This window comes from Brevibacillus sp. TJ4 (assembly GCF_044627595.2).
Taxonomy (GTDB): Bacteria; Bacillota; Bacilli; order Brevibacillales; family Brevibacillaceae; genus Brevibacillus.
In genome coordinates, this window is sequence record NZ_CP185865.1 from 2,190,994 (window position 1) to 2,421,679 (window position 230,686).

Genomic DNA, 230,686 nt, shown 5'->3' on the forward strand with positions numbered 1-230,686 from the left:
GTCCATCACCGGCATCTTGATGTCCATAATGACGACGTCGATCTGCTCTTGCGTCGCCAGGTGTACGGCATCTGCTCCATTTTGCGCTTCGAAGATATGGCTGAGTTCAAAATCGTATTGCTTGATCATCGAGGCCAACACTTCTCGTTCCAACGGTTCATCATCAACAATCATCAGCTTCAAGAGAGGTTCCCCCTCACTTTGGAATGGTGAGCCGAACCATTGTGCCTTTTCCGATTACGCTCTCAATCGCGGTAATGCCCATGTCTTCGCCAAAGTAATACTGGATGCGCTTGTGCACATTTTGCAAGCCGATTCCCGTTGTACGGCTGCTTTTGTTTGTATGGACGCCGTCGAGAATCTCCTGTCTGACTTGCTCGGACATCCCCACGCCATTGTCGCTGATTTCGATTGCAACCCGATCATCTTCGTAGTACGCCGATACCCGTATCCTGATCGCGCCTTGTTGTGTCTCCAAACCGTGTACAATGGCATTTTCGATAATCGGCTGCAAGCATAAAATCGGCAGTTTCACGGCTTCGGGATCGATGTGCAGATGTTCGCTGTAGTGAATTCTGCCGCGAAAGCGAGATTCCTGAATAGTAAGATAATGTTTCGCATGTTCCCACTCGTCGCGAAACGAGACCAGTTGATCGATCGTTCGCAGACTGTAGCGCAACATTTTCGCCAAGGAGTAGGTCATCATTTGCGTCTCGCTTGCGCCCTCACGATAGGCGAGGCATGAAATCGTATTTAGCGTATTGAACAGAAAATGGGGATTGATTTGCGCTTGCAGGATACGGAGCTGCGCCTCTTTCAGCGATCTTTCCAGTCTCGTCCGTACCTCCAGCTCTTCCATCAATTTTTGTTTCTTCTCGAACAATTCTTCCTGTGCGAGTTGTGTCGCTGCCATTTTGATGATGTAATTCGCGACGAGATACAGCATTTCCGCCGCTGCTTCGATCCGTTTTTTCGTCGTAAAATCAATTTGCTGGAAATACTCATCCAGCACCGCCTGGTCGACGGGGAGCCGTTTTGTCCGGGCACGGATGCTGTGGAGCTGCTCCCTGTCGAAGTCCTCCATCAGCACTTGTCCACAGAGAACAGCGCCCAGGTACTGGTCGTTGAGGATGACGGGTGCGGCCAAATCGACCAGACCCGAATGGCAGCGGTGAATTACCGGCTTTCCCTGTCTGGCAGCCATAATCCCGACGCGTTCGTCCGAAAGCATGCAGCGTTTCAGCCCTGCTTCGGACGAACGAATAAACGTGCAAAACTGCGTGAAGTTGCTCGCCTGCGTAACTGGCGTGCCTTCTTCGTCGGTAATGACGACGGCCAGTCCGGTAGCATCGGCAAAGCGGTTCTGAATTTCCTGAAGCGTTTCTACGCGAACAATGTCTCGCAAGGTAAGAGCTGTCACAGGTATCCCTCCCCTACACAACACTTTTAGAGTTTTTCGTGATGGCGGGGAAAACTCCTCTATTTCACAGCGCGTTAGTCATCCAAGGTCGACAGGTCGCCCGTTGGCAAGCCAAGCTCTCTCGCCTTCAACACGCGGCGCATGATCTTGCCGGATCTCGTTTTGGGAAGTTTGTCGCAATACTCGATCTGGCGCGGAGCTGCATGGGCAGCCAAGCGTTCTCTCACAAAGCGGCGAATTTCCTCTTTTCGCTCCTCTGTGGGAAGAAAACCGTTCCGAAGCGTAATAAAGGCCTTGATGATCTCGCCGCGCACCGGGTCGGGGACGCCGATCACGCCTGCTTCGGCTACTGCCGGATGCTCGAGCAGGGTGCTCTCCACTTCAAAAGGACCTACCCTCTCACCCGCGGTATTGATCAGGTCGTCATCCCGCCCTTGAAACCAGATGTATCCCGCTTCATCCATATATGCGGAATCCCCGGAAACATACCAGCCGTTGCGGAAGTAGTCCTTGTATTTTGCTTCGTTGTTCCAGATGGCTCTCATCATCGCCGGCCACGGTGGTCGAATGGCCAAATTTCCGATTGTGTTGACCGGCAGTTCGTTGCCGTTGTCATCGATGATCGAGACGTGGATTCCGGGCAGCGGTTTGCCCATCGAGCCGGGCCGGATCGGCAGCGCGCGGTAGTTGGCGCAGATCGTCGAGCCTGTCTCCGTCATCCACCAGTTGTCGTGAATGCGCTGTTTGAGTACCTCAAGCCCCCAGCGGATGACCTCGGGATTCAACGGTTCGCCTGCGGACAACACGTGCCTTACGCGGGACAGATCGTACCGTTTGGGCAATTCGTCGCCTTCTCCCATCAGCATTCGGAACGCTGTCGGGGCACTAAACCAGACATTGACCTTGTACCGCTCGAGTGTCGCGTACCAATCGGCAGGAGAAAAACGTCCACCACGCAGCACAATGGTGATGCCATGCAGCCACGGTGCCCACATGCCCGCAGACGTTCCGGTGACCCAGCCCGGATCGGCCGTGCACCAGTAAACATCTCCTGGGCGAAAATCGTACACCCATTTGCCGGAAACGAACTGGTGCAGCATGGCGTCATGGACCTGCAGCACTCCTTTTGGCTTGCCGGTCGAGCCGGACGTGTAGTGCAAGAGCATCCCCGCTTCGCGCTCGACCCACTGGATAACGTACTCGTCTGAAACGTGCATCAGATCGTCAAAGCGGGTGTGTCCTTGTCCGTCAGTTTGTTCGCTTCCTGCCACTATCACGTGGCGCAGCGCTGGCAACTCCTCTGCGGGAATACGCTCCAGCAAATCGGCTGTCGTTACGATCGCAACAGCCCCGCTGTCCGACAGCCGATCTTTTACAGCTTCCTGCATAAACGCTTCAAAGAGCGGTCCGGCAATCGCCCCGATGCGAACGATGCCGAGAATCGCCACATAGTATTGCGGACTGCGCGGCATAAACAAAAAGACGCGATCTCCCTGTGTGATGCCCAGCTTTCGCAGACCGTTGGCAAACTGGCAGGAAAGCGTACGAAGCTGGTGAAACGTATACCGCTCTTCCCGTACGCCATCCGTATAGACGAGGGCGAGGGCATCTCCCCTGCCCTCGTCGACATGACGGTCGATTGCCTCGTACACGATATTGACGTTGCCGGTATGCTTCCAGCTAAACGTCGCTTCGATCTCGTTCCAGTCGAAGCTGCTTCTTGCACTCTCGTAATCGGATAGATTCGCTGACGGGTCCACCATCCATATCTCTTCTTTTTTTGCATTCGCTCCCATCGCACACTGCTCCTGTCCTGTTTTTATACGCTGGTATTTTGTTGTTCGAAACTATCTACTGCCGCCTGTGCCACCTGAATATCCTGTTGAACCGAACCGCCGCTGACCCCGACAGCGCCTATGATTTTGCCCTGCTTCGTCAACGGTATGCCGCCGCCAAACAAGACCACGCGTCCGTTGTGGCTCGTATGGATCCCGTACAGCTCTGCGCCCGGACCGGCCAGCGGCGTCAAGGCGTGTGTGGGCATTTTCAGCGCGACTGACGTCCAGGCTTTGTTTTGCGACAGCTCGACACTGACTAACAGGGCATCGTCCATTCTGTGGCAGGCGACCAGGTTCCCCCCATCGTCGACGATGCTGATGACCATTGGAATGCCGATTTTGTTCGCTTCCCTCTCGGCTTGTTCGATCATCACTTTTGCCAATCCTAGGCTCATGTCTTTCATTGCTCTCATCCTCCCTTATTCGATATGCAATGGTAAGCCCTTGACCAGGCGCGCAGCGTTCTTCCCGATCCTGCGCGCATGTTGCTGACTGTCCTGCAAGTAAGGTTGTCTCCCCAGCTTTTCGTGGTACAAGGACAGACAGCCATTGCGCTCGACGCCGATTCCGACCTGCAAGGCAGACATCTGCGCGATTACTGCCTCGGGGAGCTGCTGACCGGCTGTATTGCTCAAGCGATGCAGGCGAAACGGGACCGCCTCTTCTTCCAACCCTGCACAAATTTGCCTGATGGACGAAGCTGCGACGCCATCCTCGTAGACGACAGGGATCGCGATGTCTTGCCGTCTCATCGTAGACCTCCGTCTGTCCCTGCCGCCGCGGATAGGACCAGACCCGTAGCGACCGCATTGCGCGGTCCCTCTGTTCCGCGAATATTGGCAAAGCCTGCGACGATCCCGTACCTGCCCAATTCCTCGGTTATCATTTGCGGAATTTCGAAGTCGAGTGCAGATCCGCCAACCATGACGACAAACGACAGGTGCTTCAGATTCCCGGTTGGAACAATTCGCTGCAGGGCGCGCAAGGCATTGGTGACAAACACCCTGCGTTTTGCGCTGCGGCGAATGTCCCGGACTTTTTCCATCGTGGCGCGGGTAGGCAGTGGAGTCAGGTCCCGTTCTTCGCGAATCACCACCCTGCCGAATGTATGCGCGGGAAAGGGCGACTCGGAAAACAGCATGGTGCCGTCTTCCAGCTGCATATGAAACAAGCTGAGCACTTTGCCCAGGGGATGCTTCTTGATCTTTTCCGCCAATTCTTTGTCACCCAGGGACAGCTCGGAGTCGATGAGCATCGTCACCATGTCACCGGCTCCGGCGAGATGAATCGAGATCACGTTGCCCGCTGCATCCATCATCGCCGCATCGGTCGAACCGCCGCCCATATCGAGAATGACGAGCGGCGCCCTTGTGCCCGGCGTCGTCAACGCACCGCGTATCGCCATCTCTGCCTCCACTCCCCCGACCTCGACCGGCACGCCCGTCGCTTCAGCCAGCACGGAGGCGACCCTTTGAATCGGGACTTTATCGGTCTTGACCATCGACGCCAGTGCGACGCCGCTTTCCATCGCCAGCTCGCCTGCCATCGCGCCGCGAACGGATGCAGGCACTACCGCATCGACAGCGAGAAAGTCCGAGATCGAGATTTCGTGGAGCGCCTGTCCGGTCAAGTCTGCCAAGTCCTGCCGCAAACCGTTGAACATTCCGCCGACATTCGTACCCGGCTCGCCGTACACATCCACGAGCGTGCCGAGCCGTCCATACGCGCGCATAATCGCATCCGCACCGTCGTGAATCGACACTTCCATCCGGGACTGGGCTCCGATTAGAATCATCCGTCCGGCCTCGATTTTTCGCTCCACTACTTCTCCCTGGGCGGTGCGGATGACGACAGCCGAGCGGTTCCCGACCAAAGCCTTGGCAATCGGGGAAATCTGGATGGTTTGATCCGGATCGAGCTGAAATACAGTAGCCAGTCCGTAGGGGTTGCTCAACGTGCGAATGACATGGCCAGGCAGGGCGACTTCGACGGCCGCCCACTTCCCGAGCGGAACCTTTTCGATCAAGGACACCTCATCGACAATCGGCATTTTTTTGCCGATGCGGTTGTGAATCAGTACCCCGTCATCCTTCTGCACGATCGCCCCCGTCACCGATATGCCCTGCTTTTCTGCACGGGTAAGCTGGAGCGCCGCCCATTCAAAATCGAACTCTTTCGGGATGACGGCGATGTAGTCCAGCGTTTTGTCTGCGACTGCGCACAGCTGATCGATCATCACCGTGATGCCGACACCCAGTCCGGCACCGCCGGGAGAGTCGGGATTGTGCCCGATCATCGACGACTCGGTAATAATCGTCTCGCTGATGACGTCCATCGCCAAGTCACCGATGACCGGTACCGCATCGTTTAGCCGGATCAGGTCTATCTGGCGTATGTCGATCCCCGCTTTTTTCACCGCTTCCTGCAAAGCGAGCCTGATCCCGGTCACATTGGCGACAGTTCCTTTGATGCCTGTCGTTTTCACCAGATGCTGCGATAAAAAAGTGGTTTGCTGCCCTTCTATTCGTGCGAGCGCCACTTCTGTCGACGAGTTGCCAATATCTACACCGGCGACTACGCGTCCCATGATGCTTCAAACCTCAAGTTTTTTTACTTTGCCGCGCCTTTCGTATACCTCCGCAGCTTCGCGGACCAAGGCGGCATTTTCGACCGCACCGTATTGCTGCTCCAATTCTGTCGCGATTGCCAGCAGTTCTTCCTTTGTGGAGCGATTCGGACGCAGCGCATTGTAAATCTCCAAAATCCGCGCATCGGGAATCCCGATCAACTCTGCCGCTCGCCGAAAATTGCGCGCCAACTGCTGCCTGCCCAAACTGTCGCAAATGTCAGCGTGCATCAGCAGCGTTTGCGGATGGATACGCAAATCTGCACTCGTGATCTTCCCCTCCAAGGCCGCTTGCAAGGTGAGCTCCTCGTACGCTTTTCCCGTAAACGATTGCAGCAGATCTGGCCGTTTCAAACCAAGAGGATAATGTTCCTTCGTCAATGTATCCATCTTCATCCCCCTATTCTCGTATCGAAAATTGCGCGGTTACTTCCACCGACTTTGCCCCGGGTACAAGATGCTGGCACTCTTTCAGATAAAGGATTGCCGCCACTGCCTGGTATTTCGGACGGGCCATCTGGTCGTTGACGACCGGGACGGGATTGGGACTTTCCCCCAAGGCGTATAAAGCTGCATTCCGGCCAATCGAACGGTAGGTGTCCAACGTGATCAGCGGCGATTGCGGGAACAGTTCGAGATTGCTCAGCGGGTCCAGGTCACGTTGATGAATGACTGTCGTTCCCCGCGATTGCAAGCCAATGCCGATTCCCGAACCGCTCAGCTTCGCCGCTTCATGGGCCATAAACGCCAAATCCGCGGTATGCAGACTGCGTATGATGCGCGGTATCGCGCCTTGTTCTTCGATGCCGGAAATAACTTCACGCAAGACAGACGCGTGGTCGACCATGACGATCGTCTTGTTCATTGCCTTGCCGAAAGCGGGACCGATCGCCACCACGACTTCCCGGGGATTGGTCCCAGGACGGGCGGCTTCCCCTTCGGACAGCTTCATCTCAATAGAAAGCGCAGGTACACTCATCTCGGTCACCTCCCTTAGTCAAAGTCCTGGGGACTGATCGCTTGCCGGATCGTCTTGATCTCATTCCACCTCGCCGTACTCATCCGGTATCCGGTTCCCGGTCCCGTGTAATCGTTGTCATCATTGACCGCGCTGATGACTACATTGTCTTTGTTGATAATCGCCGATGTATGCAAATAATCTCCGGCAACCCTTTGCTTCAGCATGTTAAAAATCCGCTCCGCCGTCTGGGTGTAGCCACGCTTGGCCAAGGCCAGCACGACATCATAGCCCGTGATTCCATCCTGCAAAATCCGCTGTGCCGCCTTCAGGTCCTCCACGACATTTCGCGGCGGCATGTCGTCGCTGCTGTTCGCATACGTCGCCGCCTCCACTTCTTCATCCGTGATCGCGGGAAAACCGAACTCCTCGAATACCGCTTGCAACGTCTTGGCTGCCTGGTACCGGATCGCGATGACGCTGCTCTCATCGACAGGCTTTAACCCGCCGTCGACCATCAGATCGCGTTGGAGGATCAAATAGTCGTCGAGGTCGGATGAGTCCATGTTCGATCCGGCGAACATGTTGTCGCTGTTTGGTACAGCGCTGTAACCGGAGAAAATAAAATCGGTTCCCGGCAGCATTTGACACAGCATTTTGGCGCTGCGGCGAATCGCCGAGTGGGAAAAAGTCTGGTCATTTCCAGATGCCACTTCCATATCAAACATCGTGGTCGCCAAATTCTCTGCCAATATCGCACGAAGTCCGCTGGGAACGGCTGCCGTCACGCCGATGCAACTGATCGAGCCGTTTTGCAATCCCTGGACTCCTGCGCCTTTTGCCATCATCACACAGCGAATCTCCAGGTACAGCATCGATTTGCCTTCTGCTCCGGCCATTTGCACTTCTGATCCGGTCCCGGAAGTAAAGCGCATTTTCGCTCCTCGCGAGGCGTAGGCAGATGCCAGAAACGCCTTTGACCACGGCGTGTCATCGCCGTCGGTGAACACCGACTCCGTCCCGTAGATCGAGATCGTTTCAGCGTAGGCGGTCAGGCCGAGCATGGCCAGCCGAAGCTCTGTCGCTTCTTCGAGCGCATCCTGCGTCAAAATCCCGCCTCTGGCGGTCTGCGAGCCGATCAAAAGGGCCAACGCATTAAAAGGGGCGTACCGCACAACCCCTACTGTCGTCTCCTGTTCGTCGAATCCGCGAATCCCTGCCTCCGCTGCATCGGCAGCCATGAGTACCGGGTTGTCGCGCACATTCGTCACATGGCACTGGTTCGAGGGTGTCTTTCTCGCCCGCATTTTTTGCAACGCCATCATCAGTTCGACTACGTTCATGCAATTGAGCACTTCCAATACCTTCGCCGGAGTCATCCCTCTGGACAGTGCGATGATTTCGGCTCTGGGCACGTGAATGTCGACCAATTTACGGGCAATGTCGACGCTGTTGACTCGCATCACCTCTTCTGCGACGCTTGCATCAATGGTATAGTCCGCGATAAACTGGTCGAGCATATCGAAGTCTTCCCGTTGCTTGCCGTCCAACTCGACGATTCTCCCGTTCTCCACCTTGATGGAAGGTGTGGGATCGTTCGGGCTTGCCATGGCTACGAAACCCATCTCTGGCCATTCGCTGACAAACCCATCCTGGTTGACGGACCGTTTTTCCAGCAGTTCAAATCGTTTGGAACGCTGCATTGCAAGAAACACCTCTCTTCTCCGAATCTTTCCGCGCTCTATCGTACGGGCAAGCCTGTTTCTCTCCACCGCTGGCTGTATCTCGCGTGCGTGTGACGAGACAATTCCGATTCCAGCCGTTGCCGTAATTATAATTTTCAGACAATTATTCGTCACTAGACGCAAATTACTTGATCTAGCACTATCTTTACATTCACGCATGGCGAAAGTCCTGATCCGGACAAAGAAAAAACCAGTCGGCACGAAAGCCAACTGGTTTTTTGTAGGATTCTGTTATCCCTGCAATTCTGTCGTCGAAGCCTTTTTCTCTCTGGCAAAGATTTGCTTGAGCATCGGTGGAGTCACCAATGTAGTCAGGATTACCACGATGACGATGGACGTGAAATATTCTGGCGCCAACAGGCTGGATTCAAGTCCGATTGCCGCGATAATCAACGCTACTTCTCCACGCGAGACCATACCTGCGCCAATCGCCATGGAGGAATGCATGTTGAATCCGGTCAGTCTTGCTCCCAAGCCAGAACCGATGAGCTTGGTGAGAATCGCGATTATCGTAAGCGCGATAATAAAGACGACCTGGCTGCCGATTCCGTCCAAGGTCACATTGAGACCGATGCTGACGAAAAAGACGGGAACAAAGATCGAGTATGCGATCGGCTCGAGCTTGTGCTCCACCTCTTTTTTATAGTTGGTTTGCGAAATCGCGATACCGGCAGCGAAAGCTCCGATGATTCCGGCAATACCGAGCATTTCGCCGTAGTAGGCGAAGCCAAAACAGATGATCAGCGCTGCGCTGATGACTGCCTCGGTGACCCGCAATGGCGCGAGGAAACGCATCAACATCGGAACGACTTTCCAGCCGATCAGGAAAATGGTGACGAAGAAAATGAGTTTTTTCAGTACAACCATTCCAAGGCTTACGTCTCCGCCAACGAGCATGCTCATCACAAAAGCGAGCAATACAACGACCAGCACATCATCGACTACGGCTGCACCGAGGATGGTCGTACTCTCTCTTGTATTCAGGCGGCCCAAATCTTTCAGCGACTGAACGGTGATGCTAACAGAAGTAGCACACAGGAGGAGCCCCAGGAAAACGGCGTGAGACTGCTCCATTCCGACCATGAGCCCCGCAACGTAACCGCCTGCAAATGGCAACACTACGCCACCCAACGCTACCATGAGCGAAGCATTGCGGTTTTTATTCAGCTCTTTAACATCGGTTTCAAGCCCCGCCATAAACATCAGCAGCAGAACCCCGATTTGGCTAAAAATCTCGATGAACTCGGAAGGTTCGATCCAGCCCAAGAATGCAGGTCCAATCAGAATCCCAACGATCAATTTCCCCAGTACTGGAGGTTGACCAAGTCTGACACTGACATCTCCGGCCAGCTTGGTGCAAAGTACAATGAGAGCGAGTTGAAGAATGTAAATCAGTGGGGATCATCCTTTCTGTGTCTGTTTTTGTAATAGGATGCCGAACTGTTGCGATGAAGACCTAAAAAAATGCAAAAAGGAGCCTTGTGTGACAGGCTCCTCCAAAATTCACCACAACGATTCGATTACTTTGATTATACTATATATTTATTCATAAGCAAATAATCTATTACTGATCTTTTCATTTCGCACCGGAACATAACCGACTGAACTTTATAGCGGACTCTACGGAGCAGCACTACCTGCCACTTTTCCCTGTCTGGATTTTCCTATCAGAAAAAAAACGCCGATGTCCTGGTTTGCTCATCTGCATCGGCGGTTTTGTGTATCGACTCGCTTCAGGTGATATTTCGGCCATAGAAAATCTCGTCCATCTCCCATTGCAGGCTCTCGATGATGTTTGCCTGTTCTTCTTCACTCAGTGCATCACTCGTATAGCCAAACAAATAGTTGCTCAGATCAAACTCTTTTAGCCTGCACTTCGTATGAAAAATGTTTTCCTGGTACACATTGACGTCGATCATGTCGTACTGCTTCTTGATTTCATCGGGGATGTAGTTCTGGATGGAGTGAATCTCATGGTCGATAAACAGCTTGTGGCCGTTAATGTCGCGCGTGAAGCCGCGGACGCGGTAATCCATTGTCATAATATCGGTATCAAACGAAGTGATCAGGTAATGGAGTGCTTTCAGCGGCGAAATCTCCCCGCATGTCGAGACGTCAATATCTGCCCGAAACGTGCTGATTCCTTCATCGGGATGATACTCCGGGTACGTGTGGACGGTAATATGGCTTTTGTCCATTTGCAAGACGACATTGTTCGGCAGAGGACCGGGTGATTGCTCGTACGATTCCGTCGGTACCTCGACGATCGGTCCTTCCGATACGAGCATCGTGACACTCGCGCCCTGTGGAACGTAGTCCTGCTTGGCGATATTCAGTACATGCGCGCCGATGATGTCTGCCACATTGCGTAAAATGTGAGTCAACCGATCGGCATTGTACTGTTCATCGATGTACTCCAGGTACGCTTCCCGTTCCGCTTTTGTCTTGGTGTAGCAAATATCGTACATGTTGAAGCTCAGGGTCTTCGTCAGGTTGTTAAAACCGTGCAGCGTGACGCGCTGATCCGAAGCCGGTTTCATCGGGCTGCCCTCCAATCATCGTGGCGTATCGTTTCGGCGCACATGCGTTGGCTTTTTTGGCATCCTGCGCGAACGATGAGTATTTTCTCCCAATCTTCCTTTCATTACTCACTGGCTCCTGCTTTGCTCATTTGATGGCAAAAAGGGTTCCCGACAAGCACAGGAACCCTCTTTCGTACATCGGGACACATGCGTTTTATTGTGGAATCCCTTCTGTCATCCGTTTGTTGCGGCGCAGGGAAAAGCTGTTGTACATCCGGCTGATGCTGTACACGGCGTTGGCAGCGGTACTGGCAACGACATGCGGACTTTTTTTCAGCGGACGACTGAATGTCTTCGCCCTCCTGTAGTGCGCGAGCTTGTCCGGGGCAATTCCTCGCTTGGCAAGCGCTTCGTCGAACTCCTTTTTGGCTGCCTGCTTGGCTTTGAACAGCATCATCTGGATCCTGCTGTACACGTTGATCGCGCCGTCTCCCGTCGTTTCGATCGGGAGAAAGATCGCATCCGGGTACTTTTCGGTAATGAGCGACTGCACACCGTCAGATACCCCGGAAGACGGCATGCACCCAAACGGCTTGACGGAAATCGTCATGTTTACCTTGCGTTTGACGACGTTGAGGATCAGCTTGCCGACTTCCATATGCCCTTCTCCGCCGCGTACATGGTTGTCGTAATGCGCATGGGCTACGCGGGCCACTTCGTCCATGTCAGGCAGATGATAACCGTTTAGCCCGATCACTTTGGCGTAGCTTTGGAACATGAAGCGAAGGACGCGATCGGCGACCCACAGCATCCGCAGTCGGGCAACCGGATTTTTGCCTTCCAGCCCATGCCGACCGGAATCTTCTCCGCGCAGCTCCATCCGTTTGCGGGTGTCGTGGCGCCCTTCCCAAATGAGGAACAGGACCCAGGCCGTCAGCGGCTGTACGTCCACTTCCGCCCCTTCGCTCTCCAAAAAGCGCTGCAGCCGATAGTTGCCGTCTCCTTCTGTCGTCATCGCCCAAAACTCGCCGATGACGCTCACTTTTGGCTTCACCTGGGTACGGTCGACCTCAATTGCGGCGAGTTCTTTGCGGCATGCCAGCAAAGCCGGAAGCAGCCACTTTCGTTGCTTTAGCGCGTCGTACAAGATGTTTTTGCAGCGCTCCATGACGAGATCGGTCGTGCCAGCTACCACTTCGTACGGGCGGATGCGGTACGCCAGCGCATTCAAAATGTCTCCGAGCAGAAACGCCTTGACAAAGCTGATAAAAAACGCAGCGTCCAGCTTGAGTGCGGATTCGTCGCCTGTCGCCTGTTTGAGCCCGCTTTGCTGCTGGAACAACAGCACGCGGAATCCATCGAAGCCGGCATCGCGCAGCGCTTTGCGGTATTCGGTCACATAGGTGCCGAAGCGGCAAGGACCACAGGAGCCGCTGGTGATAAACAGGTAGTTGCGGACGATTTCCTCCCTGGACAAGCCTTCCACATCGCGCAGATGGGTCAAGTATTTGATCAGATTGCCGACCGTAAAATACGTCGGATTGCATTGCCCGCGGTTGCCGAATTCCTTGCCAAAGCGCAGCGAATCATTGTCGGGACAATCCATGTGCTTCACCTTGTAGCCCAGTCCGGAAAGCGCGCCTTCTACCAGGTAGTCCTGCGCCATCGTCAGCCCGCCAAACAAAATCGTGGTGCTTGCTTTATCCCTGGCCAAGAACTGGCGAGGAACGGGATCGAACCATTGCGTCCGCGATTCCTGGTGTAGTCCCAGCTCAGCGGCTTGCTGGAGTTCGTAGCGAAGCAGTTCGTTCTCAAACGTCTCCTGGACAGTCGGTTTTTCTTTTGTGCTCGACATGGGTGTTCGCCTCTTTTCGTTGTGAAAGTAGTAGTCAGTTGCCGGTTTGCGTCAGGTTGCTGTCCTCGTACGCATTGTCGATCGCGGGCAGGCCGAGCAATTCCAGCCGCTTTTGCTCCAGGCGCTGCTGCAGCTCCGCCTTTTTCTTCGCCAAATCCTCCAGGCGTTCTTCATGCAGTCCCAGGCTGTGGGCGTACGTTTTGACGCGTATCTTGATCGAGCCGCTCGGTTTGTTGGCGTCGATGTCGTGGAGTGCGGAGTACGGTGTACCGGCCGTCGAGATAATCGAGTCGATCATGCCGTAAGTGGGAGCGTCATGCCCGCACTTGAAGCTGGACAAGTCCAGTACGGCCACATTCGGATGGCGCGCCGCGAACTTGGCTGCCCACACCTTTTGTACACTGTTGGAGCTGAAGTTTTCCGGCCAGACGTCCGTCACTTCCAGCGCGTATTCGACCCGCCCGCTTTCCAGATCATGCCGGAAAAAGCGGTACAGCCACTCCTCGTCCTTGGGGATGGAGCGCATGGAGAGAATCGGATAGCCCAGCACCTGGAACTCATCCAGTACCGCGTGATTGAGCCCGGGATCAGAATGGTAGGGACGGCCGATCATCAAAATCGCCAGGCGGTTTTCCTGCTCGACTTGCTCGAGGATGACCTTGCCACGCTCCTGCATCTCCGCGTCAAACAGATTCATCGCGAGCCAGCCTTGCTCCACGGCGAAGTCGCTTTCGTCCTCGGTCATCATCAGATGCTCTGCGAACGCCTCAAACAACTGCTTTTTCATCAGATGGCGCTCAGTGAAGGTGACAGCCGGATCGAGATATGTGACACCCCTCGTCGCGAAGAAGTTCACCTCTTTGGTAAAGGCCGCCTTGATCACGTTTGGCGCTCCCGCGACGATCGGGCAACTGGCGGAATCCATGACGTTTTGCAAATGGGTCGGGATGTGGGTGATGCACGGGAAGACGATGTAGTCGATCGGCTTTTTTTCATGGTGCTTAAACAGCAAGTTGTGGATATGCGCCTGGGCGACCTTGGAGGGATAGCACGGGTCGATCGAGCCGTATTTGCCCCCTTCCTGCCACATCTCCTCACTCGTATAGTCGCTGAACACGATGTTGTTTTTGTGAATCCCCAATGTCTCGAAATACGTACGCCAAAACGGCGCCGTTGACCAGATGTTGAGCACGCGGGGAATCCCGATCCGCAGTTGGCTGCGCCGCTGGATCGCCTCTTGCGCAGAGCGCTGGAACGTGCGTTTGTACGTTGTTTTGCGTGTGCTGCCAAGCCAGCTTCGCTTCACCTGCACATCCTCCACTTCCGTGTCAGGCTCCGGCAGCGGCTGTGGGTCGTAAAAATGCTGATACATGCGCTGTGCTTCATATTCGACCAGGTTTGGATAATGCTTTTTCAGCTCCTGCCGCTTTTTCGTCAACTGGATGACAGCGTCCATGTCCTCCACGGTTCCTTTTTCACAGCTAAACCCGGAGATGTAGCGAGCGGTCTGCCCGTCCGGCGTCTGGGAGTCGATAAAGGTACGGCTGCAGTGATTGGGGCAGAAATTGCAGCGGGTTGACTCGTCGTTGCGGGAAAGATAGCGCAGGTTGATGGCGGCATCGAGCCCCAAAAAGGTGGAATACCCGCGGCGCTTGACGACGCGCAGCGTTTCCATAGCCGCACCGATCGCACCGGCTTCTCCTGGATGGGGATTGACGTACACTTCGGCATCGGGTACGCGCTGCTTGATGTAATCGACCTGTGCCTTGACGGCTGCGAGATTGTACTGCGTGCCGCCCTGGAGGACGAACTTTCTGCCCAGCTCCGCCATCCGCGGAATCTGCACGACGTACTGCCAGACGTTTTTGGGCAAAACCAGCGCCAGGCCAGCCAACAGTTCTTCCTTGGAGTAGCCCTCCTTTTGAAAGTTCACCCGGTCGGCGTCGAGAAACACCGCGCAGCCGTAGGAATACTTCGGAGAGAGATCGGCCTTGAACGCCGTTTCCGCGTACTCCTGCACCGGGATGCCAAACTGGTCGGCCATCGCCTGCAGCAGCATGCCGTTGCCTGCCGAGCATTGATTGGACAACCGGAAGTTGCGGATGTCGCCATTTTTCAAAAAGAGTACCTTGATGTCTTGCCCGCCGATGTCGCAGATGACGTCGACATCGCCGAATTCGTGCACCGCGCTCATCATATGGGCGACCGTCTCGACGATGTTGACATCAGCCCGCAGCGTTTTTTCCAGTACATCCGCAGCATATCCGGTAGCGCCGAAGCCGATAATCTCCAGCTCGGCTCCCTGCTCGCGCACTCTGTCGTCGATCCGCTTCAGCATTTCCTTCGTATCTTCCAGCGGATTGCCCTTGGAGAGCTGGTATTCCTTCAGCAATATCGCTCCGCTTTCGTCTACGAGCACCGCTTTGGATGAGGTCGAGCCTCCATCCAGGCCGATGACAGCCCGCACTTTTTGCCCGTGCGAAAAGCGTGCTGGTTCGAATTTGGGAATGCTGTACTGGCGGCGGAATTCTTCCAGTTCGGTCGGGCTGTTGACCAGCGGAGGTCCGGCATTTTCGCCCAGTTTTGCCTTGCGCCCGTGCGCGATAAATGCCTTCAATCCTTCTACCCCGGTGTACGTCCCCACGCCAGCCGGTTCATGCATGCCGTACATGACGGCACCGTATGCAGCGTAGTATTGCGAGTTGTCGGGGACGAAGATCAACTCCTCGATCGGGATGTCTCGCGGGTAGTCATAGCCGCGCTCTTCCCACGTCGTCGGAATCCGCTTGCGCCAGCATTCCTGCAAAAACGGAAGGTACGTATTCGGACCGCCCAGCAACAACACGCGATGGCGCAGCGTGTTGCCGCGCGTCAGGACAGACAGGTTTTGCATTACGATGGCGTCCGCCAGCGAGCACATGATTTCTTGCGCGGGGATGCCGCTTTTCACCAGATTGACGATGTCTGTCTCGGCAAATACGCCGCATTTGGCGGCCACGTGATGCAGCTTGCTGTCGTCAAAATGCAGCTTTCCTACTTCCTCCATCGGCATGCCTACTTTGATCATGCACTTGTCGATCGTCGCTCCGGTCCCGGATGCACACTTGTCGTTCATCGAGGTCAGCGCCTGCTTGTCGCCCGTTTCCTCATTCGCCTTGAAAATGATAATTTTCGCATCCTGCCCACCGAGTTCAATGACGCTGCCGACGTCGGGATGCAACTGCTCGACTGCCATTGTGACGGCGTTTACCTCTTGCACGAACTTCGCTCCGATGTGTTCGACGATCGGTCCTCCCCCCGACCCGGTGACGAACACGCGAATATTTTCTTGCGGGATGTGGCAAAATTCATTTCCGATGGCTATCAGAAACTCGAGAACTTTTTCTGCCTGTTTCGTATGGTGGCGCTGATAGTCTGACCATAGGATCTCTTTATTTTTCGGGTTTACCACAGTAGCCTTGACGGTCGTAGAACCGACGTCAACGCCGATGATCAAAGAATCCAAGACGTCAGATTGCGTGTGCACGTGAACACCCCTCGTTTTGAGAAAATACTAGTAGCTATTCTTTCTTGCGTTTGGAAGTTCTATCCATGCCAAACAAAAAAGGCATCACGCGGGATGCCTTTCCTGGATTGTCGTGTATTTGTTTATCGATTCTGACCGATCGGGCGCTCATCATACGTGTAGTCATAGCAGGTCACATACAGCGCGATCAGTTCATCTTTTGTCGGCACTCGCGGATTATTGCCTGGACTTCCGCTCGCCAGTGCATCATGTGCCATCTTTTCCAGCGACGCTCGAAATGCCTGCTCGGGAATGCCCCAATCGCGCAAATTGGGAATGTGCAGATGCTGGCACAGCTCTTTGATTTGCTGAATTGTCGCTTGCGCCTTTTCGTTGACTGTCATAAGTTCCCTGCCTGTTTCCGGCTGGAACAGGGGGAGTAGAGCTGCCAGTTCCTTCGTACAGTCCCGCAAGCTGAATTCGAGTACAGCCGGGAGCAGCATCGCATTGGAAATACCGTGCGGAACGTGGAACAAGGCGCCGATCGGGCGGGACATACCGTGAACCAAGGCGACCGATGCGTTGGAAAATGCCATTCCTGCCTGCAATGAGCCAATGCACATGCGCTCTTTCGCATCGAGGTCGTACGGATCGTCGTACGAACGCTTCAAGGAGCTGGTGATGTGCTGAATCGCCGATGTAGCCAGGGTGTTCGTCAGCGGGTGCGCCTTTTTCGAAAGGAATGCTTCGATCGCATGCGAGAGCGCGTCAATACCTGTCGCAGCAATGACAGACGGCGGCGCAGAGCGGGTCAGGTACGGATCGACGATGGCGATCGTCGGCATGAGGACGGGATTTTTCAGCATCATTTTGACATCGTCTGCGGTGTTGGTGATGACAGTAACATCGGTCGCCTCCGAGCCTGTTCCCGCCGTCGTCGGAATCGCAATGTGCGGAATGCGCGGCGCAAGGCAATCCGGCCTTTCGCGGATGTCGCCGATGTATCCCCCGTTGGCATCGAGGACGACGATCGCTTTGGCTGTATCGATGCAGCTTCCGCCTCCCAGGGAAATGACCAAATCGCATGCCTCCTGCTGCAACAGGGCGAGCGCTTCGGCAACGTACTGATCCGTCGGTTCTGTCGCCACCCCCCGATAGACGATACTTGAAATCCCTTCGGCAAGCAGCAGTTGTTCGCACTGATCGACATAACCGAGCCTGGTCATTACCTCGTCCGTTACGATCAAGGCTTTTTTGGCCTGGGTCGCGGCTGCCTCCTTGCCTGTTTGCAGAAAAGAATCGCGGCCGTACAGTATTTTCTGTGGAGCATGAAAGACTGCATAGCTGTTCACGTCAATCACCTCGCTAGCGGATTGCCAACCTACAGACGGAATATTGCGACTATTTTGCCGACGCAGAGCTGGCCGTCTGTCCCAGCTTCTGCCTGTCTGAGCTTGTTCCTGCCGTTACTTTCCCTGGTAGACGGGGCTGCGTTTTTCCTGGAATGCCGCCAGTCCTTCCAGCCGATCCGCAGTCGGGATCGTCTGCTGGTAGTAGCGCCATTCTGCCTCGAGGCCGTTTTGCAGGAGGGCAGCATCGTAGCTTTGTACTGCCGCTTTTGCCAATCTTACGGCAACAGGGGCCTGGCGAGCGATCTCCTCTGCCAGTTGCAGGGCATGGGAAAATGCCTGACCGGCAGGACATACTTGTTCGACCAGTCCGATCTGTTCCGCTTCCGATGCAAGCAATTTTCTTGCGGTAAAGATCAGTTCCTTTGCCTTTCCTGCTCCTACGAGCTGGGAAAGCCGCTGGGTCCCGCCGGCACCGGGGATAATGCCCCACGATACCTCGGTCAAACCAATGACAGCGTCCTCTTCCATGACGCGAATATCGCAGGCGAGAGCCAGTTCGCAGCCGCCCCCCAAAGCCAATCCGTTTACTGCAGCGATCGTCGGGACCGGAAGCCGGGCGATCGCATCCAGCGTGTCGCGCAGCAGTCCGACAAACGCGACGATCTGTTCTTCATTCATCGCCTGCCTTTCCTTCAAATCGGCTCCCGCACAAAATGCTCTGCTCTCCCCGGATGCAAAGACAACGGCACGCAGGCTTTGATCCTGTGCCAGCGTATTTACCTGCTTTGCCAGGTCTTCTACAACGAATCGGCTAAGCGCATTGGCTCGGCCCGGATTGTTCAGCTTGACGATCGTGATCTGTTTTTCGTACTCGACGACAACTCCATTCATCGATCCATTCCCCCTTTGCCATTTTGCATTATACGAACGAGGTGGTCAGCGATATGACCGCTTTGCCCTTTGCATGGTAGACGACCTGCTTCTCTTCGCTTTTGTCAAGGCAGCCGCGTTTGACCAAAAACTCCAGATGCGCCAATGTTTCCGCCATCGCAAAACGCCATTGGTGAGCAGTAAGCTCTTTTTCTCGGAACAGGAGCTCTGCGACCTGGTACGCCGTGCGACCTTCTTTTGCAAGCGCATACATATGTTGCAGCCGTTCATCGTGATGCGCAATGATTGCCCGAATCCTGCCGCCGTAGTCGGCAATCAGATCGCCATGCCCGGGCAGTGCCACATCTACCTCCAGCTCGCTCATCGATTTCAAGGACTCGAGGTAATCGTCCAGCGGATTTGGCCTGCAGCCTGGCCACAAGCTGATGTTTGGCGTAATTTTCTCCATGATGTGATCAGCGCAAATCAGCAGACGCTTTTGCGGCTGGTAAAAACAGAGATGCCCGTCACTGTGACCGGGTGTCGCAATCACCCGCCACTGCTCATCTCCGAGAACCACCTCCTCGTCCGTCAGAGGCGTCATTAGCGGAAGCGGCAGTACGCTTTTGTTGAGCTGATTCATGTTACTCACGATTTCGCTCGTCAGCGCTTCCGGCACTCCGTTTGTCCGGCACATCTGGCCGATGAGAGCAGCTTCGTAGCTTTCTGGACCCCAGACGTTCGTCACCATCTGCATATCAACCGGACTGATCAGCACCGGCGCTCCGGTAAGCTGCTGCATCCAGCCAGCGAGTCCGACGTGATCCGGATGAAAGTGCGTAATATAGATGGCGCGTACGTCTTGCGGCTCTATCCGCAAGCTGGCAAATGCGGCAAGCCATGCCTCATGTGCCGCAGGATAGCGCAGTCCCACATCGATCATGTCCCAGCCTTCCTTGCCTTTGACCAGATAGCTGTACATGTACTTCATCGGAAACGGAACCGGTATCGGAATCCGATAGATGCTGTCGCTGATTGGCTGAATCTCCAAGACATACCCTCCTTACCGTTTGCGGTGCTACTCAATCGTCTCTCCCTGTACGTCCGGAGAGGATACTGTCGTCTCTAAAAAAACGCCGATTTGCCCAATTGTGGATTCGATCCGTTCCCGGAACAGCAGCATGTTGGTAAAATAACCGTGGATCAATCCCTGTTCGCACGTATAGACAACCGGGACGCCTGCTTCCTTGAGCTTTTCCGCGTACGCAAGCCCTTCATCGCGCAACACGTCGTATTCAGCCGTCACCACATAGGCGAAAGGAAGCTGTCTGAGATCGGCAGCGGTCAACGGAGCGGCGTATGGATTTCGCTTGTCAGCTTCGTCTCGGATATAATGATTGCCAAACCAGATCATTCGCTCGCGATCCAACCCGAAGCCTTTTTCAAATTCGGCATAGGAGCCCGTATCGTATCCAAGGCTTGTTACCGGATAAATCAGTACCTGTGCCAAGAGCGTTGGTCCCCCTCTGTCCCGGGCCAATAGCGATGCGGCTGCCGCCAGATTTCCCCCGGCACTGTCGCCACTGACGACGATGCGTGACGGATCGCCGCCTAATGATGCGGCATGGCGATGCACCCAGATCAGGGCTGCATACGCATCCTCAACAGGAATCGGAAACTTGTGCTCCGGTGCGAGCCTGTAATCGACGGAGACGACGATATGTCCCGTACGATTGGCGATCATCCGGCAAGTTGCATCCGTTGCCTCGATGCTGCCAAGCACCCATCCGCCACCGTGGTAGTATACAAACAGCGGTAGGACAGCATCGCCGGCAGGTGTATACACTCTGATGCGAATCTCGCTTTCCCTCCCCACGGCGATCATCCGATCCTCTACGGACGCAAGCGGCTCCAGTTCGACCTGGGGCGCCGGAAATTGCGCGATCAGCTCGCGTACTGCCTGCGGCTCCATTCCGGAGATGTCGGGCATTTGACTGACGATATCCAACTGCTTTCTTGCTTGTGGATCCAGGTCTGCCATCTGTACGGTCCCCTCTTTTCCAGAAAAATGGTGGGTCAAATGCGGGCCTTCCCTTTATTTTACAATTTTCACAACAGTCCGAAAACCTCTTTTTGTAAACAAGCTGTATTTTTCCCATGTATTCTATCGTGAAAGGAGTCTGGCTGATGTCTGATATGCTCACCTTTCTCGGGACCAGTGATGCACAGGGGGTCCCCCGCATGATGTGCGATTGTCCGGTATGCACGTCGTATGATCCGATTCACAAACGGCGACGCTCCAGCGTTCTCTTTGCGTCAGAGGGGAGCGTCATGCTGCTCGATGTCTCCCCCGATTTTCGCGAGCAGTTTTTGCAGTACGGGAACAAGCGCATACCGGACACCGTGCTGATCACGCACTGCCACAACGATCATATCGGCGGATTTGGCGATTTCGGCGATCTTTGCTTTTGGAACAAACGGCACTGCCAGGTCATCAGTCCCACGACGAACATTGAGCTTTTGCATGCGCGCTTTCCGTATTTGCTCAAACGCAGGGGGATCGAATACATCGCCGCAGATGTCTGGCAACGCGGCAAATGGCAGATCTCCTTTCACACGGTCAATCACGGTCAAAATGGCCACTCCTGCGGCATCCGCTTTCAGAGTACAGGTTGCACCTGGGCGTATGTACCGGACTCGTTTGGCATGGACGATGGGCAGCTACGGTCGTTTGTCGGCTGTGATCTGCTCGTGCTGGGTACCTCCTACTACAAGGAAAAAGCAGAGCGCTCGCGTCGCTCCGTCTACGATGTCAGCGAAGCGATCGAGCTCAAAAAGCAACTGGGTATCACCCAGCTTGTGCTGACCCATCTCTCCCACGACATCGACATCCCGCAGCACAGCAAGACCCTTCCTCCCGGCATCCGCTTTGCCCATGACGGACTGAGTCTGCCGCTGCCGTATTCATCGTGACAATCGCTGTACGATACTTTTTGCCGCTCTTGCGTATAAACTCGTGTCAGTTGAACCATTTTACTGGTAGCAGTACCAACTCTTGCAAGGAGGATTTTTGACATGAATCGCGACGAGGAACTGATCGAAGCGGCAGAAGACATCGCTGAGGAATCGTACGATCCGTCTGACTACGGCAGCGGCTCGACTGCGGAAAAAGGGCTTGCGGTGACGCACGAACAAGCCAGCGATGATTATATGGAAGGAAACAATGGCGGAAAAATCGAAAAAAACGGCGCCCGGGAAAATCTCGGAATGGAGACTTCGCACACCGGCTATGGCTACGTTTTTCCCGATCAAAACCGCACGCGCTGAAGTCGCGGAGGAATCACCCCCTCCGCGATTTTTTTCTCTCGCTACTCCTGCTTTTCATGCACAAAAAAAGAGAGGAATCAGCTTCCTCTCCGCCAAACAGCTTTATTTCCACTGTACCAGCCCGTCTAGCTCCTGCCGGGATACTTTCCCCTCGGATTCGAGGTAGAACAGACGAGCCAGCGTCGTTTGAAATTGCGCCAGTACATTCCCCGTTCCGTGCGGATTCTGATAGACGAGCCGACTCAATTCTCCCGCCGACATCCGCTCTTCTGCGAGAATCTCCATCATTTGCTCCATCCTGACATGATGGCTGTGGACGATGTCCGCGATGCGCTGCCTCAGGTCTGGGATCTCCTCTCCGTGCCCAGTCAGCACCAGCCTCGCGTCGCAATCGACGATTCTCTCCAACGATTGGAAATAGTCCAGAAGCGGGTTTTTGTCCTCGTCGCTGTGAACCAAAATGACCGGTGAAATATCGCCCAGCACGTGATCCCCGACGATCAGCACCTTGCTGTCCGGGCTGTAAAAACAGAATTCGTCCCGCGCATGACCCGGCGTCCACACGACTTGAAACAGCCCGTCGCCAATCGGAATCTGCTGTCCGTCCTCAAACAGCATATCCGGCTCGATGAACAACGCTCCCATATCCGTGACCATCTTCTTGTAGGAGACAGTCGGTCCCCCGTGCTTGATGAAAAAGGAATGAGGCAGCTCTTCGTCGGCGTGCTCCAGGCGCTGCGCCTCCCGGACCATGTTTTGCAGCGTTTCGTAGCCGATGCGCGACATGGCGATCGGGACGTGCAGGCGCTTTTGCAGCCAGCCTGCCATCCCGATATGGTCCGGATGCGTGTGTGTAATCACGATCCTCTCAATGGCGATCCCGCTCGCCAGCACATCCTCCCACAGTTGGACTGCCTGTGGGGAATACAGCCCCGTATCCACCAGCGTATAGCCCCGATCGCCGCGCAGGAAAAAACAGTTCACACTGCCGCCACGCGGAAACGGGACGACCAGCTTTTGAACGTCGTCAGTGATTTTACCCAGCATGGTTTGCACCTCTTTTTCTCCTATCTTCTACTTCTTCCATGCACCTACTATACCGATGTGATAGGGTAAAAACAATGACTAGATGCAGTTCTCGCATCGTGACGATCGGCTATGTCCCGCCCAGGCCCTGTATCCGTCCGTCGGTGCCACCTGTCCTGCCGACATCCAGATTGCCCGAACTCAATTCTTCCAGGAGCGGCAGACCGGACGGGAATACATGCCAACATGCTTGTTACCAGACGCGTTTTCATCGTGTTCAATTCCTCTCTCCTCCTTGTATAATCACAAAAAAAGACTCCTCGACACGCTTTCCGATGAAGCGGTCAGGAGCCTTCAGTTGTCTGATCGGCTTATTCGTATTCTCTTTTTTTGCCAGACGGCTTGGCGTCCTTGGCGAGCGCAAAGCGCTGCTTCTCCGTTCGTTCGATTTGCGTAATCGCAGAGTCATGGACGACGATCTGCACTGACCCGTACTCCAACCCTTCTAGCGCACGGATGATGCGGTCAATCGACTCCTTGTCAATCGCCTTAGACGATTCCCTCATAGAATGTTCCTCCCCCTTTTGAGACGATTTTTTGCTCCAGCAGGTCTGCCAAAGTCGTCTGGTCCAGCACATGAGCGACCGTATCCCGCACCAGTGTCCAGAGCGGCTTCAACAGACAGCCTGGCTCGAGCGCACAAGGCTGGTAGGCGGTGACGCTTGCACATCCCATCGGCGCCAAAGGCCCTTCCAACTGGCGAATGACCTCACCGATCGTAACCTGTTGCGGAGGCACCAGCAGCGTGTATCCACCCTGTATGCCTCGTTTGCTTTTGAGATAGCCCAGCTTTTTGAGCTGTAGCAGAATTTGCTCCAGGTAGTTGCTCGGTACAAGCGTCTTTTCCGCAATTTCACTGATTTGCAGCACCCTGCCGTCATTTTGACCCAACAGCAAAAGAGCGCGTAATGCGTATTCTCCTCTGCTCGATACTTTCATGCTGCTTCTCCACCTCTTGTCGAGTGATTTAGTCAAGATTTGCTCATCCCGGAAACGCCGATTCCAGATGAAACGATACACATATTCATATTCAGCGATTCCTGTTTTGCTCCAATCAAACGTACAATGAAGAAGGAATATGTGAAACTGCTATAATTTATTAATCAGATCTAATTACTCGGATATTAACACTACTAAATTTTACCACCCGTCCTTTTTTGCGTCAATCCGTCATTTTCCACAAGTAGCCACATCGCCAGCAGACTTGGGCGAACGGTGATTCGCAATTTCATTGAAAGGAAAATTTGGGTATGGTACAATGCAAGTACCTATATGGAATGGAGTTGAAAAGAGCATGTAATATTTCTTGCACATAAAGCAAAACAAAAAAGCGCTTTTTTTGGCATGCTTTTTGTTCTTTATATGCAAGAAAGTTACGGAATCTTTTCACTCAAACACATCTGTATGCACCTGACTTCGTTCAAGAGGTCAGTATACCTGTATGGTTTTGAGCTGCGAGAAAGTAACTTTCTTGCAGCTTTTTGATTTTTTTCGTACAGGGGGTTTGTATACATGGCGGTAATTACAGTTAAAGACCTTACATTCGCATATGACGGCAGTTACGATACTATTTTTGAAAATGTCAGCTTCCAGCTCGATACCGACTGGAAATTGGGCTTTACAGGTCGAAACGGGCGCGGCAAAACGACCTTTCTCAACCTGCTGATGGGCAAGTATGAATACAGCGGGAAGATTTCTGCACCCGTGAACTTTGAGTACTTCCCTTTCCACGTTGGACACAGGGAGATGGATACGCTTGCTGTCATCAACGGCATCATCCCGGACTTCCAGCACTGGGAGCTGATGCGGGAGTTTTCCTTGTTGCAGGTTTCCGAGGATGTGCTGTACCGTCCCTTTTCCACCTTGTCCAACGGCGAGCAAACGAAAGTGCTGTTGGCTGCGCTGTTTCTCAAGGAAAACCAATTTCTTTTGATCGACGAGCCGACCAACCATCTCGATTTGGACGCGCGAAAACTCGTCAGTGATTATCTCAACAGCAAGAGCGGATTTATCCTCGTCTCGCATGACCGCTCTTTCCTCGACAACTGTGTTGACCACATTCTGTCGATCAACAAGACGAACATCGAGATCCAAAAGGGCAATTTCTCGACCTGGTGGGAAAACAAGAAGCGGCAGGACGAATACGAGCTGGCGGAGAACGAAAAGCTCCACAAAGACATCAAACGCCTGTCGGAAGCGGCAAAGCGCACCAGCAAGTGGTCGGATGAAGTTGAAAAGACGAAAAACGGAACGAGAAATTCCGGTTCGAAGGTGGATAAAGGCTACGTCGGACACAAGGCTGCAAAAATGATGAAGCGCTCCAAATCGCTGGAGCAACGGCAGCAGTCCGCGATCGAGGAGCGGTCGAAGCTGCTGAAAAATATCGAAACCGCAGACAGCCTGAAAATTTCCCAGTTACCGTACCACAAGCATCGCTTGGTGGAGCTGGAGAAAGTCTCGATCTCCTACGCCGACAAGACCGTTTGCAGCGAGGTCAGCTTTACCATCGAACAAGGCGACCGAATCGCCCTCTCCGGGAAAAACGGCTCAGGAAAATCCAGCTTGATCAAGCTGATTTGCGGCGAGGATATCCCCTATAACGGAACCTTTCGCAAGGGCAGCCAGCTTGTGATCTCCTACGTCTCGCAGGACACTTCACATTTGCAGGGAAATTTGACCGACTATGCGCGAGACAACGGCATTGACGAGAGCCTGTTCAAATCGATTCTGCGAAAGCTCGATTTTTCCCGCGTTCAGTTTGAAAAAGACATGTCTGCGTTTAGCGGCGGCCAGAAGAAGAAAGTGCTGATCGCCAAAAGTCTGTGCGAGAAAGCCCATTTGTACATCTGGGATGAGCCGCTTAACTTTATCGACGTCATCTCCCGCATGCAAATTGAAGAATTGCTGCTGGAGCACGCACCGACCATTCTGTTTGTCGAGCATGACCGCGAATTCCGCAACAACATCGCGACGAAAATCGTTGAACTGTGATCGCGGGATAACGAAACATGAGGGGGCTGTTAAAATGAATATTGCAATCGATCAACGGGGAGATTCAAAAGTCGCCATTGTAGGAAGCGCAGAACCCGTTATCCGTAATGTTCAAGATGCACTCGATGTGATGGTCACTGTGTTTTACAACCATGAATGTGAGAAAATCGTGCTTTCCAAATCCGCCTTGACGGAGGAGTTCTTCGACTTGAAAACGAGACTGGCCGGGGACATCCTGCAAAAATATATGAACTACCGCGTAAGACTGGCGATCGTCGGGAACTTTTCCGGATACACCAGCAAAAGTCTGCGTGACTTTATGTATGAGTCGAATCAAGGCAAGCAGGTGTTCTTTTTGGAAGATCAAGAAGAGGCACTGCAAGCGCTGCACCGGCTGTAAGCCTTGACGACACAAAAAAGCAGCGGGTGGACAATGACATTTCATCACGTCATCAGTCCGCCGCTGCTTTTTGTATGTTCCAGGCGACCTGCTCCCGGCTATTTCTCATCTGTAACCAATGGCTCTCCTGCGCGAATCATCACCTTGTTGCCCAGCATGACGAAACTTTGCACGACGAGCAGCAGTCCGGTCCCGATCAGCAGCCATTCGATCGCAATGACGTCGGCGATCGGACCAAATACGAGCATGCCCAGGGGCATCATGCTGCTTGTAATCATCCCGAAAACGCCGAAGACCCTGCCCATGTAGTTTTCGTCGACTTTTTGCTGCAACATGACGGTAGACGGCGTGTTGAAGACTGGCATGGCAATCCCGATCACCGCCATGAAGAACAGATACAGCCAGAAACTCGGGATGACGCCGAGTACGACGATACACACGCCCATGATGATGGTGGCGAGCACCATCGTATGCAGCCTGTTGGCAAACCCGCCCCAGGAAGCCATGACGATCCCCCCTGCCATCATCCCGATGGAAAAGGTCACTTCAATCGCCGTCAGCCGCCAAATATCACTGCCAAAGCTGCGCGCTACCTGCAAAGGCGTCAAAAACGCAACCGGAGCAGCAAGGATCATGAAGCTCGCCGTAAACAGACAAAACGTCTTTACAAAGTCATGCTGTTTGATGTAATGAAAGCCTTCGCGCATGTCGGCAAAATAGCTGATCGGCTCCTTTTCCAGTGCTTTCGCGTGGACCGGCACACGCAGAAAGAAGAGCAGGATCGATACCGCGATGGCAGCTGTAATCACATCGATAAAGAAAATCATTTCGATCGATACCATGCCCAAAAGCGCGCCGCTCAGCATCGGTGACACGAGCATCACCAGCGACTGGATGCTGCTGTTCGTCGCCGTCACTTTGGTCAGTTTGTCGGGCGGCACCATTTGCGGAATAAAAGCCCCCACCGTCGGAGTCTGGATGCCCGTCCCCAGCGCCCGGATGGCGGAGACGACAAACAGCAGCCATAGCTCATCGTAGCCTTGCAAAAACAGAATTGCCAGGATGAGTGTCGACAGTGCGATCAGGGAGTCGGAGACGGCAATCAGCAATTTGCGGTTGAAACGGTCTGCCCACACGCCTGCGAATGGGGACAGGAAAAAGGTCGGCAAAAACCCGCAAAGAATGGAGATTGTCATCATGACACCGGACTGCGTTGTTAAGGTGATATGCCACATGATGGCATATTGGACCAGTGACGAGCCAAAGAGCGAAATCGTCTGGCTGGTCAAGAATAACGCAATGTTCTTCTTCCAATTGTGATAGGTATCCAAGCATTTTCCCCATTTCCGGCTCATCCGTTTAATTCTGTCTTTGTTCCACTTCTCATCATTGCCTGTTTTCCAGATTGGCAAACAGCAGAAAACTCCCTGTCAACCGAGGGAGTCAACCGCCTGTATCATCTTATTCTGCATCTTCCAGTGTATTCTCACGACATATACGGATACGATTATATCACCCTTTTCGAAAAAAGAGAAAATAAGATATTGTTAAAAATCGACATCATCACTGCCTAGTCTTTATAAGGGTCGTACTCGTCGGCTCCTGCCATGCAAACGCCGATCGGCTTTAAGGTATGCAGCACTTCGATCGTATCCTGATGGGCAGTGAGAACATCGTGCAATTTTTTGTAGACAAACGGGCTTTCATCCGTACCGGCTCCGCGCAGCTCCACTCCGAATGCAGCGATCGCTTCGCGCATTTGCGCGGGAGTGATTTTGCCCCCCTGGCGTTTGCGCGTCTTCCAGTTCATTTTTCCCGCCGCTTCCGTCCGGCTCATAATCCGGCCCGCACCGTGCACCGTACTGTAGAAAGCATCCTTGTTCTCCCGGGAGTCCTTTCCTCTTACGATGACAGAAATATCGCCCATGCTGCCGCCGATGAAGCCCAATTGCCCCGGCGCAGAAGGCGTCGCTCCCTTTCTGACGACTACGTACTCCTTGCCGTCATGCATCTCTTTCCAGGCGTAATTATGGTGATTGTGCACTTCAAACGTAGAGGTGGCACCGAGAATCGCGAGTACCTGATCCATCACGTAGTCGCGTCCGGCGTAGGCGTAAATTCCTGCCAGCGTCATGGCGCGGTAATACATTTCCCCCAGCTCGCTGTCCAGATCGAGAAGCGTCGGGGGCTGGTCCATGCTCTCTCCTGCTGCTTTGGCCGAAAATGGCTTGCCCTGAGCCAGATTCAAAAATCCGCTCGCTGTTTTATGACCGAACCCGCGGCTGCCAAAATGATTGGCGACCCAGATCGCACCGGTTGCTTCTTCAACGAACAGATCGACAAAATGATTGCCGCTGCCCACCGTACCCAATTGCTTGCGGGCCAATGCCTTGAGCGAGTCGTGCTCGTGCCGTCCGATCTGTTGGTAGACGTACCAATTCTCGTCGTCGAACAGCTCGTGCTCCACTCTCTCCTGGTTGTTGCGACCGATTCCGAACGAGATTTTTTTGGCGATCTCATCCATGATGCCGCTGATCTTGTCGCGGATGTCTGCGTAGGTCAGGTCGGTTCTGACCGCTTTATTGCCGCACGCGATGTCGTAGCCCACTCCGGACGGCGAAATTTGGCCGTCGTATACAACCACGCCGCCGACCGGCTGGGAGTAGCCTTTATGATGGTCAGCCATCAGCAGGGCTTGCACGACATTGCCGTGTTGGGCACACGTGACCGCTTGCGAGACGGCGTTTTCCATCGGTGTTCCCCAGACTCGTACGTTCTGGATTGTCTGATACATGATAGTCCTCTCCTTGTGTATACATCCTCATGTTTATGTCTTGATTTGGCTTTTCAATCGGCGCCATCCAGTTGGAGCGCTTCTACCTTCTCCACCATCGAGGCGTAGCCTTTGGCCGTCTGTGCGATATAGGACAATACGGAATCGCTCCAGCCATAAATGTAAAATGTATTCTCGTCCTCGGGCGGGACCATCGTCGACCGATACGGCGATATATCGATGATAAACGCCTTCACGTCGGGGTTTACCTCTGAGCGATAACGGAGCAGTTCCTCATAAAAGGGGCTGCCGTTGTTTTGCTGCTCGTCGGTAATGATGATCAACTGGTCAACCCGCGTCCCCTCCTGACGCAGCTTTTGCACAGGAGCGCCGGTGTCGGTTCCACCCCGCGCGCGAATACGGGCTGCCTGGCTGAGAATACTGTCCTGCCGGGAAGGCAGCGCATCCGTCACCTCTGTGTCAAACAGCCAGAAGATCGTATCCCCCTCCGTCTTTTTGTACAAAGCGAGGGCAAATACCGAGCCGATCTTCAAATAATCCCCGTCCATCGAACCGGAGATGTCGAGAAAAATCGCTGTTCGTCCGCCCAGCTCCGGCAAGTTGGCAAACGTAAGCTCAACCGCCTCCCGCAGCGCATCGCGCAGGACGGCGTGCTTCGCCTGGTAAAATGCCTTGACGAAGCGAAACGGCAAAATCTTAGCTTTTTGCAATGCTTCGCGGTCGGTCAGTCTGTCTTTCACATAGGCGAGATGCTGCTCATCCTCGAATACGCCAGCGCGGGTCAACGCCTGCAAATGGCGCAGCAGCGCAAAGGCAGGCATCTGGTGCAGCAATGCCTCCCAGACGGCCTTTGTCGGGCGGGTCGCCCCTGTCACTACTTCGTAAGGGAGCCTGCCCGTGTGAATCCAGTGGATGATCTCTTCCTCCGACTGAGCGCTCTTCAGCTTTTCCAGTGCATCCACCTGCGGCAGCAGTGCCAGGTCCGTCTCATGTCCGCGCAAGTAGCGAAACAACGCCTGCTGCTTTGCATCGAGCGGCTTCGGATGGGCAGTGGCGATCACATCTCCAAGGCTGTATCCACGCCCACGTCCATTGTACTTGATCGCCCAATATTCGGAAACGCCTGCCAAGAAGCGGTTGATTTGCCGTTTGACCGCTCTTCCGCCCTCTCCCCGTCCCATGCTGTGCAAAATTGTCAGGAAATCCGCCACGTCAGACGGTATTTTGACGACTTGCAAAAAAATCTGCGCGAACAGATCCGGTCGATAGCCTGACAAAACTGCCAGACCGAACAACGGCTGCAGCCGCATCAAACCCTCATTGCGGGCAAACACCAGCGCTTTCGCCATAAAAGTGGGACGGTACTGGGCCATCTCGTGATGAAGCTGTCCCGCCTCTTCCATGAGCCGGGATTGCTCCGCGTAAAACGTATTGCCCAATGTATTGGTCAACAGTGTCTGTACATACTGTTCTTCTTGTGAACGGGTATAAGCCGGATAGCCGTGCTGATTTCGTGTGGCCGCCAGTTGGCCGGCAAACCGTTTGCGTGCATGACCCATCGGAAATCCTCCTTTATGTACTCGGCGAGGAAAAAGGGAAGAAGGTCGCAAGGATTTGACCTTGCTCACTTTTGTTCAGGCTGTGCCTGGGGCACATCAAAACAGTACTTTTTCATCGATTCGAAGGAACCCTCTCCGGCGCCTCGCCGAGATTGCAAGGATATGGTTTTTTTTCGAAAGCGAGGAAGATGGCGAAAAGGTGTGTGTCGGCTTGACACTGAATAATGTTTTTCGAAGGAACCCTTTCTGGCGCCTCGCTTTCTGTGTTCATTTTCGCTCATCCAACCGTGTCAGAACATGGCAAAAGTATTACGACTTTACCATTTTTTCATTTTCCGCTGCCTCTTTCATCGCTACAATTGGGAAGAGACACGTGTGCCAGAGAGGAGGCTTTCTCACATGGCCAGAGAAAGTTTTGACAAGGAAGTCCAGCTGCTGCGTATGCTTGTGCTCACAAGCGGCGTTTACAGCCGCAAGCAGTTTGCAGAACGGCTGGGCATCTCCGTACATACATTTGACAAGACGATCAAGCGGTTGCGCAAGATCGTCACGACTGTGACCAAACAACTCCCCGAAGAACAGGGAAAAGAACTGTATGAGCTGCTGCGCTACACGTATTACCAATCGTCTGATCCGCGCCTGTTGTTTTTGTTCAGAGCCAAATCGTTGAAAGAGTCGGAAAGCCAGCGACTGTCGATCATTCTCGCTGCCCTGCGAGAAAAAGCGTTGACGGCAACAGAGCTGATCGACGAATGCGCCAGCAGGCTGCCGGCAGACTTTCCGCTGCCCGACGAGAAGACGATTCGCGGGGATGTCAAATACCTGGAGGAGGTCGGGGCGATCCGCAAAGAGCCGGGCGGGCGTCCGTACCGCTATCGCATCGATGACGATCTGTACGCCGGTTTGACAGATGAGGAGATCGTCGACCTGTTTGCCTTTGTCGATGTCATGGCCAATACGCAGGTGCCTTCCCTGCAAGGCTTCTTGCTGCGCGACAGCCTGAAAGCCCTGCTCGTCCAAAGGCACGGCTCCATCGCGCCGAGCGATTTCTTTCATTACAAATATCACTACTACACCCGCATTTTGGACGAAGCGAATCTGTATGCCGTCTTTCAGGCGATTCGTCAGCGCAAACATATCAAATGTTTGTACCTGTCTCCCAAGTCGGAGAAACGGTATGCGTCGAAAAACACCAATCCGCTGTTTGCCAAAAAACAGGAAGGGAGAAATGAATACGTCCTTCCCGTCAAGGTGATCTACGACCATCAATACGGCAGATGGTACCTGATCGGCAGCAAGCCGCGGCTGGGCATCGTGAAGTACCGGATGGAAGGTCTGACCCAAATCGAAGAGGCAGACGCGGTGAGCGAACAGGTGTTTTCCTCCAGACTCGCTGTGATCGAGGAAAAAATGCGGACGAGTTGGCTCGTCGACACGGAGAAACCGGTCAAAGTCAAGGCACGCTTTTACCATCCGGAGGGCAGCCAGATCAATTTTGTGAAGGAACGCGTACTTTTGCAGGGGCAATGGGGAACGATCACCGGAGAAGATGACGAGTCGTTTATCTATGAAATCGAAGTCAACGGCACGACAGAAATCAAACCTTGGCTGCGCAGTTTCGGATCAAGCTGCGAAGTGCTGGAGCCCTTGTACCTGCGCCGCGAGATGATACAGGAGTGGAAGGAGATTCAGTCCTACTATGAACCCGTTTGAAAAAATCAGCAATTACCATCTCTTCTCCCGCATGCACGATGCGAACGCGATCGTCATCACCTCGCATGAGCGCATCTGGCTGCGGACGATGCTCTCCCACCCGTCTGCGGCACAGGCGTTCTCCCCCGAGACGCTCGAAAAGCTGCAACGACTGCTGGAACCGGTAGATACCTTGGAGTTGACGAGCGTATTTCAGGAAAAAGCCAAGAGTGCCGAACGCCAGGTGTACCATCCCCTGTTGCGCCGCTTCCGGCGTATTCTCGAGCGAAATCAGGGGATGCGGATTACCTACAGCAATAAAATCGGCAGGATCGCTCGCAATCAATCGGGCTTCCCCTACAAGCTCGAATACTCCATGGTAAAAAGAGAATGGTACTTGCTCTGGTACCACCTGCGCCATCGGCAATTCATGCAGACGAAATTGCAGAGCATCCTCTCCGTCCAGGAGGAAACAATACCCGCCGCCCATGCCGCCGACTTCACGGCACAAATCGGACGTTTGCTGGACAGCCGCAAGGAACAGGCCACTGTCGAGGTCGTCAGCATGTACAACGAGGAGCTGTCGCGCATCTTGTACGCCTTCTCCTGCTTTGAAAAGGAAGTGGAATACGCGCCTGATACAGACACGTACCGGATTGTGCTGACCTACCTCGCTGACGAACGGGAGTACATTCTCTCCAAAATTCGCTTCCTCGGCAAACGCGTCAAGGTCGTCGAAGGAAATGTGCTCCAAGATCGCATGCGCGAATCGGCGACAAAAGCGCTCTCTCGTTACGGACTCTAGCGAATTCTCAAATGCGTTATTGAAATAGAGACGGGTTTGGAATGGTAATGCTTGCAAAGGAAAATACTTGAAGGGAGATGGTGGAAAAGGAGCGAAACGACGTGGATCATGTATTGACAGCTCGTTCCTTGTTCGGGACGACGATGGGCTTTCATATTATTTACGCCACGCTGGGAGTCGGACTTCCGCTGATGGTGCTGTTTGCCGAATTGTTGTACCAGAAAACAAAAGATCGGGATTACGCCGTCATGGCCAACCGCTGGACGAGGACGATGGCTGTTCTGTTGGGAGTCGCCATCCCTACCGGTACGATCGCAGGCGTCCAGCTCACCTTGCTCTGGCCTGGTTTCATGGAAGTCATTGGAAAAGTCATGGCGCTTCCTTTCCAGATCGAGATTTACGCGTTTTTTGTCGAAGCTCTGTTTATGTCGATCTACGTATACGCCGCCGACCGCATTTCCCCCGGGATGCGCATTTTGAGTGTGACCATGGTCGCCCTCGGTGCTGCCGCTTCCGCGATCCTCATTACCAACGTCCATGCCTTCCAGGGAACACCTGCAGGTTTTCGGATTGAAAACGGCGAGATCGTCGACGTCAATCCGTGGGCAGCCTTTTTCAACCCGAGCTTTTTCGTGACAGCGACGCATGTCGTCCTGTCTGCCTTTATGACCGGGGCTTTTGCCATCGCTTCAGTCGCCGCTTTCAAGATGATGCGCGAGCGAGCCAAGCAGCGGGTCTATCAGTTGCATAAAAAGGCGCTGATGCTCTCGCTGGCAGTAGGCGGGATCTTTTCGCTCCTGACGGCGTTCAACGGCCATGCCGCCGCACAGCATCTGCATCACTACCAGCCGGAAAAACTGGCTGCAGCAGAAGGGCTGTTCGAGACGCAGGCATACGCCCCGCTCGCAGTCGGCGGCTTCACGGATCGGGAAACGAAAGAAGTCAAATTCGCGCTGCACATCCCGTGGGCGCTCAGCTTTCTCGCCGGAAACAGCTTCGATACCGTCGTTGTCGGACTGGACGAATTTCCCGAAGAAGAGTGGCCGCCGTTGTTCGTCCACACCTTGTTTAACGGAATGGTCGGCATCGGTTCGCTGTTGATTCTGCTTTCGATGATCGGCTTTGCCTGGAATAAAATCTGGAAAAAACCGCATTTTCCACGCTGGTTGATGTGGCTGTTCGTCGCTACCGGTCCTTTGGCGATACTCGGTATCGAATTCGGCTGGATTTTCGCCTGTACAGGTCGCCAGCCATGGGTGATTTACCGGACGTTGAAAACAGGAGAGGTCGTGACCACGACTCCACTGGGAACACTGTTCATTTTGTTTGCGCTCGTCTACGTGCTGCTGACGATCGCTGTGGTCGCCGTCCTGCTCTACTACTTCAGGCGCCATCCCCTAGAAGACGCACTCAAAGACGGGGCCAAGGCCTGACATACCGGAGGAAACGATGACAGATGAACTTCTTGCCATAACCGTCCTGTGGGGCTTTGTCTTCATTTACTCCGTCATGGCGACGATGGACTTTGGCGCAGGGTTCTGGTCGATGATGTACATCAACCATGAGCAGACGAACGCCACGCAAATCGCAAACCGGTACCTCTCCCCCACCTGGGAAGTGACGAACGTCTTTATCGTGGCGATTGTGGTCGCCCTCGTCAGTTTTTTCCCTGGCGCGACCTTTACGTTGGGGACGGTCCTGCTCATCCCGGGCAGCATTATTTTGTTGCTGCTCGCCCTGCGAAGCGCATTTCTCGTCTTTTCCCACGTCGCCCATGAGTATCGGAAGCAGCTTACGTATATTTCCGGCATTACCGGCTTCATCATTCCCGGTGTATTGATTCTCGTGCTCCCCATCACCCACGGCGGCTATATCCAGACTGTCGACGGTCGGGAGCAGCTCATGCTCGGGCAGCTCTTTGCCAGCCCGCAGGCACTAGCCTTTATCGGCTTTGCGATCACCAGCACCCTGTTTTTGTCTTCGCTATTGCTCGCCGATTACTCCCATGCAGCAGATGAAAAGGAAGCGTATCGCATGTATCGCAAGGATGCGCTGATCGTCGGCCCGCTGACCTTGGTCATGGCATTGCTGATTACGATTGCGATGAGAGCCGAGGCGCCGTGGCTGCACGAGAAAATGATGGCCTACATCCCGTATCTGATCGGAGCGGTCTGCTTTTTCCTCATCGGCTACCTGCTGCTTTGCCTGCCTTCGCGCAAACCGATCGGACCGGGCTTCCCGCGGCTCGCCGTAATCGCCACGGTAGCGCAATACTTGTTAGCCGGATATGTGTACGGGCGGGCGCATTATCCGTACATCGTCTACCCGTCGGTCACGGTCGAGTCGGGCTTTACACACCCGGAGACATTTCACGCGCTGTTCGCCTCTTACGTCGTCGGTTTTCTCATCCTGTTCCCCGGCTTTCTCTACTTTTGGCGGCTGTTTATGAAGGACCAGCGCTATCTCAAGCAAACCAAGGGAGCAAAATAAGGCACGAGAGAAACGAATCCGTCTCTTTCGTGCCTTTTCTTTCGTACCGATTAGCTGTTTTTCGCCTGGAACTCGACCATGAACTGGCTGAGCGCCTTGCATGCTTCGTACGGAACTGCGTTGTACGTAGAAGCGCGGCATCCACCGACAGAACGGTGTCCATTCAGTCCGACAAAGCCCTCTTTCTTCGCTTCGGCGAGGAACTGCTTCTCCAGTTCTTCATCCTTCACGCGGAACGTGATATTCATCAGGGAGCGGCTTCCAGCTTCGGCATGACCGTAGTAAAAGCCATTGCTTGTGTCGATCGCGTCGTAGATGAGCTTCGCTTTTTCCTCATTGCGGCGGGCAATTTCGTCGATGCCGCCGATTTCCTTCACCCATCCGAGGACTTCGCCCAGCAGGTAAATGGCAAAGGTCGGAGGCGTATTGTACAGCGAGTTGTTTTTCGCGTAGGTGCTGTACTTGAGCATCGTCGGAATGTTTTTGTTTGCTTTCTCCAGCAGGTCTTTGCGGATGATCACGACAGTCACACCGGACGGACCGAGATTTTTTTGCGCTCCGGCGTAGATCAGACCGAACTGGTTGACGTCGATGCGCTTGCTGAGAATGTCACTCGACATATCCGCGATCAAAGGCACATTGCCTGTATTCGGGAACTCCTTCCACTGCGTTCCGTAGATCGTGTTGTTGGAGGTCAGATGCACGTACGCGTCGGATGGGTCAAAGCGAACCTCGTCCAGCTTCGGGATGTAGCGGTAGTTGCTTTCCTTGGAGCTGACAGCTTCGTACGGCTGCCCGAACTGCTTCGCTTCGGCAAGCGCCTTTTCCGACCAGGAGCCGGTCATAACATAAGCTGCTTTTTGCTCTGGCTGCAGGAAGTTCATCGGCACCATGGAAAATTGCAGACTTCCCCCGCCTTGCAGGAACAGCACTTCGTAGTCTTCCGAGATCGCCAACAGCTCTCGTAGGCGGGCAATCGCTTCATTGTGCACTTCCTCATAGGTCGCGCTGCGGTGGCTCAACTCCATTACCGACATGCCGCTGCCACGGAAATCCACCAGCTCTTGCTGCGCTTTTTGCAATACCTCCAGCGGCAGAGCCGAAGGACCGGCATTGAAGTTGTACGCACGGTTTACAGTTTGTTTCATTTCTCTCAATCTCCTAGTTTCATTTGCGATCAGTGAAAATGCCATAACCCCGATGCGTGCCACGTGGACACTTGTGCATTTTCTCTTGTACCCTATTGTACATACAATCGCACATATTTGCAGCAGGAGAAAAAGAAAAAATGCCGTGGCGTACTCGTACCATGGCTTTTCATGCGGTCACACTTTTGTCGCATAGCGGTTGACCGGTATCGGCAAGCCTGTTTCCTCGCAATGCGATCGTTGTCACCTTTTGTTCAGAACGGAGAGCTTCCTTTGGCCGGCGATGGTGTCTGGTAAAGGGCGGCTTCTCGCAGCAATTCGAAAATGGACTCTTTTAATCGCTGATGCACGGCCTCATCAATCTCAAAACTGCCATCCTCGTATCGCCGTACTTGTTCGTCCACGACGTAGACCCCCTGCAGTTGATTTGTAGCCCCAAGTGCGGACAAAACCGGTTTCAAGGCGTAATCGATGGACAACAAATGAGCGATCGTGCCGCCGATGGCAACGGGCATCACCACTTTTCCGACCAATCCCTTTTGCGGTAGCAGATCGAGGAACAGCTTCAGCACGCCCGTGTACGAGGCTTTATAGACCGGGGTTGCGACGATGACTGCATCCGCTTGCTCGACTGCTTTGGTCGCTTCTATGATTTCCTTGCTGTCAAACTTCGTATGGACCAAATCCTCCGCCGGCAAGTCGCGGACGTCGATCCGCTGCACGCTGTGGTCGGCCAGCCATGCTTCGGCCTGAAGCAGAATACCATGCAAACGTGACTTGCTGTTCGGGCTTCCCGAAATAATTACGACCTTTGCCATCGTAAAACACTCCTTTGTGGGGGGATTTGCAAACAAACGACAACACTGCACGTATGAGCACCGTTTTACAATGCGTTTTTGATTCGCTCGATCTGCTTCACATGTACGTGGACATGCTTGATAAACGCATGGTACGACTGTTCGACGCTCACCGTTTCGCCTTTGGCGTTTGTCCCCGTCTTTTTCCAGTCGTCTGGCGCAAAGCGCTGAAACAACAGGCGGTTGAACGCAACCAAGGTGCCAAACAGATGCAAGTAATCCTCCGCATCGCCATCGTTGGCGCGGGAAGCATGGACCCATGGATCTTGGGCAAATGCGGGCAACTGCACTTCAGTCTCGGCAATCAGCTTGCGCAGCCGAAACGAGAAGACGATGCTGTGATCTGCCAGATGGGAGAGCACCTCAGTCACGCTCCATTTGTCCGCGGCAGGCTTCCAGTTCAACTGTTCTTTTGTCAATCCTTGTGTCGCTTCTGTTAACAGGGTGTATGTCTCCGTATACGGATTCAGATCGATACCTTGCTGTGTCATTGTACGTTCACTTCTCTTTCTTTGGCATAACGGTTCACTGGAAAGGACAGCCCGAGATTGCCGCGCAGCGTATCCGCTTCGTATTCCGTCCGGTACAGTCCGCGCCGCTGCAAAATCGGTACGACGTGTTCGATGAAATCATCCAGTCCGTTTGGGATCATCGAGTTAATGATAAAGCCATCCGCCCCCTGTTGTTCAAACCACGCTTGCACGCGATCGGCTACCTGCTCCGGTGTGCCGAGAAAAGCCGTCCGCGGCGTCGCTTCTAGCAAAGCAACCTGGCGAAGAGTCAGATTGTTTTCCTGCGCCATTCGTTTGATACGGTCGGTCGTGCTTCGAAAGCTGTTTTTTCCCAAATCGCCGAGGTCAGGAAACGGTTCATCGAGCGAATATTGGGAAAAATCGTGATGGTCGTAATACCTGCCCAAGTAGGCAAGTGCCTGCTCCATTGTGACAAGACTGGCCAACTCCTGGTACTTGCGCTCCGCCTCTTCTTCCGTTCCTCCCAAGATCGGGCTGATCCCAGGCATAATGACAAGCTCGTCGGGGTTACGCCCGAGCGCTTTTGCCCGCCCTTTTACGTCCTGGTAAAAATGTTGTGCCTCGGAAAGCCTTCCGTGTCCGGTGAAAACCGCATCGGCTGTATGAGCTGCCAGGTTTTTCCCCGCTTCCGATGAGCCCGCCTGAAAGATCACAGGCTGTCCTTGCTTCGATCTGGCAATGTTCAATGGGCCTTGCACGGAGAAAAACTCACCCTTGTGATCAAGCCGGTGCATCTTGCTCGGGTCGAAAAAGACGCCTGTCGCCTTGTCCCGCACAAACGCGCCGTCCTCCCAGGAATCCCACAGCCCCTTTACGACATCGATGTATTCCGTCGCAATCCGGTAGCGTTTGGCATGGTCAGGGTGCTCGGCAATCGTTTTGCTGAAATTGAGGGCAGACCCTTCCAGCGGCGACGTCACCACGTTCCATCCTGCGCGGCCGTCGCTGATTTGGTCGAGCGAGGCAAACTGTCTGGCTACCGTAAACGGTTCGCTATACGAGGTGGAGACAGTGCCGACGAGCCCGATCCGGGAGGTCACTGCCGCCAAAGCGGATAAAATCGTCAGCGGCTCAAACCGGTTGAGGAAGTGAGGAATCGATTTTTCGTTGATGTAGAGGCCGTCAGCGACAAATACCAGATCGAATTTTCCAGCTTCCGCTTTTTGCGCCTGACTTTTATAAAAATCAACACTCACACTTGCGTCCGCCTGCGCCTGCGGGTGCCTCCATCCGGCGATATGCCCGCCCACACCGTGCAGCATGGCGCCAAATTTGAGTTGTCTTGGTTTCGACATCCTGCGCTTCCTCCTTCATCTGATCGAGTCGTCATCGGCACGCATATTTTAAATTAATCATATCAATTTACTTGGTATTTGCAGTTGTTACCAGCTTATCACCGCGCTCGCCCTTCGTCAACGGGCTGGATGATTGACTTCTTTTATCGAATGATGAAAAGAATCTATGAACCCGTACCCGTCATCATCATGTGCTGCACCTTGTGCGCCAAGGACTGAAAAGCGTTATGCCACACGGAGCCGCCTTTGGGCGAGACGAGGTTGGTGCGCAAAAACAGGTTGGCAATCGCCGGGACACGCAGAGGAAGCAGCCTGCCTTGAAGGGTTTCCTCCCTGACGCAAAAGGACGGCAAAAAAGCGATTGCCATCTTATTCAGCAGCAGCTTCTTCGCCGTTTCCAGATTGTCGACCTGGTAGGCGATGTTGGGCGGGTGGTCCAGGCTTTCAAACAGGAGGTGAATACGCATCCAGTCAAATGACCCGCATTCAAAAAACACGAACGGTTCATCCCTTACAGCCTCGATTTCGATTTCGCCCGATTGCGCCAACGGATGCCCTTCGTAGACGAAAAGCCGGATCGGGTCCTCGAGAAATTTCACACTATGGATCGCCGGATGGTACAGATTGCGGATAAAGCCGATGTCGATTTCCTTGTCCAGCACCTTTTCGATGATGGCCTCGCTCGAAGAAGTCACGATCTTCACATGCAAACCCGGAAATGTCTCGGCTACCATCGGCAGAATCTCCGGAACAAGGTAACTGGATGCGGATACAGTACAACCGATCCGCAGCTCGTCATCGCGCGTGATCATCTTTTTTAGCTGCTGCTGTCCCCTTTTATACGTCTGCAGCACCTGTTGTGCATAAGGCAGGAACTGCTTGCCATTTTCCGTCAATGCAAAGCCGCGGCCGTCACGCTCAAACAGTTTGGTGTCCAGCTCCCTCTCCAATGACTGAATTCGCGCCGTGATTGAGGGCTGGGACAAAAACAACGCTTCCGCTGCCTTGTGAAAGCTGTGAAAATGGACGACGTAGACGAAGGCTTCCAGATTGGCAATATTCATCCTCAACACTCCTCATGTGTTCCATGACCTGATTATTCCAAGATTATTCATATTATTCCTATTTGTAAAGTGTGTTTTTTGGTTAGAAATGAACAGGCCGCCTTCCCGCGTAGAAGACAGCCTGTTTGTATGCGTTGCTATGCAGTGGTCGAAAGTAGACATCCCTAGAGCTAGAGGATTCCCGCCAGACTGCCGCCTTTGGCGAAAAGGCGATCAATCTTTTTCTCGACCGTCGGATCGGGGATCAACGGTGGTGCGTGATGCGGCTTGATCCGCGCGTCGATGATGACGTTGTCGCACGACCAGTGCTTGTTTTCGTAAAAGCTGTTTACCCCGTACATATCATGGGACGGATTGCTGCGCGTAAAGGTCACCCAGAGAAAGTTTTTCAGGTTGGCGCTGACAAAAGTGCTGTCGTCGCACAAAACAATCAGCGGGCAGGAGTCCAGTGCTCCGCGCGCCTGGATCGCTTCGCACAAGCCCTGCACGACTTTTTGCTCATTGGCGTAATCGGTAAAAGCCGGAGCTTGCAGCGCCACTACGCCCGGCATGACCCATTGCGCATTTTCAAAATTGCCCAGCTCCTTGAGCACTTCCGGCACTTCTTTGCACAGATCCCGCTTTTTCTCACCGTAAGCGGCGAAGACGACCTTGCTGCCGCTGTTCAGTCCAGTACCCGAATAATCGAGCGTGTCGATCGTCGTGTTCGTATGGAAATGGAGGTCGCGGCGCAGGTCGATCCGCTCCAGGATGTAGCCGAGGAAGTCGACCTCGTCATGTGTATCCAGCGGACGCTCCTGCTCAGCGGTAATAAACAGGTACTTGGCCAGACTGAGCTGTCCGTATCCAAGGATGCGGTTGGCCGTCGTCAGCAGCTCTGTCGGCTGCTTCACTTGCAGGTACGGCGTATACCGCTCGCTTCCGATCGCGAACAGCAGCGGATGCACGCCGGCGGCATCCACGGCATGGACTTCCTTGACCCCCGGCAACTCCTGCGTGATCGCGTCACCGGTAAGCTGGTGGATCAGATCGCCAAAGGATGTGTCCTCCTGGGGTGGACGCCCTACGACGGTAAACGGAAAGATCGCGTTTTGCCGGGCGTACACCTTGTGCACGCGCATCAGCGGAAACGGGTGGACAAGACTGTAGTAGCCGAGATGATCGCCAAACGGTCCTTCCGGCTTCGTCTCATCGGGGTAAATTTCTCCGGTGATGACAAAGTCTGCGTCGTTGCTGATGCAGTAGCCATCCACATAGCTGTGGCGGAAGCGGCGTCCGGCGAGCAGACCGGCAAACGTCAATTCGCTCAGTCCTTCCGGCAGCGGCATGACAGCCGACAGCGTGTGGGCGGGCGGACCGCCGATAAAAATGCTGACCTTTAGCGGCTGCCCCAGCTTCTTCGCTTTCGTGTGGTGTACCCCGATCCCGCGATGGATTTGGTAGTGCAAGCCGATCTCTTTGTCTTGCACGTATTCATTACCGCTCAGTTGGATGCGGTACATGCCAAGGTTGGATTTCATAATGCCCGGGTTTTCCGGGTCTTCCGTGTAGACTTGCGGCAGCGTGACGAAGGCTCCGCCATCCATCGGCCAGCTTTGAATCTGCGGCAGGTCGGAGATGCGAATCTCCTGAGCCGCCACCGGCATGCTGCCGGACGTTCGCAGAGGAAGCGCTTTTAGTGCGGCAATCCCGTTGGCGATATTTTGAAAAGGCTGCTTCAGCGCCTTCATCGGATCGTTGCGAAGCGCCACGATATTCTCGGCGGCTTTCCAGGTGCTGCGAAAGATAAACTTGCTGCGCTCCACCGTTCCGAACAGGTTGGACACGGCGCGAAACGGCGAGCCTTTTACCCGTTCGAAGAGCAGGGCGGGCCCGCCAGCTTCGTATACTTTCAGATGGATCGCTGCCATTTCCAAGTAAGGGTCTACTTCTTCGTGAATACGGATAAGGTGTCCGTTTTTTTCCAGGTCAATTACGCATTCTTCCAAATTGCGATACATCGTACTGGCTCCATTCCTTAGAATCTAGTGCGCTCTCTTTATTTTACCAGCACTTGTGCCGCTTTCCCACATCTACAGCAAACTGACTGTGAATATTTCGCGTGTCTGTGTCTGACAGTGCTGATCGACGAGAATACAAAAAAGCAGAAACATATCGTAGCACAGTCAAAAAAGATTCTGTCACCACAAATTATTTTCTGAAGATTTTAAAAAGAAAGTCTGTATAATGATACTAGACTTTATGATTTTATTTGATAGGGAGGTAATCTTGCATGGTTGAAGGAAAGAAAAGCAGTGTTTGGCAATCGTATCGCTATCCCATTATGCTCCTCATCTGTATCGCGCTCGGTGCTGTCATCGGGACCATGATGGGCAAAGACGCCGTGGTCTTGAAGCCCTTTGGCGACATCTTCATCAACATGATGTTTACGATTGTCGTCCCGCTCGTCTTCGTCAACATCAGCAGCGCAGTTGCCAACATCGTAGATTTGAAGAGGCTGGGAAAAATCCTCGGGGTCATGCTCGCCGTCTTCGTAATTACCGGCATAATCTCATCCATCCTCATGCTGGTCGGAGTCTCGATTTTTCCGCCATCAGAAGGAATCAACGTGGAACTGAAGGCACCGGAAGAAATCAATCAGCTCAACACGGCTGACCAGTTTGTGAAAGCCTTCACCGTCTCCAATTTCAGCGATCTTTTATCCCGCCAGAACATGCTTGCCCTCATTGTCTTTTCGATCTTGTTTGGATTATCTGTCAGTCTGGCTGGCGAGAAGGGACGAAAAGTCGCTGAAGGATTGAATGCCCTGTCGGAAGTCATGATCAAGATGATCAAGATTTTGATGTATTATGCACCCATCGGTCTCGGCGCCTATTTCGCCAACCTGGTCGGCGTGTTTGGTCCCGACCTGCTGGGCTCATACGCGAGAGCGATGGCCATTTATTATCCGATCTCTTTCCTATATTTTCTGATCGCTTTTACAATCTACGCCTATCTGTCCATGGGCAAGAGAGGTCCTCGCCTCTTCTGGAAAAATGCGATCTCTCCCGCTGTTACTTCTTTCGCCACTGGCAGCAGTGTCGCCACGATTCCGGTAAACTTGGAAGCTGCCAAAAAAATCGGCGTTCCCAAGGACGTGCGGGAGATTGTCATCCCGTTCGGAGCTACCGCCCATATGGATGGCTCCTGTCTGAGCGCAATCCTGAAAATTTCATTCATTTTCGGACTGTTTAATATGCCCTTTCACGGTTTCGACACCTATCTGACCGCGATCATGATCGCCGTGTTGAGCGGGGTCGTCATGTCCGGGGTTCCAGGCGGCGGCTTTATCGGAGAGATGCTGATTGTCACCATGTACGGCTTCCCTCCTGAGGCACTGCCTATCGTCGCAATGCTCGGTACATTAGTCGATCCGCCTGCGACCATGGTCAACGCTACCGGTGATACTGTTGCCAGCATGATGGTCGCACGCATCGTCGACGGGAAAGAGTGGATGAAAAAGAAGATACTCGGCCAGGAAAACACGGCTTCCATGTAAAGGAGAACAATCGTGACCCCTCTCAAGATTCCTTTTATGAAAATGAACGGCTGCGGCAACGATTTCATCGTCGTCGACAATCGCCAGGGCATTATGGACGAATTTGATTTGTCCCGGTTTGTCCAACGTGTGTGCGCGCGAGGAATCTCGCTGGGTGCTGATGGCTTTATGATGCTGGAGCACTCCGATCGCGCGGACTTCAAGATGCGCTATTTCAACGCAGACGGCAGCGAAGGGGAGATGTGCGGCAACGGGGCGAGATGCCTGTCCCGCTTCGCCCACGCCGTCGGAGCAGCAAAGGACACGATGTGGTTCGAAACTCTGGCGGGGTTCTACCATGCCCGCATTCAACCGGAATCACAGCTCGTAAGCGTAAGTTATCCTGATGTCGTACTGAATGAGCTGAAGCTCAACCAGTCCTATCCAACAGATGGACCATCTGCGCTGTATCATTACGGTTGGGTCGGGGTCCCCCATACTGTCTGGTTCGTCGACCGGCTTGCAGCGATTTCCGATCGGCAAATCATTGACTGGGGCAGACACATTCGCTACGATAAAACACACTTTCCCCAAGGGACCAACGTCAATTTTGTCGAGGTCCTGGACGCACATACCTTGCAGATCCGAACCTACGAACGCGGAGTCGAAGCGGAGACCTATGCTTGTGGTTCTGGTTCGACAGCAGCGGCGGTGATCGCCGGAATGCTCGGACTGGTAGAGGCTGGTTCGCCTGTGAGCGTCCATACTCGCGGCGGCATCTTGCAGATTTCCTATCAGCTTGCAGATGGGCTGGCACAGGAAGTAATCATGGAAGGAAACGCTAAAATAGTAGCCTCCGGCGAGCTTCTCCCGGATGCTTGGCTGTAACGGAAGACCGATTCATGCGAAAAAGCCCTTCCCGTCAAGGAAGGGCTTTCATCACGTTTGCAACAACCACTGTCCATCTCCAACTATTCCCAGCCCAAGGCTTACCGGGAGGCAAGATCACGATAGGCCGGCAGCCCCTCTGCTCCCTCCGCCGCTTTAATAGCATTGACGACAGCTGCCGCCAGAACCTCAGCTGACAAAGTCCCGACCAGGTTGACGGATGCGTCCACTCCGCCTGTAGCTACCGCAAATACGGTATCGCCGTCACTCATCGTATGGACGGGAAAGATGGACTTCGCAAGGCCATTGTGGGCCATCTGCGCTACCTTGTTGGCTTGCGTCTTGTTCAGATTGGCATTGCTGGCGACGACGGCTATCGTCGTGTTGGTGCCGCTTGGAACAGGAGGCGCGCTCTGCTCGATCATCCAGGATAAGGCGTCGCGGATCTGCCCCTGGTCGTCGCGTGCCCCCGCCAGGATTTCCCCTGTAACGGGATCCTGAACCTGACCGACGGCATTGACTGCGACCACTGCCCCTACGACCAGACCATTTGGCAGCCGGACTGAAGCGGAGCCCAATCCTCCCTTCATCGCCCGATTGCCGCCCGCCAGCTTGCCTACTGTCGCCCCTGTCCCCGCTCCTGCATTTCCTTGCTTGACGGGATTCTTGCTGGCAATTTTGGCGGCTTCGTATCCCATCTTCTGATCGGGCCGAACCTTGGCGCTGCCAAAGGACAGATCAAAGATCACGGCTGCCGGTACAATCGGCACAACACCGACGCCTACCGGATGTCCGATGCCTTGCTCCTCCAGAAAGCGCATGACCCCGCTCGCGGAGTCGAGGCCAAATGCGCTTCCCCCTGTCAAAACGATGGCATTTACCTTTTCTACCATATTGATCGGATTCAGCAAATCCGTCTCTCTTGTCCCCGGTGCCGATCCGCGCACATCTACGCCGCATGGCGAGCCTTCCTCCAACACCACGACGGTACACCCTGTCATGGCTGTCAGATCCTGCATTTGCCCTACTTTGACTCCTGGCACATCTACAATCGTACCGCCCGGTTCAAACAGGCTGTCCGCCGCTGCTGCAGCTGTGCCTGCCGCTGCCTGTGATGCAGCAGACCCCTGGGCGCTGACAGGATCGGCACCCGCCGCCAACAGGCTGCCCGGGACCGCTGCAGCTAGACCAAGCATGGCTGCTTTGGTGAGAAATTCTCTGCGGGAATAAGAACGGTTGTCCATTTCCTGGTCGTACATGTTCCTCACACCTTTTGTTTTTCGTCCTATTTTATAATTTTTTGAATATTTAGTCTAATATTTTCCTTCCTCAAAAGTCAGCAAGATTTTTCGACAAAAAACACGCCGCTGCGTAAAAACTGCGGGGCTTGCGTAATCGCGCATGAATTTCCAGAAGCGACAAAAACGCTCAACCTCGTTCAACAAATCGTTGAAAAAGGCTGAGCGTTGATTTGGGCAAGTTTTAGGTTCCTGTGATCATCCGATTGACTTGGCTCGTCACTAGCAGCATCGCTTGCAAAACGGGCATTATCTCGGCGACGTTCTGGGACTTGTAGCGGATGGTTCGGCCATCGATCAGTTCCACATTAGGCATCCAGCTAACGGCTGTCGCAAATTGCGATCGGGTAAACTCGACAACCAGGGTGTTCTCTTCCTGCTGCTGGATCGGTTTTACGGCACTTCGGTTCAGCAGTGCTTCCTTGGCTCTCCGGCGGATCAGTTCTCGCGCCCGCTGAGGATGCAGGGCTAGAGAGGAGAGACCGGTAATGCCTGATTTTACGGCAACGGTTAAGACGCCCGGAATATCCTCTTCTACTTCCCGAGCCGTCTGCTCATCCCCGGTCACCAAAACAACCGGGACGTCAAAAGCTCCTGCGATGGCGGCATTCAGGCCTGCTTCTCCCACTTCTTTTCCATTCAATATCAGGCGATGGATGGCAAGCCCGGACAGCGTGTGGTTGAGCACGGCCTCGCCTGATCCTGCCTTCCCGTGGTAACCGATGAAAAAGGCAGCGTCACAGTTTTCATCAATTCCCTGCATCATGCACAGCGGCTTGAAAAAGCCACGGATCACGTCTGCCGCGGGGTGCAGTTCTTCCAGAATCAGATTGTTCATCGGGCCGTGGGATTCGTTGACAATAATCTGCGTCGCGCCAGCTTCCAATGCTCCTTCAATCGCTGCGTTCACGTCCAACGTCAACAGCTTCCGTCCCGCTTCATAATGCCTGCGGCCAGGCAAGACATCATCCCATTCGCTTATACCCGAAATCCCTTCCATATCCAAGGAAATAAATACTTTCACGAGGCGCCCCTCTCCCTTCTGATTACGCTTCCGCTTTTGGCAATTGACGCGAGCCCAGAGCGAAGCGTTTGATCTCTCCCGACTGGCTCCTGACGAAGCGGACGAGCGTATCTACCCCTCGTCGTGTAAACAGGAATTCATCTTTGCCGATCGGGCGCAGCGGCAATGTCTCGCCTCCCATGCCAAGAAGCAGTTGTTCAGCATCTTGATCTGTCCGAATCTGAACTTCCCCTCCTTCACCTGACTTGAATGTCCCTTCATACTCCTTGATCTGCGCAATCGGGATTTCATAGTCCGCAAAGCTCGCATACTGGGTCCCCGGCGGACGGGAGAACAGGTTGTTCAACAATTCCAGCGTCAATTCCGAAATCGGAGCATCTCCGATATTGGACAAGAGGATGCCTGTCAAGCCTGCTTCCGGCAGGATCAGCATTTGTGACGTGATTCCCTTTAATCCTCCCATGTGCTGGATGAGTGTCACCCCTTCCGCAAAAGGGATGATCCCTAGTCCGTACCCGTAGCCGCGGATAGCATCCACCTTCGCATGCGGCGATACCATTTGCTTTACGCTTTCCTCGGAAAGGATGCGGGCGCCACCCGAAATACCGCCGGTTCGGAACAATTCCGCGTACCGCAGCATGTCTCTCGCAGACGCCTTGAGAAATCCCGCTGCACGCATGGTTGGAGAATCCCACCAGAGGGGTGCGCGGTACACCTCTTTTACGCCGTCCTTTTCTTTGGCTGCGTACAGGGTGGAATGATTGTCATCTCCCAGTTCCTCGACAAAGAAGACGGAACGATTCATCCCCAGCGGCTGCAAAATGCGTTCCTGCACATAGCTTTCATAGGTTTGCCCAGTGACACGTTCGATGATGGTCCCCAACAGGGCGTAAGCATCATTCGAGTAACTGAACTCCGTGCCTGGCGGGCCCAACAATTCAATCGGCTGTTCGGCGATATAATCCATCAATTGCTCAAAGGTGTCGATCGGCTCTTTGCCGGCAAATTCGGGGTGTTTCAACAGTTCTTCTGCTGCCGGATCATCCTGCATGCTGCGCTGCGTCGCGGGGATCAGCGAGGAAAGCGGCGGAAGTCCTGGCGTGTGAGTCATAAAGTGGTGGATCGTGACTTGTCGGGTATGCTCCTCTTCGGGTGTCCGGAACTCTGGCAAATAGCGTATCACCGGATCATGCACGGACAGTTTTCCTTGCTCTTGAAGCTGCATGATGGCGACGCAAGTAAACGATTTGGTGATCGAGCCGATGCCGAAGACCGTATCCAGATCAGCCGGAATTTTCGCTTCCCGGTCGCGATAGCCAAAGCCTTTTTGATAGATCAACTGCCCATCCTTGGCAACGGCGACGAACGCTCCCGGAACTTTCATTTCATCGATCAAGTCCTGGGCATACGCATCAAAGGTCTGTTCCCATGTCAGAACCCCCATTTCTCATGCTCCCTCCATTTGCTTGATGAGCTGACGGAAGTGAAAGGAAACCCGACTGACTTCTCCTGTATCACTGCGGATAAAGCGAATGTACCTCTCCTGTCCTGTCCCCAGCTTAAAGACAAAACTGTCTTCCTTGACTGCACGCAGCGGGAGGGTCATGCCTTGGAACTGCAGTTCGAGTCCTTCGTCGTTCAAGGAAACCTGCACCTTCTCCCCTTCTCCGGACTGATACTCGCCAATGTATTCATTCAAAAGCTCCGCAGATACGGAATAGTCAGGATACAGCGCGATGGGTTCTTCGACCGGAAGTGATTGGGCAGTGTTTATCGCCGCCGCCAAAAGCTCCGCGGAAGGCGAGCCGTCCAGATTGGTCAAAATAACGCAGGATATTCCCTGCTCGGGTATGATGCAAAGCTGTGCTGCTACCCCTTTTATCGCACCGCCATGCTCGATCAATGTCCCCCCACGAAAATCAGGCGTCACCATAAATCCGTAGCCATAATGGCGAGACGGCTCCAAACCTGCATAGTTGCCGATCATCTGACGGACGCTTTCTTCAGACAAGATGCGGACGTCCCCTACCATCCCGCCTGTACGGAAAATTTCCGCATACGCGAGCATATCCCGTCCTGTAGACTTGAGGAAACCGGCAGCCCGCATAGATGGCGCATCCCACCAGAGGGGAGCCGCAATGACTTCTTTCTCCTGGGCAGCTTTGTTGCTCGTATACAAAGTAGTGACATCCTCATAATCTTCCAACTCTTCGATCAAAAAGACGGTGTGCTTCATGCCAGCCGGTTCGAGGAGATGCTCCTTCAGGTAGCTCTCATACGACTGTCCACTAACCCGTTCGATAATCGCTCCCAGCAAAGAATAGCCATCATTGCTGTAGCTGAATTCCGTACCCGGTTCCCCGAGCAGTTCTACGTCCAAACCTGCAATAAATGCCATCAACTGCTCATACGTATCGATGGGGGCATGACCCGTATGATCGACGCCGCCCTGATTTCCCTCCATCACCGGATCCATCTCCATACTGCGCCGCATCGCGTAGTACAGCGTGGGCAGCGACGGCAGCCCAGAGGTGTGCGACATCAGGTGAGCGATCGTGATCCGCTTCGTCCGCTCTTCGTCTTTCGTCCGAAATTCCGGCAAATACGTGACAACCGGATCATGAACCGAAAGTTTGCCAGCTTCTTGCAACTGCATGATCGCGACACAAGTAAAGGACTTGGTGATGGAGCCGATGCCAAACACAGTATCTGGAGTGACTTTTGCCTGCTTTTCCCGATCGCGGTAGCCAAGTCCTTCAGCGAAATGCAATTTTCCGTCCTTGGCAATCCCGATAAAGGCACCGGGCAGCTTGGCGTCTTCCATCAGTTTTCGTGCATACGCTTCCAATGGATGCATGTCACATTTCCCCCTCGACATTTTTTTCTAGCACATACGCGTGAACCGGTTCGTCACTTTTGAGCAAACCGATTACGGTGTACCCTTGCGAAAAAGCCGACTTGCACATGTTGCGCAATGCTAATCGCCAATCCATCGCCACATGGAGAGCGTCTTGTTTGAGGCTGTGAATCGACGCAGGGACACCCAGCAAAATACCCGGATACTCACCCATGCCCTCCCGAATCAATGGTCGAGGACGTTTTTGTTCGTCAAGCACCCAATCGAGCAGACGCGGGTACGAGCTCCATATCGGCTCTTCGTTTTTCCCGCCCCCTATCCCAACCATGCTACGCTTGCCATTCAACTCCCATTCCAGCAAAAAGCGGTCAGACGGCAATCCCTTGTTGATTCCGTCATGCATCTCACCGTAGTAGGATTCCATGTATTTCCTCACCTTGCCGCCCAGTTTGCACAAGTTGAGGTAGGCATTGCGCGACTCCAGCGGATCATAGGTCCAGACAATCGTGTCGTACCCGTATTCCAAGGCCCATTCACGCTGCATCAGCTTGAGCTTCTTGCCGATGCCCAAGTCCCGGTACTCTGGCAGGATTCCCAGCATATGCGAGCACAGAAATCCTTGGCCTTCACGAAATCCGGCGAAACCATAGCAAAAGCCGACGGGCAAGTCTCCATCATATGCTGCGATCACGACTCCGCCATTGTGAGACGCAGCCAACAGCTGGGCAGCTGGAGTCATAACTCCTTCTCCCCATATCTTGCATTGCAGCTCTTCCATTTCGGCCATCTGGGCAGCGGATGTGACAGTTCGGTATTCCAGTACCTGATTCATTTGCTCACTCACCTCCGAATCAGGATTTCACATCCGCCATTGTGTAGCTTTTTTCGTGCACTTGCAGGGCTTGAACCGCCGACCAATTGATCGCGTAGCCAATCCCCGGGCCTTCCGGAACAGCCAGAATTCCTGGTTTAAGGAAAGCCACCTCGGGAACAACAATGTCCTGTTCCCAGTAGCGGTTGGACGTAGATGTATCGCCTGGTATGGTGAAATTTGGCAAAGACGTAATGGCTATATTGTGCGCTCTGCCGATCCCGCTCTCCAACATGCCTCCGCACCAAACCGGAATGTTGTGCGCCTGGCAGAGATCGTGGATTTTTTTGGATTCCGTCAGTCCTCCTACGCGCCCGATCTTGATGTTGATGATCTTGCAGCTCCCCAGTTCGATGGCACGTCTGGCATCCTCCGCTGTATGAATACTTTCGTCGAGACATATTGGCGTCTTCAATTGATTTTGCAAAAAAGCGTGATCGACGATGTCATCGTGTGCGAGAGGCTGTTCGATCATAATCAGATTGTACTGGTCCAGTTCTTTCATGATGTCGATCTGCTCCAGGGTATACGCCGAGTTGGCATCTGCCATCAACGGCAGCGAGTCGCCAAAGCGTTTGCGAAGAGCTTCAATCAAGGCAATGTCAAAGCCCGGCTTGATTTTCACCTTGATCTTTTTGTAGCCCTCGGCAACAAAGCCTTCTACTTTCTGCACGACATCCTCTACGGACGGCTCGATCCCCACGCTTACGCCCACTTCGATTTCCTTGCGTTCGCCGCCAAGTGCTTGAGCCAACGTGAGTCCTTTCTGCTTCGCATACAGATCCCATACCGCCCCTTCGATGGCTGCCTTCGCCATATTATTGCGGCGTATCGGGGCAAAGAGACGGGTCACGTCTTCCGGCTTCTCGATCGGACTGCTCAGCACCAGCGGAATCAGAAAGGTTTCCAGCATGTAGATGATCGTATCTGTCGTTTCTTCATTATAAAAAGGAAACGGCATAGCTACGCTTTCCGCGTACCCTGTCTCTCCTTCCCCATGCGCACTGACCAGCAGGAAATCGCGTTTCGTCTGTACGCCAAAACTCGTCTCGAATGCGTGCTTCAGTGGCAGGTGCAAGCGTCTTACTTCAATTTTCTCGATCTTCATGCTATCGCTCCTTTTCTGATGACTCATAAAGATGGCAAGCAACAAAATGTTCTCGTTCGATTTCAAGTTCCTGGGGACGTACACGTCGGCAAATCTCCATCGCCTGGGTGCATCTCGGATGAAAGGCGCAGCCTTCCGGCGGATTGGCTGGACTTGGCACATCGCCTCCCAGTACAATTCGTTCCTTTTTCTGATTGGGATTGGGGATCGGGACAGCGGACATCAATGCTTGTGTGTACGGATGCATGGGCTGCTCGAACAGTCGCCGCTTGTCGGCAATCTCGACGATACGCCCCAGATACATGACGGCGATCCGGTCGCTGATATGCTTGATGACACCGAGATCATGCGAGATGAACAAATACGTCAGTCCCAGTTCCTCCTGCAAATCCTGCAGCAAATTCAGGATTTGCGCCTGAATGGAGACGTCCAGAGCCGACACAGGTTCATCGGCTACGATCAGCTTGGGTCTGGCAGCGATGGCGCGTGCGATGCCGATGCGCTGTCTTTGCCCGCCGCTGAATTCATGCGGATAGCGGTCGGCGTGATTCGGATTGAGACCGACGAGCTGGAGCAAAGCCAGTACCCGCTCGCGCATCTCTCTCGGATTCGCAACCTTCTCTCCTACCGAGAGTGCTTCCGCCAAAATGGTGGAGATTGTCAGACGCGGATTCAGGGAGGCGTACGGGTCCTGGAAAATGATTTGCATCTGGTTGCGCATCCCCCGCAGCTTCGCTGGCGGCATGGAGATCAATTCTTCTCCTCCGAATCGGACTGAGCCTGCGCTCGGTCGAACCAGCTGCAGAATGCTGCGCCCTGTCGTCGATTTGCCGCAGCCGCTCTCTCCGACGATTCCCAAAGTCTCGCCTTGCCGCAGTTGAAATGAAACGCCGTCCACCGCTCTGATCTCACCTGTCTTTTGTCCGAACAACCCTTTTTTCAAAGGGAAATAGGTTTTGAGGTCTTCCACGACCAGCAGCGCGTCGTTCATATCGCCACCTCCTGATCCGCATACACCCAGCAGCGAACGGAATGCTTGCCTGTGTGAATCATCGGCGGCTTTTCCCGGGCGCATCTTTCCATGGCATGGGTGCAGCGGGAGCGAAACGGACAGCCATCCTGCACCTCTCCCAAAATCGGCACATTTCCTTCTATCGGCTTCAAGCGCTTGTTCTCCCTGTCCAGACTCGGGATCGATTGCAGCAGACCGACCGTATAGGGATGTCTGGGAGAGGCAAACAAGGTCTGCACGTCTGCTTCTTCGACGATTTCTCCGTAGTACATCACCATGACCCGGTCCGCCATCTCTGCTACGACGCCCAGATCATGCGTGATCAAGAGGATCGCTGTATTTGCCTTGCGTTTCAAGTCATTCATCAGGTCGAGGATTTGCGCCTGAATGGTGACATCGAGAGCGGTAGTCGGCTCATCCGCAATCAGGAGATCCGGCTGGCAGGCCATCGCCATGGCGATCATGACGCGCTGCTTCATTCCCCCGGAAAGCTGATGGGGGAAGTCATGGACGATTTTCTCCGCGCGGGGAATCCCCACTTTTCGCAGCATCTCGATGGTCTGGGCCCGTCTTTCCTGCTTGCTTGCACTCGTATGCAGACGAAATACCTCGTCGATTTGCCGACCGATGGAATGGACGGGATTGAGCGAGGTCATCGGCTCCTGAAAAATCATCGAGATGTCAAAGCCGCGAATCGCCCGCATTTCGCGCTCCCGTAGCTGGTTCAACACCTTGTCTTTGAAACGGATGCTGCCTTCGACGACTCCCAGCTTTTTTGCAATCAATCCCATGATCGACAGGGAAGTAAGGCTTTTGCCGCAGCCTGACTCCCCGACCAATGCCACGGTTTCTCCCGATTGAATCTGAAAACTGACTTGATTGACTGCCGTAAACATGCCTCGCTCGGTCTTCAGCTTTACAGAGAGCCGGTCGATATCCAACACGGTCTTTTTTTCGTTCATCGTACAGCCCCCTATCCTTACGATTGCTTTACTCCTGGACGAAATGCTTATAGGCTGTCTGGGCCAGACGGGCAATTACACGCTCTCCCTCTTTGACGGAAGGATTCCCGGAGGAAAGCGCTGCGATGGCAAACGCCCCTTTGTCATCGGGAAGATAGACAATGCCGACATCATTCACCACATGACCGACCGTACCGGATTTGCAGGCGATAATGGTTTGATCCGGCAACAGATACGGGATGCGATTGCGCAATTGCTGCCGCTGCATGATATCGAGCACGCCATCGGACGCTTGCTCAGACGCCAATTTCCCTGTGCCGATCAGCTCCAGCAGCCTGCCCATGTCTGCCGGTGTCGCCACATTGTTTTCAGGTGACGCTTGGAAAATGGAGCTGTCGGGATCAAAACCTGATGTTTGAAAAGATTCCGTCAGCTTCCGGAAGCCTTCAGCCCCTTTTTTCTCCCCGGCCATCCCCGCTCCGATGCTTAGCAGCTCCCAGCAATCGTGCTTGATGGAGATTTGCGTCAAGCCCAAATCTCGCATGTATGCCTCCACTCGCTCCTTCCCGATGATCTCCAGCACTTTGTCCGTAGCCAGGTTGTCGCTGACGATGATCATCAGTGTCGCAAGATCCTTCACAGCCACCTCTGCCCCCGGAAGAAATTCCTTCAATACCCCCGAGCCTGGGACCAGATCCGCTTCGGTCAGACGATACCGCTGCTCCAGGCTGACTAAGCCGGCATCCACATCGCGAAAAAGTGTCGCCAGGATCGGCACCTTGAACGTGCTGGCCATCTGAAAATACTCTTCGGCTCGAATCTGTGCCTCTTCACCGGTACTCATATGCTTGACGACCACTCCAAAGGTTCCTGAACTTTCCGACAATACAGCCTCCAGCTTTTGCTGCAAGTTCATATCATGTTCCCCTCTCTGTCCCAACGATTATTTAGGGTCCAACGCATCGCGCAGTCCATCGCCCAAAAGGTTAAAGCCCAATACCACCAGCATGATCGCCAGTCCGGGGAATATGGACATCCACCACGCTTGACCCAGGAATGCTTTGCCGACGTAGACCATGGCTCCCCACTCCGGCGCAGGCGGCTGTGCCCCCAGACCCAGAAAGCTGAGCGCTGCGGCAGCGAGTATGCTGGTGCCGAATTGCAAGGTCATCAAGACGATGATGGGAGACAGGATGTTCGGCAGGATATGCTTCACCAAAATGACTCCGTCGCGGATTCCCAATGCCCGTACGGCTTCAATGTACTCTTTTTCCCGAATGGAGAGGACCTGGGCGCGGACGACCCTCACATAGGATGGGATCACGGCGATGACGATGGCAATCATGGCATTGGTCAAACCCGGTCCCAGCACCGCGATGATGGCAATTGCCAGCAGCAAGGCAGGCAATGCAAGCAAGATATCCATCACCTGCATGATGTAGAGCTCCACTTTGCGGTAGTAGCCGGCAATCACGCCGAGGGTAACTCCGATCAAGGACGCGACGGTTACGGTGACCAATCCTGTCAACAGCGAGATGCGGCCCCCGTACAAAAGTCTGGAAAAGATGTCGCGGCCAAAGTCATCCGTCCCCAGCAAATGTGCAGGTCCTGGACCCATCAGCCGATCCTGGAAATTCATCTCATCAATCGGGTAAGGAGCAATCAGCGGCGCACTAGCACAGCCAATTGAAAAAATCAGCAAGATCACGGCACCGAACATCGCCGTTTTGTTGCGCGCCAGGCGCTTCATCACTTGCACCCAGTAGGATACCGGAGGAGGAGCTACCTGATTATCGGCAACCCGACTCGTAGACGATGTCCTGCTCTCATCTGCGATTTCAAGTTGACTCGCGTTTTCATTCATGTTTTCCCGCTCCTTCCTACTCGTATTTAATCCGCGGATCGAACAGGGTGTACAACAAATCAACCAAGAGATTGGTCAAGGCGAACAGAACGGCTGCGAAGAAGACGATCCCCTGGATGGTCGGCAAATCCCTTTTGCCAATGGCTTCGATCGCCAGGCTGCCCAATCCCTGCAAAGAGAAAACCGTCTCGGTCACGATGGCTCCTGCCAACAAGGAGCCAAACTCCAGTCCGATCAGCGTCAGGACGGGAATGATGGCATTTTGCAAGCCGTGCATCAGAATGACTGACGTCCGCGGCGCGCCTTTGGCTTGTGCGGTCCGCATGTATTCCTGCTTGATCACATCCAGCATGCTTGATCGCGTCATCCTGGCAATCATCCCTGCCCCGCCCAATGCAAGCGTGATCGACGGGAGAACCAGGGAATAGAAGCCGTCGTAGCCGGATATCGGGAAAATCGAAAGCTGATACGCAAAAATCCAGATCAGAAACAAAGCGATCCAGAAGCCTGGCGCCGAAATTCCCAGCAAGGAAAAGAAGACGACGAGGCGGTCCACCCACGTATTCTGCTTCACCGCAGCAATCATGCCGACCGCTATGCCGATCACTGTCGCAAGGATGATGCTGTACAAAGCAAGCTGAAGTGTAATCGGGAAGCGATCCTCAATCTCCTGCCAGACCGTTATCCCTGTGATGTAGGACGTCCCCAGATCGCCTTGCAGCAGCTTGCCGACAAAACTGAAATAGCGCATGATCCAGGGCTGGTCCAGACCGAGCTGGGCGTTCATCGCAGCGATGGCCTCTTCCGTGGGGTAGTCCCCGAGCAGGTATTGCACGGGGTCCCCAGGAATCAGGTGTACCAACAGAAAGATGAGAATGGTGACGCCCAGCAGCGTTCCCAAGAGCGACAGCAGTCTTCGGAATAAATATCGATGCAAACGCTCCATCTCCCTTTTTATTTGGTGATCTTGATGTCTCCAAACAAGATATCGCCTGTGAATGGATTCAATTTGTACCCTTCGATATTACGCGTTGCGGTTACCGTTTCCGAGACATACAGCGGAACCCACGGTGGATTTTTCACCAGGATCTCCATGGCTTCCTCATAGACCTTCATTCGCTCCTCCTCATTCAGGGTGGTGCGTCCTTTGGTCAGAAGCTCATCTACCTTCGGATCGGAATAATGGACACGCTTGGAATTGTTCGTCTCCATCAGCAAATAGAGAATGTCGGGATCATTCAATCCAAAGTAGAGCAGGAAAAGCTCGTGATTCCCTTTGATCGCCCGATCCTTTACTGTCGCGGCATCCGTGACCGCGATCTTGATGTCGAGGCCGATTGCCTTGAGCTGGTTTTGCAGAATCTGCGCGACGCGTTGCAAGACCGGATCATCCATTAAAAGAAGTTCCAGGGAGAACGGCTTGCCGTCCTTTTCCACAATGCCGTCCCCGTCGCTGTCTGTATAGCCTGCCTCTGCCAGGAGCTGCTTTGCTTTCTCTACATTGTAGCCGTACATGTCTTTGGCCATGTTCTCGATTCTTTCACTATGTCCCGGAATGGTAGGCGGCAGCGGTCCGTAGATCGGCTGGGCAAAACCGGACAATGCGTACTGGACGATCGGCTCCCGGTCGACGGCCATGGCAATCGCTTGTTTGACGCGGACATCCTTGAAAACGTCCTTCTGGTTGTTAAAGCCCAGATATTTCATGCCCTGCTCCATGCTGGTTTCGATTTTGACGCCGGGTATGGCTTGCAATTCCTGGACATACGTGGTGGGGACTTCTTGCAAAATATGGATGGTGCCTTTCTTGAATTCGAGGATGCGAGTGTCATCGTCTTTCAGGAAGCGGAACATGATTTTGTCCACATAAGGCGCTCCCGGATTGTCCGCATACACCTGGCCCCATTTATAATCCGGGTTCTTCTCATAGGTAAGGGACGCGCCTCGCTTGGTTTCCGCGTTCATGAACGGGCCTGTGGCAGAGGGAGCTTCCCCGAATTGATCGCCCTTTTCCTTCAGGCGTTCGGGGTCCAATGGCGTGATGAAAGTCCCGAGTAGCATGTTTGCAAACGGGGCGAACGGTTCCTTGAAGGAAATCTTCACTGTATGCTGGTCGACTGCTTCGACTTTTTCGATGGGGCCTGCCAAATCTTTCACTGGTGAGATTTCGGCGAAGCGTTCGATGGATAGCTTGGCCGCTTCTGCTGTCAATGGAGCACCTGAGTGAAACTTCACATCCTGACGCAACTTCAAGGTCCATACTTTCCCGTCATCGGATACTTCCCAGGATTCTGCCAGATGAGGGACCAGGTTTCCCTGCATGTCGCGGCTAAGGAAGGAGTCATAGGATTGATTGTTGGTATTGTCCAGCCAGGTGGATTTTTGGGAGTCCAGTGTATCCGGCTCCACCGGCGCAGCTACGACGAGCGTCCCTCCCTCTGTCGCTGTGGCCGGCTGCTCCGGTGTCGAAGTATTGTTCTGGCTGACACTCGTGTTGGAGGAACAGGCTGCCAACAACAACGCCACGCCAATTCCGATCGATGCCAAACTTCTCCATTTCATCATGCCATATGCCCCCTTACCCTGAATGATCTTTACTCTTTTTGTTGAACAAACGGATAAAATTGCTCGCTCGTCTGATCGTACCGCTTGATTCGTTTCTGCACTTGTTCCCGATCCATCTGCGCCACACCGCTCACTACGGCATTCAGCAGCGTGAAAATCGCGGACATCCCTTTTAATGTAGCCGGGGAAGGAGTGGAGACCTTCAGCAAAACATCTGCGACAGGGCCGATTGGTGACAAATCATGGTCGGTAACGCCCAAGACGGTGGCTCCTTTTTCTTTGGCAGCCTTGGCAAAAAACAATGTGTCCTGTAAATAGCGCGGAAAATAGAGAACGATCACCAGCCACCCCTCATCCGCTTCCGAGATCAGGTAATTGGCATCATCCATCTGTCCCCTGTAGAGATGGGTATCGCCCTTGACGATATTTAGGGCATAGGACAGCCAATAGGCAGGAGCGTAGCTGGTGCGTCCTCCGAGAACGACGATTTTTCGCGCTGCAAGAATCGCCTGGATCGCCTGGTCAAAGACACGCCGATCCAGGTCGGCCAAGGTTTTGCGGATAAAGGCTAGATCTTGCTCCATCGTAAAGGAAATCACATCATCGCTATCCTGGAATTCATAAGCCGAGTCGTGAAAGGTCTGCACCACATTTTCGCGTATCACGGGGAACAACAAAGACTTGCGGATCTCGTTTTGCAGTTCACTGTACCCCGAATACCCCAGCGAGTAGCAGAGACGGATAACGGTTGTTTCACTGGTCCCGGTCAAGGACCCGATAACTTTTGCCGGATGAAGAGCAATCTGATTCGGTTCATCGAGTAGGTATTTTGCGACTGTTTTTTGCTGGTTGGTCAATTGTTCGTATGATTTGCGAATTCTGTCTTGCATGCTCTCCATTACATCACCTGTTTTCTAAAATGTTGGCTCGTCCGTCTAAGGCAGCGAGACGCTATCAAGCGGATAGACGGGCCTGTTCAAGCGTCTGTAGTCAAAGGACGCAAACTGCAAAGTAGTCAGCCCTGGCGAATCTACGGTGACGATCTTCGCAGCGATCGGCTCGAAGCTGGCGCGGAAGTGTTGGCTGGATTTCAGGGAGACGATCTTGTACTTTGTAACATCAATGCCATGCAGGAGGAAGACTTGTTCATCCAGCACCTGCGTTTTGACCGAGCAGACGAGGATATCCACGCCATTGGCTTGCAGACGAGCCGATTTGCCGAGATGGACAGGAGATCCTTTGCCCATCGGCGAGGAGGTGATAAACGAACCGTCTGTCAGTGTTTTGACATACGCGGTCAGCTCGATCGGGGCACCGTGAAGCTGATCGGTCTTGCCTCCCAGTCTGACCTGGATAGTGGAACCCACCCCTTTCTCGTGAGCCAATGCTGCTACTTCCGGATCGTAGATAAAGCCGAAGCAGGCGTCCTCAAGACCGGCCTCCAGCATGGCTCGGAGCAGATAGGTTCCGTCTCCCGGCGTTCCACCCCCTGGATTGTCAGAGGTTTCATTGATGACGACTGGATATGCCGTCGCAGCCTTTGCCAGTTCCAGCCCCTCCTGGGGTGAGAGAATGTTCAAGGAAAACTCCTCGCGCTTTTCCCAGATAACCCGCGCCACATCTTCAGCGGCCTGCTGCGCCAGCTTTTCATCGTTGTTCGTAACGGCCACCACCGTAACACCCAGTTCTGGAATATCGGTGTAAGGGAAGCCGTGGAAAAACGCGCAATCCACGACGCCTGGCTTCTGCTCCCATTGGTAGCAGACCTCGTTGATGTCTTTTGCCGGAGAAATATTTGTGGTAGAGGTCGGCACGATCAGCGGCAATTTCGCTCGATACATCCGAGGTACCAGCGTTCCCTTCACCATTTTTTCTGCAAGCTCCACTGCTTCCTTCCCCCGCTCGTAGCAGTCCGTATGCGGATAGAGATGAACCCCTAGCAGGATGTCGGCCTCGGCAATCATCTGATCCGTGATATTGCCGTGCAGATCCAGTGTCACGATGAGCGGAATTTCGTAGCCTACCTGTTGGCGGACAGCCTTCAGCAGGGCTCCTTCCAGATCGTCGATCCCATCTGCCACCCCAGCTCCGTGCAGCGACAGGCAGATGGCATCCGCACTCCCTGCTGCTGCGATTCCAGACAAGAGCTCATCACGCAAAGCCTCGTAGGTTTCCCTGGTGATGGTTCCCGCGGGATAGGCACTAGCGGCGAACGCCCCGACTACCTCGATGCCCCGCTCTTCCGCTGCATCGACCATTCCCCCCAGAAAATCCCTCACCCCTCTGTGAGCGCTGACAATCTCTTCTCCTCTGGCCCACTCCCACAGCTCAAACATATCCCGCGTTGTTGGGACGTTTGAGAACGTGTTCGTCTCGTGCATGACTTCCGCAATGACAATTTTCATGCTCGCTCACCCTCCGATTTCTCAAAATCGAATCATTCTGAAGTTTAGACTTTATCATTTGAAAATTTTTGAAGTTATAACTCTAGTTGGATTATATGCCCAATTTCGCCGTTTATCAATAGTAGTTTTCTGAAAAATTCAAAAAATAAAAAAACCTATCTTCCCCAAGACTTAGTCCTCGGGTCGATAGGCTGTTCTTTTACAAAGCTGCCAATGCTTGCAGAATCCGGTCTTCCTGCGCTTTCAAATAATCCGTTTCCCCCGGGTAGCGGTTCGCCATGATCGAAAAGATGATTCTTTCTCCGTCCGGCAAATCGGCATATCCCGATAGACTGCTGACGGACGTAAGCGTGCCTGTCTTGGCAAACACCCGGCGATAGAGCGGGCTGTCCTTCAATCTGTTTTCCAGCGTCCCATCCACTCCGGCGCAAGGAAACGAGTGAACCAGATCTTCGTATTCCGGTCTGGAGGCGATCGCTTGCAGCAAGGTGAAAAGCTGGCGTGGACTCACCAGGTTGTAGGGACTGAGCCCGGAGCCATCCCGCCATTGGTACATCCCGGCAATGCCCAGCTCTTGCAACACTTCACGGACGACCTCGACTCCGGCTTCGGCACTGCCTTCGCCTTTGCAGACGGCACCCAACGTCTTCAGCAGCATCTCTGCGTAGTGGTTGTCGCTCGTCTTGTTCAGATGCTTGGCGATTTCCCGCAGAGGAGCCGAGTACAGCTCGGCGATAAGGGTACGATTCACGGGTACGGCACCATTTTGCACCTTGGATTGCGGGGAAAGGACAACCCCAGCCCCCTCCAGGCTTTCCCGCAGCAAGGTTCCCAGGTAGAGGGCCGGTTCGTCGACTGTTACCAGCTTCTCCCCTTCCTCGCCTACAGGAAGGTTCCCTGTCACGCGGATCACGTTGCTGCCGCGCAGCCTGATAATCTCCAGCGTGTTTTCCTCGCCTGCCGCGACTGTTTTGGCTTCCGACAACACATGTACATATCGGGTATTCGGCAAAAGCGAGAGCTGCACCGGCTCGCCGCTTCTCCCACCCGGCTTGTACACCAGTTGAACTGTCCCGCGATTGATCGACAGCGCGCTGGTCTGTGCGCTGTAATACTCCGACTCATAGTCCCAGGCCCAGCCATTCCCAAGCCGCTGCTCATCAAAAAACGAAGCGTCCACGTACAGATTGCCATCGATCTGACGGATGTTTTTCTCCCTAATCGCGTCTACGAGATTGCGCAGCGACACGCCGGCCACTGCCTGAAACAATTCATCCGTGTACAGGGAAGGGTCGCCGTATCCTTTCACATACAAATCCCCTCGCAGGATGCCGTCACGCAGCTCACCTGTATACGCCACTTCCGTCTTGAAGCGGTAATCTCCGCCCAACCGCACGAGAGCGGTGGCCACGGTCACGATCTTCGTATTGGAAGCAGGTGTAAACAGCTTGTCGGCGTCATGGGAAAACCACGGCTGCTGGTCGGATGCTAGATTCATCGGCTGGACCAGGACACCGATGGATGCGCCCGTCTGCTCCACTTCACGCACAATTTCTCGCAATCGTTTCTGCAAGAGATTTTCTTCGGCACGAGCTTCGATCATATCCACACCCCGTTTTTGCTAGATTTGCGATGATTGTTCATACAGATGGCAGCTTACAAAATGCCCCTTTTCCACCTCAATCTGACGCGGCTTTTCCTGTTCACAGACACTCATGCGCATCGGGCAGCGCGGATGGAACGCACAGCCTTTGGGCGGCGAAATGGGATTGGGCACGTCGCCTTGCAAAATGATTCTTTCCTTTTTTACATCGGGATCAAGCGACGGGATGGCAGAGATCAGCGCCTGGGTATACGGGTGCAACGGATTCTCGAACAGCTGCCGCTTGTCAGCGAGCTCGACCATTTTCCCCAGGTACATGACGCCGATGCGATCGCTCACATATTTGACGACGCTCAAATCATGGGCGATAAAAATATACGTCAGCCCCAATGTTTTTTTCAATTGCTGAAACACATTTAAAATTTGCGCCTGTACGGATACGTCCAGTGCTGAGACTGGTTCATCGGCGATAATCAGCGCCGGATTGACAGCAATCGCTCTGGCGATCCCGATCCGCTGACGCTGCCCGCCGCTGAATTCATGCGGGTAGCGGCCGGCGTGCTTGGGACTCAGCCCTACGTTTACGAGCAGTTCGGCAACCAGCTCTTTTCTCTCTTTTGCGTTTTTCCCGATATGATGCGTCGACAACGCCTCAGCCAGAATCGATTCTACAGTCAATTGCGGGTTTAGGGAAGCATACGGGTCCTGAAACACAATCTGCATGTCACTGCGCAATTTTCGCAGTTCCTGCCTGGACAGATTCGTCACTTCCCTGCCTTTGAATCTGATAGAGCCGGCAGTCGGTTCGATCAGTCTGAGGATGCTTCTGCCCATCGTCGATTTGCCGCATCCGCTTTCGCCGACAATCCCCAATGTTTCGCCTTTTTGAACCGAAAAGGAGATGTTATCCACCGCTTTGACAAAGGTGCTGCTCTTCTTGAACAACCCGTTGTTGACGGGGAAGTACACTTGCAGATCATTTACGTCCAGCAACGCATCTGTCATGCGATCACCTCTTGTTTCTCATACATCCAGCATCTCACCCGTTGTTCGCCTCGTTCCATCAGCGGCGGATTTTCCAAACGGCATTTTTCAAATGCCTGCGGACATCTGGCATAGAACGGACAGCCTGTCTGAATTACGCCGAGATTGGGCACGCTGCCGACGATTGGCTCCAATGGCTTGTCGCTGTCGTCGTCCATATTCGGAACCGAGTTGAGCAGGCCGATTGTATAGGGATGTTTGGGGTTTTTCAACAGCTCGCGGACACTGCCCTGTTCTACGATCTGGCCGTAGTACATGACCATGACGCGATCCGCCATCTCCGCGACGACTCCCAGATCGTGTGTAATCAGCAGAATCGCCGTCTTGTAGTCCTTTTTCAAATTGTTCATCAAATCCAAAATTTGCGCCTGGATGGTCACATCGAGCGCAGTCGTCGGCTCATCGGCGATCAGCAGCTTGGGCGTACACGCCATCGCCATCGCAATCATCACCCGCTGCCTCATCCCGCCCGACAATTGATGGGGGTACTCATCCATAATTTTTTCCGCGCGTGGAATACCGACTTTTTTCAGCATTTCCACGGTTTTTTCCCTGATCTCCTGCTTGGAGAGGGTCGAGTGCAGCGTGAGCACTTCCCCGATCTGCTCGCCGATCTTGTGCACCGGGTTCAAGGAAGTCATCGGTTCCTGAAAAATCATGGACATTGTATTTCCGCGAACGGCGCGCATTTCCCGTTCTGTCAGCTGGTTTAGATCCTGGTCCTGGAAGAGGATTTTTCCTTCGATGATTCCCGTATTTTTCGGAATCAGCCTCATCAGCGACAAAGACGTCACACTTTTTCCACAGCCTGACTCGCCAACCAGTGCAAGTGTTTCCCCTTCCCGGATGCTCAGATTCACATCTTTTACGGCCGGGATTGTTCGACCGTTTTCTGCTTTGAAGAGTATGTTCAGATTCTCTACCGTCAACAGATCATTTCCGCTTGTCTCCGCCATCGTACCGCTCCCTTCTTCATTTTGCAGCTATCCCGTCTGTTCGTTCCTCTATTTGATTCTGGAATCGAGAGCGTCACGCAAGCCATCTCCGAGCAGGTTGAAACCAAGCACGACCAGCATGATCGCCAATCCCGGGAACAGTGTCATCCACCACGCCTGGGTAAGGAACGATTTTCCGACAAAGACCAGTGCTCCCCATTCCGGATTGGGCGGCTGGGCCCCCAGTCCGAGGAAGCTCAAAGCTGCTGCCGACAAGATGCTGGAACCGAACTGCACAGTAGCCAAAACAATAATCGGAGAAGCCACGTTGGGCAGGATGTGTTTGAAAATGATCTTGCCGTCACTGACACCTAACGCCCTGGCAGATTCTACGTACTCCTTCTCCCTGACAGCCAGCACCGATCCCCTGACGACACGGACGAATGACGGGATGACGGAAATCGCGACGGCGATCATCGCATTCGTCAGCCCTACCCCAAGTACCGCTACGATGGCAATCGCCATCAGCAACGAAGGAAATGCCAGGAGAATATCCATCACCTGCATAATGTAAATGTCCAGCTTCCGGTAGTAGCCGGCTATGACGCCAAGCAGCACGCCGACGCTTCCGGCGATTGCGACCGCCACCAGGCCCATCAGCAAAGAGACGCGGCCTCCGTACAGAATTCGCGTGAATATGTCCCTGCCAAACTCATCCGTTCCGAGCCAGTGACTGGCACTTGGCGGCAGCAGGGCTTCCTCATACCTCATCTCGTTTACCGGATATTGTGCCAGAACCGGCGCCAAAACAGAGATGGTGACAAAAAAAAGCAATATGCCCCCGCCAAAGATGGCACCTTTGTTTTTTCTTAATTTTTTCCAGGCTATGGCAATTGTCGATACCGCTGCCGTTTCCACCTCCTCCGGCACGACGGTTCGTACATTGCTTTCCACTTTTGCATCCATCCGGTTGAACTCCCCTCTTGAGATGTGTGCTCCAACATTCGCCTGCCCAGCGGCAATCCAGCTAGCGCCACGCCTTTTGATGCAGGCAAAAGCCTTGGTACCCCAAAGGGCTCAAGCCTCCCTATGTTTCCATTTGGTCGTACAAGAGAGCGACAAGCTATCCGGCAGATGCGAATAGCTTGCCATTTCCCTTGTCTTCCTTTACTCGTAACGTATCCGCGGGTCGAGTTTTGTGTAGAGCATGTCTACGATCAAATTGACCACGATAAACAGGAATGCCATAAAGAGAATCAATCCTTGCACAGTCGGCATGTCCCGCGTCGCGATCGCGGAGACGATCAGGCTTCCCAGACCCGGCAGGGCAAAAACGGTTTCCGTCACGACCGCTCCCGCCATGAGAGCGCCGAACTGCAAGCCAATCAACGTCGTGACCGGAATCATTGCGTTTTGCAGGCTGTGGCGGAAGATCAGACGCAGCAGGTTTGCCCCTTTTGCCTGGGCGGTACGAATGTAGTCCTGCTTGATTACTTCCAGCATGCTGGAACGCGTCATCCTTGCGATATTTCCTGCCGTCCCCAACCCCAATGTCAGGGAGGGCAGGATCAGCGAATAAAATCCGCTGTAACCCGAGATCGGAAACCAGCCGAGATGATAGGCAAACAGCAGCATGAGAAACAAGGCGATCCAGAAGCTGGGGGCCGAAATCCCGATCAGGGAAATCGCCATCACGAGCTGATCAAAAATCGTATTTTGTTTCATCGCTGCAATCACGCCGATCAGGATTCCAAAAATCGAGCCAAAGACAATACTGTACAAAGCGAGCTGAAAGGTAATCGGAAAGCGGTTCAGAATCTCTTCGATCACGGTATACCCCGTCACGTACGAGGTTCCCAGATCGCCCTGGAACACGCCTTTCATATACGTGAGATATTGGACCGGCAATGGCTTGTCCAGGCCAAGTTTGCTCTCCAGTTGTTGAATCGACTCTTCCGTCGCGAAGTCACCGAGAATATAGCGGACCGGATCACCGGGGATGAGATGGAGCATCAGAAATACCAGTACGGATACACCGATCAAGGTGATGCCCATCGTAAACAATCGCTTGAGCAGGTAAGACGGCAACCGAAGCCCCCCCATTTACTTTGCTTTCTTTTTTGTGATTATTCTGTCACCTTTACATTGTCCCAAATAATTCTGTTGCTGATCGGATGTTTCTGGAAGTTCTCCAGACCGCGTACAGCCGTGATGCTCTCCCGGACGAAAAGAGGGACCCATGGCGATTGTTCGAGCAGGTACTCCTGCGCCTGGTCATACAGTTGCTGACGTGCTGCAGGGTCCATCTCCACCCGTGCTTTTCTCAGAATTTCGTCCAGCTCATCGACCTCGTAATGCAGACGGGTCGATCTGCCTTTTCCGAAGAGCAGGAAATACATGACATCCGCGTCGAACCAGCCGTAGCTCCACAGAATCATCTGATGCGATCCTTGCGGTGTTTGCTCAATGATGGCTGCGGATTCCTTCACCGTCAATTTCACGTCAATGCCGATTTCATGCAATTGATGCTGCAAAATTTGTGCGACGCGCTGCATCACCGGTTCGTTTTGCACCCACATCTCCACCGAAAACGGTTTTCCATCCTTCATGACAATTCCATCGCTGTTTGTCTGATTCCAGCCTGCTTCTGCCAAAAGCTGTTTTGCCTTTTCCTTGTCTTGCGCGAATTTTTGGCGGGCCTTTTCCTCAATCGCCGGGTTGTGTCCGTTGACGACTGCCGGAAGTGGACCAAATACAGGCTGCCCTGCTCCCCGCAGTGCATTTTGAATCAGCGGATCGCGATCTACGGCCAGCGCGATTGCCTCGCGTACCCTTACGTCCTGGAAGATCGGCAGCTTGTTGTTCCAGCCGAGGTAGTACATGACGTAATCAGATACCCGTTCCAGTTCTACACCTGGTTCTTTTTCCAGTTCTTCTACGTATTGAAAGGGGACATCCAGCAGGACGTTGACGCTTCCCCGCTTGAATTCCAGGATTCGCGTCTCGTCATCCGGGATGAAGCGGTAGGTTACCTGGCTAAAGCCGGGTTCTCCGCCTCCCCACTCATACTTCTCAAAAGGCTTGTACACAACGGAATCCCCGCGTTTGACCTCGACCAGCTCCAAAGGACCTGCGGCAACCGGCATTCTGTCAGAGCCGCCCTCCATCGCAGCTACATCCAGAGGCGCCAGATAGGCGGATGTGGCATTGCTGAAAAACGGCGCGTACGGTTCTTCCCATGTCAATTTAAACGAATATTCGCCGAGAACTTCGATGTTTGTAATCGTTCCGGCATTCGATGCGAACGGAGAGTTTTCCAGGAAACGCTCAAACGATTTTTTCACTGCTTCTGCGTTGATCGGATTCCCGGAATGGAAGACTGCTCCCTCTTTCAGGTGAAAGGTGACTTCCTTCCCTCCATCTCCAACTTCATACTCTTTTACCAGGTTCGGAACGATTTTGCCATCCAGATCCCGTTTGAACAATGTTGCGTACAGATGCTCTGTTGTTTCCCCAATGGACGAGGTTTTGTGGACATCGAGAGAGTCTGGTTCCGAAACAACCGCTACGACAATTTCCCCTTTTGCTCCACCTGTCGTTTCTGATGGATTTGGCGTTGTGTTGCTCTGTTGCCCTGCCGGTGAACATGCAGCGAGTGCGAGAGCACACACGAGACTCGAAACTAGCAATTGTTTAAACGGCTTTTTCATCATACACTGACCCCCTTGTATATAAGCGATTCCCACCACTGCCTGTCTATCTCTATTTTTATGTCTGACAATTACGAAAATTCTATCATCATGTAAGTTGTTCATTCAATACGAATCTATAATAAAATGTATAAAAATTGATAATAAGGAACCATTGCAAACAAAGAACAGAGACTGTTTATATAACACTTTATTTTCCATATTATGAAACAGAAAAAAACCACCGGGCACCAATCTGTTCGGTACATGTGGTTTCTCGATGAAACTGGCTGGAAACAGGAGAGCAAAGAAGCATTCGTATTTCCCGCGTCAACTCCCCTTTCCCCAACTTTGCCAAAAGATAAGTTTTTCGATCCAATGGTTTTATACGCGCTTCTCCGGATGGCGAAGGTGTTAGAAACGGACAGCCGCGGAAACGATTTCACTGCTCTGAAATAATTCTTACTTGACAACTATGTTTAATCGGTATTAAATGATAGCAAACAAATCATTGATGAAGATGGGAGAGCGAAATGGCGAAGAAACGCATCGACCACGTTGGCTTGATCGTAAAAGATTTTGAAAAGGCGATCGAATTTTATCAAACGGTTGTCGGCTTTGAACTGAAGGGCAGAATCACGCACACCAACGGAATCTTTCAGCTTGCCTTCCTCGGCTTTGGCAATTCCGACGAGACGGAACTGGAGATCATTCACGGATACAACGACAATCTGCCGACAGAGGGCAAGGTTCATCACTTTGCTGTGCATGTGGAGAATCTGGAAGAGGAATACGAGCGCGTCAAAAATGTGGGAGCGAAGTTTATCGACGAAGAAATCGTCACCCTGCCGAATGGCTACCGCTATTTTTTTATAAATGGTCCAGAAGGCGAATGGATCGAGTTCTTCCAGCGCTAATTGTGCAATCACCGATTACGATACATGCTTTACCACGTTCAGGTTGCCGGCTCAAAACGGCAACCTGTTTTCGTTTTTCTGCTTGCGCCGCCCGTCATGCCGAACTCACGGTGATCCTGCCGCGTTATCCGCTGCACATGGCGCTCTTGCATCATCCGCATCATCTTTCCAAACATTCGTCGACACAGCGGATGGCCTGCTCCAGCCGCTCCTGGTAGTTCCCCGCAATGCATGTGTAGCGGACGCCAAACTCATCCAGCAATTGCTTGAGCAAGGCGTTGTTGTTCTCCCGAATCTGCTGGTCGCCGAACGAACGGGTACCATCGTCGACCCATTTTACATCCGGTTCGAGAAAAAGCCACAGGTCGTATTGCTGCAAGCGCGCTACCTCGTCGAGGACCGGCTGGCGCTGATTCAGGTACAGCATGGAGAAATACTGGGTCACGATTGCTTCGGTATCGATAAACAGCACCTTGTTTGCTTTTTCCAATTGCACGTTTTCCTGGTGCTTGTGCGCATACGCAATTTCCGGGTAATCCTGCGGCAGTGTAATCGTCTCGCAGTCCCCCAGCCTTTCGTAATACGTGCGGCCCCATTCCTCCACGTACGTCGTGTTGTAGAGAGTGGCCAGATTGCGGACGAGCGTCGACTTCCCGCAGCTTTCCGTACCGACGACGACCACTTTTTTGGCAAAATAGGGTTTTACGACATCCGGCAGCATATGCCAGTGCTTCATTACCCCTTCGTCTCGCAGCTTGGTGCCAGAGATCGGATAGGCGGACCGCTCGGCGTCGATTACGACATGGCGGGCGTCGGGATACAGCTTGCGGAAAATGTCCGTATAGGCATGCTCCGAGCTGAACACCGTATCAATCGGCTTTCCGATCGCAGCGCGAATTCCTTCTGCGCCTCTCTCCCAGTCGGAAAATTGCCCCGTCTGCTGCTCGTAAACGGCGTGGACATGGACATGCGGCATGTCTTTCGTCAACTGCGTCCACCAGCGCAGCCGGATGCGAAACGGCACGTGCGCTACTTTGCTGCCCGCACACAATGCTTGTTCTGCTGCTCCGTCATGCGAAACGATGACGTGCAGTTCCTCTACCATGGTCGATGCGCGGATCATCGCGTATACATGACCCATATGGGGGCACGGGAGGAATTTCCCCCCGTACATCCCTACCTTTCCGCTGATCATTGCTGCAATACCCCCTGTGCTTTCTCCATTTTGAGCCAATTTACATAGCCATAGATAGAGTTGACGAGGAAGGCGGTCCACATCACGACCATGTTCAAATCATTGCCGCCTTGCGAAACGAGCGTGACTACCCACAGCAAGATCGACAGGACATTGACTGCAATCCACAGCACCCATTGCTCGGCATACCGTTTGAGCATGAGGATTTGTGCGAGAATCGAGAGTACGACGGCTGCCGAATCGAGGCGCACCTGCTGGCCGCCGATGTAGTGCAAAAGCTCTGCGTACAAGATGCTGCCTGCAATGGCAATTCCGGCAAGGTAGAGCCAGCCTTTTTTGCTCAGCCGCTTAACTGCCACGTCCTCGCCGATGCTGCTGACGGATGCGCGGTTTTTCGACCACATGTACAAGCCGATGAACTGGACAGGCAGGTAAAACAGACCGTTTAGCATCGCTTCCCCGTACAACCCGTAGCCAAACGCAATATACGCATAGGTAGACGTCTGGATGATGCCAAAGTAGTAGTTGGAGATTTTCCCTTTGGCTACGAGCACTACGCACATCATGCCTGTTAATGAAGAAATCAGCCCAAGCAAGGAATCCTCGAAGGCAAAGAACAAGTAAATGTTGACGACGGTAAACAGGCAAAGCCACACTTTTTCAAATAATGTCCAATCGCGGAACATGGTGAATCCTCCCCTTATTCTATTTTTACCGAATCATCGCAGCAAAGGCGCCTGGCGCTCTGCTGACGCTGCAATCATGCCTGGTTCCCAAGGGCGGTCGGACTGTCCCTACTGATCCGGTTCCCAGTTGGGATTGTATTTGTACAATTTCGACGGCCTATGCCCTGCATTGCGGCGGATGTGGTTCGTCTCCTGTACCTTGTCGGCGATCTTCCGGCGAAATGCCGCGGCCAATAGTTCTTTCCCGAGGATGACCTCAAAGACTTGCTGCAAGTCAGACAAGGTGAACAGCTCAGGAAGCAGGTGGAAGGCGATGTCGGTGTAATCGACCTTGTTGCGCAGCCTCTCCAGCGCATACACAATCATTTTGGCGTGATCGAAAGCGAGGTTGTGCGATTCCACGATCTCCTGGGATACGCTGGAAATCCCTTGCTCCACCGTTTTGCTCACTTTCACCGTAGCCGAGGCGAAATCCGTCTCGTTGCCCAGTCGCAGCTCCACCCACTTCTCGACAATAAAGCCCTTTTCTGTTGCTGTCGTTTTTTTCTGCGTCCACTTGTCCTCCACCCGAAACCACTGTGCGTCTTCGGCATCCTCCCCAGGCTGCACCTGGTACAGCTCGCTGTTGATCAAAGCCATGTACGAGCAACTGATCACTCTCGTGCGCGGGTCGCGCCCCAGATCGCCCCATGTGTACAATTGCTCCAGATACACATTGCTGATGTTCGTTTCCTTTTTCAGCACCCGGATGGCAGCTTCGTCGATGCTCTCGTCAGCGGATACAAACCCTCCCGGCAATGCCCACTTTCCCTGAAAAGGATGCTCGCTGCGCTTCACTAGCAGAATGTTCAGCGCCTTGTCCGCGAGCTTGCGGTAATTTTCCGTCTTTTGCTCCATCACGGTGAAAAGCAGCATGTCGACCGACACGGAAGGACGCAGGTACTTGTTGACATCGTACTCCTTGAGAAACTGCTGTTCGGTCTGTGGTACAGATTTTGTCCGTTTTTCGTTGTTCTCCATGTTATTGCCCCTTTGTTATTATCAATATGTTAATAACAAATCGTTAAAAAGATAATACTGCAATCATTTTTCGCTGTCAATGGAGCAATAGAAAAAAACCAGTGCGCTCCAAAAGGACACGCACTGGTATCGTCTTCGCTACATGACCGCAGGTTGCTGCTGGAATGCGCCGATCATCGTCTGCATTGTATGATCAGCCAATTGAGGTGCCTGGTAATAGCCTTTCATGTTCATGTACTGCCACGTCTCGTAAGCCATTTCCTGACACATGTTCGCGCCATTGACGTGGTACTGCCGGATTTGCGGATCGACACACTCATTCGCCCACAGCATGCTCACTGCGGAACCCGACTTGTGCCAGTTCAGCATGATCGTGCTAATCGTCATGTCAGAGAGGCGTGTCGGGTGCGGATTAGGCTGCGGCATTTGCGGCTGGCGAAGACCTACTGTGGTCGGTTCGGTGCGCTGCATTTGCATTTGCATCGGATGAGCCATTGTTGCCGTGACTTGTACACCTTTTCCAGCCAACAGGTTGATTCCTTGCTGGTACGCGGTGAGCACCATGCGCTGATGCTTCAGAATCATGTTTTTCAAGTGCGGGTCCTGTGCCATCTCTGCTAATAATCCGTGCAGTTCGATCTCTGCATGTTTCGTACGAAGCGCTTCCTGTGTCTCGAGAAATTCATGGGCGGCATATCGTTGCATTCTGGTATCCCTCCTAACGGTTTGGGTCAGTATTGACCCCTACAGTATCGTTTCCGTTCCCAGACGCCGTTATGTAGCGGAGCCTGTACCAGTCCCTCCCGGGTGCGGAGGCGGGTCGATCTGCGAGTTTTCCGGTGCTTTTCTCGTTTGGAACAAATCGGTTGCCCCCGCCATATGCGTTCCTAATATGCTCAGTTCCTCGTTTACTTCTTGCTTCGGACGATTTTCGTCTGCTGCCATCACATTCACTCCTCAGTAAGAATACGTGCTTATTTTGCTCGTTTTGGCCGTCCTGTACTCGGAATGTGTATAAGTTCTCCCGTCTTGTCGCAATTTAATCGTGAACCATCATCTTGACACATGTTAAGGAGACGGAGCTCCTTCACAAATTGAGAAGGGAGTTGTTCATGTGGGTCGTTTTTTGGTAAAAGTCTTACTAAACGGGATCATCCTGGTTCCCTTTTTGTACTGGTTTGCCCAGACCACATTTTGGACCAGCGTATTCGCCGCTCTGGGGCTGACCATCATTGCCTACCTGATTGGAGACCAACTGATTTTGCGCGCTACAAACAATACGGTCGCAACGATTGCTGATGCGATTCTCGCTTTCGTCTATTTGTGGGCGCTGGCTGCATTCTTCGACTGGCCGCTGTCCTGGGGCGAGCTTCTGCTGACAGTGATCGTCCTCGGAGTGGTCGAGCTGTTCTACCACCGCTTTTTGGGAAAGGCCGATCCGAACACCGAGTTGCAAAAGTCGTAACACGCAAACCGGGCTGTCCCGCCGTTGGAAAAACGGTAGGCAGCCCGGTTTCTTGCTTCTTGCTAGAACGGATATTCCCTCGGCTTGGTCTGTACGGAAATCCATTTTACAGTCGTGAATTCATGCAGCGCCCATTCGCCACCGTAGCGGCCCAGCCCGGAGGCCTTCTCACCGCCGAATGCGACGATCGGCTCGTCGTTGACACCCTGGTCATTGACGTGAATCATACCGGTTTCGATTCTCTGCGCCACTTCCACGCCATGCTCGATCGAACCCGCATGCACAGCACCGCTCAGCCCGTACTCGCTGTCATTGGCTACGCGAATCGCCTCTTCCTCATCCTCGACCATGATAACGCCAACGGCTGGCCCGAAAATCTCTTCCTGCGCGATCGGCATATCATTGGTGACATGGGACAAAATGGTCGGCGGGAAGACATTTCCTTCCACTTTTCCTTGCAAGGCGTACTTGGCACCCGCCGCGATGCTTTGCTCCACCAATTTCTGGATGCGCTCCACCTGTCTGTGGTTGATCAGCGGACCTACTACCACATCCTTGTTGCGTGGATCGCCATAAGCCAGTTGTGACGCTTTTTTCACAAACGCGTTGAGAAATTGGTCATAGACCGGACGCTCGACGATGATCCGGTTGAGCGACATGCAAATTTGTCCACTGTTCAAAAACTTCCCGAATGCTGCAGCAGCGGCCGCCCTCTCGATGTCGGCATCCTTGAGCACGATCATCACGTTGTTGCCCCCCAATTCCAGCGCGACCCGCTTCAGATGCCGTCCGCACAACTCGCCGATATGCCGTCCTACGGGAGTCGAGCCGGTAAACGAAATAATTTGCGGGATCGGATGCTCGACGAAGGCATCGCCGATTTCGGCACTTTTGCAAACCGTGACGTTGAACAATCCTTTGGGAATACCCGCATCCTCAAACAGCTTGGCTAAAAACAGACCGCCTGAGATCAAGGTTTGCAGGTCGGGCTTCAGCACTACCCCGTTGCCGGCACCGAGGGCAGGCGCCAATGAGCGCATCGTCAGGTGAAACGGAAAGTTGAACGGGCTGATAATTCCCGCTACCCCGGCTGGCTTGTGGTAAATCCGGTTTTCCTTGCCTGGAATGACCGAAGGCATGATTTTGCCTTGCATGCGGATCGGGAAGGTCGCGGCCTCTTTGAGTATGCCCAATGCCGCATCTGCCTCGATATTCGCCTTGAGATGGGAGGCCCCGTTTTCATGGATGAGAATCTCGATAATTTCCTCCCGCCGTTCGAGCAGCAAGGCGGCAGCTTTCTCCATGATCGCGACGCGTTGGTACGGGTTGATTTGCGCCCATTCCACCTGCGCTTCCTTGGCCGCCTTGTAGGCCTCGTCTATATCCTCGACATTGGCCAGGCGAATTTGCGTCAACGTGCTTTCATCGTAGGGATTATAGTCGGTATGGACAGTTTCGCTGCGTCCTTCCCGCCATGTACCGCCGATATACTGTTTGTTCCAATGTGCAAACTTTGACATGTACGATCCACATCCTCCTTGCCAGATAAAGTCATCTACATTATGATGCTTTCCGCACATTTTATCCGTCGCCCAACAAAACAACCCCTGTCCGTGACGGCGTACACTCGTCTTCGACAGGGGTTGAACATCCTGCTATTCAGTTTCGTTCCTAGTCCTAGTAGCCTGCTCCTCTGTCCACGACGCCTTGGAGAGCCTCGCCCCGTCCGTAGCGGGCGAGATTGTCCAGCAGGTACTGGCCGATTCTCTCCTGTGTACTCGGTCCGGACATATGCGGTGTCACGTAGACGTTGGGCAATTGCCAGAGCGGACTGTCGGCAGGGAGCGGTTCTTGCTGGAAGACATCGAGAATCGCTGCCCGCAGATGTCCAGCCCGCAACACCTCTATCAGTTCGTCCTCGGCAATCAGATGGCCTCTGCCGATATTGACGAGTGTCGCGGAAGGCTTCATAGCCAGCAAGACATCCCGGTTGACGACATGGCGGGTCTGATCGGTCAGCGGCAGGATCAGCACGAGCACATCCAGCTCCCGAACGAACTCAAGCCATTGGTCCGGTCCGAAGTGACGATCGACGAGCTGCGCATCTTTTCCCGAATAGCTCAAGCCGTAGACAGTCATATCGAAAGCGCGTGCCTTTTTGACGATTTCTTTGCCGATCGAGCCGATTCCGGCAATCCCGATTGTTTTCCCGTGCAAAATCTCGGTGACAAACGGCTGCCACTGCTTTTCCTGCTGCGATGCGCGGCTTCTCGCCAGGTCCTGGTAGGTGTACAGCAAATGGGCGAAGACGTATTCGGACATCGGAGGCCCGAATTGGTCGACGATGCGCGAAATGACAACCTGCTCATTGATCGACGGCGAACTGGCCAGATCGTCGACTCCGGCGCCAAGCGACTGAATCCACTTGACGGTTTTTGCCTCCGGACGCTCGAGCAGATGCAAGGGAAACTTCCAGGAGATGATGACCTCTGTCCCGTTCAATTTTTTCTCCGCTTCTTCCGGCGTGGAAGCGGAATCGACCGCAGTGTAGCCTGCCTGTCGAATCATCGCCGCATACTCCTCCGGTTCGCTTGGCGTGTATACGAGAATCTTAGTGCTGTAGCTCATCTCTTGTCCCCCATCCCGAAAAATTGTCGTACAACCATTATAGCTTGAAAATTCACGCATGAGTAGGAAAAAGCCAGCAGCAAGCTCGCTACATATTGTCCGTGCCGGTCATGCCCGGTTTCGTCAGCGACTGTTTTCCTGACTTGCCCTGCTTTGAGGGACGATTTACCAGGTATATGCTGAAGACTATCAGCACGAGTCCGATACACAGCCCGACCGTAACCGCTTCTTTCAGGAAGATCGTTCCGATCAGGACTGCAATCAAGGGTACGAGGAAAGTAAAAGACGCCACCTTGCTCGCTTCGCCTTCATTGACGAGTTTGTAGTAGAGAAGAAAGGCGATCGGCACACCGAGAACGGTACCGTACAGCAAGCCAAGCAAGTACAGTCCGTTCCACTCGATGCTGGCGACGTCTTCCATCCCCAAGCCCAATCCGCTCAAAACCAGCCCGCCAATCACGCACTGCATGGCGATCAGCCAGAGCGAATCGACTTTCGGACTCACCTTTTTCACGTAGATGACCCCCAGTGCCCATGCGATTGCAGTGAGCAAGGCAAGGACCACGCCAAACAGCGAAATGCTGCCGGTAAAGCCATCTGCGCTGATCGCCGCAACGCCCAAAAAGCCGATGACAAGTCCGCCCCCTTTGAGAGCCGTCATTTTTTCGCCCAGCCAAATCCAGGCGAAAACGCCGATCAGTACGGGCTGCAAATACACCAGGACGGAGAAAAGTCCTCCGGGCAAGTAGACGAGCCCAACCGTTTGCATGCCGTAAAACAAAAACGTGTTGAAAAAAGCGGAAATACAATAAATGAGCCAATTTTTTCGCCATTCGATCCGTTTCCAATGCGGCAACAGGAAAAGTGCCATGAGCACACCCCCAAACAAGGTGCGCATGCCCGCAAATAAAATTGGCGGCGTGTACGATAAAGCCACTTTATAAATGGGCCAGCACAAGCCCCAAATCAGGACCAGACTGGCAATAAGCCATGCTGTTTGCTTTGCTTCTCTTCCCACAAAGGGAACCTCCTTAGCTGCTGCCATCGAGAAAAAGAAGAGTGCCGATCCGTCAGATCGGCCCTCCCTGTCACAGTTTTCCATGATCGCATGTAATCATCACTGACGAACGTAAGTTTTTTACGTCAGTTTGTAGCCTTGTTCTTCGACAAATTGCTTCATGTGCGTGCGGCGCGGCTTGTTGACGTAGTCGGCCATTTGCTTCGTCCAGCCGTCCGTAACTTTGCCTCGGGTGCGCCGCTCATAGTAGTCGGCAGAAATCCGCTCATACTCCTCCAAAGCCTCGGCAATCCCCTCGCTCTGGTAGCGCTCCTCGTGGAACACCGCGCGCTTTGGCAGACGCGGTTTTTGTTCAACATCCTGGTCAGGGTATCCCAGGCACATGCCCATGATCGGGATGGTCAGCGACGGCAGGCCCAGCACGTCAGCGACACCGCGCGGATTGTTGCGGATGCCGCCGATCATTACGCCGCCCAAACCGTGCGAACGGGCAGCGATCAGCGCATTCTCCGCTGCCAATGCGGTATCGATCGCAGCTACCAAGAGATTTTCCACACCTTCCGGGGCAAGCTGCTCGCCATTCATCTCGCAGGCGTGTTTCAGCTTGTACAAGTCCGCGCAAAAGACGAGGAATACCGGACATTCCTCGACCCATTTCTGTCCCCCCGCCAGCATGGCCAATTGCTGCTTCGCCTCCTGGCTGCGCACGATGATTACACTGTACGCCTGCACATTGTGCGAGGACGGCGCCCATTGCACACTGGCGAGGACGTCTTCCAGCACCTCCTGGGGGATGGGGGCATCTGTATACTTGCGAATCGATCGGTGGGACTGAATCAGGCGGGTCACTTCTGTTGACATAGCATCCTCCTGTATAGATAGATCACTTGCACGAACCTAGATCAACCTCTAATGCGTCTGGTTTTTCTCCTTGTTCCACTGCTTAATCTGCTCAATTATCCCTCGGATCGTGTCGCGCGCTTCTGCGTGAGCAGGTTCACTCGCCCAGTGCTGCACCAATGGGGGCATGGTCTTGGACATATGCGTGTACAAAATCCACGTCTTGACCATTTCCACGCGCTGCTCCGTCGCTTCCCCAGTCAGCAGCTCTGTATATTTATACAGAAGCTGTTCCAGTTCAGGGAGCGGTGCTTCCTGTTTCTTTTCCATGCGAGAGCCTCCCTTTTCGGCTTTGTTTGCTGCACGTTCTCTTCACCGTTCATTGTACGCAAAAGCGGGCGGGATGAAAAGACTTCCAGTGCACCTGATGCTACCGCTTCGATCAGCCTTGCCTCGTTTCCGCTGCATCTGTCCTGCTCCCCGGCAAAAACAGCGACAGCAAAATCGCCACTGCCGCCGAGACGAGCACACCCCACAGTATGCCCAGTGTCAGAGAGCAGACAGAACCGGAAATCAGCCCGATTCTCGCTCCCCACGGCGACAGACGGGAATTTTGCATCCCCATCGCAAATGCCTGGCTGCGCTGCCTCTTCCACAGCAGACCGACCAGCAGCACCGGGATAACGCCGCCTCCAGCCATCGTGTACGCGAGCGAAAACAAGCCGATGATCGAATCTGCCCACAAAGCAGCCGTCACGGAGAAAATGCCGACGAGAATGACGAGCAGGCGGGCGTATGAGACCAGTTCGCGATCCGCTTTGTGCGGGACAAAAGGTCTGATCAAATCGTTAACGATGATGACGGAAGCAGAGTGAAGCAGCGAAGCGGCACTGGAAATGGCAGCGACGAAAACGAGTGTAAAGAGCAGGAGCGTGGAAAACGCCGACATCTGGTTCATTATCATCCACGGCATCGCCTGGCTTGCTTCCAGCCCTGGATTTTGCACCTTTGCAACCAGCCCGACCAAGGTCGTCAATACGGTGAAGACGATCGCCACGATGCCGGAGTAGAACATCGCCCGGCTGGCAGTGCGGCCATCCTTGGCGGCGAAGCAGCGCTGCCAGTATACTTGGGCAGCGAGAATCCCAAAACATCCCGTAACAAACAGCGTTAGCACCTCAACCAGCGACAAGTTCATCTGCGCCAGATGTCCCGCACCGACGTCCTCTAGTCTCGCCTGCAAGGTAGCCAGGCTGAAATCAACCTTGGCAAACACCTGATAGTAGAAAAACAAGGCAATCGCGATAATCATTCCGCCTTGAATCAGCTCCGTCCACACCACTGAGTAAATCCCGCCGATGCAGGTGTACAAAATAAATACCGCGGAAAAGAAAATGATGATCGGTACGGGATTGGCCCCGGTGAACACGGCAAACAGATCGCCGAGCCCTTTTCCCTGCCCGCCAATCCACGCAATCATAATCGAGGCAGTCAGGATGCCGATGATTGCCCGCGACACCCGATCGCGCACCAGCAGATCATTCATCAGCTCCGCGATCGTGATGTACGTAAAGCGCCCGGCAAATCCGGCAAACAAAAGCGCAAAGAGAATTTTCGCCCCTTGTTCACCTACGACAAACGGGATATTGGCATAGCCGATCTCATATCCTTTGGCGGCATGCCCGACAAAATTGCCCACGCCCATAATCGTGGCGATGTCGGTAAACAGCACCAGAAAAAACGGCAATGTACCGCCGGCGATGGCGAAGTGAAAAAAGCTGTTCCCGGCCTTCTCCCGCATCTTGATCGAAACGATGATAAACACAGCGCACAGTACAATGCTGATCACCCAGGTCATCGCAGCCAACGTCACGTCAATCCCCCCTTTTTTCTACTCTGCTGCTACGTCATGCGCAAACCGGGACAGTGCCAGGTGTTTCAGAACATGCGCATACCGCCTCCTTCCCTCGAGCAAATCAGCCACCAACAGCCCGCTAATCGGCGCAAGCGCAATTCCGTCGCCCTCATGTCCGGCAGCGACGATCAACCCTTTTACCTCCGGCATCTCGTCGACAATCGGCAGCCCGTCTCCGGTGTAGGGCCGAAAGCCGATCATCGTGCGAATAATCCGCAATCCTGCCAAAGCTGGCACGATGCGCACGGCATGGCGGGCGATCGCGGATGCGAGAGCGGGATCGTAGGCGGCGTCGAAGCCTTTGAACTCCCGGCTGCCCCCGATCAAAAGATTTCCCGACTCCGTCTGCCCGAGCGAAAGGCCGATTCCATGCAAGTTGGGCTCCTGTCCCCCGTTCGTTGCAGGCGTTTGGTGTTTGGCCAAAATGTACCGGGCGCAAAGCATGCTGCCGCGGATCAGTGGTGCTGTTTTCTCGCTAATCAAAATCATCCCGCGACGTGGCTTTACCGGAATACGCAGCCCTGCCATCGCTGCGACCGCCGCTGCGAATGGGCCTGCTGCATTGACGACCACCTCCGTGGAGATCGTTCCTCGCGTGGTCACGACCTCTCTGACCTGCCCGTGGCTGCATCCAATTCCCGTTACCTCCGTATGTGTCATCAACCTGGCGCCGGAGCGTACGGCTGCTGTAGCGAAGGCATGTGACAAGTGCAGCGGATTCACCTCCGCATCCAGGTCGCACCTGGTCGCCCCGACGATATGACGGGACAGTGCAGGCTGATGCCGGAACGCCTCTTCTTTCTCCAGCAACTGCACCGGCACACCCGCCTCCTGCTGCTGCTGGACGAAGCTCTCTAGCCGTTCCCGCTGCTCCTCTGTTTCAATCACGATCATCCCGCCGCTGCGGCGAAAGGAAATGGACATTCCCAATTCCTCTTCCAGATGCTCGAACACCTCTCTGCTCGCCTTGGCCAGCTCCAAGTGAATACCGGGCTTTTTCGACTGCAAGAACACGCCTTTGTCGCAGGAGCCGGACGTTTGCTCGCCGATCCCTCCTTTGTCAACCAACATAACCGTTCTGCCCTGCACTGCCAGGCGGTAGGCGATTGACGTGCCGATCACGCCCCCGCCGATCACTACTGCATCTGCTGTCAGCATGTCGTCTGCTCCCTTCCTTTTCCCTCTTGCGTGCAGTATTCAGTCCTCCGCTCTTGCCGTTTCGGGTCCGTGTGGCAGAGCAGCCAGATCGCAGAGCAGCGTCGGACGAATGGGCGAGCGGCAGGACATGCGGACAGGCGCAGCAGGAAAAAGACTCGCAAGCATCCCCTCGATCAGCGGACGACATGTCCTTCCTTGACATATCCCCATTCCGGCACGGGTGCGAAGTTTGATTTCTTTTGCCGTACACGCTCCCTGCTGCACACAATCGAGAATCGAATCGAGCGTCACCTCTTCGCAGCGGCAAATCATCAGCTCGGCCATATCCGAATGTTTCACCTCCATCTCCTCCTAAGTTTATCGAATTTTCAAACTTTTATAACCGTACAAACATGTTGCAGCCCCACAACAATAGGCTCCGCCATTTGTTCTGACGGAGCCTAGTGATCGGGTGAAGCCGTATCAGTTTGTTTCAATCCGCAAAATTTCCCGAATCTCATCTTCTGTCAATGCCGACAACGCTTCCTGGCCCGGCTGAATCACTTCTTCAATCAGATGCTTCTTTTTCTGCTGAAGCTCGTACATCTTTTCCTCAACCGTGCCCTGGGTGACGAGCCGGATGATCTGGACGACATTTCGCTGCCCGATCCGGTGGGCACGGTCGGTCGCCTGTTCCTCTACGGCCGGATTCCACCATAGATCGTACAAAATCACGGTGTCTGCCCCTGTCAGGTTCAGCCCCGTTCCGCCCGCTTTCAGCGAGATCAGGAAGAAATCCCGCTCGCCTTCGTTGAAGCGTTGACAAAGCTGGATTCGTTCGGCGCCTGGCGTTTTTCCGTCCAGGTAAAAATAGTCGACGCCCTGCTCCGTCAGCTTCCTGCCGATCAGTCCGAGCATTTCGGTAAATTGCGAAAAGAGCAAAACCCTTCTACCCGCAGCGCGACATTCCTCCACGATCTCCAGCAACTGCTCCAGCTTGGCCGAGCCGCCCGTGTAGTCCTCGACGAACAATCCGGGGTGCAGGCACAACTGGCGCAGGCGAGTAAGTCCGGCAAGAATCTTGATGCGGTTGCGTTGAAAGTCGTTGGCAGTAAGATGCTTCAGCGTCTCCTGCTGCAGCTTGGCCAAATACGCCATGTACAGCTTTTTCTGCTCGGGCAGCAGATCGCATGGCTGCAGCGATTCGATCTTGTCCGGCAGCTCCCGCAGCACATCCTTCTTCACGCGGCGCAACAAAAACGGCTTCACCCGCCTGGCTACCGCTTCACGCGGCATATCATGGAACGCCTTTCTGCCGGGGAACAAGTCAGGGAAGACGGCATCGAAAATCGACCACAGTTCCTCAAGGCGGTTTTCCACAGGCGTACCCGTCAACGCAAACCGGTACTGTGCATCCAGTTTCTTGACCGCTTGGGCTGTCTGCGTGGCGTGGTTTTTGATAAACTGCGCTTCATCCAGAATGAGCGTGTGAAACGCATGTTCGCTGACGAGCAATAGGTCACGCCGCAGCAGCGGATACGAGGTGATGACCACATCGGCTTGCGCCAGTTCGGCGTAGACGCGCTTTCGCTCCGCCTTGCTGCCGTCGACCGTCATCACCCGGATCTCTGGCGCGAATTTCCGCAGCTCGTGAAGCCAGTTGTAGACGAGCGAGGTCGGCGCTACCACCAGCGCAGGCTTTTTTTGTTCGCGAATGTGCGGCAGCATGGAGACGAGAAAAGCGATCGCTTGCACCGTTTTGCCCAAGCCCATGTCATCGGCAAGAATCCCGCCAAAACCGTAATGCGCCAAAGTCCTCAGCCACTGGTAGCCGTATTTCTGGTAATCGCGCAGAACAGTGTCCAATCTCTCCGGAACCGGAAACTCCAGGTTGTCCGGGTTTCGCATGTCATCGAGCATGCGTCTGAATGATTTTCCCCATTGGACTGACTGACCGACAGGCTGCATGTCCAAAAGGCGCAATCCTTGCACCAGCGGCACGTGAATCTCGCCGCCCGCCAACTGCTTGTGGCGAATCCCCAGCTCGCTCATCAGCCGCTCGACAGACTGGAACTCTTCGCCTTCCAACGGTACGAAGGAACCGTTGGGCAAACGGTAGTACGGTCGCTTTTCCTCTACCGACTGCAGCAGCTTGCGAATGTCCTCCTCCGGTATGCCATCCACACTAAAGCGAATCTCCAGCCAGTTGGTTCGCTCCTTTCGCTCCACATGAACCCGGGGAATGACGTGGCCGGCGTGCATGCGCACCTTGACGGCTGAAGTGGCATATATCTTCGCCAGCTTCTCCAGTTGCGGCATCACGTGATACAGAAACTGGTATTCCGCCTCTTCGTCTTCGAGGAAAAAGCCGCCTTCTGTCCGTATAAACTGACTTTGTTCAAGCAAATCGACGATGTGGCGTTCCTTCTCGCTGTCGCGAATCAGGATGTGAGGGGACGGCGGACCGTTTTTCTCCTGGAACGGATCGATGACGACCTGCCCGTACTGAAATTCCAGTCCGGCCACGAGCCGATCCTTGACTCGGTCCAGGTACAGCTTTGCCTGCAGCGCGGCTTGCACGATGCGCTTGGAGATCGTCTCCGCAATGTCCACCTTCCCCATCTTGACCAGTCCGGGGACAACATCCTGCATGAACGAATCGATCTTCTCGGGTGGGATCGGGATGTGCTGGTCTCCAGAAGCATCCACGATTCGCTTGAGCTTAGACAACCGTCTGCACGACTCCGGCGGCTGCCGGTACAGTTTGCCTGCGTACAGGACGATGCCGTATGCCTCTGTCACGGCAAGCTGGTCGACTCCGTCCAGATTCAGACGATAACCCGCTGTCTGATCGTTTCGTTCCTGCTCCAGGGCAAATTGCAGTGGAAGCGGTTCGTCCGACAGATGAACCCCCTCGTATGTGACCTCTCCCTGAACCAGTTTGACCAAAGGCGCTTTCTGAAGAAGCGGCAACAGCTCGTCCCACATATACGGCGGGATGAGCAGCAGCCGCTCGCCATTGCGACCGACGGCAGGAGATGTATGCAATCCGAGCGAGTCCCGGTACATTTTTTCATTCTGATACAGTTTTATGAGGACGCTCAGGATCGCTTCGTTTTCCGGTTCAAATACGTGCCGTGCCGGATCGTAGGTGAACAGACTGGAAAACGGATACGTCTCGCCGCGCATCACCCGCTCCAAAAATTCGCGGATATGTTGGACGATGTAGAGCCGTTTGGAGCCGATTTTCATTTCCAGTCCAAACATAAACTGCCGATAGCCATAGGGAGATAGCTTGATTGTAAACTCCACGCTTAGCGTCTCCCGCGTATCGAAACGAGTACGACCAGGCTTCGGCTGCACAACTCGCTCCCGGAACAGTTGCAAGAGATCCTCTGCTGCCTGCCGATTCCGGTCGAACCGCTCTTCCCGAATCTCCCGTCCTGCTGTAGCACTACCGTCAGTTGCGAGCAGCCTGTCGCGCTCACGCTCATGCAAATAAATCAGCACAGCCGCGATATGCTGGCAGTAGCCGCCGTACGAAGAGAGCGTCGGACAGGTACAGACTGCATCCAGCGAGCCATCCCGGTTGATTTCGAGCGTGACGGTAAAAGGATGAGAGCCTGTGACATACGCCTGGTAGACTCCTTCGTGATGATCCATTGTCGTGAAATGCACGCTCCGTTTGCGGCAGTACATTTCTCCCTTTTCATAGGCTCTGCGCCCACACATTCTGCGCAGTTCCTGCTTTGTCAGTGGAAAACCCATTGCCTGTTCCTTTCTATCTGCTGCTTCACTTGTCTCTCAGATTTCACAGATTCGCGATTTCTCCTCTTCTATGATACCAGATAAAAAAAGAAAAGCTCTATCGCGCACCGGTTGATCGAGCAATACGGTGTCACGACAAAGCCTTTTTGTTTAGTTCAATTGAAATTGCTCTCTTGCCTTGTTCGCACGCTCGTCGAGCAACCAGCACGAGGCACTATGATGCTCGTTGAGAGGTGTTTGCTGTGGAGAGTGGTGATGGCATACTTTCATCACGTACGGACAGCGCGGAGCGAACGCACAGCCACTGCCCAGTCTGCTCACGTCGGGCGGCGAACCGGGGATCGCCACCAATGGCTCGTCCCGATTGTCGTCGAGACGCGGCATGGAACGAAGCAGTCCCTTTGTGTACGGATGCTGAGGACGGTTGAAAATATCGTCCGTCGTCCCGATTTCCACGATCTCACCGGTGTACATCACCGCGACGCGCTGCGCCATATTGGCGACAACACCCAGATCGTGGGTAATCAGGATCACGCCCATTTGCGTTTTCTCCTGGACGCTTTTGATCAGCTCGAGGATTTGCGCCTGAATCGTCACATCCAGAGCTGTCGTTGGTTCGTCTGCGATCAAAATATTGGGTCGACAGGCCAAGGCGATCGCGATGACGACGCGCTGCCGCATTCCGCCGGAGAACTGGTGCGGATATGCATCGATCCGCTCCTCCGCATTGGGGATTCCGACCATTTGCAGCATTTCGATTGCTCGCTGGCGCGCTTCCGCCTTCGTCAACGACTGGTGCTGCACCAATCCTTCCATGATCTGCTTGCCGATCTTCATCGTCGGATTGAGAGAAGTCATCGGGTCCTGAAAGACCATCGAGATTTCCTTTCCGCGCAGCGATTCTATCTCCCGAGGGGAAAACGACAGGATGTCTTTGTTCTGGTAGAGGATGCGACCCTGGCTGATCTCTGTCGTTTTCTCCGGAAGCAGCCGCATCAAACTTTTTGCCGTCACCGACTTGCCGGAACCCGACTCTCCTACGATCGCCAGCGTTTCCCCCCTCTGAAGCGAAAAGGAGACACCCCGGACGGCTTGGATCAAGCGGTCCCCACGGCGAAACGAGACGCGCAAATCTTCAACTGACAACATGGTTTCGCTCATCTGGCTCATCCTTTCCTATTTTTTCATGCGCGGATCGAGTGCATCCCGAAGCCCGTCAGCCAGAAGGTTGAAGCTGATCATCAGGACGCTGATGACAATGCCCGGGAACAGCAGCTTGTAGGCGAAAAAGCGCATGCCGACGTAGCCATCCTGAATCAGCACGCCGAGCGAAGCAAGCGGCGGCTGCAGACCCAAACCGATAAAGCTGAGGAACGCTTCGAAGAAAATCGCGCTCGGAATGGTAAACATCATCGTTACCAGGATCGGTCCGATTGCATTGGGCAGCAAGTGCTTGACGATCAGGCGGGAATTGGACGCCCCCAGTGCACGGGAAGCCAGTACAAATTCCTGCGACTTGATCTGCAGAAGTTGACCACGCACTACCCGGGCCATGCTCACCCATCCGGTAATGATCATCGCCAGTACGATCGATGAAATCCCCGGGTCGAGGATCAAGATAAACAAAATGATTACGATCAGGTTCGGAATACCGACCAATACTTCGATCACACGCTGCATCGCGTTATCGAGCTTGCCCCCGTAAAATGCGGATATGCCGCCATAGGCAACCCCGATAATCAGGTCAAGCAGCGCGGCAAGGATCGCAATGAAAAGCGAGATCTGCGTCCCTTTCCAGACCCTTGTCCAAAGGTCGCGGCCAAATTCATCGGTACCAAACCAGAAATTCTCGGTAATCCCGCGTCTCTCGTACTGGTCGACGCCATTTACGTCTTTTCCGTTCAATCCCAGCCATTCCAGTCCCGGGACTTTCGGTGGCAGGTTGGAGTGGGCCAGGTTTTGAGCGTCATACGTGCGGCCCGACATCATCGGCCCTACCAGCGACATCACGCCAATCAGCAGAATCAGGAAAAACGAGACGACCGCCCCTTTATTTTTGAGCAAGCGCTGCAAAGCATCCTTCCAAATGGATTGCATCGGTCCGCTGATCTGCTCCTGCAGGCTCGGATCAACAGGCTCTGGCACAAACAAATCGTCGCTGATGGAATCTTTCGGATTGGTGCGCGAGGACGGTGGAAGAGTCGCGTGTGCCTTGTTTTTTTCCAGTTCCATGCTCATCCTTTTTGCTTCCCTCCTCGCAGGTTGATTCGCGGATCAAGAAGTCCGTACAACAGATCGACCACGAACACCATAAAAATAAACAGACAACTGTAAAACAGTGTGATCCCCATGATTACCGCGTAATCGTTTACGATGATAGAGAGCGAGAATTGCTCACCCAGGCCAGGAACCGAGAAGATTTTCTCGATTACCAGTGTTCCGGTCATGATGTTCACCGCAAGAGGACCCAGCATGGTCACGACTGGGATCAAGGCATTGCGCAGAACGTGCCGGATGATTACCTTGGATCTGTTCAACCCTTTTGCGCTGGCCGTCAAGACGTAGTCCTGGTTGATGACATCGAGCATCTCCGTGCGAATAAAGCGTGCTACCGTTGCGATCACCGTAACCGAAAGTGCCAGTGTAGGCAGGATCGTGTACTCGTACCCTTTCCACAGCGCGGGTGGAAGAATACCCCATTTTAAACCGACGTAGTATTGGAGAAGTGCAGCGAACACAAAGGAAGGAATCGACATTCCCAGCACAGCGAGGGTTACTGCTGTGTAATCGAGCATGCTGTTATGTTTCAGCGCCGACGCGACACCCAGGATAAGGCCTATCAGAGTACCTAGTATCATAGCCTGAAAACCGATCAGTGCAGAGGGACCGATTCGTTCGGAAATGACTTCTGTTACGCTTCGTCCGACGTATTTGTACGACTCTCCCAAATCTCCTTGCACCAGGTTGGTCATATACCGCACATATTGAATTGCCACCGGCTTGTCCAGACCGTATTTTTCATTCATGTTCGCCAATTGCTGGTCGGTTAACCGGTCGTTGTTAAAAGGCGTTCCCGGAAGCATTTTCATTAAAAAAAACGTCGCGGTCGCGATAACAAACAGTGTAACCAGCATATACCCCAACCGTCTGAGCAAATATGCTCCCACTTCGTCCACCTCTTCTCATTCCAGGTTGTTGATCTGTATCCCCAACAGGTGTAAAGAGGATGCGTGATGCACCCTCTTTACGTGTCCTTACCTTATTTCACTATATCCACCCAGAGGAAGTTGTTCGTAGGTGCTGTTGGCAGGTATACGTAATCTTTTACGGTTTCGCGCTGCAATACAGCAAGCCCTTCTTGGTACATCGGAGCGATGGCGACATCTTCCTCGACCAGGATTTTTTCGAGTTCAAGCATCGTCTGCAGCCTTCTGTTCATATCCGTATCCGTTTTTGCTTGTTGCACCAGTTCGTCGTATTTTGGATTGGAATACTTCATCCGGTTCGCAGAGCCACCTGTTACCCACATGTCGATATACGTCATCGGGTCAGCATAGTCAGGACCCCATGTTCCCAGGGAAAGATCGTAATCGACTGCTTTTTCTCTTTCCAGGCGCTGGTTGGATGGTACGCTCTTGATCTCAAGCGTCAGGCCAGGCAGGTTTGTTTCCAGTTGGTTTTTCAGGTATTCACTGATCTTCTTGGAGCGATCTGTATCCGCCGCGTTCACGCCAAGTGTTACCTGGGTTACGCCAGCTTCTTTCAGACCTTGTTCCCACAGTGCTTTTGCTTCGTCCAGGCTTCCTTGCTGCAAGTCGCCGTTAATGTCACGGAAGTCTTTGCCGGAAGCGTCATAGGAGAACTTCTTCGGAACGAGACCGTTCAGCGGCTGCGAGCCATCGTTGAGGATGACATCCGCCAAACCTTGTTTGTCCCAAGCCATCGCAATCGCCTTGCGGACGTTTTTGTTGCTCAGCACCGGATGCTCGTGGTTGAAGCGAAGGAAGTAAATGGTTGGTGTTTCAACAATCTGGAATTGCGGGTCGTTTCTGTACTGATCGACAAAGGACGAGTTCAGTTCGATGCGATCCAACTGTCCGGATTCAAACAGAGTCAGCTGTGTGGATACGTCTTTCACGACATACGCTTCGATCTGATCCAGCTTGACGATGGATGCATCCCAGTAGTTCGGGTTTTTCTCGTAGGTCCAGCCTTGATCGTGCTTCCAGTCGGTCAGCATGAACGGGCCGTTGTAGAGCGTGGTATTGTACTCCAGTCCGTATTTGTCTCCCTGCGCTTCGACGAATTCCTGCTTTTGCGGGTAGAACGTCGGGAAGGAGAGCAATTGTTTCAACAGGGGGTTAGGATATTCCAGTGTAACTTCCAGCGTGCGATCATCGGTTGCCTTGACGGCCAGATCGTCCGGCTGCATTTCGCCATTCATAATAGCAGTTGCGTTTTTGATCGCGGCCGACTCAAACATCGACGCGTAGTGTCCCGCTTCACTGAACACTCGTTTCCACGCGAATTCAAAGTCATGGGCAGTGACAGGAGAGCCATCGCTCCACTTGCCGTTTTCGCGGATGGTGAATGTGTGCACCAAGCCGTCTTCACTTACATCGTGCTTTTCAGCCATGGCCAGATAAGGCTGGCTGGTTTTGTCTCGACGGTAGAGACCTTCCATTGTATTATTGAGTACAGTGAAAGATACCGTCTCATGCACGTGTGCGGAGTCCAGGCTCGGAATCTCGTCCGAAGCGAACACTCTCAACACTTTTTTGTCACTTGCCTGCTCGGTTCCGCTGTCGCCGCTTGGACTTTGTGGCTGACTGGTGGATTCACCCGAGTTAAAACCACAGCCGCCCAGTGTCAAAGCAGCCAACAGGGTAAATACCAACAATCCTTTTCTTTTTTTCATACGAGTCCCCCTCATGCATGTCATTTTTTGTAGAATTATTTACGATATAGTATATAAATTACAATTTTCAGACGGTTTGGTCAAGCTAATATATGAATAAAGTTAATTTGAAATGAAAGGAAACCTCCCATGACCAGTGAAAAGTGGATATTGCTCCTCCTTTTTCCTATATGTGGCGCATTGCTCTACACCGTCGCAACGGCTGACCTGTCGTCGACTTTGCATTGGATTGACGGACTTACGTACAGCTCTCTTCTGTTGTTTATGTGCGGCGGTGTACTTTTGGTCTACAACGGTCGTTTTTTTCGCGCGTTCTGGGATAGCTGCAAGCGCTTTTATGCAACATTTTTCAAAAAAGAGATGTATGTGCGGGAACAGGAAGGCAGGCACAACAGTGTCCAGTACCGCAAAGAGGCGTTGCCTCACCGACCCGTCCTGCTGGTCGCTGCCTGCTCTTTTCTCATCAGTCTGCTGCTGTCGCTGTTGTACGTCCAATCGTGAGAAAGCCGGCTGCCTGCTGGAGCCGACTTTCTGTTGTGATGATTCGGACATTCCGCTACCTCCAGTTGTCCTTGACCGACCCGATGGCAATTCCCGCCTCGCGAAACGCGGCGTGGATCGCCCTCGTCAGCTCGACAGCTCCGGGCGTGTCACCGTGAATGCAGATCGTATCGACACGCACAGTTGCATCATCGCCGTCCGGCGTGCGAACCTTCCCTTCGCGGACCATGCGAACCACACGCTCTGCCATCGCTTGGTAGTCGTGGATTGCGGAGCCGGAACGCGTCATTACGATCGACCCGTCTGCTGTGTGTTCCCGGTCTGCGAATACTTCGCAGGCGACGGGCATTCCCATCTGCTTGCCCACCTCCACGACCGCCGAGTTGTTCAAGGCGTAGACGATCAGATCGTCGGAGATTTCAGCCAGACCTTCCAGCATCGCCCTGGCGATCTTTTCGTCTTCCATCGCCATCATGTACAGCGCGCCATGCGGTTTGCAATGTGCCAGATCGAGCTTGTAGGCACGGGCAAACTCACGCAAGGCTCCGGTCTGGTATATGACGTAATCGCGGATTTCTTCCGGTGTGCACGTCATGTACCTGCGACCAAACCCCATCATGTCCGGAAAGCCGGGATGCGATCCGACCGACACACCATGCGCCTTGGCCAGCTCGACCGAACGCCGCATCACATGCGGATCGCCGGCGTGGAAGCCGCATGCGATGTTGGCAGAGGAGATCAGCGCCATCATCTCTTCGTCGTTGCCCATCTGATAGAGACCAAAGCTCTCTCCCATGTCGCAGTTCAAATCTACTTTCATCTGCCGTCCCTCACTTTTTCAGCCTGACCAGCTCTTGCCCTGCGTCGACCAGTTCCTCGTTGGCTACCGCGATTTCTTCGATGACACCCGCTTCTTCCGCCTTGATCTCGTAAAAGTTTTTCATCACTTCAATCAACCCGATCACATCCCCGGCATTGACCGTGTCGCCGATCTGTACAAACTCCGGCTGCTCCGGGCTTGGCTTTCGGTAAAAGACACCAGGGAGCGGGGATAAAATCGATGTTTTCTCTGCCATAGTCAGGTCCCTCCTGCACGTTAGGATTTGATTGCTTCCTTGATCTTGCTCCACTTCTCCCTCACTTCTTTGCGCGCAGCGAGCGCTTCCTGCAGGGAAACGGAGACGAAGCGCACCTTGTCATTCGTCTTCGCCTGCGCCATCCGGTCCAGGTCCGCGCTGATCACCGTCGCGATCGTAGCGTAGCCGCCGCCCGTCACCGCATCATGCAGCAGCACGATCGGCTCCACGCCGTCCGGTACCTGGATGGAACCGATCGGATACCCCAGATCAGTCACGTTGGAAGGGTTGCTTCCAGCTCCAAAAGGCTGCTCTCGCTCTACAAAAGTAAGTCGTTCCCCGCGATGGCGATACCCGGTACGGTTTGCTTCCGGTGTGACGGTCCATTCGGTCGAAAGGAAGGTCGCCTTGCTCTCCTCCGTCAAACGGTAGCTGCAAAGACCCATCACGACGCGAATTTCATGCGCTTTGCCGTATGCGGGAATATAGGCCGGGTCGATGCTGGTCCCGGTCGGAACTGTCTTTTCCAACATATCCGCCGTGTGCAGCACATCTCCTTCGGCCAATGCCCGTCCTTCGAATCCGCCGATCCCGATCAGCGTGTACGTAGAACGGGAGCCCATTACCAACGGCACAGCGATCCCGCCTTCAACGGCCAGGTACACTCTCGCTCCGCCCTTGACGAAATCAAAAGAGAGCTGATCCCCCTCCTGCACTTGCAAGGTGGTCCACATCGGCACTGGCTGACCGTTGATCCGGGGAGGAATATCGCCGCCCGTCAGGCTGATTTTCATGTTCTTCCCGAATTCCAGAACCGGTCCCAGGTAGGTGATTTCCAGCACAGCTGCGTTCGCTTGGTTGCCTACCAGCAGGTTGGCGCAGCGGAAGGCGAATTTGTCCATCGCGCCGGAGGGAGGCATGCCGATTTCGTAATACCCGATTCGCCCTTCATCCTGGACGGTCGTCTGCAAGCCTGGTTTTTGCACCTTAATCATGGTACAACCTCCTTAGCGCCTGCCGGGCGAAGCCTTCCAAATCCGCGAGCACCTCGCCCGGAGTGAATTGGATCTCTTTTTTGTGATAAACGAAGCTGCCGTCTTCTACCTGCTGGCGGATCGCCTGGTACTCGTCCGTACTTATGCTGCGATAGCGAAAAATGTCTCCCTGACGTGGAAAGACGATGGAATCCTGGAAGTCGTACAAGGTCTGCTCCTTCTGGTAGATGGGAGCAGGAGCGATCCCGTACAACTGGTAGCCTCCCGCGCCCTGAACCGGATAGATCACGGCAAATGCGCCGCCAAAGCCAAAGGCGCGTTCCGGCGTAAACGTACGGGGTCGCACGTACTTGGGCACCTCAATCTGCTTTTCGCGCGGCACCATCTGGAAGCACCAGGGCAAGCCCGGCACAAAACCGATCATGGAGACGAGAAAGGGCGCATCGGTAAGGGCCTGGATGAAGGCTTCCTTGCTGGAGTAGCCGTTTATTTTTGCGGAATATTCCAAATCCGTCAAATCCGGGTCCTGGTGGCGGTCGCGAAAGCGCATCAACGCCTCATGTGTCCACGGGTCTTCAAAGTACACGGGAACATCGACCAGCCGCGACGTAATCACAATATCATCCAGACGCTCAACCTCGCTCTCGATTTGCCGAAGCTCCTCTACCAGTTGCTGCGGCTCGATGATATCCGGGTCAAAGCGTACCATGTAGGATGCGTTTGACGGACAAATATCGTAGATGCCCTCCCAGTTCTTTTCTTTCAGCTTGCGCGTGATCGCCATTCCCTTGAAGTTTGCTTCCAGGCTCATTTCTTCCGACAACTGCACAAAAATGAATTCGTCTCCGCCGTATTCGTAGCGGGATTGGAGTTGACTTACCTCTTTCAACGCCTTCACCTCCATCATCTTTCCTCACAAATTGCTTTACCGATCAACTGCATGCAGTGCCGCTGTGCGAATCCGCCAGGCGAGGCTCTTCGCAACCATTGGGGGAGCTTGCGGGAAAACCTGCCCTCTTCCCAAAGAGCAGGTCCTCCCTTCTCGTCCTAGAGCAATACCTGCTGCAAGGCCTTCTGTGTATACACCTCGCTGAGATGTCGTCTGTACTCGGCAGAGGCGAACATGTCGCTGCCCATCTCTGCGTCCTCTGCTGCCAACAGTGCAGCTTCGGCGATCAGGTCTGCTGTCGGAATCTGTCCGAGCAGCTTCTCCTCTACGCTACGCGCGCGATACGCCATGTCTCCCACACCGTTGATCCCGACCCGGACATAGGAGATGCGTCCGTGCGCATCGGCAGCGGCTAATGCGCACACACCGGCGACTGCGTAGCCGGAGGCAGGATGCGCGTATTTCAGATAGGTGCTTTTTGTCCCGGGCGGCGGGAGCAAAAACGAGACGGCAGTGAGCAAGCTGGTCTCCGCCAGCGCAGTGATCAGAGGACCGAGGAAAAAGCTCTCGGCCTCGACTGCCTCTGCACCATCCTCTCCCTGGATTTCCAGCATCGCATCCAGTGCCAGGGCCACCCCTGGCAGGTCTGCAGCCGGGTCGGCGTGAGCGAGATTGCCGCCGATCGTACCGCGATTGCGCACCTGGATGTCGCCGATTTGCCGAACCGCCTGGGCCAAAACGGGCAGATGCTCGGCAACGAGCGGATCGCTGACGATTTGCCGATAGGTGGTCAAAGCACCAATGACGAGCCGGTTGCCTTCTTTTCGCACCCCGCGCAGCTCTGCCACCTGGCCGATGTCGACCAGCGTCCCTGGCGTGGTCAAACGAAACTTGAGCAACGGAATCAGGCTATGTCCGCCAGCGATGACCTTTCCCTCGCCGTTGCTTTCCTTGAGCAGACGGATTGCTTCCTGGACCGAACTGGCTTGCACATACGAAAATGCGCTAGGAATCATGGCATATCCCTCCCGGCAAGAATCGCGCGCCACACTTTTTCCGGCGTGAGCGGCATGTTCAGATGCTTGACGCCAAATGGCTTCAGCGCATCCATCACGGCGTTGACGACTGCGGGCGGAGCGGCTGTCGTTCCCGTTTCCCCGACCCCTTTGGCACCGAGCGGATTGACGGGAGAGAGCGTCTCCGTAAACAGCGTCTCGATCTGCGGGAAAAAGCGGGCTTTCGGCATCGTGTAATCCATGAACGTGCCGGAGAGCAGTTGTCCCTGCTCACTGTACACGGCCCCCTCCCAGAGCGCCTGCCCGACTCCTTGGGCGATGCCGCCATGCACCTGCCCTTCTGCCAGCAGCGGATTGATGACGCGTCCCACATCGTCTACGGCAATGTAGCGTTTGATTTCGACCTCGCCCGTTAGCGCCTCGACTTCCACGACGCAAATATGCGTGCCGAACGGGTAGACGAAATTGGAGGGGTCGAAAAACGACTGTCCTTCCAGCGAAGGCTCGACACCTGACGGCAGGTTCCAGGCGAAGTTTGCTGATTTGGCAATATCCTGAATCGTCCTGTAGCGGGTAATATCCCCTTTGATAAAGAAGCGTCCTTTGAGGAAGTCGATGTGATCCACTGTCGTCTCCAGTTCGTGAGCGGCGATTTTGAACGCCTTTTCGATGACCCGGTCTGTGGCGATCGAGACAGCCGCGCCGCCAACCGCCGTCGCGCGCGAGCCGTATGTACCCCAGCCCATCGAGATCGCCTGTGTATCGCCGTGCACCAACTCGACATCTTCAATTGGCACGCCCAGCTTCTCGGCTACGATCTGGCAGAAAGTCGTTGCCGTCCCCTGCCCGTGTGGCGAGGTGCCGGTAAAGACGGTCACTTTTCCGGTGGGATGAACACGCACCGTGCTGTTTTCCCAGACGCCGCCCTGAAAGCCGATCGCTCCTGCTACAGCCGAAGGACCAAACCCGCACAGTTCAACGTAGGAGGAGAACCCGATACCGATGTACCTGCCTTGTTTGCGCAGCTCCTCCTGCTCCCTGCGCAGCGCTTCGTAATCGAGCATTTCCAGCGCTTTGTCCAGCGTCAGCATATAGTCGCCGCTGTCGTAGGTCACTCCCATCGCGTTGCCGTACGGGAACGACTCTTTGGAGACGAAATTGATGCGCCGCACCTCGACTGGGTCCATCCCGATCTCGTCTGCAAACAGATCGATGATCCTCTCGATCTGATATGTCGCCTCGGGTTTGCCCGCTCCGCGATACGCATCCGTCGGGGTGGTGTTGGTGTAGACTCCGTAGGTCGTGACCGCTGCCTTTGGAATGTCGTAGGCGCCTGTGACCATCAGTCCGAAGTCAATCGTCGGGCAGCCTGCGCCAAACGTCGAGAGGTACGCACCGAGATTCGCTGTATTGGTCACGCGAAGCGCGGTGATCCGGCCGTCTTTCGTCCCTGCCAGCTCCACTTCCAGCACTTCGTCGCGCCCGTGGCTCGTAGCTGTGAAGTGCTCCTTGCGCTCCTCAATCCACTTCACCGGCCGCTTGACTTCCCTGGACAGGCAGGCGACGACTGCTTCTTCCGTATACGTGGCGATTTTGGAGCCGAATCCGCCCCCCACATCCGGCGCGATAATCCGCAGCTTTGTCTCCGGGATTCCGAGGACATCCGTGTAGATCAGGCGGTGAATATGCGGATTTTGCGAGGTGCACCAGATGGTCATTTCGCCGCTTCCCGGATTGTACTGGGCGACAACCCCCCTCGTCTCCAGCGGATTCGGGATGACACGCTGGTTGTACAGCCGCTCTTTTACCACGACTTCCGCTTCGGCAAATACTTCGTCGGGGATCTCTCCTGCCTTCCACAGCAGGGCGAGATTGCCGGGGACGTCGTCGAACAGGAGCGGAGCTCCTTCTTGCAACGCCAGCTCCTGCTGCACCACAGCCGGCAGCACGTCGTACTCGACATCGATCAAATCGAGCGCATCACGGGCGATGTAGCGATTTTCCGCCACGACGACTGCTACCGCTTCTCCGGTGTAGCGTACTTTGTCCGTCGCCAGCACGGGGCGCGACTTCGGCTTCAGATCCGCACCAGGCAACAGCCACATCGGAGGCACGTCCTTGATTTTTCCTGCCAAATCACGACCGGTGAAAACAGCCGTGACACCCGGCAAGCGGGACGCCTTGCTCGTGTCGATTCGGCGGATTGCAGCATGCGCGTGAGGACTGCGCAGAAAAGCGGCGTAGAGCATGCCCGGGAGTTTGATGTCGTCTGTAAAACAGGCGTTGCCCGTAATCAGACGAGGGTCTTCCTTACGTTTGACAGCACTTCCGATCAGACTTGCCATGGCTACCGCACCTCCCCGAGCTGCAGCGAATCAGCGAGCGCTACTTTTTCTTCGCCAGGATTGGCCATCAATTGCGCCGCGTGTTTGACTGCCTCGACGATGAACTGATAGCCGGTACAGCGGCAAATGACGCCTTCCAATGCTTCGCGAATTTCTTCGTCGGTAGGATGCGGGTTTTCTTCCAACAAGGCGATCGCCGCCACCATTACTCCTGGCGTACAAAACCCGCACTGCAATCCGTGCTTTTCCCAAAAACTCGTCTGGATCGGGTGCAGATTGCCGATCACGCCGAGACCCTCCACTGTCGTCAGTTCACAGCCGTTGGCCTGCACTGCCAGCATCGTGCACGATTTGACTGCTTCTCCGTCTACCATCACGGTACATGCTCCGCACTGGCTCGTATCGCAGCCGATGTGTGTCCCCGTCAATTGCAACTCTTCGCGCAGAAAATGGACCAATAGCATGCGTGGTTCAATCGTCGCCACTCTGTCTGTGCCGTTTACCTTCACCGACACCTTCACTTCATTCGCCATCGTCACACCTCCTAGAATGTCGAGAGCCTACACCTGAGATGCCAACTTGTTCATTTCCTCCTCCGCCGCTTTGAAAAACTGACCCAAGACGAGCTTGGCGACTCCTCCCATCACCCTCTGTCCGACCGAAGCGAGGACGCCTGTGACCATCACCTCCATTTGGCAGTTCAGGACCGCCCCTTGCTCTGTTTCCTCTATATGCATGTGGGCAGTCGCATCGATTTCGCCAGGAAGTCCCTTTCCCTTGACGAGCAGTTGATAGTAGCCAGGCTCCTGCCGGTTGGCAATCTGCACCTGTCCGCTAAACAGTCCTTTCACAGGTCCTACGCTCAGTCCCATCTCCACATGATACGAATCTTGTTCGATGTGGGAAAAAGACTTGCAGCCGGGTATGGCATGCCGTAAAACCCGTTCATCCTGAATCAGCTTCCATACGGTTTCACGCGGATACGGGAATGGGTGGGAATAAGCAAGCTGCATGCGAATATCGCCCCTTTTTTACATAATGAGAAGAATATTTCAATAATTTGTTATATATCTAATATTCGGAAATATATGGGTCTCTTTTACTATAGCACATGCGGTATTTGTGGACAAGGCATCCCCCCGAAGAACGCAATCTCGTCTAACAAAAACGTATTCGTACATTCGCGGATTGAGAAGCGCCAGATTTTACCAAGAAAAAACCGCCTGCTGGAGGCGGTTTCCGTCGCTTATGTCCATGTAGCATAGACATTTTGGGTGTATGCCGTAATCGCTTCATCGTAGTCCGGATACTCATATCCGAGACTTTCGGACACAGCTTTGGCGTATTTGCGAAACAACGCTTGGCATGTAAATAATGACTGCCACGTCTGGGCATACCCGTTTTGCTCATAGGTAGAGAGGAGTTTATCCCAATCCTCGCGGGGAAGGTAACGATCGAGAAATTTGCTGTTCTTCCCAACACTGAAAGTATAGCCCCGCTCAGCTCCGATTTGCCACGCCATCATTCGCAGCAAATTCGGTCTTGCAATCCCGTGCAGATGATCAATGGCAAACAAAATTTCTTTTCGCGCCAATCCTTTTACCACGTATGTCGAAACCATCCAGAATTCGTTGCAGCAATCATCAAATTGTCTGGCCGTTGGCTTTTGTATCCAGTATTGCCGATCATCCGCGATCACTTCACGCTCGATCCGGAGGTCCTTATCGAGCAATACCTCGACTAAACCGTCGCTCTTGGCAAAATAGTCCTCTACCTCGTCAATGGGGATCAGTGTGAGGTCGACTTTATTCCCATCCTCAAGCAGAAGCAGATAGGAAAACCAATTTCCGAGCTCCGGCGGAAAAAGCTCCATATCCTCGGGTTTTTGCATCATTAGACGCTTCCCGAAAACATCAAGCCACAAATCACTCGTCTTGAAAGAATCCATCTCTGTTACAAAGTAAGAAATGTCGTAATCCTGAAACCGGTCAGGAGGAATATGTTTGTTTGTACGCGACCCTTCCAATGTTACCAATCGGATTCGATCATCGTTTGTGGCAACATCCATGATGAGAGCCATCATTTCCTGTTCACTTCTCAAAGGGCGGTCCCCCTTTCCTTCCCTTCGCTTCGCACTTGTTCGACTCATTAAATTCGTCGCCATGTTTTCATTCTCCTTGCGAAACGAACGGCCAGACAAAAAACAAAAAACCCGACATCTAGGTGTCAGGTTTTTTGTGAAAATCGTGGCATGCGATGACGCGTTACGCTTTCATTGCCTCGATTTCAAGCGTTACCTTGATCTCGTCACCAATCAATACGCCGCCTGTTTCCAGTGCTGCGTTGTAAGTCAGACCGTAATCACTTCGCTTGATCGTCCCTTGGGCGCTAAAGCCAACTTTCTCGTTGCCCCATGGATCTTTTCCGGAACCTTCATACACAACGGTAAACGTCTCCGGACGAGTCACGCCATGCAGCGTCAGATCACCCGTTACGGTGTACTCTCCTTCACCAGTTTTCGCGAAGGACGTGGAGGTAAACGTCATGTTCGGGTATTTCTCCACATCGAAAAAGTCAGCGGAACGAAGGTGATTGTCACGATCTTCGTTGCGCGTATCGATGCTGCTCAGATCGACTTTGAACGTGACTTCTGCTGTCGTCAGGTCGCTCGGATCAGCGCTGATTTGCGCTTCAAATGCGTGGAAAGTTCCTTTTACCTTCGCAATCATCATGTGGCGAATGGAAAAATCTACACTGCTGTGGGATGCGTCTACTGCCCAATTGCTTTTTGCCATTTGTACATAACACTCCTTTTAACTTACTTTTTTTAATTAACTTACTGTATATTACTTACCTATTATTCTATACTGGTCGAGTCCCTTTGTCAATTACTTAAAATTTAAGATATTATTTGATTTGTAAAGGAGTGTGTTCATAAAAGTCCAACTATTGTGATAACATGAAGATGTTATCCATGTTCTTCGCGAAACTTTACATAAAGGAGACATGTCCCATGACCCAAACGACACATTCCTTTCCGATCGAAGCAGTTCGCCAGCAGTTCCCCGCTTTGCAACGGATGTATAACGGCAAGCGGGCAATCTACCTCGATGGTCCAGGCGGTTCTCAGGTGGTAAAAGGCTCTATGGACGCCATCTACGCCTATATGGCGAATGGCGGTGCCAACCTGCACGGCTCCTTCCCGAGCAGCCGGGAGACCGAAGCGATCATCGCCGAAGCGAAAGAAGCGGCAGCGCAGCTTTTGGGGGCGAAGGCAGAAGAAGTCGCATTCGGCGCCAACATGACGACGCTCGCCTTTGCCGTGGCACGTGCGCTGGGCCGCAACTGGCAGCCGGGTGACGAACTGGTCGTCTCCGAACTGGATCATCGGGCCAATGTCGACCCGTGGCTGACCATCGCTGCAGATCGCGGCATGACGGTACGCTGGATCAAGGTCAACCCGGCGACACTTACCCTCGACCTGGACGACCTCGATTCGCTCATCACGGACAAGACGCGGCTGGTCGCCGTCGGTCTCGCCTCCAATGCAGTCGGAACGATTAACGACATCTCCCTGCTCTCTGCCAAAGCCAGACAGGCAGGCGCACTTGTCGCTGTCGATGCCGTCCATGCCGCTCCCCACCTGTTTATCGACCGGGATCGGCTCGGAGCGGACATCCTGTTCTGCTCGGCCTACAAGTTTTTCGGTCCTCATGTAGGCATAGCCGTCATTCGCAAAGAGCTGTTCGCAGCATTGCAGCCGTATAAATTGCAGCCTGCTCCAGCGTACATCCCCGACAAGCTGGAAACCGGCACGCAAAATCACGAAGGCATCGCCGGGATCGCGCCTGCCATCCGGTTTATTGCCAGCCTTGGCAGCGGTGACACCTTGCGCGCACAAATTCACTCCGCCTTTGCCGCGATTGAAGCCTACGAGAACCGCCTGGCAGAACAGATCAGAACCGAGCTCGCCCGGATGGAGGCGGTCACGCTGTACCAGGCAGCGGATGATGTAGCGAAAACGCCGACGATCGCGTTTCGGATCAAGGGAATCAGCCCGCAGCAAGTGTGTGAGCATATGGCGGAGCAATATGCGATTTTTATCGCGGACGGCGACTTCTACGCCTCTACGCTGGCTGACAAGCTGGGAATCAATGAGGACGGCGGTTGGGTCCGTGCCGGTCTGGCCCCGTACAATACCGCAGAAGAAATCGATCTGTTCGTCTCAGGCATTCGCAAGCTCGTGCAAGGGCTGTAGACAGCAATTGTCAGTATCCTCATACTGGTTAAAATAGAAAAAATGAAATGGAGTGGTCTGGGTGGAGGAGACGATCAGACTGGAAGAGTTGGATGCGGTCGAGGCAGACTTGCCCGAACTGGCGGGCATGCTGGTCAAAGTGGTGGACGACGGGGCATCGATCGGTTTTTTGCCACCGATGAAGCAGGAGACGGCGATACGGTATTGGGAATCAGTACCCGCACCGGATGTGATTCTCTACGTCGCAAAGGTCGGAGACAACATAGCCGGAAGCGTGCAGCTCCATCTGTGTACGAAGGAGAACGGCACGCATCGGGCGGAGATCGCCAAACTGATGACCCATCCAGACTTTCGCCGAAAAGGAATCGCGCGTACACTGATGCAAACGGCGGAGGAACGGGCCAGGCAGGAAAACCGGAAGCTGCTGGTGTTGGACACGCGCGAAGGTGATCCGTCCAACCTGCTGTACCGCTCCCTGGGCTTTGTGGAAGCGGGACGGATTCCTGACTTTGCCCAATCCGAGAACGGGTCCCTGGATGCGACGGTCTTCTACTACAAGCGGCTGACGTAAGGAAAAACCTGTTGAAAAACCTGTTGTCAGCCAATAAACGGGGCTTTCCCTCACGCAATCGGTGAAGGGAGTAGCCCCGTCTTTTTTTGTTTACACGTCCAGCTTGTGCGTTTCCAGGAAATTGGTCGCAAAATGGCCTGATACAAAATCCGGGTGTTCCAGCAGCTTGGCGTGAAACGGAATCGTCGTGTGGACGCCATCGACGACGAATTCATCGAGAGCCCGTCTCATGCGGGCAATCGCTTCCTGGCGATCCTTGCCCCAGACGATCAGTTTGGCGACCATCGAATCGTAAAACGGAGGAATTTCATAGCCGGGGTACACCGCACTGTCGACTCGTACACCATAGCCGCCGGGCGGCAGGTAGCGCTGTACTTTGCCCGGAGACGGCATGAAGTTTTTCTGCGGGTTCTCCGCATTGATACGACATTCGATCGCCCACCCGTCCAATCGCACTTCCTCCTGCGAAAAGGAAAGCGGCTGTCCGCAAGCGACGCGTATTTGCTCCTTGATCAAATCAATCCCGGTAATCATCTCGGTGACGGGATGCTCCACCTGAATCCGCGTGTTCATCTCCATAAAGTAAAACTTGCCATGCTTATCCAGCAAAAACTCGACCGTACCTGCACCGTGGTAATCGACAGCTTTGGCTGCCGCTACCGCCGCTCTCCCCATCTGCTCGCGCAGGTCTTGATCCAAAGCCGGAGATGGCGCCTCTTCGACGAGCTTCTGGTGGCGGCGCTGGATCGAACAGTCGCGCTCGCCGAGAAAGACTACGTTGCCGTGTGTATCGCCCATGATCTGGATTTCTACATGGCGCGGCTCCTCCACGAATTTCTCCAGATAGACGCCGGGATTGCCAAACGCCGCCTCCGCTTCTTTCTGTGCCTGGCGGATCGACTTGCGCAGCTCCTCGTCGTCCCACGCGACACGCATTCCCCGACCACCGCCGCCTGCCGTCGCCTTGACGATTACGGGGTAGCCGATCTCGGCAGCCACGGCGATCGCTTCTTCGATCTCGTCAATCAGTCCATCCGTACCGGGAACGAGCGGCACATTGGCTTCGCGCATCGTCGCCTTGGCAATCGCTTTGTCGCCCATTTTCTGGATCGCACTCGCGTCTGGCCCGATAAAGGTGATGGAGCAATCCTTGCACAGTTGGGCGAACGAAGCATTTTCCGCCAAAAAGCCGTACCCCGGGTGAATCGCGTCCGCTTCCGTCAGCAGCGCCACGCTGATGATCCGGGACATGTTCAAATAGCTGTCTTTGGACAACGTCGGACCGATGCAGTACGCTTCGTCGGCCAGTTGGACGTGGAGCGCCTCGCGATCTGCTTCCGAATATACCGCGACCGTCGATATCCCCAGTTCATGGCAGGCACGGATGACGCGCACAGCAATTTCCCCGCGGTTGGCAATCAGAATTTTGCGAAACATCACTGTCTTCCCTCCTGATTTGGCTCGACCACGATCAACGGTTTTCCGTAATCGACGAGCTCCCCGTCTGTGACCAAAATCTCGGTCACCGTCCCGTCTACCGGAGATACGATTTCATCGTATAGCTGCAAGGCTTCGACTGAACAACGGCCGACCAGCGCACCTTGGGCGATTGCATCTCCCACAGCCACAGCCGCAGTAAATGTACCGACGGAGGTGGAGCGGATCGTCCAGGCAGAAGATGCTGCCGCGGCTGGCGACTCCTCCTCGTTTGCCGTCTCGGCTGTTGCTGCCGCTTCCTCGTAACTTCGCGTTGCTTCCGCCACTTCTTGCTCGGATACTGGCAGTGCTTCGGGACGGGCTGTTATCGGTGCCGCTTTTTTAATCGTGATGCTCGTGCCATCTGTTTCCCAAACCAGTTCCTCGATCGACGTCTGGTTCACCAGTTTGATCATCTCGCGAATGTCGTGCAGTTTCATCGGATCAGATCACTCCTATAACGGGATGTTCCCGTGCTTTTTGTAGGGGCGGCTCTCCTGTTTGTTGCGCAGCATTTCCAGTGCTTCCGCCACTTTGCTGCGGGTCTGGCGCGGGTCGATGACATCGTCGACCATGCCGAGACTGGCCGCTACGTACGGATTGGCGAACTTTTCGCGGTACTCCGCAATTTTTTCCGCTCGCGTCGCCGCCGGATCAGCGCTTTGCTCGATCTCCCGGGCAAAGATGATGTTGGCTGCGCCTTCTGGTCCCATGACCGCGATCTCTGCGTTCGGCCAGGCGTAGACGACGTCGGCTCCAATCGATTTGGAATTGAGCGCGACGTATGCTCCGCCGTACGCCTTGCGCAAGATTACGGTGATTTTTGGCACCGTCGCTTCGGAATAGGCGTACAAGATTTTCGCGCCGTGGCGGATAATCCCGCCGTGTTCCTGATTGATCCCGGGGAAAAAGCCGGAGACATCCTCGAACGTGATGAGCGGAATGTTGAAGCAGTCACAGAAGCGGATAAAGCGCGCCAGCTTGTCGGAGGAGTGAATGTCAAGCCCTCCTGCCATCACTTTCGGCTGGTTGGCGATCATTCCGACGCTGTGTCCCTCGATCCGGGCAAAACCGACGACAATGTTGCGGGCAAACTGTTGCTGGACCTCCATAAAGTCGCCATCGTCGACAATCGCTTCGATTACTTTGCGTACATCGTACACCTTGGTGCTTTCCACCGGTACCAGGTCGAGAATGTCATCCTGCATCGCCCGCTCGAACGAACGATCGAGTGCAGGCGGCTTCTCCCGGTTGTTTTGCGGCAAAAAGCTGAGCAGGCGGCGCACCCCTTCGAGCACTTCCTGTTCTGTTTCCGCAGTAAAATGGGCGTTTCCGCTCAAGCTGGAATGGACCTTGGCCCCGCCCAAATCTTCCGCCGAAATTTTTTCGCCAGTCACAGTTTCGATCACTTTCGGTCCGGTAATGAACATCTGGCTCGTCTTTTCAACCATAAACACAAAATCGGTAATCGCAGGCGAGTACACTGCTCCTCCTGCACAAGGACCGAGAATGACGGAAATTTGCGGGATCACCCCGGAATAGATCGAATTGCGGTAAAAAATCGTGCCGTACCCGTCCAGCGAGCTGACGCCTTCCTGAATTCGCGCTCCGCCAGAGTCGTTCAACCCGATCACAGGGGCGCCGTTCTTCGCAGCCAGGTCCATCACCTTGGCAATTTTCATCGCGTGCATCTCGCCCAGGGCGCCGCCAAACACGGTAAAATCCTGGGCGAAGACGTAGACGGGCCGACCGTGAATTTTTCCGTATCCGGTCACTACGCCTTCCCCCGGGGCTTCCATCTGATCCATCCCGAAGTTGGTCGCGCGGTGCCGGACAAACGGATTCAGCTCCACGAAGCTGTCGGCATCGAGCAGGATGTCAAGCCGCTCGCGTGCCGTGAGCTTCCCGCGATTGTGCTGGGCGTCGATGCGCTCGTCTCCTCCGCCCAGCTGGATCGCAAATTTCCGCTCCATCAGCTCATCGATTTTTTCATGCATCTTGCTCATCGTCCGATCACTCTCCCCATTCCGATTCATCTCGTTTCTGTTCATAGGTCTCGATCAAAAGCTGCGCGGCTGCCGTCGCAGAAAGCTCTCCGCGCAGAACTGCAGCTTCCACCTCGGGCAGCTTGCTCGCCACCCCGGAATGTCCAAAAAACCGCGAGCGCAGATAGTCCTCGGTCATGCTCATCAGCCAATCGCGTGACTGCGCCTGGCGACGTGCGGCAAGTCCTCCCGAGCGGGTCAGTTCGTCGCGGAAGTTCTCCACGACGCCCCATATCTCCGCGATTCCTTCCCCGGTCAGCGCCGAGCAGGTGTAGGCTTGCGTCTGCCAGCCCGCCGTGGCAGGCTGCAGGTAATGCAGCACGCGATTGTACTCTGCTTTGGCGACCATCGCCCGCTGCTTGTTCTCTCCGTCTGCCTTGTTGATCAGGAGCGCATCGGCAATTTCAATGACCCCTTTTTTGATCCCTTGCAGCTCATCTCCGCCTCCGGTCAGCATCATCAGCAAAAAGAAGTCGACCATCGAGCGTACTGTCGTCTCGCTCTGCCCCACGCCTACAGTCTCGACCAGGATTACGTCGAAGCCAGCCGCTTCGCAGAGCAAGATCGTTTCCCTCGTCTTGCGGTTCACGCCGCCGAGTGTGCCTCCTGTCGCAGAAGGGCGGATAAAGGCGCGCGGGTTGCGCGACAGCTGTTCCATCCGCGTTTTGTCGCCCAGAATACTGCCGCGCGTCACTGGACTGCTCGGATCGACGGCGAGCACCGCGACACGGTGGCCGCGCTCGCACAGCATCGTACCCAGCGCCTCGATAAAGGTGCTTTTGCCAGCCCCCGGTACTCCGGTAATCCCGACGCGAATCGAACGGCCGGTATGCGGCAAAAGCTGCTTCAGCACGTCCTGGGCGAGCTTCATGTGCTGCGGCGAATTGCTCTCCACGAGCGTAATCGCCTGCGCCAGGACGGAACGGCTGTTTTCCAGCACGCCTTTGACGTACTGCTCTGCGGAGAGGCGGGGGGGACGGACGGACGTGGAAAACACCAGTGAACTCCGCTCCTGTCTCTCCTCGCCCGTCATACTGCTGCCTCCAGCCTTTTCACGATTTCCTGGATCACCTGCTGTGCCGCTACAGGGATGACCGTGCCAGGACCGAAGATTGCCGCTGCGCCATGCTCTTTTAAAAAGGCGTAATCCTGCGGCGGAATTACGCCGCCTACGACGACTACGATATCCTCGCGCCCGAGCTTTTTCAATTCCGCGACCAACTGCGGCAGCAATGTCTTGTGTCCGGCGGCAAGCGAGCTGAAGCCGATCGCGTGGACGTCGTTTTCCACTGCCTGCAAGGCCGTTTCCTCCGGTGTCTGGAACAAAGGGCCGACGTCAACGTCAAAGCCGAGATCGGCAAAAGCGGTGGCGATCACCTTGGCTCCCCGGTCATGTCCGTCCTGCCCCATCTTGGCGATCAGGATGCGCGGTCTTCTGCCTTCCCATTTTTCGAACTGGTCTGCCATTTCGCGGACGACGGCGACTTCCTGCTCTTCGCCGAATTCGGCGCTGTACACGCCTGTGATGGAGCGGATGACTGCCTTGTGGCGTCCGACGACCTTTTCATACGCTTCCGAGATTTCCCCCAGCGACGCTCTCGCCCTGGCGGCTTCCACTGCGAGCTCCAGCAGATTGCCTTCGCCGCTATGGGCGCATGCTGTGATCGCTTGCAAGGCCGCTTGCACGCGGGCTTCGTCCCGGTTCTCGCGCAACTGCTGCAGCCGTCTGATCTGCGCCTCGCGCACAGCCGTATTGTCCACTTCGAGAATGTCCAGCGGGTCTTCGTGTTTCAGCCGGTATTTGTTGACCCCGATGATCGCTTCCTTGCGCGAGTCGATATGCGCTTGCCGGCGCGCTGCCGCCTCCTCGATCTTCATTTTCGGAAGCCCGGTTTCGATCGCCTTGGCCATTCCCCCGAGCGCTTCGACCTCTTCGATATGCGCCCAGGCCCGCTCGGCCAACTGGGCTGTCAGCGATTCCACGTAGTAGGAACCAGCCCACGGATCGACGACCTTGCAGATGCCCGTCTCGTCCTGCAAATACAACTGCGTGTTGCGGGCGATCCGCGCAGAGAAGTCGGTCGGCAGGGCGATCGCTTCATCCAGGGCATTCGTGTGCAGCGACTGCGTGTGCCCAAGCGCTGCTGCCATCGCCTCCAGATTGGTGCGAATCACGTTGTTGAACGGGTCTTGCTCGGTCAGGCTCCACCCCGATGTTTGCGAATGGGTGCGCAGCGCCATCGATTTTTCGTTCTTCGGGTTAAACTGCTTGATCAGCTTCGCCCAGATCAGCCGCGCTGCCCGCATTTTGGCAATCTCCATAAAATAGTTCATGCCGATCGCCCAGAAGAAGGAAAGGCGCGGTGCAAACGCATCGATGTCAATGCCTGCTTTCAGCCCGGTGCGTATATACTCCAATCCGTCTGCCAGCGTGTACGCCAGCTCGATGTCGGCGGTCGCCCCGGCCTCCTGCATGTGGTAGCCGGAGATGCTGATGCTGTTGAACTTGGGCATATGTGCGGAGGTGTAGGCGAAGATGTCGGAAATGATCTTCATCGACGCTTCCGGCGGGTAAATGTACGTATTGCGCACCATGTACTCTTTCAAAATGTCGTTTTGAATCGTGCCTGTCAGCTTGGAGCGGTCTACTCCCTGCTCCTCGGCGGCGACGATGTAGAACGCCATGATCGGCAGCACTGCCCCGTTCATCGTCATCGACACTGACATTTGATCCAGCGGGATGCCGTCAAACAGGATTTTCATGTCGAGGATCGAATCTACCGCCACACCGGCTTTTCCCACGTCGCCGACGACGCGCGGATGATCGGAGTCGTAGCCCCGATGTGTCGCCAGGTCGAAGGCGATCGACAGCCCTTTTTGTCCGGCTGCGAGATTGCGGCGGTAAAACGCGTTGCTCTCCTCCGCCGTGGAAAAACCGGCGTACTGGCGCACGGTCCAGGGACGTGTCACGTACATCGTCGGGTACGGCCCGCGCAGGTACGGAGGCAGCCCCGGCATGTAGCCGAGATGGGTCATACCCGCTGTATCCTCACTGCCGTAGACCGGTTTGACCAAAAGCTGCTCGTTCGTTTGCCACATCAGCTCGTCAAGCGACAAACCCGTCTCTTGCTGCAACCTCGCCTCCCACACTTCTGCTGGCGGGACGCTGCTTTTTCTGCGGTACTCCATGTGGCGAAAATCAGGATGCTTGCTCATGCGATCACCCCTGTGCGTTTCTGCAGGTCATGCAGCAAAGCGTAGCAATTGCTTTGCATATGCAGAAAATCATCGACCCCTGCATCGCGGTATGCGTCTGCCTGTTCGGCTGCCGGACGTCCGGCGAGCCAGACCGTCAGCTCCGGCTGCGCCGCTTTCAACAGGCGTGTAAGCGGAGCTGCGACATGCGGATAGCTCTCATCGTCCGCACAAATCACGACGATCCGGGCACCGGATGCAAGAGCCGCCTGTGCCGCTTCTTCGACCGTCGACGGCGATTGCTCCTGTCTCGATACGGCAAAGCCTCCGACGGCGAGAAAATCCGTGCAAAAATCGGCGCGTGCCTTGTGCTTTGCCAGCGGTCCTACCGTAGCCAGGTGGACTAGTGGCTTGTTGCCCGTGCGCTGGCTGTACATGTCCGCGTTTTGGCGCAACTCTTCAAATGCCTGCGCGGCGCGCTGCTGCTGGATCGGCGAAATGGACATGCCTTCACCTAGTCCGCCTGTCCACGCTCTCGTCACATCGCCCAATGTCGCTCCCGCCAGGACAGCTGCCACTGCCTTGGCGACGGGATCAGCGGATGAGCGGGACAAATCTGCCAGCGTATTCGCTAGCTGCGCCTGGTCGTGCTGGCTGCGCCAGGAATGGAGGCGGGCCATATGTTCGGTTGCAGCGACTGGGTCCGCCGTTTTTGGAACCGGCAGCTCTTCCGAGGTGTTCGGGTACATGTTCGTCCCGACGATCCGCTCTTTTCGCTTGGCGATTTGCTCAGCCTTTTTCGCCGCGATCCGTGCGATCTCCGCTTGCGGGAAGCCAGCCTCCAGTGCAGCCTTCATGCCGCCCAGCCGCTCCACCTGCTGGAAAAGCTCCCACGACCTGCGGGCTAGTGCATCGGTCAGCCACTCTACGTACCACGAGCCGCCAGCCGGGTCCGCGACCTTGGCGAGATGCGCCTCTTCCTTGAGAATAATTTGCGTATTGCGGGCGATCCTTCTGGAAAACTCGTCTGCTGGCCGAATCGGCTCGTCAAACGCGGATACGTGCAGACTGTCGATCCCGCCGACGATCGCTGAAAACGCTTCCGTACTTGCCCGCAGCATGTTCACGTACGGATCGAGTACGGTTTTGTTCCACGCAGAGGTACGAGCGTGGATGCGCATCTTCTGCGCTGTAGCGGACCCGCCGAAAGCCTCAACGATATTCGCCCAGAGCAGGCGTGCCGCTCGCAGCTTGGCGATCTCCATAAACACGTTGGAACCGATGGAAAAGGAGAATTGCATTTTCGCAACAATCTGTTCGACTGTCAGCCCTCTGTCCAGCATCGCGCGGATGTACTCCACTGCTGTGGCGAGCGAAAAGGCAAGCTCCTGGACTGCTGTTGCTCCGGCGTTGTGATACGGATGCGATTCGACATGGATCGTACTAAGCTGTGGAGCATGCGCGCTCGCCCAGCCGGTTACTGCTGCCATGTCGTCGTAAGCGTGCGTTAGCGGGCAGTCCAGCTTTCCGGTCTGCACGAGTCTGCCCAGCGGGTCCGCACCCACCAACCCCCGTAGCTTGGCCGGATTCGCTCCTGCCGTCTCCAGGTGTGCGAGCAGCAAGCCAAGCATCGGGAGCGCAAGCCCGCCTGAAGGCAGAAAAAGCGGCACTTCCTCGAGATTGATGCCAGAAAATGCCGTATCCAGATCGTCTCGGCAGAAAAGATATAGACCGACTTCTTCAAGCTCGGAAGGCTCTGTCTGATCCGGGTCCTTTCCTGCTCGTGCAGCCGGGTGCAGGACGATATTCAACATCGTCTGTCCGCGTTCCAGGTCGCTGATCGCGGCATCGTGAAATGCTTGCGGCGTGGACGCCGGGATCTCCTGGTTGACTTCCCACCCCTCGGTACAGTAGCCCGCCGGATGGTTTCCACGTACATACGGGGCGATTCCCGGCATTGCCGGCACGTGCGCGATACCCTCGACATCTGCCTGTGTGTAGATCGGCTGCAGCGTGATCTCTTCGTAAGTATCTGAGAGCAATTTCGCAAACGGTGCTCCTTTCAACGAGCTTTCCGCCTCTTTGCGCCACTCTTCGTAGGTCGGTACGGGAAACGCCTGAAACAGTTCCTCTTTCCCCACTCGGATTCCCCCTCTCATCTCAGCCTAAGCAGATCGGCTATCCATCCAGCTTCACCGTAAACAAAGGCTGTCCCGGCTCTACCAATTGTCCGTTTTCCGCTAAAATTTCGACGATTTCCCCGCGAACTTCTGCTTCAATCTCGTTAAACAGTTTCATCGCTTCCACGATGCATACGACAGTCGATTCCTCCACACGGTCATGGACCTGGACGTACGGCGGTGCGTCAACGGCTGGCGCCCGATAAAACGTGCCTACCATCGGCGACGTGATTGTATGCCGTTTTTCAGTCTTGGACCCGGATGGTTTTGTGGTTCCTGCCGGTTCGGCTGCTACAGGGTGTGTGACTGATTTTTCCTGTAACGCTGTACCTGCCTGCTTGCTGGTAATTTGCACGACGGCCGCCTGGTGTTGCCCGTTGCGTTCGGCGAGAGGAGCCGGCAACAACGGCACGGCGCTATGGGCAGTACGCCTTTTGATCGACAGCCGGGATGTTTCATTTTTCACTTCCACGGATTCCACATCTGTTTGTTCCAACAGCTTCACAAGCTCACGAATTTCATAGATGTTCAACACGTTTCATGCCTCCCTCCCGATAAGACCGACCAGTTGGTCTGTTACCCTCACTTTATCAAATCTTCCTTTTCTTGTACAGACCAACCAGTTGGTCTGAAGGAATTATTTTTCTAGCGCGAATTGTCAGACATGCAAATTCAATTCAGAAAGGCCCCACATTACCTTTACAAGTACGAGAGGCCTGCTGAATATCGCATAAAAGCATGAAGATTGCTTATTGGTTGATCAGAAAATAGCGGGCGTAATCGGGATTGTCCTTGGATTCCTGGCGCAGAACCGAGTGCAGAACCATGTCGGCGTATATATCGGCTATCTGCTCGATGGAATACGTGCCCGACTTCTGATACCACTTGTAAATCCAGTTCACCATCCCGAAGATCGCCATCGAGACGATCGGGACAGGCAGCTCCGGTCGGAAGTCGCCTGTCTCGATCCCTTCCTGAATCAACGAAAACATCATTTCTTTGTACTGATCGCGCTTGCTCTCGATCTCCGCAAAATACTCCGGAGCCAAAAACAAGCTCTCCTGGTAAAAGATCGTCACCTGCGACCGGTACAAATCGATCATCATCACAAACGATTTGACAATAGCCTGCAAGCGCTCCGGTGGCGTATTCCACTGGCGGTACGCCTCCTGGGCCTTTTCCAGCACGTAGGAAATAAACTGGTCATGGATGATGTACAGCAGCTCATCCTTTGACTTGAAGTTGTGATAAAACCCCCCTTTGGAGGTTCCGCTCTCTTTGACGATCTGGTCTACCGTAACCCGATGATAGCCGTTTGCTTCAAACAGGCGCATCGCGGTCTCGATAATGCGTTCTCGAATCGGTTTTTCGCTCATTCTCTTCACCCGTGTCCATTATAGCACATGCTGGAATGCCACCATGCGGCAGAATCGCTTGCGCGGGGAAAGGCTCTTTTTCTTCCCCTGTTTATCCTTCGGAAGAGACAGGCGTTGCCCCAAAGTACTCTTCCAGTGTCAGCCCTGTTTTCGCAAGCTCCTGTGCCAGTTCTACACCGACGTAGCGCAAATGCCACGGCTCGTAGATATATCCGGTAATCTCCTCTTTGCCGAGCGGATAGCGAACGATAAAGCCGAACTCCATGGAGCGCGCTGCCAGCCACTCTGCTTCCGGTGTACCGGCAAAGCAGCTTTCTGCCGCGCATTTGCCGTCAATGCCGGAAATGTCGATGGCAAGTCCCGTCTCATGCTCGCTCGTACCCGGATAGGCGCTGTACGTTCTCGCTTTTTCCAGTCCATCCTTGGCGACATAACGGGCAAACAATGTCTTTTGGTACTCGTGGGAGCGGTAGCCAGAGACTCCGGCCAGCGCGATGCCATCTGCCTGTGCGGCAGCAAACATCTGTTCCAGTGCACGCGCTGCCTCTTCCCGCAACATCCGTCTTTCGCTTTTTTCCGGTGCCAGGAACGGGACATTCGGGAAGACCAGATCAGTCGGCTTGTACTCTTCCGGCAATTTGCGCTGCTTGTTGACCAGTACCGTCAAGCTCGCCGGTTCGGCTACGACCTCCAGGGCGAGGTCTTGCGGTATTTCAGATGGCGTAGCTGTGCCCTTGGCATCAGCGGCTGTCGTATCCTGCTGCGGTTGATCTGCCGGTGTGGCTGGTGTAGACATGGGTGGTTCCTCCTTTTGGTCCGTCGGTTTCTCCTGCTTGCTTTCGTCTGTCGGGGGTTCGGACGCGACATCGACCGGTTTTTCGCCGCCAGTGAGCGGCGCCATCGCTCCCTCGCATCCCTGCAGCAGCAGGAAAAGGGCTGAGACGAGCAATAAAGACCCCTTTGTCTGAATCCATCTACCTCTCATCGTTTCGTTCCTTTCAGCGAGCGATATGCTCACTTTTTCTCGAAGAGTTTCAGATACTGACCAAAGCCCTCTTTTTCCAGTTGGTCCTTGGGGATAAAGCGAATGGCTGCCGAGTTGATGCAATAGCGCAAGCCATTTGGTCCCGGCCCGTCCTCAAAGACGTGGCCGAGGTGAGAATCGGCCTCCTTGCTGCGGACCTCGGTACGGATCATGTTGTGGCTCAAATCGAGGTGCTCGGTGACGTTTTGCTCTTCGATCGGCTGGGTAAAGGACGGCCAGCCGCAGTCGGAATCGAATTTGTCCAATGAGCTGAAAAGCGGCTCATTGGAGACGATATCCACGTAGATGCCCTCTTCACGATGATTCCAGTATTCGTTGACGAACGGCCGCTCCGTCGCGTTGTTTTGCGTCACTTCAAACTGCAGCGGCGTCAAGCGCTTCCGCAGTTCTTCCCGCTTTTCCTTGTCCTGCCACGCTTCCTTGATGAATGTAGCCCTGCCGGATGCCGCCTGGTAGTACTTGTAGCGAAGCGGGTTTTTCTTGTAGTAGTCCTGATGGTACTCTTCCGCAGGGTAAAACGTCTGCGCTGGCAAAATCGCCGTCGCGATCGGTTTGTCAAAACGGCCGCTTCGCTCCAGCTCTTCCTTTGACCTCAACGCAATGTTGTGCTGCTCCTCGTCGTGATAAAAAATGGCCGGTGCATACGACTGGCCGCGGTCGGCAAACTGGCCACCGGCATCGGTCGGATCAATCTGCTGCCAAAACGATTGCAACAGTTGCTCATACGAGATTTTCTGAGGGTTGTAGGTGATCTGCACGGCTTCATAGTGGCCGGTCGTCCCGCTGCATACCTGTTCGTATGTAGGATTTTCGACGGTACCGCCCGTATAGCCGGAGATGACCTGAATTACGCCCGGCTGCTGGTCAAACGGATGTACCATGCACCAGAAGCATCCGCCGGCAAAGGTCGCCACTTCATATCTATCGGTATCGCTCACCTGATGTTGCCTCCTTTTATTTGCCATTCGTGCTATTCTCCAAATTGTACATGGAATTTCCGGCAAAGACCACCTTGCACAACAAAAAAGGTGCCGCCACAAACCATTCTTTCTGCCGTGGCAGCACCTGTTATCCGCAAAGCATGATCTTATTCACAAAAGAAGAGCAAAAGGCTGTTGCTATACCCGGTGGATCAACCCTTACCCGTTGCCGCTTTGGCTGCGATGCAGATGCGCATCCATCGCCTGGGCAAATCCAGACAGCATCAGTACCATGTGCACGATCCCCTGCTCAAAATCCTGCAAGCGAATCGATTCGTTGGGAGCATGCACCTTGGAGCCTGACCAGCCTACGCCAGTGCTGACAATCGGCAGCCGCAGCGCCTCGCCAAACGCGTACATCGGTCCCGTTCCAGCCGAATTTGGCGCGACTATCGGTTCGTGGCCGTATACGTGGCGCGCTGTTTCCATGACATGGGAGACAAAAGGATGATCGTAGTCGGAGCGATACGCTTTTTGCCCGTTCCACATCTTCACCGATATATCGTCAAAGCCATGCTTCAGCAAATGGCTTTTCACGCAGGCGAGGATGTGCTCAGGGTCCTGGCCGGGCACGAGGCGGCAGTCCACTTTTGCTTTGGCGCGCTTGGGAAGTACCGTCTTGGCCCCTTCGCCCGTGTACCCGCTCTCGATTCCGCATATCGTCATCGTGGGGTGAAACACCATCGCTTCGCGTGGATCGACGCCCAGCGCTTCCGTGATCAGTGGACGCTTCAACCCGTATAAGCGGCTGATCGCCTCCGTGTCAAACGGAAGATTTCGCACTACCTGCCTTTCGCGTTCGCTTGGCTCGAGAATCCCGTCGTAGAAACCCTCTACGAGAATTTCATTTTCCTTGTTTTTCATCGTCGCCAATGCCTGGACGAGGCGCCATGCCGCGTTGTCCACGTAGGCCCCGATCGACGAGTGCATGTCGATCTCGGCTCCTTCGCAAGTCAACTCCAGGTAAGCCATTCCCTTGATGCCCGCTACCATGCTGATCCGCTCGGCTTCATCCTTGCTGCCGAATTCCCAGATGCAGGCATCCGCAGAGAAGAGCTCCTGATACTTGCGCAAGTACGGCTCCAGATTCGGACTGCCGATCTCTTCCTCGCCCTCGACCATGAACTTGACGTTGCAGGGCAGTCCGTCTTCGCTCTCCTGGAGCAGCTGGATCGCGGTCAGCCGCGCGACCAGGTCTCCCTTGTTGTCTGCAACCCCTCGCGCAAACAGCTTTCCATCCTTGACAGCCGGCTCGAACGGGGGCGTTTCCCACTCGTCAAACGGCTCTGGCGGCTGGACATCGTAATGGTTGTAAAAAAGCAGTGTCTTGCCGGGGTCCCCCTTGCTGCCGGCAGGGAAGAAGCCATAGATTACCGGGTTGCCGCCCAGGTCATCGAGTACGCGCGTTACGCCCCCCAGCTTCTCCATCATGGCGACGACGAAGGCAACGGTTTCCGGGATCGCCGAATGCTGTGCGGAGACCGTAGGAAGCCGCACGTATTCCTTCAACGTCTCCAGCGTCTGTGGCAGGTGCTCCTGGACGCGCTTGATCACTTGTCCCTGATCCATCAGTGCGCACCTGCTACTGACCATTTTTCCAATTCGTGGTGGAATCCGAACACTTTCGGCTCACCGTGTGCGACCTGTTTGGAAATGGCTGCGAAGTCGTTGTCCGAGTACAGCGAAATCAGCGGCAAGTCTTCGTTCCAGATTTTTTGCAGCTCGGCGTAGATGCCTTTGCGCACGTCCATATTCGGTTCTGCCTTTCCTTTGAGCATCAGTTCGTCTACGCGCGGGCTGCTGTACTGCATGAAGTTAAAGCTGCCGTTCGTGGTGTACAGCGTCGAGACGTCGGGATCGAGCGTGAGCGTCAGACCCATCAGCGTCACTTCGTAGTCACCCGCCTTGGCTTTGCTCAAAACGGTCGGGAAGTCGAACTTCTGCACTTTCACCTTCAAGCCGACTGCTTGCCAGCTTTGCGTGATCACGTCGGCGGACTGCTCGCGAACCTTGTTTCCGGTAGGCACGTTCAGCACGATCTCGCGGTTGAAATCCCAGCCTGCCTCCTGAAGCAGTTGCTTCGCCTTTTCCGGATCGTGGGTGTACTTTTCCAGCGTCGTATCCAGGTACGGGTTTACCGATGTGTACGGTCCGTCAATCACTTCCCCGTAACCTTTCAACAGCTTGTCGACGATCTGATCCCGGTCGATCGCGTAGGCCATCGCCTTGCGGACACGCGGGTCAGAGATGACGTCCATGTTGAACATCAGCGTCTGGAAGCTGAAGTTCGGTTCGTCTTTGGTCACGACGTTCTCAAACGATTTGACCGTATCGAAATCTTGCGGAGCGATTTTGCCGATCCCGCCTGCCACGTTCATATGCAGTTCGCCGGTTTGCAGTTGTGCGACCATGTTCGGGCCTGGCAGCACCTTGATGAACAGCTTTTCCAGCGCGGGCTTGCCACGGTAATAATCCGGATTGGCTGCCAGCTCGACGTACTGGTCTTTTTCGTATTTCACGAACTTGAACGGACCGTTGGACACGTTCGGATTTTGCATGAACGGATCTTGCGACAATGCCGCCGGGTCGACGTTTTCCAGGATATGCTTGGGCAGGATCATCAGCTTGACGCCGAGCTGCTCTTTGAGCATATTCGGATCGACTGGCGCCTTCGTTCTAAATTCCAGCGTCTTGTCATCGATTACTTTCACAGACGGGATTTCCGTCTCGCCCTCTTTCAGCTTGCCGTTTTCGCCGAGACCGTCAAACATGGCGATGTAGCTGCCAACGGTAGTCTCGACTTTCGGGTTGGCGATCAGATTCAAGGTGAAGGCTGCGTCGTGAGCGGTCACCGGAGTGCCGTCCGTCCAATTCGCATTCGGGTTGATCCTGATCGTAAATGTCTGGTTGTCTGTCGTTTCAAACGCGTCGGCGAGCTTGGGAGCAAACTCGAGAGGTGCGACCATTTCCAGAAACGAGTCAAAAAAGAACTTTTCAACAAACTGGGATGCAACGTCTGTGCTATTGATTGGATTAAACAAGATGGGAGGATTCGTCATTCCCAAAAACATCGTGTTGCCTGCTGCTTGACTGCCGGGCTGCTGTGTTTCCGTACCTTGCTGACCGCCAGCTTCTCCCGCCGGAGCGGCTGAATTCCCGCCCCCGCAAGCAGCCAGTACCAGCAAAGATGACACTGCCAAGATGTTCGCTGCTCGTTTGACCAATTTCATCGTACACACCCCTTTTTTCTATTTTGTTTTCAACCAGACAACCACCTGCACGCACTACTTCAAACTTCTCGGGTCCATGGCATCACGCAGGCCGTCGCCGATAAAGTTGATCGACAGCACCGCCAACAGAATCATCATGCCCGGTGGCACCCACAGCCATGGTTGCTGTGACAGGACGGTGAGCGACTGCGCTTCCGTCAGCATGTTGCCCCAGCTCGCAGTCGGCGGCTGGACCCCCATGCCCAAAAAGCTGAGCGATGCTTCCATAATAATGGCGGAGGCTATGCCAAACGTGGCGTTGACCAAAATCGGAGCGAGGCAGTTTGGCAGGATATGCTGGAAAACAATCTTCGGGGCTGAATAGCCCAGGGCTATGCCAGCCTTCACGTAGTCCATTTCCTTGACAGACAGTACGCTGCCGCGAACGATCCGCGCGATCCCTGGCCAGCCCAATATCCCCAATACGATAATGATATTGGATAAACTCGGGCCCATGATGCTGACGATGACGAGAATGACCATCAAGTATGGAAAGGACATGAAAATATCCGTCAGGCGCATGATCACCATGTCCACCCAACCTCCGAAATAGCCGGCCATTGCGCCGAGAATGGTGCCGATGATCACGTAGATAGCGACAGCACCAATGCCCACCGCCAGGGAAACACGAGCTGCGTAGATCAGTCGGCTGAGATTGTCCCGGCTTACCTGGTCGGTCCCAAGGAGGTGTTCCTCAGAGGGAGCGGCAGCAAAATTGCCAGAGATTTCGTAGGGATCGTGCGGCGCCAGAACCGGAGCGAAGATTGCGCAAAGTGTAATCAAGACAAAGACAATCAATCCGGCTACTGCCAGCCTGTGCTTGAGAAAGCGCTTGGCAATCATTTTCAGGTAACTCTCTTCTTCACCCAGGGCAAGCACTTCTTGCTTTGGAATGGCGTCTTCCTGTTCGATTTTTGCATTGGCCAGTGACATCTCGTCTCCCCCTTTCTCTTTAGTTGTACTTGATCCGCGGGTCTGCGACAGAATACAGGATGTCTGCCAGCAAGTTGGACAAAAGCACGGTGATCGCGGCGATAAAGTTGATCGCCATCAAGGTCGGGTAGTCACGGGAACCGATCGATTGGATCGTCAACTGGCCAAGTCCCGGCCATTGGAAAATTTGCTCGGTCACGACCGCCCCGCCAATCAGCATCGGAATGTCCATCCCGATAATGGTAATAATCGGAATCAGCGCGTTGCGAAACGCGTGCTTGTTCACGACGATAAATTCACGCAAGCCTTTTGAGCGTGCCGTCCGCAAATAGTCCTGTCCGAGTATTTCCAGCATGCTGGAACGTACGTACCGCACCATATTGCCGGCGATCCCGGTTCCCAGGACAAAAGCAGGCAGTATGAGGTGTTTCAAGGTGTCGAGGAAACCGCCGTCCCCGCCCAGCGTATTCATTCCTCCGGTCGGCAGGAGCTGTAGTTGCACGGCAAATATGTAGATGACACCCAGCCCGAGGAAAAAGTTCGGGATCGAGATTCCCATAAAAGAAAATGAGGTCGTCAAGTAATCAAGCCAGGAGTACTGCCTGATCGCGCTGAGCACGCCGATCGGAATGGCAATCAGGTAGGCGATCACGAGCGCTGTTCCCATCAGGATCAGGGTCGGAACAATCCGCGAAGCTACCATATCGCCTACGGGTGCATACGTGGCGAACGAGAAGCCGAAATCGCCTTGCATCAGGTTTTGCAGCCAGCGCCAATACTGTACGAAAATCGGATCGTTCAATCCGAGCGCTTCCTTCTTCAGTTCGATGTCCGCTGCTGTTGCATCCGGGCTGATGTACATCTCCACCGGATCTCCCGGGGCCAGATGGACGATGAAGAAACTGAACACGGTCACGCCAAAGAGTACAGGAATCGAAATAATCAGTCTTCGGATGATATACGGAAACATTTGTGCATTCCTCCCTCTTCCTTAATTCAATGGAAAGTGACAAGCTACCGCATGTTCCCCGGCGGTAAGAGCGGGAGCCTGCTCCTTGCAAATCTCCTTGGCCAACGGGCATCGTGTGTGAAAGGCGCAGCCAGATGGCGGATTTGCAGGGTTGGGAACGTCTCCTTCCATCACGATTCGCTCGCGATTGCGCAGATGGGGATTGGGAATGGGATAGGCATGCAGCAACGCTTGTGTATACGGATGTCTCGGCTGTCTGAAGATGTCTTGCGTTTTGGCCAGCTCTACGATTTTACCCAAATACATGACGGCAATCCGGTCGCTGATGTACTTGACTGCCCCCAGGCCGTGCGCGATGAACAAATAGGTAAGCTGGAACTCTTGCTGCAAATCTTTCAACAGGTTCAGCACCTGCGCCTGGATTGACACGTCGAGTGCCGAGACCGGTTCGTCGCAGACGATCAGCTTCGGACGCAGAATCAACGCTCTGGCAATGCCAATCCGCTGTCGCTGCCCTCCAGAAAACTCGTGCGGGTAGCGGTTTTTGTGATATCGGGACAGGCCAACGATCTCCAGAATTTCGTCTACTTTGCGGGAAACGTCGCCCTTCTCGGCGAGATTGTGGGCAAGCAGCGGTTCCGCGAGCAAATCACCGATCCGTTTGCGGGGATTGAGCGACGAATACGGGTCCTGGAAAATGATTTGCAAATCGGTCCGCAGCCTGCGCAGATCGGAACCGGAAAGCGAGGACATCTCCTTTCCGTCGAAGATGACCTTGCCTTCTGTCGGGGTCTCCAGCTGCACGATGGCGCGCCCGGTCGTCGATTTTCCGCAGCCGGATTCGCCTACCAGCGAAACCGTCTCTCCCGGAAAGATGGAAAAATCCAAGCCGTCCACCGCTTTTACATGGCCGACCGTGCGGGAGATGATCCCTCGCTTGATCGGATAGTATTTTTTCAGGTTCTGTACTTCCAGCAAAGGAGTTGGTGTCGTCACGCCTTTTTCACTCATGCAATTCCCTCGCTTCGCTTGTTGGTAGATTTTTGCTGCTCCTCTTCGTACAGCCAGCATCTCACCCGGTGAGCGCTGTTTTCAGGCAGCGAGACCAGCGGCGGCTGTTCGGTTGCGCATTGTGGTGTGGCATGCTGGCAACGGTCGTGGAAACGGCAGCCTTTGGGCATCATTTGCAGTGTCGGAACAGCTCCCGGGATAGAAAACAGCTTTTGCGAGCTGTCGTGCTCCAGATGCGGAATCGAGTCCATCAAGCCTTTGGTGTACGGATGCTTCGGCTCATCAAAAAGCGTGAACACATCTGCTTCCTCAACCACTTGCCCGGCGTACATGACGAGTACCTTGTCGGCCATCTCCGCAATGACGCCGAGATCGTGGGAGATGATCATAATGGATGTCTGCGATTCGTCGCGGAGCTTTTTCATTAGTTCAAGAATTTGTGCCTGAATGGTCACGTCCAGCGCGGTTGTCGGTTCATCGGCGATCAAAAGCTTCGGTTTGCAGGAGAGAGCCATGGCAATCATCACCCTCTGTCTCATCCCTCCGGACAGTTTGTGCGGGTATTCGTCAATCAGTTGCTCCGCTCGCGGAATCCCCACCTTCTTCAGCATTTCGACGGCGTAGGCACGAGCCTCTGCCCTGGACATTTTCATGTGGAGCTGGATCATTTCCAGCATCTGATTGCCGATGGTAAAGACGGGATTGAGCGACGTCATCGGCTCCTGAAAAATCATCGCGATCTCGTTTCCGCGAATGTCGCGCATCTGCGCTTCGGTAAACTGCGTCAAATCCTGCCCGTTGAGCTGGATCGTTCCTCGTTTGATCAATCCTGTCTTCCCGAGCAGTCTCATAATCGCAAGCGAGGTCACGCTCTTGCCGCAGCCGGATTCCCCCACAATCCCGATCGTTTCGCCGGGTTTTAGCTGAAAGGAGACCTCATCGACCGATACGACCTCTCCTTTCTCCGTCCGAAACGCGATTTGGAGTTTGTCTACTTCCAAAAAGTTGTTCACATCCAGCCCCCCTGATGTCGGTTGGTTTCTTCTGCTTTGTACATGGATTATGTGCTGACCTCGGTGACCGGCTCGCTAATCTCGGCAACGGTATAGTGATAGACCAGGGTCAAGAGAGCCTTTGCAGCGTACAGCATCCCCCGCTCGTCGATATCAAACTTGGGATGGTGATGCGGGAAGGACGCCCCCGTTTCCTCGTTGCGAGCGCCGGTGAAGAAAAACAATCCCGGTTTTTCTTTCAAATAATAAGCAAAATCTTCTCCGCCCATCATCGGCGGCACTTCTTCTACCGGTGAGTCCGGGAAGGAAGTTTTGATTATATGCGAGAAGACTTCTGCCTCGGCCGGGTGGTTATAGACTGCGGGATAGCCGTCTTCGTACGTCAGGGTGCATTCCGCATGAAGCGATTGGCTGATCCCCGAGACAATGTTGGCAATTTCCCGTTTCATATGTGCGCGTACTTGCTCGTCAAAGGTTCGAACCGTTCCTTTGAGCTCGGCGGAATCTGCGATGACATTTCCGGCGTTGCCCGCATGGAACGAACCGATGGAGAGTACGGCTGATTTTTGCGGGTCGACCTGGCGGCTGACGATGTACTGCAGCTGGGTGACGAGATGGGCACCGATCGCCACTGCATCGATCGTTTGGTGTGGTGCTGAGCCATGACCGCCTTTGCCCTGAATCTGAATCTGGACGACGTCAGCGGCCGCGGTCGCGTATCCTTTGCTGTAGCTGTAGGTCCCGGTCGGCGTGTTCGACGAAAGATGCGTGCCAAACACGAGGTCCACTCCTTCGAGACAACCATCTTCGATCATCGCGATCGCCCCGCCCGGCACTTTTTCCTCCGCGTGCTGGTGAAGCAGGACGACATTGCCGCTGAGCAGGTGCCGATTTTCGCTCAGGACCTTGGCGACAGCGAGCAAGGTCGCGGTGTGCCCGTCGTGTCCGCAGGCGTGCATGACGCCATCGACCTTGGACTTGTACGGAACGTCTTTTTCGTCCTTGATCGGCAACGCGTCAAAATCTGCCCGCAGCGCAATTGTTTTGCCGGGCTTGGCACCGTAAATAGTCCCGACGATTCCTCTGCCCCCTACATTTGTTCGTGTTTCGATACCGTAGCCTTCCAAAATTCCGGCGATCATCTTGGGTGTCTCCACTTCTTCGAAGGAAAGCTCTGGATATTGGTGCAAATGCCTTCTCCATTCGACCATCTGCGGATACATAGCTTCGATTTGCTCCAGCCAATCTCTCAACAAAGGCGTCCCCTCCCCATGGTTATTTTGGCGTCAGACTATGTGACATCGAAAACTTACTCCGAGTATACCGATTTGAATACACAAATTCAATTTGTTTTTCAATAAATTCTGAATTGAATGTTATCTCTTTGTTGTATCATCACAGGCAGTTGGTCTGCACTGCTGTCCTGTCCCTCACACGCTTGCAAGCGGGCTTTTATTTTATAAAAAAAGGAAAACCCGCTTGAGCAGTGAGGTTTTCCTTTCTCTTCTTTCCACGTGCTTCGTCTAAACGTATTGATTACAAGCGATCGTTATTGATCGCCTGCGATCGACCATTTTTGCAGGTCTTTGTGGAATCCGAACACACGCGGCTCTCCATGAATGACCTTTTTGGAGATTCCGACGAAATCGTGGTCGGAGTACAGCGTGATCAGCGGCAAATCTTCGTTCCAGATTTTTTGCAGTTCGGAGTAGATTTGTTTTCTCGCGTCAAAGTTCGGCTCCGCTTTTCCTTTTGCCATCAGTTCCTCCGAACGCGGACTGTTGTAGTTCATGTAGTTGGACGTACCATTCAACCCGTACAGGTTGTATACGTCAGGGTCGAGGGTAAGCGTCTGCCCCATCAGCATCAGTTCGAAATCGTCAGCTTTCGCTTTTGCCTGCACGGTCGGGAAGTCGTACTTGGTGACATTCAGTTTGATTCCGACAGCCTGCAGGTTTTGCGTAATGATGTCAGCGGACTGTTCGCGTACTTTGTTACCGGTCGGAACGGTAAACTCCACTACGCGGTTGAAGTCCCAGCCAGCTTCTTGCAGCAGTTGCTTCGATTTCTCAGGATCGTACGTGTACTTTTGCGCGGACTTGTCGAGGTACGGGCTGACAGATGTGTACGGTCCGTCGATGACTTCGCCGTAGCCTTTCAGCAGCTTGTCGACGATTTGCTGGCGATCGATCGCGTAGGCGAATGCTTGCCGCACTTTTGGATCGTCGATGACATCCGTATTGAACATCATGTACTGGAAGCCAAAAGTAGGCTCTGTCTTCGTCACGACGTTGTCGAAGGACATGACGGTGTCAAAGTCCTGGACAGCAATTTTTCCGATCCCGCCGCCTACGTTCATGTGAATTTCGCCTGTTTGCAACTGGGCGACCATGTTCGGACCTGGCATGATCTTGATAAACAGCTTCTCCAGCTCCGGCTTGCCCCGGTAGTAATCAGGATTGGCCGCATACTCCACATATTGGTCTTTTTGGTATTGCACGAATTTGAACGGACCGTTGGTGACTGTCGGCTTCTGGAAGAACGGGTCTTGCGAGAGAGCTGCCGGATCGACGTTTTCCAGCACGTGCTTGGGCAGGATCATCAGCTTTGTTCCGATCTGCTCTTTGATCATGTTCGGGTCTACCGGAGCGGCAGTTTTAAATTGCAAGGTTTTGTCATCGACCACGACTACAGAAGGAATTTCGGTCTGTCCTTCTTCCAGCTTGCCTCTCGCCCCCAAGCCGTCAAATGCGGCGATGTAGGCGCCAACGCTCGTTTCGACTTTGGGATTGGCGATCAGATTCAGCGTAAACGCCGCATCGTGTGCCGTCACAGGCGTTCCGTCTGTCCAGTTGGCGTTTGCGTTGATCTTGATCGTAAAGGTCTGGTTGTCCGTCGTTTCAATCGAATCGGCCAGCTTCGGGATAAATTCGAGCGGCCCATCCATTTCCAAAAAGGTATCGAACATGAACTTCTCCGCGAATTGGGAAGCGACATCCGAACTGTTGATCGGGTTAAACAAAATCGGCGGGTTGGTCATCCCCAGAAACATGGTGTCGCCTTTGCCCGTGCTGGTGTTAGCCGGTGCCGCTTCATTCGTCGTGTTGCCCCCGTTGCTCGGCGCCGCGTTGTTTCCTCCGCAAGCAGTCACCAGGAGAAGGGAGGATAGAGCGAGCATGCCGGCTACTTTCTGGAATGTTTTCATAGCTGAACCCCTTTCTATGTATAAAAAATGATGATACACACAGCCACTGCGAAACGATGAAACCCCTAGTCATTGCTTCGCATCCTTTCAACGGAAATAAACCGAAAGATGTCCGTTGATGAAAAATGTATTCCCACTATTCAGAAAACAATGTCGTGCGCTTATCCACAGCCTTTCTAGCTTGAGCGAGAGTATATCGCGCACATCTACTCTCTGCCAAAGTATTTATATTAGAGTATAAAAAGAAATGAATAGTAAATCAATTGATATTTTTCAGTAAATTGCAAATCAATTTTTTCTGACAGGTTGAAAATATTCGATCTTCTTTATTGTATGCGCTTTCAATCAGACGTAACAGCGAGGGTAGTCTACTGAAACAAAGACGAGCAGGCGAAAAGGAACATATTTCTCTCGCCTGCTCTCTTATGATCGTTACACGTACGAATTGAACCAGTCGACCGTATACTGCAAGCGCAATACCCGTTGTTCAGGGTCTCCGCTGCGTGACATTTCGTGGTTGGCATCGGGAAAGCGCACGAAGGAAACAGGTGCCTTGCCCTGATGCTTCAACGTAATGTAGAGTTGTTCGGCCTGTTCGATCGGGCAGCGGTAATCCTTTTCCCCATGCATGATCAAAAGCGGCGTCTCCACATTGGCGGCCAGGCGAAGCGGCGAATGGTCCCACATTTTTTGCGGGTCGGCAAACGGGTTGGCTTGAATTTCCTCGGCAGAAAAATGGTACCCGATGTCGCTCACTCCGTAAAAGCTGATCCAGTTGCAGATGCTGCGGTCGGTCACAGCAGCCTTGAAGCGGTTGGTCTGACCGACAATCCAGTTGGTCATAAAGCCGCCGTAGCTGCCGCCAGCGACTCCCATGCGCGTCTCGTCGATCCAGGAAAACCGGCTGCAGGCATAATCGACCGCGTGCATCAGATCGCGATAGTCGTTTCCGCCGTAGTCGCCGCAGACAGCCTGGACGAACGTCTCGCCGTAGCCGTGACTCCCCCGCGGATTGGTGTAGAGGACGGCATAGCCTTGTGAGGCGAGCAACTGGAATTCATGGAAAAACGTGTGCCCGTACATGGAGTGCGGACCGCCGTGAATCTGCAGGATGAGCGGGTATTTCCCGTCCGGCTGGAATTGCGCAGGCTTCAAGAGCCAGCCCTGGATCTGCCAGCCATCCGCGCCAGCAAACTGGATTTCCTCAGGCGTCGCCAACTGGATGTCAGCAAACAGCTCGCGGTTCACCACTGTCAGACGCGTTTCCTCTCCAGTCACGAGGTCGACCTGGTACAGATCGCCCGGCGTTACCGGATCGCTAACCGCGATGACGAGACTGTCTGATTGCGGGTGATAGGAAAAGCCGTAGACGTTTCGCTCGCCGGTGACTACAGGGGTGACGCTCCCGTCCAGTGACGCGCGGTATACGCCCGAGCCGCCGCGTTCGCTCGCCAGGAAGTAATAGCCCTCTCCATCTTGCGTCCACACCGCACCGGGGTTGGGATGGCCAGGCGAACGCACGTCTCCGATGGTCACGTCTCCCACCTGTACGTCCCAATCTTTGGTTACGCAGCGGCGCTCTCCCGACTCGACGTCGACGATCCAGATTTTTTTCATTACGGCGTACTGATGCCGCTCGGTAGTAGCCCCGATATAGGCAATTTTGCTGCCGTCCGGCGACCAACTGGGCAACCCGTACGTTCCGTCGCTTGCCGTGAGCTTTTTCCACTCTCCGCCCTCTACGGGAATCAGGTACAGGTCTGTCTCATGCTGGAAGTCCGGATTTTCGCTGCGGTTGGCGATGATCGCCAGCCATTTTCCATCAGGTGAGAATACGCCGTCCGCATGATCGTACAGCCCTTGTGTAAGCGGCGTAATCGACCCCGTCTCTACCTCTAGCAAAGCGAGCTGCTTGCTTTTGGCATAGACAAAGCCGTAATTGTCCGACTTGTATTTCATACGTGTCACTTCGATTGCTTTTGGCAGGCTTTTTTCCTGTTCGTCGGCTGGATCGTCGAACGATTCTCCTGCGTCGAGCAGAGAAGAAAACAGAATGTACTTTCCATCGGGCGACCAGACAGGCTGGGTCGCTGCGTGTTTTCCTTTTGTCAACTGGACTGCTTCTCCGCCTGCGGCGTCGATCAGCCATATCTGCGACTTGCCGGAGCGGTTGGAGACGAACGCCAACTTCGAGCCATCAGGCGACCAGCGAGGATTGCTGTCCCGCGCTTCCCCTGAAGTCAAGGGTGTGATCGTCCGGTCTGTCAATGACTGTACGTACAGTTGATTTACATATTGGCGCTGTTCATTGATCGACGTTTGCACGAATGCTACTTTCTTTCCATCCGGAGACAGTTGCGGATCGCTCGTATAGCGAATCCGGTACAAATCTTCTGCAGTTATGCCGCGCATATGGCCCTCCCCCATTTTCTGTCTGGCACATCTGATCTGTGCCGGACCAATAATTTTTCACTCTTCACACTATTCGCGATTGAGCAAAGCCGGCGGTACTTTTCCTTGCAAGCCGAGTACGAGGTTTTCTGCTGCATACTCTGCCATCTTCATCCTGGTCTCGGCAGTTGCCGAGCCGATATGCGGCACCGTTACGACGTTTGCCATGTTCTGAAACGGGTGTTTTTCGCCGAGCGGCTCCGTCTGGAATACATCGAGCCCGGCTCCGCGTATCTCGCCCTCCCGCAGTGCGCGAACCAGGGCCGCTTCATCGACGGTCGCACCGCGCGAGCCATTGACAAAGATCGCCGTTTGTTTCATCAAGCGGAATTCCTTTTCCCCGATCAGGTTGACCGTGTCTGGTGTGAGCGGGGCCATCAGGCAGATGAAATCGGCGTTTCGGCACAGCTCCTCGAGGCTGGTGTACGAAGCCTGATAGAGACGTTCTGCGTCTGCATTGCGGCTGCGGTTATGATAGAGGATGTTCATGTCAAAACCGTGGTAGGCGCGCTTGGCAATCGCGGCTCCGATCCGTCCCATCCCGATGATGCCGAGCGTCTTGTGGTGTACATCGACGCCGAACAAACCTGGTGCCGCTGGTGACTTCCACTCCCCTGCCTTTACGTACAGGTCCAGCTCGGGGATGCGCCGGGCGACGGCCAGCATCAGCCCGATCATCAAGTCAGCGACGGTATCGGAGAGCACATCAGGCGTGTTGGTTGCCATCACGCCCCGGCTGCTCATTGCCGGAATGTCGAGATTGTCATAGCCGACGGAAATATTGCTGACGATTTTCAACCGGGGAGCGCGATCGAGCAATTCGTTATCGATCCGCAAGCCAGAACCGAGCAATCCTTCCGCGTCTTCCAGCTCGCGGTAAAAGTCTGGCAACGTACGCTCATCCAGCGCGTCGAACAACACGACGTCGCACCATTGACGCAGATAGGCAGCAATCGCTGGCTCCACCTTTTTGTATACGATCACTTTTGGCCTCATGCATATTCCTCTCTTTGTCTCGGATAGAGAAAAACCACCGAATGACGTGATTCGCTGGTTTCCCTCCTTGTTTGTCGATCGCCGCACGCTTCACCATTTGCATGCGAGCCATCTTCCTCGATGTACAGTTACAGATGATACTTGTACAAATACGTCAAAAACACAGTCGCACTGACTGCAGCTCCAGCCATGAACATGTAACCGCTTCTTTTTCGCTGCTGCGCAAAGCGGAGAAAGCCAAAGCAAAACAATACGCCAGTAATCATAAAATACCCTACGCCAACCCAGAAAAAATCCCATGGCATACTGGCAAAATCCACATTACCCACCGATTAACACCGTCCTGTCCTCGCCCCCGAAAACCGGGATCAGCTAGCTATTCAACTTATTATAACAGTTCTTCCCACTCTTTTTCTCCTGTTTTGCTCGCAACGTAACAGAAGTTTCATAGTTTGGCAAAGGGTGCAAAGCGTTCTGCCATACATGGTACAATACCACTATCGCTGAGACAAAGACAGGAGTGAATATCGAATGGAAAAAGTGATGTTTATTGAAATTGGCATGGGTGTCGATCTGCATGGGCAAAACGTCACAAAAGCGGCTGTACGCGCCGTCCAAAATGCGATCCACCACAACTCAATGCCGGGTCTGCGCTCTGTATTGCCCGAACAAAACATCCATAATATGAAGGTGAATGTGCGCCTGGCCGTACCGGCAGACAAAGAGAAGCTCGACCTGGCCGTGGTACGGGACGAGCTCCCTTACGGCGAAGTGACCTTTGAAGTAGTCGATGGCGGCATGCTGACGAGCAGCGGCGTAGTGCTGGCGGATAAAGAGGACAAGAATGATCTCGCCTACATCGTCATTGCTTCGGTTGAGGTCGGGTACTGACGAGCAGTTCGGGGTGGTGATGCCTGCGTTTCAGGCAGCCACCCCTTTTTCCTTCACTAAAACATCTGCTCCAGTTGGTCGACGAGGTTGCCGACGTAGGCGACTGCCTCGCGGATCGGTTCATGCTGGGACATGTCGACGCCTGCTTGCTTCATCAATTCAAGCGGCGTCTTGCTCCCCCCTGCCTTCAAGACTTCCAGCCAGCGTTCGACTGCTGGCTCTCCTTCGCGCTGGATCGCCGACGCTACCGCTGTCGATGCCGTCAGACCAGCCGCGTATGTATATGGATAAAGTCCCATATAGTAGTGAGGCTGACGCATCCATGTCAGGCTCGCTCCCGCGTCCAGATCGACCGCATCTCCCCAGAAGTCGGACAGCACCTTGCCCTTCCACTCCGACAGACGCTTTGCCGTAATCGGCACGTCCTTGTCCGCCGCATCGTACACCAGCCTTTGCAGACGCGCTTCCAGCAGATGGGTGACAAAGTTGTGATAGTACGTATTCATCAGTTGCAGGATGACCCAACGCTTGAGACGAGGATCGTCGGATTGGGATGTAATATGCTGGGCCAGCAGCAGCTCGTTCAATGTGGAAGGCGCTTCGATAAAGTACAGACTGGGACGGAAGTTCGTATACTTCTGGTATTTTCCGGCGAGCATGAAATGTCCGGCATGCCCGAGTTCATGGGCAAGCGTAAACGCGCTGCGCATGTTGTCCGCCCAGGTGATGAGGATAAACGAGTGCGTGCCGTACGTGCTGTTGCAAAATGCTCCCGTCGATTTGCCGACATTGTCCACGTAGTCGATCCAGCGATTTTCCAACGCTTGTTTCATAATTCCCGCATATTCTTCGCCCATTACCTGCAGAGCGGAAAGAATTTGCTTGCCCGCTTCTTCAATCGTGACCGGAGGACTGAAATCGTGGTCGAGCGGTACTTTCAAATCGCAGAACGACAGCTTCTCCAGTCCCAGTACGCGTGCCTTCAGCCGGGCAAAACGGCGCATGTGCACAGCCAGTTCGGTGCCGATGATCTCCAGAATGTTGTGGTACATCTCACGCGTCACCTGCTGCGGTTGCAACAGCATATCCGTTACCGACTCGTATCCGCGCAGGCGGGAGAGCACGGTCTGCTTTTTCACTTCTGTGGCATACGCAGCGGCAAACGTGTTTTCATACGCCCTGAGTGTCTGCGTAAACGAAGCGTACGCGTCACGGCGCAATTTTGCATCCGGCGACATTTCGTAATCTGTCTCGTACAGCGCAAACGATACCGGACGTTCCTCGCCTCGCGAATCTTGCACCGGATCAAAGGTCATGTCCGACAGTTTGCCGCGGTTGTAAATCGTATACGGAGCGCCGAATACCTCACCCAGTGCGGCGAGGGCAGATTCGGTTTCCTGTGACAGGCGATACGGCTTTGTCTCCAGCAAATCATTGAGTTTTTTGCGGTAAGGGGCAAGTCCCGGCTCCTGGTCTATCCAGGCTGTGACTGTGCCATCCGGCAAATCGAGGATTTCCGATCGGATAAACGACAGAGAGGCGTTGATCCTGGATGCCAAATCTCCTACACGCGCTACTCGTTCCTGGTTGAGCGAGTTCGTTCCGTCTGCAGACAAGTGCAGGCTCGCATAGGCATAGACCTGCAGCAAACGGACCGTAAGCGCTTCTTCCGCTTCGAGACAGCCCAGCAGTTCCTTCGCTCCTCGCTGCAAAGCGCCTTTGTACGCGGTTACGCCTTCCAGCATCTCCTCTACTTCCGCTAGCTTTTTCTCCCACTCTTCCTCACTGGCAAACAGGTCTTGCAAATTCCACGTTCTCTCTACAGGTACTTGCTCACGTGTCGCTCTGCTCATCGTCAGCCTCCTCGCAAATAGTTGTACAATACATACAATTTGCTCTTTTTTGTCCGATTTCCTGCAATCAAAATTTTTTTGCAGCAGCTTTTCCACCCAGGCCCCCGATCAAAACGGTTTCTCCCAGTAAAAAAAAATGGATAGACGCACAGTACGATACAGAGTAAAGTAGTAATTAGATTGGTATAATATGGTTTACAGTATCGTGAGGAGGAGGTTTTTCATGGATTTTCAATACTATCTGAATCGGTACGCAGAATTAGCAGTGACAGTTGGCGTAAACGTGCAAAAGATGCAAACGCTCGTCGTTACCTGCCCCGTCTCGGCTGCCCCCTTCGCTCGCCTCGTCGCCAGGAAAGCCTATGAAGCAGGCGCCAAACATGTCTACTTTGAATGGGCAGATGACGAACTGACGCGAATCAAATACGATCTTGCTCCAGAAGAAGCATTCGACGAATATCCCGCATGGAAAGCAAAAGGCATGGAGGAATTGGCGAAAAACGGTGCCGCCTTTTTGCAAATTTCCGCCCCTAATCCCGAACTGCTCAAAGGAGTAGACCCGAACCGAATCGCCCGAGCGAATAAAGCGGCGGGCGAGGCCACGAAACAGTATCGCAGCGAACTGATGGCGGACAAAGTGAGCTGGTGCGTCATCGCTGTTCCCTCCCCTGCGTGGGCCGAGGTTGTGTTTCCCGATCTTCCCGAGGACGAACGCCAGCCCGCTCTCTGGAACGCGATATTCGAAGCGACCCGCATACATACAGACGATCCGATCGAAGCGTGGAAAAAGCATCAGGTTCAGTTGAACAGCAAAGTACACATCCTCAATCAAAAGAAGTACAAAACGCTCCATTACGAAGCGCCCGGAACGAGACTCTCCATCGATTTGCCCGACGGCCATCTTTGGGTCGGCGGAGGGGCGAACACGCAGGACGGAGTCCCTTTCATGCCGAACATCCCGACCGAAGAAGTTTTTACCGCTCCTCACAAGGATGGCGTCAACGGTGTCGTACAAAGCACCAAACCGCTCAGTTACCACGGAAATCTGATCGAGGACTTCCAGCTCACCTTTGAAAATGGACGAATTGTCAAGGCGACTGCGAAGAAGGGCGAAGCGTACCTGCAAAAATTGCTCGATACGGACGAGGGTGCACGCTATCTGGGCGAGGTGGCGCTAGTTCCGCATCACTCTCCCATTTCTCGTTCCAACCTGATTTTTTACAACACCCTGTTTGACGAAAATGCGTCCAATCACCTGGCGATCGGCAAAGCGTACCCGACCAATCTCGCGGGCGGCAGCACGATGAGCGAGGAAGAACTGGCCAGTTACGGGCTGAATACAAGCCTTGTACACGTCGACTTTATGATCGGGTCCGCAGAGATGAACATCGATGGCGAACGGGCAGATGGCCAGCGGGAAGCGATCTTCCGCAACGGAAACTGGGCATTCTGATCTGCAAAATACCGCAATCGAAAAGAAATCTGTCTGGTAGGCGGTTGCTACAATAAAACCATCCGAATTATTATGAGGTGAAAAAGCGAATGGCCTACCAAGCAAAGCAAATTTATGTCAATCTCCCGGTAAAGGACTTGCAAAAATCAATGGAGTTTTTCACCAGGCTCGGCTTTACATTCGATCCGAACTTTACGGACGATAAAGCCGGGTGCTTGGTCATCGGCGACAACATCTACGCCATGCTGATTTCCGAACCATTGTTCCGGACGTTCACAAAAAAAGAAATCACCGATGCCGCAAAAACGACGGAAGTAATCGTCGCCCTGTCTGCAAACAGCAAGGAAGAAGTAGACGAGCTGGTACAAAAAGCACTTGAGGCTGGCGGCAGTTTCTCGAATGATGTCGTTGACCACGGGTTCATGTACTACGGCAGTTTTCAGGATTTGGACAACCATATGTGGGAAATTCTCTACATGGACCCGAATGCGGCCCAGCAAACTGAATAGCAGCGATATAAAAAAGGCCGTCACATGCACGGTCTTTTTTTCGTTTGTTTTTCCAATGCGGCCAAGTTGCATTATAATAGAAGGATATACTTGGTTCGGGGGATTGTCTTTATGCTGCAAAAAGAGCTGACACGTGAACAAGCGCTACAGACAGGAGAACAGCTATTGGCGATCCTGGAGTTGCCCATTTTGGAACGCGGCTACTCGTATTTTTCGGATGGTGCCGTGTTTAACACGCGCGTGCAGGACGGTCGATACTTGGCCAGCAATGTGCAAGGTACGGCCGTGTACGACGTGCTGCTGGATCTGAAGGATGTGCAGAACAGTACGTGCAGTTGCCCGTACACACGCTGCTGCAAGCATATTGCCGCTACCTTTTTTCAGATGTACAGTGTCTTCGACAACCCGCGCAGCTTCCTGGCCCGTGCCAGGCAGCCGCGCTCGCCCGTATTCACCCCTTCCATGCTGATCCCTGCCTATCGCGATGTGTTGAAACAGATCAGCGATGAACGGGAAGCACCCTCCCCCACCTCACCGCTGCGTCCCCAAAGCAGTGTCGATGAATGGTGGAGCTTTATGGAGAGCTGGACTCGCAACCTCCCTGCCGCCATGGAACAGCATCGCGCATCGACGGAATTGATGACCAGCTATCAAAATTTGCTGCATCTCGCTGTTCACTGGAATATCGGCCGGGCACGCCTGTTTTCCATTCACGCCATCCTGTTTCACTTGCTGACACTCGAGGATTTTGTGCATACACACCGCCATTCGAACTGGTCTGTCGACTTGACGCAGACGGCAGAAAAATTGCTTGAGCATCTGGAAGGCAGCTTGTACGAACTCGATACCGAGCAGATGCAAAAGGATTTCCCTGCCGAATGGGAAGCCACTCTGGCGATCACCAGCCGCTTGAAGCGCAGAAATCGCTCCGCACTCTATTGGGCGTACGCGTACCGGATGATCTGGTGGGAGCTGGGAGCGAATGTTTCCTGGGTAGAACGGGAAGTCGCCGAATTGGAGCACGAGCTGCAGTTCCCGACACTGTCGCCCGGCCAGCATGAAATGTACCGGCTGTTTCGCGCCCATTTTTTCGTGCAGGAAGGACACGACCAGCCTGCACTCGAAATCTGGCTGTCACTGCCTCGCATTCCGCTTTCTTTTTATTTGTACTACATCAAGGCGTTCGCCCGTGACGGCGAATGGGCCCGTGTACTCGTATGGACGAAAGCGCTGGAGCGGCAGATTGCGACTGCAGTGTCCGCTGATTATCGCTTCGCAGTCGCCATCTGGCAGGAGGCGATGAAGAATGTAGGCAAGGCTGAAGAATGTGGGCGTGAGCTGCGCAATTTCTTGCCCGCCAGCTTTTACGAATACTCCTCTCACCTCGAGGAGAATGGTGAGCATCGGCGCTGGATTGACCTGCACTTATCGTATCAGACTCCGCTCGCCGACCTTCCTCCCGCCCGCATCAAAATGCTGGAGGAATCGGAGCCGGAATTGCTCTTCCCGGTTTACTTGCAGGAAGTCAACCGCTTGATCCAAAAACGTACCCGACCGTCCTACCAGGAGGCGATCCGGCATTTGAAAAAGGTGCGAGCCCTGTATCAAAAGGCTGACAGGGAACAAGGCTGGAATGAGTACGTAAAGCGGCTGATGGAAAAGCACAACCGCCTGCGGGCGTTTCAGGAGGAAGTAAGGAGAGGAAATCTGAGCCTATGAATACCGTCGCTGAAATCCTGCTTCACGCCGAAAGACAGCCCGATGGACAATTTTTGTTCGTCGGAACCAACCAGCAAGGAGAACGCATCCCCCCGGAAGAGCTGGCTGCCGTTTTGTTTGCATGGGATGAACCGTCCTACTACGGGACTTTTCTTGCGACTGCGGAGGCTGGACTGTTGCTCTCCCCGTCCGAGGCGTTGCGCTTCTGGACCGACTCTGTACGGCTGGAGTACGTCACGTATCGGGAAAGCGCTGCCTGTGCGGCCATGCGCAGCACAGCGCAGTTGATCCGGCAGGCGCTGGCAAGCGGGGACTTTTTGCCCAACTTGTCCGACTGGAAAAAAGGGCACGAAGGCTGGAGACTGTCCGACGCATCCAAGGCCGCCTTCCCGCCTGGTGAACTACCCGCTTATGCAGATGCCTGGCTGTCCGAGACAATCGCAGATATGCTGGAACAATCGCAAGAGGTACGCCAAGCGTGGAAATCCTTGCAGCAGCACTATCCCGGATTGCACGTGATGGGAGACGACCTCTCGCCCCACCTGCAAGAACCGGAATGGCTGCGGACGATCGGCTGGCTGCCTGATTTGTGTCCGTTCCGCACCTGTCTGCAGCTCGTGGAAGCACATCATGGCGCAGACGACTGGTTCCTGCAAGTTTCGCTGCAAGACCGCGAACAACCGGAACGCTTGTACGTTCTGGAAGCAGGGCTGCTGCACGATACGGAACTGGCGACTGCGGCGATCCCGCACTCCTGGCGTACGTACTGGGGGCGTTTTTTGCACGACCTGCAAACCTGTGAAGAAATCTTGCCCTGGCTCTCGACACAAGAGCGCCACCCCGTCTATCTGGCACGGCTGACCAATGAACAAGCGTGGAGCTTTCTGACCACGGGCAGCTTGCAATTGGTGCAATCAGGGATTCACGTCTTTTTGCCGGTCTGGTGGGAACAGGCGAAGCGAGCCAAACCCCGGCTGATCGCCAAAGTAGGCACGTCTGTACGAGGAAGCAGGCAATCGTTTATCGGCATCTCCCAGTTGATGGAGTTCGAGTGGAAACTCGCGGTCGGCGATGTGCAGCTCGGCGAAGCGGAGTTCCAGCAACTGCTGGAGCAAAAAAAGCGCCTTTTGCAAATTAACGGTCAATGGATCCAGCTTACCCCCGATCTGCTCTGGCAAGTGCAGGAGGCGATCAAAAAATCACGCGGCAAACAAGGCGTGTCTCTGCTTGATCTGATCAAGATGAACCGCTCCACCATTATCGAGGCGGACGACGAAGGTTTCGAGGAAGACGACATGCCTCCCCTCTCGATTGAACTGGAAATGGGCAAGCAATTGCAGGAGCTGTTTCACCAACTGGCTGAAACGAAGCACATCCCGATGCTGCCACAGCCGGAAGCGCTCAAGGGAACACTGCGACGCTACCAGCAGGAGGGCAGTTCGTGGCTGTTTTTCATGCGACGCTACGGACTCGGCGCTTGTCTGGCCGACGACATGGGGCTGGGAAAAACCGTCCAGTTTATCACCTACCTGCTCCATCTCAAACAGCAGGGCAACACTAGCACGCCTTCCCTGCTCATCTGCCCCACCTCGGTGATCGGCAACTGGCAAAAAGAACTGGAGCGCTTTGCCCCTTCGCTGCGTGTGCACATCCATTACGGCGGGACTCGTCCGCGGAAAGAGGATTTTGTGCAGGCAGTCAAAGATGTGGACGTCGTCATTACCACCTATACGCTCACCCATTTGGATGAGGCGGAGCTGTCTTCATTGACGTGGGCTACACTCTGTCTGGATGAAGCGCAAAACATCAAAAACCCGTCGACAAAGCAAGCGACCGCCGTCCGCCAGCTTCAGGCGCTGCACCGCATCGCGATGACCGGAACGCCGATCGAAAACCGCCTGAGCGAGCTCTGGTCCATTTTTGATTTTCTCAACCCGGGCTATCTGGGAAGTCTGCGCGAATTCACGGTGCAGTACGTGCTGCCCGTCGAGCGCGACAATCAGCAGCAGTTGGTCAAACAGGTCCAGCAGTTGATTCAGCCATTCCTGCTGCGCCGCGTAAAGACCGATCCGAGCATCCAGCTCGACCTTCCGGAAAAACTGGAGCAGAAGGTGTATGTTCCGCTTACCGCAGAACAGGGCGCTTTGTATGAGACGACGATCCAAAACATGTTCTCGCGCCTCGAGGATTCATCGCCGATGGCTAGGCGCGGCTTGATTTTGACTACCTTGACGCGGCTGAAGCAATTGTGCGACCACCCTGCCCTGATCCAGAAAGATTTTTCCCAGGCAAACGACGCCAGCCGCTCGCACAAGCTGGAGCGCGTACTGGAGTTGATTGGCGAAATCCGGCAAAAGGGCGAACGCTGCCTGATTTTTACCCAGTACATCGAAATGGGGCATCTTTTGCAGCACATTCTCGAGCGGGAAGGGTACGGGCCTGTCCTCTTCCTGCATGGCTCCACCCCAAAGGAGAAGCGCGACGAGATGATTGCCCGTTTCCAGGACCCTACCCTGCCTGATGAGAGCAGAGGAGCCGTCTTTATATTGTCGCTGCGCGCAGGCGGTACCGGTCTGACCTTGACGGAGGCCAATCACGTCATCCACATCGACCGCTGGTGGAATCCGGCTGTGGAAAATCAGGCGACAGACCGAGTGTACCGGATCGGCCAGGAGCGCAATGTGCAGGTCTACAAGTTTATCGCACTGGGCACGATCGAGGAACGCATCGATGAAATGATGGAACGAAAAACATCCTTGAGCCAGCAAATCGTGGGCAGCAGCGAAAAATGGATTACCGAGCTGTCGGCATCCGAGCTGCAAGAGTTGTTCAAGCTGCGCCATGACTGGGTAAATGCAAAAGAGTAGGTGAATCGCATGGAAAACGAGGAGCAGAAGCAGCATCTCCCTGTACCGGAGCAGGAGCAGGAGACACGTCCTCCCTCTTTGCCTGAGCCTTGGCAGCGATTCATGGAAGCGATTCGCAAACAGGCAGGGCAGACACGACAAAAGAAAGACACGTAGAAGCAGGCCCGATCGCCTTCAGATCGGGCCTTTCCCATTTGCAAAAAGACGCATTTCCCCGTATTCGCTTGCGTGCCCCGCACCGTCCGCTCCCTTTCGCTTCTTTACTTCTTTTTGGCTTGCAGCCTTCTTTTCTTGAAAGCGCTGTATGCAGCAACCAGCCTTCTGATATTGCGATAGTACGTCTTGTCTTGCAACAGCCGAAAGAGCAGATGCGAAGGAAAATCGTAGTTCACTTCAATCAGGTAAATCTGCCCTGTCGGATCGACGCCAAAATCGATGCCGATTTGCGACGAGCGCCGGTAGCTGTCAAAATGCCTGGTAATCTCGTAGCTGATCTCTTTCAATTGCTCGATCGCAGCTTCCCGTTGTTCCTCCGGCAGGAACGCCAAAGCCGTCTCCACCTTCACCGCATAGCCGCCGCCCCTCATTACGTTGGTGATGACGCTTCCTCTGCCAGCCACCTTTGCCAGCATCCCGGCATACTCCCAATTCCCCTCGCCATTTCGCATCATCATCACGCGGACGTCAAAGTTTCTCCCCCCCACTTTGGCAAGTGGGATCGTTTTCTGGATGATGTACCGGCTCTTTCCGCTCATTGCCCGCAGGTAGCGATATACGCCCCTGATCGTCCGAAAGCGCCTGACTCTCCCTTTCACCCGGATGACGGAATAGCCGCCTGCCACTTTCGTGATACGTGTAATGCCGCGGCCCATATGCTCCCGATCGGGCTTCACGTAGACGGATTGGTAATGGGTAAGGTAATGGGCGAGGCTTTGCCGTGTCAGAATGGCGGTAGGAGGGAGATACGCCCGCAAGCTGGGCGAGCGCAAATAATGCTTGTGAAGACTCCATTTTGATGAGGTAAACCGCATCCGTGCGTCCCCTTTCAACCATTGGTCATGGATTGCTCCTTTCCACTATATCCACGCTTTTATTTCTGGGAACGGCATTTACCTAGATGGATAAGCCGGCAATGGTTATTTCCTTTATGCAATAGTGCGATCACTTTTCTTGATTGGTCAGTCTCGACAGGCAGTGCTAGAATGAGTGATATACAATTTACGGTTTTTTTACAGTAAAGGTGTTGAAGGTGTAATGAATTTTTCCTGGAAGCGAAATTTGTGGGTCTTATGGGTAGGCGTCTTTTTTTGCAGTACGGCTTACAGCACGTCCATTCCGTTTTTGCCCATCTTTTTGAATACCTCCTTGGGAATCGAGGAGAATCTGGAAGCATGGGCCGGCATCTCTTTCGGGATTACCTTCCTTGCCAGTGCGCTGATTTCACCATACTGGGGTTCGCTCGCGGACAAATACGGGCGAAAACCAATGCTGATCCGCTCAGGTTTCAGTCTGGCGGCTCTTTACTTTTTGACGTACTTCGTGACCGATCCTTACCTGTTCATCATCCTGCGTATCTTCCAGGGACTGCTTGCCGGGTACATCCCCGCAGCGATCGCTCTGGTCGCGACCAACACCCCCGATAAAGAAGTCGGGTATGCGCTCGGCATCATGGCAACCGCCGGTGCGACAGGCGGGATTATCGGCCCGCTGGTCGGCGGTGTAGTCAGTCACACATGGGGAAATGCGGAAGCCTTTCTGTTCTCCGGCTTTATCGTCCTCGTCGCGGCGGCAATCGCGACCGTGATGGTCAAGGAGACGGAAAGCAAGAAGACCGGACAGCGCTCCCGCGTGCGCGAAGATTTGCGGGAAGCCTGGGCCAATCGCTCCCTGATGATGATTCTCGGCGTCAGCATGATGGTCACGGTGTCAGTGATGCTTTTGGAACCGCTGCTGACCGTCTACGTCATGCAGTTGGGAGTCTCGCAGCAAGAAGCCTCTCTGAGCGCCGGGATTATTTTCTCCTCGGTCGGGATTGCCACCGTCCTCGCAGCTCCGCGCTGGGGAAGGCTCGGCTCGAAAACCGGATTCACCAAAATTTTGATCATCGGCTTGATCGGAGGCGCAGTGGGCAACCTGTTGCAGTTTTTCTTTACGAACTTGTACGGCTTCGGTATTCTCCGCTTCACGTACGGACTGTTCTTCGCCGCTGTCTATCCGTCCATCAACGCGATGATCGTCAAGGTGACAGATCCGGATTTTCGCGGCAGAGCGTTCAGTCTCAACCAATCCGCTACCCAATTGGGGACGATGATCGGACCGGTACTGGGCGGCGTGCTCGGCGGAATCATTCCCATCCGCGTGGTCTTTATTGTCAACGGACTCGCCATGCTGGTTGTGGCCTGTTTGATCCTCCGCAAGAAGCTGGAACAGCCGAAGACAACCGAGCAGCAGACACCTGCCAAAACTTCGTTGGCTGCAAAGGCTGCCAAGTAAGCGAGTCGCGCACTACGGTTCGATCCAAAAAAAGAGAGGCACAGGGTTCAGAACAGTCCCCTGTGCCTCTCTTGCGCTTATACGCCTGTGCGTCTGCGCTGGTTGTTCGGCTTTTTGGTGTTTTGGCTTTTCATCTTTTGATTTGTCGCCTTTTGATGAAACGAACTAGCATTGGCGTTTGCTTGGCTTTGCTTTTTCTCTGCCAGTTTCCTCTTTATCGCTTCTTGCAAGGATATTTTGCCTGGCTTTTGTTCCCCTGTTTCTGTTTCCTTTTGGTCGAAGTTCGACATACGTAGCAACTCCTTGTGATCAATCTCTGCCAACCTCCTAACTTATTCGCGGGACACAGACGATCACCTGCTGGTCAGTCATGTTATTTTTTCAGTGGAGCATCGGGTTGACTTCGGCTGATCTTGTTTTTAGTGAAGCTATCCGATTCCCAGATATACTTCCCTGAGACTCTTGTCATTGACCAGATCAGACGGCTGCCCCATGAAGGAAAGTCGCCCGTGGTCCATCACGGCGATCCGATCTGTCACCTTGAGCGCTACGTCCACATTTTGTTCGACGAGCAGGATCGTAACCCCGCTTTCCTTGATGATCCGGATTTGCTCAAAGATTTCGTCCACAACGAGCGGTGCCAGGCCGATGGAAGGTTCGTCGAGAATCAACAGTTTCGGAGAGGTCATCAACGCCCTGCCGATTGCCACCATTTGCTGCTGACCGCCTGACATCGTACCGGCCAGTTGCGTCTCCCGCTCTTTGAGAATCGGAAACAGTTGGAATACGTACTGCAATCGCTCTTCCCGCTTGTCTTTTTTTACATGGAGCCCGCCCATCAGCAAATTTTCCAAAACTGACATTTCGGGAAACGGACGCCTGCCTTCCGGACAGTGCGTAATGCCCAATTTGGCGATCTTGTGCGCGGACATGCCGTGAATCGCCTGCCCTTCAAAACGTATCTCCCCCTGATTGGAAGGGACAAGTCCGCTGATCGTGCGCAATAAGGTAGTCTTGCCCGCACCATTCGGCCCGATGATCGAGAGCATTTCTCCCTGATGAATCTGGAGACTGAGCTGATCGATGACCCGCGCTTTGCCATAACTCACTTCCAAATTACTGATTGTAAGCAAAGTCCCAACTCCTATCCCCCAGGTACGCCTTCAGCACCCGTTCGTTGTTGACAACGTGTTGCGGGATGTCGTCCGCAATCAATTCCCCGAATTGGATCGCCAATACGCGCTTTACCATTTTCATCAATTCTTTTAATTTGTGTTCAATAATAATGATCGTGATGCCCTGCTTGTGCATCCGCAACAGAAGCTCGGCCAGACCCTCGATTTCTCCGGCATTCAATCCGGCAAACGGTTCATCCAGTAACAAAAGATCCGGCGATGTAGCAAGGGCACGCGCCAGTTCCAGCCGTCTCAAATCTCCCTGCGGCAAATTCCCCGCCAACTGGTTGACGCTTTTGCTCAACCCTACCTGCTCGACGATCCGGTCCAATCGCGTCGATCGTTCTTCAGCATGTGGCTTGGATGAGTGGACAATTTCCAGGTTTTCATAGACGGTTAACTCCTGAAAAGGTCTGGGAACTTGAAACGTGCGGGTCAACCCTTCTCTGACAATCAGGTGCGGAGCTTTGCCGGTAATCTCCTTTCCCTTGAAATGAACGGTTCCTGAAGTCGCCTTCTGCATCCCGCTGATGACGTGGAAAAGCGTCGTTTTACCCGCGCCGTTGGGACCGATAATCCCCACAAACTCCCCTTGCTCTACGGAAAACGATACATCATTAACCGCTTTGACTTTGCCGTATATTTTCGTCAACCTCTGCACTTGAAAGAAGCTCATTCGCTTTGTCCTCCTTTCGCCCCTTTTTCCGTTTCAATACCGCCCCCAAACCTGCTACTCCCTTGGGCATTACCAGTACAAAGATGACCAGCAGACCGGCATAGATCAGATCCTGGTACTCCTGCGCTCCGCGAAGCCATTCCGACAAAAACGTCAATCCGTATGCAGCGAGCAGAGGTCCGAGAATCGTCCCCATCCCGCCGACTATGCCCATGATCAGGATCGTTGCCGATTGCCAAATATCAAATACGTTTGGACTCACGTGTCGCAGGTAAAGAGCCAGCAAGCCTCCGCCGAAGCCGGAGATAATCCCGCTCAGGACAAATGCAAACAGCTTATATCGCTCTACGTCGTTGCCGATCGCGGAACACGCCATCTCATCTTCCTTGATCGCCAATAAAATCTTTCCGGTTCGCGACCGCGAAATGTACAAGATCACCAAAACGGAAACGAGCATAAACCCAAGCGTCACGTAGTACAGCTCCATCCTGCTCAAAGGCACACTCACGTTCAGGCCGAATTCTCCCCCGCTTACTCCCCGGTAGGTGTACGCCAACTGATGCAAAATCAACGGCAAAACCATTGTAGTCAAGGAAAAGAACGGTCCGTTCAGCTTCAGGCTCGGAACGCCGATAACAATCGCGGCAGCAGCGGCTGCGAGCATCCCGATCAACAAGGCGGGGATAATCCCCAGTGAACCATGCAGGATTCCGACTGAATAGGCTCCCAACCCGATGAACAGTGCCTGCCCGAGATTCAGCTTTCCCGAATAGCCTGACACAATGTCCCAACTGATGACAAAGACAGCGTACAAATTGGCCAGCGTAAGAATCGACAGAATATACAGCGAGTTAATGAAAAGCGGCATGACCGCAAGTGCCAGGGTAAGGACAGCGACCAGTCCGAATGCAAATTTATGTTTCCTGATCATCTTTCACTCACCCCCTTGGCGAACAGGCCGTTCGGTCGGAACAACAAGGCGAGAATCATAATGGAGAACGTCACGACATCCTTTAACTGAGGAGAAATGGCGTAGGAGGTGATCATTTCAGCGTATGCGACGATTAACGCTCCAATCAATGTACCCCAGATATTCCCCAAGCCGCCCAACACGACGATCGTAAAGGCAACCAGAATCGGCGACCAGCCCATCGCCGGAGTGACCGTCAGAAAGGGGGCAACGAGGATGCCCGCGATCGCAGCAAAGGCTGACGAGAGCCCCATGACGAACAGGAAAACGCGTTCCGCATTGACTCCCAGCATGGAAGCCATTTCGCGATCCTGGGACACGGCACGGATAATTCGTCCCATGTCGGTCTTGTTGAGCAGCCACCACAACAGCACAAGCAAAACAATCGTCATGGCAAAGGCTAAGACTTGCTGATGGGTTACGCGGACACCCAATACTTCCATGCCTCCGCTAAAAATGGACGGCACGTAGCGCGGCTCCGGCCCAAAGAACAACACGACTGCTTGCTCCATCAGCATGGCGAACGCCCACGTCGCAATCAATACTTGTGTCAGGGAGTTTCCCATCGGTTTGATCAGAACCCAGTAGCAGAAAAAGGACAAGAGAATCGTTGCGACGAGGGAGCCCAGGGCTACCCACAATAGCCCCAGCCCCGTCGATGAGAGAAGGTACGCCGTATAGCAGGCAAACATGAAGAAGGCTCCATGGGCGAGGTTCATCACTTTGGCTACGCCAAAGATGAGCGAAAAGCCTAAGGCAATCATTGAGTAGATAGCCGCCCAGATTGCGCCGAAAACGACAATGTCTGAAATCATAGCATCCTCCTTGCAATCCCCATTTTTACTGCTGAATCCACTCTGGTTTTACGGGTTTGCCAGTCGCAATAGTATCGGGCCAAACGGCTACCATTTCCCCATCCTGCCACTGGATATACGTGAAGGGAACAAAATCATCCCCGATCATATAGCCGTGATCCTCGCTGAATTTGATAATACCGGATGCTCCTGTAAATGTTCCGTTCTCCAGCGTCTCCACGAGTTTGTCGGAATCCAGCGTGCCTGCCTGATTTGCCGCATCGGCAATTACCCAGACCCCGTCGTACGAGGTAATTCCCGTGTAAGGCCCAGGTACCCGGTTATAGGCTTTGGTAAAGTTATCCCAGAAAGGTACAGACTTTTCTGTAATTTCCGAACGAACACCATGCTTCCACGTCAAAATGCCCTGTGCTTTTTCTTCTGTCTGCTTCCAAAAATCCGGACTTTGCGCCTGTACGTTGTAACCCGTAATCACGACCGGTATTTGCCTTTCTGCCCACTGTCTGCTGAAGACGATCCCCTGGTTGGCAGAAAACAGCGTCATGGCAATTTCGGCTCCGCTCTCTTTCAATTTGGATAGCTCAATCGAGTAATCTTCCGTGTCCGTAGCCGGCCGCTCCAGCAAAACCAGTTTGTCTTTGTACTTCTGTTCGAATTCGACAACGATCGGGTCGACCCATACGGCAGCTTCCGCAATGAGTGCGACTTTGGAGTAGCCTTCCTCCTGGACCATTTGATCAAACTGTTTCATAAATCCTTCGCCCAATTGAGCAGAACTCAGCATGGGACGAAACGTGTACTTGTTGAATTCATAATCATTGGCTACATTCTCCGTTACGATTGGAGAAGCCGATCCTGTATTGATGAAAATTTTCTTGTTTTCCATAATTACCGGCTGTACGGCCAGTGCCACTTCACTGCGATGCTCGCCTATGATGAAATCCACTTGATCTTGATACAACAAGCGTTCGACTACCGCACGCCCTTCTTCCGGATTTGCTTTTGTATCTGCATAGATAGCCTCGACTGGACGGCCGAGTATTCCTCCCGCAGCATTAATTTCCTCGATGGCGAGTTTTGCTGCATCTTGAATTTCCTTACCCGCAGCCAACTGGAACGCCCCGATGACGCCGATTTTCACCGGTCCTGAGCTATCCGATTGATTCGTTGCTGACGAGCAGCCCGCCAGAAACAGTCCAACCGCCATGAGCAGGCTGAGACATACATGTACTGACCTTCTCGCTTTGTTCCCGATCATTCTGACCCTCTCCTTTTTTTCAATTCAACCCCGTTTGTTGCAAACGCTTTCAATTTGTGCATTCCTACAACGCTTCAATCACCATGGCGATCCCCTGCCCACCACCGATACACAAGGAAGCGACACCGTATTTTTTTGACTTGTTGTGCAACTCGCAGACCAGAGAATAGAGAATTCTCGCCCCGCTTGCTCCAACAGGATGGCCCAGAGCGATAGCTCCACCGTTTACATTCACTTTCCTGCGATCCAAATCAAGCTCTTTCTCTACAGCCAAATACTGCGCGGCGAACGCTTCGTTTACTTCGATCAGGTCGATGTCGGCGAGCGTCAGACCGGCCCGGCGCAACGCGATATGCGTAGCCGGGACAGGACCGATTCCCATAATGCCTGGCTCGACACCTGCGATCCCCCATGAAACCAATCTCGCTAACGGTGTTGCTTGCGGGTTGTGTTTCAAGAAAGCCTCGCCAGCAACGACTACCGCAGCAGCTCCGTCATTTATTCCGCTTGCATTCCCGGGGGTAACCGTACCGCCTTTTTTGAATGCCGGTTTGAGGTTGGACAAACCCGCCAGCGTGGTTTCTTCGCGAACATACTCGTCTGTGGAAATTTCATGCTGCCGCCCTTTTTTGTCCGTGACCATGACAGGAGCGATTTCCTGTACAAATCTGCCTTCCTTTCGCGCATTCGCCGCTTTTTGCTGTGATTCGAAGGCGAAATGATCCTGTTCTTCCCGACCAATACCGTATTTCTCTGCTATATTTTCGGCGGTCATGCCCATTCCGCAGCCTGTGTATTCGTCCGTCAATGTCGCCCACAGCATATCGTCCAGCTCGGGCGATCCAAGTCCGGCGCCAAATCGCGCATTTCGCAACACATGCGGGGATTGGCTCATATTTTCCGTACCGACCGCCAGGGATAACTCCGATTCCCCGAGCAAAATCGATTGACTGGCAGAGATGATCGCTTGCAACCCGGAGCCGCACAAACGATTCAGCGACAGGGCGGGGCTTTCGATGGGCACCCCAGTCCGCAAGGCGATATGTCTGGCCAAATACGAAGCGTTTCTCGATGTATGGATCACGTTTCCGACAAAGACGTTGTCGATCTGTTCGGCTGCGACCTTGCTCCTGTGGATTGCCGCCTGGCTGGCTACCACTCCCAGTTCAGTCGCGGAAACATCTTTCAAAGAGCCGCCGAAACTGCCAAACGGGGTTCTCGCGCCACCCAGCACATACACACTTGCCATCGGATACATCCCTCCACTCGTTACCGTTGTTTTGACATTTCCTTCAATTTCGCCTTCATTACCTTTCCGCCGGGATTGCGGGGCAACTCCGTGACAAACTCAACGATTGCAGGCACTTTGTAATCTGCCAATCGTTCCCTGACAAATTGCTTGACTTCTTCTTCGCCGAGATTCGCCTGCGCCTTTGCAATGACGTAGGCTTTCAGTATTTCTCCGTACACGTGATCCGGTACGCCGATGACGGCCGCTTCCAAAATGTTCGGATGATTGTACAGTGTATTTTCAACCTCGATCGAGTAGATTTTTTCCCCTCCGCGGTTAATCATGTCTTTCATCCGGTCCATGATGTAGACAAATCCGTCCTCGTCGATCCTGGCCAAATCCCCCGAACACCAATAGCCATCCCGAAACGACGTCTCGTTCGCCTCCTCGTTGTCCCAGTAGCCGCTTATCACCATCGGCCCTTTTATCAAGAGCTGGCCGACTTCCCCTGTCGGACACGTCATTCCTGCTTCATCGACGATCTTCAATTCGGCTACCGGAACCGGCAGTCCGATCGAATTGAGCTTGCTGTCCGCATATTCCTGCGGCATGATCGTCGTCGGGGATGTTGTTTCCGTCGCTCCGTAGGCATTGTGCAGGTACGCTCCCTTGAATACCCTGCGCAGGCGAGCAATGGTTTCTTCGGACATCGGTGCGCCACCATAGGCGATGCAATTGACGGAGTAGTACGTGTACTCCTGAAAACGAGGATGGGACAGCATCATCACGTAAATGCTCGGCACGTTAAACAAGAACGTAATATTCTCCTCCGAAACCAGCCGGATGTACTCCTCTGTCTTGTACCTTCTCACCAAGACGGAAGTACCTCCGACATACACCATGTGCAGCAGTTGCCCAATCAATCCTGTGACATGAAAGAGCGGAACGGCAATCAGCGTCCGCGTGTGGGCAGCGCTTTTTAAAACGAGGTTGTAGCTGACTACGCTGTGAATCGCCCCAAGATGGCTGCCGATCGCCCCTTTTGGTACTCCTGTAGTGCCAGAGGTGTACATGATAAACAACGGATCGTCCTGCGAAACGGAAATATCCGGCACTTCCGACTTTTGTTGCAGGATTTCAAACGGGAAGTAATCTTTGCGATTCGTTTCTGACTTCCCAATCAGGAAGAAATGCTGGACGGCATCAATCGAAAAAGAATCGCGCAGTTTTTCCACTTTGGATACAAATTCATAATCGACAACGAGCAATTTGGCGCCGGAATGATTGAGCATGTATGCCAGTTCCGTCTCCTGCAGCCGTGTATTGAGCGTAACCAAGATCGCCCCGACTCTGGCACAAGCGAATACGAGAAGGGCGAACTCAATGCTGTTGGCAAGCAAGACCGCGACTCTGTCGCCTTTTTGAATCCCGTACAAGGAAGACAGGTTGCCGGCAATGCGTTCGGCTTGATCCCAAAGCTGTGTATACGTCAAGCGCTCATCGCCAGCTACAAGTGCCTCTTTGTCAGGAAACGCTTCTTTCGTATCTTTGAGCATGTCGGTCAGCGTATGCGGCCTTTGTTCATACACGTTGACTAGCCGGTTAAAGTGTTTTTCCTTGACCACTTTCATCTCGATTCACCTTGCCTGTTTCCAAAATGAAGGTTCTTCACCGCGCGGTCCATCCCCCATCAATCGTCAGGATTTGGCCTGTTACATAGGCAGAAGAGTCAGAGGCAAGAAATACGACAGGACCGATGAGATCAGAAAGCTCTCCTACCCGTTTTAGCATCGTGGCCTCTACGATTTTTTGCAGACGCGCGGGATCACTCAACCATCCCTCGGTCATCGGTGTTTTGATATACGCTGGCGCAATTGCATTGACGGTAATCTGATAGGGTGCCAATTCTTCCGCCCACACCTTCGTCAGTTGATTGATACCGCCCTTGCTCGCCGCATAGGCCGTTTGGTAAGGCAGCCCGATCGTTCCGAGAATGGATGAGATATTGATGATCCTTCCCCGGTTTTGGCGAATCATTTGTTTGGCGGCTGCCTGACCGACGAGAAAGATTCCTTTCAGGTTTACAAGCATCACCCGATCCCATTCGTCTTCCTTGAGATCCACCAATGGCTTGCGAATGTTCATTCCTGCATTGTTCACGAGAATGTCGAGTGAACCGTAGTTGTCGACGATCATCTGGACGGCGTTCTCCACTTGTTGTTTGCTCGTGACATCGGCTGGAATGTAGGCTGCCTTGCATCCAGACTCCTGCAATCGCTTGGCCGCAAGCTCGCCCTCTGCCTGACCCCGACTGACGAGGACGACCTGCGCACCATATGTTCCCAAGGCGTACGCCATGCCAAAACCGATACCCTTGCTCCCTCCTGTCACCAGCGCTACTTTTCCGTTTAGATCAAAATGCGGAACCATCCCAGGGACCCCCTCTCACGTGCATTGTTATTTTGCTGATTATTCTGTCAATTAAAGCAATACTCATGCCAACCGATACAAAAGGCTTACCATCGACCAAACGATGATAAGCCCCTTCGCGCTACCTTCACGTTCCCCCATCTGCCTGATTCCAAAGGGAATCAGCGATGAATTTTGTAATCGCTTTCATTTTATCCCCAGCCTTTGCATTTTCTTCACCAGGGCGGACTGGCTGATGCCCAGTACCTGTGCTGTTTTCCTCGTCGTTTTGTATTCAGCCAGTTTCTTTTCAATCATTTTTCGTTCTACATCATCCGTCACATCTTTTAAGGTGACTTGCTCACGCCTCGTTTCGTTGTCGATCATACGAAACGGCAGGTCTTCCACCTGGATCTCGTCATGGTCAACCGTCACTGTCAGTCTTTCGATCAGATTTTCCATCTCCCGAATATTCCCCGGCCATTCATATTGCTCCATGAGGTGAATGACCTCCGGGTTGAATTTTTTGCTAAATCCGTAGCGTTCATTGGTTTTATTGAGAAAAAAGTAGGCAAAAGGCGCGATGTCAGCCTTGCGCTCGCGAAGCGGGGGAATTTTAATCGGGATAATGTTTAACCGGTAGTACAAATCCTGGCGGAACTGACCGTTTTCCACCATTTGATCGAGCGCTTTATTCGTCGCGGAAATGACGCGCACGTTGATTTTGATCGTTTTTCTGCCGCCGACTCTCGTAATCTCGAATTCCTGCAATACCCGCAACAGCTTTACCTGCAATTCCAACGGCATGTCTCCAATCTCATCCAAAAAGATGATGCCGCCATTTGCCTGTTCGAACAAACCGGGTTTCCCGCGGCTGTCTGCACCTGTAAAGGCACCCTTTTCATAGCCGAACAGTTCGGATTCCAGCAAATGCTGCGGAATGGCTGCACAATTGACCTTGATTAACGGATGATGGCTCCGGTCGCTCGCTTTGTGTATCAGCTTTACGATGACTTCCTTGCCAACCCCTGATTCGCCGAGGATCAGAACCGTGGAATCGACTTTCGCGATTTTTTGTGCCAAGTGCAGGACATTGATAATTTCCTTGCTGTGCGCTACCACTCCATCCTGAAGCAAACGCACGCTTTCCTTCGTTTTGAAGTCTTCGATTTCATCGAGGTACTTTTTGGACAGCGCCTTCGATTTTTGCAGCTCCAGCTTCAAGCGGTTCAGCTCCGAAATATCGCGCACATTTGTTACGACATACGTAATATTGCCGCGCTCGTCAAAGATCGGGTTGCCTGTCACCAGCACTTCTTTCTCCCTGACCTTTTGCACAATGGTCATCGGGCGTTTTTTGTCCAGCACTTTCAGCGTGACGGATTCTGACAAGATTCCCTGGTTAACGAGATCCTGCAAATTCGTCCCGATCAACTCATTCGCCAACACTCCGGTAATCCGCGTATAGGCTTCGTTCACCATGATTCCGTACCCGTTTGCATCCGCAACATAAATGCCATCATAGCTAGACTGAAAAATGGAATCTAGCAACTTCATCTTCGATTCGGCATCTCTCATCTCTGCCAGCCCCCTTTTGCAGATCGCTTCATTACATCGTATGTGTACCAAACGGGCACACGAATACAAAAAATTCTAAATTGACTGAATTATATCATACCCTCTCTGTTTTTTATGTCGATTTTCCCGATCGAGCAGGTGGCCTTATTCTGGCACAAATATTGCTACCATCAAGGAGTAATTCATGCCAAGGGAGTGAGTACGTCATGTACGATTTTTGTCCGACACCGGAACAGCAGGAAATGATCGATCAAGCGACTGCATTCATGGATCAGTATGTCTATCCGAATGAGGTATATATGGTGCCCCATCGCGGCTTGCCCGAGGAGCGGCTCAAACCGCTGCAGCAAAAAGTAAAAGAGCTCGGACTGTGGGCTGGACATTTGCCCAAAGAATACGGTGGCATGGGAATGGGCTTTGTCTCTCTCGGCTTGCTCTCGGAGATTATCGGACGAAGCCCGATTGCTCCGTATATTTTCGGTTCGATGGCACCGGATGCGGGCAACGCGGAAATTCTGTATCATGCCGCGACGCCGGAACAAAAGGAAACATACTTGCGACCGTTGGCCAATGCAGATATTCGTTCCTGCTTTGCGATGACCGAGCCGGAAGTATCCGGTTCCGACCCGACGATGCTGCAGGCGCATGCGGTCGAGGATGGCGATGAATGGGTCATCAATGCACACAAATGGTTTACGACCGGCGCAATCGGCGCATCCTTTTCCATCGTCATGGCTCTCACCGATCCTGAGGCAGCGCCGCATCAGCGATTCAGCCTGTTTATCGTCGATACCGACAACCCCGGTTTTGAAATTGTCCGGGAAGTTCCGGTGATGGGTGACCATTTTGCGGGCGGGCATTGCGAGGTTCGCTTCACCAATTGCCGCATCCCGAAAGAAAATCTGCTAGGCAGGCGTGGAGAAGGATTCAAATTGGCCCAGCTTCGTTTGGGCCCTGGGCGAATCACGCACGCCATGCGCTGGATCGGTGTCGCCAAACGAAGTTTTGACTTGATGGTCGGATACGCGGTCAAACGGGAAACGCGTGGCCAGAAGCTATCCGAATTCCAATCGATTCAAAACTTTATCGCGGATTCTGCTACAGAGATCGAAGCGGCACGCTTGATGACATTATACGCGGCCTGGAAAATGGACCAGGGCGATCAAGCGCGAAAAGAAATTTCCATGATCAAGTTTTTCGGGGCAAAGGTACTGCACGACGTCATCGACCGGGCGATCCAAGTGCATGGTGCCTTGGGGATCACGGCAGACACGCCGCTCGAAGGGTTTTATCGGGAAGCGCGTTCTGCCCGGATTTATGACGGCGCCGACGAAGTTCACCGCATGGTTGTGGCCAAACAAATCATCAAAACATTCCGTGACGGGGGTACAGGATGAAAAGCCGCGAACAGCTCCTTCCTCTCGACCATAGCGAACACGTGAATTGGGCGGCGGTCGAACAGTTTCTCCGCCGCCACATTTCCGGACTGCCGGGCGAGCCGATGCAGGTCACACCGTTTACCGCGGGATATTCCAATATCACCTATCTGATCCAAATTGGAGAGTGGGAAGCGGTACTCCGTCGCCCCCCCTTCGGCTACATTCCGCCCAAGGCCCATGACATGGAGAGAGAATACCGCATTTTGCAGAAAATGAATCCCGTCTTTCCGCTGGCTCCCCAACCGTATGTGTTCAGCGATGACCGGGCGATCATGGACAAACATTTTTACGTCATGGAAAGAAAGAAAGGCGTGGTCCTCGATGACAGGCTTCCGGCTTCGTTTGAAACAATAGCGGAAGTAGGTCGAATCGTTTCTGAAACGGTTGTCGATACCATCGTGCGGCTGCATGCCATCGACTATCAGCATGCAGGTCTTGCGGACATCGGAAAGCCTGACGGGTACCTGGAGCGACAAGTTCAGGGGTGGATCAAGCGCTACCACAATGCCAAAACGGATGACATCGATCAGGTAGACGAAGTGGAAAAGTGGCTGCTTGCAAACATCCCGCGCTCTCCTCAGCCAACGATTGTCCACAACGATTTCAAAGTAAACAATATGATGCTGTCCCCCACTGATCCGGGCAAGGCAGTCGGCGTACTGGACTGGGAGATGTGTACAATCGGTGATCCATTGAGCGATGTCGGAATTGCCTTGGCATATTGGACGGAAGCGGGCGAAGCAGAAACAGGGCTAACCTCGATTACGACAAATCCGGGATTTATGAAGCGGCGTGAATTCGCTGAACGATATGCAGCGCAAAGCGGCCGCGACCTATCTGATATTCACTATTACCTCACCTACGCTTTCTATAAAAATGCCGTCATCCTGCAGCAAATTTACAAGCGATGGAAGCTGGGCGAAAGCAAAGACGAGCGCTTTTCCAGACTCCTGACAGGAATCCGGAACCTGCTGGCGCAGGCTGTCAAAGCGAAACGCAAACAACTGGTGTAGAGGTACGATTATGCGAAAAATTCATGTGCTAACGCGCAAAGAAGAAGTCGACGCACAAAAAATTCGCCATTGCACGGCAGTCGTCATCGATGTCTTGCTGGCGACTTCCACGATCGCTGCAGCATTGTATCACAGAGCCCGCGACATCATTCCCGTAGCGGACCAGGAAGAAGCACTGCAATGGGCACGTACGCTGCCCGATCGATCGTATGTAATGGCTGGAGAAAAAGGGGGCCATACGCTGGGCGGCTTTCTCAAACCTTGTCCGGTCACCCTGCTTCGGGGGGATCTCGCCGGGAAGAGCATCATTTTCTCCACCACAAACGGAACGGTTGCAATCAAAAAATCGATGGCTGCGAAAACGGTCTACACTTCCTCGCTCGTAAACGGATCTGCTGTAGCCAAACAGATTTACCGGCAGGCGGATGGCAGCTCGATCGTCATCGTCTGCGGCGGTTCGCATGGCAGATTTGCCAGCGAGGATTTCCTTGGTGCCGGATACCTGATTACTGAACTTGTGAAAGAGACGAGAGAAGCATGGAGCATCAGTGATTCGGCAAAAGTCGCACTCCAGTTTTACCAGCAACGAGCTGCATCCCTGGAACAGGCTATACGCGAGTCTGACACTGGCAGACTCCTTTCCACTCTCGGATACGACGATGCCATTCGCTATGTTGCAAGAGCGGGCTGTTTGGACGTCGTTCCCCGCCTGGTCGGACATCGGCTGATCGCAGATGTGAGTGAGTAGCCTTTTCGTCAAACAAGTATGCCCCCTCCTCTGCTGCCTGGCACAGGAAGGGGCATGGCTTTTTTCTATTCCAGGCGTTCGATTATCGTCGCGTTCGCCATCCCGAGTCCTTCACACACCGCTTGCAGGCCATAACGGCCACCGGTTCGCTCCAGCTCGTGCAGAAGCGTCGTCATCACGCGTGCACCGCTCGCCCCCAATGGATGCCCGAGGGCAATCGCTCCGCCGTTGACATTCAGCTTGTCTGGGTCTGCTTCCATGTCCGCCAGCCAGCAAAGAGGGACGGGAGCAAACGCCTCGTTTACCTCATACAAATCCATATCAGCAAGCGTCAAACCCGCTTTGGCCAGCGCTTTTTGCGATGCGGCGATCGGTCCGGTCAGCATCAATGTAGGGTCGGAGCCTACGACTGTGCGTGCGACGATCCGGGCACGCGGCTTCACGCCCAGGCGCTCCGCCTTTTCTCTCGACATCAGCAGGAGCGCCGCCGCTCCATCGCTGATCTGGCTGGCATTGCCGGCGTGGATTTTCCCACCCTCCAGAAAAGACGGCTTCAAGCTGCCCAACTTCTCGATCGACGTATCCCGGCGCGGTCCTTCGTCCTTGCTCACGACTGTTCGGGTGCCATCAGCCAGCGTCACTTCCAGCGGCACGATTTCCCGATCGAACCGTCCCTCGTCTTGTGCCCGGATCGCGCGTTGGTGACTTTGCAGCGCAAAGGCGTCAAGCTGGCTGCGGTCAAAACCCCATCTGTCTGCAATGCGCTCCGCGGACAAGCCTTGGTTGATCAGCTCGTAGCGCGAAGTGAGCAGTTCACTTTGCTTTGCCTCGAGGTAGTTGCTGCCCATCGGAACGCGCGTCATGCTTTCCACCCCGCCCGCGATCACGACATCCATATCTTGGCTCAAAATTGCCTGTGCAGCAAAATGCACCGCTTGCTGGCTGGAACCGCATTGCCGGTCGATCGTCGTTCCCGGGACCTCGATCGGAAAACCGGCGATCAAGGCCGCGACACGGGCAATATCTCCAGCCTGTTCGCCTACCTGTGTCACACACCCGAGGATGACGTCCTCGATCTGGTCTGTCGGCACCTGTGCACGCTGGACCAGTTCTTTCAACACATGTGCAGCCAGTTCATCCGGTCTTGCCTGGGCGAGCAGCCCACCCCTTCTGCCAATCGGCGTACGCACCGCCTCCACAATCACTACTTCGCGTGTCATGCTTCCAGCCTCCTCACCGTTATCTATATGCCACATTTTCTGTTCGACATGTTCGCAAAATTCTCTGCCAAAGGCTGACGCAAGCATGTGCTCTGCTGACAGCCGCTGTGCCATGCACGTCCGGCTACCCACAGCCCGCTAGATCCGGTACTTTTTCAGCTTCTCATACAAGGCGGAACGGCTGATGCCCAATAGCCGGGACGCCTTCGTCTTGTTTCCGTTCGTTTCACGCAGGGCTCGTTCCAATTCTCTTCGTTCCGCTTCTTGCACAGTGCCTTTTCCGTGAAAATTGACGGTTTGCTCGACCACTTCTTCCGGCAAGTCTGCGAGTGTGAGCTTTCCTGTTTCCGCCATGATCATCGCCCGTTCGATGACGTTGCGCAACTGTCGGACGTTCCCCGGCCATTCATAGTGATAGAGAACGCGCTGCGCGTTTTCGTCGATTCCGCTTACGGTGGTGTCCAGTTGTGGATTCAACTGCTTGACAAACGCGTTTGCCAGCAGCAATATGTCATTTTTGCGCGCCCGCAACGGTGGCAGGGAGAGCGTGACGACTTGCAAGCGGTAGTACAAGTCTTGGCGAAACGCCTTTTGGGCCATCATCTCGCCCAACGCTGCGTTGGTAGCAGAGATGATTCGCACGTCGGGACGGAGAAGTTTCGTCCCTCCTACACGGAAATAGTCCTTGCCCTCAACTACCCGCAGCAGCTTCGCTTGCAGTCCCAGGGGCATGTCGCCGATCTCGTCGAGAAACAGCGTTCCCCCGTTTGCCAGCTCGACCTTGCCGATGCGCCCGCCGCGGTCGGCTCCAGTGAACGCCCCGGTGTCGTAGCCAAAAATCTCCGCTTCCAGCAAATGCTCAGGGATCGATGAGCAATTGATCGTCAAAAACGGTCCGCCAGCTCGCCTGCTGGAATTGTGGATGGCGTGGGCGAACAGCTCCTTGCCCGTGCCGCTCTCGCCCAGCAAAAGCACCGGACTGTCACGTCGGGCTGCCTTGATCGCCATGGCAATCACTTGCTTTAGCGTCTTGTCTCGCGTCAAAATGTGATCCCAGGTGTGTGTCGCCTGAAACGAATGCTTTCCCCCGGTCTTTTCCACAGGTTCGCTTCTCTCTTCCAGACCTGATCTCTCTGCTTGCATGATCGCTTCCATCTGCTCACGCAGGTCGTTTTTCGCTTCGACGAGCGCACGTACGACCTTGGCTGGGGTCAGCATACCGACAATCCGCCGATCGTGGTCAACGATGACACTGCTGCTTGCCTTGCTGTCCCGGATTGCTTGTTCCATCTGTTCGAAGGTCGCTTCCGTGAGTGCGTCGACGCGGGTCGTGAAGGCATCGGTCTTGATAAACGAGCGGATCGGCGTATGGAAAGGCAGTTTGGCCAACACCATCCGGTAGAGCGACGAACGGGAAAAGACGCCAATCAGCTTGCCTTCCGCATCGCCTACCGGCACAGTGTCAAGACGCGTCTCCAGCATGATGCGGGCAGCGTCCTCCAGAGAGTCTCCCGGGCGCAAATAGCTGGAGACGGGCTGAATCATGTTGTGCAGCGTCATCGCCTGCCCTCCCGTCGCACAAAATCTCCTTTCTTTACCATACGACGTGCAGGCAGCCATCCCCTTCCTGCCACGGGTGCTAATTCCGCTATTTCCCATAATATGCAGTGCAGCGACCACAAAAAAAGAAAGACCTGTGCGCAACAAACATGCTGCGTACAGGTCTTTTACTCGTATTGTTACTTTTTCAAGCCTTCTCCCATGCCTTTCAGCAGGTTGATGCCGAAACCAAGTGCTCGGTTGATGTCTGGATCGTTCAGCACTTTCATCAAGTCGAGCAGGCCGATCTTTTCATTTCTTTGCAGCCCTTCTTCTGCCTTCTGCAAGCCATTGCTGAGGCTGGCCATCAGCTTTTTGGTCATTTCCGGGCTCAGGTCGCTGGCCGCTTCCGCCACTGCCATCGCGTTGTTGATCGCGTTGGTCACAGGCGGGCGGGTCAATTGGCCGACGGCGATTTTCGCCACTTTTTCCTTTGCTTCCAGCAATGCCTTGGCAGCTTCCAGAATACCGCTGTCATGGAGCTCCTGCAACAGCTTGATCGTATCCAGGATTCCATCCGCGTTCACTGCGGCTTCTGTTTTGATCTGCTCGATTTTTTTCTGGTTCTGTTCCTCTTCCGTGAGGACGGGTTTGACGATGTTTACGATCGGTTTTGCCATACTTGCGGACCTCCTGACACATTCACGCTGGCGATTGGCTGATAATCTTCACGCGCCCATTTGCGCTCAACCTGCACGCCGAGTTGCGGATTGCGTTTGGCGTGACGCGGGTTGTACATCGGCAGCGGGCTGATACCGTCGACTTCGAGAACTTCCATCCGCACTTTCGTCTGCTTGTAGGCAGGCGTTTGGGTACGAACGTCCACCGCGTTTCCGGTCAAGATGTTGATCGCGTTTTCGTGGCTGACGGAGTTCATCGGCACGAACAGCTCTTTGCCCTGTACGCGGTCTGTGACGACAGCACGCAGCTTCACAGCGCCATATGGCGATACGAGACGCACCAGGGAACCGTCCTTGATACCGCGTTCCTTGGCCAGTTGTGTCGGAACCTCTACGAATACATCCGGCACTTTGTACTGGATGCCTTTGGATTTGTTGGTCATGTTTCCTTCGTGGAAGTGCTCCAGCAAACGGCCGTTGTTGACAACGAGGTCAAATTCCGGCGCGTATTGGACTGGCGGTACGTATTCCACGAGTGACAGGCGAGCGCGTCCATCCGGGAAGGTAAAGCGCTCTGTGTACAGCAGCGGCTCATCGGTTCCGTCAGGCTGCACTGGCCATACCAAGCTGTTCCAGCCTTCCAGGCGCTCGTAGGAAACACCTGCGAAGTACGGAGTCAGGCTCGCGATCTCGTCCATGATTTCGCTTGGATGCGTGTAGTTCCAGTTTGCCCCCATGCGGTTGGCAATTTCCTGGATGATCTGCCAGTCCGGTTTGGAATCTCCGAGCGGCTCCAGTACTTTGTACAGGCGTTGAATCCGGCGCTCTGTGTTAGTAAAGGTACCATCTTTCTCCAGGGATGGAGAAGCCGGCAAGATTACATCGGCGAATTGTGCAGTCTTGGTGAAGAACATTTCTTGTACGACGAAGAAATCAAGACCTGCCAAGACTTCATGGACGTGGTTGGAGTTGGAATCGACCCATGCCATGTCCTCACCGAACAGGTACATCGCCTTCAGCTCGCCGCGCTCAGCCGCTTCGAGCATCTGGATGTTGGTCAAGCCTGGTTTGCTCGGAATTTCTCTTCCGTACGCTTTTTCAAACTTCTTGCGTGCAACCTCGTCAGCCACACTTTGGTAGCCAGGGAAGACGGTCGGCAGCGCACCCATGTCGCAAGCGCCTTGTACGTTGTTGTGTCCGCGCAGCGGGTATGCCCCGGCGCCAGGACGTCCGAAGTTGCCGGTGATCAGCAGCAGGTTGGCGATCGCAGCAGATGTATGGGAACCGCCCACGTTTTGCGTAACGCCCATGCCCCACAGCACGCATGTGCCGTCTGCATCGCGAATCGTTTTTGCTACTTCGATCAGTTGCTCTTTTGGAATACCGGTGATTTCTTCGGCGTACTCCAGCGTGTATTTCTCCAGGAGCTCACGGTATTCGTTGTAGAAGTTTACGCGGTTTTGGATGTATGTTTCATCGTGCCAGCCTTGGTCGATCATGTATTTGGCAACCGCTGTCAGCCAGACGAAGTCGGTACCTTGGTTCGGGTGCATGTAGATGTCCGCGCGATCCGCCATTTCGTGCCTGCGCAGGTCGGAGACGATCAGTTTTTGCCCGTTCAGCTTTTTCGCACGTTTTACGCGCGTAGCCAATACCGGATGCGCCTCTGCCGGGTTCGCCCCGATGATGATGACGAGACCTGCCGACGCGATGTCCTTGATCGTACCGGAGTCGCCGCCGATTCCGACAGTAGACATCAAGCCGTCAGAGGCGGGAGATTGGCAGTAACGGGAGCAGTTGTCCACGTTGTTTGTACCAAACACCTGGCGAGCGAGTTTTTGCATCAGGTAGGCTTCCTCGTTGGTTGTCTTCGAGGAGCTGACGAAACCGAAGGCATTGCCGCCGTGCTTTTCCTTGATCTCTGTAAACTTGTCGGCGATCAGGGTCAGTGCTTCATCCCAGGAAGCTGGAACAAACTCTTCGCCTTTACGGATCAACGGCGTAGTCAGGCGTTGGTCGCTGTTGACGAAATCCCAGCCGAATTTCCCTTTGACACAGGTGGATACGCTGTTTACCGGCGCGTTTTCGGTCGGTTCGATCTTCAGGATTTTGCGATCTTTCGTCCATACTTCAAAGGTACAACCGACACCGCAGAAGGTACATACGGTTTTGGTCTTCTTCGTGCGCGTATCGCGCATTGCCGCTTCGATCTCGGATACTGCCATGATGCTGCTGTAGCCTGGTTCTACTTCTTTTACCAGATCGACCATCGGATCCATCAAGTCTTTGCCCATGCTCGTCATAAAGCCTGCTTCGCCCAGCATCGATTTTTCCATCAATGCGTTACATGGGCAGACAGTCACGCACTGACCACAGGAAACACAAGAGGAGTCGTTGATCGACTTGCCGTCATCCCACAGAACGCGAGGACGTTCGCGCTCCCAGTCGATCGTCAATGTTTCGTTCACTTGCAAATCTTGACAAGTTTCGACGCAACGACCGCACAGAATGCACTGGTCTGGGTCATAGCGGTAAAACGGATGGGACATATCGACTTCGTATCCCTTTTCCCGGTAAGGACGGGATTGGTGCTCGATATGTAGCATTTCCGTCGTATTGTGTACGCGGCAGTTGCCGTTGTTGTTGTCACATACGGTGCAATACAGCATGTGGTTTTCCAGAACGCGATCCATCGCCTCGGTTTGTGCCGCACGTGCGGTCTCGGAGGCAGTGAGGATTTGCATGCCTTCCTGAACCACTGTAGAACATGCACGCATAATCGAACCATCGATCTCACACATGCACGTATCGCATGTCTGAATCGGTCCCAAAATCGGCGAATAGCAGATGTGCGGGTGCTCGATGCCTTCTTCCAACAAATAGTCGAGAAGTCTCTTTCCTTCTTCAATTTGATGCGTTTCCCCGTTTAATTGGACGGTCACTTTGTTTTTTTCCATGGTTCCTCCTTACAAGCAGTAAAAAACCCACCATAAAACAACCGCGCAACAAGAAAAACCTCATGTTGCCAGAGCTGTTTTATGGTGGGTTAACACTTAGCATTTTTCATACCAGTTATCATTCCCGCCATTTGCTGCGAGTGAGAGCCAGGACGACGAGGGACAACACTGTCGCTCAATCTATCGATGAACTCCCATCCATTATTATAGGGAAATGTCGAAAAAAAGCAAGGGTTCCAAATGAAATCGTTTTCTGTGAATTTCAGAAAAGATCCGGCAATTCACCAGACACCAGCGCAACCGTACAAAAAAGGCGCAGATCCATGCGTCAGAAAAGAGGACTGGGGCTTGGCAGTGCCGAAGTTTTTCCTCTACCCTACTTTAGCGGAAAGGAACGTGATCACGAAATGGATTGCATCTTTTGCAAAATCGTAGACGGCGAGCTCCCCGCCAAAAAAGTATACGAGGACGAGCATGTCGTCGCCTTCCATGACATCAACCCGATCGCACCGGTGCACGTGCTGATGATCCCGAAGAAACACATTCCGTCGCTGTTGGCGATCGGCGAGGCTGACAAGGAGTTGATCGGCCACCTCCACCTCTCCCTGCAAAAAGTGGCGGAGGCTATGGACGTAAAGGAATCGGGCTTCCGCGTCGTGACCAATATCGGCACACACGGGCAGCAAACCGTCTTCCACCTGCACTACCACCTGATCGGCGGCAGACAACTGGAGTGGACGATGTAAAACGCGTACGCTACGTCAAGGAACGGATGTGGCGCGCGATCTGTTCTCCGTGATGCCTGCCGTTCTCGATAAAGATGGCATTGGCGTGATTTCCTGCGGCGACGACTCCGGCAATGTACACCCCCGGCACGTTCGTCTCCATCGTCTCCGGATGATGTTCGGGCACTCCGGACTGCGGATCGCTCGTCACACCCAGCGATTGCAAAAACGTCCGGTCCGGGCGGTAGCCGATCAACGTGAACACAAAGTCGTTTTCCAGCGATATCACGCCGTCCTCCGTGCGAATCTCGATCGTACGCTCGCTAATCGCTTCGACAGTCGACTTGTAGTGGATGTGGATACGCCCTTTTTTCACCATGCTTTCAAAGATCGGGCGGGTCCACGCCTTCACTTTTTCCGACAGCTCCGCTCCGCGGCAAATGACCGTCACCTCTGCCCCTGCACGCTCCAGCTCCAGCGCAGCGTCCACAGCCGAATTGTTGGCACCGACGACAGCCACCTTCATGCCCGCGTACGGATGCGCTTCCTTATAAAAGGACGACACCTTGGGCAAATCTTCTCCCGGCACCTGCAGGCGGTTGGGATGGTCGAAGTAGCCCGTCGCAATCACCAGGTACCGGCTTGCATACCGATGCTTTTCACCGAAGCGATCCGTAGTGGAGACGACGAAGCCGTCTGCGCTTTTTTCTGCTGCGGTCACCGTCTCGTAGCAGTGAACAGGCACTTGCTCGCGACTTGCCACCAACCGGTAGTAGCTGAGCGCTTCCTGACGAGTCGGCTTTTCGTTTGCCGTCGTAAACGGGATTCCCCCGATCTCCAGCAAATCGGGCGTACTGTGGAAAATCATATAGGTAGGATAGCGGTAGATCGAGTGGACAAGCGGTCCCTTTTCGATCACCAGCACGTCAAGGCCGGCGCGCTGACAAGCGATGGCAGCCGCCAGACCACAAGGACCTGCTCCGATAATCACGACGTCTTTCATTTCTCGTTCGCCTCATTTCTTTATCAGACAATCTCGCTGTATAGCATCATCATACCATAGCCGGTCGCCAACCAACGAGTCTACCAGCACATCGAAGGAGCAAAACTGGCAAAAAATCACCAATGAATCGACGCAAACCACTCTTTATAATTGTCAGTATGATGAAAAAACATATCCTACATAAACCTCTGCTAATTCTACTGATTTTGGCCTGCGCTTTCGGACTGATCGTCGGAATGCCGATCTCGTCTGCCACCGACTACGAGCTGCGCGATATTGAAGACAGCTATGCTGCCGAACAGATCGCCTCGCTGTACGACGCCGGGATCGTAGCAGGCGATGAGCACGGCTATTTCCATCCGAAACGTGCTGTAACCCGCCAGGAATTCGTCGCCATGCTCAACCGTACGCTCGGCGTGAAGCCGGTCGCAAGCAGCATCGTCGCATACTCGGATGTACCGAAAAACTCCTGGGCATACGGTGACGTCCAGGCCGCTGCCTCGCTCGGAACGGTAAACGGCATCAGCGCATCCCTGTTTCAGCCGAAGCGCGTCATCTCGCGTGAAGAAGCGGCTGTCATTCTCGTACGTGCCCTCGCTGATGCGAGCGGTTCCACATCCGCCGCCTCTTCCTTGAAGGATGGCAACGGTATTTCCAAATGGGCTGCAGCACACGTCAGCGCGGCAATCGAAAACGGCTGGATGACCGGGTACCAAGGCAACTTCCGCCCGGCGGATTCGCTGACGCGCGAAGAGACGGCTGTCCTGTTTGAGCGAATTCACGCCGTTCTCGCTGCAAAAAAAGCGACCGCGGACGAGCCGATCTCCCTGGGATGGCAATACCAGTTGTCAACGGCGCAATATATCGAACAGGTCAAACAATCAAACGTCAACACGTTGTCTCCGCGTTGGTTCTTCATCAACAAGGACGGAAGTGTCAGCGACTCCGCTGACGCATCGCTCGTCCAATGGGCGCATGAAAATGACAAGGAAGTCTGGCCGCTGTTCGGGAACCGGTTTGACTCCGCCACGACACATGCTGTCCTGTCTGACGCGGGAAAACGCGCCGCCATGGTACAAACGATTGCCCAATACGTAGAGAAGTACAACCTGGACGGCATCAACGTAGACTTTGAAGGGTTTTCACCGAACAATCGCGATCATTTCACGGCATTCATCCGCGAGCTGGCGGTTGCACTGGACGCCCATGATGCGGTCGTCTCGGTGGACATCCCGCCTGATACAGGCACTGACTGGAGCGATCCTTTCGACTACGCAAAACTGGCAGAATACGCCGATTACCTCGTCGTGATGGCATATGACCAACATTGGTCCGGATCGCCGAAAGCAGGTTCTGTCGCCACCCTGCCCTGGATGGAAGGTGTCGTGACAAAGCTCTTGGACTACATCCCTGCCAACAAACTGGTCGTCGGACTGCCTTTTTACACACGGGAATGGTACACCGCCAGCAATGCGGTGAAATCCAATGACCTGAGTCTGCCCGCCTCCTATCAAATGGTACAGGCGAACAGAGGCAGCATCTGGTGGGATGCCGCGCTGGGACAGTACGTCTCCACCTACAATAAACAAGGGGTGAAATACACAGCCTGGCTGGAGGATTCGCGCTCGCTCGGGCGGAAGGCGGTTTCCAGCCACAATCGCGAAGTAGCTGGCTTGGCCTACTGGTACGTCGGTTCGGAATCTTCCGATGTCTGGACAGCGCTGAACAACGCAATCGTGCTGAAACAAGTGCGCGAGACGTTGTAAGCCACACAGAAGATACAGGAAAAAGCCTCCGTTGAATGTGACGGAGGCTTTTTGTGATTTGCGATCACTTGTCCTTGGCAATGACGGGAATCCAAATCTCGCTGCGGTACGTCGGCGATGTCATATCGCTGTGCTCATTCCACAGTATTTCCGGTCCGGGTGTCGATTCGTAGTTGGACGCAGGGAACCACTCCGCGTAGATGCGTCCCCATACGTCCTGCAGCGTCTCAGGAAACGGGCCGACTGCCTCGAACACTGCCCATGTCGAAGCGGGAACGTCGAGCTTGGCGAAGTGCTCCGGGCACGCTTTGGTCGTCGCCACGCCAATGTAGTGATCCAGCTCCCCCTTTTCTTCCATCCTGCCTTCCGAAAAGTTCGTCGATGCGCTGATCAGCCCCTGTGGCTCCATATTGGAGAGAGCCTTCAATTCTGCAATCCTCTCCGCGTTCAATGATGTCCACATCGCTGCAATTTCGGGATTTACCCCGTGGAAGACGATCGGGACTCTTTTCATCAGCCCGACGATGGCAAACGCATCCTTTTCAACAATGCGATAGTTCATTTCGTTTCCTCCTTTTACGGTAAGCTGAAAGGTCATGCGGGGATACGCCTTCAGCAGATGTCCATTTTGCCTCGCCTTGGAAGGAGTTACGCCGTGCAGGCTGGTGAAGGCCCGGGTAAACGAGTCCGCGGAATCGTAGCCGTATTTCAGTGCGACGTCGATGACCCGCATGTTGTTCTCCTTCAAATCGTATACCGCGCGCGTCAGCCGTCTGCGCCGGACGTACTCGGATAGCGGAATGCCGGCGAGAAATGAAAACATTCGCTTGAAATGAAATTCCGAGCAGAGTGCCCGCCTGGCCGCTTCCTGGAAGTCAATTTCCTCTTCGAGATGTTCCTCGATGTAGCGCAAGGCTTCGTTCAGATGTTCGAGCTGCCCCATCCCATCGCCCCCTTTCGCAAATAGCATACCAACATCGCACTGTGCGCGTCCGACAATTCATTGTCCTCTTTTGCAGGATGCCCCGCACATGTAAAAAAGCCAACCCGACAGAACAATCTTCACGGGTTGGCTTCGTCATTCCTTCTTGTTTCAGCTTACTTTTTGCAGCAATTTGCTGCGCAGCTTGGCGAGCATGTCTTCTGTCATTTTGGACAGGTCGTATTCGGTCGTAAAACCCCAGTCTTCGCGAGCGGCAGTAGCATCGATAGCATCCGGCCAACTCTCGGCAATCGCCTGGCGCACCGGATCGACCTGATAGGACATCACAAAATCGGGGATGTACTGGCGAATCGCAGCCGCGACATCACCCGGCTGGAAACTCATCGCCGTGACATTGTAGGCATTGCGGTACCGCAAACGGGACGGATCAGCTTCCATCAGATCGATAATCGCCTTCAGCGCATCCGGCATGTACATCATATCCATGTACGTTCCTTCGGCGATGTAGCACGTGTAGGCGCGCTGCTGAATTGCCTGGTAGTAAATATCGACAGCGTAATCGGTCGTTCCGCCGCCTGGAGGAGCCACATAGGAAATCAGGCCAGGGAAGCGCACGCCACGCGTATCCACTCCGAATTTATGGAAGTAGTAATCGCATAGCAGTTCGCCCGCCACCTTGTTGACACCGTACATCGTCGTCGGACGCTGGATCGTCTCCTGCCCGGTTTGTTTTTTCGGGGTAGAGGGACCAAAGGCTCCGATCGAGCTGGGGGTAAAGAACTGACATTCCAGCTCCCGCGCCACTTCCAGCGCATTGACCAGTCCACCCATGTTCAGATTCCAGGCAAGCAGCGGTTTTGCCTCTGCGGTAGCTGACAGGAGTGCAGCCAGATGCATGATCGTATCGACCTGGTACTTTTTGGCGAGTTCATGCATGCGATGTGCGTCGGTCACATCCAAAACCTCGTAGGGGCCAGACTGGACGATCGGATGGTCTTCTACGTGGCGAATGTCCGTGGCGATCACCTGGTCGCTGCCGTATACGTCGCGCAGGCACATGACCAGCTCTGATCCGATTTGTCCGAGTGCTCCTGTGACAAGGATGTTTTTCATCGCAGAATCCCCATTTCTTTTCCGACTTTTTCGTAGATCGACAACGCGCGGTCCAGCATCTCCTTCGAGTGTGCGGCTGTTGGCATGTTGCGGACACGTCCGGTTCCTTTGGCGACCGTCGGGAACACGATCGCTTTCGCGTATACTCCTTCTTCGTACAGGCGTCTGCTGAATTCCTGCGTTTTTTGCTCGTCGCCAATGATGCAAGGCGTGATCGGCGTCTCGCTCTCTCCGATGTCAAAGCCGAGCTGCTTCAGCCCGTTTTTCAGGTAGTTGCCGTTGTCCCACAGTCTGTCGTGCAGCTCGGTGCTTTGCTCCAGGATGTCGATGGCGGCAATGGAGGCAGCCACATCGGCAGGAGTCAGCGCAGTCGAGAACAGGAACGGACGGCTGCGTACTTTCAGCCAGTCGATCAGCTCCTGCTTGCCCGCTACATAGCCGCCTACTACCCCGATCGCCTTGGAAAGCGTGCCGATCTGGAAATCTACCTTGTCAGACAGGCCGAAGTGCTTGACGGTACCTGCTCCTTTCCCCAAAACCCCGGAGCCGTGGGCATCGTCGACGTATGTGATCAGGTCAAACTCTTCTGCGATCTCCACGATTTCCGGCAGTTTGGCGATGTCGCCGTCCATCGAGAAGACGCCGTCTGTAATGACCATCAGCTTTTTGTATTTCCCCGATTCTTTTGCCTGCTTCGCTTGCTGGCGCAGGTCGTCCATGTCAGAGTGGCGGAAGCGGATGATTTGCGCACGGGACAGTCGGCAGCCGTCAATGATCGAGGCGTGGTTCAGTTCATCGGAGAGAATCGCGTCTTCCTTGTCCATGACCGCCGAGATCGCCGCCATGTTGCAGTTGAAACCGGACTGGTAGGCAATCGCCGCTTCCGTCTGCTTGAAGGCGGCAATTTTTTCCTCCAGTTGCACGTGCAGCTCCAGCGTACCGTTGATCGTCCGCACGGCCCCTGCTCCTACCCCGTATTTTTTCGCTGCCGCCGTTGCAGCCTCGATCAGCCGCGGATCGGTAGCCAGCCCCAGGTAGTTGTTGGAGGAGAGATTGATCAGTTGTTTGCCCGCAATCGTAATCATCGGCCCGTTTGCGCTTTGCAACGGATCAATCACGTTGTACAGCCCTTTGCTTTTCAGCTCAGCCACATTTTCTTGCAAAAAGCGATTCAATGTTTTACTCGACATGATAGATCCCTCCTGAATTCAACTACCCTTGCCCGGCGCCACAAAAAGACTCGGAAGTCATCCCAGAAAAAACAAATGTGCGCCTGGTATGTACATTGTATTTGCCTGAAAATCCTTTGTTTTCAAGGGTATTTTACAGATATAGTAACACCTGATTATTGAAATGTCCATATGAGAAAGACATATCCAGCACAAATTTTTCATGGAAAATGTGCATGATGTCCACGAGCAGCGGACTGCTCCACTGCTTCTCGATTTCACAAACATGGCGGAATCTGGTAGAATATATGTTCGTATACGAATGAGATTGGAGTGCATCGACCATGTCTGTCAGTAAACAACGTGACGCATTGCAGCTTTTGCAGATGATACAGGCATTTCCCTGGTATGTGGAACAGTACATCGAGCATAAAAAGGCGAAAAAACACTCCCCCTCGACCTTGCTTGGCTATTTGCGCGACATTTCATTCCTGTTTCGCTGGATGATGGCGGAAGGACTCACATCTGCCGGCGAGATGAAGGACATTTCGCTCGCCGATTTGAATGGTCTGAAAAAAGAGACGATGGAGAGCTACATCCTCTACCTGCAAGAATCGCATCTGTACGAACGCTCGGCGCTTTTGACAAAACCGACGCGCAGCTCGCGCAAGGAATACAGCGACCGGACGATCAGCCGCAAAATTTCCAGTCTCAAGTCGCTGTTTCACTATTTGTCCGCTCTGGCCGAGGACGAAAACGGCAACCCGTACTTGTCCCGCAACGTGCTGGCCAAAATCGAGATGGACAACACCGAGCTGACTCCGCTGGCCCGAGCCCATGCCATCCGCGCGAAAATTCTCATCGATGAAGAAATCTACCAGTTCGTCGAATTTATTTACCACGGCTACCTGTCTCACTGCGATACGCCGAAAAAACAGCAGTACCACATGCACAACCGAGAGCGCGACACGGCTCTGGTCGCTCTGATCCTGTCCGGCGGGTTTCGCGTCTCGGAAATCGTCAGCTTAAACCTGCGCGATTTGGCTCTGGAGAAAAATCAATTGCGACTGGTGCGAAAAGGACGTGTGGAAGACGCTCCTTTTTTCAGCGACTGGGGCAAGGAGTACCTGATTCGCTATTTGCAAGTGCGCGACAAGTACAACCCCACCCCGCACGAGGAGGCAGTCTTTCTCGCCAACGCCCCAGGGAAGCCGGAGGGGCATCGGATTGAGGTGCGGTCGGTGCAAAAGCTGGTGAAAAAGTACGCCAGTGCATTTGGCATCCCCGATTTGTCGGTCCACAAGCTGCGGCACAGCTTCGCCACCCAGTTTTTGCGGCTCAATCCCGACCCTCACCAACTGCAGGCACAGCTCGGCCATTCCAAGATCGAAACGACGATGCAGTACGCCCATGTACTCGAAGACGCGCTCAGCAAAGCTGTCAACCGTACGACCTAGATCAAGAACGGTTCTCGAACCAAGCCTTTTGGCGTCGAGGATCGCCTTTCTTGCGCGGATGCGTCTGCACAAAAAAAGTCTTTGTACCCGGCAGCTACCGGCGTACAAAGACTTTTTTCTATTATTCGGGATCGTTTTCTTCTATTGTACTTGCTGTTTTTCCCGCTGTCGCAGCTCGATTCGGCGGATTTTCCCCGACGTCGTCTTGGGAAGCTCGTCGACGAATTCAATTTTTCGCGGATACTTATACGGTGCCGTCAACTGTTTGACGTGGTTTTGCAGCTCGGCTACCAGATCGTCCGAAGGGGTCTCTCCCTTTTTCAAAATGACGAACGCTTTGACCACATTGCCGCGTTCAGGATCAGGGCTGGCGACGGCTGCACACTCCGCCACCGCCGGATGCTTCACCAGCGCGTCCTCCACCTCAAATGGCCCGATCGTATAGCCGCCCGAGATAATGATGTCGTCGGAGCGCCCTTCGAACCAGCAATAGCCGTCCTCGTCCATCCGTCCCTGGTCGCCTGTGACGTACCATTCCCCGCGGAACGCCTTAGCGGTACGCTCGGGATCATTCAGATAGCCGGTGAACAAAGCGATCATGTTGCGGTCGAGTGCGATGTCACCCACTACCCCGACCGGCACTTCTTTGCCGTCTTCGTCGACGATCGCCATGCGTACCACAGGAGACGGCTTGCCCATCGAACCCGGCTTCGGCTCCATCCCGACAAACGTGCCGACGAGCAGCGTATTTTCCGTCTGTCCGTATCCGTCGCGCACGGTCAGGTTGAAGACGCGGCGGAACGTATCGATCACTTCCCGATTAAGCGGCTCGCCCGCCGAACATGCAGAACGCAATGCCGGAAGCTGATACTGCTCCAGGTCGTTGACCTTGGCTATCAGGCGGTATTCGGTCGGCGTCATACACACCACGGAAATCGGGTATTTTTGCAGAATACTCAGGTAAGTTTCAGGGACAAACCTTCCTTTATACACAAACGCTGTCGCCCCCATCCCGAGTGTCGAGACAAACGGGCTCCAAATCCATTTGGCCCAGCCCGGACCTGCCGTCGCCCAGACGACGTCCTGATCTCGCACATCCAGCCATTGCTTGGCTGCCACAGCCATATGCGCGAGCGGCCAGCCATGTACGTGCATAACCCCTTTTGGTCCGCCTGTCGTGCCGGACGTATAGGAAAGAAAGGCAAGCTCATCGGAACGGGTCTTCGCACAGGTGAACTCGTCAGACTGACCGTCCAGCAGGGATGAAAGCGTGATCCATCCTTCCCGTGCATCCCCGACCGTAATGAAGTGACGCAGATGGCTGAATTTCCCCTTCAGCGGCTCCACTTCCTCCGCCACGCCGTCGAAGGCGATGACTGCCGCTGCCTGGGCGTGCTCGACGCGGTACTCAATATCCTTCTGACGCAGCATTTCCGACCCCGGCATGATGACTGCTCCTACTTTTAACAAGGCAAGATACACTGCATAAGCGAGTGTTCCACGCGTTACCAGCACCAACACTTTATCGGACTGTTGAATCCCGATGTCCTGCAATCCGTTGGCGATTCTGTTGGAGAAGCGGCGCAGTTGATCGTAGCTGAGGATTTGTTCCGCTCCCGACTCATCCACTTCCCAGACAGCTCGCTTGTCTGGATGTTGAATTGCCCACTCGTCTACCTGAGCGGCAAAGTTATAATACTCCGGAATTTGCAATTCCATCTTTTCACACCCCCAGCAAATCTACACTCTCTCGTCCATATATATTCGTCGTCGTTTCCGGTATATCCTCTTTTGCGCTGTTACCGTACTGTCTGAGCCGCTTCCCGCATGAAACAATTGGCATAGCGATCAGGTGAAACCTTTTGCCTAGTTATGTGTCATATAGTATAGGACAAACTTCACCTACAGAAAAAAAGACTCTCATGTCCCCACATGAGAGCCTCGATCTTTGAGGTTGGTTGCTTAGAATACGCGCTTGATGGCAACCGTTCTTTTTTCCCAGTTTGTGTTGTCGTACTTGGAGTAGGTGACCCCTGGGCTGCCGTAAGTATGGAGGATTTTCCCATTCCCCGCGTAAATCGCAACGTGCGTGATCCGCGTGTTCGAAGTGTTGACGCTCGCCTTCATAAAGATCAGATCGCCTTTTTGCAGATTGCTCTTGGAAACGGATTTCCCAACGGTCGATTGCTGGCGGGAATCGCGCGGCAACGTGATTCCTGCTTCTTTAAATACCCGTTGCGTGAACGAGGAGCAGTCAAAGGTTTTGGTCGTATCTTTGCTGGAGCCATACTTGTACGGCGTACCCATGTACGATTCGCCGATTTTGATGATTTTGTCAGCCAAGGCAGTCGAAGGCTTGGAGTCGTCTGTCTGGTTCTTGTCCGGGCTGGAAGAGCTTTTGGAGATGTGGCGAGCACCCAAAAACTTGTTCTCAAAGTCGGCAAATTTCTTTTTCACGACTTTGCCTTCCCCTTGGGAGGAATAGACAAATTCACCGTTTCCGATAAAGATCCCCATAAAGGTAGGACTGCCTTTTCCGTTGGAGGAGAAGAACACCAGATCTCCTGCCTGCAATTTGCTCTTGCTCACGGAATCACCCGTTTTGTAGAGCGCGGAAATGGTTTTGTCAATCGAAATCCCTACCTGCTTGTAGACATATGTGGCCAAATTGGCGGAACCGAAGGAATTAGGTCCGTCCGCCTGGAACTTGTACGGCTTGCCGAGCAAGCTCACAGCGATGTTCGCAGCTTGCTGGTTAACTCCAGCGGCTGGCGCCTCGGCGACAATCCGTTTCGCCCCCAGGAGTTTCTTTTCAAAGTCGGACAGTTTTTTGAGTACGACTTCCGATTCTCCCTGGGAGGAATAGACAAACTTCCCACTCCCTATGTAGACACCCATGAAGCTGGGGCTACCTTTTCCTGTCGAAGAGAAGAACAACAAATCTCCTGCTTGCAGATTGTTTTTGCTTACACTTTGACCTGTTTTGTACAGTTCGGAAATGGTATCGTCAATCTTGATCCCTACCTGTTTGTAGGCGTATGTCGCTAAATTGGCAGATCCGAATGCGTTAGGCCCATTCGCCTGGAATTTGTAATCCTTCCCGACCAGACTCTCGACTATCTTCGCTGCCTCTGTTGCTTGTGTACTAGCGGCCGCTTGTCCAATTTGACCACCCATAACTAGGGACGTACTCAGCATGACTGCTACTGTAGATTTCAGTACCCAATCTCGTTTCGTCACTTTCTTTTCCTCCTTGGTCATGTTGTGGAGCCCTCTGTTGGGTTCATGGACAGGTTACCGCATCAGGAAACGGGAGGATAAGACCTTAAAATTTACCAATTCTGTATTTGGTAATAATGACCTAGAGTAAAAACTGCCTGAATGATCGGCCGTTGAGAGGATGTAGTTCAATCGGACCAGGCGAAAAAAGTTGGACCTATCTTTTGTGTACACATGAAAAAAAGCCCAGCTTCTGCATGATTGTGTCAGAAGCTGGGCTTTTTTGTAAGGGTTCGGGTGTGCGTTTAGCCCAAACGAGCTGTGCACGACCCCCATTTTTCATCGCCGAACAACAAATCGAAGCGATCGTTATCCTGCACAGGTCCTACCCCGGCCGGTGTCCCTGTGTAGATCACATCTCCCGCTTGCAAGCCGAAATTTTCTGAAATGAACGAGATGATCGTCATCATGTCGAAGATCACGTCGCGAATCGTGCCGCGTTGGGCCGGTTCGCCGTTTTTCAGCAAGGTAAAGTAGGTCTCTTCCAATACATCTGTTCCCGGGAAGGAGTGGAAGGGCGTGATGACAGCTGAATTCTTGAACCCTTTTGCCAAAAGCCACGGGTGTCCTTTTTTCTTTAGTTCGCTCTGTACATCGCGCAGCGTCCAGTCGATGCCCAGTGCGATTTTGTCGACCATTTGCTCGAGGGTAACGCCCGCTTCGTACTGACGCGCAATATGTAGGACGAGCTCAGCCTCGTAATGCACCTCTCCCTTGTTCCCTGGCAAAGCAATCTCCTGGCCAGCGGTTTCTACGAGAGCGTGCGTCGGTTTGCCAAAAATCATCGGCGAGGTCGGCACGTCATTTCCCAGTTCCTCTGCATGCAGGCGATAATTGCGGCCGACGCAGTAAATGTTGTTGATTGTCGTCATGTTTGTCCTCTCCTTTTATGGCGGGTTCCTGATAGGGTCTGTATTCTTTTCTACTATAGCATGGCGATTCGTTTCTGCAACAAGCCGTTACGACTCTTCCCGCCACATCCCGCCGTGCCAGGCCTCGTCATGCCGGTTGTCGCCGTTCCACAGCCGCATGTTGCCGCGCGCTTCGACTTCAAAAACAGTGTCGCAAATCGCCTCCACCGCTTGTTCGAGATCGCATGTCGCGCGGCTGGCAAAGGCGTAGCGGATCGTGGAGACATCTTCCGCAATATCGTACCTGATTCCCGTAAAAGATGGCTTCTCCTCAAGGATTTGCCGTCGCGCCTGGAGAGTAGCGTCAAGCGGAAACAGACCGTCCCATTCCGCCCCATGATACGTAGAGGTAACTTCAACCCACAAGGTGTTGGCTTCGTCCTTTCGCGAAAACACGACCCGGTCCTCGCGATACAGCCCGTACCCGGACGGAAGCAGTCCATCGAGGGAGAAGCGGATTCCGACCGGCAAATCATCCGATCGCAGCGCCGCGATGAGCCTGCCGGGCAAAAGAAAGCAGCCCTCGGTATCCTTTTTCAAACATTCACCCATGACAAATACGGCAGTCTGCTCTCCTTCACCCTTTGAGACCAATACGTACATGATGACACCTCCTTTCCACAGTATAGACCGAATCCGTCTGCCGAAAACAGGGTTGCATTTCCAGAAACTGTGAAAAAGCAATGGCGGCTGCTTTTCTCTATCGCAAAAAGGCCGCCCGTCCAGTCCGTACAGACTGAGGGCAGCCCCACATTCACATGTCAAGAAGATTGCTCTGTCACTTGGCGAAACGCCTTGAGGAAATTCTCGACCGGGTGTGCGCCGGATAACCCCAGCTTGCCGTCCAGGACAAAAAAGGGAACCCCGGTAATTTGATTCGCCTGGGCAAAGGAGATGTCCGCCTGAATGTCATCACGATGGCGGCCTGCCTGCAGCGCTTCGCTAGCCAGCTCATCATCGAGACCAGCCTCTTTGGCGATGGCAAGCAACACGTCACGCTCTCCAATATCGCGCCCCTCTTCAAAATAGGCTTTGTAGATCGCGTCCACGATCTTGCCCTGAAGCTCTTCGGGGGCACTTTTGATCAACTGGTGGGAGAGCAGCGTATTAGGCATTTTCTCAACCTTGTCAAAATGAAACGCAAGCCCCGCCGCTTCGCCCGCACGCGTCACCTGCTCCAGCATTTGCTCGACAACCTGCGGCCCTCCTTTGAGCGAACCCATATAGGTGCGGAAAGGCATCCCCTCGACCGGTACTTGCGCATTGAGCTGGTAGCTGCGGTAGCGAACGTGAATCTCTTCGCCAGTCCATTGGGAAATGGCGTCAAACAGATGTTTTTTGCCGATCCGGCACCATGGACATACCGTGTCCTGAAAAATTTCGACGATCATCCCTGCATACATCCTTTCCTCTCATATGGTCTCCATTGTACAGGAAGTACGTCGATCGTGTAAGCTGCATCGTTGGTGTGCGTGTGCAGCGAACTGTTCGGGAATGACAAAATAGGCTGACAATTGCTGTCAGGGCGGAATATGGTATCTCACGGAACAAACGCCTACATGACCAGAAAGGAAGAGAAGCATGGCCATTTCGTATATGGACTACACCGCGCCAAACGTCCAATTTTCAAGCAATGTAAACGAAAACCTGTTTTTTCGCAAAGATGCCCGCAACTATATCAACGTACTTTCCATTCAACAGCTAAACACGCTGGGAAACGTGTCGCTCCTGGATATTTTCCTCAGCACGTCCAATGTCATCGAGCCACACTACCATCAGAACGCATCTGAATTGGTGTATTGTATCTCCGGTGCGGCGGTCGTCTCTTTGCTCAATCCGTTCACAAAAGAGCTGCTCCATTTTCCCATCGGACCAGGGCAAGTCGCAAACGTGCCGCAGGGCTGGTGGCATTACGAAGTAGCGACGGTGGACAACACTCATTTGCTGGCGATTTTTGACGCCCCGATCCCCGAATTCATCGGCGGCTCCGACCTCCTGCGGCTGACACCGCCCGAAGTTTGGGCCCATACGTACTGTCTCGACGAAAGACAGGTACGGGAGACACTGGCACCGATTACGGAAACGGTATTCATCGGACCGCCGAACGACTGCGCCCGCCATCCAGGCTGGGCCGAAACGAAGGATCAGCCGGTATACGAGCACTACGAGTATCACTCCGAACCTTATTACGAACAGTTGTACCGGGCACAGGCGTATGACCAGCAGTTGTATCCCCACGGTCCGGGGCAGTACCCGTATCCACATGATGGCGGCGGATACCCGGGGCACGGCGGGTACTAGGCATCGAAAAAGCAATTTGTCAAAAAATATCCCCCAAGCACAGTCGGCTTGGGGGTTTTCGCGGTATTTGCCATTGTCGATATTAGCTGTTATGACGCCACGCTTCCATATTCAGTTCATTGTTTATCGCTGCAGCGACAAATGCTCCATTGGCTGCGGCGGCAATCGCTTGGTACAATCGTGAGGCTGCGTCTCCGGCACTGTAGACACCCGGTACATTCGTTTTGCCAAAATCATCGACCACGACCATTCCCGTATCAGAGATGTGGCAGCCGATGGATTGCGGCAAATCCGAACCCGTGACCAACTCCGGTTTGAAAAAAATCCCCCGGCACGGAATCGTTGTCCCGTCCTCCAAAACGACTTGCCGCACGATCCCGTCGGTCGAGTCAATCGAGCGAATTTTTGACTCGAACACGGGCACTTGATGTTGCTTGAGCTCCTCGCGCTGCGCATCTGTCAGCTCATCTGGTCCATTCGTGCAAATCGCAAAGCGGTCCGTCCACCCGGAAAGCAGCGGAGCGAAGTGCATCAGCTCGGCTCCTCTGTTGATGACGACGAGCGGCTCGTCTCGCAGCTCCCAGCCATCGCAGTACGGACAAACAAAAGCGCTTTTCCCGTACACCTCCATCAACCCGGGAATGCCAAGCGGCCGATCCTTCATGCCGACAGCAAACAGCAGCTTTTTGCTGGCAAAGGTGGTCCCCTGTGCCGTTCCAATTTGAAAATCTCCGTCTACGCCCGCAATCGACACGACCGTATCCGCCACAAACGATACCGAAGGATAGGCGCTGATTTCTTCTTTGGCGATACGTCGGAATTCGCTCGGACTGACTCCGTCCCGCGTCAGAAAACCGTGCGTCTCGCGTGTTACAGCGTTGCGCGGGCGGCCTTCATCGATCACCGCGACGCGCTTCCTCGCCCGTCCCAGCATGAGAGCGGCGTTCAATCCAGCCGGACCTCCGCCGATGACCGCCACATCGAGCGTTTGCATTTGTTTTGTCATTTTCAATTACACCTCCATGGATCTGAAATATCCATAATTAATGTACAAGAAGTGCATCACTTCCTGTGCCCAACATGAATCCTGCGTTGGAACGCCTCATCCAGTACAGACTGGATGGTGTGTTGCCGCAAATAGTGGTGCAGATGCTGCTCCGCACCTTGCATGACCTTCTCCACCAGACATTCGCACTTCCCCGTACACTCCTGATCGGTCTGTGCAGTTCCCTCTTTTACAAGCAACTGATGCTGCTGCGAATTTACATTGGAGCATTCGAACAACTGCTGTCTTCCTTCGATCACTTGAATCACATCGAGAAATGTAATGTCTGCTGCCGCACGCGCAAGCTCGTACCCGCCCTTTACCCCTGGCACGGCACGCACGATGCCATCCTGGCGCAGCTTGGACATGATTTTGGACAAGTAGCTTTCCGAAACGCCAAGTGTCGCAGCCAATTCCCTGATTCCGACGTTGTGTCCGCTTTGCGAGTTCGCTAAGTGAAGCAACGCGTGCAGAGCGTAATCTGTACTTTTAGAGAACTGCATGTCCTCTCCTCCTTTCCAAAAAAGTTACTAATATGGACCTTCAATATCCACAATAAACGAACCGGCTCCTTTTTGCAAGAGATACCTGATCCACTATCCGCACTCGATTCCATTCTCATCGTGCCGACTCGTTTACACCGTTGGTTGTTCACTGGGAAGGCGTACGAAAAAATGATCGTGCATTGCAAATCCGTGTGAAAATAAAAAAAGACTCGCAAGCTGCCACTCGGGCAGATATACGAGCTCGTTCGTTGTTATGTTGGTGCGGTCGAGAGGACTTGAACCTCCACGGTGTTGCCACCACTAGAACCTGAATCTAGCGCGTCTGCCAATTCCGCCACGACCGCATATACATGGTGCCGGCGATAGGAATCGAACCCACAACCCCCTGATTACAAGTCAGGTGCTCTACCAATTGAGCTACACCGGCATGTATGAAACTCTTCTGTTTCTACCAACTCTATCATCGCAATGAGAATGATAGAAATGGCGGAGCTGACGGGACTCGAACCCGCGACCTCCGGTGTGACAGACCGGCGTGAACTCCAACTTCACCACAGCTCCAAGCTTGATTTGTGCGCCGAGAAATCGGTTTCTCAACTGGCGACTTCTGTAATATAGCATGAGTTGATAGTGTTAAGCAATAGTTTTTTTCAACTTTTTTCAGTTCCATTTACTCATAGATTTGTCTGGCAATTTCCGCTAAAATGAAAACGAGATTTGCAGAAATTCGTAGAATGGTGGAGTAAAATGATCAGACAAACATCACAAATCGCGACCCTCCTTGCTCTTTTCACTCTGCTACCTACAGCAGCGCATGCCTCCTCTGTCTATGTGGTAGACGCCGGGGATACGTTGAGCAAGATCGCACGGGAGCACCAGACGACCGTAGCTGATATTATGACTGCCAACCAGCTTACTTCTGATCGGCTTTCGATCGGACAGACCTTGACATTGCCGGATTCGAGTACCCCTGTCACGACAGCCCCGCCTGCAGCGAACGCACCTGCCCCGCAGGTAATCGCCGCCAGCTCCTCTGCTGATGCGGAAGAAGCGACAGAAATCACCAGGGCCAAAGTGAATGCCGACGTTCTGAACGTCCGTTCTGCTGCCTCGCTGGAGTCAGACATCGTCGGAAAGCTGTACTACGGCAATATCGTCACCGTACAAGACTTCGGCGGCGAGTGGAGCAAAATCAAATATGGTGAGCAAGAAGCGTATGTCGCAACCGAGTTCCTGATCGCCGTACCCGCATCTGCCAATACGGGAGGAAGCGTGACAGAAACAGAACTGGAGCAAATCTTCGCTCCGCTTCTCAACACGCGATATGTGATTGGCGGTACGACCCCGGCGGGATTTGACTGCAGCGGCTTTACTAGTTACGTATTTGCGCAAATGGGGGTTACACTGCCCCGCACATCAGCGGATCAGTTCCGCGGAGGCATAGCCGTTTCCCGCGAAGAAGCACGTCCAGGCGACCTGCTGTTCTACGATACGATGGGAAAAGGGCAAGTCTCTCACGTAGCCATTTATTTGGGGAATGACCTCGTCGTGCACGCCACGGGAGAAAAAGTGGACTACGGACGAATTTCCTATTTGGACAAGCTGTACCCGTTCTACGGCGTAAAGCGCTATATTCAATAGCCAGATTGGTACAAAAACCGCCTGTGCCCCGGGACACCCCCGATATGCAGGCGGTTTTTGTCATGCGATGCGCAATATGCCTATTGCAATTCCTGTGTCTGACGATCCTGTTGTTGTTGATGATGTTGATGCTGCTGCCCAAAGGAGACGTTCATCTTCTCCAGCACTTCCTTCATCTTTTCCAATTGCTGCTGGTAATCCTTGACGACGAGGTTTAACACGCTGACCGATTCCGTAAATTCCGGCTCGTTACTGATCTTGTCGATGGCTTTATGTAGATGCATCATTTTATTTTCCGTCTCCTTGATTTTATCCATCAATTGCAACCCGTTCACCCGTAACCATCCTCTCGCGTGTTTTTTCTTATACTCCCCTATCTGATCCTGTGCTATGCGGAAATAAAAACGCCCGATCAGCATTGTATCGCTGACGGGCGTCATGCAGCCTAGACTTGCGATCCACGCTGGTCGGCAAGCTCCAGGAATGTTTCGATGTCTTTTTCGATCAAACCGAGGGAGTTGCGCCAAAAATCTACGGAACGCACATCCACCCCCATGATCGCCGCAACGTCTGCGACGCTCTTCTTGCCAGTCACGGCCAGCAGTTGATCGTACTGGGCGACGAAGTCATCACCGCGCTTGAGGTACTCGGCGTACAGCCCTTTGGCAAACAGCAGCCCGAAGGCGTAAGGGAAATTGTAGAAGTTGTACAATGCGCTGTAATAATGCGGCTTGCAGACCCACATGTAATGATGCAGTGCCGAGTGGTCCAACCCGTCACCGTACGCGTCTTTTTGCGCTTGCAGCATGATTTCGTTCAATTCCTTGACGGACAGCGACCCCTCTTCCCGTCTGCGGAACAGTTCTGATTCGAACAGGAAGCGGCTGTAGATGTCGACGATCACCTGGCCCGCACCGGAAATATCGTTTTCCAGAATCGCGAATGCCTGTTCAGGTGTCGCCTCTTTCAATGCCGCTTTGGCGACGATCGATTCGCATAGAATGGACGCGGTCTCGGCTATCGGCATCGGGTAATCCGTGTTCAGGAACGCTTCCTCGCCCAGACATTCCCCGTGGTACCCGTGTCCGAGTTCATGCGCCAAAGTGCTGACGTCGTAGTAGCTGCCGCTGAAGTTGGCCATGATCCGGCTCTCTTTGAGGAACGGCAGGTTGTAGCAGAATGCCCCGCCGCGCTTGCCATCGCGAATTTCAGCGTCAATCCACTGGTTGTCAAACGCCTTCGCAGCGTAGTTGGACAGCTTTTCGCTGAAGCTGGCAAAATGCTTGACGATAAAATCCCGCGCTTCCTTATAGCTGTAGCGCATGTCCGCCTCCCCGACCGGAGCGAACATGTCGTAAAACGGAAGGCCGCTTACGTGTCCCAAAAGCTCCCCTTTTTTGCGATAGTACCGATGGAAGGAAGGCAGGCTTTCGCGCATCGCTTGGAGCATCGCATCCAGCGTCTCCCGGTCCATCCGCGAGTCGCCGAGCGTCTTCGCCAGGGCGGATTCATAGCCGCGCAGCTTGGTTTCGGTAATCACTTCGCCCTTGATTCCATTTAAGGCAGCAGCAGCCGATTCGTCGATCTTCTTGTAGGCGGAAAGCTCGGCTTCATATGCGTTTTTGCGGAGTTCGGGGTCTTTTTCAAAAGCCATGTTGCGCACCACTGGCAGAGGAAGCTGCTTCGCTTCGCCGTCGATGACGATGTCCACCAATAAAGTCGACGTGATCATTTCATGCAGCTTGGTCCAGGCGTTGGAGCCTGTGTTTTTCATCTTTGCCAGGATGATTTCCTCTTTTTCGCTCAGCAAATAGCGATTCTTCTCCGCTTTTTCGTTCAGGTAAAAGCGGTGTTCCTGGAGCAGAGAGGACTGATCGATCTGCGCATCGAGATCGGAAAGCTGGCCGAGCCATTTGATGAACAGCACGTCTGGCTCCACCAGCTCTACCGATTGCTCCAGCACCCGTTCGGCTAACTGCAATGCCTTTTCATTACGGGCATCGACACTGGCTGTCAACTCGGCAAAGGCGTAAATCCGGTATTGTTTTTTCAAAATTTCCGTCAATTTGGTTATGTACTGCTCCATCTTGCTGACCGCATCTTCTGTACTGGTCAACTGCTCTCTCGTCCAGACCTGAAACTCCCCGATCTGTCTTCCCATCTCGCCCAGATCCTGCTTGAGCTCCGGTGAGTCCAGGGACGGATACAGGACATCGAGGTTCCAGCGCATTTCCATTGTCATTTCCCCCTCATCTATGCGTACCTGTTCATTGTAAAAAATAGTCGAAGGAGTAATCAAGTTTTCCCGAAAAAATAGCCCTGCCGACGGATACGTGACAGGGCATGCAGCGCTACTTCACGCTGGCAGGCTGCGTGAGGAAGGTCAAGGCGGACAGGGCGAACAACTGGGTCGTCTCCACCAACTGCCCGATCTCCACATATTCGTCGGCGTGGTGGGGAATATGCCGGTCTCCTGCGCCAGTCGTCAGGATGGGGATACCCGCCTGATGCAAGAAGGTGCCGTCGGTCGCCCCGGGAACGCCGTTGTACACCGGGTCTTTTCCAGTGAGTTCCCGGTACGCGCTGGCTGTCGCCTGTACGACCTCCTCTTCCATCGACGTCAGCGTCCAGGGTCTCTCCTCGATCACTTCCAGCACCGCCTTGAAGTGCTCGTCTTCCTTGCCCAGCGCATCGAGGATTGCCGTCATTTCCGCGTGCAGGATCGCGTGCTCCTGACCGGGAACGGTGCGAATATCGAGTGTCGTCATGCACTGGTCGGGCACGACGTTGATCTGCGGCTCTCCTTTTACCGGTGCCTGGAGAATTGTCGGCGTAATGCTCGGAAAGCCGAGCATCGGGTGATTGCCCAGACGCTCCATCTCTTTGCGTTCGAGCTCTTCCAAAGCGACAATCGCACGGGCCATCCGCGTATTCGGGTTGATCCCGGTCAACGGCATCGCGCCATGCGCCATTTTTCCGTACGTGCGCAGGATCGCCCGCATCGCCCCTTTTTGCGTGATGCACAGTTGATTTTCCTCAGGCTCGCAAATGATCGCCGCATCGACGCCTTTGGCCCAGCCTCTGCGGATAAAATCTTTGATTCCGATCATCATGCCCTCTTCGTCACACGGGATGCAAAGCAGGATTTTTCCGGCAAACGACTGGCCTGAGCGCATAATCGCCTGTACCGCACAAATCGCGGCGGCCAAATTCCCTTTGGTGTCGCAGGAGCCTCGTCCGTAAATGCGGCCTCCGTCTATTGTCGCCGCGAAAGGATCGTAGCTCCACTTGTCGCGATCGCCTTCGGTCACCACGTCGGTATGGGCTTCAAACAAAAGGGTTTTGCCCGGACGGCCGGAATCGTAAAAGGCGATCACATTGGGGCGGCCCGGCACGACTTCCTCCACAAACACCTTGAGCCCGATCTGACGCAAATAATCGGCGACGAACTGGGCGACGCGTTCCTCATTCCCGTCCGGCTGACCGGGGCGGTATACACTGGGGATCTGTACGAGCTGTTGCGTCAAACGGACGACTTCACGTTCATCGACAAACGAAGTAACCTGATGCAATGCAATCCACTCCTTTCGTTGCTATCCGACGGACATAACTGCCATGCTGTGCTTCTCGAAGCTATCAGGCAAGGTCGCGCCAGGCTGGCAATCCGCCAGCGCCAGTAGCCTGTTTGACTGCCTGCACGACTGCTTCTGCCAGGACGTCGGCAGCGAGTGTCCCGACCAGGTCGACAGATGCTTCCACCTCTCCTGTTCCGAGAGCAAAAATCGTATCGCCGTCCATCGTCGTATGGATCGGACGAATCGTTCGCGCCAGTCCGTTATGTGCCATTTGCGCTACCTTGTTCGCTTCCGATTTGCCCAGTTTGGCATTGCTGGCGACCACTGCGATCGTCGTATTGGCTCCTGGAGGCGGAGGCGATTCCATTTGCCGAATCAGCAAGTCGACGCTGTCGACAATGTTCCCGCTCTCATCACGCGGACCCGCCAAAATCTCATTGGTCTGCGGGTCGAGCACGTGCCCGACGGCATTGACCGCAACCATCGCGCCGATCACCAGACCGTTCGGCAGACGGCGCGAGGATGAGCCGAGCCCGCCTTTCATCGCCTGGGAAAACCCGGCAATTTTGCCGACAGTCGCCCCTGTACCGGCTCCTGCATTTCCCTGTGCGACCGCTTCATTCGTCGCATTCAGGCAGGCTTGGTACCCCATCTTTCGGTCAGGACGCACATGACTGTCACCGATTGGCAAATCAAACAAGACCGCAGTTGGCACAATCGGGACGATCCAGGGACCGACCTGCAGTCCTTTTCCTTGTTCCTCCAGCCATTGCATCACTCCGGATGCAGCATCCAATCCGTAAGCGCTGCCCCCCGTCAGACAAACCGCGTGGACCTCCTGTACCGTGTTCAGCGGATGAAGCAAATCGGTTTCGCGGGTGCCCGGGGCAGAACCCCGGACATCCACGCCGCAGACAGCCGGCTGGTCCAAAACGACGACGCTGCAGCCTGTCAACGCTTCCTTGTCTTCGGCGTGCCCGACTCGCACGCCAGGTACATCGGTAATCGTTCCTGTCATGTGTTACAACCTTCCTGACAATTTTGATTTTTGGTTGCCGGAGCCGCTCAGCTTCTTCCAGGCCGTCACGACAGCGAGCGTGACGATGACCGAGACGATCGCTTCCGGCAGGCCGCTGACGAGCGCAGTCGTCACAGCGACGCCAAACGCCATGTACCCGCGAATGACCGCCATCCCCAACACGAGAATCGTATTGGTCATCGCACCGACGAAGCCGGCGACGCCGATGGCGAGGTATTCGTTCACTCTTCTTAGCCCCACGTAGGTGAAATACGCGGTCACCCCGATGAACAGGCGGGGCAAAATGGCGACGAGAGGGTCCTTAAACAGCGGCACTGTCGCATTTAAAAAGGAAGAAACGCCAAAAATAAGACCAATGATCATCCCCACGCCCCAGCCTTCCATGATTCCGCCGATTACTGCCGGGATGTGCATGATCGTCGCGTTGCCCGCCGCTGTCGGAACCGGAATGTAGCCAAGTCGGGTGACCCCAAGCAGGATGGCAATCGCCCCCAGCACACCGGCGATTACGATCCTTCGTACCGTCAAGCCTTTTTCCATGCAAATTCCTCCTCATGCCTCGTATTTATGTGGAACATCCCCAAAAAGGGAGAATTCCTTTGCCCACAGCCTACCAGGGAATCGCCAGTATTCCCGCTGCGAGAACGATGCTGGCAAACAGCGCTGTATAGTCCAGACCCGCAGCCTTGTAATGCGTATAGCGGGTGCGCGAAGAGCCCGGCGTGTAGCATCTCGCCTCCATCGCCAAAATCAGGTCCTCGGCTCGTGACAGTGCGACGTTGAACAGCGGAATGATGATTGGCAGCATATCCTTCGTCCGCCGCACGATCCGCCACCACTCACCCGTACCGAATTCTGCGCCGCGCGAGGCTTGCGCTTTCATCATTTTTTCCATCTCCATGGCGAAGGTCGGCACGAAGCGGATCGCGATCGTGATGATCAGGGCAAAGGCGTGTACGGGAAACTTGATCTTTTGCAGCGGTCCGAGCAACCTCTCCATGCCATGTGTCAGCTCTGTCGTCGACGTGCTCAGCGTCAAGACGCTGGACAAAAAAATCACTTCCACGAAGCGCATCGCGGACACGAGTACAAGCCGGACGCTCTCGCTGGTGATCTTGATAAAGCCCCATTCCAAATAGACGCTGCCACCTGACGCCACCTCGCCGTAGAACAGAAGCTGCAGGATGGCGAGGATAATGATGAACGGAATCGCCGGTTTGATTCCCGACAGTCCGTAATGCAGCGGGATGTGCGAGATGCGAAACATGGCGATGCAAACAGCCAGCGCAAAGAGATTGCCTACATACGTACTGCAAATCGCAATCGCCAGGATCAAAATGACAAACGCCGCCAGCTTAAAGCGCGGGTCCATCCGATGAATGACGGAGCCGGTAGGCAAATATTGACCGATCGTAATATTGCGGGACAACTCAAATTCTGCTGACATTCCTTTTCCCTCCTATCGCTTGACCAGCTTCAGGATTTCCCCAGCCGCCTCATCCGGCAAAAAGGAAGATAAATTCACCGAGTACCCTTGCTCGTGCAGCTTGTACAGGATGTCCACCGCTTCCGGTGTCCCGATGTGATGCTCGCGCAAGATCTCCTGGTTGCCAAAAATGTCTCGCGGTGTCCCCTCGCAGGCGATCCGCCCGTTCGCCATGACGAAGACGCGGTCGGCGAGCCTGGCCACTTCCTCCATGTTGTGGGAGACGAAAATCACGGTCAGCTTTTCCTCGGTATTCAAATGACGGATGCGCTGCAGCAGCTCCTGCCGCGAACGCGGGTCAAGTCCGGCGGTAGGTTCATCCAGAATCAGCACCTGAGGCTTGAGGGCAAGAATACCGGCCAGCGCGACTTTGCGCTTTTGACCGCCGCTAAGAGCGAACGTGGGACGATCCTTCATCTCCTCAAACGACAGACCGACCATCTCCATCGCCCAGGCGACACGCTCGCGCACTTCCTCCAGCGGCAGTCCCATCTTGAACGGACCGTATGCCACATCATCGCCGATCCATTTTTCAAAAATCTGGTCTTCCGGATTTTGAAAGACGATGCCTACCTGCCGCCGCAACGACTTGATGTCCACTTTCGGGTCGGATACGTCCAGACCGTTGACGATGACCGTTCCCGACTGGGGGCGATAAAGACCGTTCAGATGCTGAATCAGCGTCGATTTCCCGGAACCGGTATGCCCGATGATGGCGACGCACTCGCCTTTTGCTACCTGCATGCTGACGTCAAATAAAGCCTGATGGGCCAGCGGAGTGCCTTCCATATACACATGAGACAGCTTCTCCACAATGACAATCGGCTCTGTCATGTTCCGCTCACCTCCACTCGTCTCGAGCACAGCCTGTTCACTTCGCTGACTACCTCGTCGTTTTCGATCAGCGTGGACGAAAAGGCAGGGAACTGTTCATGCACAAGCGCAGAAATGCGGCTTGCGTCCGGCACATCGAGATGCAGCTCATGCAGTCGTTCTTTTTGCGCAAACACTTCGCGCGGCGAGCCTTCCAGCACGATTTTGCCCGCTTCCATGACGAGCACGCGATCCGCCTGTGCCACCTCCGACATGTGGTGGGTGACGGTAACGATCGTCATCCCCGCCTTATGCAGTTCGCGGACCACGGCGAGAATTTCCCGACGCCCATACGTGTCCAGCATGCTCGTCGCTTCGTCCAGCACCAGGCATTGCGGATGCATGGCGAGGATGCCGGCGATTGCGACGCGCTGCTTTTGCCCGCCAGACAAGTGATGCGGGGGACGGTGGCGAAACGCGCTCATCCCGACAGCTTCCAGCGCCGTATCGATGCGCTCCTTCATCTGTTCGGGAGCGACGCCGATATTTTCCAGCCCAAACGCCACGTCATCCTCGACGATCGTCGCGACCAGTTGGTTGTCCGGGTGCTGGAAAACCATCCCGACACTGCTTCGCACCTCGTGGATGCGCGCCTTGTCACGCGTATTGATGCCGTTTACGATGACATCCCCCGTCTTTGGCGTGAGGATGCCGTTCAAATGCTTGGACAGGGTAGACTTGCCGGAGCCATTGTGCCCGATGATCGCCAAATACTCGCCCTGATGCACCTCGAGCGAGACGTTTTGCAACACAGGAATGTGCTGATCCTGGTTTACCTGATAGGAAAACGAAACATCCTCTACCCGTATGATCGGATTCGTATTCACATGTGTTCCCCCACTTTCCGGTATCAGTAATCAAGAATGCTGCGAAGGTCGGACCGTCTTCCGCGACCAGGAAAAAGATTGGAGACGCAATCATCCCAATATTCTGTCAAATTAGTCCTAAAAAAGAATCTTCGCGGGTTTTCCGGAAAATCCTCTTTCCTCTACCAACATTTATGAAAAAGAAGCCAAAGTTAGTCATGGCTCTTGGCTTCTCTTTCCTGGGCGTGATCGACGAGTGCCTGTACCTGCGCGGAAGGCGTGCGCGACCGCCGCTTCCGCTTTCGCTTTCTCTTGCGCAGCGCAAACAACGCCAGCAGCAGACATGCGAGAATCCCCAGCTGGAACGGCTGATGCGCAGCCTGATTGAGCCAGCCGCTCATCGTCAGCAAATGCAGGAGAACCGCCACGTACATCAAAATGACTGCAAGATTTTGCCCTTTCACGAGTCCCCTCCTTGTTCAGACCGCATTCATTCAGGAAATGTTTTCTCGACCAGACGACAAAACTCCTGTAAAGCGGTCGTACATGCTTCACAGGAGTTTTCATCCGGCTGCTGGCTATGACAATTACAGCGGCAAAAGGTCCAGTTTTTCTTTGGTCGCAAGCGCTGCTACCATGTCAAGCCACGCCTGCGGCTTTTGCGGGAGCACGGCGTAGTAACGCTTGAGGAAGGTTTCGACCAGGCTCGCTTCCAGCGTCGTCTGGTTTTCATCTGTCGGCATGAAGCACAAGTCAAGCCCCGTTACCGCCTCCCCGTCGTTTTGCCAGGACGGATGGACGTACGCCATGTTGATGCGCTTGTAGCCCAAATGGGAGAGCACCTCGCGACGCACGAACGGGTCCATCGGCTTGACGGAGCCGAAAGAATGGTCATCTACGCGATACGGGTCGTAGATTTCCGCGAACATCCCGTACAGCTCCTTGCCGTTTTCTTTTGCCAGGGCGAGCAAGTCTTTCTCCCGCTCTTTGGCCAGAAAACGACCGATGCCCAGCCCTTCGCGTCCGATAATCGTAAAGTCGGTCATCGCTACGTTCAGGTCGGTGTAGTAGCGGTATTCGGTGGCCCCGACGACTTCGCCATCATGGACAGCGACGAAGACGCGGATGCCCGGATCTTCCAGCGGTTCTTTCCACAGGCTGTACTCCAGCACCTCTTCGGGCGGAAACACTTCCTGCATCAGCTTGTGCATTTTGGCAAACAGCGGGTTGTCGATACTTTGAATGCGTATGTATTCCATCGCGAACATTCCTCCGGTCCATTTTTATTATTTATGTTGCCTGTGCGAGACTAGCTCGTGAACGGATTTTTCCATTCCATCAGCACAGCGTGATTGTGTGATTCCTCGTCCTCCAAATAATCGGCTACGACTTTTACCGGCACCCGGCCGCAGCGCAGCAGAAAGGTAATGACAGGGTCTTTTACTTCACCGCTGACGACACGCTCGACGTATTGCTCCGGGCTCAACTTGTCCGCAAAGCGGCTGTAGCCGGGCATTCGTCCGCCTCCGAGCAGACGGGTCAAGCCGCGCTGCACCACCAGTTCGTACATCGCCTGCATCATGCACTGTCCCAGTCCCAGCTTGCGGTAGCCGGGGCGGATGCAGATGTCGACGATGTAGAGCGTCTCCCCCTTGGGATCGTGGTTGCGAATGTAGCCGTTGTCCGTCACATCCTCCCACCTGTGGTCAGGGTGCTCAGGATCGAAATGCACCAGCAACGCGGTCATTGAGCCTGCCAGCACCCCTTCCACCTCTACACAAATTGCTCCTTCCGGGAAAAGCGTGACGTGATTCATCAACTGTTCGCGATTCCACCACAATTCAGAAGGAAAAGGCGGGGGAAAGCTCTCTGCCTGAATCTGGATCAGCTCGTCAAAATCTGCTTCCGTGTAGTTGCGGATGACGGCGTGACGGGGCTGGTCGCCTGAAAAAACGTACTGCTCTTTGCGATACATGAGTCTCCCCCTTTTCTCGCGATTTACTTCCAGTCGGGATAGAGATCGGTGCGGCGGTCGCGCCAGGTCGTGACGGAGCCTTGTGCCCGCACGTCGTAGAGAAGCTGCAGGTCCAGATCAGCCGTGACCAGCATGTCGCTGTTGATCTCCCCTTCCGCCAGTACGCCTCGTGGAGGGAAGGGAATGTCGTTGGGCGTAAGGATTGCCGCCTGTCCGAAATTGGCGCGCATGAAGTCTACGGTCGGCAAGGAACCGACTGTCCCTGTCAGGACGACGTATACCTGGTTTTCGATCGTCCGCGCATGGCTGGTGTAGCGCACGCGGTGGAAAGCGTGGCGGTCATCCGTGCAGGACGGGCAAAAGATGACGTCTGCGCCGCGCGCCTTGGCGATGCGCACCCACTCGGGGAATTCGATGTCGTAGCAAATAATCATCGCCACTTTGCCTTTGTCCGTCTCGAAAATTTGCAGCGAGTCGCCGGCTCCCATGTTCCAGCCTTTGACTTCCCACGGCGTGATGTGAATTTTCTTCTGCTGCCCGATGCGGCCATCGGGATAGAAGAGGAAAGCCGTGTTGTACAGCTTGCCGTTTTCACTGATGATGTGGGTCCCGCCAATCAGGTACATGTTGTACGTAGCGGCAAGGGAGCTGAACAAGCTGGTGTACTGCTCCGTAAACGAAGGCAATGCCGTGATCGGCAGCGCATTTCCCTCTTCGTCGCCAATCGACATCAACTGTGTCGTAAACAGCTCGGGAAAGAGCAGAAACTCGGTGTCGTACTCGGCTGCGTTCTTGACGTAGTGTTCGACTTGGTGTGCAAATTCTTCAAAGCTCTTGATCGTATGCAGATGATACTGCACCGCGGAAACGCGCATTTTCACTGTCTGCTCCTCCTTGTATTCATAAATCGTAATATCTAACAAATATATCAAAATTATTTCGGAAAGTCTTCCCCGTGACTGTTCAAAACACGTTTTCCAGTATGGAAAGAGACGGGAAGCACTCGTTGGCAGGAAAATGTAAAAAGGAGCCATCCAGCGTCATCTGACTGTGGATAGCCCCTCTGCCGCATTATTGCGATCATTTTGTCTCCCGATGAAGCGTTACGCGCCTTAAGCGAGGACAATACTTCCGAAGCTCCAGACGCTCCGGATGGGTCTTTTTGTTCTTGGTCGTAATGTAGTTGCGGTCACCGGATTCCGTGCACGCCAATGTCACTTGTACCCGCATTGGTTTCACCTCCCTCGCAAGCTGATCTTTCGTCTGCCTGACCGGCGCCAGGGGCACTTCGCGTACTCTCCCGTACTGCCTGCGCCTGTCCGGGCTTGTTCTCTTTTTTTATCGCTTGGTAAACCGGAAGATGTACGCCTGCTCATATTCGTACAGCAACCGTTCCTCGACACGTTGGAACCACGGGTCTGGATTTCGCAGCGAAATGAAACGATCCGGCTGAAGCCTGGCGATTGCCACGTCAAAGCCATTCTCCTGAAACGCGCGGGTGATTTCATCAAGCGTATGCAGCTGCATCGGCAGGGAAGCGCCGGCGTTGATCTTCTTGTGGATCTGCGGCAGGCTCGGATTGCCGTTGTAATCCGAGTAGGTCGAGTAGTAAACGCCGCCTGGTTTCAATGCCTGCTGGACTTTCCAGGCATGCTCTTGCAAATCTTCGATCAGATACAGTACAGAGGTGCTAAACGCGATGTCGAAGCGCTCGGGATATTTTTCCGGATCACCGGTCGCCTCGTAATGAATGGGCAGGTCGCCCTTGCGCGATGTGGCGACTTCGATCGACTGTCTGGCCAAGTCGATGCCAACACCTTCTCGGAAGGGACGCTCGCCATATAAAAACCGCAGAAACCCGCCCTGATTGCACCCGATATCCAAAACGCTGGACGCCTGCAAATCTTCCTCGACTACCGCTGCGAGCACCTTGCGCCAAAAGGGCTGATGCGAGTCCTCCATCTTTTGCTCATTCTCCCCGTGTTTCCACCATACATCGTACAATTGACTCACGTTTTGAGCCTCCTTTACCGGCATCAATATGTAATTATTACGATTTTATCTGATGAAACATATTGCACCTGCGGTCAAACGCTATGCTGCTCTCGCGTATTCACGGACAGCAGTCCGGTGAAACGGATCTGCACCCGCTTCACCAACTGGATTTCTTGATTCCCGGTATCTGACCTTTGTAAGCCAACTCACGAAAAGCAATGCGCGACATTTTGAATGTACGCAGGTATCCGCGCGGTCGTCCCGTCACTTCACAACGATTGTGGAGACGAATAGGAGAAGCATCCCTCGGCAATTTTCGCAAAGCCGCGTAATCTCCCTCCTCCTTGAGTCGTTTCCGCATTGCCGCATAACGGGCAACCGTTTCCTGACGCTGTTTCTCTTTCACGATTTTCGCTTTCCTCGCGATATGAAACCACTCCTAAAATCGTAATTATTACGCTTTTAGACCATGATACTTCTCCCTATATGGCATTGTCAACAAGTATGGGACACCACGTATAGCTCTGTTGTCAACACGGCTTCCTATTTTTCCGTTCCTGTTTCCCCATTCCCCGTAGCAACAAAGCGGCCATCATACGTATAGACCGCGTGCTGATCGAGCCGTTGTCCTGCGAGATAGTTGCGAACGATTTCTCTGCCCCGCTCCGGCGTGATATCCCGGTACCAGACTCCCTCCGGATACGCGATGACCACGCACGCGTCCGTACAGCGGCCATTGCACAGCGTTCGCGTCGTATGGATGTGTCTGTCAGCTTCTTGCCTGGCAATTTCATCCCGGATCGCTTGCGTTACGTCCTCTGCTCCTCTTTTTTTGCAGCTTCCCCCGTTGCAAATGAGCAAATGACAACTGGTCTGTTCCAAATTCCATGTAGCCATGCAAACTCCCCATCCCTTGGACGCATCAGCATGAGTTCTGACGCATGTTTATTTTCAAATCGTAATGATTACGATTTTAGTGCAGAAAAAGCAATCTTTCAAGTATTTCTTCCTTGTTGGAAAAAGTCTGCTGCGAACTGCGAGTTCTTGCAACAACGGAAAAGACCTCCGCCGCCTACTCATTCTCCCGTTGCGGCGAGGTCTTTTCCTGTTCGGACAGCTCCTGGCATGATTCACAAAGTCCGTACACTTCGAACCGATGATTGATGACCTTGAAATCATCGGGAATTCCCCCGAGATGATCCATCGGGCAATAATCAAAGCTAACGGTTTTTTCGCAGTTCATGCAAATGAGGTGGTGATGATGGTGGTTCAAACTGCAAGCCTTGAATTTCAGCCCGCCATCCATGAAGTAAAACTGCTCCAAAATGCCGATATCGCTCAATGTACGCAAATTCCGATACACTGTATCCAGACTGACACTTGGATAAAATTTGCTCAATTTCTCGTACACATCTTTCGGGGACAAATACCCCCCGTCTTCGAGAAAAATGTGCGCCAGCGTCCGCCGCTGGTCGGTGATGCGAAAACCTTGTCTGGACATCGCGTCCAGCATCTTGTTGACCGGACTGGCCTCCATAACGCCCATCCTCCTACCATGACTTATCCAAAATTATTGCACATCAAGCTGTGGGCTGCAATCCCTGTACCGGATGTTCTCTGCTCGTGAAAAGTTTACCATGACAGCCACACGTCATTTTGTATACATAATAAATGTTATGGTAACTTATTGGTTGTCGCGGCTGGCTGTAGTCAGATACTTGACGACTGATTGTACGGGCGCTATGATCGCTGTATCTGCCGAACTGCAAGCGGAGGTGCATGCGCCATGCAAGAATGGCTGAACAAACCGGTAAAGATGAAAACGGGCCCCCGCAAACGGGGAATCGTGGAATACGTCGACGAGCAGTACATCGTCGTCTATTTTACCCACCCTCGCAAGGAACGGGTGATCTTCTCCAGCACGGAATCGTTTCTGGAGAAAATCGAGTGGCTGGAATAGCCCAACAAGAGAGAAAGCCTTTGGACGGCATGCAAAACATGCGGTGACCAAAGGCTTTTTGCTTCGTTGACGCGGAAATTTTTTATGCGTAATGTTCCTCGCGCAGTCGCTTGATCTCTTCGCTGTCCAGGTACTCGTCGTACGTCATCATCTTGTCGATGACACCCTTCGGCGTGAATTCGATGATGCGGTTGGCAATCGTCTGTACGAACTGATGGTCATGGGAGACGAACAGAATCGTCCCGTCGAAATCAATCAGTCCGTTGTTGAGCGCCGTAATCGACTCCAGATCCAGGTGGTTGGTCGGTTCGTCGAAGATCAGCACGTTTGCGGCGGACAGCATCATTTTGGCGAGCATGCAGCGCACCTTTTCTCCCCCGGACAAGACGTTGGCCTTTTTCAAGGCTTCGTCGCCGGAGAACAGCATCCGTCCCAAAAAGCCGCGGATAAACGTCTCGTCCTGGTCCTTGGAATACTGGCGCAGCCAATCGACGAGGTTCAGGTCGGTGTCAAAGTAAGCCGAGTTGTCTTTCGGGAAGTACGCCTGGGAAGTCGTGACGCCCCATTCGTACGTGCCGCTGTCTGCTTCCACCTCGCCCATCAAAATGCGGAAGAACGTCGTTTTGGCCAGTTCGTTAGGACCGACAAAGGCGACCTTGTCCCCCTTGTTGATAGCCAGGTGCAGATTGTCGAACAGCTTTTCGCCCTCGATCGTCTTGCTCAAGCCCTCAACCTGCAGCAGGTTTTTGCCTGCTTCCCGCTCCGGCTTGAAGTTGATGAACGGATATTTGCGGCTGGAAGGGCGAATGTCTTCCAGGTTGATTTTTTCCAGCAGCTTTTTGCGGGAAGTCGCCTGCTTGGACTTGGAGGCGTTGGCCGAGAAGCGCGCGATAAACTCCTGCAGCTCCTTGATCTTCTCTTCCTTTTTCTTGTTCTGCTCGCGAGCCATTTTCAGCGCCAACTGGCTGGACTCGTACCAGAAGTCGTAGTTCCCTACGTACAACTGGATTTTTCCGAAATCGATGTCGGCGATGTGCGTACATACCTTGTTCAGGAAGTGACGGTCATGGGATACGACAATGACGGTATTTTCGTAATCCATCAGGAAGTTTTCCAGCCAGCGGATCGATTCGATGTCCAGGTGGTTGGTCGGCTCATCCAGCAACAGGATGTGCGGATTGCCGAACAATGCCTGGGCCAGCAGCACGCGAACCTTTTCCGTACCGGCGAGATCCTTCATCTTTTTGTCGTGCAGCTCAGTCGGGATGCCCAGGCCGATCAGCAATTCAGCCGCGTCTGCCTCGGCCATCCAGCCGTTCAGCTCCTCAAACTCCCCTTCCAGTTGGGAAGCGAGAATTCCGTCTTCCTCGCTGAAATCTTCTTTCATGTACAGCGCGTTTTTCTGCTCCATAATCTCGTACAGCCGTTTATGACCCATGATAACGGTTTTCAACACTTCAAATTCGTCGAATTCGTAGTGGTTCTGCTTCAATACAGCAATGCGCTCACCAGGAGTGACGGAGACATGTCCACTCGTCGGCTCGATCTCCCCGGAGAGAATTTTGACAAAAGTGGATTTTCCGGCACCGTTGGCTCCGATGAGACCGTAGCAGTTTCCCGGGGTAAACTTGATCGTTACATCTTCAAACAGGGCGCGTTTGCCGTAGCGCAACGTCACGTTTTGAGTGCTTATCATCGCAATACCTGCCTTTTTCAATCATTCAAAGGTCTATTTTATCAGAAATCTGCTGGTTTGGCAAAAAAATGTGCTTCCAATCGCGTAATCTGCCGCTGGAAGGGAATTCTATTTCGCAGAAGCTGTTTGACAAAAGGAGGTGCATCTCATGTCCAAGCAAAACGGTGTGAAAAACGAGATGGGAAACAAGGAAAATCCGTCGCAGACGCGGTCATCCACGACCGTAGGCAAGGAAGAGACCCGCTCCAAGCAGCGTGGCGAATAAGCAAGGCACAAAAAAGGGAGAGACTGCCAGTCAGTCCTCCCTTTTTGCTTACGAACCGATGTGGATCGGGACAAACGTCGGCTTGGGTGCCGCCGGTGTCTGGGATTCCACGTAAAACGACAGATTGCGCAGCGTGACGTAGACGATGCTCTTTTCCTCGACATCCAGCTCAGCGTAGCGCTGTCTCGTCAACTCGGCTTCGAACATCTCCTGGGTATCCAGACGCTTCAAGTCGAGCCGGACAATCGGCCCCAACAGCGAAACATGGCGGACTTCTGCCATCACAGACTGTCCTTCCACAGGTGTGAGCGACAGCTCCACATCGTGCGGCCGCATATAGCCGATCGCCGGCCACTCCCCTGCCTTATGCGTCCACTCGGTCTCAAACTCCGCTTCGCCCAGTTGAACCTTGCCGTCACGGATGCGTCCGCGAAACAGGTTGACCCGTCCCAAAAAGCTGTAGACAAACGGATTGGCCGGATGGTTGTAAATCACTTCGGGGGAGCCGACCTGCTCGACCCGTCCCTCGTTCATCACGACGACCTGATCGGCCAGTTCCATCGCTTCTTCCTGGTCGTGGGTGACGAACAGAATGGTCAATCCCAGTTTTTCATGCAACTGGCGCAGCCAGCGCCGCAGCTCCTGCCTTACTTTGGTGTCCAACGCCCCAAAGGGCTCGTCGAGCAGCAGGAATTTCGGCTCTACCGCCAATGCGCGCGCCAGGGCCACACGCTGCCGTTGACCGCCAGAGAGCTGGGACGGGTAGCGATGCGCGAGTCCGTCCAACTGCACCAGTTTGAGCAGGGAGTGGACCTTTTCCCGAATCTCCGCCTTGCCGGGACGGGTCTTGCGGGATCGGACCGTCAGCCCGAACGCGATATTGTCAAAGATGTTCATATGGCGAAACAAGGCGTAATGCTGGAAGACGAATCCGACCTGACGCTCGCGCACATCGCGGTTCGTATTGTCTTCTCCATTGAACAGGATCGACCCCTGATCGGGTTGCTCCAAGCCTGCAATCAGGCGCAAAAGCGTCGTCTTGCCCGATCCGGACGGACCGAGCAAAGCTACCAGCTCTCCTTCCGGAATGTGCAGGCTGACGTCCTTTAGCGCCGTAAAGTTCTTGTACGTCTTGGTAATGTTGACAACCTCTATACTCATCCAGCTCTCTCTCCTGACACTTCGTATTGAACCTCTTCCACAGCAAACTCCTGCTTTTCCGTCTTCCACTCAATCAGGCTTTTGACAATCAAGGTGACGAGTGCCAAGGCAGCCAGCAGCGTAGCCACCGCAAAAGCCGCCGCAAACTGGTATTCGTTGTACAGGATTTCTACATGCAACGGAAGCGTGTTGGTCATCCCGCGGATATGCCCTGATACGACGGAGACGGCACCAAACTCCCCCATCGCCCGGGCGTTGCACAGGATGATTCCGTACAGCAGCCCCCACTTCACGTTGGGTAACGTGACGCGCAAAAACGTCTTCCAGCCGCTCGCGCCGAGTGAGACTGCCGCTTCTTCCTCATCTTTTCCTTGCGCCTCCATAATCGGGATGAGCTCCCGGGCGACGAAAGGAAAGGTGACAAAGGTGGTAGCCAATACAATTCCCGGCACGGCAAAAATAATTTTGATGTCATGCGCATCCAGCCACGGACCGAGCATGCCCTGACTGCCAAACAAGAGGACAAAGATCAAACCGGCGATGACCGGCGAGACCGCAAAAGGCAAGTCGATCAAGGTCAGCAGGACATTTTTGCCGCGAAACGAAAACTTGGCAATCGCCCAGGCCGCCGCGATGCCAAACGTGACATTCAGCGGCACGCTGATCGCGGCAACGAGCAGCGTAAGCCGGACAGCCGAGAGCGTCTCTTCGTCTGTGATCGCATCGCTAAAGACGGAAACGCCCTGTTTGAAGGCTTCGGTGAAGACGGCGATCAGCGGCAGGATGAGGAAAAGCGCGAGAAAAAGCAGCGCAATTCCGATCAAGAGCCAGCGAATATACGCCGGTTCCGTCAAGTGTTTCACGTAATGGCACCTCCTATCGGGCGGCGTCGAATTTGTTGATTCGCCACTGCAAGTAGTTGATTACAAGCAGCATCAAAAACGAGGCGACGAGCATGACTGTGGCAATCGCCGTGGCTCCTGCGTAATCGAACTGCTCCAGCTTCGTCATAATCAAAAGCGGGACGATCTCCGTCTTCAGCGGCATGTTGCCAGAGATGAACACGACAGAGCCGTACTCCCCCAGCGCCCGGGAAAATGCAAGCGCAAAGCCGGTAATCACGGCGGGCAGCAAATGGGGAAAGATGACACGGAAAAAGATTTTCAGGCGGGTTGCGCCCAGCGTGGCAGCCGCTTCCTCCATTTGCAGATCCCAATCCTGGAGGACCGGCTGGACGGTGCGGACGACAAACGGCAAGCCGATGAACAGCAATGCCACCCAAATCCCGATCGGCGTATAGGCAATCTTGATCCCCCACTGGGCTGCGTACTGGCCGATCAAGCCGTTCTCCGCGTAGATCGACGTCAGCGCAATGCCACCGACCGCAGTCGGCAAGGCAAACGGCAGGTCGACGATTCCGTCGATAATGCGTTTGCCGGGGAACTGGTAGCGGGTCAGCACCCAGGCTACGAGGACGCCGAATACCGCATTGGCCAGCGCCGCAAAAAAGGAAGCAGTGATACTCACCCGAAACGAAGCGAGCACGCGCGGATCAAGAATGGTGTTGACGAACTGCTCCCAGCCCATCGTCGAAGATTTGAGGAACAGGACGGAAAGCGGGATCAATACGAGCAGGCTGAGGTAGATCACGGTGTAGCCCATCGTCAGGCCGAAGCCGGGCAAAAACCCTCTGTTGCGAAATGGTTTTCTCATGGAGATAGCTCCTTACAAGGGTTGGTTTTTCTCAAGGTTGGTAGATTTGGTCAAACGTGCCCTGGTCGGCGAAATGAACTTTTTGGGCGTTGGCCCAGCCGCCAAACAGCTCGTCGATTGTGAAAAGTTCGATATCGGGGAATGCGGGGGTGTGGGCCGCCAAAACTTCTTGCGAACGCGGGCGGTAGTAGTTTTTCGCCGCGATCTGCTGCCCTTTTTCAGTGTACAGGAATTGCAGATATGCTTCTGTGACCTCTCGCGTCTGATGTTTCTCTACATTTTTATCGACGATGGTAACAGGAGGTTCAGCCAAAATGCTGACGGAAGGATTGACGATTTCGAATTTCTCCTTGCCCAGCTCGTTGACAGCCAGGTACGCTTCGTTTTCCCAGGCGATCAGGACGTCGCCAATGCCTCTTTCCACGAAGGTCGTGGTCGAGCCGCGCGCGCCGGAGTCCAGTACGGGGACGTTTTTGATCAGCTTGGTCACGAATTCCTTCGCCTTCTCTTCGTCTCCGCCGTACTGCTTGAGCGCGTATCCCCACGCCGCGAGGTAATTCCAGCGGGCGCCGCCGGATGTTTTTGGATTGGGCGTAATGACGGAAATGTCCGGCCTGATCAGATCATCCCAGTCCTTGATTTGCTTCGGGTTTCCTTTGCGCACGAGAAAGACGATCGTCGAAGTGTAGGGGGAGCTGTTGTCAGGCAGCCTGCTTTGCCAATCTGCCGGGATCAGCCCGTTTTCTGCCAGCGCATCGATGTCATACGCCAGCGCCAGCGTCACCACATCAGCTTCCAGCCCGTCAATGACAGAGCGGGACTGTTTGCCTGATCCGCCGTGCGACTGTTTGATCGTGACCGTCTGACCGGTTTTTTCCTTCCACTCCTTGGCAAATTCCTCGTTCACCTCCTGGTACAGCTCACGGGTCGGATCGTAGGACACATTGAGCAGCTCTACTGCATTGTCGCCCTCCCCCGAACCGCCTCCTGCGGAGCATCCCCCGATAGCCGCTGCCAATACGATGATCGCCAGCCGCTTCACAGAGGCTTGAACCCAGCTTGAAAATTGCTTCATGCATGTGCACTCTCCCTTTTGAAATTCGACAAAGTTGATCGGATTAGTTTTTATTTACATATGCATTCCTGGTTTACCCCGTCATCCATTTCCCATCTAGACTATGCCCCAGGTGTAGGCGGAGTTCGGGTTTGCACGAAAAAACAAAACGGGAAATTCCGGGCATAAAAAAATAAGACTGTCTCCTCAGTCATCAGACTTTTGAGACAGTCTCTGCTCGTACGCACTTTTTCGATGATCGGCTCAGCTTTGAATCCCGCTGCTGCCAAAACCGCCAGTTCCGCGCTCGGTCTCATCCAGCTCGTCGACCAGCTCAAACAAGGCTTGCGGCACTTGTGCAATGACGCCCTGGGCGATGCGATCCCCTTTGCGAATTACGTAGCTGTGGCGATCCACTTCCCGGTCTATCGTCGCCTCCTTCTCGCTCGCGTCCAGGCAGACATTCCCTTTTTGGCCAGACGGGTGGCGAATGTTGTCTACCAGGATGAAAACTTCCCCGCGGTAGCCGGCGTCGACGGTTCCCGGAGCATTCGAGAGACGCAGCTTGGTCTTCGCACTGATGCCCGAACGTGGGCGCACTTGCAGTTCGTATCCTTCCGGCAGTCCGAAGGCGAGTCCTGTCGGCACCTTCGCCGATTCGCCCGGAGCAATCACGACATCCTCCGTAGCTACGAAGTCAAAGCCAGCGTCCATTTCCCGTGCATAGCGGGGAATGACAGCGTCTTTGTGCATTACTTTTATCTTTACTTGTGTTGTCAGCCGTTGGGTCTGTGTATTCATCGCAATCGCTCTCCTCTTGTACACATGTCGTGTTTTAGTGTACAAGAAGCGCGTATCGGCAGCAAGGCTTGGCCTGCGCAGCAGAGCATTTCATAAAAAGCTCACATTTTCCGTTCATTTTCAGCGCATGGAAACTATGAATGTGATATAATAGCCGTTGCGCAAAAATATCAATCGAATACAGAAAGGTGGAATTGTACATTGCAAGTACAAAAGCCATATCGTATCCTGCTCTACTACAAGTATGTCAAATTGGACAACTACGAGGAGTATGCAGCAGAACATCTCCAGTATTGTAAGGAACACGGGTTGAAAGGGCGAATCATCGTCGCTCCCGAGGGACTCAACGGAACCGTCTCCGGTACCGTGGAACAAACCGAAGCCTACATGGATTACGTGCGAAGCGATCCGCGCTTTGCCGACATCTGGTTCAAAATAGATGAGGCGGATGAACATGCATTCAAGAAAATGTATGTCCGCGCCAAAAAGGAACTGGTCACCTGGCGTTTGCAAGATGACCACGATCCTACCGAGTTGACAGGAAAATACCTGAATCCGAAAGAATTCTACGAGATGATGCAACGCGAGGATGTCGTCATTCTCGACGGCCGCAACTACTATGAATACGATCTCGGTCACTTCCGTGGCGCCATCCGCCCAGAGGTAGAATCATCCCGCGAGTTTCCCGAGTGGATCCGCGAGAACAAGGATATGTTCAAGGACAAAAAGGTGCTCACCTACTGCACGGGCGGTATTCGCTGCGAAAAGCTGACCGGCATCCTGATGAAGGAAGGTCTAGAGGATGTATACCAGCTTCACGGCGGTATCGTCACCTACGGAAAAGACCCGGAGATCAAAGGTCGCCTGTGGGACGGAAAATGCTACGTGTTCGACGAGCGCATCTCTGTTCCGATCAACCAGACCGAAGAAGACGTGGTCATCTCACGCTGCTACTACTGCGGCAAACCGGAAGACCGCTACGTCAACTGCGCCAACCCGTTCTGCAACAAGCAGCACTTCTGCTGCCCCGAGTGCGAGGTGACGTACAAGCGCTCCTGCTCCGATGAATGCCGCGAGCATCCGCGCAACCGCTACGTCGAAGAAGAACAGGCAAAACTGCAAACTGTCGCTGACGAGTAATCATCGGGCAAACAAAGCTGATTCCATTTCCGGGATCAGCTTTTTCTCTTCCCTTGCATCGATTGTTTTTAGTAATATTGAGACGAGTTCGAATTGACTAGAAAATGGGCGGTGACCAATAATGCCAAACCATGAATCGAGTATTCTCCAATGGCAAGAAGCACTGGAGCGAGGTGAGGTAACCTCGCGCGAGTTGACCATTTCCTTCCTGCGCCGGATCTCGCAGTACGACAAACAAGGTGTGACAATCAACGCGATCAGCGAAATCAACCCGGATGCTCTGCACATCGCCGACGCCCTTGACCGGGAGCGGGCAACATCGGGCAGCCGCGGACCGCTGCACGGCATTCCCGTCCTGATCAAGGACAATATCGCAACAAAAGACAGTATGCACACGACAGCAGGCTCTCTCGCCCTCGCTGACTCGTATGCTTCCCATGACGCTTTTCTCGTCACCCGCTTGCGTGAGGCTGGCGCCGTCATCCTCGGAAAAACCAACCTCACTGAATGGGCCAACTTTATTTCCGACCGGATGCCAAACGGCTACAGCTCGCGTGGTGGACAAGTCCTGAATCCGTACGGACCGGGCAGCTTTGACGTAGGCGGCTCCAGCTCAGGCTCCGGTGCGGCGATTGCGGCCGGATTTGCCGTAGTTGCAGTCGGTACGGAAACGTCCGGCTCGATTCTCAACCCTTCCGTTCGCAACTCGCTGGTCGGCATCAAGCCGACAGTGGGCCTGATCAGTCGAAACGGAATCATTCCGATTGCGACCAGCCAGGATACTGCCGGTCCGATGACTCGCACGGTAGAAGACGCTGCCATCCTGCTCGGCGTGCTGGCCGGCGTCGATGAACAAGACCCGGCGACAGGCAGAAGCACCGGGCTCGTACCCGACGACTATCGGCAGTTTCTCGATCGCGACGGACTGCAAGGAGCGCGTATCGGCATCGCCCGTTCGCCTTACCTGGAGCAGTGCGACAACGAAGAAAAAGAACTGTTCGAAGCTGCCGTCACCCATCTGCAGCAAGCGGGTGCGACGGTTGTCGACGTCGCGCTTCCGGCAGATCGTGCGCACTGGGCGCACCGCGTTCTGGTGTACGAATTCAAATCAGGGTTAAACGCTTATTTAAAAACGCTCGATCCTTCGTTTCCGCTGCGCACCTTGCGCGATGTGATGAAGTGGAATGCGGAACACGCCCAGCAGGCCCTCCGCTACGGACAGGCACTGTTCGAGCAAGCGGAACAGACGAGCGGTACATTGACCGAGGCGGAGTACCTGAACCAGCGCCTGTACGACCTGGAGATGTCCCAGACGAAAGGAATCGACGCTGCCCTTTCGGAGCACGGTCTGGACTGCCTGCTCTTCCCGCGCAGCGACGGAGCGCGCATTGCCGCCAAAGCCGGATACCCGTCTGTCTGCGTGCCATCCGGTTATACGTCCGACGGCAGACCGTTTGGGGTCATGTTTACCGGAACAGCCTTTTCCGAACCGACCCTGATCAGGCTCGCCTATGCCTTTGAACAGGCTACCCTGTTGCGCAAGCCACCGGCTGCAACAACCCGGTAAGCGGTCTTCTAACAAGTCTATGGGACTAGCCACATAACGCAAGACAAATCAAAACACCTTCAAGAAAATGCAACCATGTCGCAAGAGACGGGGACAACTTGGAGGTGTTTTATTTATGGCACAGAAACGGAGAAACTCATCCGATACGAATATTCCCCATTAACGAAATACTCAGGAACTTACAAAGGAGAGGTCTTTTTGAAAAGGATTCGTGTTTTTTATATTCTGACTATATTTTGTCTCTTATTCACAGCCTGCAATCAACCTTCTTTATCAAATAAGGAAAATCGCTATCAGGAAAAGAAAGGTCACTCAGGAGACATGGATAAAGAATCGAATGTGAATCCTGATGACAAGAATACAGGTGAACCCGACGTAATTGAAAGTGTATACCCTCTTTCATTTAAAGAAGTACAGACACCAATGAAAAAATTTGAAGAGTTTGAAGTGATCAACAAGGAAACGATAGAGGAAGTTGTTCGGGAAGAAAGGTTTGGGAAGTATACTTTTATAATCTATAGCAAAAAAGATGAAGATCATCAGGACTACGCTGGTTTTTTGATTGAGGGTAATTTCACAGATATATATGAAATAGGAAAAATTGGATACCGATCCGATTTAAACCCGTACACGATTGAAAACGTAAACCTTTTTAGCAAAAACTATCTGGCTATGCGAGGAATATGCGGAGCGAATTGCCCAATTACGTACTATGTCGATATTTATAATGATGAACTGCCTTCACTTTTTCTCGGTATGGAAGCAAACGGAACTGAAACTGATATTTCTGGCGATGGGATTAACGAGCTTATCGCGACAGTCGGTACTCACATTGAAACAACAGTTTACATAGAAGAGGATGGTCATCTATTCCATTCAGATCGATTTGCAATCCCAGGCACGGTACAGGTTTTTTATAATAAAGATGATAACAAATTTCATATTGCTTTTGAGAACAAAAAAATAGGCAATTACGAGTACAAAGATAAACAGTTGCACTTTGTTGAGTTGAAGGAGTTGTGATTTAATGCTCCCTGATAAAGGGCTTCGGTGTATGTAAAAGACGCAGCGATCCGCATGTCGAACCGCTGCGTCTTTCTTGTGCTTTTGCCTCTACGTCGTCGCCTCTTCTTCCGCTTTTCCGAGCCGTTCCTGGAACATCGTCCCCAGCAGGCCGATGTCTACTTCCCACTTCTCATCCTTGTAGTAGACCGTAGCCTTGGGCTCCCCTTTCATCCCGACGATGCGAATACTTGCCGTCTTTACTTCATAGCTGCCATCCGGCTGAAACGAAATATCGGCGTCTTGCAGCTCCGCATCCAGGACAGGCGTGATCGTCTTGTCCACGACCTCCTGTGTCGCTTGTACTGCCGAACGCCCCATTTGGATTACTTGGTCGGGACTGAATTCGAAAAACAGGACGAGGACAACGCCGATCACGACAAACATCGAAATCAGACGGATCAGGCTGCGAACCATCCATTGGGCAGCCAAAATCAACACGATGACGCAAAGCGCGACCGGCCAATAATCGGCTACAAGTTGAAGCAGTTGCTCCACGCTCATCACTCCTTTGCTACCAGTCTGGCCAAAAAGGGGCACGCTGTAATCACCCTGGCACAGGTGCGATTCGTGTTTCGGTCACAGATCGCATACGCAGAAAAAAACCGCCGCACGGATGCAGACGGATTTTGTTATCTCGTGATACTGTCTTATTCGCTTTTTCCAGCCATTTTCCTGCAAAACATTTGGAAAAAATGTCGAATCCGGCTGTACGCGGTCATCCCTCGGCGGCGTTTCTCGAACCCGCATTGTCTTGTCCTTTTGTCCTGGCCAGGTACAAGGCGTACTCCAACGGTCTGGAAATCGCCTTTTGGTACAGCTCCGACATGCCCATCTCCCGAAACACTTCCCGGGCAGGCTTTGGATTTACCTCGATCAGCCAGGCCCGGCCCTCTACGTCGATGCCGATGTCGAGTCCGAATTCCACCATGCGCCCGAAGTGGTTTTCCAACGTACGAGCGGTCTGATGCGCCAATTGTTCGCAGTCGCTGATAATCTGCTTCGTCTTCTCCGCGCCAAAACGCGGAGACAAAAAAGCCGGGACCGGCACCGCCTTGCCTCCGCCGTGCAAATTCGATGTGGCACTGCGCTCTCCGCCAACGCGGATCGCATGTCCGGTGATCGACCACTCGCCGCTGCCGTCCTTTTGTATCAGCAGGCGCATGTCTACCGAACGCCTGGGCATCAGTTCGAGATGAAGTCCCTGCTGGACGACATATCTGTCCCCTTTTGCCCAGCGACTCACGAAGCGCTGCACAGCGGGTACGGTGGACAATAGCGAAGTGACCTTGGCCCGCTGTTTGTCTCTCCCCAACAGCCGGTACCCGGCGTTGGTCCGTTCGATGCGCAAAATATTGCGCCCGCCAGTGCCGTTGATCGGTTTGACGTACAACAGCGCGTGCCGCGCCAGCATCCTGGTCAGAATAGCGGGACTCGTGTACAACAGCGTCTCCGGGAGCCAGCGGTGCATCCGCGGGTCGCGGGTAAGCACATCGTGGACCCGCCACTTGTTGGCCAGGCGGTTGTTTGCGTAGAGAAAACGGCTGTTGCGACGAAATGCGACGTAATCCCGAAACGCCTGCGTGGGAGTGTAGCGGTAGCGGTCAAACACGGCATCTGGCGTCGGAAACAGCTTCGCCTGCCATTTTCCATTGTGGTCGAGCACATAACCGCGCACCTGTTTGCCCCCTGCCAGCACATCGTGGGGTGCAAACAGGAAGACGGTAGCGCCAAGCTTTTCCCCTGCCTTGATCAGACGGCGAAAGTAGACAGGCTCTGCAAATCGTCGTCCTTCTCGCCAGGTCAGAACGCCAATTACGGGTCGTTTCATCTGACCACCCTTTCTCGTATCCTCCCTGGCAGTCTATTCACCCGCGCTTACAATGGCGCATTGGCAAGCGTACTTTTCAAGGAAGCGAGATCGGCAGGCAACGGTGCCTCTGCTGTAATCTGCCTGCGGTCGAACGGGTGGATGACCTCCAGGCGGTACGCGTGCAGCGCCTGTCTGGCGATCAGCTTCGTCTTGCCCCCGTAGAGAGCGTCACCGATGAGGGGATGCCCGATGTGGCTCAGGTGGACGCGAATCTGGTGGGTGCGCCCCGTCTCCAGGCGGCAGCGCAGCAAGGTGGCATCGCGATACCGCTCCACGACCTCGTACGTCGTGATCGCCGTATCCCCATTTGCCGTCACACGTCGACGCGAGGGATGATTGCGGTCTTTTCCGATCGGCTTGTCGATCTTTCCGCTCTGCCTTTCCACGTGCCCGTGGACAAAAGCGAGATAGGTCCGCTTGATCGTACGCAGCCGCAACTGCTCGTCCAGGAGGGCGGATGCCCAGGCATGCTTGGCGTACAGCACCACACCGGAAGTATCCTGATCCAGGCGATGGACGTGGCGCACCTTTGCCTGCACGCCTGTCCTGGCAAAATGCCCCGCCACCAGATGATCCAGCGTCCCTTGGTGATCCGGTTGGGTCGGATGCAGCAGCACGCCGGCCGGCTTGTACACGATCAGCAGATGATCGTCCTCATACAGCACTTCCAGCGGTTCCACTGCCGGTTCTACGCCATACGGCTCGGGCGGACACAGGCGCAAGCGCAACTCCTGCCCTGCCTGCACAGGAACATGCTGCGCTACATTCTCTTTGTCGAGGGACACTTCTTTATGCTGAAACAAAAGATGGACCTGCTTGCGAGGCAGTTTCCATTGCTCCCGCAGCAGGTTCCCAATCGGCATGTCCGCATCCGCTGATGACAGATGCGTCACAAGCCACTCGCCTTGCTTTTTCCATTCACGCATCTTCGGCTCTCCTTCGGTTGTGCGCTGGTCGCGCCATTACGCCTGGGGCAGACCCTGGCTTACCTGTACGGCGCGATCGAGGAAGTGCTCGATTTCTTCTCTGCTTTTGCCCAGCTTGCTGACAAAGCGGACCAGCTCTTTTCCATCTTTGAACGCGATGAAGCTAGGGATGCCAAACACGTCCAGGCGCTGGGACAAGTCCGGCAACACGTCGCGGTTGACCGACACCATTTCCAAACGGTCCGAATACGCTTGCTCCACGTCCGGCATGAACGGATCGATACGGTGACAATCCGGGCACCAATCGGTGAAAAATTTGACGACTACCAGTTTTCCGCTGTTGATCGCTTGTTCAAATTCGGCTTCTGTCCTGATTTCTCTCATCGTGCAAAGCTCCTTCCACATGGGATATTCGTGATTTTGGCACTAGTGTATCACAGCGTTTCCTGTTTGTCTGTGGGAGTCGGCACTTGGCCGCACTGCTACAGCTTCTCTCCCTTTTTTACGAGAATCTGGACGAACGCTTCCGCCGGGCGGGACATCGGTCTGTCGCGGCGGTAGGCTACCACGAGCGTGCGACTCGGGTGGCTCGTCAGATGGCGGTAGACGGGCGGATGGATCGCTCCGGGCGCACGCGTGATCATTTTCGGCGCAAAGGAGATTCCCATGCCGGCTGCGACCAGCGACTGTACGGTCTGGATGTTGCTGCTTTCGAAGACGATTCGCGGGCGAAATCCCGCCTGTTCACAGAGGCGCAGCGAGATCGTGCGGAAGCCTTGTCCTTCTTTTAACAGAATAAACGGCTCATCCGCCAGTTCAGCCAAGTCGACCTCCTCCTGCTCGGCGAGCGGATGCTGCGGCGGCAGGGCGAGAAAAATTTCTTCCTTGATCGCCGGAATCGCTTCGATCGACGGGTCCCCGATCGGCATCGTCAGCAGGCTTACATCGATTTTCCCTCTGACCAGCAATTGCTCCAGATGACTGGAAGTGTCCTCCATCAATTGCAGTTCGACACCTGGAAACTGCTGGGTAAAATCCGAGATGACATGGGGCAGCACGTACGCGCCAGTGATCGGCAAACTCCCCACGAGCAGCTTGCCGCTCTCGCCAACCGCATAGGAGCGCATCTCCCGCTCCAGACCGTCAGCCATATCGACCAGATTTTGCGCCACTTGCACAAATCGCTGACCGGCATCGGTAAGTTCTACATGCTGCGGCAGTCGATGAAACAAGGCCACCCCGAGCAGTTTTTCTAGTTTGGCAATCTGTTGGCTCAGCGACGGCTGGGCCAGGTGAAGTCGGTTTGCAGCGCGGGAAAAACTGCGTTCCTCCGCGACTGCCAGCACATAACGAACTTGACGTAACTCCATAAAAACCTCCCGATAGGCAAAAACTATCCAACGCATAATAATTATATCTTTGATCTATTTTCTTTGCCATGATACAACCTTGATAAGAGTTCTTCGCACGAAGGAGGAGAAAACATGATGAAACCCCGTACGATGTTTGAGAAAATTTGGGACAATCACGTAATCCATGAAGAAGCAGGAAAACCGAGCTTGCTCTATATCGATCTGCACCTGGTACACGAGGTGACTTCGCCGCAAGCGTTTGAGGGACTCAGACTCGCAGGCCGCAAAGTACGCCGCCCTGACCTGACCTTCGCCACGATGGACCACAACGTCCCGACGGCTGACCGCTTCAACATCAAAGACCCGATCTCCCGCCAGCAAATGGAGACGTTGACAGACAACTGCAAAGAGTTCGGTATCACTCTCGCCGACCTGAACAGTCCGGACCAAGGGATCGTTCACGTCATCGGTCCTGAACTGGGCTTGACCACTCCAGGCAAAACGATCGTCTGCGGCGACAGCCACACCTCTACCCACGGTGCTTTTGGCGCTCTCGCCTTCGGTATCGGGACCAGTGAAGTCGAGCATGTACTGGCTACCCAATGCTTGCAGCAATTGAAGCCGAAAACGATGGAAGTGCGCGTAAACGGCGAACTGCCATTTGGCGTGACGGCGAAAGACTTAATCTTGGCGATTATCGCAAAATACGGAACAGACTTCGCAACAGGCTATGTCATCGAATACACTGGCGAGGCGATCCGCAAGCTGACGATGGAAGAGCGGATGACTGTCTGCAACATGTCCATCGAAGGCGGTGCGCGCGCTGGCTTGATCGCTCCTGACCAAACGACATTTGACTACCTGCAAGGCAAGCGTTACGCACCACAGGGCGAAGACTTCCTGGCAGCTGTAGAAGCATGGAAACAACTCGTTACCGACGAGGGCGCCGCGTATGACGCTGTCGTGGAAATCGACGCTGCTTCCATCGCTCCGCAAGTAACCTGGGGAACCAGCCCTGGCATGGGTACAGACATCACCAAAACCGTTCCAGACCCGAATTCGTTCGAATCAACCGCTCAGCGTAAAGCAGCTCAGGACGCACTGGCGTACATGGGCCTGACTCCTGGAACTCCGATGAGCGAGATCAAAATCGACCGCGTCTTTATCGGCTCCTGTACCAACGGCCGGATCGAAGACTTGCGCAAGGCAGCAGAAGTGGCGAAAGGCCGCAAAGTGGCGCCAAACGTACATGCAATGGTCGTGCCTGGTTCGCAAAAAGTAAAACAACAGGCGGAAGCGGAGGGCTTGCATGTCATCTTCCAGGAAGCGGGCTTCGACTGGCGTGAATCCGGCTGCTCGATGTGCCTGGCGATGAACCCGGACATTTTGTCGGAAGGCGAGCGCTGCGCATCCACATCCAACCGCAACTTCGAAGGACGCCAAGGACGCGGCGGACGCACACACCTCGTAAGTCCAGAAATGGCTGCCGCAGCGGCAATTGCCGGCCACTTCGTCGACGTGCGCCAATGGAAACGCGAGAACGCTAGCAAGGAGGTATTCCAATGAACCCGTTTGTGATCCATACCGGAGTGGCTGCCCCACTCGATCGTGTCAACGTAGATACTGATGCCATTATCCCCAAGCAGTTTTTGAAACGGATTGAACGCAGCGGCTTTGGACAATTCCTGTTCTACGAATGGCGCTTTACGGCTGATGGCAAAGAAATCGAATCCTTTATCCTCAACCAGCCGGAGTACAAGGAATCGACTGTCCTTTTGGCCCGCAACAACTTCGGCTGCGGCTCCTCCCGCGAGCATGCGCCCTGGGCGTTGCTCGACTACGGATTCCGCGCGATCATCGCGCCTTCCTTTGCCGATATTTTTTACAACAACTGCTTTAAAAACGGCATTTTGCCGATCAAGCTGAGCGAAGAACAAGTGGATGAACTGTTCAAGCGCGCGCAAGGCAAGAAAAACTACCAGCTTACGATCGATCTGCAAGAGCAAGTGGTACGCGACGAGGATGGTCTCTCCTACCCGTTTGAAGTCGATTCCTATCGCCGCTACTGCCTGCTGAACGGACTCGACGATATCGGCATCACCTTGCAATACGAAGATAAAATCGCCGCCTACGAGGCCGCGCGCCAATAATTCCCTCTCAGAAGCGAAGGCATGGAGCAAACTGTTGCTGCCATGCCTTTTGCTTTGCCCAGCTTCTTCACTTCATTACAGGAAGATGTACATCAGGGTCTCGTCCAGGTAACGGTCCCCTGCCTTCAGGGCGTTTTTCTCCAGACCGTACGGCTGAAAGCCCATTTTCTCGTACAGCCGTACCGCCGCCTGATTGGCTGTAACCACTGCTAACTGCGCTTGCTGGATGTCGCCCAACGTGCGCAGATGCGTCAGTACCGTCTGGATCAACCCGCTTGCAGCGCCACTGCCGCGATACGAGCGCCTTACATACATGGAGACGAGCGCCGCTTTATGCCGCAGCTTCTCTCCCTTGTGCCGAAAATAGCCGATAATCCCGATCAGCTCGCCGTCGGCAAATGCACCGACGTAGCCGCTGTTGGACAGATTGTCCGGGGACAGGCGGGCTTGCCACTCCTCGATCGTCACCTGCTCTGCCTCTGCCAGGCTGGACCCGAACGCCTCCGGTTCCAGCTTCAGTGATTCCAGGCGGATTGCTGCCAGCATTTCTGCATCGTTTGGTTCCAACAGTCGATATTCCATCGTTTCCGCGTCCTTTCCGTCGTCGTTCCTTTACCTGACCAAATCTATGTACAGCTCACCTCTATCTTCATCTTTTCGCTTGGTTTTGGCAAGCTGCCCATTTCGTCGGAGTGGCAGGCAACGAAGGAAAACGCCCACGGAAGCGCACAAAATCTCACCCGGAATTTGCCCGATCTTTTGTCTCGGCTAGGTGCACGGCAAGCGAAAGCGCCTCAATCGCCTGTTCGCGCAGCTTGAACTTCTGGATTTTCCCTGACGCCGTCATCGGATATTCACTGACAAACTGGATGTAGTGCGGAATTTTAAACCGGGAGATCCTTCCTTCACAATACGACCGCACCTCCGCTTCCGTCAGCTCCTCGCCCGGCTTCACGCGGATGCAAGCCAGTACCTGCTCACCGTATACCGGGTCCGGTACGCCGACCACCTGCACATCCAGCACCTTCGGATGTGTGTACAAAAACTCCTCGATTTCGCGCGGATAAATATTTTCCCCGCCGCGAATAATCATGTCCTTTAACCTGCCCGTGATGCGGAAGTACCCGTCTTCATCGACTGTCGCCAAATCCCCTGTATGCAGCCACCCGTCCTCGTCGATCACCTGCCGGGTCTGTTCCGGCATGTTGTAGTAGCCCTTCATTACCAGATAGCCGCGGGTGCACAGCTCTCCTTGCACATGCGGCGGCAATGTTTCACCGGTCGCCGGATCGATCACTTTCGCTTCGACATCTTCATGGACACGGCCGACCGTCGCCACTCTTCGCTCGATGGAATCGTCGGGGCGGGTCTGGGTAATGACCGGAGATGATTCGGTCTGACCATAGCAGATCGTAATCTCACGGATACCCATTTTTTCTACGACGCTGCGCATGACCTCGGTCGGGCAAGGCGAGCCAGCCATGATCCCGGTCCGCAGCGAGCTGAAGTCGCGTTCGGCAAAGCTCGGGTGGTTGATTTCGGCAATGAACATCGTTGGCACCCCATAGAGCGCCGTGCAGCGTTCGTTTTCCACGACGGAGAGGACTGTCCCGGCGTCAAACGAGATGACCGGAACCATCGTCGCACCCGTCGCCACACATGCCAGCGTTCCCATCACGCAGCCAAAGCAATGGAAAAACGGCACGGGAATGCACACCCTGTCCTCGGGACCGAGCCGCTGGCATTCCGCGACCTTGATCGCGTTGTTGACGATGTTGTAATGGGAGAGCATCACCCCTTTGGGAAAGCCGGTCGTACCCGAGGTGTACTGCATGTTGATCACTTCATCCGGTGTAAGCGTTTTCTGTCTGGCGCTCAATGCTTGCTCATCGACCAGTGCAGAGCGCTCCAGCACATCTCGCCAGGTGAACATGCCCGGCTGCTGCTCTTCGCCCAGGTAGATCACGTTCTTCAGATGAGGCAGGCGGGCAGACTGCAATTCTCCCGGTTTGCAGTGGGCAAGCTCCGGGCAAATCTCGCGGATCATGTCCAGGTAGCTGGCATCGCGGTATCCATCCATCAACAGCAGCGTCACGGACTCCGACTGGCGCAGCAAATATTCCAGCTCATGGGTACGGTAGCTCGTATTGACCGTGACCAGGACGGCACCCATCTTCGCCGAGGCAAACTGGGTGATAACCCACTCCGGCAAATTGGTCGCCCAGATGGCTATGTTGTCCCCTTTTTGTATTCCCAGCGACATCAGTCCTCTGGCTGCCTGATTGCAGATTTGCTGAAACTGCTGGTACGTATAGCGAAGGCCCCTCTCCTGATACACGAGTGCCTCCCTTTGTGCATACTTCTGTGCAGTCTCGTCGAGCAAGTCGCCAATTGTGATTTCCCGCAGCATGCGAACACCTCCACGCAGATCGTTTGGATTGTTTGTTTCGCAAAAAATTCTACCTGATCCAATATATTCCTGCCTGATACAAAAAAGAAAAGCGTCCCATCATCGGAACGCTTCTCCCTTACTCCACCACGAAATACTTGACCGCCTCGATCTTGTACGGCAGGTGGTTGCTGTAATTCAGTTCTACGCGCAGCTCGTGCTCCCCTTTGGGCAGGTTTTTCAGGAGAAATTCCGGCTGGTAAATCATTCCCTTTTCCTCGCCGTTGAGGTACAGATGTGCGTGTCCTTGCCCGTAGATCGGAATCGCCATATCGTCCTCAACAAACTCGAAATTTTGTGTAAGCAAAGATACGTCTGCTGTCGTACCGTCGACGCTGACATCCAGGTACAAGGATGGTTTTTCCGCTCCGCCCGGCGTCTCTACCGGGAGAGCGGAAGCCGTGATGCTCTCTGCCCCCGGTCTGTAAGAGTCAGAGACGTTCAGCGGATCCTTCACCAGCAAGACGATCCCTGCCACCAGCACGATCAGGAAAACGATTCCACCCAAAATGAGATTGCGCATACTGACGATAAAGACCTTCATCCCCTACTCTCCCTTTCGCGATTGCTTGTCACTTATTTGTACATGCATACGCAAAAAGGCAGAGAGTTAGAAGCAAAACTTTTCTAGCAATTTATCGATAGTTGAGAAACTGGACTTCCAGCGGCAGGTCTGCCTTGCGAATCGCGGCAATGATCATTTGCAACTCGTCCTTGCTCTTGCCGGTCACACGGATTTGGTCGTCCTGGATCTGCGTCTTTACCTTGAGCCCCGTATCCTTGATTATCCCGGTTATTTTCTTGGCGTTGTCCTTGTCGATGCCCTGAACCAGCTTGACCCGCTGGCGCACCGTACCGCCTGCGGCAGGTTCGATTTTCCCGTAGTCGAGGTTTTTCACCGGGACTTCCCGCTTGATCAGCTTGCCGATCAGGATGTCCTTTACCTGGCCCAGTTTAAACTCGTCGTCGGAGATGAGGACGATCTCTTCTTTTTCCAGGGAAATGCTGCTTTTGCTGCCCTTGAAATCAAAGCGGTTCTCGATCTCCTTCAATGCGATGTTGATGGCGTTGCTCACTTCTGCCAGATCGACCTTCGATACGATGTCAAACGAGCTTTCCTTGCTCATGCAACCTCCCCCTTCCAGGTGTTATGTGCCAAGTTACAGCGCTTTGACCAATCCGCCATCGACGAGCAGCGATTGTCCGGTCACATAGCTGTTGGCCGGGGATGCCAAAAACGTCACGACGCGAGCGAATTCATCCGGCTGACCGTAACGTCCGAGCGGAATTTGCGCTGTTTCTCTCTCTTTGATTTGTTCGGGAGTAGTCCCCGCCTTTTGCGCACTGATCTCGTCGAGTTGGGCGACGCGATCGGTGGCGATTCGGCCTGGTCCAATCGTGTTGATCAGGATGCCGTCGGGACCGAGTTCGGTCGCCAGTGTCTTGGCCAATCCGACCACGCCCGTACGGAACGTATTGGACAAGATCAGGTTTTCCAGCGGCTGTTTGATCGAGGAAGAGGTAAAATTGACAATCCGCCCGAACTTGTTGGCCCGCATGTGCGGAAGCACGGCGCGAATCGCGCGGACATAGCTCAGCAGGTTCAGTTCAAACGCCTTCACCCAATGCTCGTCCGTCAGAGAGTCAATTGTACCCGGTGTCGGTCCGCCGGAGTTGTTGACGAGAATATCGACGCTGCCAAAGCGAGCCACCGTTTCCTCGACGATCCGGTTAATGTCTTCAACCTTGGTCACATCTGCCACGACGGCGAGTGGCAAGCGTCCTGTCGCCTGCTCCAGTTCTTTTTGCAATGCTGCCAATGCCGCCTCGTCACGACCGCAAATCGTCACATTGGCGCCCTCCTGTGCAAGACAGGTCGCCGTCGCCCTTCCCAATCCTTTCGTAGACGCCAGTACGATCGCTGTCCGTCCAGCCAAATGCAAATCCATATGTATCTCCCCTTCCATGTCTGTTGCCTGTGGAAAACCTATCTATACTATTTTACAGAATTTTTGCACGCCGGAAAAGAGAAAGCCGGACGCAAACTCGCTTTCTGCGTCCGACCTTATCGTTTTCTAGTCTACTCGAGCGACCCCGCCATGTTTGGCTTCGCGACCAAAGTGCTGCGCGATGCTCTGCGCGCTATCCGCTTCTCCTTTGCTCCTTCGAACAACGAGTACAAGACAGGAACGAGCACCAGCGTCACGAGGGTGTGAAAGATCAGGCCGGAGATCACGGCTGTGGCCAGCGGCGCCTCCAAATCGGAGCCTTCTGCCATCGCCAGCGCCATCGGCAGCATGCCGAGAATCGCCGTCAGCTTCGTCATAATAACAGGACGCACGCGATCTTTCGTTCCTTGCACAATCGCCGGGGTCAGCTCCATTCCGCGGGAGCGCAGCAGGTTGATCCGGTCGATCAGCAAAATCGCGTTGGAGACGACGATGCCGATCAGCATGATCATCCCGATCATCGCCATTTCCCCAAAAATCCGCTGGGTCAGCACAAAGCCGATGACGACGCCAACAAGAGCCATCGGAATGGTCAGCATGATGATGAGCGGCTGGGAGAGACGGCCAAACTGCGCCACCATGATGACGTAAATGAGAGCGATGACGCCAGCGAAAACGAACAACCCTTGCGTCAGGTTGGCGCTTTGCTCTTTCAGCTTGCCTGCGATCTCGACCTGGTAGCCTGCCGGGACGACTACAGAAGGCAGCGATTCGGCAATCGCCCGTCCCGCTGTTCCCAGGTCGATACCGGACAGCTCGGCGTAAACGGTCGATACCTTTTGCCCTTGTTCACGCGAGATGGCCACCGGCGTCTTGCCGTATGTCACATCCACCAGCTCATGCAGCGGGACCTGTATGCCGTCTCGCGCAACGATCATAATCTGGCGAAGCTGCTCGGGGTGCTTGAGCCATTGCTGCGGCATGCGCGCCACGACATCGAGTTCGATCCCTTCCTGTGTTACCGTAGTGATCGCCTGCTCACCCATCATTACCGCGACCTGCTGCAGCAAAGACTGGGGATCAACTTGGATCCGAGCCAGCGCTTCGCGTCTAGGGACGAGTGTCACTTTTTCCTGCCCTGATTCGATGTCGTTGCGAATGTTGGTAATGCCCGGTATTGCCGCCAGCATCGCTTCTACATCGGCGGCGACAGTCGCCATCGTCTCGATCTCATCCCCCTTGATGTCGAGCTGGATCGGGGCTTCTGTTCCCTGTCCGCCGTACGCTGTGGTGATGTTCTCCACCCCGGGGAGCGATTTCAACCGCTCATTGATCGCTTCTGTCAGCTCCTCCTTGCCCTTGCTGCGCTCCTTTTTTCCTTTTAGTGCGATAAACAGCTCAGCCTCAGTCTCGCCTACGAACGAAAAGACGTCCTTTACTTCGGGGAGCTCGCGCAATTGCTGCTCTGCCTGCAATGATAGCTGCTTGGCTCCTGCCAAGTCGGTCCCTCTGGGAAACTCCATCGTGGCGAAGACGAGATTTTCGTTGACGTCCATCCCCTGCCCCATCTTCACGTACGGCAGCATCGCACCTGCGGCGACGAACAGCGCGACAGCGGCCAGCAGACTCTTTTTGCGGTGGCGCAGCGCGACGGAGAGCACCCGCTGGAACGCGCGCACGATCAGCGAATCCTTACGCTCTTTTTCCAGTGATATGTTTTTGTCCTTTTGCAAAAACCGCTCGGAAAAAATCGGGACGAAGAAAAAGGCAGCTACAGTTGACGCAACGATCGCAGACGTCACTGTAAAGGCGATCGTCGACAAAATCGGCTGCAGCCAGTCCTCAAAATCCGCCAGCACCAGGGGCAAAAAGACAACAACCAAGGTTAGTTGCGAGGTAAATACCGGGGTAATCACTTCCTTGGTGCCTTTGACAATCGCGTCGCGCAGCTCCTCCCCCTTTTCCCGGAAGTGGTAGATGCTCTCCAGGACGACAATTGCCGCATCCACGATCAGTCCCACCGATAGGCTGAGCGAGATCAGTGTCACCAAATCGAGATTGTAGCCGCCCAGCTTCATCGCAATAAACGTCATCAAGGCCGACAAGGGCAGCGTCGTGGCGATAACCAGCGTGACCCGCCAATTGCGAAGAAAGAGAAACAGGATCGCAATCGCCAGAACTCCTCCGAGCACCACGTCGCGGCTCAGGTTGCTGACGGCGTTGTTGATGAACGAAGCCGCCTCTATCATCACCCTCAGTTCATACTGCCCGTTTGCCTCCGCGTTGATCTGACGGACGACCTCCTCGACCTTGGCCTGCGTCTCGATCAGATCGCTGCCCTCCGCTCGCGCCAGACTCAGGTAAACAAATACTTGGCCGTCTGTCAAACGGGTGAAGTCCTGTTCGACACCGCGCAAGTCCTCCACGGCAGCCAGTTGCGCAAGCGGCACGCTTCCTTTCGGTGTATCGATCAAAAGCTGCTTGATTTCCGGCACGGTGCTGTACGTCTGATCGAACATGACGACCGTGTCAAAGCCCGTATTCTCCAACGTGCCGACCGCCTGCTTCCAGTTGCTATTGCGCAACTGATCGATCACTCCTGCCGGTGTCATCTGATACGCATTCAGCCGCTCCGGCAAAAACGTCACGGCAATCTTCGCTTGCGTGTCGCTGTCCGGGATTACAACTTCCCGCACGCCGGGCACCGCTTCGATCCGCTCTTTGATCGTCGTTTTTGCCAGGTTGAGCATCGTCTGCGGATCAGACCCGACCAAGGCGTAGTCGACCAGCGCTTCGGTGCCCAGGTTGTCTTGGCGGACATCTATTGTATCGACGCCGGCGGGGAAGTCGTTGCGCAAGCGGTTGGCAATCGCCTGCACCTCCTGTTTGACCCGCTCCCCCTGTCCTTCTTGGGCGACGATCATAATGCGCACGCGACCCATGCTCGTCGTCGATGAAAATTCCTTGATTTCGACGAGCGCCTTCAGCTCCTGCTCCACTTTTTTTGTGACCCGCTCTTCCATTTCTTCCGGGGGCAGGGAGCCTCCGGAAATGTTCAGGACGATCCAGGGCAGATTCGTTTTCGGTACCAGCTCAATCGGAAAGCTGAACAAGGAACCGAGCCCGGCAATGACAATCAGCGAGGTGATCAAATAGACGATCAGGCGCCGCTTGAGCAAAAAGAGAATCGTCCGTGTCATCGTTCGTCTCCTTTCACCTCGACGCGCTGGCCTTCCACATAAAACGTCGTGCCGCTTCTGAGCAACTGGTCTCCTGCCTGCACGCCAGACACGATTTCCACCCGATCACCGATGAGCTGTCCGAGCTGCACCGCTTTTTTCACGAGCAGCCCCTGCTCGACAGCCATTACGAAATGGTTTTCCTGCGCTACGCCGACGCTCTCCAGCGGGACGAGAAATCCTTGCACCTGACGCGGGGAGAGCACGCGCGCGACCATTCCCTGACGCCAGAAGCCTTCCGGATTGTCGACGCTCACTTCGACTCTGTATTTTCCGGTCTTCTGGTCGATGACCGGAGAGAGGTAAGAGATCGTCCCGACACTCGTTTGCTGATCCTCCGCACGCACCTCGACTTCTTGTCCTTGCCTATACTGTCCGATGACGTCGCTGGTGACATCGAGCGCTATTCGCACCTCTGACAAGTCCACGAGATGGAGCATCTGCTCTCCGGCTGCGATCTGCTCGCCTGCCTGCTTGAATACGTCGAGGATCGTCCCGTGAAACGGCGCCTTCATCTGCGCATCCTCTACGCCTTTTTGCGCCCGATCCACCTGGCTGGCTGCTGCACTGATCGCGGCGTTGGCAATCGCGATCTCCTCCGGTTCCACTGCACGCAGCACTTGCTCCAGAGCGAGCTGGGCGTCTCGTACCTGCAGTTCTGCCTGTTGCACGGCGTTTTGCCGCTCCTGGAACTCATTGTGCGAGATCGCTCCCCCAGCCAACAGCTTTTCACTTACTTCCATATCCTGCTTTGCCTTTTCCAGTTGGTTTCTCGCCCCTGCCAGCTGCAACTGGTGCTGCTCCACTTGCTGGGGAGTCGCGCCTTTGACGATTTGCGACTTGCGGGCTGCAGCTTCCGCCACCTGGCTGGACGCAGCCGCCACCTCACTTTGGTAGTAGCGAGTATCCAGTGTCGCGAGAATCTCGCCTTCAGCGACGCTGCTGCCCTTGCTTACGTTCACTGTCGCGATCGTACCGCTAGCGGGAAAAGACAGCAGCGCCTCCCGTTTTGCTTCGACAATCCCTGTCATCTCCAGGCTGATTGGTTCCGTCTCGTCTTGCACCGTAAACACCTCGACGCGTTTTGCGGCGACTGTCTCCTCCTGTGGCTGCTCGGCTGCATCCGGTCCGCAACCGGTTATAACCAGCACAAAGACGATCAGCATGATCCATACACGTGTTTTCACTCGACTTCCTCCAATTGGTTTACAATGATTTCCTTTGTCATTGTGCCAGTTATTTCCTTCCCTTCGTACAGTCAGCAGTTGGAACTTTTTCTCATCCTGTAGACGGAGGACAATATCAGCCCATAAAAAAACAGCCAGGAGAAGTTCTCCTGACTGCAGAGGTCCGTGCTATCTTCTTGTTATACTTCAAGCAACTGCTCCATTTCTTCGAGCAAGCCTTTGAACACAGCCAGCGCCTCGCGGATCGGCTCTGGCGAAGTCATGTCGACACCGGCTTTTTTCAGCAGGTTCAGCGGATAGTCGGAGCTTCCGCCGGAGAGGAAAGAGAGGTAGCGCTCCACAGCCGGCTGCCCTTCTCCGAGAATTTGCTTGGCGAGCGAAGTCGCAGCGGAGAAGCCGGTCGCGTATTTGTAGACGTAGAAATGGCGGTAAAAATGGGGGATACGTTCCCATTCCAGCTCGATTTCCTTGTCGATCACCATGTCGGGGCCATGGTATTTTACATTCAGTTCGCGGTAAATCTCACTCAGTTTTTCCGCAGTCAATGGCTCGCCCGCCTCTTCCTTGGCGTGGACGATCTTCTCGAACTCGGCGAACATCGTCTGGCGGAATACCGTGCCCCGGAACTGCTCCATGTAGTAGTTGATCAGGTACATCCGCTTCAGCTTGTCATCTGTCGTCTTCAGCAAATGGTCCATCAGCAGCGCTTCGTTGAGCGTGGACGCCACCTCGGCGACAAAAATCTTGTAATCGGCGTAGGTGTACGGCTGGGCGCGGTTGGAGTGATAGCTGTGCAGCGCATGCCCCATCTCGTGTGCGAGCGTGAACATGTTGTTGACGTTGTCCTGGTAGTTCATCAGCACATACGGGTGCGAGGTATAGGCGCCCCAGGAGTAGGCACCGCTCGTTTTGCCCTCGTTTTCATACACATCGATCCAGCCTTGCGAGAATCCTTCTGCCAGCACGCGACCATATTCCTCACCGAGCGGGCGCAGCGCTTCCTTGATCGTTTCCACAGCCTGGTTGTACGGAATTTTCATCTCCACGTCCGGCACGATCGGAACGTACAGGTCGTACATATGCAGTTCGTCTACGCCGAGCGCCTTTTTGCGCAGCGCGATGTAGCGGTGCATCAGCGGCAAATGCTCGTGAATGGTGGCGATCAGGTTGTCGTATACGGAAATGTCGACGTTGTCGGAGAACAGCGCCGAGTGCAGAGAAGACTTGTATTTTCGCGTGCGCGCATAAAACACGTCGGTCTTGATCGACGAGGTGAGCGACGCGGCAATCGTGTTGCGGAACTTGCCGTATGTGGAATAGAGCGCCTCGAAAGTCTCCTTGCGCACCCGCCTGTCCTTGCTCTCCATCAACTGGGTGTAGCGTCCTTTGGTCAGCTCCACTTCTTCGCCGTTTTCATCGGTTACCATCGGGAACTTGAGGTCAGCGTTGTTCAGCATGCCAAAAATTTTCGAAGGAGCCGAAGCAACCTCGCTCATGTTCGCCAAAAGCGCTTCTTCTTCGGTACTGAGCGTGTGCGGCTTGAAGCGGGTAATTTCATCGAGCAAGATACGATAGTGCTCCAGCCCCGGCTCCTGCTTCAACCAGCTTTCCAGTGTCTCGGTCGGAATGGCCAGTATTTCCGGCTGTATGTACGATATGGCGCTGTACACTTTTGTGCTCAATGCCGTAGCGCGGTCAGTCAGCCCCTGATACGTGCTGTTTGCGTTGTCTTCGTCTCTTCTCATCCGGGCATAGACGTACACCTGATCCAGTGTCTTGAGCACCTCATCCTGCAGCGTAAGCACTTCGAGCAGTTGCTTGCCCGACTCGCTGAGCGTCCCTTTTTTAGCGGCGATTTGCTCTGCCAGCTTTTTCGCTTTTTCCACATCCTGTTCCCAGTCCGCATCTGTCGGATACATGTCCTCCAGGCGCCACTTGTACTCTGCGGGGATCTCGCTGCGCTTGGGCAACGCTTTTGTTTTTTCCACTCGACTCACTCCCTCAAATTTCAACTAACAGTATTTGTATCGTCTATCGTATCGTATTCTCCTGCCAGGTTCAAACAGATGAGGCAATTGCCCGTACAAAAAAGAAACTGACGCGCACAGGACGCATCAGCCTCCGCTCTTTCCTACCCCCAGGTAGAAAAAGCCTCGTTCCTGCAATTCTTTCGCGGGCCACGCATTTCTGCCGTCAAAGAGAAGCGGACTGTTCATGTTCGCCTTTACCTTTGCCCAATCGAGATCGATGCATGCATGCCACTCCGTCACCAACACCGCTGCATCTGCACCGGCAAAGGCGTCGTACGGGTCTTGTGTATAAGTCACGTCCGGATAAAGCGCCTGAACGCTCTCCACGGCTACCGGATCGTATGCGGTAATCTGCGCTCCCTCTTTTTGCAAATAGTCGATGACTTTCAAGGAGGGGGCTTCCCGGATGTCGTCGGTATCCGGCTTGAAGCTGAGACCGAGCAGCGCGATACGCATACCCGCAAGCTCCGGCAACTTCGCTTTCAACTGGGACAAAAACCACTCCGGTTGCGTGCGGTTGACCTCGCGCACCTGCTCCAAAATGCTCAGCCTGACGCCGTTCTTTTTCGCCACCTGGAGCAGAGCGATCGTGTCCTTGGGGAAGCAAGAGCCGCCGTAGCCGAGTCCGGCACGCAAAAACTGCGGACCGATCCGGCTGTCCAGTCCGATGCCTTCGGCGATCGTACTTACATCGGTGCCGATGACCGCGCTCAACCGCGCCAGTTCGTTCATAAAGGAGATGCGCGTCGCCAGAAATGCGTTGGCAGCGTACTTGATCAGCTCGGCATTGGCACGGGTCGTCTGCACCCAGGGTACGTCTACTCCGGCGTACAGCTCCCTCAGCTTCTCCGCTGCTACCTCATCATCTGTGCCAATGACGATTCGCGACGGGTGCAAAGCGTCCTGGAGCGCACTTCCTTCGCGTAAAAATTCAGGATTGGAAGCGACGTGCAGATGTTCGCATGTGCGAAGCAGCTCGGCTACCTTGTCGCCTGTGCCGACCGGTACCGTGCTTTTAATCACAATGATGCGTTCAGCGGGCGCGCGCTCATGCAACTGTCTGATCTGTTCCACCGCAGCCAGTACATATGTCAGATCGGCCTCTCCGTCCTCAGCTTCCGGTGTCCCGACGCACAGGTAGATGATCTGTGCTTCCGTCGCTTCCCTGATGTCTGTAGTAAATGCAACTGTCTTTTCGGTCAAAACGTGCTGCAGCGCTTCCTCCAGTCCTGGCTCGAAGATGGGTGAGTGGCCTCGTTGTAACTGCTCGATTTTCTTTGCAACAACGTCAATACCGATCACCTGATGGCCATTCATAGCCAAGGAGACGGCTGTCGTCAAGCCAACATACCCGGTTCCGATTACGGCGACCTTCATCATTTCACCCCATCATTTTTTCATAACCTGCATGTACAGTTGTTCCAGCTTCGCGCGTTGCTTCTCGATGTCATGGTTTCGTTCCACTTTTTCCCGCGCCTTGGCGACGATTCGCGGCCATTCCTGCCTGCCTGCGATGACCTGCTCGATTTTTCGGGCCAGCTTCGTAGGAGAGCGCTCGGGTACCAAGTATCCGGTCACATTGTTTTGCACCAGCTCCGGGATTCCGGCATGGTAGGTGGAAATGACCGGCCTGCCCGTAGCCATCGCTTCCATCAGGACGTTGGGAATTCCCTCCTGGTTGCCGTTACGCGCAGTCTTGCAGGCGATGACGAACAGATGGCACCTGGCCAGTTCGCGCTGTACCTTCTGATGCGGCAGAGCGCCTTTCAAAATGACTTGTTTGCCGAGCTTGTATCGCTTTACCATCCGCTTGAGCTTTTGCTTCTCTTCGCCATCCCCGACGATGATCAGTTTCGCATGCGGATATTTCTTACGCACCCGGCGAAACGCCCGGATCAGCGTATCCATCCCCTTTTTTTCGGTCAGGCGGCCGACGCTGAGCAGACGGTACTTGCCGTCCCGCACTTCCTCGGCTGGCAGCATGGGGAATTTGCGCAAGTCGATGCCAGAGCGGATCAGTGTGATTTTATTGGGCGGACAACCCAAACGAACCAATTGTTTTTTCATATGTTCGCTAACCGCAGTAAATGCCTTCCCTTTGCGAAACAAGCGCTTTAATTTTCGTCGGTACCGGGGATTTTCCTTTACCCGCTTGGTCGCGTCAAAGCCGTGGAACGAGGTGATCAACGGCAACCTGGCACGGCGGGCATAGGGAAGCAGCTCCACCCCGGCTGGTCCAAAGCGAGCGTGCAGACACTTGATCTGCTTTTTCTTCAACCAAGCGGAGAGGCCGGTCATACGTTTGCGGACGTAGACCGGCGAGTAGGGAAAATGCTTTTTATTGAGGCGCTGCCGTGTCAACACGATCGGTTTGACCTCGTGATGCCCCAGCAATTGTTCGTAGAGAAACGTCTCACTTTTCGGGAGGAAATTTCGGCGATACACGAGAACGCGATGCATGACTTGCCTCCTGTTCCTCTTTTGCCTTTAGTTCTTGCAGCGGGTGCGCACATGCTCCAACTGCAGACGCAGCCCCTCCTCCAGACTGACCGTAGGACGATATCCCAGTCTGCTCCTGGCAAAGCCGATGTCGGCACAGGTTCGCTGGGAATCCCCTGGCTGAGGGGGATGATAGACGATGTTTGGCGTGGAATGGAGCAGTTGCCCCATCAGCGAGAGAACGTCGATCAGCTTGATTTCCCGCTCGCCGCCGATATTGAACACATCACCCGGCTGGGCGTGGCGAGCCGCCAGCAGATTGGCTTCCACCGCATCGGATACAAATGTAAAATCTCTGCTTTGCTGACCGTCGCCGTAGACGGGAATCGGCCTGCCCTTCAACAGTTGCACGAGAAAGCGATGAAAGGCCATATCCGGTCTTTGTCTCGGTCCGTAGACGGTGAAATAGCGCAGCAGCGTGACTGGCAGACCGTACGCCTTGACGTACACCTGGCAAATCTGCTCCATCGCCTGTTTGGTCACACCGTAGGGCGAGAGCGGTTGAAGCGGCGCCGACTCGTCAGTCATCCCGCCCATCGTTCCGTATACAGAGGAGGACGAGGAAGCGACGATCACCGGAGGCTTTGGCAGCTTCAGACACGCTTCCAGCAGCGCTTGTGTCGCCAGAATATTGTGGCTGACGTACTCGGAAAAAGCTGTTCCCCAACTGCTGCGCACGCCCGGCAGTGCAGCCAGATGGTAGACGACCTCGACGCCATCCAGCCACTCCTTCCAGCGCTGTTCCTGAAGCAGTGCGGAATGGAAGGTGAAGCCTGGGTGGTTGCCGATCTCCATGAGGTTATGCGTTTTTTCGGCTACATCGTAGTTGTCCAGAAAGCCGTCAACGCCCGTCACCTGGAAACCGTCCTGCAACAGCCGCTGCGTCAGGTGCGATCCGATAAAGCCGGCACATCCCGTCACTAGCACTTTCGTCATCGGCGACGACGCCTCACTTTCTTCAGCCTTTTAATCACCAGATAGCCATCCCTGTATCCGTACACCGCTTTGTACTTGTTTCCCCAGCGTTTGAGGTAGTAGGAAAAAGTCTGACGCCGCAGTTGATTCCTTTTTTTCCGCATCTTGGCGTCGGTCAATTGCCCTTTGTGCTTGGTGCGATTGTACAGCTTCCGATTGATATAGCGGACCGGATACTTTTCGATCAAGCGTAGAATGATCCGCCGATCCTCCATGATCCTGCCCTCGTATTTGTCAGAGGTGTCCCACCCCCCTACTTCACGCAGGGCACTGACGCGGTAGCAGCGCGGAGCGACCATCCAGCGGTTGTATTTGAGAAACTGGTACTTGTTGCGGAAATGCTTGTGCTTGATCAGAAACGGCTTGTGGTACTTGCCACGCCTGATTTTCCACACTTTTACATTTCCGTAGAACAGCGCAGTCTTCTTTTTGCTTTTGCGAATATACTTTTTGAGGATGGCGAGGGTTCGTTTGGGCAGCCAGTCGTCCGAGTCGAGCTGAACCATGTACGGGGTATCGACGATGGACAGGGCGGTGTTCATCACCTTGGAAATGCCCGAGTTTTTATCCAGACGGTAGTACATGATGTTCGGATAATGCAGGTACTTCTCGACCTTCTGCCTGGTATTGTCGCTGGAGGCATCGTCGATAATCAGCAGCTTCCAATCTTTGCAAGTTTGCTTTCGCACGCTGGAAATCGCCTTGCGAATGAATTTCGCCCGGTTATATGTCGGTATCACAACGGTAAACGTGGGTATCATACGTCCTCCTTATTGAAATGCGGAATTTGAATAGAGGATTTGTCGCTCAAGATGAATACCCCGCTACTGTCATCCGTTTGTCCTTGCAAGTGGGCTTCACGGCCGAACACGCTGTTTTGCACCTTCCAGGCCACCCCTTGCAACGAACTGTTTTCCAACAAGATGCTGTTTTCGATGTGGACGCAATTTTCCAAATGGACGCCGTCTTGAATCGATACGTACGGACCCAGTCTGCAATTTTTGATCGTACATCCTTCCCCGATCAACACGGGTCCTGTGATCTCGCAATTTTCCACAACGCTCGTAGCCCCAACCCGGTACGTGTCACCCAGTTCGCGGGTCAGCATCCAGCGGTTGGCTTCCAGCCAGCGATCGATCGTCCCTACATCGGTATACTTCCCTTCCGTAATGGCGTGGGCAATGTGATACCCGCGATCGATCATGGACTGGATGGCATCGGTAATCTCGTATTCGCCGCGGGCAGAAGGCTGGAGTTGGGCGATCGACTCAAAGATCGGATTCGTGAACAGATACGCGCCGATGACAGCCAAATTGCTCTTCGGCTTCTCCGGTTTTTCCTCTACGCCGACCAGCCTTCCCTCCTTCACTTCTGCAATCCCGTAATCCTGTGGTCTGTCTACTTTGCTCAACATGACAACGCCGTCGGATTGTGTGCTGGTAAACACACGCGTCAGTCCGTGCAGCGAATCCATCAACAAGTTATCGCCTAACAGCAAGATAAACGGATCGTCACGCAAAAAAGGCTGTGCCAGTTGAACGGCATTGGCGATGCCCAAAGGCACCTGTTGCTCGATAAACGTAATGGAAGCACCGAACTTGCTTCCATCTCCTACAAGTGGTGGAATTTGAACGTGAGAAGGGTGAATGACGATCCCGATGTCATGGACTCCCACTTCACACAGCTTGCGAATGCAAGAATGCAAAACGGGATGATTCGCCACAGGGAGGAGGGTTTTGGGTTGCGAATAGGAGAACGGATGCAATCGGGTACCACGTCCGGCGCATAAGATTAACCCTTTCAGGACAATCACTCCCCAGTTTTGCTCGATAATACTTATAACGTATGGCACCTGTTCTCATTCGGACAGGGCAAACGTCCACTGGGAGCCAGAAAGGGCGATAACCTATGAACCGTGCAAACTTTAACTTGCTCTTCTCAGTTGGCGTTCGGCTTGCTGCTGCTTGCCTATAGCCGCTTCAAATACATGGATGTAGCCTTGGGCAGTGGCGTTCCAGGAGAATTGTCTCGCTCTGGCCAGCGCCCGCTTTCCCATTTCCAGACGGATGTCGGGCATATCCCACAAGACTTTCCAAATGACCGGAAGCGCCTCGCTCCATTCTTTTGGCGGAACCAAAAAACCGCTGCTGTAGTCTGCGACGACCTCGCCAATACCGCCACGCGGCGTCGAGATGACCGGCTTGCCGGAAGCCATCGCTTCCAGGTTCACCCGGCAAAACGCTTCCTTCCAGACGGACGGAGTGGCTACGATATCTCCGAGCTGGTAGTACAGCGGCATTTTTGCGCTCGGTACGAAATTGACGAACTTCACCTTCTTGCCGAGTGGCTTCGCCAGCTTTTTCAATTGCCGCACGTACGGATTCAACCGGTTGCTGCCGTAACCCGTACCGCCGACGATCAACAGCCGGGCCTTGGGATCGCGCCTGCTCACCTGGCGAAACGCCTTGAGCAGCACGTGTACCCCTTTTGCCCGCATCAATCGGCCCGCATAAAAAAGAACGCGCTGGTCGTCTTGCAAGCCCAGCTTTTTTCGCAAACGCTTCACCTTCTCGTCGTCGCCCGCGAATTGGTAAGGCGTGACGTCAACACCGAGATGGACGACGTGAATCTTCTGTTCCGGGATGTTGTGGGACTTGATAAAATGACTGCGCAAAAAATGGCTGTTTGTAAAAAAGCCATCGGAAAGACGAACCACCCGCTTCATTTTTTGCCTGCTGATCATCCGTTTTGAGGCGTACACATGGGAATGCATGTTGACGAAGACGGGTATATCGGGGAAATTTTTTTTCAAAGCCAGCACGTAGCGCGGTCTGTTTTCGACCATAATGACGTCTGGCCGGTTTTTGCGAATATCGCGGATCACTTTTTGCAGGTACGCCGACGGTCCGTCGTAGCGGTACCGTACATAGCGCCGGTTGTCTTCGGTGGTGGAACGCGGATAGGCAGCGCAAGTACGCGTATAGATTGTCACCTGATGCTCGTGACCGATTCTCTTCGTCACTTCGTCGATGTCATGCTCGACGGAGCTGCCGTTGACCGGGGGAACGGAGAACGGACCGGGACTAATGATCGCGATCTTCATTCCGCTCTTTCTCCCACTCCTGTTTTAGGCTCAATACTACCTGGTACAAATGCTGCCGCTCCTTGGCATGCTCGGCTTCGAGCTCGGCAGACTTCTTTTCCCAACGGTCCAGAAGCTCTTTTACTTCCCGCAGCTCTGCCTGCAGCGTATGGACTTGTTGGCGCAGTGCTTCGAGCTCTTCTTTCTTCTCATTAGCCTGCGGAATGGGAACGGAAATTTCCAGTGACTGCGCCGTGCTGATCCGCTCGACCGCCTCTTCCGCGACATAATGGCCGGAAAAGACGCCTGGCGTTATCCAATGCTGCACTTCCCATTTTTTACGTTTTTCCATTTACCATTACCTCCAGCTTAGCTGCTTCCTGCCTAGTGCGAGGGCAGGCGACGAACATCTACGTAATATGCTATGACACAAGCGGATTTTTGGTACGGCTGTGCTCATGCCGACACACGAAAAAACCGCTCTGATTGGGGTGCAATCAAAGCGGCTGGCGATGTTCTCGTGACGTTTGTTGGCGGCGAAACTGCAGGCTGTAATGCCGGGCTTGCTCGACACTGGTAATTTTTTGTTTCTGCCATTCCAACAAAATTCGGTCGATATAGCGAATGTGCAATTTTCCTACGGTCGCTGCCTCGCGCAAAGCGGTGAGGATCAACTCTTCCTGGTAGCCGTCCTGTTCCGTCCACATATGAATACTCTCGATTTCAAACGGAGAGAGCGGGCGACCAAACACCTGCTCGAAGCGGGCGTAGATGCCGACCGGTTCGACAGGCGTCAGAGGAGTCTGGAGCGCCGATGCAGCAGCAGCCTCCATCTGGCTCGTCTGATCCGGGGCGACGTACTCCCTCCACGCTTGATAGAGCTTGCGGTAGAGCGGCGTCAGGTTGTACTGCTCGTGCCGCATTCCCGTCTGGCTGTCGGTGTACTCATCGATCGTCAGCCACTCTTCCTTCAGCAGCTTTTGCAAGGTCTGGATCAGGCGCATTTCGGAGATGGACATGCGTTCCTCCAGCTCTGTCAGCGTGGGGAAACGGTTCCCCTCCTGCTGAAACGAAAGCAGGTGAATCAACAGCATCATTTCCTCTTCTGTCAAGGACATGCGCTTGTACATTTTCAGCAGGACGTTGGAGATCGAGGTTGCCCCTTCTTGCAGCAACTGGAATATGTGAGAATCCATACGGTCATTTCACCTCTGAGTTGGAGTTGCAAGGAAGCGTTTATGTAGCTGTCTTCCCAACAGGAACACCCTGCTGCCCTTTCAGCAACAGGGTGTCAATCGTGTGTCGTCTACAGGCAAGCTGTGTTTACGGATAGAGTCTGTACAGCATGCGAGGGAACGGAATCGTTTCACGGACGTGATCGAGTCCGCAAATCCAGGCAATCGTCCGCTCCAGCCCGAGACCGAACCCAGAGTGCGGCACAGTACCGTACTTGCGCAAGTCGAGGTACCATTGATAGGCTTCTTCCGACAGTTCGTGTTCGGCAAAGCGCTTCTCGAGAAGCTCGGGATCGTCAATCCGCTGGCTGCCGCCAATAATTTCGCCGTAGCCTTCCGGAGCGATCAGGTCGGCGCAAAGCACGACTTCCGGGCGTTCCGGATGCGGCTTCATGTAAAACGCCTTGATCTCGGTCGGATAGTGGGTGATAAAGACCGGCTTGTCAAAATGCTCGGCAATCGCCGTCTCGTCCGGTGCGCCAAAGTCGTCGCCCCACTTGATCTCGCTGCCCTTTTCCTGAAGCAGCTTGATCGCATCGTCATACGTGATCCGCGGGAATGGACCGATGACATTTTCCAGCTTGCTCGTATCGCGTTCCAGCGTCTTCAATTCTTGCTGGCAGTTGCGCAGTACCGACTGCACGACGTGGGAGACGAACGCTTCCTGAATCCGCAGGTTTTCTTCGTGATCGACGAAAGCCATCTCCGGCTCGATCATCCAGAACTCGATCAGGTGTCGGCGCGTTTTCGATTTCTCCGCACGGAAGGTCGGGCCAAACGAGTAGACGCGTCCCAATGCCATCGCCGCCGCTTCCATGTAAAGCTGGCCGGACTGGGAGAGGTAGGCATCCTCGTCAAAATACTTGGTGTGAAACAGGTTGGTCGTCCCCTCTGCCGACGTAGGCGTCAAAATCGGCGGGTCCACCTTGTAAAAGCCGTTTTCCTGGAAGAACTCGTACACCGCACGAATCACTTCGGAACGGACCGCCATCACGGCACGCTGGCGTGGCGTACGCAGCCAGAGGTGGCGGTGATCCATCAGAAAATCGACCCCGTGCTCTTTCAAGGAAATCGGGTAGTCCTGGGCGATTTGAATAATCTCGATGCCCGTTACTGTCAGTTCGTAGCCGCTCGGGGCACGATCGTCTGCCCGAACTACACCGTTTATGTACAAGGAGCTTTCCTGGGTGAGCTGCGATGCCCGCTCCCATACTTCTTCTGCAACTTCCGCTTTTACTACGACACCCTGGATAAAACCAGAACCGTCCCGCAATTGCAGGAACGAAATCTTGCCGCTGCTGCGCTTGTTGTACAGCCAGCAACCTATCCGTACTTCTTGTCCAACATGCTGCCCAACACGGGCAATCGTCGTCAACATCGGATCATTTTCCCTCCATTTACCTTACCAACTGATGACTGCTTGGTATGCTTCCCAATTATACTATCAAACAAGCAGGAAAGACAATGAGAATAGATTGTTCTCCGCCTGTTTGTTTACCGTAATATTATTATGTTGACTAATGCAAATAGCCCTTCTGCTCACGGCAGAAAGGCTCCCCACTCTCGCGTGTCATATGCGGATTCACTATTGCACGTGCCGTCGCAGATGAGTAGACTCCCCCTGGGATTCCGGGTCGTTCTCAAGCACTTCTTCCTGCTCGTCGGACAGGTCCTCTTCTGCTGCTATCAGCTCTTCTTCCCAGACTCCAACACCTTTTTCACCAATTGCAATCCATTGCAGCATTCCGCTGATTTCCTGCCCTTTGCTGCTGCGCTCCACGGTAACGATGGCAGTGGTACGCGAAGTTTGTTTCAAAAAGGCATGACAGCCGCTTTGATTGGTCATCGCAACAAGACAGTAGTTCGTTTCCGAAAACGCCTCGGGCAAACGAATCACCACATCTGTGTGCTTTTGCGCCGCTGATAGCGTGAACCCGATAAAACCGAACTGCTGCAGAACATCTCCCGCAGAAGAGTGGGTCTGGACAGCACGGAATGAAAGTTTTTCCGGTGTTACGCTTTTATTCGCAAGTTTGGCACTGGTCACGCTGCCTTCCTGCAGATGTGCTTCCGACACCGCTCCCTCACAAAGATGGGCTTCCTGCACGGATTGCTCGGCCAGATGCTCCGACATAACTACATGATGACCCAGTTTATCGGAAGTGACGGCACCTTTGGTCAAATGCCGCGTCTTGATCGCATCCGAGGAAATTTTGTAGGAGGTCACGGCACCGTCAGCCAGTTTAGCAGTGGTAATGCTCTGGTCGGTAATCTTGTCGGTTGCGACCGATTCCGTAGCGAGTTTGGCAGTGGTGACGGTATGGTCTGCGAGATGCTGAGTCTGGATGATCTGTTCCCGCAAGTGTGCAGGACCAATCAGCCGATTCGTCAGATGTCTCTCCTCGACGGAGCGAACGGCCAGCTTGTCGTTGGTCACACTGTCATCAGCCAGATGGGCGCTTTGCACACTGTACTTTTTCAGGTGCGAGCTGTCGATCGCCTCGCGCACAATTTTCTCTGCTGTGACACTGGCGTGATCCAGATGTTCAGTCAGGATCGCAAAGGGACGGATGTGCTGACCGGTAATCGATTCGGGTTGCAGATGGCCGGACGAGATCGATTGGTACGCGATATGCTGGTCGTGTACACTTCCCGGGATGAGGTGAATGCTGTCTACTGACATCTCCGCCAAATGAGCCTGGTTCACACTGCCCGCTTTCAAATGGCGCGACTCGACGCTGTTCTCTTCCAGCTTGCTGGATGTAACCGCGTTGTCACGCAGCTTGTCAGTGGTCACAGCGCCATTTTCCAGCTTCGCGGCATTGATGATACCGTTCGCCAGATTCCCCTTTTGGATACTGCCCATTTTGATTTTTTCCCACGTAATTGCCTGGTCTTGAATCAATTCGGTCGAAATCGCTTGCTCTGCGATATGTTTGCTATGAATCGAGCCTTCGGCAAATTTCATCGAATCGATCGTTTTATCAGCCAGCTTCTCCGAGGTAATGCTGCGATCCATCAGCTTATCCCCGGAAATGGTTTTATGCTGAATCGCTTCCCCTGTTACGATCCCTCTGCCCAAGTGCTCGCTCTGGATTGCCTGGGGCGCAATTTTGTTTGAGGTGACACTTTGATCAACCAGTTTGCTATTGTCTACAGCGTAATCCCTCAGATGATGGGTATCAATTTCGCCAGGCTTGATCTTGGAAGCGTCGATGGAGCGATTGGCAATTTTCTCCGTCGTGACCGCGAAATTGGACAAATCATCTGTGTACACGTACGCTTGGGAACGCTCGGTATTGCGCTCCTTGATCAGCTTGGAAAAGGTCGTCTGGTTGGATGAGACAGGCTGCTTGGGCATCGTATGCAAGGTAGGTGCTGGCAATTTGCCACCCGTCGTCCCACCTCCAAGCTCGAATACTCCCATTTCGAACTCATCAAACAAATCTCTCGTCGTGTCGGTCCTGGGCATTTTCCCGAGGCTTTTGTTTCCTTTTCGGCGGTTGATATTTGCCATTAGTCCTTCCTTCCCTTCATCTTTCTCAATCCATATCATTTTGTAGCCTATTCATCCGGCGAATCGATGGGTACAAAAAACCAGAAATAATTCCTGGGCGCAAAAGGTATTGTTTTCCCCTCTTATGTAAAAAAAAGACATTCAAACAGAGTTCGTTTGAATGTCTGCACAGTCTTAGGTTATACCGCGACTTCCTGCTGTTGCGGCACGTACTGTTTCAACACGGCACGGAATTCATCGCCCTGGAGCACTTCCGCATCCCAGAGTGTCTTCAGCCCGTGCTGGAAGACGGGATCGCACTGCCTCAACAGCGCCCGTGTTTTTTCCAGCATGTTTTCCAGCAAACGCTCGACTTCATCGTGAATACGGGTCTTGTCCACGTACTGGAGATGCACAATACCCAGTTCGGACATCCCGCTCTGGACGATCTCCTGGGCCATCCCCAGTGCTTGCTCAAAGTCATTCTTGGAGCCGGTGCTTCTGCCGCCGTAGTAGATTTCTTCCGCCACTGCTCCGCCGAGGCAAACCATGATCTGCTTCTCCAGTGCATCTTTTGTGTACAGATAGCGGTCTTCCATCGGATTTTGACGAACGTAACCGAGCGCCTGTCCGCGCGGGCTCAGTGTGACCTGGGAGACAGAGCCGGGACGGACATGCTCGCTGACGATGGCATGGCCGAGCTCATGCAGGGCGACGCGACGCTTCTCTTCCTCGGATGCTTCGCGGTCGACCTTTTCCCCCATCATCACCTTGTCCACTGCGTAGCCAAAGTGACGCATTTCGATCTTTTCGCTCCCGTCACGCATGGCGTAAATCGCCGCTTCATTGGCGACGCTCTCCAACTGCGCCCCGGAAAACCCGAACGTCTCCTGCGCCACACGCTCCAGCGAAACATCGCTGGCAAGCGGCTTGTTCGCCGTGTGGATCGTGAGAATTTGCTCACGCGCATACTTGTCCGGCAAGTCCACGCTGATGTGGCGGTCAAACCGGCCCGGACGCAACAGTGCGGCGTCGAGCATATCTTTG

The 230,686-nt window shown here is 54.1% G+C and carries 208 protein-coding genes, 3 tRNA genes and 1 pseudogene (2 of these 212 running past the window's edge); 36 read left to right on the forward strand and 176 right to left on the reverse strand.

Features of this window, described 5'->3' with window-relative positions; genetic code table 11:
• The 17 genes from ACAF76_RS10705 to ACAF76_RS10785 form a co-directional block, all read right to left on the reverse strand.
• Positions 1-174 carry the start of a response regulator gene (locus ACAF76_RS10705; RefSeq protein WP_400163950.1) on the reverse strand. The gene continues 567 nt to the left of window position 1, outside the view, so only the first 174 of its 741 coding nucleotides appear in the window; its start codon is at positions 172-174; its stop codon lies off the left edge, out of view.
• 22 nt (positions 175-196) lie between these two features.
• On the reverse strand, positions 197-1,420 hold the full coding sequence (locus tag ACAF76_RS10710) for a PocR ligand-binding domain-containing protein (RefSeq protein ID WP_400163547.1): 1,224 nt from the start codon (positions 1,418-1,420) through the stop codon (positions 197-199).
• Between the two features lie 74 nt (positions 1,421-1,494).
• On the reverse strand, positions 1,495-3,216 hold the full coding sequence (acsA, locus tag ACAF76_RS10715; protein WP_400163548.1) for an acetate--CoA ligase: 1,722 nt from the start codon (positions 3,214-3,216) through the stop codon (positions 1,495-1,497).
• Between the two features lie 23 nt (positions 3,217-3,239).
• Entirely contained in the window at positions 3,240-3,662 is a 423-nt protein-coding gene (locus ACAF76_RS10720; protein WP_400163549.1) for a heme-binding protein, read from the reverse strand.
• Positions 3,663-3,677: 15 nt separating this feature from the next.
• Entirely contained in the window at positions 3,678-4,010 is a 333-nt protein-coding gene (locus tag ACAF76_RS10725) for a glycerol dehydratase reactivase beta/small subunit family protein (RefSeq protein WP_400163550.1), read from the reverse strand.
• On the reverse strand, positions 4,007-5,845 hold the full coding sequence (locus tag ACAF76_RS10730) for a diol dehydratase reactivase subunit alpha (protein WP_400163551.1): 1,839 nt from the start codon (positions 5,843-5,845) through the stop codon (positions 4,007-4,009). Before ACAF76_RS10730 ends, ACAF76_RS10725 begins: the two co-directional genes overlap by 4 nt.
• A gap of 6 nt (positions 5,846-5,851) precedes the next feature.
• Entirely contained in the window at positions 5,852-6,274 is a 423-nt protein-coding gene (locus tag ACAF76_RS10735; RefSeq protein WP_400163552.1) for a diol dehydratase small subunit, read from the reverse strand.
• A 10-nt stretch (positions 6,275-6,284) separates the two neighbouring features.
• Positions 6,285-6,863: a propanediol/glycerol family dehydratase medium subunit gene (locus ACAF76_RS10740; protein ID WP_400163553.1), complete on the reverse strand. Its 579-nt coding sequence runs from the start codon at positions 6,861-6,863 to the stop codon at positions 6,285-6,287.
• A gap of 14 nt (positions 6,864-6,877) precedes the next feature.
• Positions 6,878-8,545 carry a propanediol/glycerol family dehydratase large subunit gene (locus ACAF76_RS10745; RefSeq protein ID WP_400163554.1) on the reverse strand — a complete coding sequence of 556 codons (1,668 nt, stop codon included), beginning with the start codon at positions 8,543-8,545 and terminating at the stop codon, positions 6,878-6,880.
• Between the two features lie 273 nt (positions 8,546-8,818).
• On the reverse strand, positions 8,819-9,982 hold the full coding sequence (locus tag ACAF76_RS10750) for a cation:proton antiporter (RefSeq protein WP_400163951.1): 1,164 nt from the start codon (positions 9,980-9,982) through the stop codon (positions 8,819-8,821).
• A 338-nt stretch (positions 9,983-10,320) separates the two neighbouring features.
• Entirely contained in the window at positions 10,321-11,127 is an 807-nt protein-coding gene (gene speD / locus ACAF76_RS10755; RefSeq protein ID WP_400163555.1) for an adenosylmethionine decarboxylase, read from the reverse strand.
• A 196-nt stretch (positions 11,128-11,323) separates the two neighbouring features.
• A complete protein-coding gene (locus tag ACAF76_RS10760) occupies positions 11,324-12,964 on the reverse strand; it encodes a 2-hydroxyglutaryl-CoA dehydratase (RefSeq protein ID WP_400163556.1) in 1,641 nt (546 codons plus the stop codon).
• 34 nt (positions 12,965-12,998) lie between these two features.
• Positions 12,999-16,490: a BadF/BadG/BcrA/BcrD ATPase family protein gene (locus ACAF76_RS10765; RefSeq protein WP_400163557.1), complete on the reverse strand. Its 3,492-nt coding sequence runs from the start codon at positions 16,488-16,490 to the stop codon at positions 12,999-13,001.
• 122 nt (positions 16,491-16,612) lie between these two features.
• A complete protein-coding gene (locus tag ACAF76_RS10770) occupies positions 16,613-17,821 on the reverse strand; it encodes an iron-containing alcohol dehydrogenase (protein ID WP_400163558.1) in 1,209 nt (402 codons plus the stop codon).
• 114 nt (positions 17,822-17,935) lie between these two features.
• Positions 17,936-18,712: an enoyl-CoA hydratase-related protein gene (locus tag ACAF76_RS10775; protein WP_400163559.1), complete on the reverse strand. Its 777-nt coding sequence runs from the start codon at positions 18,710-18,712 to the stop codon at positions 17,936-17,938.
• A gap of 28 nt (positions 18,713-18,740) precedes the next feature.
• Positions 18,741-19,742 (reverse strand): MBL fold metallo-hydrolase, encoded by a 1,002-nt coding sequence (locus tag ACAF76_RS10780; RefSeq protein ID WP_400163560.1) that lies wholly within the window; start codon positions 19,740-19,742, stop codon positions 18,741-18,743.
• A gap of 27 nt (positions 19,743-19,769) precedes the next feature.
• Positions 19,770-20,732: an alpha/beta hydrolase gene (locus ACAF76_RS10785; RefSeq protein ID WP_400163561.1), complete on the reverse strand. Its 963-nt coding sequence runs from the start codon at positions 20,730-20,732 to the stop codon at positions 19,770-19,772.
• A 146-nt stretch (positions 20,733-20,878) separates the two neighbouring features.
• Between ACAF76_RS10785 and ACAF76_RS10790 the strand changes: the two genes are divergently transcribed.
• Positions 20,879-21,664 carry an MBL fold metallo-hydrolase gene (locus tag ACAF76_RS10790; RefSeq protein WP_400163562.1) on the forward strand — a complete coding sequence of 262 codons (786 nt, stop codon included), beginning with the start codon at positions 20,879-20,881 and terminating at the stop codon, positions 21,662-21,664.
• Between the two features lie 102 nt (positions 21,665-21,766).
• Complete coding sequence (locus ACAF76_RS10795) at positions 21,767-22,018, forward strand: YozQ family protein (RefSeq protein ID WP_400163563.1); 252 nt, start codon at positions 21,767-21,769, stop codon at positions 22,016-22,018.
• A gap of 102 nt (positions 22,019-22,120) precedes the next feature.
• Here the strand turns inward: ACAF76_RS10795 and ACAF76_RS10800 are convergent, their stop codons facing one another.
• The 3 genes from ACAF76_RS10800 to ACAF76_RS10810 all read right to left on the reverse strand — a co-directional run bounded on the left by ACAF76_RS10800 (position 22,121) and on the right by ACAF76_RS10810 (position 24,043).
• Positions 22,121-23,065 carry an MBL fold metallo-hydrolase gene (locus ACAF76_RS10800; RefSeq protein WP_400163952.1) on the reverse strand — a complete coding sequence of 315 codons (945 nt, stop codon included), beginning with the start codon at positions 23,063-23,065 and terminating at the stop codon, positions 22,121-22,123.
• Between the two features lie 350 nt (positions 23,066-23,415).
• Positions 23,416-23,610 (reverse strand): YezD family protein, encoded by a 195-nt coding sequence (locus tag ACAF76_RS10805; RefSeq protein ID WP_400163564.1) that lies wholly within the window; start codon positions 23,608-23,610, stop codon positions 23,416-23,418.
• Positions 23,594-24,043 (reverse strand): RrF2 family transcriptional regulator, encoded by a 450-nt coding sequence (locus tag ACAF76_RS10810; protein WP_400163565.1) that lies wholly within the window; start codon positions 24,041-24,043, stop codon positions 23,594-23,596. The genes ACAF76_RS10805 and ACAF76_RS10810 overlap by 17 nt, the downstream gene beginning before the upstream one ends.
• A gap of 573 nt (positions 24,044-24,616) precedes the next feature.
• On the opposite strand from ACAF76_RS10810, the gene ACAF76_RS10815 reads away from it, so the two are divergent.
• Positions 24,617-26,095 (forward strand): Lsa family ABC-F type ribosomal protection protein, encoded by a 1,479-nt coding sequence (locus tag ACAF76_RS10815; RefSeq protein WP_400163566.1) that lies wholly within the window; start codon positions 24,617-24,619, stop codon positions 26,093-26,095.
• Positions 26,096-26,129: 34 nt separating this feature from the next.
• Positions 26,130-26,495 carry a DUF4180 domain-containing protein gene (locus ACAF76_RS10820; protein ID WP_400163567.1) on the forward strand — a complete coding sequence of 122 codons (366 nt, stop codon included), beginning with the start codon at positions 26,130-26,132 and terminating at the stop codon, positions 26,493-26,495.
• 98 nt (positions 26,496-26,593) lie between these two features.
• Here the strand turns inward: ACAF76_RS10820 and ACAF76_RS10825 are convergent, their stop codons facing one another.
• From ACAF76_RS10825 to ACAF76_RS10835, 3 genes are all read right to left on the reverse strand, one after another.
• Positions 26,594-27,850, reverse strand: a complete 1,257-nt coding sequence (locus tag ACAF76_RS10825) for an MFS transporter (protein WP_400163953.1) — start codon at positions 27,848-27,850, stop codon at positions 26,594-26,596.
• Positions 27,851-28,065: 215 nt separating this feature from the next.
• Complete coding sequence (locus ACAF76_RS10830; RefSeq protein ID WP_400163568.1) at positions 28,066-29,289, reverse strand: RtcB family protein; 1,224 nt, start codon at positions 29,287-29,289, stop codon at positions 28,066-28,068.
• Positions 29,290-29,342: 53 nt separating this feature from the next.
• Positions 29,343-30,848, reverse strand: coding sequence for a TROVE domain-containing protein (locus ACAF76_RS10835; RefSeq protein ID WP_400163569.1), 1,506 nt, complete (start codon positions 30,846-30,848; stop codon positions 29,343-29,345).
• A gap of 399 nt (positions 30,849-31,247) precedes the next feature.
• Here ACAF76_RS10835 and ACAF76_RS10840 point away from each other — a divergent pair, with 399 nt between their 5' ends.
• The 4 genes from ACAF76_RS10840 to ACAF76_RS10855 all read left to right on the forward strand — a co-directional run bounded on the left by ACAF76_RS10840 (position 31,248) and on the right by ACAF76_RS10855 (position 35,835).
• Positions 31,248-32,561, forward strand: coding sequence for a helix-turn-helix transcriptional regulator (locus ACAF76_RS10840; RefSeq protein ID WP_400163570.1), 1,314 nt, complete (start codon positions 31,248-31,250; stop codon positions 32,559-32,561).
• On the forward strand, positions 32,548-33,345 hold the full coding sequence (locus ACAF76_RS10845) for a WYL domain-containing protein (protein WP_400163571.1): 798 nt from the start codon (positions 32,548-32,550) through the stop codon (positions 33,343-33,345). Before ACAF76_RS10840 ends, ACAF76_RS10845 begins: the two co-directional genes overlap by 14 nt.
• A 77-nt stretch (positions 33,346-33,422) precedes the next feature.
• Complete coding sequence (locus ACAF76_RS10850) at positions 33,423-34,778, forward strand: cytochrome ubiquinol oxidase subunit I (RefSeq protein ID WP_400163572.1); 1,356 nt, start codon at positions 33,423-33,425, stop codon at positions 34,776-34,778.
• Between the two features lie 16 nt (positions 34,779-34,794).
• Positions 34,795-35,835, forward strand: coding sequence for a cytochrome d ubiquinol oxidase subunit II (locus ACAF76_RS10855; protein ID WP_400163573.1), 1,041 nt, complete (start codon positions 34,795-34,797; stop codon positions 35,833-35,835).
• A 50-nt stretch (positions 35,836-35,885) separates the two neighbouring features.
• Here ACAF76_RS10855 and serC read toward each other — a convergent pair whose 3' ends face one another.
• The 6 genes from serC to ACAF76_RS10885 form a co-directional block, all read right to left on the reverse strand.
• The gene (gene serC / locus ACAF76_RS10860; protein WP_400163574.1) at positions 35,886-36,983 is read right to left on the reverse strand and encodes a 3-phosphoserine/phosphohydroxythreonine transaminase; all 1,098 of its coding nucleotides are present in this window, start codon (positions 36,981-36,983) and stop codon (positions 35,886-35,888) included.
• Positions 36,984-37,237: 254 nt separating this feature from the next.
• The gene (ssuE, locus tag ACAF76_RS10865; RefSeq protein WP_400163575.1) at positions 37,238-37,801 is read right to left on the reverse strand and encodes an NADPH-dependent FMN reductase; all 564 of its coding nucleotides are present in this window, start codon (positions 37,799-37,801) and stop codon (positions 37,238-37,240) included.
• A gap of 65 nt (positions 37,802-37,866) precedes the next feature.
• The gene (locus ACAF76_RS10870; protein WP_400163576.1) at positions 37,867-38,331 is read right to left on the reverse strand and encodes a DinB family protein; all 465 of its coding nucleotides are present in this window, start codon (positions 38,329-38,331) and stop codon (positions 37,867-37,869) included.
• A complete protein-coding gene (locus ACAF76_RS10875) occupies positions 38,328-39,668 on the reverse strand; it encodes an LLM class flavin-dependent oxidoreductase (RefSeq protein WP_400163577.1) in 1,341 nt (446 codons plus the stop codon). The genes ACAF76_RS10870 and ACAF76_RS10875 overlap by 4 nt, the downstream gene beginning before the upstream one ends.
• A 164-nt stretch (positions 39,669-39,832) precedes the next feature.
• On the reverse strand, positions 39,833-40,732 hold the full coding sequence (locus ACAF76_RS10880) for a LysR family transcriptional regulator (RefSeq protein ID WP_400163578.1): 900 nt from the start codon (positions 40,730-40,732) through the stop codon (positions 39,833-39,835).
• A gap of 170 nt (positions 40,733-40,902) precedes the next feature.
• Positions 40,903-42,732, reverse strand: coding sequence for a UbiD family decarboxylase (locus tag ACAF76_RS10885; protein ID WP_400163579.1), 1,830 nt, complete (start codon positions 42,730-42,732; stop codon positions 40,903-40,905).
• Positions 42,733-43,004: 272 nt separating this feature from the next.
• On the opposite strand from ACAF76_RS10885, the gene ACAF76_RS10890 reads away from it, so the two are divergent.
• Entirely contained in the window at positions 43,005-44,270 is a 1,266-nt protein-coding gene (locus tag ACAF76_RS10890; protein WP_400163580.1) for a dicarboxylate/amino acid:cation symporter, read from the forward strand.
• A gap of 12 nt (positions 44,271-44,282) precedes the next feature.
• The gene (dapF, locus tag ACAF76_RS10895) at positions 44,283-45,137 is read left to right on the forward strand and encodes a diaminopimelate epimerase (protein WP_400163581.1); all 855 of its coding nucleotides are present in this window, start codon (positions 44,283-44,285) and stop codon (positions 45,135-45,137) included.
• A gap of 101 nt (positions 45,138-45,238) precedes the next feature.
• Here the strand turns inward: dapF and ACAF76_RS10900 are convergent, their stop codons facing one another.
• The 20 genes from ACAF76_RS10900 to ACAF76_RS10995 all read right to left on the reverse strand — a co-directional run bounded on the left by ACAF76_RS10900 (position 45,239) and on the right by ACAF76_RS10995 (position 68,395).
• Positions 45,239-46,396 carry a P1 family peptidase gene (locus tag ACAF76_RS10900; protein ID WP_400163582.1) on the reverse strand — a complete coding sequence of 386 codons (1,158 nt, stop codon included), beginning with the start codon at positions 46,394-46,396 and terminating at the stop codon, positions 45,239-45,241.
• A gap of 223 nt (positions 46,397-46,619) precedes the next feature.
• Complete coding sequence (locus ACAF76_RS10905) at positions 46,620-47,459, reverse strand: M55 family metallopeptidase (protein ID WP_400163583.1); 840 nt, start codon at positions 47,457-47,459, stop codon at positions 46,620-46,622.
• A gap of 22 nt (positions 47,460-47,481) precedes the next feature.
• Positions 47,482-48,903, reverse strand: a complete 1,422-nt coding sequence (locus ACAF76_RS10910; RefSeq protein WP_400163584.1) for a serine hydrolase domain-containing protein — start codon at positions 48,901-48,903, stop codon at positions 47,482-47,484.
• Positions 48,904-48,906: 3 nt separating this feature from the next.
• A complete protein-coding gene (locus ACAF76_RS10915; protein ID WP_221843415.1) occupies positions 48,907-50,316 on the reverse strand; it encodes a serine hydrolase in 1,410 nt (469 codons plus the stop codon).
• A 1-nt stretch (position 50,317) separates the two neighbouring features.
• On the reverse strand, positions 50,318-51,148 hold the full coding sequence (locus ACAF76_RS10920) for a GNAT family N-acetyltransferase (RefSeq protein ID WP_221843414.1): 831 nt from the start codon (positions 51,146-51,148) through the stop codon (positions 50,318-50,320).
• A 19-nt stretch (positions 51,149-51,167) separates the two neighbouring features.
• Positions 51,168-52,295 (reverse strand): o-succinylbenzoate synthase, encoded by a 1,128-nt coding sequence (menC, locus tag ACAF76_RS10925; RefSeq protein WP_221843413.1) that lies wholly within the window; start codon positions 52,293-52,295, stop codon positions 51,168-51,170.
• Between the two features lies 1 nt (position 52,296).
• Positions 52,297-53,286: an ABC transporter ATP-binding protein gene (locus tag ACAF76_RS10930; RefSeq protein ID WP_400163585.1), complete on the reverse strand. Its 990-nt coding sequence runs from the start codon at positions 53,284-53,286 to the stop codon at positions 52,297-52,299.
• The gene (locus tag ACAF76_RS10935; protein WP_221843411.1) at positions 53,283-54,269 is read right to left on the reverse strand and encodes an ABC transporter ATP-binding protein; all 987 of its coding nucleotides are present in this window, start codon (positions 54,267-54,269) and stop codon (positions 53,283-53,285) included. Before ACAF76_RS10935 ends, ACAF76_RS10930 begins: the two co-directional genes overlap by 4 nt.
• 28 nt (positions 54,270-54,297) lie before the next feature.
• A complete protein-coding gene (locus tag ACAF76_RS10940) occupies positions 54,298-55,185 on the reverse strand; it encodes a serine hydrolase (RefSeq protein ID WP_221843410.1) in 888 nt (295 codons plus the stop codon).
• A gap of 27 nt (positions 55,186-55,212) precedes the next feature.
• Positions 55,213-56,133: an ABC transporter permease gene (locus ACAF76_RS10945; protein ID WP_400163586.1), complete on the reverse strand. Its 921-nt coding sequence runs from the start codon at positions 56,131-56,133 to the stop codon at positions 55,213-55,215.
• Positions 56,134-56,149: 16 nt separating this feature from the next.
• Complete coding sequence (locus tag ACAF76_RS10950) at positions 56,150-57,070, reverse strand: ABC transporter permease (protein WP_400163587.1); 921 nt, start codon at positions 57,068-57,070, stop codon at positions 56,150-56,152.
• 17 nt (positions 57,071-57,087) lie between these two features.
• Positions 57,088-58,698: an ABC transporter substrate-binding protein gene (locus ACAF76_RS10955; protein ID WP_400163588.1), complete on the reverse strand. Its 1,611-nt coding sequence runs from the start codon at positions 58,696-58,698 to the stop codon at positions 57,088-57,090.
• A 29-nt stretch (positions 58,699-58,727) separates the two neighbouring features.
• Positions 58,728-59,588 (reverse strand): MurR/RpiR family transcriptional regulator, encoded by an 861-nt coding sequence (locus tag ACAF76_RS10960; RefSeq protein ID WP_400163589.1) that lies wholly within the window; start codon positions 59,586-59,588, stop codon positions 58,728-58,730.
• 45 nt (positions 59,589-59,633) lie between these two features.
• Positions 59,634-61,103: a M81 family metallopeptidase gene (locus ACAF76_RS10965; RefSeq protein WP_400163590.1), complete on the reverse strand. Its 1,470-nt coding sequence runs from the start codon at positions 61,101-61,103 to the stop codon at positions 59,634-59,636.
• Positions 61,104-61,302: 199 nt separating this feature from the next.
• On the reverse strand, positions 61,303-62,706 hold the full coding sequence (dacB, locus tag ACAF76_RS10970) for a D-alanyl-D-alanine carboxypeptidase/D-alanyl-D-alanine endopeptidase (protein ID WP_400163591.1): 1,404 nt from the start codon (positions 62,704-62,706) through the stop codon (positions 61,303-61,305).
• Positions 62,707-62,724: 18 nt separating this feature from the next.
• Entirely contained in the window at positions 62,725-63,711 is a 987-nt protein-coding gene (locus ACAF76_RS10975; RefSeq protein WP_400163592.1) for an ABC transporter ATP-binding protein, read from the reverse strand.
• The gene (locus tag ACAF76_RS10980) at positions 63,708-64,706 is read right to left on the reverse strand and encodes an ABC transporter ATP-binding protein (RefSeq protein WP_400163593.1); all 999 of its coding nucleotides are present in this window, start codon (positions 64,704-64,706) and stop codon (positions 63,708-63,710) included. The genes ACAF76_RS10975 and ACAF76_RS10980 overlap by 4 nt, the downstream gene beginning before the upstream one ends.
• A 48-nt stretch (positions 64,707-64,754) precedes the next feature.
• Entirely contained in the window at positions 64,755-65,651 is an 897-nt protein-coding gene (locus tag ACAF76_RS10985; protein WP_400163594.1) for an ABC transporter permease, read from the reverse strand.
• 201 nt (positions 65,652-65,852) lie between these two features.
• Positions 65,853-66,773, reverse strand: coding sequence for an ABC transporter permease (locus ACAF76_RS10990; protein ID WP_400163595.1), 921 nt, complete (start codon positions 66,771-66,773; stop codon positions 65,853-65,855).
• A 38-nt stretch (positions 66,774-66,811) separates the two neighbouring features.
• A complete protein-coding gene (locus ACAF76_RS10995; protein ID WP_400163596.1) occupies positions 66,812-68,395 on the reverse strand; it encodes an ABC transporter substrate-binding protein in 1,584 nt (527 codons plus the stop codon).
• Positions 68,396-68,907: 512 nt separating this feature from the next.
• Between ACAF76_RS10995 and ACAF76_RS11000 the strand changes: the two genes are divergently transcribed.
• Positions 68,908-69,291: a VOC family protein gene (locus ACAF76_RS11000; RefSeq protein ID WP_400163597.1), complete on the forward strand. Its 384-nt coding sequence runs from the start codon at positions 68,908-68,910 to the stop codon at positions 69,289-69,291.
• Between the two features lie 160 nt (positions 69,292-69,451).
• Here ACAF76_RS11000 and nadR read toward each other — a convergent pair whose 3' ends face one another.
• The 5 genes from nadR to ACAF76_RS11025 form a co-directional block, all read right to left on the reverse strand.
• Positions 69,452-70,486 carry a multifunctional transcriptional regulator/nicotinamide-nucleotide adenylyltransferase/ribosylnicotinamide kinase NadR gene (gene nadR, locus ACAF76_RS11005; protein WP_400163598.1) on the reverse strand — a complete coding sequence of 345 codons (1,035 nt, stop codon included), beginning with the start codon at positions 70,484-70,486 and terminating at the stop codon, positions 69,452-69,454.
• Positions 70,483-71,172 (reverse strand): nicotinamide riboside transporter PnuC, encoded by a 690-nt coding sequence (gene pnuC / locus ACAF76_RS11010; RefSeq protein WP_400163599.1) that lies wholly within the window; start codon positions 71,170-71,172, stop codon positions 70,483-70,485. Before pnuC ends, nadR begins: the two co-directional genes overlap by 4 nt.
• A 108-nt stretch (positions 71,173-71,280) precedes the next feature.
• Positions 71,281-72,192 carry an NUDIX hydrolase gene (locus ACAF76_RS11015; RefSeq protein WP_400163600.1) on the reverse strand — a complete coding sequence of 304 codons (912 nt, stop codon included), beginning with the start codon at positions 72,190-72,192 and terminating at the stop codon, positions 71,281-71,283.
• 138 nt (positions 72,193-72,330) lie between these two features.
• Positions 72,331-72,897, reverse strand: coding sequence for a spore coat protein (locus ACAF76_RS11020; protein ID WP_400163601.1), 567 nt, complete (start codon positions 72,895-72,897; stop codon positions 72,331-72,333).
• Between the two features lie 69 nt (positions 72,898-72,966).
• Positions 72,967-73,137, reverse strand: a complete 171-nt coding sequence (locus tag ACAF76_RS11025; RefSeq protein ID WP_400163602.1) for a hypothetical protein — start codon at positions 73,135-73,137, stop codon at positions 72,967-72,969.
• Positions 73,138-73,306: 169 nt separating this feature from the next.
• Here ACAF76_RS11025 and ACAF76_RS11030 point away from each other — a divergent pair, with 169 nt between their 5' ends.
• Positions 73,307-73,657 (forward strand): DUF2512 family protein, encoded by a 351-nt coding sequence (locus tag ACAF76_RS11030; protein ID WP_400163603.1) that lies wholly within the window; start codon positions 73,307-73,309, stop codon positions 73,655-73,657.
• A gap of 62 nt (positions 73,658-73,719) precedes the next feature.
• Here the strand turns inward: ACAF76_RS11030 and ACAF76_RS11035 are convergent, their stop codons facing one another.
• From ACAF76_RS11035 to ACAF76_RS11095, 13 genes are all read right to left on the reverse strand, one after another.
• A complete protein-coding gene (locus tag ACAF76_RS11035) occupies positions 73,720-75,177 on the reverse strand; it encodes an aldehyde dehydrogenase family protein (protein ID WP_400163604.1) in 1,458 nt (485 codons plus the stop codon).
• A gap of 157 nt (positions 75,178-75,334) precedes the next feature.
• Positions 75,335-76,285 (reverse strand): D-2-hydroxyacid dehydrogenase, encoded by a 951-nt coding sequence (locus ACAF76_RS11040; protein ID WP_400163605.1) that lies wholly within the window; start codon positions 76,283-76,285, stop codon positions 75,335-75,337.
• A gap of 88 nt (positions 76,286-76,373) precedes the next feature.
• Complete coding sequence (locus ACAF76_RS11045; RefSeq protein WP_400163606.1) at positions 76,374-77,303, reverse strand: DMT family transporter; 930 nt, start codon at positions 77,301-77,303, stop codon at positions 76,374-76,376.
• A gap of 120 nt (positions 77,304-77,423) precedes the next feature.
• Positions 77,424-78,164 carry an oxygen-insensitive NADPH nitroreductase gene (nfsA, locus tag ACAF76_RS11050; protein WP_400163607.1) on the reverse strand — a complete coding sequence of 247 codons (741 nt, stop codon included), beginning with the start codon at positions 78,162-78,164 and terminating at the stop codon, positions 77,424-77,426.
• Between the two features lie 48 nt (positions 78,165-78,212).
• Complete coding sequence (locus ACAF76_RS11055; protein WP_400163608.1) at positions 78,213-78,473, reverse strand: DUF2573 family protein; 261 nt, start codon at positions 78,471-78,473, stop codon at positions 78,213-78,215.
• Between the two features lie 112 nt (positions 78,474-78,585).
• The gene (locus ACAF76_RS11060) at positions 78,586-80,016 is read right to left on the reverse strand and encodes a sodium:solute symporter (RefSeq protein ID WP_400163609.1); all 1,431 of its coding nucleotides are present in this window, start codon (positions 80,014-80,016) and stop codon (positions 78,586-78,588) included.
• Positions 80,017-80,034: 18 nt separating this feature from the next.
• A complete protein-coding gene (locus tag ACAF76_RS11065) occupies positions 80,035-81,216 on the reverse strand; it encodes an NAD(P)/FAD-dependent oxidoreductase (protein WP_400163610.1) in 1,182 nt (393 codons plus the stop codon).
• Positions 81,217-81,255: 39 nt separating this feature from the next.
• Positions 81,256-81,555, reverse strand: a complete 300-nt coding sequence (locus tag ACAF76_RS11070; RefSeq protein WP_400163611.1) for a (2Fe-2S)-binding protein — start codon at positions 81,553-81,555, stop codon at positions 81,256-81,258.
• A 123-nt stretch (positions 81,556-81,678) separates the two neighbouring features.
• Complete coding sequence (locus ACAF76_RS11075) at positions 81,679-84,963, reverse strand: SNF2 helicase associated domain-containing protein (protein ID WP_400163612.1); 3,285 nt, start codon at positions 84,961-84,963, stop codon at positions 81,679-81,681.
• A 150-nt stretch (positions 84,964-85,113) separates the two neighbouring features.
• The gene (locus tag ACAF76_RS11080) at positions 85,114-86,124 is read right to left on the reverse strand and encodes an ABC transporter ATP-binding protein (protein WP_400163613.1); all 1,011 of its coding nucleotides are present in this window, start codon (positions 86,122-86,124) and stop codon (positions 85,114-85,116) included.
• Positions 86,125-86,139: 15 nt separating this feature from the next.
• The gene (gene opp3C / locus ACAF76_RS11085) at positions 86,140-87,201 is read right to left on the reverse strand and encodes an oligopeptide ABC transporter permease (RefSeq protein ID WP_400163614.1); all 1,062 of its coding nucleotides are present in this window, start codon (positions 87,199-87,201) and stop codon (positions 86,140-86,142) included.
• A complete protein-coding gene (locus ACAF76_RS11090) occupies positions 87,198-88,130 on the reverse strand; it encodes an ABC transporter permease (protein ID WP_400163615.1) in 933 nt (310 codons plus the stop codon). Before ACAF76_RS11090 ends, opp3C begins: the two co-directional genes overlap by 4 nt.
• Positions 88,131-88,222: 92 nt before the next feature.
• On the reverse strand, positions 88,223-89,881 hold the full coding sequence (locus ACAF76_RS11095) for a peptide ABC transporter substrate-binding protein (protein ID WP_400163616.1): 1,659 nt from the start codon (positions 89,879-89,881) through the stop codon (positions 88,223-88,225).
• A gap of 129 nt (positions 89,882-90,010) precedes the next feature.
• Between ACAF76_RS11095 and ACAF76_RS11100 the strand changes: the two genes are divergently transcribed.
• Entirely contained in the window at positions 90,011-90,382 is a 372-nt protein-coding gene (locus tag ACAF76_RS11100) for a DUF3899 domain-containing protein (protein ID WP_400163617.1), read from the forward strand.
• Between the two features lie 55 nt (positions 90,383-90,437).
• Here the strand turns inward: ACAF76_RS11100 and ACAF76_RS11105 are convergent, their stop codons facing one another.
• From ACAF76_RS11105 to ACAF76_RS11150, 10 genes are all read right to left on the reverse strand, one after another.
• Positions 90,438-91,202 (reverse strand): LamB/YcsF family protein, encoded by a 765-nt coding sequence (locus tag ACAF76_RS11105; protein WP_400163618.1) that lies wholly within the window; start codon positions 91,200-91,202, stop codon positions 90,438-90,440.
• Between the two features lie 10 nt (positions 91,203-91,212).
• Positions 91,213-91,458: an acetyl-CoA carboxylase gene (locus tag ACAF76_RS11110; protein WP_400163619.1), complete on the reverse strand. Its 246-nt coding sequence runs from the start codon at positions 91,456-91,458 to the stop codon at positions 91,213-91,215.
• A gap of 20 nt (positions 91,459-91,478) precedes the next feature.
• Positions 91,479-92,453 (reverse strand): biotin-dependent carboxyltransferase family protein, encoded by a 975-nt coding sequence (locus ACAF76_RS11115; RefSeq protein WP_400163620.1) that lies wholly within the window; start codon positions 92,451-92,453, stop codon positions 91,479-91,481.
• Complete coding sequence (locus tag ACAF76_RS11120; RefSeq protein ID WP_400163621.1) at positions 92,446-93,342, reverse strand: allophanate hydrolase subunit 1; 897 nt, start codon at positions 93,340-93,342, stop codon at positions 92,446-92,448. The genes ACAF76_RS11115 and ACAF76_RS11120 overlap by 8 nt, the downstream gene beginning before the upstream one ends.
• A 158-nt stretch (positions 93,343-93,500) precedes the next feature.
• Entirely contained in the window at positions 93,501-94,358 is an 858-nt protein-coding gene (locus ACAF76_RS11125) for an FAD binding domain-containing protein (RefSeq protein ID WP_400163622.1), read from the reverse strand.
• Positions 94,355-96,703: a xanthine dehydrogenase family protein molybdopterin-binding subunit gene (locus ACAF76_RS11130; protein WP_400163623.1), complete on the reverse strand. Its 2,349-nt coding sequence runs from the start codon at positions 96,701-96,703 to the stop codon at positions 94,355-94,357. The genes ACAF76_RS11125 and ACAF76_RS11130 overlap by 4 nt, the downstream gene beginning before the upstream one ends.
• Positions 96,704-96,705: 2 nt before the next feature.
• Positions 96,706-97,236, reverse strand: a complete 531-nt coding sequence (locus ACAF76_RS11135) for a (2Fe-2S)-binding protein (RefSeq protein WP_400163624.1) — start codon at positions 97,234-97,236, stop codon at positions 96,706-96,708.
• A 27-nt stretch (positions 97,237-97,263) separates the two neighbouring features.
• Positions 97,264-97,716: a CoxG family protein gene (locus ACAF76_RS11140; RefSeq protein WP_400163625.1), complete on the reverse strand. Its 453-nt coding sequence runs from the start codon at positions 97,714-97,716 to the stop codon at positions 97,264-97,266.
• Between the two features lie 233 nt (positions 97,717-97,949).
• The gene (gene ant(6), locus ACAF76_RS11145) at positions 97,950-98,804 is read right to left on the reverse strand and encodes an aminoglycoside 6-adenylyltransferase (protein ID WP_400163626.1); all 855 of its coding nucleotides are present in this window, start codon (positions 98,802-98,804) and stop codon (positions 97,950-97,952) included.
• A 163-nt stretch (positions 98,805-98,967) separates the two neighbouring features.
• Positions 98,968-99,498 carry a YceI family protein gene (locus ACAF76_RS11150; protein ID WP_400163627.1) on the reverse strand — a complete coding sequence of 177 codons (531 nt, stop codon included), beginning with the start codon at positions 99,496-99,498 and terminating at the stop codon, positions 98,968-98,970.
• 218 nt (positions 99,499-99,716) lie between these two features.
• Between ACAF76_RS11150 and ACAF76_RS11155 the strand changes: the two genes are divergently transcribed.
• Both ACAF76_RS11155 and ACAF76_RS11160 read left to right on the forward strand, forming a co-directional pair.
• The gene (locus ACAF76_RS11155; protein WP_400163628.1) at positions 99,717-100,961 is read left to right on the forward strand and encodes a cysteine desulfurase-like protein; all 1,245 of its coding nucleotides are present in this window, start codon (positions 99,717-99,719) and stop codon (positions 100,959-100,961) included.
• Positions 100,962-101,088: 127 nt separating this feature from the next.
• Complete coding sequence (locus tag ACAF76_RS11160) at positions 101,089-101,532, forward strand: GNAT family N-acetyltransferase (RefSeq protein WP_400163954.1); 444 nt, start codon at positions 101,089-101,091, stop codon at positions 101,530-101,532.
• Between the two features lie 90 nt (positions 101,533-101,622).
• Here ACAF76_RS11160 and accC read toward each other — a convergent pair whose 3' ends face one another.
• The 21 genes from accC to ACAF76_RS11265 form a co-directional block, all read right to left on the reverse strand.
• The gene (accC, locus tag ACAF76_RS11165; RefSeq protein WP_400163629.1) at positions 101,623-102,969 is read right to left on the reverse strand and encodes an acetyl-CoA carboxylase biotin carboxylase subunit; all 1,347 of its coding nucleotides are present in this window, start codon (positions 102,967-102,969) and stop codon (positions 101,623-101,625) included.
• Positions 102,969-103,448 carry an acetyl-CoA carboxylase biotin carboxyl carrier protein gene (locus tag ACAF76_RS11170; RefSeq protein WP_400163630.1) on the reverse strand — a complete coding sequence of 160 codons (480 nt, stop codon included), beginning with the start codon at positions 103,446-103,448 and terminating at the stop codon, positions 102,969-102,971. The genes accC and ACAF76_RS11170 overlap by 1 nt, the downstream gene beginning before the upstream one ends.
• Positions 103,449-103,463: 15 nt before the next feature.
• Positions 103,464-105,014, reverse strand: a complete 1,551-nt coding sequence (locus ACAF76_RS11175; protein ID WP_400163631.1) for an acyl-CoA carboxylase subunit beta — start codon at positions 105,012-105,014, stop codon at positions 103,464-103,466.
• A 7-nt stretch (positions 105,015-105,021) separates the two neighbouring features.
• A complete protein-coding gene (meaB, locus tag ACAF76_RS11180) occupies positions 105,022-106,086 on the reverse strand; it encodes a methylmalonyl Co-A mutase-associated GTPase MeaB (RefSeq protein WP_400163632.1) in 1,065 nt (354 codons plus the stop codon).
• The gene (scpA, locus tag ACAF76_RS11185) at positions 106,083-108,269 is read right to left on the reverse strand and encodes a methylmalonyl-CoA mutase (RefSeq protein WP_400163633.1); all 2,187 of its coding nucleotides are present in this window, start codon (positions 108,267-108,269) and stop codon (positions 106,083-106,085) included. The genes meaB and scpA overlap by 4 nt, the downstream gene beginning before the upstream one ends.
• Positions 108,266-110,389: a methylmalonyl-CoA mutase family protein gene (locus ACAF76_RS11190; protein ID WP_400163634.1), complete on the reverse strand. Its 2,124-nt coding sequence runs from the start codon at positions 110,387-110,389 to the stop codon at positions 108,266-108,268. Before ACAF76_RS11190 ends, scpA begins: the two co-directional genes overlap by 4 nt.
• A gap of 37 nt (positions 110,390-110,426) precedes the next feature.
• Complete coding sequence (gene accB / locus ACAF76_RS11195; RefSeq protein WP_400163635.1) at positions 110,427-110,963, reverse strand: acetyl-CoA carboxylase biotin carboxyl carrier protein; 537 nt, start codon at positions 110,961-110,963, stop codon at positions 110,427-110,429.
• A 214-nt stretch (positions 110,964-111,177) separates the two neighbouring features.
• Positions 111,178-111,804, reverse strand: a complete 627-nt coding sequence (locus tag ACAF76_RS11200; RefSeq protein ID WP_400163636.1) for a TetR/AcrR family transcriptional regulator — start codon at positions 111,802-111,804, stop codon at positions 111,178-111,180.
• Positions 111,805-111,895: 91 nt separating this feature from the next.
• The gene (locus ACAF76_RS11205) at positions 111,896-112,789 is read right to left on the reverse strand and encodes a D-alanyl-D-alanine carboxypeptidase family protein (RefSeq protein ID WP_400163637.1); all 894 of its coding nucleotides are present in this window, start codon (positions 112,787-112,789) and stop codon (positions 111,896-111,898) included.
• Positions 112,790-112,818: 29 nt separating this feature from the next.
• Positions 112,819-113,814 (reverse strand): peptide-methionine (S)-S-oxide reductase MsrA, encoded by a 996-nt coding sequence (gene msrA / locus ACAF76_RS11210; protein ID WP_400163638.1) that lies wholly within the window; start codon positions 113,812-113,814, stop codon positions 112,819-112,821.
• A gap of 174 nt (positions 113,815-113,988) precedes the next feature.
• Complete coding sequence (locus ACAF76_RS11215; protein ID WP_400163639.1) at positions 113,989-115,398, reverse strand: M20/M25/M40 family metallo-hydrolase; 1,410 nt, start codon at positions 115,396-115,398, stop codon at positions 113,989-113,991.
• Entirely contained in the window at positions 115,398-117,059 is a 1,662-nt protein-coding gene (locus ACAF76_RS11220; protein WP_400163640.1) for an ABC transporter substrate-binding protein, read from the reverse strand. The genes ACAF76_RS11215 and ACAF76_RS11220 overlap by 1 nt, the downstream gene beginning before the upstream one ends.
• Before the next feature lie 54 nt (positions 117,060-117,113).
• Entirely contained in the window at positions 117,114-118,031 is a 918-nt protein-coding gene (opp4C, locus tag ACAF76_RS11225; RefSeq protein WP_400163641.1) for an oligopeptide ABC transporter permease, read from the reverse strand.
• 19 nt (positions 118,032-118,050) lie between these two features.
• The gene (locus tag ACAF76_RS11230) at positions 118,051-119,001 is read right to left on the reverse strand and encodes an ABC transporter permease (protein ID WP_400163642.1); all 951 of its coding nucleotides are present in this window, start codon (positions 118,999-119,001) and stop codon (positions 118,051-118,053) included.
• Positions 119,002-119,022: 21 nt separating this feature from the next.
• Positions 119,023-120,012: an ABC transporter ATP-binding protein gene (locus tag ACAF76_RS11235; RefSeq protein ID WP_400163643.1), complete on the reverse strand. Its 990-nt coding sequence runs from the start codon at positions 120,010-120,012 to the stop codon at positions 119,023-119,025.
• Positions 120,009-121,025: an ABC transporter ATP-binding protein gene (locus ACAF76_RS11240; RefSeq protein ID WP_400163644.1), complete on the reverse strand. Its 1,017-nt coding sequence runs from the start codon at positions 121,023-121,025 to the stop codon at positions 120,009-120,011. The genes ACAF76_RS11235 and ACAF76_RS11240 overlap by 4 nt, the downstream gene beginning before the upstream one ends.
• A gap of 47 nt (positions 121,026-121,072) precedes the next feature.
• Complete coding sequence (locus tag ACAF76_RS11245) at positions 121,073-122,281, reverse strand: M20 family metallopeptidase (protein WP_400163645.1); 1,209 nt, start codon at positions 122,279-122,281, stop codon at positions 121,073-121,075.
• 293 nt (positions 122,282-122,574) lie between these two features.
• On the reverse strand, positions 122,575-124,230 hold the full coding sequence (locus ACAF76_RS11250) for an ABC transporter substrate-binding protein (RefSeq protein WP_400163646.1): 1,656 nt from the start codon (positions 124,228-124,230) through the stop codon (positions 122,575-122,577).
• Between the two features lie 432 nt (positions 124,231-124,662).
• Positions 124,663-126,642 (reverse strand): S9 family peptidase, encoded by a 1,980-nt coding sequence (locus ACAF76_RS11255; protein WP_400163647.1) that lies wholly within the window; start codon positions 126,640-126,642, stop codon positions 124,663-124,665.
• A 69-nt stretch (positions 126,643-126,711) separates the two neighbouring features.
• Positions 126,712-127,677, reverse strand: coding sequence for a 2-hydroxyacid dehydrogenase (locus tag ACAF76_RS11260; protein ID WP_400163648.1), 966 nt, complete (start codon positions 127,675-127,677; stop codon positions 126,712-126,714).
• A gap of 128 nt (positions 127,678-127,805) precedes the next feature.
• Positions 127,806-128,006, reverse strand: a complete 201-nt coding sequence (locus ACAF76_RS11265) for a hypothetical protein (protein WP_400163649.1) — start codon at positions 128,004-128,006, stop codon at positions 127,806-127,808.
• 202 nt (positions 128,007-128,208) lie between these two features.
• On the opposite strand from ACAF76_RS11265, the gene ACAF76_RS11270 reads away from it, so the two are divergent.
• Positions 128,209-128,568: a Lin0512 family protein gene (locus ACAF76_RS11270; RefSeq protein ID WP_400163650.1), complete on the forward strand. Its 360-nt coding sequence runs from the start codon at positions 128,209-128,211 to the stop codon at positions 128,566-128,568.
• 56 nt (positions 128,569-128,624) lie between these two features.
• On the opposite strand, the gene pepF (ACAF76_RS11275) is transcribed toward ACAF76_RS11270, so the two are convergent.
• Complete coding sequence (gene pepF / locus ACAF76_RS11275) at positions 128,625-130,421, reverse strand: oligoendopeptidase F (RefSeq protein WP_400163651.1); 1,797 nt, start codon at positions 130,419-130,421, stop codon at positions 128,625-128,627.
• A 223-nt stretch (positions 130,422-130,644) separates the two neighbouring features.
• Here pepF (ACAF76_RS11275) and ACAF76_RS11280 point away from each other — a divergent pair, with 223 nt between their 5' ends.
• The 5 genes from ACAF76_RS11280 (at position 130,645) to ACAF76_RS11300 (ending at position 137,125) form a co-directional block, all read left to right on the forward strand.
• Positions 130,645-131,874, forward strand: coding sequence for an aminopeptidase (locus tag ACAF76_RS11280; RefSeq protein ID WP_400163652.1), 1,230 nt, complete (start codon positions 130,645-130,647; stop codon positions 131,872-131,874).
• Positions 131,875-131,963: 89 nt separating this feature from the next.
• Positions 131,964-132,383, forward strand: coding sequence for a VOC family protein (locus ACAF76_RS11285; protein ID WP_400163653.1), 420 nt, complete (start codon positions 131,964-131,966; stop codon positions 132,381-132,383).
• A gap of 111 nt (positions 132,384-132,494) precedes the next feature.
• On the forward strand, positions 132,495-134,102 hold the full coding sequence (locus ACAF76_RS11290; RefSeq protein WP_400163654.1) for an SWIM zinc finger domain-containing protein: 1,608 nt from the start codon (positions 132,495-132,497) through the stop codon (positions 134,100-134,102).
• Complete coding sequence (locus tag ACAF76_RS11295; protein WP_400163655.1) at positions 134,099-136,969, forward strand: DEAD/DEAH box helicase; 2,871 nt, start codon at positions 134,099-134,101, stop codon at positions 136,967-136,969. The genes ACAF76_RS11290 and ACAF76_RS11295 overlap by 4 nt, the downstream gene beginning before the upstream one ends.
• 9 nt (positions 136,970-136,978) lie before the next feature.
• Positions 136,979-137,125, forward strand: coding sequence for a hypothetical protein (locus ACAF76_RS11300; RefSeq protein WP_400163656.1), 147 nt, complete (start codon positions 136,979-136,981; stop codon positions 137,123-137,125).
• Between the two features lie 104 nt (positions 137,126-137,229).
• Here the strand turns inward: ACAF76_RS11300 and ACAF76_RS11305 are convergent, their stop codons facing one another.
• On the reverse strand, positions 137,230-138,000 hold the full coding sequence (locus tag ACAF76_RS11305) for a YheC/YheD family protein (RefSeq protein ID WP_400163657.1): 771 nt from the start codon (positions 137,998-138,000) through the stop codon (positions 137,230-137,232).
• Between the two features lie 223 nt (positions 138,001-138,223).
• Here ACAF76_RS11305 and ACAF76_RS11310 point away from each other — a divergent pair, with 223 nt between their 5' ends.
• Positions 138,224-139,462, forward strand: coding sequence for an MFS transporter (locus ACAF76_RS11310; protein WP_400163658.1), 1,239 nt, complete (start codon positions 138,224-138,226; stop codon positions 139,460-139,462).
• A 77-nt stretch (positions 139,463-139,539) separates the two neighbouring features.
• Here the strand turns inward: ACAF76_RS11310 and ACAF76_RS11315 are convergent, their stop codons facing one another.
• The 10 genes from ACAF76_RS11315 to ACAF76_RS11360 form a co-directional block, all read right to left on the reverse strand.
• Complete coding sequence (locus ACAF76_RS11315; protein ID WP_400163659.1) at positions 139,540-139,752, reverse strand: hypothetical protein; 213 nt, start codon at positions 139,750-139,752, stop codon at positions 139,540-139,542.
• Positions 139,753-139,890: 138 nt separating this feature from the next.
• The gene (locus tag ACAF76_RS11320; RefSeq protein WP_400163660.1) at positions 139,891-140,595 is read right to left on the reverse strand and encodes an ABC transporter ATP-binding protein; all 705 of its coding nucleotides are present in this window, start codon (positions 140,593-140,595) and stop codon (positions 139,891-139,893) included.
• On the reverse strand, positions 140,579-141,313 hold the full coding sequence (locus ACAF76_RS11325) for an ABC transporter ATP-binding protein (RefSeq protein WP_400163661.1): 735 nt from the start codon (positions 141,311-141,313) through the stop codon (positions 140,579-140,581). The genes ACAF76_RS11320 and ACAF76_RS11325 overlap by 17 nt, the downstream gene beginning before the upstream one ends.
• A complete protein-coding gene (locus ACAF76_RS11330; RefSeq protein ID WP_400163662.1) occupies positions 141,255-142,244 on the reverse strand; it encodes a branched-chain amino acid ABC transporter permease in 990 nt (329 codons plus the stop codon). Before ACAF76_RS11330 ends, ACAF76_RS11325 begins: the two co-directional genes overlap by 59 nt.
• Positions 142,241-143,098 carry a branched-chain amino acid ABC transporter permease gene (locus ACAF76_RS11335; RefSeq protein WP_400163663.1) on the reverse strand — a complete coding sequence of 286 codons (858 nt, stop codon included), beginning with the start codon at positions 143,096-143,098 and terminating at the stop codon, positions 142,241-142,243. The genes ACAF76_RS11330 and ACAF76_RS11335 overlap by 4 nt, the downstream gene beginning before the upstream one ends.
• A 25-nt stretch (positions 143,099-143,123) precedes the next feature.
• Positions 143,124-144,356 carry an ABC transporter substrate-binding protein gene (locus ACAF76_RS11340; protein ID WP_400163664.1) on the reverse strand — a complete coding sequence of 411 codons (1,233 nt, stop codon included), beginning with the start codon at positions 144,354-144,356 and terminating at the stop codon, positions 143,124-143,126.
• A gap of 64 nt (positions 144,357-144,420) precedes the next feature.
• Positions 144,421-145,605 (reverse strand): acetyl-CoA C-acetyltransferase, encoded by a 1,185-nt coding sequence (locus tag ACAF76_RS11345; protein WP_400163665.1) that lies wholly within the window; start codon positions 145,603-145,605, stop codon positions 144,421-144,423.
• 20 nt (positions 145,606-145,625) lie between these two features.
• Positions 145,626-147,218: a class I adenylate-forming enzyme family protein gene (locus ACAF76_RS11350; protein ID WP_400163666.1), complete on the reverse strand. Its 1,593-nt coding sequence runs from the start codon at positions 147,216-147,218 to the stop codon at positions 145,626-145,628.
• A 37-nt stretch (positions 147,219-147,255) separates the two neighbouring features.
• A complete protein-coding gene (locus ACAF76_RS11355) occupies positions 147,256-148,017 on the reverse strand; it encodes an SDR family NAD(P)-dependent oxidoreductase (RefSeq protein ID WP_400163667.1) in 762 nt (253 codons plus the stop codon).
• 186 nt (positions 148,018-148,203) lie between these two features.
• Positions 148,204-149,574, reverse strand: coding sequence for a sigma-54 interaction domain-containing protein (locus tag ACAF76_RS11360; RefSeq protein ID WP_400163668.1), 1,371 nt, complete (start codon positions 149,572-149,574; stop codon positions 148,204-148,206).
• A gap of 206 nt (positions 149,575-149,780) precedes the next feature.
• On the opposite strand from ACAF76_RS11360, the gene ACAF76_RS11365 reads away from it, so the two are divergent.
• Genes ACAF76_RS11365 through ACAF76_RS11375 form a run of 3 tightly spaced genes read left to right on the forward strand, consistent with a single transcriptional unit; the run spans position 149,781 to position 152,774 of the window.
• Positions 149,781-150,971 carry an acyl-CoA dehydrogenase family protein gene (locus ACAF76_RS11365; RefSeq protein ID WP_400163669.1) on the forward strand — a complete coding sequence of 397 codons (1,191 nt, stop codon included), beginning with the start codon at positions 149,781-149,783 and terminating at the stop codon, positions 150,969-150,971.
• A complete protein-coding gene (locus ACAF76_RS11370; RefSeq protein ID WP_400163670.1) occupies positions 150,968-152,026 on the forward strand; it encodes a phosphotransferase family protein in 1,059 nt (352 codons plus the stop codon). The genes ACAF76_RS11365 and ACAF76_RS11370 overlap by 4 nt, the downstream gene beginning before the upstream one ends.
• 10 nt (positions 152,027-152,036) lie before the next feature.
• Positions 152,037-152,774: a 2-phosphosulfolactate phosphatase gene (locus ACAF76_RS11375; RefSeq protein WP_400163671.1), complete on the forward strand. Its 738-nt coding sequence runs from the start codon at positions 152,037-152,039 to the stop codon at positions 152,772-152,774.
• A gap of 65 nt (positions 152,775-152,839) precedes the next feature.
• Here ACAF76_RS11375 and ACAF76_RS11380 read toward each other — a convergent pair whose 3' ends face one another.
• The 4 genes from ACAF76_RS11380 to fdhF form a co-directional block, all read right to left on the reverse strand.
• On the reverse strand, positions 152,840-153,994 hold the full coding sequence (locus ACAF76_RS11380; protein WP_400163672.1) for a thiolase family protein: 1,155 nt from the start codon (positions 153,992-153,994) through the stop codon (positions 152,840-152,842).
• Positions 153,995-154,132: 138 nt separating this feature from the next.
• A complete protein-coding gene (locus ACAF76_RS11385; RefSeq protein ID WP_400163673.1) occupies positions 154,133-155,554 on the reverse strand; it encodes a sigma 54-interacting transcriptional regulator in 1,422 nt (473 codons plus the stop codon).
• 179 nt (positions 155,555-155,733) lie between these two features.
• Positions 155,734-156,213, reverse strand: a complete 480-nt coding sequence (locus ACAF76_RS11390; protein ID WP_400163674.1) for a DUF1641 domain-containing protein — start codon at positions 156,211-156,213, stop codon at positions 155,734-155,736.
• A complete protein-coding gene (fdhF, locus tag ACAF76_RS11395) occupies positions 156,195-159,170 on the reverse strand; it encodes a formate dehydrogenase subunit alpha (RefSeq protein WP_400163675.1) in 2,976 nt (991 codons plus the stop codon). Before fdhF ends, ACAF76_RS11390 begins: the two co-directional genes overlap by 19 nt.
• A 407-nt stretch (positions 159,171-159,577) precedes the next feature.
• Here fdhF and ACAF76_RS11400 point away from each other — a divergent pair, with 407 nt between their 5' ends.
• Positions 159,578-159,916 (forward strand): histidine triad nucleotide-binding protein, encoded by a 339-nt coding sequence (locus ACAF76_RS11400; RefSeq protein ID WP_400163676.1) that lies wholly within the window; start codon positions 159,578-159,580, stop codon positions 159,914-159,916.
• A 10-nt stretch (positions 159,917-159,926) separates the two neighbouring features.
• On the opposite strand, the gene ACAF76_RS11405 is transcribed toward ACAF76_RS11400, so the two are convergent.
• Positions 159,927-160,898, reverse strand: coding sequence for a YpdA family putative bacillithiol disulfide reductase (locus ACAF76_RS11405; protein ID WP_400163677.1), 972 nt, complete (start codon positions 160,896-160,898; stop codon positions 159,927-159,929).
• A 236-nt stretch (positions 160,899-161,134) separates the two neighbouring features.
• Here ACAF76_RS11405 and ACAF76_RS11410 point away from each other — a divergent pair, with 236 nt between their 5' ends.
• Positions 161,135-162,664 (forward strand): S-layer homology domain-containing protein, encoded by a 1,530-nt coding sequence (locus ACAF76_RS11410; RefSeq protein ID WP_400163678.1) that lies wholly within the window; start codon positions 161,135-161,137, stop codon positions 162,662-162,664.
• A gap of 64 nt (positions 162,665-162,728) precedes the next feature.
• On the opposite strand, the gene ACAF76_RS11415 is transcribed toward ACAF76_RS11410, so the two are convergent.
• The 3 genes from ACAF76_RS11415 to ACAF76_RS11425 all read right to left on the reverse strand — a co-directional run bounded on the left by ACAF76_RS11415 (position 162,729) and on the right by ACAF76_RS11425 (position 165,910).
• Positions 162,729-163,607, reverse strand: coding sequence for a GyrI-like domain-containing protein (locus ACAF76_RS11415; protein ID WP_400163679.1), 879 nt, complete (start codon positions 163,605-163,607; stop codon positions 162,729-162,731).
• A gap of 150 nt (positions 163,608-163,757) precedes the next feature.
• On the reverse strand, positions 163,758-164,720 hold the full coding sequence (locus ACAF76_RS11420) for an L-threonine 3-dehydrogenase (RefSeq protein WP_400163680.1): 963 nt from the start codon (positions 164,718-164,720) through the stop codon (positions 163,758-163,760).
• Positions 164,717-165,910 carry a glycine C-acetyltransferase gene (locus ACAF76_RS11425; RefSeq protein WP_400163681.1) on the reverse strand — a complete coding sequence of 398 codons (1,194 nt, stop codon included), beginning with the start codon at positions 165,908-165,910 and terminating at the stop codon, positions 164,717-164,719. The genes ACAF76_RS11420 and ACAF76_RS11425 overlap by 4 nt, the downstream gene beginning before the upstream one ends.
• 323 nt (positions 165,911-166,233) lie before the next feature.
• On the opposite strand from ACAF76_RS11425, the gene xerS reads away from it, so the two are divergent.
• Positions 166,234-167,346 (forward strand): tyrosine recombinase XerS, encoded by a 1,113-nt coding sequence (gene xerS, locus ACAF76_RS11430; protein WP_400163682.1) that lies wholly within the window; start codon positions 166,234-166,236, stop codon positions 167,344-167,346.
• 141 nt (positions 167,347-167,487) lie between these two features.
• Here xerS and ACAF76_RS11435 read toward each other — a convergent pair whose 3' ends face one another.
• From ACAF76_RS11435 to ACAF76_RS11460, 6 genes and pseudogenes are all read right to left on the reverse strand, one after another.
• Entirely contained in the window at positions 167,488-169,065 is a 1,578-nt protein-coding gene (locus ACAF76_RS11435) for an acyl-CoA synthetase (protein ID WP_400163683.1), read from the reverse strand.
• Positions 169,066-169,308: 243 nt separating this feature from the next.
• Positions 169,309-170,133: a C40 family peptidase gene (locus ACAF76_RS11440; RefSeq protein ID WP_400163955.1), complete on the reverse strand. Its 825-nt coding sequence runs from the start codon at positions 170,131-170,133 to the stop codon at positions 169,309-169,311.
• A gap of 45 nt (positions 170,134-170,178) precedes the next feature.
• Positions 170,179-170,607: pseudogene (locus ACAF76_RS11445) on the reverse strand (C40 family peptidase); the annotation flags it as partial.
• A gap of 263 nt (positions 170,608-170,870) precedes the next feature.
• Positions 170,871-171,497 carry a fumarylacetoacetate hydrolase family protein gene (locus ACAF76_RS11450; protein ID WP_400163684.1) on the reverse strand — a complete coding sequence of 209 codons (627 nt, stop codon included), beginning with the start codon at positions 171,495-171,497 and terminating at the stop codon, positions 170,871-170,873.
• A gap of 87 nt (positions 171,498-171,584) precedes the next feature.
• Positions 171,585-172,139 (reverse strand): hypothetical protein, encoded by a 555-nt coding sequence (locus ACAF76_RS11455; RefSeq protein ID WP_400163685.1) that lies wholly within the window; start codon positions 172,137-172,139, stop codon positions 171,585-171,587.
• Positions 172,140-172,297: 158 nt separating this feature from the next.
• Positions 172,298-172,927: a DsbA family protein gene (locus tag ACAF76_RS11460; protein ID WP_400163686.1), complete on the reverse strand. Its 630-nt coding sequence runs from the start codon at positions 172,925-172,927 to the stop codon at positions 172,298-172,300.
• Positions 172,928-173,117: 190 nt separating this feature from the next.
• Between ACAF76_RS11460 and ACAF76_RS11465 the strand changes: the two genes are divergently transcribed.
• Entirely contained in the window at positions 173,118-173,837 is a 720-nt protein-coding gene (locus ACAF76_RS11465; RefSeq protein WP_400163687.1) for a cupin domain-containing protein, read from the forward strand.
• 82 nt (positions 173,838-173,919) lie between these two features.
• On the opposite strand, the gene ACAF76_RS11470 is transcribed toward ACAF76_RS11465, so the two are convergent.
• From ACAF76_RS11470 to ACAF76_RS11490, 5 genes are all read right to left on the reverse strand, one after another.
• Complete coding sequence (locus ACAF76_RS11470; RefSeq protein WP_400163688.1) at positions 173,920-174,843, reverse strand: NAD(P)/FAD-dependent oxidoreductase; 924 nt, start codon at positions 174,841-174,843, stop codon at positions 173,920-173,922.
• 56 nt (positions 174,844-174,899) lie between these two features.
• A complete protein-coding gene (locus tag ACAF76_RS11475; protein ID WP_400163689.1) occupies positions 174,900-175,385 on the reverse strand; it encodes an RrF2 family transcriptional regulator in 486 nt (161 codons plus the stop codon).
• Positions 175,386-175,645: 260 nt separating this feature from the next.
• Positions 175,646-175,732, reverse strand: a tRNA-Leu gene (locus ACAF76_RS11480).
• A gap of 7 nt (positions 175,733-175,739) precedes the next feature.
• Positions 175,740-175,815: transfer RNA gene (locus tag ACAF76_RS11485), tRNA-Thr, on the reverse strand.
• Positions 175,816-175,872: 57 nt separating this feature from the next.
• Positions 175,873-175,949 (reverse strand) — tRNA-Asp (locus ACAF76_RS11490).
• Positions 175,950-176,135: 186 nt separating this feature from the next.
• Between ACAF76_RS11490 and ACAF76_RS11495 the strand changes: the two genes are divergently transcribed.
• Positions 176,136-177,029 carry an NlpC/P60 family protein gene (locus ACAF76_RS11495; protein WP_400163690.1) on the forward strand — a complete coding sequence of 298 codons (894 nt, stop codon included), beginning with the start codon at positions 176,136-176,138 and terminating at the stop codon, positions 177,027-177,029.
• An 80-nt stretch (positions 177,030-177,109) separates the two neighbouring features.
• Here ACAF76_RS11495 and ACAF76_RS11500 read toward each other — a convergent pair whose 3' ends face one another.
• The 17 genes from ACAF76_RS11500 to ACAF76_RS11580 all read right to left on the reverse strand — a co-directional run bounded on the left by ACAF76_RS11500 (position 177,110) and on the right by ACAF76_RS11580 (position 190,315).
• Positions 177,110-177,364 carry a hypothetical protein gene (locus tag ACAF76_RS11500; protein ID WP_400163691.1) on the reverse strand — a complete coding sequence of 85 codons (255 nt, stop codon included), beginning with the start codon at positions 177,362-177,364 and terminating at the stop codon, positions 177,110-177,112.
• Positions 177,365-177,474: 110 nt separating this feature from the next.
• Positions 177,475-179,265: a M3 family oligoendopeptidase gene (locus ACAF76_RS11505; RefSeq protein WP_400163692.1), complete on the reverse strand. Its 1,791-nt coding sequence runs from the start codon at positions 179,263-179,265 to the stop codon at positions 177,475-177,477.
• A 115-nt stretch (positions 179,266-179,380) separates the two neighbouring features.
• Positions 179,381-180,601 carry a M20 family metallopeptidase gene (locus ACAF76_RS11510; RefSeq protein WP_400163693.1) on the reverse strand — a complete coding sequence of 407 codons (1,221 nt, stop codon included), beginning with the start codon at positions 180,599-180,601 and terminating at the stop codon, positions 179,381-179,383.
• Between the two features lie 64 nt (positions 180,602-180,665).
• The gene (locus ACAF76_RS11515; protein WP_400163694.1) at positions 180,666-181,622 is read right to left on the reverse strand and encodes a P1 family peptidase; all 957 of its coding nucleotides are present in this window, start codon (positions 181,620-181,622) and stop codon (positions 180,666-180,668) included.
• A 3-nt stretch (positions 181,623-181,625) separates the two neighbouring features.
• The gene (locus ACAF76_RS11520) at positions 181,626-182,183 is read right to left on the reverse strand and encodes an ECF transporter S component (RefSeq protein WP_400163695.1); all 558 of its coding nucleotides are present in this window, start codon (positions 182,181-182,183) and stop codon (positions 181,626-181,628) included.
• Between the two features lie 70 nt (positions 182,184-182,253).
• The gene (locus ACAF76_RS11525) at positions 182,254-183,090 is read right to left on the reverse strand and encodes an energy-coupling factor transporter transmembrane component T family protein (protein ID WP_400163696.1); all 837 of its coding nucleotides are present in this window, start codon (positions 183,088-183,090) and stop codon (positions 182,254-182,256) included.
• A 12-nt stretch (positions 183,091-183,102) separates the two neighbouring features.
• Positions 183,103-183,963, reverse strand: a complete 861-nt coding sequence (locus tag ACAF76_RS11530; RefSeq protein ID WP_400163697.1) for an energy-coupling factor transporter ATPase — start codon at positions 183,961-183,963, stop codon at positions 183,103-183,105.
• The gene (locus ACAF76_RS11535) at positions 183,960-184,829 is read right to left on the reverse strand and encodes an energy-coupling factor transporter ATPase (protein ID WP_400163698.1); all 870 of its coding nucleotides are present in this window, start codon (positions 184,827-184,829) and stop codon (positions 183,960-183,962) included. Before ACAF76_RS11535 ends, ACAF76_RS11530 begins: the two co-directional genes overlap by 4 nt.
• A 191-nt stretch (positions 184,830-185,020) precedes the next feature.
• Positions 185,021-185,272, reverse strand: coding sequence for a hypothetical protein (locus ACAF76_RS11540; RefSeq protein ID WP_400163699.1), 252 nt, complete (start codon positions 185,270-185,272; stop codon positions 185,021-185,023).
• A 123-nt stretch (positions 185,273-185,395) separates the two neighbouring features.
• Positions 185,396-186,067, reverse strand: coding sequence for a GNAT family N-acetyltransferase (locus ACAF76_RS11545; protein ID WP_400163700.1), 672 nt, complete (start codon positions 186,065-186,067; stop codon positions 185,396-185,398).
• A 50-nt stretch (positions 186,068-186,117) separates the two neighbouring features.
• Entirely contained in the window at positions 186,118-186,783 is a 666-nt protein-coding gene (locus ACAF76_RS11550; protein ID WP_400163701.1) for a GNAT family N-acetyltransferase, read from the reverse strand.
• 23 nt (positions 186,784-186,806) lie between these two features.
• Entirely contained in the window at positions 186,807-187,664 is an 858-nt protein-coding gene (locus ACAF76_RS11555) for a carbon-nitrogen hydrolase family protein (protein ID WP_400163702.1), read from the reverse strand.
• A 199-nt stretch (positions 187,665-187,863) separates the two neighbouring features.
• Positions 187,864-188,013 carry a 50S ribosomal protein L33 gene (gene rpmG / locus ACAF76_RS11560; RefSeq protein WP_400163703.1) on the reverse strand — a complete coding sequence of 50 codons (150 nt, stop codon included), beginning with the start codon at positions 188,011-188,013 and terminating at the stop codon, positions 187,864-187,866.
• 108 nt (positions 188,014-188,121) lie between these two features.
• Positions 188,122-188,796 (reverse strand): class I SAM-dependent methyltransferase, encoded by a 675-nt coding sequence (locus ACAF76_RS11565; protein WP_400163704.1) that lies wholly within the window; start codon positions 188,794-188,796, stop codon positions 188,122-188,124.
• Between the two features lie 139 nt (positions 188,797-188,935).
• Positions 188,936-189,205, reverse strand: coding sequence for a 30S ribosomal protein S14 (rpsN, locus tag ACAF76_RS11570; RefSeq protein WP_400163956.1), 270 nt, complete (start codon positions 189,203-189,205; stop codon positions 188,936-188,938).
• A gap of 116 nt (positions 189,206-189,321) precedes the next feature.
• Complete coding sequence (locus ACAF76_RS11575; RefSeq protein WP_400163705.1) at positions 189,322-189,675, reverse strand: (2Fe-2S) ferredoxin domain-containing protein; 354 nt, start codon at positions 189,673-189,675, stop codon at positions 189,322-189,324.
• A 175-nt stretch (positions 189,676-189,850) separates the two neighbouring features.
• On the reverse strand, positions 189,851-190,315 hold the full coding sequence (locus tag ACAF76_RS11580; protein ID WP_400163706.1) for a Fur family transcriptional regulator: 465 nt from the start codon (positions 190,313-190,315) through the stop codon (positions 189,851-189,853).
• Between the two features lie 249 nt (positions 190,316-190,564).
• Between ACAF76_RS11580 and ACAF76_RS11585 the strand changes: the two genes are divergently transcribed.
• Positions 190,565-190,738 (forward strand): hypothetical protein, encoded by a 174-nt coding sequence (locus tag ACAF76_RS11585; protein ID WP_400163707.1) that lies wholly within the window; start codon positions 190,565-190,567, stop codon positions 190,736-190,738.
• Positions 190,739-190,820: 82 nt separating this feature from the next.
• On the opposite strand, the gene ACAF76_RS11590 is transcribed toward ACAF76_RS11585, so the two are convergent.
• The 6 genes from ACAF76_RS11590 to ACAF76_RS11615 all read right to left on the reverse strand — a co-directional run bounded on the left by ACAF76_RS11590 (position 190,821) and on the right by ACAF76_RS11615 (position 197,428).
• A complete protein-coding gene (locus ACAF76_RS11590) occupies positions 190,821-192,434 on the reverse strand; it encodes an ABC-F family ATP-binding cassette domain-containing protein (protein ID WP_400163708.1) in 1,614 nt (537 codons plus the stop codon).
• 313 nt (positions 192,435-192,747) lie between these two features.
• On the reverse strand, positions 192,748-193,860 hold the full coding sequence (locus ACAF76_RS11595) for a sulfate/molybdate ABC transporter ATP-binding protein (RefSeq protein ID WP_400163709.1): 1,113 nt from the start codon (positions 193,858-193,860) through the stop codon (positions 192,748-192,750).
• Positions 193,857-194,723 (reverse strand): sulfate ABC transporter permease subunit CysW, encoded by an 867-nt coding sequence (gene cysW, locus ACAF76_RS11600; RefSeq protein WP_400163710.1) that lies wholly within the window; start codon positions 194,721-194,723, stop codon positions 193,857-193,859. Before cysW ends, ACAF76_RS11595 begins: the two co-directional genes overlap by 4 nt.
• Positions 194,724-194,736: 13 nt before the next feature.
• Positions 194,737-195,573 (reverse strand): sulfate ABC transporter permease subunit CysT, encoded by an 837-nt coding sequence (gene cysT, locus ACAF76_RS11605; protein WP_400163711.1) that lies wholly within the window; start codon positions 195,571-195,573, stop codon positions 194,737-194,739.
• A 31-nt stretch (positions 195,574-195,604) separates the two neighbouring features.
• Positions 195,605-196,648 (reverse strand): sulfate ABC transporter substrate-binding protein, encoded by a 1,044-nt coding sequence (locus ACAF76_RS11610; protein WP_400163712.1) that lies wholly within the window; start codon positions 196,646-196,648, stop codon positions 195,605-195,607.
• A gap of 243 nt (positions 196,649-196,891) precedes the next feature.
• The gene (locus ACAF76_RS11615) at positions 196,892-197,428 is read right to left on the reverse strand and encodes a dUTP diphosphatase (RefSeq protein ID WP_400163713.1); all 537 of its coding nucleotides are present in this window, start codon (positions 197,426-197,428) and stop codon (positions 196,892-196,894) included.
• Between the two features lie 201 nt (positions 197,429-197,629).
• On the opposite strand from ACAF76_RS11615, the gene ACAF76_RS11620 reads away from it, so the two are divergent.
• The 3 genes from ACAF76_RS11620 (at position 197,630) to ACAF76_RS11630 (ending at position 201,158) form a co-directional block, all read left to right on the forward strand.
• Positions 197,630-198,568, forward strand: coding sequence for a rhodanese-related sulfurtransferase (locus tag ACAF76_RS11620; protein WP_400163714.1), 939 nt, complete (start codon positions 197,630-197,632; stop codon positions 198,566-198,568).
• 121 nt (positions 198,569-198,689) lie between these two features.
• Complete coding sequence (locus ACAF76_RS11625) at positions 198,690-200,135, forward strand: amidase family protein (RefSeq protein ID WP_400163715.1); 1,446 nt, start codon at positions 198,690-198,692, stop codon at positions 200,133-200,135.
• Between the two features lie 198 nt (positions 200,136-200,333).
• Positions 200,334-201,158: a hypothetical protein gene (locus tag ACAF76_RS11630; protein ID WP_400163716.1), complete on the forward strand. Its 825-nt coding sequence runs from the start codon at positions 200,334-200,336 to the stop codon at positions 201,156-201,158.
• Between the two features lie 90 nt (positions 201,159-201,248).
• On the opposite strand, the gene ACAF76_RS11635 is transcribed toward ACAF76_RS11630, so the two are convergent.
• From ACAF76_RS11635 to ACAF76_RS11655, 5 genes are all read right to left on the reverse strand, one after another.
• Complete coding sequence (locus ACAF76_RS11635) at positions 201,249-201,701, reverse strand: hypothetical protein (RefSeq protein WP_400163717.1); 453 nt, start codon at positions 201,699-201,701, stop codon at positions 201,249-201,251.
• Between the two features lie 214 nt (positions 201,702-201,915).
• Positions 201,916-203,028: a YheC/YheD family protein gene (locus ACAF76_RS11640; RefSeq protein ID WP_400163718.1), complete on the reverse strand. Its 1,113-nt coding sequence runs from the start codon at positions 203,026-203,028 to the stop codon at positions 201,916-201,918.
• A gap of 47 nt (positions 203,029-203,075) precedes the next feature.
• On the reverse strand, positions 203,076-203,996 hold the full coding sequence (locus tag ACAF76_RS11645; RefSeq protein WP_400163719.1) for an RluA family pseudouridine synthase: 921 nt from the start codon (positions 203,994-203,996) through the stop codon (positions 203,076-203,078).
• 36 nt (positions 203,997-204,032) lie between these two features.
• The gene (locus ACAF76_RS11650) at positions 204,033-204,380 is read right to left on the reverse strand and encodes a thioredoxin family protein (protein ID WP_400163720.1); all 348 of its coding nucleotides are present in this window, start codon (positions 204,378-204,380) and stop codon (positions 204,033-204,035) included.
• A gap of 98 nt (positions 204,381-204,478) precedes the next feature.
• Positions 204,479-205,366 carry a LysR family transcriptional regulator gene (locus ACAF76_RS11655; RefSeq protein WP_400163721.1) on the reverse strand — a complete coding sequence of 296 codons (888 nt, stop codon included), beginning with the start codon at positions 205,364-205,366 and terminating at the stop codon, positions 204,479-204,481.
• A 117-nt stretch (positions 205,367-205,483) separates the two neighbouring features.
• On the opposite strand from ACAF76_RS11655, the gene leuC reads away from it, so the two are divergent.
• Both leuC and leuD read left to right on the forward strand, forming a co-directional pair.
• Positions 205,484-206,914: a 3-isopropylmalate dehydratase large subunit gene (gene leuC, locus ACAF76_RS11660; protein WP_400163957.1), complete on the forward strand. Its 1,431-nt coding sequence runs from the start codon at positions 205,484-205,486 to the stop codon at positions 206,912-206,914.
• The gene (gene leuD, locus ACAF76_RS11665) at positions 206,911-207,498 is read left to right on the forward strand and encodes a 3-isopropylmalate dehydratase small subunit (protein WP_400163722.1); all 588 of its coding nucleotides are present in this window, start codon (positions 206,911-206,913) and stop codon (positions 207,496-207,498) included. The genes leuC and leuD overlap by 4 nt, the downstream gene beginning before the upstream one ends.
• Positions 207,499-207,573: 75 nt before the next feature.
• Here the strand turns inward: leuD and ACAF76_RS11670 are convergent, their stop codons facing one another.
• From ACAF76_RS11670 to ACAF76_RS11760, 19 genes are all read right to left on the reverse strand, one after another.
• On the reverse strand, positions 207,574-208,080 hold the full coding sequence (locus ACAF76_RS11670; protein ID WP_400163723.1) for a GNAT family N-acetyltransferase: 507 nt from the start codon (positions 208,078-208,080) through the stop codon (positions 207,574-207,576).
• 154 nt (positions 208,081-208,234) lie between these two features.
• Complete coding sequence (locus ACAF76_RS11675; RefSeq protein WP_400163724.1) at positions 208,235-209,908, reverse strand: AMP-binding protein; 1,674 nt, start codon at positions 209,906-209,908, stop codon at positions 208,235-208,237.
• Between the two features lie 118 nt (positions 209,909-210,026).
• Positions 210,027-210,491 carry a hypothetical protein gene (locus ACAF76_RS11680; protein WP_400163725.1) on the reverse strand — a complete coding sequence of 155 codons (465 nt, stop codon included), beginning with the start codon at positions 210,489-210,491 and terminating at the stop codon, positions 210,027-210,029.
• Positions 210,492-210,582: 91 nt separating this feature from the next.
• Positions 210,583-211,074 (reverse strand): YajQ family cyclic di-GMP-binding protein, encoded by a 492-nt coding sequence (locus ACAF76_RS11685; protein WP_400163726.1) that lies wholly within the window; start codon positions 211,072-211,074, stop codon positions 210,583-210,585.
• 33 nt (positions 211,075-211,107) lie between these two features.
• A complete protein-coding gene (locus ACAF76_RS11690; protein WP_400163727.1) occupies positions 211,108-211,896 on the reverse strand; it encodes an SDR family oxidoreductase in 789 nt (262 codons plus the stop codon).
• 131 nt (positions 211,897-212,027) lie between these two features.
• Positions 212,028-215,096 (reverse strand): efflux RND transporter permease subunit, encoded by a 3,069-nt coding sequence (locus tag ACAF76_RS11695; protein ID WP_400163728.1) that lies wholly within the window; start codon positions 215,094-215,096, stop codon positions 212,028-212,030.
• Positions 215,093-216,322, reverse strand: a complete 1,230-nt coding sequence (locus ACAF76_RS11700) for an efflux RND transporter periplasmic adaptor subunit (protein ID WP_400163729.1) — start codon at positions 216,320-216,322, stop codon at positions 215,093-215,095. Before ACAF76_RS11700 ends, ACAF76_RS11695 begins: the two co-directional genes overlap by 4 nt.
• Before the next feature lie 179 nt (positions 216,323-216,501).
• Entirely contained in the window at positions 216,502-218,310 is a 1,809-nt protein-coding gene (gene pepF / locus ACAF76_RS11705; RefSeq protein WP_400163730.1) for an oligoendopeptidase F, read from the reverse strand.
• A gap of 126 nt (positions 218,311-218,436) precedes the next feature.
• A complete protein-coding gene (locus ACAF76_RS11710; protein WP_400163731.1) occupies positions 218,437-219,729 on the reverse strand; it encodes a UDP-glucose dehydrogenase family protein in 1,293 nt (430 codons plus the stop codon).
• A gap of 12 nt (positions 219,730-219,741) precedes the next feature.
• Entirely contained in the window at positions 219,742-220,812 is a 1,071-nt protein-coding gene (locus tag ACAF76_RS11715) for a glycosyltransferase (protein ID WP_400163732.1), read from the reverse strand.
• A gap of 27 nt (positions 220,813-220,839) precedes the next feature.
• Positions 220,840-221,787 (reverse strand): NAD-dependent epimerase/dehydratase family protein, encoded by a 948-nt coding sequence (locus tag ACAF76_RS11720; RefSeq protein WP_400163733.1) that lies wholly within the window; start codon positions 221,785-221,787, stop codon positions 220,840-220,842.
• On the reverse strand, positions 221,784-222,587 hold the full coding sequence (locus tag ACAF76_RS11725) for a glycosyltransferase family 2 protein (RefSeq protein WP_400163734.1): 804 nt from the start codon (positions 222,585-222,587) through the stop codon (positions 221,784-221,786). The genes ACAF76_RS11720 and ACAF76_RS11725 overlap by 4 nt, the downstream gene beginning before the upstream one ends.
• Positions 222,584-223,630, reverse strand: a complete 1,047-nt coding sequence (locus ACAF76_RS11730) for a glucose-1-phosphate thymidylyltransferase (RefSeq protein ID WP_400163958.1) — start codon at positions 223,628-223,630, stop codon at positions 222,584-222,586. The genes ACAF76_RS11725 and ACAF76_RS11730 overlap by 4 nt, the downstream gene beginning before the upstream one ends.
• 120 nt (positions 223,631-223,750) lie before the next feature.
• A complete protein-coding gene (locus tag ACAF76_RS11735) occupies positions 223,751-224,929 on the reverse strand; it encodes a glycosyltransferase family 4 protein (RefSeq protein ID WP_400163735.1) in 1,179 nt (392 codons plus the stop codon).
• Positions 224,910-225,260, reverse strand: coding sequence for a hypothetical protein (locus ACAF76_RS11740; RefSeq protein ID WP_400163736.1), 351 nt, complete (start codon positions 225,258-225,260; stop codon positions 224,910-224,912). The genes ACAF76_RS11735 and ACAF76_RS11740 overlap by 20 nt, the downstream gene beginning before the upstream one ends.
• A gap of 145 nt (positions 225,261-225,405) precedes the next feature.
• On the reverse strand, positions 225,406-226,104 hold the full coding sequence (locus tag ACAF76_RS11745) for a DnaD domain-containing protein (RefSeq protein WP_400163737.1): 699 nt from the start codon (positions 226,102-226,104) through the stop codon (positions 225,406-225,408).
• Between the two features lie 127 nt (positions 226,105-226,231).
• Complete coding sequence (gene asnS / locus ACAF76_RS11750) at positions 226,232-227,521, reverse strand: asparagine--tRNA ligase (protein ID WP_400163738.1); 1,290 nt, start codon at positions 227,519-227,521, stop codon at positions 226,232-226,234.
• A 207-nt stretch (positions 227,522-227,728) separates the two neighbouring features.
• Complete coding sequence (locus tag ACAF76_RS11755; protein WP_400163739.1) at positions 227,729-229,660, reverse strand: WIAG-tail domain; 1,932 nt, start codon at positions 229,658-229,660, stop codon at positions 227,729-227,731.
• 179 nt (positions 229,661-229,839) lie between these two features.
• A protein-coding gene (locus ACAF76_RS11760; RefSeq protein WP_400163740.1) for an AAA family ATPase crosses the window boundary here: on the reverse strand, positions 229,840-230,686 show its 3' portion. The gene runs 674 nt beyond the window's last position; the window shows 847 of its 1,521 coding nt (coding positions 675-1,521); the start codon falls outside the window, past its right edge; the stop codon is at positions 229,840-229,842.

Excerpts from the sequence above, each read along its gene's own strand:
- acsA (WP_400163548.1), bottom strand. The coding sequence starts at position 3,216 with ATGGGAGCGAATGCAAAAAAAGAAGAGATATGGATGGTGGACCCGTCA.
- ACAF76_RS10720 (WP_400163549.1), bottom strand. The coding sequence starts at position 3,662 with ATGAAAGACATGAGCCTAGGATTGGCAAAAGTGATGATCGAACAAGCC.
- ACAF76_RS10725 (WP_400163550.1), bottom strand. The coding sequence starts at position 4,010 with ATGAGACGGCAAGACATCGCGATCCCTGTCGTCTACGAGGATGGCGTC.
- ACAF76_RS10730 (WP_400163551.1), bottom strand. The coding sequence starts at position 5,845 with ATGGGACGCGTAGTCGCCGGTGTAGATATTGGCAACTCGTCGACAGAA.
- ACAF76_RS10735 (WP_400163552.1), bottom strand. The coding sequence starts at position 6,274 with ATGGATACATTGACGAAGGAACATTATCCTCTTGGTTTGAAACGGCCA.
- ACAF76_RS10740 (WP_400163553.1), bottom strand. The coding sequence starts at position 6,863 with ATGAGTGTACCTGCGCTTTCTATTGAGATGAAGCTGTCCGAAGGGGAA.
- ACAF76_RS10745 (WP_400163554.1), bottom strand. The coding sequence starts at position 8,545 with ATGCAGCGTTCCAAACGATTTGAACTGCTGGAAAAACGGTCCGTCAAC.
- speD (WP_400163555.1), bottom strand. The coding sequence starts at position 11,127 with ATGAAACCGGCTTCGGATCAGCGCGTCACGCTGCACGGTTTTAACAAC.
- ACAF76_RS10760 (WP_400163556.1), bottom strand. The coding sequence starts at position 12,964 with ATGTCGAGCACAAAAGAAAAACCGACTGTCCAGGAGACGTTTGAGAAC.
- ACAF76_RS10775 (WP_400163559.1), bottom strand. The coding sequence starts at position 18,712 with ATGAATGGAGTTGTCGTCGAGTACGAAAAACAGATCACGATCGTCAAG.
- ACAF76_RS10785 (WP_400163561.1), bottom strand. The coding sequence starts at position 20,732 with ATGGCAGACCTGGATCCACAAGCAAGAAAGCAGTTGGATATCGTCAGT.
- ACAF76_RS10790 (WP_400163562.1), top strand. The coding sequence starts at position 20,879 with ATGTCTGATATGCTCACCTTTCTCGGGACCAGTGATGCACAGGGGGTC.
- ACAF76_RS10795 (WP_400163563.1), top strand. The coding sequence starts at position 21,767 with ATGAATCGCGACGAGGAACTGATCGAAGCGGCAGAAGACATCGCTGAG.
- ACAF76_RS10800 (WP_400163952.1), bottom strand. The coding sequence starts at position 23,065 with ATGCTGGGTAAAATCACTGACGACGTTCAAAAGCTGGTCGTCCCGTTT.
- ACAF76_RS10805 (WP_400163564.1), bottom strand. The coding sequence starts at position 23,610 with ATGAGGGAATCGTCTAAGGCGATTGACAAGGAGTCGATTGACCGCATC.
- ACAF76_RS10810 (WP_400163565.1), bottom strand. The coding sequence starts at position 24,043 with ATGAAAGTATCGAGCAGAGGAGAATACGCATTACGCGCTCTTTTGCTG.
- ACAF76_RS10815 (WP_400163566.1), top strand. The coding sequence starts at position 24,617 with ATGGCGGTAATTACAGTTAAAGACCTTACATTCGCATATGACGGCAGT.
- ACAF76_RS10820 (WP_400163567.1), top strand. The coding sequence starts at position 26,130 with ATGAATATTGCAATCGATCAACGGGGAGATTCAAAAGTCGCCATTGTA.
- ACAF76_RS10825 (WP_400163953.1), bottom strand. The coding sequence starts at position 27,850 with ATGAGCCGGAAATGGGGAAAATGCTTGGATACCTATCACAATTGGAAG.
- ACAF76_RS10830 (WP_400163568.1), bottom strand. The coding sequence starts at position 29,289 with ATGTATCAGACAATCCAGAACGTACGAGTCTGGGGAACACCGATGGAA.
- ACAF76_RS10835 (WP_400163569.1), bottom strand. The coding sequence starts at position 30,848 with ATGGGTCATGCACGCAAACGGTTTGCCGGCCAACTGGCGGCCACACGA.
- ACAF76_RS10840 (WP_400163570.1), top strand. The coding sequence starts at position 31,248 with ATGGCCAGAGAAAGTTTTGACAAGGAAGTCCAGCTGCTGCGTATGCTT.
- ACAF76_RS10845 (WP_400163571.1), top strand. The coding sequence starts at position 32,548 with ATGAACCCGTTTGAAAAAATCAGCAATTACCATCTCTTCTCCCGCATG.
- ACAF76_RS10850 (WP_400163572.1), top strand. The coding sequence starts at position 33,423 with ATGGTGGAAAAGGAGCGAAACGACGTGGATCATGTATTGACAGCTCGT.
- ACAF76_RS10855 (WP_400163573.1), top strand. The coding sequence starts at position 34,795 with ATGACAGATGAACTTCTTGCCATAACCGTCCTGTGGGGCTTTGTCTTC.
- serC (WP_400163574.1), bottom strand. The coding sequence starts at position 36,983 with ATGAAACAAACTGTAAACCGTGCGTACAACTTCAATGCCGGTCCTTCG.
- ssuE (WP_400163575.1), bottom strand. The coding sequence starts at position 37,801 with ATGGCAAAGGTCGTAATTATTTCGGGAAGCCCGAACAGCAAGTCACGT.
- ACAF76_RS10870 (WP_400163576.1), bottom strand. The coding sequence starts at position 38,331 with ATGACACAGCAAGGTATCGATCTGAATCCGTATACGGAGACATACACC.
- ACAF76_RS10875 (WP_400163577.1), bottom strand. The coding sequence starts at position 39,668 with ATGTCGAAACCAAGACAACTCAAATTTGGCGCCATGCTGCACGGTGTG.
- ACAF76_RS10880 (WP_400163578.1), bottom strand. The coding sequence starts at position 40,732 with ATGAATATTGCCAATCTGGAAGCCTTCGTCTACGTCGTCCATTTTCAC.
- ACAF76_RS10885 (WP_400163579.1), bottom strand. The coding sequence starts at position 42,732 with ATGTATCGCAATTTGGAAGAATGCGTAATTGACCTGGAAAAAAACGGA.
- ACAF76_RS10890 (WP_400163580.1), top strand. The coding sequence starts at position 43,005 with ATGGTTGAAGGAAAGAAAAGCAGTGTTTGGCAATCGTATCGCTATCCC.
- ACAF76_RS10900 (WP_400163582.1), bottom strand. The coding sequence starts at position 46,396 with ATGTACGACCAGGAAATGGACAACCGTTCTTATTCCCGCAGAGAATTT.
- ACAF76_RS10910 (WP_400163584.1), bottom strand. The coding sequence starts at position 48,903 with ATGGGGGTTCTGACATGGGAACAGACCTTTGATGCGTATGCCCAGGAC.
- ACAF76_RS10915 (WP_221843415.1), bottom strand. The coding sequence starts at position 50,316 with ATGCATCCATTGGAAGCGTATGCACGAAAACTGATGGAAGACGCCAAG.
- ACAF76_RS10920 (WP_221843414.1), bottom strand. The coding sequence starts at position 51,148 with ATGAATCAGGTACTGGAATACCGAACTGTCACATCCGCTGCCCAGATG.
- menC (WP_221843413.1), bottom strand. The coding sequence starts at position 52,295 with ATGAAGATCGAGAAAATTGAAGTAAGACGCTTGCACCTGCCACTGAAG.
- ACAF76_RS10930 (WP_400163585.1), bottom strand. The coding sequence starts at position 53,286 with ATGAACGACGCGCTGCTGGTCGTGGAAGACCTCAAAACCTATTTCCCT.
- ACAF76_RS10935 (WP_221843411.1), bottom strand. The coding sequence starts at position 54,269 with ATGAACGAAAAAAAGACCGTGTTGGATATCGACCGGCTCTCTGTAAAG.
- ACAF76_RS10940 (WP_221843410.1), bottom strand. The coding sequence starts at position 55,185 with ATGAACTTGCAGCAAAAGCTGGAGGCTGTATTGTCGGAAAGTTCAGGA.
- ACAF76_RS10945 (WP_400163586.1), bottom strand. The coding sequence starts at position 56,133 with ATGAATGAAAACGCGAGTCAACTTGAAATCGCAGATGAGAGCAGGACA.
- ACAF76_RS10955 (WP_400163588.1), bottom strand. The coding sequence starts at position 58,698 with ATGATGAAATGGAGAAGTTTGGCATCGATCGGAATTGGCGTGGCGTTG.
- ACAF76_RS10960 (WP_400163589.1), bottom strand. The coding sequence starts at position 59,588 with ATGCAAGACAGAATTCGCAAATCATACGAACAATTGACCAACCAGCAA.
- ACAF76_RS10965 (WP_400163590.1), bottom strand. The coding sequence starts at position 61,103 with ATGAAAATTGTCATTGCGGAAGTCATGCACGAGACGAACACGTTCTCA.
- dacB (WP_400163591.1), bottom strand. The coding sequence starts at position 62,706 with ATGATCGAAGCTCGTGCCGAAGAAAATCTCTTGCAGAAACGATTGCGA.
- ACAF76_RS10975 (WP_400163592.1), bottom strand. The coding sequence starts at position 63,711 with ATGACAGATGCGTTGCTGGACGTAAATGATCTGCAAGTGTACTTCCCC.
- ACAF76_RS10980 (WP_400163593.1), bottom strand. The coding sequence starts at position 64,706 with ATGGCGGAGACAAGCGGAAATGATCTGTTGACGGTAGAGAATCTGAAC.
- ACAF76_RS10985 (WP_400163594.1), bottom strand. The coding sequence starts at position 65,651 with ATGGATGCAAAAGTGGAAAGCAATGTACGAACCGTCGTGCCGGAGGAG.
- ACAF76_RS10995 (WP_400163596.1), bottom strand. The coding sequence starts at position 68,395 with ATGAAAAAGCCGTTTAAACAATTGCTAGTTTCGAGTCTCGTGTGTGCT.
- ACAF76_RS11000 (WP_400163597.1), top strand. The coding sequence starts at position 68,908 with ATGGCGAAGAAACGCATCGACCACGTTGGCTTGATCGTAAAAGATTTT.
- nadR (WP_400163598.1), bottom strand. The coding sequence starts at position 70,486 with ATGATCAGCGGAAAGGTAGGGATGTACGGGGGGAAATTCCTCCCGTGC.
- pnuC (WP_400163599.1), bottom strand. The coding sequence starts at position 71,172 with ATGTTCCGCGATTGGACATTATTTGAAAAAGTGTGGCTTTGCCTGTTT.
- ACAF76_RS11015 (WP_400163600.1), bottom strand. The coding sequence starts at position 72,192 with ATGGAGAACAACGAAAAACGGACAAAATCTGTACCACAGACCGAACAG.
- ACAF76_RS11020 (WP_400163601.1), bottom strand. The coding sequence starts at position 72,897 with ATGCAACGATATGCCGCCCATGAATTTCTCGAGACACAGGAAGCGCTT.
- ACAF76_RS11025 (WP_400163602.1), bottom strand. The coding sequence starts at position 73,137 with ATGGCAGCAGACGAAAATCGTCCGAAGCAAGAAGTAAACGAGGAACTG.
- ACAF76_RS11035 (WP_400163604.1), bottom strand. The coding sequence starts at position 75,177 with ATGTCAAAGTTTGCACATTGGAACAAACAGTATATCGGCGGTACATGG.
- ACAF76_RS11040 (WP_400163605.1), bottom strand. The coding sequence starts at position 76,285 with ATGAGCTACAGCACTAAGATTCTCGTATACACGCCAAGCGAACCGGAG.
- nfsA (WP_400163607.1), bottom strand. The coding sequence starts at position 78,164 with ATGTCAACAGAAGTGACCCGCCTGATTCAGTCCCACCGATCGATTCGC.
- ACAF76_RS11055 (WP_400163608.1), bottom strand. The coding sequence starts at position 78,473 with ATGGAAAAGAAACAGGAAGCACCGCTCCCTGAACTGGAACAGCTTCTG.
- ACAF76_RS11065 (WP_400163610.1), bottom strand. The coding sequence starts at position 81,216 with ATGCTGACAGCAGATGCAGTAGTGATCGGCGGGGGCGTGATCGGCACG.
- ACAF76_RS11075 (WP_400163612.1), bottom strand. The coding sequence starts at position 84,963 with ATGGGTTTTCCACTGACAAAGCAGGAACTGCGCAGAATGTGTGGGCGC.
- ACAF76_RS11080 (WP_400163613.1), bottom strand. The coding sequence starts at position 86,124 with ATGAGCGAAACCATGTTGTCAGTTGAAGATTTGCGCGTCTCGTTTCGC.
- opp3C (WP_400163614.1), bottom strand. The coding sequence starts at position 87,201 with ATGAGCATGGAACTGGAAAAAAACAAGGCACACGCGACTCTTCCACCG.
- ACAF76_RS11095 (WP_400163616.1), bottom strand. The coding sequence starts at position 89,881 with ATGAAAAAAAGAAAAGGATTGTTGGTATTTACCCTGTTGGCTGCTTTG.
- ACAF76_RS11100 (WP_400163617.1), top strand. The coding sequence starts at position 90,011 with ATGACCAGTGAAAAGTGGATATTGCTCCTCCTTTTTCCTATATGTGGC.
- ACAF76_RS11105 (WP_400163618.1), bottom strand. The coding sequence starts at position 91,202 with ATGAAAGTAGATTTGAACTGCGACATGGGAGAGAGCTTTGGTCTCTAT.
- ACAF76_RS11110 (WP_400163619.1), bottom strand. The coding sequence starts at position 91,458 with ATGGCAGAGAAAACATCGATTTTATCCCCGCTCCCTGGTGTCTTTTAC.
- ACAF76_RS11115 (WP_400163620.1), bottom strand. The coding sequence starts at position 92,453 with ATGATTAAGGTGCAAAAACCAGGCTTGCAGACGACCGTCCAGGATGAA.
- ACAF76_RS11125 (WP_400163622.1), bottom strand. The coding sequence starts at position 94,358 with ATGATTCCTAGCGCATTTTCGTATGTGCAAGCCAGTTCGGTCCAGGAA.
- ACAF76_RS11130 (WP_400163623.1), bottom strand. The coding sequence starts at position 96,703 with ATGGCAAGTCTGATCGGAAGTGCTGTCAAACGTAAGGAAGACCCTCGT.
- ACAF76_RS11135 (WP_400163624.1), bottom strand. The coding sequence starts at position 97,236 with ATGGCGAATGAAGTGAAGGTGTCGGTGAAGGTAAACGGCACAGACAGA.
- ACAF76_RS11140 (WP_400163625.1), bottom strand. The coding sequence starts at position 97,716 with ATGCAGCTTGCTTATTCCCACCCATTCCCGTATCCGCGTGAAACCGTA.
- ACAF76_RS11150 (WP_400163627.1), bottom strand. The coding sequence starts at position 99,498 with ATGGCAAAAAGCAATTGGGCAGTAGACGCATCCCACAGCAGTGTAGAT.
- ACAF76_RS11155 (WP_400163628.1), top strand. The coding sequence starts at position 99,717 with ATGACCCAAACGACACATTCCTTTCCGATCGAAGCAGTTCGCCAGCAG.
- ACAF76_RS11160 (WP_400163954.1), top strand. The coding sequence starts at position 101,089 with ATGCTGGTCAAAGTGGTGGACGACGGGGCATCGATCGGTTTTTTGCCA.
- accC (WP_400163629.1), bottom strand. The coding sequence starts at position 102,969 with ATGTTTCGCAAAATTCTGATTGCCAACCGCGGGGAAATTGCTGTGCGC.
- ACAF76_RS11170 (WP_400163630.1), bottom strand. The coding sequence starts at position 103,448 with ATGAAACTGCACGACATTCGCGAGATGATCAAACTGGTGAACCAGACG.
- ACAF76_RS11175 (WP_400163631.1), bottom strand. The coding sequence starts at position 105,014 with ATGAGCAAGATGCATGAAAAAATCGATGAGCTGATGGAGCGGAAATTT.
- meaB (WP_400163632.1), bottom strand. The coding sequence starts at position 106,086 with ATGACGGGCGAGGAGAGACAGGAGCGGAGTTCACTGGTGTTTTCCACG.
- scpA (WP_400163633.1), bottom strand. The coding sequence starts at position 108,269 with ATGAGCAAGCATCCTGATTTTCGCCACATGGAGTACCGCAGAAAAAGC.
- ACAF76_RS11200 (WP_400163636.1), bottom strand. The coding sequence starts at position 111,804 with ATGAGCGAAAAACCGATTCGAGAACGCATTATCGAGACCGCGATGCGC.
- ACAF76_RS11205 (WP_400163637.1), bottom strand. The coding sequence starts at position 112,789 with ATGAGAGGTAGATGGATTCAGACAAAGGGGTCTTTATTGCTCGTCTCA.
- msrA (WP_400163638.1), bottom strand. The coding sequence starts at position 113,814 with ATGGCAAATAAAAGGAGGCAACATCAGGTGAGCGATACCGATAGATAT.
- ACAF76_RS11215 (WP_400163639.1), bottom strand. The coding sequence starts at position 115,398 with ATGGATCAGGGACAAGTGATCAAGCGCGTCCAGGAGCACCTGCCACAG.
- ACAF76_RS11220 (WP_400163640.1), bottom strand. The coding sequence starts at position 117,059 with ATGAAATTGGTCAAACGAGCAGCGAACATCTTGGCAGTGTCATCTTTG.
- opp4C (WP_400163641.1), bottom strand. The coding sequence starts at position 118,031 with ATGTCACTGGCCAATGCAAAAATCGAACAGGAAGACGCCATTCCAAAG.
- ACAF76_RS11230 (WP_400163642.1), bottom strand. The coding sequence starts at position 119,001 with ATGTTTCCGTATATCATCCGAAGACTGATTATTTCGATTCCTGTACTC.
- ACAF76_RS11235 (WP_400163643.1), bottom strand. The coding sequence starts at position 120,012 with ATGAGTGAAAAAGGCGTGACGACACCAACTCCTTTGCTGGAAGTACAG.
- ACAF76_RS11250 (WP_400163646.1), bottom strand. The coding sequence starts at position 124,230 with ATGAAAACATTCCAGAAAGTAGCCGGCATGCTCGCTCTATCCTCCCTT.
- ACAF76_RS11255 (WP_400163647.1), bottom strand. The coding sequence starts at position 126,642 with ATGCGCGGCATAACTGCAGAAGATTTGTACCGGATTCGCTATACGAGC.
- ACAF76_RS11260 (WP_400163648.1), bottom strand. The coding sequence starts at position 127,677 with ATGAGGCCAAAAGTGATCGTATACAAAAAGGTGGAGCCAGCGATTGCT.
- ACAF76_RS11270 (WP_400163650.1), top strand. The coding sequence starts at position 128,209 with ATGGAAAAAGTGATGTTTATTGAAATTGGCATGGGTGTCGATCTGCAT.
- pepF (WP_400163651.1), bottom strand. The coding sequence starts at position 130,421 with ATGAGCAGAGCGACACGTGAGCAAGTACCTGTAGAGAGAACGTGGAAT.
- ACAF76_RS11280 (WP_400163652.1), top strand. The coding sequence starts at position 130,645 with ATGGATTTTCAATACTATCTGAATCGGTACGCAGAATTAGCAGTGACA.
- ACAF76_RS11285 (WP_400163653.1), top strand. The coding sequence starts at position 131,964 with ATGGCCTACCAAGCAAAGCAAATTTATGTCAATCTCCCGGTAAAGGAC.
- ACAF76_RS11290 (WP_400163654.1), top strand. The coding sequence starts at position 132,495 with ATGCTGCAAAAAGAGCTGACACGTGAACAAGCGCTACAGACAGGAGAA.
- ACAF76_RS11295 (WP_400163655.1), top strand. The coding sequence starts at position 134,099 with ATGAATACCGTCGCTGAAATCCTGCTTCACGCCGAAAGACAGCCCGAT.
- ACAF76_RS11300 (WP_400163656.1), top strand. The coding sequence starts at position 136,979 with ATGGAAAACGAGGAGCAGAAGCAGCATCTCCCTGTACCGGAGCAGGAG.
- ACAF76_RS11305 (WP_400163657.1), bottom strand. The coding sequence starts at position 138,000 with ATGCGGTTTACCTCATCAAAATGGAGTCTTCACAAGCATTATTTGCGC.
- ACAF76_RS11310 (WP_400163658.1), top strand. The coding sequence starts at position 138,224 with ATGAATTTTTCCTGGAAGCGAAATTTGTGGGTCTTATGGGTAGGCGTC.
- ACAF76_RS11315 (WP_400163659.1), bottom strand. The coding sequence starts at position 139,752 with ATGTCGAACTTCGACCAAAAGGAAACAGAAACAGGGGAACAAAAGCCA.
- ACAF76_RS11325 (WP_400163661.1), bottom strand. The coding sequence starts at position 141,313 with ATGAGCTTCTTTCAAGTGCAGAGGTTGACGAAAATATACGGCAAAGTC.
- ACAF76_RS11330 (WP_400163662.1), bottom strand. The coding sequence starts at position 142,244 with ATGATCAGGAAACATAAATTTGCATTCGGACTGGTCGCTGTCCTTACC.
- ACAF76_RS11335 (WP_400163663.1), bottom strand. The coding sequence starts at position 143,098 with ATGATTTCAGACATTGTCGTTTTCGGCGCAATCTGGGCGGCTATCTAC.
- ACAF76_RS11340 (WP_400163664.1), bottom strand. The coding sequence starts at position 144,356 with ATGATCGGGAACAAAGCGAGAAGGTCAGTACATGTATGTCTCAGCCTG.
- ACAF76_RS11345 (WP_400163665.1), bottom strand. The coding sequence starts at position 145,605 with ATGGCAAGTGTGTATGTGCTGGGTGGCGCGAGAACCCCGTTTGGCAGT.
- ACAF76_RS11350 (WP_400163666.1), bottom strand. The coding sequence starts at position 147,218 with ATGAAAGTGGTCAAGGAAAAACACTTTAACCGGCTAGTCAACGTGTAT.
- ACAF76_RS11355 (WP_400163667.1), bottom strand. The coding sequence starts at position 148,017 with ATGGTTCCGCATTTTGATCTAAACGGAAAAGTAGCGCTGGTGACAGGA.
- ACAF76_RS11360 (WP_400163668.1), bottom strand. The coding sequence starts at position 149,574 with ATGAGAGATGCCGAATCGAAGATGAAGTTGCTAGATTCCATTTTTCAG.
- ACAF76_RS11365 (WP_400163669.1), top strand. The coding sequence starts at position 149,781 with ATGTACGATTTTTGTCCGACACCGGAACAGCAGGAAATGATCGATCAA.
- ACAF76_RS11370 (WP_400163670.1), top strand. The coding sequence starts at position 150,968 with ATGAAAAGCCGCGAACAGCTCCTTCCTCTCGACCATAGCGAACACGTG.
- ACAF76_RS11375 (WP_400163671.1), top strand. The coding sequence starts at position 152,037 with ATGCGAAAAATTCATGTGCTAACGCGCAAAGAAGAAGTCGACGCACAA.
- ACAF76_RS11380 (WP_400163672.1), bottom strand. The coding sequence starts at position 153,994 with ATGACACGCGAAGTAGTGATTGTGGAGGCGGTGCGTACGCCGATTGGC.
- ACAF76_RS11385 (WP_400163673.1), bottom strand. The coding sequence starts at position 155,554 with ATGACGCTGCACAACATGATTCAGCCCGTCTCCAGCTATTTGCGCCCG.
- ACAF76_RS11390 (WP_400163674.1), bottom strand. The coding sequence starts at position 156,213 with ATGGCAAAACCGATCGTAAACATCGTCAAACCCGTCCTCACGGAAGAG.
- fdhF (WP_400163675.1), bottom strand. The coding sequence starts at position 159,170 with ATGGAAAAAAACAAAGTGACCGTCCAATTAAACGGGGAAACGCATCAA.
- ACAF76_RS11400 (WP_400163676.1), top strand. The coding sequence starts at position 159,578 with ATGGATTGCATCTTTTGCAAAATCGTAGACGGCGAGCTCCCCGCCAAA.
- ACAF76_RS11405 (WP_400163677.1), bottom strand. The coding sequence starts at position 160,898 with ATGAAAGACGTCGTGATTATCGGAGCAGGTCCTTGTGGTCTGGCGGCT.
- ACAF76_RS11410 (WP_400163678.1), top strand. The coding sequence starts at position 161,135 with ATGCCGATCTCGTCTGCCACCGACTACGAGCTGCGCGATATTGAAGAC.
- ACAF76_RS11415 (WP_400163679.1), bottom strand. The coding sequence starts at position 163,607 with ATGGGGCAGCTCGAACATCTGAACGAAGCCTTGCGCTACATCGAGGAA.
- ACAF76_RS11420 (WP_400163680.1), bottom strand. The coding sequence starts at position 164,720 with ATGAAAAACATCCTTGTCACAGGAGCACTCGGACAAATCGGATCAGAG.
- ACAF76_RS11425 (WP_400163681.1), bottom strand. The coding sequence starts at position 165,910 with ATGTCGAGTAAAACATTGAATCGCTTTTTGCAAGAAAATGTGGCTGAG.
- xerS (WP_400163682.1), top strand. The coding sequence starts at position 166,234 with ATGTCTGTCAGTAAACAACGTGACGCATTGCAGCTTTTGCAGATGATA.
- ACAF76_RS11435 (WP_400163683.1), bottom strand. The coding sequence starts at position 169,065 with ATGGAATTGCAAATTCCGGAGTATTATAACTTTGCCGCTCAGGTAGAC.
- ACAF76_RS11450 (WP_400163684.1), bottom strand. The coding sequence starts at position 171,497 with ATGACGACAATCAACAACATTTACTGCGTCGGCCGCAATTATCGCCTG.
- ACAF76_RS11455 (WP_400163685.1), bottom strand. The coding sequence starts at position 172,139 with ATGTACGTATTGGTCTCAAAGGGTGAAGGAGAGCAGACTGCCGTATTT.
- ACAF76_RS11460 (WP_400163686.1), bottom strand. The coding sequence starts at position 172,927 with ATGATCGTCGAAATTTTTCAGGACACGGTATGTCCATGGTGCCGGATC.
- ACAF76_RS11465 (WP_400163687.1), top strand. The coding sequence starts at position 173,118 with ATGGCCATTTCGTATATGGACTACACCGCGCCAAACGTCCAATTTTCA.
- ACAF76_RS11470 (WP_400163688.1), bottom strand. The coding sequence starts at position 174,843 with ATGACAAAACAAATGCAAACGCTCGATGTGGCGGTCATCGGCGGAGGT.
- ACAF76_RS11475 (WP_400163689.1), bottom strand. The coding sequence starts at position 175,385 with ATGCAGTTCTCTAAAAGTACAGATTACGCTCTGCACGCGTTGCTTCAC.
- ACAF76_RS11495 (WP_400163690.1), top strand. The coding sequence starts at position 176,136 with ATGATCAGACAAACATCACAAATCGCGACCCTCCTTGCTCTTTTCACT.
- ACAF76_RS11505 (WP_400163692.1), bottom strand. The coding sequence starts at position 179,265 with ATGGAAATGCGCTGGAACCTCGATGTCCTGTATCCGTCCCTGGACTCA.
- ACAF76_RS11515 (WP_400163694.1), bottom strand. The coding sequence starts at position 181,622 with ATGACAGGAACGATTACCGATGTACCTGGCGTGCGAGTCGGGCACGCC.
- ACAF76_RS11520 (WP_400163695.1), bottom strand. The coding sequence starts at position 182,183 with ATGGAAAAAGGCTTGACGGTACGAAGGATCGTAATCGCCGGTGTGCTG.
- ACAF76_RS11525 (WP_400163696.1), bottom strand. The coding sequence starts at position 183,090 with ATGTCAGCAGAATTTGAGTTGTCCCGCAATATTACGATCGGTCAATAT.
- ACAF76_RS11530 (WP_400163697.1), bottom strand. The coding sequence starts at position 183,963 with ATGACAGAGCCGATTGTCATTGTGGAGAAGCTGTCTCATGTGTATATG.
- ACAF76_RS11545 (WP_400163700.1), bottom strand. The coding sequence starts at position 186,067 with ATGGAATACATACGCATTCAAAGTATCGACAACCCGCTGTTTGCCAAA.
- ACAF76_RS11550 (WP_400163701.1), bottom strand. The coding sequence starts at position 186,783 with ATGTATCGCAAAGAGCAGTACGTTTTTTCAGGCGACCAGCCCCGTCAC.
- rpmG (WP_400163703.1), bottom strand. The coding sequence starts at position 188,013 with ATGCGGGTACAAGTGACATTGGCGTGCACGGAATCCGGTGACCGCAAC.
- ACAF76_RS11575 (WP_400163705.1), bottom strand. The coding sequence starts at position 189,675 with ATGGCTACATGGAATTTGGAACAGACCAGTTGTCATTTGCTCATTTGC.
- ACAF76_RS11580 (WP_400163706.1), bottom strand. The coding sequence starts at position 190,315 with ATGGAGGCCAGTCCGGTCAACAAGATGCTGGACGCGATGTCCAGACAA.
- ACAF76_RS11585 (WP_400163707.1), top strand. The coding sequence starts at position 190,565 with ATGCAAGAATGGCTGAACAAACCGGTAAAGATGAAAACGGGCCCCCGC.
- ACAF76_RS11590 (WP_400163708.1), bottom strand. The coding sequence starts at position 192,434 with ATGATAAGCACTCAAAACGTGACGTTGCGCTACGGCAAACGCGCCCTG.
- ACAF76_RS11595 (WP_400163709.1), bottom strand. The coding sequence starts at position 193,860 with ATGAGTATAGAGGTTGTCAACATTACCAAGACGTACAAGAACTTTACG.
- cysT (WP_400163711.1), bottom strand. The coding sequence starts at position 195,573 with ATGAGAAAACCATTTCGCAACAGAGGGTTTTTGCCCGGCTTCGGCCTG.
- ACAF76_RS11610 (WP_400163712.1), bottom strand. The coding sequence starts at position 196,648 with ATGAAGCAATTTTCAAGCTGGGTTCAAGCCTCTGTGAAGCGGCTGGCG.
- ACAF76_RS11615 (WP_400163713.1), bottom strand. The coding sequence starts at position 197,428 with ATGAATACACAGACCCAACGGCTGACAACACAAGTAAAGATAAAAGTA.
- ACAF76_RS11625 (WP_400163715.1), top strand. The coding sequence starts at position 198,690 with ATGCCAAACCATGAATCGAGTATTCTCCAATGGCAAGAAGCACTGGAG.
- ACAF76_RS11635 (WP_400163717.1), bottom strand. The coding sequence starts at position 201,701 with ATGAGCGTGGAGCAACTGCTTCAACTTGTAGCCGATTATTGGCCGGTC.
- ACAF76_RS11640 (WP_400163718.1), bottom strand. The coding sequence starts at position 203,028 with ATGAAACGACCCGTAATTGGCGTTCTGACCTGGCGAGAAGGACGACGA.
- ACAF76_RS11645 (WP_400163719.1), bottom strand. The coding sequence starts at position 203,996 with ATGCGTGAATGGAAAAAGCAAGGCGAGTGGCTTGTGACGCATCTGTCA.
- ACAF76_RS11650 (WP_400163720.1), bottom strand. The coding sequence starts at position 204,380 with ATGAGAGAAATCAGGACAGAAGCCGAATTTGAACAAGCGATCAACAGC.
- ACAF76_RS11655 (WP_400163721.1), bottom strand. The coding sequence starts at position 205,366 with ATGGAGTTACGTCAAGTTCGTTATGTGCTGGCAGTCGCGGAGGAACGC.
- leuC (WP_400163957.1), top strand. The coding sequence starts at position 205,484 with ATGAAACCCCGTACGATGTTTGAGAAAATTTGGGACAATCACGTAATC.
- leuD (WP_400163722.1), top strand. The coding sequence starts at position 206,911 with ATGAACCCGTTTGTGATCCATACCGGAGTGGCTGCCCCACTCGATCGT.
- ACAF76_RS11670 (WP_400163723.1), bottom strand. The coding sequence starts at position 208,080 with ATGGAATATCGACTGTTGGAACCAAACGATGCAGAAATGCTGGCAGCA.
- ACAF76_RS11675 (WP_400163724.1), bottom strand. The coding sequence starts at position 209,908 with ATGCTGCGGGAAATCACAATTGGCGACTTGCTCGACGAGACTGCACAG.
- ACAF76_RS11680 (WP_400163725.1), bottom strand. The coding sequence starts at position 210,491 with ATGAAGGTCTTTATCGTCAGTATGCGCAATCTCATTTTGGGTGGAATC.
- ACAF76_RS11685 (WP_400163726.1), bottom strand. The coding sequence starts at position 211,074 with ATGAGCAAGGAAAGCTCGTTTGACATCGTATCGAAGGTCGATCTGGCA.
- ACAF76_RS11690 (WP_400163727.1), bottom strand. The coding sequence starts at position 211,896 with ATGGATTTGCATTTGGCTGGACGGACAGCGATCGTACTGGCGTCTACG.
- ACAF76_RS11695 (WP_400163728.1), bottom strand. The coding sequence starts at position 215,096 with ATGACACGGACGATTCTCTTTTTGCTCAAGCGGCGCCTGATCGTCTAT.
- ACAF76_RS11710 (WP_400163731.1), bottom strand. The coding sequence starts at position 219,729 with ATGAAGGTCGCCGTAATCGGAACCGGGTATGTTGGCTTGACGACAGCC.
- ACAF76_RS11715 (WP_400163732.1), bottom strand. The coding sequence starts at position 220,812 with ATGCATCGCGTTCTCGTGTATCGCCGAAATTTCCTCCCGAAAAGTGAG.
- ACAF76_RS11720 (WP_400163733.1), bottom strand. The coding sequence starts at position 221,787 with ATGACGAAAGTGCTAGTGACGGGATGTGCCGGCTTTATCGGATCGCAC.
- ACAF76_RS11725 (WP_400163734.1), bottom strand. The coding sequence starts at position 222,587 with ATGATACCCACGTTTACCGTTGTGATACCGACATATAACCGGGCGAAA.
- ACAF76_RS11735 (WP_400163735.1), bottom strand. The coding sequence starts at position 224,929 with ATGAAGATCGCGATCATTAGTCCCGGTCCGTTCTCCGTTCCCCCGGTC.
- ACAF76_RS11740 (WP_400163736.1), bottom strand. The coding sequence starts at position 225,260 with ATGGAAAAACGTAAAAAATGGGAAGTGCAGCATTGGATAACGCCAGGC.
- ACAF76_RS11745 (WP_400163737.1), bottom strand. The coding sequence starts at position 226,104 with ATGGATTCTCACATATTCCAGTTGCTGCAAGAAGGGGCAACCTCGATC.
- asnS (WP_400163738.1), bottom strand. The coding sequence starts at position 227,521 with ATGTTGACGACGATTGCCCGTGTTGGGCAGCATGTTGGACAAGAAGTA.
- ACAF76_RS11755 (WP_400163739.1), bottom strand. The coding sequence starts at position 229,660 with ATGGCAAATATCAACCGCCGAAAAGGAAACAAAAGCCTCGGGAAAATG.